Origin of the sequence: Pantoea leporis, assembly GCF_028048155.1 — a bacterium.
Classification (GTDB): domain Bacteria; phylum Pseudomonadota; class Gammaproteobacteria; order Enterobacterales; family Enterobacteriaceae; genus Pantoea; species Pantoea leporis.
The window spans coordinates 172661-371611 of sequence record NZ_JALMEU010000004.1 but is presented as its reverse complement, the minus strand read 5'-3'; the positions used below and the strand labels follow the sequence as shown (position 1 = coordinate 371611).

Annotated in this window: 179 protein-coding genes and 8 tRNA genes (1 of these 187 running past the window's edge); 119 read left to right on the top strand and 68 right to left on the bottom strand. The window is 54.2% G+C overall.

The features are described from left to right. Positions 1-143: 143 nt before the first annotated feature. Entirely contained in the window at positions 144-1067 is a 924-nt protein-coding gene (gene hemF / locus MWH02_RS14445; protein ID WP_271460889.1) for an oxygen-dependent coproporphyrinogen oxidase, read from the bottom strand. A 48-nt stretch (positions 1068-1115) separates the two neighbouring features. Continuing rightward, entirely contained in the window at positions 1116-1973 is an 858-nt protein-coding gene (gene amiA / locus MWH02_RS14440) for an N-acetylmuramoyl-L-alanine amidase AmiA (RefSeq protein WP_110866511.1), read from the bottom strand. Positions 1974-2184: 211 nt separating this feature from the next. Here amiA and MWH02_RS14435 point away from each other — a divergent pair, with 211 nt between their 5' ends. The 11 genes from MWH02_RS14435 to MWH02_RS14385 all read left to right on the top strand — a co-directional run bounded on the left by MWH02_RS14435 (position 2185) and on the right by MWH02_RS14385 (position 11991). Next, positions 2185-2610, top strand: coding sequence for a GNAT family acetyltransferase (locus MWH02_RS14435; RefSeq protein WP_061717913.1), 426 nt, complete (start codon positions 2185-2187; stop codon positions 2608-2610). Positions 2611-2618: 8 nt separating this feature from the next. Further along, positions 2619-3071, top strand: coding sequence for a DUF2919 domain-containing protein (locus MWH02_RS14430; protein WP_233501682.1), 453 nt, complete (start codon positions 2619-2621; stop codon positions 3069-3071). Between the two features lie 63 nt (positions 3072-3134). After that, positions 3135-3755 (top strand): RpoE-regulated lipoprotein, encoded by a 621-nt coding sequence (locus tag MWH02_RS14425; protein ID WP_271460888.1) that lies wholly within the window; start codon positions 3135-3137, stop codon positions 3753-3755. A gap of 101 nt (positions 3756-3856) precedes the next feature. Next, the gene (locus MWH02_RS14420) at positions 3857-4753 is read left to right on the top strand and encodes a Dyp-type peroxidase (RefSeq protein WP_271460887.1); all 897 of its coding nucleotides are present in this window, start codon (positions 3857-3859) and stop codon (positions 4751-4753) included. Positions 4754-5022: 269 nt separating this feature from the next. Then, positions 5023-6039: a sulfate ABC transporter substrate-binding protein gene (locus MWH02_RS14415; RefSeq protein ID WP_137386246.1), complete on the top strand. Its 1017-nt coding sequence runs from the start codon at positions 5023-5025 to the stop codon at positions 6037-6039. Beyond that, positions 6039-6872, top strand: a complete 834-nt coding sequence (gene cysT / locus MWH02_RS14410; protein ID WP_064739484.1) for a sulfate/thiosulfate ABC transporter permease CysT — start codon at positions 6039-6041, stop codon at positions 6870-6872. Before MWH02_RS14415 ends, cysT begins: the two co-directional genes overlap by 1 nt. Then, the gene (cysW, locus tag MWH02_RS14405) at positions 6872-7744 is read left to right on the top strand and encodes a sulfate/thiosulfate ABC transporter permease CysW (protein WP_101763571.1); all 873 of its coding nucleotides are present in this window, start codon (positions 6872-6874) and stop codon (positions 7742-7744) included. Before cysT ends, cysW begins: the two co-directional genes overlap by 1 nt. Continuing rightward, positions 7734-8822, top strand: coding sequence for a sulfate/thiosulfate ABC transporter ATP-binding protein CysA (gene cysA / locus MWH02_RS14400; RefSeq protein ID WP_101763572.1), 1089 nt, complete (start codon positions 7734-7736; stop codon positions 8820-8822). Before cysW ends, cysA begins: the two co-directional genes overlap by 11 nt. A gap of 72 nt (positions 8823-8894) precedes the next feature. Beyond that, positions 8895-9776, top strand: a complete 882-nt coding sequence (gene cysM, locus MWH02_RS14395; protein ID WP_271460886.1) for a cysteine synthase CysM — start codon at positions 8895-8897, stop codon at positions 9774-9776. 176 nt (positions 9777-9952) lie between these two features. Further along, positions 9953-10633, top strand: a complete 681-nt coding sequence (locus tag MWH02_RS14390) for a response regulator transcription factor (protein ID WP_008107810.1) — start codon at positions 9953-9955, stop codon at positions 10631-10633. After that, positions 10630-11991 (top strand): ATP-binding protein, encoded by a 1362-nt coding sequence (locus MWH02_RS14385; protein WP_271460885.1) that lies wholly within the window; start codon positions 10630-10632, stop codon positions 11989-11991. The genes MWH02_RS14390 and MWH02_RS14385 overlap by 4 nt, the downstream gene beginning before the upstream one ends. A 228-nt stretch (positions 11992-12219) precedes the next feature. On the opposite strand, the gene crr is transcribed toward MWH02_RS14385, so the two are convergent. The 5 genes from crr to cysZ form a co-directional block, all read right to left on the bottom strand. Then, positions 12220-12723 carry a PTS glucose transporter subunit IIA gene (gene crr / locus MWH02_RS14380; RefSeq protein WP_008107804.1) on the bottom strand — a complete coding sequence of 168 codons (504 nt, stop codon included), beginning with the start codon at positions 12721-12723 and terminating at the stop codon, positions 12220-12222. A 41-nt stretch (positions 12724-12764) separates the two neighbouring features. Then, positions 12765-14492, bottom strand: coding sequence for a phosphoenolpyruvate-protein phosphotransferase PtsI (ptsI, locus tag MWH02_RS14375; protein WP_110866519.1), 1728 nt, complete (start codon positions 14490-14492; stop codon positions 12765-12767). A gap of 157 nt (positions 14493-14649) precedes the next feature. Continuing rightward, positions 14650-14907: a phosphocarrier protein Hpr gene (gene ptsH / locus MWH02_RS14370; RefSeq protein ID WP_101763576.1), complete on the bottom strand. Its 258-nt coding sequence runs from the start codon at positions 14905-14907 to the stop codon at positions 14650-14652. A gap of 388 nt (positions 14908-15295) precedes the next feature. Next, on the bottom strand, positions 15296-16267 hold the full coding sequence (cysK, locus tag MWH02_RS14365) for a cysteine synthase A (protein WP_101763577.1): 972 nt from the start codon (positions 16265-16267) through the stop codon (positions 15296-15298). A 140-nt stretch (positions 16268-16407) separates the two neighbouring features. Beyond that, the gene (gene cysZ, locus MWH02_RS14360; protein WP_101763578.1) at positions 16408-17166 is read right to left on the bottom strand and encodes a sulfate transporter CysZ; all 759 of its coding nucleotides are present in this window, start codon (positions 17164-17166) and stop codon (positions 16408-16410) included. A gap of 217 nt (positions 17167-17383) precedes the next feature. Here cysZ and zipA point away from each other — a divergent pair, with 217 nt between their 5' ends. From zipA to MWH02_RS14345, 3 genes are all read left to right on the top strand, one after another. Further along, positions 17384-18355, top strand: coding sequence for a cell division protein ZipA (gene zipA, locus MWH02_RS14355; protein WP_271460884.1), 972 nt, complete (start codon positions 17384-17386; stop codon positions 18353-18355). 68 nt (positions 18356-18423) lie between these two features. Beyond that, the gene (ligA, locus tag MWH02_RS14350) at positions 18424-20442 is read left to right on the top strand and encodes an NAD-dependent DNA ligase LigA (protein WP_217548922.1); all 2019 of its coding nucleotides are present in this window, start codon (positions 18424-18426) and stop codon (positions 20440-20442) included. 1 nt (position 20443) lies between these two features. After that, positions 20444-20662, top strand: a complete 219-nt coding sequence (locus MWH02_RS14345; RefSeq protein WP_101763581.1) for a DUF3820 family protein — start codon at positions 20444-20446, stop codon at positions 20660-20662. Between the two features lie 31 nt (positions 20663-20693). On the opposite strand, the gene MWH02_RS14340 is transcribed toward MWH02_RS14345, so the two are convergent. Then, positions 20694-21695 carry a bile acid:sodium symporter family protein gene (locus tag MWH02_RS14340; protein WP_101763582.1) on the bottom strand — a complete coding sequence of 334 codons (1002 nt, stop codon included), beginning with the start codon at positions 21693-21695 and terminating at the stop codon, positions 20694-20696. A 102-nt stretch (positions 21696-21797) separates the two neighbouring features. On the opposite strand from MWH02_RS14340, the gene MWH02_RS14335 reads away from it, so the two are divergent. Then, positions 21798-22718: a LysR family transcriptional regulator gene (locus MWH02_RS14335; RefSeq protein WP_101763583.1), complete on the top strand. Its 921-nt coding sequence runs from the start codon at positions 21798-21800 to the stop codon at positions 22716-22718. Here the strand turns inward: MWH02_RS14335 and MWH02_RS14330 are convergent. The 5 genes from MWH02_RS14330 to MWH02_RS14310 all read right to left on the bottom strand — a co-directional run bounded on the left by MWH02_RS14330 (position 22715) and on the right by MWH02_RS14310 (position 23603). Next, positions 22715-23044, bottom strand: coding sequence for a FlxA-like family protein (locus MWH02_RS14330; RefSeq protein WP_101763584.1), 330 nt, complete (start codon positions 23042-23044; stop codon positions 22715-22717). The two genes, MWH02_RS14335 and MWH02_RS14330, sit on opposite strands and share 4 nt — an antisense overlap. A gap of 161 nt (positions 23045-23205) precedes the next feature. After that, a tRNA-Lys gene (locus MWH02_RS14325) sits at positions 23206-23281 on the bottom strand. 4 nt (positions 23282-23285) lie between these two features. Next, positions 23286-23361, bottom strand: a tRNA-Val gene (locus tag MWH02_RS14320). Between the two features lie 41 nt (positions 23362-23402). Beyond that, a tRNA-Val gene (locus MWH02_RS14315) sits at positions 23403-23478 on the bottom strand. Between the two features lie 49 nt (positions 23479-23527). Continuing rightward, positions 23528-23603, bottom strand: a tRNA-Val gene (locus MWH02_RS14310). A 273-nt stretch (positions 23604-23876) separates the two neighbouring features. Here MWH02_RS14310 and gltX point away from each other — a divergent pair. After that, positions 23877-25298, top strand: coding sequence for a glutamate--tRNA ligase (gene gltX / locus MWH02_RS14305; protein WP_101763585.1), 1422 nt, complete (start codon positions 23877-23879; stop codon positions 25296-25298). Positions 25299-25333: 35 nt separating this feature from the next. On the opposite strand, the gene MWH02_RS14300 is transcribed toward gltX, so the two are convergent. Next, the gene (locus MWH02_RS14300) at positions 25334-25687 is read right to left on the bottom strand and encodes a YfeC-like transcriptional regulator (protein ID WP_101763586.1); all 354 of its coding nucleotides are present in this window, start codon (positions 25685-25687) and stop codon (positions 25334-25336) included. Positions 25688-25798: 111 nt separating this feature from the next. Beyond that, complete coding sequence (locus tag MWH02_RS14295) at positions 25799-26587, bottom strand: formate/nitrite transporter family protein (protein WP_101763587.1); 789 nt, start codon at positions 26585-26587, stop codon at positions 25799-25801. A gap of 362 nt (positions 26588-26949) precedes the next feature. Between MWH02_RS14295 and MWH02_RS14290 the strand changes: the two genes are divergently transcribed. Together MWH02_RS14290 and MWH02_RS14285 are read left to right on the top strand one after the other, a co-directional pair. Then, a tRNA-Ala gene (locus MWH02_RS14290) sits at positions 26950-27025 on the top strand. 42 nt (positions 27026-27067) lie between these two features. After that, a tRNA-Ala gene (locus MWH02_RS14285) sits at positions 27068-27143 on the top strand. Between the two features lie 125 nt (positions 27144-27268). On the opposite strand, the gene MWH02_RS14280 is transcribed toward MWH02_RS14285, so the two are convergent. The 4 genes from MWH02_RS14280 to MWH02_RS14265 form a co-directional block, all read right to left on the bottom strand. After that, complete coding sequence (locus MWH02_RS14280; RefSeq protein WP_271460883.1) at positions 27269-28885, bottom strand: rhodanese homology domain-containing protein; 1617 nt, start codon at positions 28883-28885, stop codon at positions 27269-27271. Further along, positions 28878-29468 (bottom strand): cysteine dioxygenase family protein, encoded by a 591-nt coding sequence (locus MWH02_RS14275; RefSeq protein WP_101763589.1) that lies wholly within the window; start codon positions 29466-29468, stop codon positions 28878-28880. Before MWH02_RS14275 ends, MWH02_RS14280 begins: the two co-directional genes overlap by 8 nt. A gap of 5 nt (positions 29469-29473) precedes the next feature. Then, complete coding sequence (locus MWH02_RS14270; protein WP_271460882.1) at positions 29474-30562, bottom strand: LLM class flavin-dependent oxidoreductase; 1089 nt, start codon at positions 30560-30562, stop codon at positions 29474-29476. 192 nt (positions 30563-30754) lie between these two features. Further along, positions 30755-31945 (bottom strand): NupC/NupG family nucleoside CNT transporter, encoded by a 1191-nt coding sequence (locus tag MWH02_RS14265; protein WP_101763591.1) that lies wholly within the window; start codon positions 31943-31945, stop codon positions 30755-30757. Between the two features lie 369 nt (positions 31946-32314). Between MWH02_RS14265 and MWH02_RS14260 the strand changes: the two genes are divergently transcribed. Continuing rightward, a complete protein-coding gene (locus tag MWH02_RS14260; RefSeq protein WP_008101352.1) occupies positions 32315-33556 on the top strand; it encodes an Nramp family divalent metal transporter in 1242 nt (413 codons plus the stop codon). 45 nt (positions 33557-33601) lie between these two features. Here the strand turns inward: MWH02_RS14260 and MWH02_RS14255 are convergent, their stop codons facing one another. Next, complete coding sequence (locus MWH02_RS14255; RefSeq protein ID WP_271460881.1) at positions 33602-33958, bottom strand: DUF2502 domain-containing protein; 357 nt, start codon at positions 33956-33958, stop codon at positions 33602-33604. Between the two features lie 159 nt (positions 33959-34117). Continuing rightward, a complete protein-coding gene (gene mgrA, locus MWH02_RS14250; protein ID WP_101763593.1) occupies positions 34118-35107 on the bottom strand; it encodes an L-glyceraldehyde 3-phosphate reductase in 990 nt (329 codons plus the stop codon). 213 nt (positions 35108-35320) lie between these two features. Here mgrA and MWH02_RS14245 point away from each other — a divergent pair, with 213 nt between their 5' ends. Continuing rightward, positions 35321-36973, top strand: a complete 1653-nt coding sequence (locus MWH02_RS14245; protein ID WP_271460880.1) for an alpha-keto acid decarboxylase family protein — start codon at positions 35321-35323, stop codon at positions 36971-36973. 160 nt (positions 36974-37133) lie between these two features. Beyond that, positions 37134-38099, top strand: a complete 966-nt coding sequence (gene glk, locus MWH02_RS14240) for a glucokinase (protein ID WP_101763595.1) — start codon at positions 37134-37136, stop codon at positions 38097-38099. Between the two features lie 31 nt (positions 38100-38130). Here the strand turns inward: glk and MWH02_RS14235 are convergent, their stop codons facing one another. Both MWH02_RS14235 and MWH02_RS14230 read right to left on the bottom strand, forming a co-directional pair. Next, positions 38131-38856, bottom strand: a complete 726-nt coding sequence (locus MWH02_RS14235) for a LytR/AlgR family response regulator transcription factor (RefSeq protein WP_101763596.1) — start codon at positions 38854-38856, stop codon at positions 38131-38133. Then, positions 38853-40544, bottom strand: a complete 1692-nt coding sequence (locus tag MWH02_RS14230) for a sensor histidine kinase (RefSeq protein WP_101763597.1) — start codon at positions 40542-40544, stop codon at positions 38853-38855. Before MWH02_RS14230 ends, MWH02_RS14235 begins: the two co-directional genes overlap by 4 nt. A gap of 269 nt (positions 40545-40813) precedes the next feature. On the opposite strand from MWH02_RS14230, the gene MWH02_RS14225 reads away from it, so the two are divergent. Together MWH02_RS14225 and alaC are read left to right on the top strand one after the other, a co-directional pair. Then, positions 40814-41338: a GNAT family N-acetyltransferase gene (locus tag MWH02_RS14225; RefSeq protein ID WP_271460879.1), complete on the top strand. Its 525-nt coding sequence runs from the start codon at positions 40814-40816 to the stop codon at positions 41336-41338. Positions 41339-41456: 118 nt separating this feature from the next. Further along, on the top strand, positions 41457-42695 hold the full coding sequence (gene alaC / locus MWH02_RS14220) for an alanine transaminase (protein ID WP_008101332.1): 1239 nt from the start codon (positions 41457-41459) through the stop codon (positions 42693-42695). Between the two features lie 41 nt (positions 42696-42736). Here alaC and ypdK read toward each other — a convergent pair whose 3' ends face one another. The 3 genes from ypdK to MWH02_RS14205 all read right to left on the bottom strand — a co-directional run bounded on the left by ypdK (position 42737) and on the right by MWH02_RS14205 (position 45646). Continuing rightward, entirely contained in the window at positions 42737-42808 is a 72-nt protein-coding gene (gene ypdK / locus MWH02_RS14215; protein WP_099686956.1) for a membrane protein YpdK, read from the bottom strand. A gap of 202 nt (positions 42809-43010) precedes the next feature. After that, the gene (locus tag MWH02_RS14210; protein WP_110866531.1) at positions 43011-44039 is read right to left on the bottom strand and encodes an HlyD family secretion protein; all 1029 of its coding nucleotides are present in this window, start codon (positions 44037-44039) and stop codon (positions 43011-43013) included. 5 nt (positions 44040-44044) lie between these two features. Further along, positions 44045-45646 carry an MFS transporter gene (locus MWH02_RS14205; protein ID WP_271460878.1) on the bottom strand — a complete coding sequence of 534 codons (1602 nt, stop codon included), beginning with the start codon at positions 45644-45646 and terminating at the stop codon, positions 44045-44047. A gap of 150 nt (positions 45647-45796) precedes the next feature. Here MWH02_RS14205 and MWH02_RS14200 point away from each other — a divergent pair, with 150 nt between their 5' ends. The 4 genes from MWH02_RS14200 to MWH02_RS14185 all read left to right on the top strand — a co-directional run bounded on the left by MWH02_RS14200 (position 45797) and on the right by MWH02_RS14185 (position 48390). Then, positions 45797-46582, top strand: coding sequence for an IclR family transcriptional regulator (locus tag MWH02_RS14200; protein WP_008101326.1), 786 nt, complete (start codon positions 45797-45799; stop codon positions 46580-46582). A 7-nt stretch (positions 46583-46589) separates the two neighbouring features. After that, positions 46590-47042 (top strand): universal stress protein, encoded by a 453-nt coding sequence (locus tag MWH02_RS14195; RefSeq protein WP_101763602.1) that lies wholly within the window; start codon positions 46590-46592, stop codon positions 47040-47042. Between the two features lie 9 nt (positions 47043-47051). After that, positions 47052-47855 (top strand): hypothetical protein, encoded by an 804-nt coding sequence (locus MWH02_RS14190; RefSeq protein WP_110866533.1) that lies wholly within the window; start codon positions 47052-47054, stop codon positions 47853-47855. 253 nt (positions 47856-48108) lie between these two features. Beyond that, positions 48109-48390: a putative periplasmic lipoprotein gene (locus tag MWH02_RS14185; protein ID WP_008101319.1), complete on the top strand. Its 282-nt coding sequence runs from the start codon at positions 48109-48111 to the stop codon at positions 48388-48390. A 515-nt stretch (positions 48391-48905) separates the two neighbouring features. Here MWH02_RS14185 and MWH02_RS14180 read toward each other — a convergent pair. Next, entirely contained in the window at positions 48906-50123 is a 1218-nt protein-coding gene (locus MWH02_RS14180; RefSeq protein ID WP_271460877.1) for an L-lactate MFS transporter, read from the bottom strand. 269 nt (positions 50124-50392) lie between these two features. Between MWH02_RS14180 and MWH02_RS14175 the strand changes: the two genes are divergently transcribed. Beyond that, a complete protein-coding gene (locus MWH02_RS14175; protein WP_008101313.1) occupies positions 50393-50632 on the top strand; it encodes a hypothetical protein in 240 nt (79 codons plus the stop codon). Between the two features lie 38 nt (positions 50633-50670). On the opposite strand, the gene MWH02_RS14170 is transcribed toward MWH02_RS14175, so the two are convergent. Then, positions 50671-51570, bottom strand: a complete 900-nt coding sequence (locus tag MWH02_RS14170; protein ID WP_271460876.1) for a DMT family transporter — start codon at positions 51568-51570, stop codon at positions 50671-50673. 180 nt (positions 51571-51750) lie between these two features. Here MWH02_RS14170 and MWH02_RS14165 point away from each other — a divergent pair, with 180 nt between their 5' ends. The 6 genes from MWH02_RS14165 to MWH02_RS14140 all read left to right on the top strand — a co-directional run bounded on the left by MWH02_RS14165 (position 51751) and on the right by MWH02_RS14140 (position 56629). After that, positions 51751-52620, top strand: coding sequence for an AraC family transcriptional regulator (locus MWH02_RS14165; RefSeq protein ID WP_271460875.1), 870 nt, complete (start codon positions 51751-51753; stop codon positions 52618-52620). 106 nt (positions 52621-52726) lie between these two features. Further along, positions 52727-53059 (top strand): hypothetical protein, encoded by a 333-nt coding sequence (locus MWH02_RS14160; RefSeq protein WP_271460874.1) that lies wholly within the window; start codon positions 52727-52729, stop codon positions 53057-53059. A 25-nt stretch (positions 53060-53084) separates the two neighbouring features. Further along, complete coding sequence (locus MWH02_RS14155) at positions 53085-53273, top strand: hypothetical protein (protein ID WP_110866538.1); 189 nt, start codon at positions 53085-53087, stop codon at positions 53271-53273. 287 nt (positions 53274-53560) lie between these two features. After that, entirely contained in the window at positions 53561-54373 is an 813-nt protein-coding gene (locus MWH02_RS14150) for a DUF6387 family protein (RefSeq protein WP_271460873.1), read from the top strand. Positions 54374-54406: 33 nt separating this feature from the next. After that, the gene (locus MWH02_RS14145) at positions 54407-55726 is read left to right on the top strand and encodes an AAA family ATPase (RefSeq protein ID WP_158601481.1); all 1320 of its coding nucleotides are present in this window, start codon (positions 54407-54409) and stop codon (positions 55724-55726) included. Beyond that, entirely contained in the window at positions 55727-56629 is a 903-nt protein-coding gene (locus MWH02_RS14140; RefSeq protein ID WP_122889716.1) for a DUF4435 domain-containing protein, read from the top strand. Positions 56630-56970: 341 nt separating this feature from the next. Here the strand turns inward: MWH02_RS14140 and MWH02_RS14135 are convergent. After that, a protein-coding gene (locus MWH02_RS14135; RefSeq protein WP_271460872.1) for an IS3 family transposase occupies positions 56971-58091 on the bottom strand; the annotation gives its coding sequence in 2 pieces (ribosomal slippage) (positions 56971-57833 and positions 57833-58091; 1122 coding nt in all). Between the two features lie 21 nt (positions 58092-58112). Between MWH02_RS14135 and MWH02_RS14130 the strand changes: the two genes are divergently transcribed. The 5 genes from MWH02_RS14130 (at position 58113) to MWH02_RS14110 (ending at position 64107) form a co-directional block, all read left to right on the top strand. Continuing rightward, positions 58113-58457 carry a DUF5375 family protein gene (locus MWH02_RS14130; protein ID WP_271460871.1) on the top strand — a complete coding sequence of 115 codons (345 nt, stop codon included), beginning with the start codon at positions 58113-58115 and terminating at the stop codon, positions 58455-58457. After that, on the top strand, positions 58454-61141 hold the full coding sequence (locus MWH02_RS14125) for a DUF927 domain-containing protein (protein ID WP_271460870.1): 2688 nt from the start codon (positions 58454-58456) through the stop codon (positions 61139-61141). Before MWH02_RS14130 ends, MWH02_RS14125 begins: the two co-directional genes overlap by 4 nt. 279 nt (positions 61142-61420) lie before the next feature. Next, positions 61421-61693, top strand: a complete 273-nt coding sequence (locus tag MWH02_RS14120) for an Ogr/Delta-like zinc finger protein (RefSeq protein WP_154190382.1) — start codon at positions 61421-61423, stop codon at positions 61691-61693. Positions 61694-62274: 581 nt separating this feature from the next. Next, positions 62275-63138 (top strand): sce7726 family protein, encoded by an 864-nt coding sequence (locus MWH02_RS14115; RefSeq protein ID WP_271460869.1) that lies wholly within the window; start codon positions 62275-62277, stop codon positions 63136-63138. Positions 63139-63162: 24 nt separating this feature from the next. Continuing rightward, entirely contained in the window at positions 63163-64107 is a 945-nt protein-coding gene (locus MWH02_RS14110) for a sce7725 family protein (RefSeq protein ID WP_271460868.1), read from the top strand. Here the strand turns inward: MWH02_RS14110 and MWH02_RS14105 are convergent. From MWH02_RS14105 to MWH02_RS14095, 3 genes are all read right to left on the bottom strand, one after another. After that, a complete protein-coding gene (locus tag MWH02_RS14105) occupies positions 64081-65262 on the bottom strand; it encodes a tyrosine-type recombinase/integrase (protein ID WP_271460892.1) in 1182 nt (393 codons plus the stop codon). The genes MWH02_RS14110 and MWH02_RS14105 overlap by 27 nt on opposite strands. A 163-nt stretch (positions 65263-65425) precedes the next feature. Continuing rightward, positions 65426-65497 (bottom strand) — tRNA-Arg (locus tag MWH02_RS14100). Between the two features lie 87 nt (positions 65498-65584). Further along, complete coding sequence (locus tag MWH02_RS14095) at positions 65585-66499, bottom strand: formate/nitrite transporter family protein (protein ID WP_101763608.1); 915 nt, start codon at positions 66497-66499, stop codon at positions 65585-65587. Positions 66500-66742: 243 nt separating this feature from the next. On the opposite strand from MWH02_RS14095, the gene ccmA reads away from it, so the two are divergent. The 10 genes from ccmA to mlaA are packed head-to-tail and all read left to right on the top strand — an operon-like array spanning position 66743 to position 74501. Next, positions 66743-67357 carry a cytochrome c biogenesis heme-transporting ATPase CcmA gene (gene ccmA, locus MWH02_RS14090; RefSeq protein ID WP_271460867.1) on the top strand — a complete coding sequence of 205 codons (615 nt, stop codon included), beginning with the start codon at positions 66743-66745 and terminating at the stop codon, positions 67355-67357. Continuing rightward, entirely contained in the window at positions 67357-68016 is a 660-nt protein-coding gene (gene ccmB / locus MWH02_RS14085; protein WP_101763610.1) for a heme exporter protein CcmB, read from the top strand. The genes ccmA and ccmB overlap by 1 nt, the downstream gene beginning before the upstream one ends. Before the next feature lie 27 nt (positions 68017-68043). Beyond that, entirely contained in the window at positions 68044-68814 is a 771-nt protein-coding gene (locus MWH02_RS14080) for a heme ABC transporter permease (protein ID WP_500797205.1), read from the top strand. After that, positions 68811-69044, top strand: coding sequence for a heme exporter protein CcmD (gene ccmD / locus MWH02_RS14075; RefSeq protein ID WP_192233231.1), 234 nt, complete (start codon positions 68811-68813; stop codon positions 69042-69044). Before MWH02_RS14080 ends, ccmD begins: the two co-directional genes overlap by 4 nt. Further along, entirely contained in the window at positions 69041-69526 is a 486-nt protein-coding gene (gene ccmE / locus MWH02_RS14070; RefSeq protein ID WP_271460866.1) for a cytochrome c maturation protein CcmE, read from the top strand. Before ccmD ends, ccmE begins: the two co-directional genes overlap by 4 nt. Then, on the top strand, positions 69523-71481 hold the full coding sequence (locus MWH02_RS14065; RefSeq protein ID WP_271460865.1) for a heme lyase CcmF/NrfE family subunit: 1959 nt from the start codon (positions 69523-69525) through the stop codon (positions 71479-71481). Before ccmE ends, MWH02_RS14065 begins: the two co-directional genes overlap by 4 nt. After that, a complete protein-coding gene (locus tag MWH02_RS14060; RefSeq protein WP_271460864.1) occupies positions 71478-72035 on the top strand; it encodes a DsbE family thiol:disulfide interchange protein in 558 nt (185 codons plus the stop codon). The genes MWH02_RS14065 and MWH02_RS14060 overlap by 4 nt, the downstream gene beginning before the upstream one ends. Further along, on the top strand, positions 72032-72487 hold the full coding sequence (locus MWH02_RS14055; RefSeq protein ID WP_271460863.1) for a cytochrome c-type biogenesis protein: 456 nt from the start codon (positions 72032-72034) through the stop codon (positions 72485-72487). Before MWH02_RS14060 ends, MWH02_RS14055 begins: the two co-directional genes overlap by 4 nt. Next, on the top strand, positions 72487-73698 hold the full coding sequence (gene ccmI / locus MWH02_RS14050; protein WP_271460862.1) for a c-type cytochrome biogenesis protein CcmI: 1212 nt from the start codon (positions 72487-72489) through the stop codon (positions 73696-73698). Before MWH02_RS14055 ends, ccmI begins: the two co-directional genes overlap by 1 nt. Positions 73699-73733: 35 nt before the next feature. Then, positions 73734-74501, top strand: a complete 768-nt coding sequence (mlaA, locus tag MWH02_RS14045; protein WP_101763617.1) for a phospholipid-binding lipoprotein MlaA — start codon at positions 73734-73736, stop codon at positions 74499-74501. 46 nt (positions 74502-74547) lie between these two features. Here mlaA and fadL read toward each other — a convergent pair whose 3' ends face one another. Further along, positions 74548-75831: a long-chain fatty acid transporter FadL gene (fadL, locus tag MWH02_RS14040; RefSeq protein ID WP_101763618.1), complete on the bottom strand. Its 1284-nt coding sequence runs from the start codon at positions 75829-75831 to the stop codon at positions 74548-74550. Positions 75832-76190: 359 nt separating this feature from the next. On the opposite strand from fadL, the gene MWH02_RS14035 reads away from it, so the two are divergent. The 4 genes from MWH02_RS14035 to sixA all read left to right on the top strand — a co-directional run bounded on the left by MWH02_RS14035 (position 76191) and on the right by sixA (position 80771). After that, entirely contained in the window at positions 76191-76487 is a 297-nt protein-coding gene (locus MWH02_RS14035; protein WP_101763619.1) for a YfcZ/YiiS family protein, read from the top strand. Positions 76488-76653: 166 nt separating this feature from the next. After that, positions 76654-77964 carry an acetyl-CoA C-acyltransferase FadI gene (gene fadI / locus MWH02_RS14030; protein WP_217548754.1) on the top strand — a complete coding sequence of 437 codons (1311 nt, stop codon included), beginning with the start codon at positions 76654-76656 and terminating at the stop codon, positions 77962-77964. After that, positions 77964-80093: a fatty acid oxidation complex subunit alpha FadJ gene (gene fadJ / locus MWH02_RS14025; RefSeq protein ID WP_271460861.1), complete on the top strand. Its 2130-nt coding sequence runs from the start codon at positions 77964-77966 to the stop codon at positions 80091-80093. The genes fadI and fadJ overlap by 1 nt, the downstream gene beginning before the upstream one ends. Before the next feature lie 195 nt (positions 80094-80288). Beyond that, positions 80289-80771, top strand: coding sequence for a phosphohistidine phosphatase SixA (gene sixA / locus MWH02_RS14020; protein WP_210081318.1), 483 nt, complete (start codon positions 80289-80291; stop codon positions 80769-80771). 66 nt (positions 80772-80837) lie between these two features. Here the strand turns inward: sixA and smrB are convergent, their stop codons facing one another. Further along, positions 80838-81386 (bottom strand): endonuclease SmrB, encoded by a 549-nt coding sequence (gene smrB, locus MWH02_RS14015; protein WP_101763622.1) that lies wholly within the window; start codon positions 81384-81386, stop codon positions 80838-80840. A gap of 160 nt (positions 81387-81546) precedes the next feature. Between smrB and prmB the strand changes: the two genes are divergently transcribed. The 6 genes from prmB to MWH02_RS13985 all read left to right on the top strand — a co-directional run bounded on the left by prmB (position 81547) and on the right by MWH02_RS13985 (position 86174). After that, on the top strand, positions 81547-82479 hold the full coding sequence (prmB, locus tag MWH02_RS14010; protein WP_110866547.1) for a 50S ribosomal protein L3 N(5)-glutamine methyltransferase: 933 nt from the start codon (positions 81547-81549) through the stop codon (positions 82477-82479). A gap of 46 nt (positions 82480-82525) precedes the next feature. Continuing rightward, complete coding sequence (gene aroC, locus MWH02_RS14005; protein WP_101763624.1) at positions 82526-83611, top strand: chorismate synthase; 1086 nt, start codon at positions 82526-82528, stop codon at positions 83609-83611. A 5-nt stretch (positions 83612-83616) separates the two neighbouring features. Beyond that, on the top strand, positions 83617-84444 hold the full coding sequence (mepA, locus tag MWH02_RS14000; protein ID WP_370579096.1) for a penicillin-insensitive murein endopeptidase: 828 nt from the start codon (positions 83617-83619) through the stop codon (positions 84442-84444). Positions 84445-84452: 8 nt separating this feature from the next. Continuing rightward, positions 84453-85250 (top strand): sulfite exporter TauE/SafE family protein, encoded by a 798-nt coding sequence (locus MWH02_RS13995; RefSeq protein WP_192411455.1) that lies wholly within the window; start codon positions 84453-84455, stop codon positions 85248-85250. A gap of 66 nt (positions 85251-85316) precedes the next feature. Further along, entirely contained in the window at positions 85317-85862 is a 546-nt protein-coding gene (locus MWH02_RS13990) for an elongation factor P hydroxylase (RefSeq protein ID WP_110866550.1), read from the top strand. A 30-nt stretch (positions 85863-85892) separates the two neighbouring features. Further along, the gene (locus MWH02_RS13985) at positions 85893-86174 is read left to right on the top strand and encodes a YfcL family protein (protein WP_008101252.1); all 282 of its coding nucleotides are present in this window, start codon (positions 85893-85895) and stop codon (positions 86172-86174) included. A 29-nt stretch (positions 86175-86203) separates the two neighbouring features. On the opposite strand, the gene mnmC is transcribed toward MWH02_RS13985, so the two are convergent. Further along, on the bottom strand, positions 86204-88216 hold the full coding sequence (gene mnmC, locus MWH02_RS13980) for a bifunctional tRNA (5-methylaminomethyl-2-thiouridine)(34)-methyltransferase MnmC2/FAD-dependent 5-carboxymethylaminomethyl-2-thiouridine(34) oxidoreductase MnmC1 (RefSeq protein ID WP_271460860.1): 2013 nt from the start codon (positions 88214-88216) through the stop codon (positions 86204-86206). Between the two features lie 153 nt (positions 88217-88369). Between mnmC and fabB the strand changes: the two genes are divergently transcribed. Together fabB and MWH02_RS13970 are read left to right on the top strand one after the other, a co-directional pair. Then, the gene (gene fabB / locus MWH02_RS13975) at positions 88370-89590 is read left to right on the top strand and encodes a beta-ketoacyl-ACP synthase I (protein ID WP_101763628.1); all 1221 of its coding nucleotides are present in this window, start codon (positions 88370-88372) and stop codon (positions 89588-89590) included. A 231-nt stretch (positions 89591-89821) separates the two neighbouring features. Next, the gene (locus tag MWH02_RS13970) at positions 89822-90973 is read left to right on the top strand and encodes an MFS transporter (protein ID WP_271460859.1); all 1152 of its coding nucleotides are present in this window, start codon (positions 89822-89824) and stop codon (positions 90971-90973) included. Here MWH02_RS13970 and pdxR read toward each other — a convergent pair. Continuing rightward, a complete protein-coding gene (pdxR, locus tag MWH02_RS13965) occupies positions 90966-92402 on the bottom strand; it encodes a MocR-like pyridoxine biosynthesis transcription factor PdxR (RefSeq protein ID WP_271460858.1) in 1437 nt (478 codons plus the stop codon). The genes MWH02_RS13970 and pdxR overlap by 8 nt on opposite strands. 86 nt (positions 92403-92488) lie before the next feature. On the opposite strand from pdxR, the gene MWH02_RS13960 reads away from it, so the two are divergent. Beyond that, positions 92489-92932, top strand: coding sequence for a rhodanese-like domain-containing protein (locus MWH02_RS13960; protein ID WP_271460857.1), 444 nt, complete (start codon positions 92489-92491; stop codon positions 92930-92932). Here MWH02_RS13960 and flk read toward each other — a convergent pair. Both flk and MWH02_RS13950 read right to left on the bottom strand, forming a co-directional pair. Continuing rightward, positions 92929-93960 (bottom strand): flagella biosynthesis regulator Flk, encoded by a 1032-nt coding sequence (gene flk / locus MWH02_RS13955; protein ID WP_101763630.1) that lies wholly within the window; start codon positions 93958-93960, stop codon positions 92929-92931. The genes MWH02_RS13960 and flk overlap by 4 nt on opposite strands. A 112-nt stretch (positions 93961-94072) precedes the next feature. Continuing rightward, positions 94073-94978 carry a DMT family transporter gene (locus MWH02_RS13950; protein WP_271460856.1) on the bottom strand — a complete coding sequence of 302 codons (906 nt, stop codon included), beginning with the start codon at positions 94976-94978 and terminating at the stop codon, positions 94073-94075. Between the two features lie 94 nt (positions 94979-95072). On the opposite strand from MWH02_RS13950, the gene MWH02_RS13945 reads away from it, so the two are divergent. From MWH02_RS13945 to hisP, 15 genes are all read left to right on the top strand, one after another. Then, positions 95073-95852 (top strand): AraC family transcriptional regulator, encoded by a 780-nt coding sequence (locus tag MWH02_RS13945; RefSeq protein WP_192233259.1) that lies wholly within the window; start codon positions 95073-95075, stop codon positions 95850-95852. 56 nt (positions 95853-95908) lie between these two features. Beyond that, complete coding sequence (gene pdxB, locus MWH02_RS13940) at positions 95909-97033, top strand: 4-phosphoerythronate dehydrogenase PdxB (RefSeq protein WP_110866556.1); 1125 nt, start codon at positions 95909-95911, stop codon at positions 97031-97033. A 101-nt stretch (positions 97034-97134) separates the two neighbouring features. Continuing rightward, positions 97135-98145 (top strand): aspartate-semialdehyde dehydrogenase, encoded by a 1011-nt coding sequence (locus MWH02_RS13935; protein WP_101763634.1) that lies wholly within the window; start codon positions 97135-97137, stop codon positions 98143-98145. Next, positions 98145-98951, top strand: coding sequence for a tRNA pseudouridine(38-40) synthase TruA (truA, locus tag MWH02_RS13930; RefSeq protein WP_101763635.1), 807 nt, complete (start codon positions 98145-98147; stop codon positions 98949-98951). Before MWH02_RS13935 ends, truA begins: the two co-directional genes overlap by 1 nt. A 36-nt stretch (positions 98952-98987) precedes the next feature. Continuing rightward, complete coding sequence (locus MWH02_RS13925) at positions 98988-99641, top strand: DedA family protein (protein ID WP_101763636.1); 654 nt, start codon at positions 98988-98990, stop codon at positions 99639-99641. A 132-nt stretch (positions 99642-99773) separates the two neighbouring features. After that, a complete protein-coding gene (gene accD / locus MWH02_RS13920) occupies positions 99774-100682 on the top strand; it encodes an acetyl-CoA carboxylase, carboxyltransferase subunit beta (RefSeq protein ID WP_008105205.1) in 909 nt (302 codons plus the stop codon). Positions 100683-100748: 66 nt separating this feature from the next. Then, positions 100749-102017, top strand: a complete 1269-nt coding sequence (folC, locus tag MWH02_RS13915) for a bifunctional tetrahydrofolate synthase/dihydrofolate synthase (protein ID WP_271460855.1) — start codon at positions 100749-100751, stop codon at positions 102015-102017. Next, positions 102007-102756, top strand: coding sequence for a cell division protein DedD (gene dedD / locus MWH02_RS13910; protein WP_110866560.1), 750 nt, complete (start codon positions 102007-102009; stop codon positions 102754-102756). The genes folC and dedD overlap by 11 nt, the downstream gene beginning before the upstream one ends. A 250-nt stretch (positions 102757-103006) precedes the next feature. Next, a complete protein-coding gene (gene cvpA, locus MWH02_RS13905; RefSeq protein ID WP_271460854.1) occupies positions 103007-103492 on the top strand; it encodes a colicin V production protein in 486 nt (161 codons plus the stop codon). Between the two features lie 36 nt (positions 103493-103528). Next, complete coding sequence (purF, locus tag MWH02_RS13900) at positions 103529-105046, top strand: amidophosphoribosyltransferase (protein WP_101763639.1); 1518 nt, start codon at positions 103529-103531, stop codon at positions 105044-105046. A gap of 116 nt (positions 105047-105162) precedes the next feature. After that, positions 105163-105732, top strand: coding sequence for a UbiX family flavin prenyltransferase (locus MWH02_RS13895; RefSeq protein WP_061717852.1), 570 nt, complete (start codon positions 105163-105165; stop codon positions 105730-105732). Positions 105733-106010: 278 nt separating this feature from the next. Further along, positions 106011-106793, top strand: a complete 783-nt coding sequence (gene argT, locus MWH02_RS13890; RefSeq protein WP_271460853.1) for a lysine/arginine/ornithine ABC transporter substrate-binding protein ArgT — start codon at positions 106011-106013, stop codon at positions 106791-106793. Positions 106794-106987: 194 nt separating this feature from the next. Continuing rightward, on the top strand, positions 106988-107674 hold the full coding sequence (locus tag MWH02_RS13885; protein ID WP_008105192.1) for a histidine ABC transporter permease HisQ: 687 nt from the start codon (positions 106988-106990) through the stop codon (positions 107672-107674). Further along, entirely contained in the window at positions 107671-108387 is a 717-nt protein-coding gene (locus MWH02_RS13880) for an ABC transporter permease (protein ID WP_008105190.1), read from the top strand. The genes MWH02_RS13885 and MWH02_RS13880 overlap by 4 nt, the downstream gene beginning before the upstream one ends. A gap of 8 nt (positions 108388-108395) precedes the next feature. Continuing rightward, a complete protein-coding gene (gene hisP, locus MWH02_RS13875; RefSeq protein WP_101763641.1) occupies positions 108396-109169 on the top strand; it encodes a histidine ABC transporter ATP-binding protein HisP in 774 nt (257 codons plus the stop codon). 173 nt (positions 109170-109342) lie between these two features. Here hisP and MWH02_RS13870 read toward each other — a convergent pair whose 3' ends face one another. Further along, positions 109343-110290, bottom strand: a complete 948-nt coding sequence (locus MWH02_RS13870) for a sugar-binding transcriptional regulator (RefSeq protein ID WP_101763642.1) — start codon at positions 110288-110290, stop codon at positions 109343-109345. 195 nt (positions 110291-110485) lie between these two features. On the opposite strand from MWH02_RS13870, the gene dalD reads away from it, so the two are divergent. From dalD to MWH02_RS13855, 3 genes are read left to right on the top strand one after another with little or no spacing between them, the layout of a single operon-like run. Further along, the gene (gene dalD, locus MWH02_RS13865; RefSeq protein ID WP_222184625.1) at positions 110486-111880 is read left to right on the top strand and encodes a D-arabinitol 4-dehydrogenase; all 1395 of its coding nucleotides are present in this window, start codon (positions 110486-110488) and stop codon (positions 111878-111880) included. 10 nt (positions 111881-111890) lie between these two features. Then, complete coding sequence (gene xylB, locus MWH02_RS13860) at positions 111891-113360, top strand: xylulokinase (RefSeq protein ID WP_271460852.1); 1470 nt, start codon at positions 111891-111893, stop codon at positions 113358-113360. 22 nt (positions 113361-113382) lie between these two features. Further along, positions 113383-114663 carry an MFS transporter gene (locus tag MWH02_RS13855; RefSeq protein WP_192233267.1) on the top strand — a complete coding sequence of 427 codons (1281 nt, stop codon included), beginning with the start codon at positions 113383-113385 and terminating at the stop codon, positions 114661-114663. Positions 114664-114695: 32 nt separating this feature from the next. Here the strand turns inward: MWH02_RS13855 and MWH02_RS13850 are convergent, their stop codons facing one another. Further along, complete coding sequence (locus tag MWH02_RS13850) at positions 114696-115589, bottom strand: TIGR01777 family oxidoreductase (protein ID WP_101763646.1); 894 nt, start codon at positions 115587-115589, stop codon at positions 114696-114698. Between the two features lie 204 nt (positions 115590-115793). Between MWH02_RS13850 and yfcF the strand changes: the two genes are divergently transcribed. Further along, positions 115794-116435, top strand: coding sequence for a glutathione transferase (gene yfcF, locus MWH02_RS13845; protein WP_008105173.1), 642 nt, complete (start codon positions 115794-115796; stop codon positions 116433-116435). 111 nt (positions 116436-116546) lie between these two features. Continuing rightward, on the top strand, positions 116547-117092 hold the full coding sequence (gene yfcD, locus MWH02_RS13840; protein WP_271460851.1) for an NUDIX hydrolase YfcD: 546 nt from the start codon (positions 116547-116549) through the stop codon (positions 117090-117092). Between the two features lie 46 nt (positions 117093-117138). Here the strand turns inward: yfcD and MWH02_RS13835 are convergent, their stop codons facing one another. The 3 genes from MWH02_RS13835 to ackA form a co-directional block, all read right to left on the bottom strand. Next, positions 117139-118398, bottom strand: coding sequence for a 4-aminobutyrate--2-oxoglutarate transaminase (locus MWH02_RS13835; RefSeq protein WP_271460850.1), 1260 nt, complete (start codon positions 118396-118398; stop codon positions 117139-117141). Positions 118399-118527: 129 nt separating this feature from the next. After that, complete coding sequence (gene pta, locus MWH02_RS13830) at positions 118528-120672, bottom strand: phosphate acetyltransferase (protein ID WP_176971183.1); 2145 nt, start codon at positions 120670-120672, stop codon at positions 118528-118530. Positions 120673-120745: 73 nt separating this feature from the next. Continuing rightward, the gene (gene ackA / locus MWH02_RS13825) at positions 120746-121948 is read right to left on the bottom strand and encodes an acetate kinase (RefSeq protein ID WP_217548728.1); all 1203 of its coding nucleotides are present in this window, start codon (positions 121946-121948) and stop codon (positions 120746-120748) included. Between the two features lie 339 nt (positions 121949-122287). On the opposite strand from ackA, the gene yfbV reads away from it, so the two are divergent. The 3 genes from yfbV to MWH02_RS13810 all read left to right on the top strand — a co-directional run bounded on the left by yfbV (position 122288) and on the right by MWH02_RS13810 (position 124059). Further along, on the top strand, positions 122288-122740 hold the full coding sequence (yfbV, locus tag MWH02_RS13820; RefSeq protein ID WP_101763650.1) for a terminus macrodomain insulation protein YfbV: 453 nt from the start codon (positions 122288-122290) through the stop codon (positions 122738-122740). 150 nt (positions 122741-122890) lie between these two features. Beyond that, on the top strand, positions 122891-123385 hold the full coding sequence (locus tag MWH02_RS13815) for a YfbU family protein (protein ID WP_101763651.1): 495 nt from the start codon (positions 122891-122893) through the stop codon (positions 123383-123385). Between the two features lie 14 nt (positions 123386-123399). Beyond that, the gene (locus MWH02_RS13810; protein ID WP_192233271.1) at positions 123400-124059 is read left to right on the top strand and encodes a sugar phosphatase; all 660 of its coding nucleotides are present in this window, start codon (positions 123400-123402) and stop codon (positions 124057-124059) included. A gap of 27 nt (positions 124060-124086) precedes the next feature. Here MWH02_RS13810 and yfbR read toward each other — a convergent pair whose 3' ends face one another. Continuing rightward, positions 124087-124686 (bottom strand): 5'-deoxynucleotidase, encoded by a 600-nt coding sequence (gene yfbR, locus MWH02_RS13805; protein WP_110866568.1) that lies wholly within the window; start codon positions 124684-124686, stop codon positions 124087-124089. 70 nt (positions 124687-124756) lie between these two features. After that, entirely contained in the window at positions 124757-125974 is a 1218-nt protein-coding gene (locus tag MWH02_RS13800; protein ID WP_008105154.1) for a pyridoxal phosphate-dependent aminotransferase, read from the bottom strand. A 969-nt stretch (positions 125975-126943) separates the two neighbouring features. Here MWH02_RS13800 and lrhA point away from each other — a divergent pair. The 15 genes from lrhA to MWH02_RS13725 all read left to right on the top strand — a co-directional run bounded on the left by lrhA (position 126944) and on the right by MWH02_RS13725 (position 144202). Continuing rightward, positions 126944-127867, top strand: coding sequence for a transcriptional regulator LrhA (gene lrhA / locus MWH02_RS13795; RefSeq protein WP_021509211.1), 924 nt, complete (start codon positions 126944-126946; stop codon positions 127865-127867). Between the two features lie 660 nt (positions 127868-128527). Beyond that, entirely contained in the window at positions 128528-128971 is a 444-nt protein-coding gene (locus tag MWH02_RS13790; protein ID WP_007889316.1) for an NADH-quinone oxidoreductase subunit A, read from the top strand. A gap of 15 nt (positions 128972-128986) precedes the next feature. Further along, positions 128987-129667, top strand: coding sequence for a NuoB/complex I 20 kDa subunit family protein (locus MWH02_RS13785; protein WP_008105151.1), 681 nt, complete (start codon positions 128987-128989; stop codon positions 129665-129667). Between the two features lie 116 nt (positions 129668-129783). Beyond that, positions 129784-131583 carry an NADH-quinone oxidoreductase subunit C/D gene (gene nuoC / locus MWH02_RS13780; protein WP_008105149.1) on the top strand — a complete coding sequence of 600 codons (1800 nt, stop codon included), beginning with the start codon at positions 129784-129786 and terminating at the stop codon, positions 131581-131583. 2 nt (positions 131584-131585) lie between these two features. Continuing rightward, positions 131586-132101 (top strand): NADH-quinone oxidoreductase subunit NuoE, encoded by a 516-nt coding sequence (gene nuoE / locus MWH02_RS13775; protein WP_101763655.1) that lies wholly within the window; start codon positions 131586-131588, stop codon positions 132099-132101. Positions 132102-132103: 2 nt separating this feature from the next. After that, positions 132104-133444 carry an NADH-quinone oxidoreductase subunit NuoF gene (nuoF, locus tag MWH02_RS13770; protein WP_176519213.1) on the top strand — a complete coding sequence of 447 codons (1341 nt, stop codon included), beginning with the start codon at positions 132104-132106 and terminating at the stop codon, positions 133442-133444. A 102-nt stretch (positions 133445-133546) separates the two neighbouring features. Continuing rightward, a complete protein-coding gene (gene nuoG, locus MWH02_RS13765) occupies positions 133547-136270 on the top strand; it encodes an NADH-quinone oxidoreductase subunit NuoG (RefSeq protein ID WP_271460849.1) in 2724 nt (907 codons plus the stop codon). Continuing rightward, positions 136267-137244 (top strand): NADH-quinone oxidoreductase subunit NuoH, encoded by a 978-nt coding sequence (nuoH, locus tag MWH02_RS13760; protein ID WP_008105140.1) that lies wholly within the window; start codon positions 136267-136269, stop codon positions 137242-137244. The genes nuoG and nuoH overlap by 4 nt, the downstream gene beginning before the upstream one ends. Positions 137245-137255: 11 nt before the next feature. After that, entirely contained in the window at positions 137256-137798 is a 543-nt protein-coding gene (gene nuoI, locus MWH02_RS13755) for an NADH-quinone oxidoreductase subunit NuoI (RefSeq protein ID WP_007889332.1), read from the top strand. Positions 137799-137808: 10 nt separating this feature from the next. Next, entirely contained in the window at positions 137809-138360 is a 552-nt protein-coding gene (gene nuoJ / locus MWH02_RS13750) for an NADH-quinone oxidoreductase subunit J (protein ID WP_008105138.1), read from the top strand. Then, complete coding sequence (nuoK, locus tag MWH02_RS13745) at positions 138357-138659, top strand: NADH-quinone oxidoreductase subunit NuoK (protein ID WP_007889334.1); 303 nt, start codon at positions 138357-138359, stop codon at positions 138657-138659. Before nuoJ ends, nuoK begins: the two co-directional genes overlap by 4 nt. Beyond that, on the top strand, positions 138656-140491 hold the full coding sequence (gene nuoL, locus MWH02_RS13740) for an NADH-quinone oxidoreductase subunit L (RefSeq protein WP_271460848.1): 1836 nt from the start codon (positions 138656-138658) through the stop codon (positions 140489-140491). The genes nuoK and nuoL overlap by 4 nt, the downstream gene beginning before the upstream one ends. A gap of 84 nt (positions 140492-140575) precedes the next feature. Then, the gene (gene nuoM / locus MWH02_RS13735) at positions 140576-142096 is read left to right on the top strand and encodes an NADH-quinone oxidoreductase subunit M (protein ID WP_101763660.1); all 1521 of its coding nucleotides are present in this window, start codon (positions 140576-140578) and stop codon (positions 142094-142096) included. Between the two features lie 6 nt (positions 142097-142102). Further along, a complete protein-coding gene (nuoN, locus tag MWH02_RS13730) occupies positions 142103-143560 on the top strand; it encodes an NADH-quinone oxidoreductase subunit NuoN (RefSeq protein WP_271460847.1) in 1458 nt (485 codons plus the stop codon). Positions 143561-143749: 189 nt separating this feature from the next. Further along, the gene (locus MWH02_RS13725; protein WP_101763661.1) at positions 143750-144202 is read left to right on the top strand and encodes a GNAT family N-acetyltransferase; all 453 of its coding nucleotides are present in this window, start codon (positions 143750-143752) and stop codon (positions 144200-144202) included. Between the two features lie 29 nt (positions 144203-144231). On the opposite strand, the gene MWH02_RS13720 is transcribed toward MWH02_RS13725, so the two are convergent. Then, a complete protein-coding gene (locus tag MWH02_RS13720) occupies positions 144232-145890 on the bottom strand; it encodes a glucan biosynthesis protein D (protein WP_101763662.1) in 1659 nt (552 codons plus the stop codon). A gap of 291 nt (positions 145891-146181) precedes the next feature. Between MWH02_RS13720 and elaB the strand changes: the two genes are divergently transcribed. Together elaB and MWH02_RS13710 are read left to right on the top strand one after the other, a co-directional pair. Beyond that, positions 146182-146490 carry a stress response protein ElaB gene (elaB, locus tag MWH02_RS13715; protein ID WP_101763663.1) on the top strand — a complete coding sequence of 103 codons (309 nt, stop codon included), beginning with the start codon at positions 146182-146184 and terminating at the stop codon, positions 146488-146490. 144 nt (positions 146491-146634) lie between these two features. Beyond that, positions 146635-147831 (top strand): nicotinamide mononucleotide deamidase-related protein YfaY, encoded by a 1197-nt coding sequence (locus tag MWH02_RS13710; RefSeq protein WP_192233279.1) that lies wholly within the window; start codon positions 146635-146637, stop codon positions 147829-147831. A gap of 37 nt (positions 147832-147868) precedes the next feature. Here MWH02_RS13710 and yfaE read toward each other — a convergent pair whose 3' ends face one another. The 4 genes from yfaE to ubiG form a co-directional block, all read right to left on the bottom strand. Beyond that, positions 147869-148129, bottom strand: coding sequence for a class I ribonucleotide reductase maintenance protein YfaE (gene yfaE / locus MWH02_RS13705; protein WP_061717835.1), 261 nt, complete (start codon positions 148127-148129; stop codon positions 147869-147871). 2 nt (positions 148130-148131) lie between these two features. After that, the gene (nrdB, locus tag MWH02_RS13700; protein ID WP_192411476.1) at positions 148132-149262 is read right to left on the bottom strand and encodes a class Ia ribonucleoside-diphosphate reductase subunit beta; all 1131 of its coding nucleotides are present in this window, start codon (positions 149260-149262) and stop codon (positions 148132-148134) included. Between the two features lie 53 nt (positions 149263-149315). After that, complete coding sequence (gene nrdA, locus MWH02_RS13695) at positions 149316-151601, bottom strand: class 1a ribonucleoside-diphosphate reductase subunit alpha (RefSeq protein WP_271460846.1); 2286 nt, start codon at positions 151599-151601, stop codon at positions 149316-149318. Positions 151602-152443: 842 nt separating this feature from the next. Further along, positions 152444-153169 (bottom strand): bifunctional 2-polyprenyl-6-hydroxyphenol methylase/3-demethylubiquinol 3-O-methyltransferase UbiG, encoded by a 726-nt coding sequence (ubiG, locus tag MWH02_RS13690; RefSeq protein WP_110866579.1) that lies wholly within the window; start codon positions 153167-153169, stop codon positions 152444-152446. Between the two features lie 176 nt (positions 153170-153345). Here ubiG and gyrA point away from each other — a divergent pair, with 176 nt between their 5' ends. Both gyrA and rcsC read left to right on the top strand, forming a co-directional pair. Next, positions 153346-155985 carry a DNA topoisomerase (ATP-hydrolyzing) subunit A gene (gene gyrA, locus MWH02_RS13685; protein ID WP_271460845.1) on the top strand — a complete coding sequence of 880 codons (2640 nt, stop codon included), beginning with the start codon at positions 153346-153348 and terminating at the stop codon, positions 155983-155985. A 164-nt stretch (positions 155986-156149) separates the two neighbouring features. Then, complete coding sequence (gene rcsC, locus MWH02_RS13680) at positions 156150-159005, top strand: two-component system sensor histidine kinase RcsC (RefSeq protein ID WP_101763669.1); 2856 nt, start codon at positions 156150-156152, stop codon at positions 159003-159005. A 47-nt stretch (positions 159006-159052) separates the two neighbouring features. Here the strand turns inward: rcsC and rcsB are convergent, their stop codons facing one another. From rcsB to MWH02_RS13665, 3 genes are read right to left on the bottom strand one after another with little or no spacing between them, the layout of a single operon-like run. Continuing rightward, a complete protein-coding gene (rcsB, locus tag MWH02_RS13675; RefSeq protein WP_007889370.1) occupies positions 159053-159703 on the bottom strand; it encodes a response regulator transcription factor RcsB in 651 nt (216 codons plus the stop codon). 1 nt (position 159704) lies between these two features. Continuing rightward, a complete protein-coding gene (rcsD, locus tag MWH02_RS13670) occupies positions 159705-162368 on the bottom strand; it encodes a phosphotransferase RcsD (protein ID WP_210081372.1) in 2664 nt (887 codons plus the stop codon). A gap of 23 nt (positions 162369-162391) precedes the next feature. Further along, positions 162392-163546 (bottom strand): MFS transporter, encoded by a 1155-nt coding sequence (locus MWH02_RS13665; RefSeq protein WP_110866581.1) that lies wholly within the window; start codon positions 163544-163546, stop codon positions 162392-162394. A gap of 562 nt (positions 163547-164108) precedes the next feature. On the opposite strand from MWH02_RS13665, the gene MWH02_RS13660 reads away from it, so the two are divergent. From MWH02_RS13660 to ompC, 4 genes are all read left to right on the top strand, one after another. Continuing rightward, positions 164109-165893, top strand: a complete 1785-nt coding sequence (locus MWH02_RS13660) for an Ig-like domain-containing protein (protein ID WP_271460844.1) — start codon at positions 164109-164111, stop codon at positions 165891-165893. Positions 165894-165965: 72 nt separating this feature from the next. Beyond that, positions 165966-168098 (top strand): type I secretion system permease/ATPase, encoded by a 2133-nt coding sequence (locus MWH02_RS13655; RefSeq protein ID WP_271460843.1) that lies wholly within the window; start codon positions 165966-165968, stop codon positions 168096-168098. Continuing rightward, complete coding sequence (locus tag MWH02_RS13650; RefSeq protein ID WP_271460842.1) at positions 168095-169264, top strand: beta-barrel domain-containing protein; 1170 nt, start codon at positions 168095-168097, stop codon at positions 169262-169264. The genes MWH02_RS13655 and MWH02_RS13650 overlap by 4 nt, the downstream gene beginning before the upstream one ends. 598 nt (positions 169265-169862) lie before the next feature. After that, positions 169863-170987 carry a porin OmpC gene (gene ompC, locus MWH02_RS13645; RefSeq protein WP_101763675.1) on the top strand — a complete coding sequence of 375 codons (1125 nt, stop codon included), beginning with the start codon at positions 169863-169865 and terminating at the stop codon, positions 170985-170987. 24 nt (positions 170988-171011) lie between these two features. On the opposite strand, the gene MWH02_RS13640 is transcribed toward ompC, so the two are convergent. Next, the gene (locus tag MWH02_RS13640; RefSeq protein WP_192233291.1) at positions 171012-171575 is read right to left on the bottom strand and encodes a TetR/AcrR family transcriptional regulator; all 564 of its coding nucleotides are present in this window, start codon (positions 171573-171575) and stop codon (positions 171012-171014) included. A 93-nt stretch (positions 171576-171668) separates the two neighbouring features. On the opposite strand from MWH02_RS13640, the gene MWH02_RS13635 reads away from it, so the two are divergent. Then, entirely contained in the window at positions 171669-172124 is a 456-nt protein-coding gene (locus MWH02_RS13635; protein ID WP_217548719.1) for a nuclear transport factor 2 family protein, read from the top strand. 3 nt (positions 172125-172127) lie between these two features. Here MWH02_RS13635 and MWH02_RS13630 read toward each other — a convergent pair whose 3' ends face one another. Continuing rightward, entirely contained in the window at positions 172128-172286 is a 159-nt protein-coding gene (locus tag MWH02_RS13630; protein ID WP_168197464.1) for a hypothetical protein, read from the bottom strand. Between the two features lie 402 nt (positions 172287-172688). Here MWH02_RS13630 and apbE point away from each other — a divergent pair, with 402 nt between their 5' ends. From apbE to MWH02_RS13610, 3 genes are all read left to right on the top strand, one after another. After that, positions 172689-173726 carry an FAD:protein FMN transferase ApbE gene (gene apbE, locus MWH02_RS13620; RefSeq protein ID WP_271460841.1) on the top strand — a complete coding sequence of 346 codons (1038 nt, stop codon included), beginning with the start codon at positions 172689-172691 and terminating at the stop codon, positions 173724-173726. 11 nt (positions 173727-173737) lie between these two features. Next, a complete protein-coding gene (alkB, locus tag MWH02_RS13615; protein WP_176973725.1) occupies positions 173738-174379 on the top strand; it encodes a DNA oxidative demethylase AlkB in 642 nt (213 codons plus the stop codon). Positions 174380-174894: 515 nt separating this feature from the next. Further along, positions 174895-176547 (top strand): multidrug ABC transporter permease/ATP-binding protein, encoded by a 1653-nt coding sequence (locus tag MWH02_RS13610; RefSeq protein ID WP_110866591.1) that lies wholly within the window; start codon positions 174895-174897, stop codon positions 176545-176547. 156 nt (positions 176548-176703) lie between these two features. Here MWH02_RS13610 and MWH02_RS13605 read toward each other — a convergent pair whose 3' ends face one another. Together MWH02_RS13605 and MWH02_RS13600 are read right to left on the bottom strand one after the other, a co-directional pair. Continuing rightward, positions 176704-177429 carry a 4'-phosphopantetheinyl transferase family protein gene (locus tag MWH02_RS13605; protein WP_271460840.1) on the bottom strand — a complete coding sequence of 242 codons (726 nt, stop codon included), beginning with the start codon at positions 177427-177429 and terminating at the stop codon, positions 176704-176706. A 77-nt stretch (positions 177430-177506) separates the two neighbouring features. Further along, on the bottom strand, positions 177507-177710 hold the full coding sequence (locus tag MWH02_RS13600; RefSeq protein WP_008105079.1) for a hypothetical protein: 204 nt from the start codon (positions 177708-177710) through the stop codon (positions 177507-177509). Between the two features lie 291 nt (positions 177711-178001). On the opposite strand from MWH02_RS13600, the gene MWH02_RS13595 reads away from it, so the two are divergent. Genes MWH02_RS13595 through arsC form a run of 3 tightly spaced genes read left to right on the top strand, consistent with a single transcriptional unit; the run spans position 178002 to position 180091 of the window. Next, a complete protein-coding gene (locus MWH02_RS13595) occupies positions 178002-178322 on the top strand; it encodes a metalloregulator ArsR/SmtB family transcription factor (protein WP_271460839.1) in 321 nt (106 codons plus the stop codon). A gap of 41 nt (positions 178323-178363) precedes the next feature. Further along, on the top strand, positions 178364-179653 hold the full coding sequence (locus tag MWH02_RS13590; RefSeq protein ID WP_101763683.1) for an arsenic transporter: 1290 nt from the start codon (positions 178364-178366) through the stop codon (positions 179651-179653). Positions 179654-179665: 12 nt separating this feature from the next. Continuing rightward, positions 179666-180091 (top strand): glutaredoxin-dependent arsenate reductase, encoded by a 426-nt coding sequence (arsC, locus tag MWH02_RS13585; protein WP_271460838.1) that lies wholly within the window; start codon positions 179666-179668, stop codon positions 180089-180091. Between the two features lie 51 nt (positions 180092-180142). Here the strand turns inward: arsC and MWH02_RS13580 are convergent. The 3 genes from MWH02_RS13580 to MWH02_RS13570 form a co-directional block, all read right to left on the bottom strand. Then, positions 180143-180219: transfer RNA gene (locus MWH02_RS13580), tRNA-Pro, on the bottom strand. Between the two features lie 70 nt (positions 180220-180289). Then, the gene (gene yejM / locus MWH02_RS13575; protein ID WP_101763685.1) at positions 180290-182044 is read right to left on the bottom strand and encodes an LPS biosynthesis-modulating metalloenzyme YejM; all 1755 of its coding nucleotides are present in this window, start codon (positions 182042-182044) and stop codon (positions 180290-180292) included. Positions 182045-182066: 22 nt separating this feature from the next. After that, complete coding sequence (locus MWH02_RS13570; RefSeq protein ID WP_036648480.1) at positions 182067-182294, bottom strand: YejL family protein; 228 nt, start codon at positions 182292-182294, stop codon at positions 182067-182069. A 158-nt stretch (positions 182295-182452) separates the two neighbouring features. Here MWH02_RS13570 and yejK point away from each other — a divergent pair, with 158 nt between their 5' ends. After that, complete coding sequence (yejK, locus tag MWH02_RS13565; RefSeq protein WP_101763686.1) at positions 182453-183457, top strand: nucleoid-associated protein YejK; 1005 nt, start codon at positions 182453-182455, stop codon at positions 183455-183457. A 35-nt stretch (positions 183458-183492) separates the two neighbouring features. On the opposite strand, the gene MWH02_RS13560 is transcribed toward yejK, so the two are convergent. The 3 genes from MWH02_RS13560 to radD all read right to left on the bottom strand — a co-directional run bounded on the left by MWH02_RS13560 (position 183493) and on the right by radD (position 189710). Further along, entirely contained in the window at positions 183493-187323 is a 3831-nt protein-coding gene (locus tag MWH02_RS13560; protein ID WP_271460837.1) for a S6 family peptidase, read from the bottom strand. Between the two features lie 216 nt (positions 187324-187539). Next, on the bottom strand, positions 187540-187824 hold the full coding sequence (gene rplY / locus MWH02_RS13555) for a 50S ribosomal protein L25 (RefSeq protein ID WP_101763688.1): 285 nt from the start codon (positions 187822-187824) through the stop codon (positions 187540-187542). A gap of 131 nt (positions 187825-187955) precedes the next feature. Beyond that, positions 187956-189710, bottom strand: coding sequence for a DNA repair helicase RadD (gene radD, locus MWH02_RS13550; protein WP_271460836.1), 1755 nt, complete (start codon positions 189708-189710; stop codon positions 187956-187958). Positions 189711-189876: 166 nt separating this feature from the next. On the opposite strand from radD, the gene rsuA reads away from it, so the two are divergent. The 3 genes from rsuA (at position 189877) to MWH02_RS13535 (ending at position 192469) form a co-directional block, all read left to right on the top strand. Continuing rightward, entirely contained in the window at positions 189877-190599 is a 723-nt protein-coding gene (rsuA, locus tag MWH02_RS13545) for a 16S rRNA pseudouridine(516) synthase RsuA (protein ID WP_101763690.1), read from the top strand. A 12-nt stretch (positions 190600-190611) separates the two neighbouring features. Next, positions 190612-191805 carry a Bcr/CflA family multidrug efflux MFS transporter gene (locus MWH02_RS13540; protein WP_192233314.1) on the top strand — a complete coding sequence of 398 codons (1194 nt, stop codon included), beginning with the start codon at positions 190612-190614 and terminating at the stop codon, positions 191803-191805. A 337-nt stretch (positions 191806-192142) separates the two neighbouring features. After that, positions 192143-192469, top strand: a complete 327-nt coding sequence (locus MWH02_RS13535) for a YejG family protein (RefSeq protein ID WP_101763692.1) — start codon at positions 192143-192145, stop codon at positions 192467-192469. On the opposite strand, the gene yejF is transcribed toward MWH02_RS13535, so the two are convergent. From yejF to pdeN, 5 genes are all read right to left on the bottom strand, one after another. Further along, positions 192463-194052 (bottom strand): microcin C ABC transporter ATP-binding protein YejF, encoded by a 1590-nt coding sequence (gene yejF / locus MWH02_RS13530; RefSeq protein ID WP_271460835.1) that lies wholly within the window; start codon positions 194050-194052, stop codon positions 192463-192465. The genes MWH02_RS13535 and yejF overlap by 7 nt on opposite strands. After that, complete coding sequence (locus MWH02_RS13525) at positions 194053-195075, bottom strand: ABC transporter permease (RefSeq protein WP_271460834.1); 1023 nt, start codon at positions 195073-195075, stop codon at positions 194053-194055. It lies immediately after the preceding gene. Beyond that, positions 195075-196166, bottom strand: coding sequence for a microcin C ABC transporter permease YejB (locus tag MWH02_RS13520; protein ID WP_176972345.1), 1092 nt, complete (start codon positions 196164-196166; stop codon positions 195075-195077). Before MWH02_RS13520 ends, MWH02_RS13525 begins: the two co-directional genes overlap by 1 nt. Before the next feature lie 10 nt (positions 196167-196176). After that, positions 196177-197985, bottom strand: a complete 1809-nt coding sequence (locus tag MWH02_RS13515; RefSeq protein WP_271460833.1) for an extracellular solute-binding protein — start codon at positions 197983-197985, stop codon at positions 196177-196179. 65 nt (positions 197986-198050) lie between these two features. Further along, on the bottom strand, positions 198051-198951 hold the 3' portion of the coding sequence (gene pdeN, locus MWH02_RS13510; RefSeq protein WP_271460832.1) for a cyclic di-3',5'-guanosine monophosphate phosphodiesterase PdeN. Its footprint extends 665 nt past the window's final position; the window shows 901 of its 1566 coding nt (coding positions 666-1566); its start codon lies beyond the right edge, outside the window; it ends in the stop codon at positions 198051-198053.

The window sequence follows — 198951 nt, the reverse complement described above, 5'->3', positions numbered from 1 at the left end:
TGATTCTGTGGTAAATAATCAGGATGGGCAACTACTTTATTGTGTCTTTTGTGCGCAATGAGTAGATGTAATAAGTTGATTCGATAAGAAGTATGGGATTTAACAGCGCGAGATATCGCGCTGTTAAAGGCAGGTCGATTTTATTATTTTGATGTTGGCTTCAACCACTCTTTCACTGGCAGGAAATCGCGGTACAAGGCGGCTTCGGGGGAATCGGCTTCTGGCTGATAATCGTATTCCCAGCGCACCAGCGGTGGCATCGACATCAAAATGGATTCGGTGCGGCCGCCGGTTTGCAGGCCAAACAGCGTGCCGCGATCCCACACCAGATTGAACTCGACGTAGCGACCACGACGATAGAGCTGGAACTGGCGCTCGCGATCGCCCCACGGCAGCGCTTTGCGTCTGGCCACAATCGGCAGGTAGGCGTTGGCGAAACCGTTGCCGACTGCCTGCATGAAATCGAAGCAGTAATCGAAATCGGGCGTGTTCAGGTCGTCATAAAACAGGCCGCCGATGCCGCGCTGCTCGTCGCGATGCTTAAGGTAGAAGTAATCGTCGCACCACTTTTTGTAGCGCGGATAAACCTCCTCACCAAACGGCTGGCACAGATCGTGCGCGGTTTGATGCCAGTGCAGCGCATCCTGTTCGAAGCCGTAATAGGGCGTAAGATCGAAACCGCCACCAAACCACCACACCGGATCGGCGCCCGGTTTTTCCGCAATAAAGAAGCGCACGTTGGCGTGGCTGGTGGGCACGTAAGGATTGGATGGATGCACCACCAGCGATACGCCCATCGCTTCAAAGCTGCGCCCGGCCAGTTCAGGACGATGCGCGGTGGCGGACGCGGGCATTTGATCGCCATGCACGTGCGAGAAGTTAACGCCGGCTTGTTCAAATACCGCGCCATCACGCAATACGCGACTGCGTCCGCCGCCGCCACCGGGACGTTGCCACTCATCTTCGGCAAAGCTCGCCTTGCCATCTTCCGCCGCTAATTGGGCGCAAATATCATCTTGCAGCGCCAGCAAAAAGGCTTTGACGCGGGAAATATCGGGATTGCTCATCAGTCACTCGTTCCGGAAATTTGCCGCGATTCTACCACAGGATAAAGGCTATGCTTCGCGACGATCGACCTCATCGAAGTAGCGGGTGATGCCGTCGGCAATGGCGCTGGCAATTTTCTGGCGGAACGCCTGCGTGCCAAGCAGCTGCTCTTCACGCGGATTGGTAATAAAGGAGGTTTCCACCAGCACCGAAGGAATCGACGGCGATTTCAGCACCGCAAACGCGGCCTGTTCGGTGTGCTGGCTGTGCAGATGATGCACCGGGCGAATCTGATCGAGGACGTGTTTACCCAGCGTCAGGCTGTTGCGAATGGTATCGGTCTGCACCAGATCGAACAGAATCTGGTTGAGGTAATGATCTTTATCCTGCACCTCAGCACCGCCCACTTTGTCGGCATCGTTTTCACGCTGCGAAAGGTATCGCGCCATCGCGCTGCTGGCACCGCGATTGGAAAGGGCAAAAACCGATGCGCCGTTAGCATCCGGGCTGGTGTAGCCGTCGGCGTGAATCGACATAAACAGGTTAGCGCCGTGCTGATGGGCGATTTCGACGCGCTGATAGAGCGGAATAAAGTGGTCACTGTCGCGCGTCAGGCGCACTTCGATGCGTGGATGCGATTGCAGCAGCGTCTTCACGGTATTGGCGATCGCCAGCACAATGTGTTTCTCTTCCGAACCCTCTTCGCCGACGGCGCCGGAATCGATGCCGCCGTGGCCGGGATCGATCATCACGATGCGTTTGCCGTTGCTGGCGGGTTTCGGTGGCGTATGACGCGGACTAACGCGCAAATCGCTGTTCTGTTCTTTGGCCTGCACCGCACGCGGTGACAACACCGCCAGCGCTAAACCGGAAAGTATCAGTTGGCGACGATTGGTAAGGCGCTTAAGCAGTGAAATCTTCATCATTTACGGGTCCATGGCAGGTAAATCCTGCCCCGTGTTATAGCGTAACAATTGCCAGGCGGCGACCTCGCAACTATTTCAAGTGTTTACTTTCTATTGCAACAGACTAACAGCGATGTCGCGCTTTTTTTGCTCCGTTGTCACGCGTGAGGGTTGCGCCTGGCAAAGAATGCGTGATAATCAGCGAATTGTGCCTAACAGCAGGGTAACGTCGATGGAAATCCGTTCTTTCCGCCAGGAAGATTTTGAAGAAGTGATCACGCTCTGGGAGCGTTGCGATTTGTTACGCCCATGGAACGATCCGGAGCTGGACATTGAACGCAAAATGAACCATGACGCGGAACTGTTTCTGGTCGCGGAAGTCGGTGGCGAAGTGGTCGGTACGGTGATGGGCGGCTACGACGGCCATCGCGGCTCCGTCTACTATCTGGCGGTGCATCCTGATTATCAGGGCCGTGGCTTTGCCAATGCGTTGATGAATCGTCTTGAGAAGAAGCTGATTGCGCGCGGTTGCCCAAAAATCAATTTGATGGTGCGCGAAGAGAACGATCAGGTGGTGGCGTTTTACGAAAAGCTCGAATACGAGCCGGTGGACTCGCTGCTGCTGGGCAAGCGTTTGATTGAAGATCGCGAGTATTGAGGGTCGGTTTGAAATACCTTCCCGAAGAGTACGATGCGAAAGGGCAGCTGCGGCTGCCGTTTCTTTTCTGGCTGATCCTGTTACTGCAGGCGCGCACCTGGCTGCTGCTGGTGATGGCGGGCGCATCACGCCAGCAGGGCAATGATTTGCTGGCGCTGTTCTATCCCGACCGCCAAAGCTTCTGGCTGGGGTTGGCGTTAGGCATTCCGGCGGCTATCGGCTTATTGCTGACCGGCTATCGCCAGCGCTGGCCGCGCCTGTGGCAAAGCTGGCGTCATGTGTTGAGCGCATCGCTCCTTGTCAGCCTGCTGTGGCAGGGTTCCAGCCTGCTGCAAGGCGCCTTTCCCGACTCGCCGCTGCCGCTGTTATTGACGCTATTTGACCTGCTGGCGTTGTTCTGGCTGCAAACGCAACCTCGCCTGCGCGACTGCTTTCTGCCGGAACATCAGCAGGTCGAATAAACTTTTTGCCGGTTTGTGACTCCAACAGGCACGCCAATCGGCTTAGCAGATCAAGGAGTTTTCATGAAAGTTGTTCGTCACGCACTGCTGGTTAGCAGCATGGTTCTGGCCGGCTGCGCCAGTTCGGGTTCCTCTGGCAGCGCGAGCGATAGCGAAAGCCACTGGTACAATCCGCTTAGCTATCACTGGTCGGCGCTCAATCCACTCGGCTGGTTTGGTGGATCGCTGGAGGTCACCGAGCAAGGCGTTGCGGGCCTGACGAGCACCACCTCAATGTCGGAAGACGCCATCCATAAAGCGCTGAACGGCGATTACAAACTGCGTCAGGGCATGCGCACGCAGAATGGTCAGGTGATGGATTTCTGGCAGGCGCTGGATGGCGACAACGTTAAATTGGTGATTAACGGCAGCAGCAGCGTGGAGCGCATTGAAGTGCAGGATGCCGATGCCAAAGCGGCGGACGGCAGCAAGATCGGCGATCTGTTCAGCGATAAGTTCAGCAAAGCCTTTAACAACTGCAAAATGGCCACCGGTCTTGATGCACGCGATGTTGAGTGCCGTGCGCCGGGCAGCCAGCACATCTCCTACATTTACAGCGGTGAATGGCATGGTCCGGAAGGCTTGATGCCGTCGGACGATACCCTGAAAAGCTGGAAAATCAGCAAGATCGTTTGGCAGCGTTAAACCAGATAAAACTTGCTTAAAAACCCACTCAAAAAGTGTGGCTTTCCGGTATGATGCGGGCGAAAAAATATCGTCTAACCTTCATGCCGGAGAGCATAGCAATGTCTCAGTTTCAGAGCGGGATCCTGTTGGAGCACCGCCGTTTCGCCATTTGGCTCGAAGCCCGCGTCATGGGCGATCTTGACGCGCTGCGCCAGGGCAGCAAATTCTTCTTACAGCAGCTTGAAGCGCTGCAGACGCAATTCAGTGATGCCGGGTTGGGCGCGGTGATCGCCTTTGGTGATGCGCTGTGGCGCGATCTGCAAGGCAACGCTTCTGCACCTGAACTCAAAGCTTTCGCCGCGCTTGGTAACGGCATTGCGCCTGCCACGCAGCGCGATTTGCTGATCCATATTCAATCTCAACGACACGACGTGAACTTCGCGCTGGCTCAGGCGGCACTTAGCGCCTTTGCCGCTGCGGTCAATATCGAAGAAGAGACGCACGGTTTCCGCTGGATTGAAGATCGCGATCTGTCGGGCTTCGTCGATGGCACGGAAAATCCGCAAGGCGAAGCGCGCAAGGAGGTAGCGATTATCAGCGCAGGTGCAGATGCGGGCGGCAGCTATGTGTTTACCCAGCGCTGGGAGCACAACCTTAAGCTGTGGAACCGCATGGCGGTGGAGAAACAGGAAGCGATTATTGGCCGTACTAAAGAGACGGATGAAGAGTTGCCGGGCGATCAGCGTCCTGCGACATCGCATCTCAGCCGTGTCGATCTGAAAGAAGAGGGGAAAGGGCTGAAAATTCTGCGCCAAAGCCTGCCATACGGCAGCGCCAGTGGCACGCATGGGCTGTACTTCATCTCTTACTGTCATCGTCTCTACAATATTGAGCAGCAATTGCTGAGCATGTTCGGCGAGCGCGACGGCAAGATGGACGCCATGCTGCGCTTCACCAAACCGGTTAGCGGCAGCTACTTTTTTGCGCCGTCGCTGGATGCTTTGCAAGCGCTGTAACCTCTTTGTATTAAGGTCAACCTGGCGCGATTCATCGCGCCGCTACGGATATCAGCCCTTATTTGTCGCGGCGCCATTTATTGCGCAATGAATCGCTTAATGCCGATTTACATTTCCATTCGCCGCATAAACTCTCCCGCCGTCTTATGCCTTTTTAGACTTTGAAATCCCTAAACGATATATAAAACCGTTACAGCTTTCCCCTGAGTTATAAATACACTGACAGCATCTAATGGCATTGGCTTAACTGCCGTCTTTCAGGGTGCAGCATGACACTTCCGATTTCGAAAAAATGGCTTGGCGGTATCGCGCTGTCGTGTGCTTTAGCCGGTGCGGCGCAAGCGACCGAGTTGCTGAATAGCTCTTACGACGTTTCGCGCGAACTGTTCGTTGCCCTGAATGCACCCTTTGAAAAACAGTGGGACGCTGCCCATCCTAATGACAAGCTGACCATCAAGCAGTCGCACGCCGGTTCCTCTAAGCAGGCGCTGGCGATTCTGCAAGGGCTGCGCGCCGATGTGGTGACCTACAATCAGGTGACAGATGTGCAGGTGCTGCACGACAAAGGCCAACTGATTCCCGCTGACTGGCAACAACGTCTGCCAAACAGCAGCTCACCGTTTTACTCCACCATGGCGTTTCTGGTGCGTAAAGGTAACCCGAAGCAGATTCACAGCTGGGCCGATCTGGCGCGCGATAACGTGAAGCTGATTTTCCCTAACCCAAAAACCTCGGGTAACGGCCGTTACACTTATCTCGCCGCGTGGGGCGCTGCCGATCAGGCGGATGGCAAAGATAAAGCCAAAACCAGAGCCTTTATGGCGAAGTTCCTCAAGAACGTGGAAGTGTTTGATACCGGCGGTCGCGGTGCGACCACCACCTTTGCCGAGCGCGGTCTGGGCGATGTGCTGATCAGCTTTGAATCGGAAGTGAATAACATCCGTAATCAGTACGGCAAAGACGACTACGAAGTGATCGTGCCAAAAACCAATATTCTGGCGGAGTTCCCGGTGGCGTGGGTCGACAAAAATGTCGAGCACAACGGCACCGCAGACGCGGCCAAAGCTTATCTGAATTATCTCTACACGCCCGAAGCACAGAAAATCATCACCACTTACTACTATCGCGTGAATAACCCGCAGCTGATGGCGGAGCAGAAAGATCGCTTCCCACAAACTGAACTGTTCAACGTCAAAGACGCCTTTGGCGGCTGGGATAACGTGATGAAAGTCCATTTTGCCAATGACGGCGAGCTGGACAAATTACTGGCAGCGGGGCGCGGTTAATGTTTGCGCTCGCTCAAAAACGTGTTTTGCCGGGCTTTGGATTGAGCCTCGGCACCAGCTTACTCTTCACCTGTCTGATTCTGCTGCTGCCGATCAGCGCGCTGCTGATGCAGCTGTCGCAGATGACGCTGGCGCAATATTGGGCGGTGATTAGCCATCCACAGCTGATCGCCGCGTATAAAGTGACGATTCTGGCGGCGGGCGTGGCCTCGCTGTTCAACGCCGTATTCGGCATGCTGATGGCGTGGATTTTGACGCGTTATCGCTTCCCCGGCCGCACGCTGCTGGATGGTTTGATGGATCTGCCATTTGCGCTGCCGACTGCGGTGGCAGGTTTAACGCTGGCGGGCCTGTTTTCGGTCAACGGCTGGTACGGTCAGTGGCTGGCGCATTTTGATATCAAAGTCTCTTACACCTGGCTCGGCATCGCTGTGGCGATGGCCTTTACCAGCATTCCGTTTGTGGTGCGTACCGTGCAGCCGGTGCTGGAAGAGTTAGGTCCGGAATATGAAGAAGCCGCGGAAACGCTGGGCGCAACGCGCTGGCAGAGCTTCCGTCGCGTGGTGCTGCCAGAAGTGGCGCCGGCATTGCTTGCCGGCACTGCGCTGTCGTTTACCCGCAGCATCGGTGAGTTTGGCGCGGTAATCTTTATCGCCGGCAACATCGCCTGGAAAACGGAAGTGACCTCGCTGATGATTTTCGTGCGTCTGCAGGAGTTTGATTATCCGGCGGCGAGTGCCATCGCCTCGGTGATCATGGCGGCTTCTTTGCTGCTGCTGTTCGCGATTAACACCTTGCAGAGCCGCTTTGGCCGTCGCTTAGGAGGCCACTGATGGCGGAGATTTCACACATCAACCACGCCGACCGCCAGCCAATCAACTGGGGCAAGTGGCTGCTGATTGGCATCGGTGCGCTGGTTTCCATCCTGCTGCTGGTGGTGCCGATGGTTTCCATCTTCTGGGAGGCGCTCAACCAGGGTTTGGTTGCCTCGCTGAGTAACCTGAAAGATGGCGACATGCTGCACGCCATCTGGCTGACCCTTTTGGTGGCGCTGATTACCGTGCCGGTCAACATGGTGTTCGGTACGCTGCTGGCGTGGCTGGTGACGCGCTTCACCTTTCCCGGCCGCCAGCTGCTGTTGACGCTGTTTGATATCCCGTTTGCCGTGTCGCCGGTGGTTGCCGGCTTGATGTATCTGCTGTTCTGGGGCGTCAACGGTCCTGCCGGTGGCTGGCTGGATGCGCACAATATTCAGATTATGTTCTCCTGGCCGGGCATGGTGCTGGCCACCATCTTCGTTACCTGTCCGTTTGTGGTGCGTGAATTGGTGCCGGTGATGCTGAGCCAGGGCAGTCACGAAGATGAAGCGGCGGTGCTGCTCGGCGCATCCGGCTGGCAGATGTTCCGCCGCGTGACGTTGCCGAATATCCGTTGGGCGCTGATGTACGGCGTGGTGCTGACCAACGCACGTGCGATTGGTGAATTTGGTGCGGTCTCGGTGGTTTCGGGATCGATTCGCGGCGAAACCTATACCTTGCCGCTTCAGGTTGAATTACTGCATCAGGATTACAACACCGTGGGCGCCTTTACTGCCGCCGCGCTGCTGACCCTGATGGCAATCGTAACGCTGTTTCTGAAAAGCGTGGTGCAGTGGCGATTAGAGCATCAGCAGAAGCGCCTACAGGAGGAAAATCATGAGCATTGAGATTAAACAAATCAACAAATCGTTTGACCGCACATCGGTTCTTAACGACATCTCTCTGGATATTCCTTCCGGCAAGATGGTGGGGCTGCTGGGGCCATCCGGTTCTGGTAAAACCACGCTGCTGCGTATCATCGCTGGGCTGGAACATCAGAATAGCGGACAGATCCATTTCAATGGCAAAGACGTCAGCCGCATCCATGCGCGCGATCGTCAGGTGGGCTTTGTGTTCCAGCACTACGCGCTGTTCCGCCACATGACGGTGTTCGACAATATCGCCTTTGGCCTTACCGTTCTGCCACGTCGCGAACGTCCAGGTGCTGCTGAGATCAAACAGCGCGTTACGCGTCTGCTTGAGATGGTACAACTTTCCCATCTGGGCAACCGCTTCCCGGCACAGTTGTCCGGTGGGCAGAAGCAGCGTGTAGCGCTGGCGCGTGCATTGGCGGTAGAACCGCAAATTCTGCTGCTGGATGAGCCGTTTGGCGCGTTGGATGCGCAGGTGCGTAAAGAGTTGCGTCGCTGGTTGCGTCAGTTACATGAAGAGTTGAAATTCACCAGCGTGTTTGTAACCCACGACCAGGAAGAAGCGATGGAAGTGGCGGACACCGTGGTGGTGATGAGCCAGGGCAACATTGAACAGGTTGGTACGCCAGATGACGTATGGCGCGATCCATCGACGCGCTTTGTGCTGGAATTCCTTGGCGAAGTGAATCGCTTTACAGGCGAAGTACATGGCTCTCAGTTCCATGTGGCCGCGCATCGCTGGCCGCTGGGCTACACGCCTGCGCATCAGGGCGAAGTTGAACTGTTCCTGCGTCCGTGGGAAATCGATATTTCACGCCAGAGCAGCCTGGAAACGCCTTTGCCGGTGCAGGTGCTGGAGATCAGCCCGCGCGGCCACTTCTGGCAGTTGGTCGTTCAGCCGAGCGGCTGGCAGGGCGAGGTGTTCTCCGTGGTGTTCGACGGCGATCACCATGCGCCGATGCGTGGTGAACGCCTGTTCGTTGGCCTGCAACAGGCGCGAATTTACCATGGCACTACGCCGCTGCGCCCGGTTGCCTTTGCCGAGAGCGCCTGATATTTTTGACACTCCTTCGGGCGGGACTTTCCCGCCCGTTTTATTTGCCCCTCTTTCGTCTGGAATTAAACCGTGACCACACTGGAAAATACCATCGGCAATACGCCGTTGATTAAGTTGCAGCGGCTGACGCCTGATAACGGCAGCGAGATCTGGCTAAAGCTGGAAGGCAACAATCCAGCCGGTTCCGTCAAAGATCGTGCGGCCTGGTCGATGATTCATCAGGCGGAGTTGCGCGGTGACATCAAACCGGGCGATACCTTAATTGAAGCCACCAGCGGCAATACTGGCATTGCGCTGGCGATGATCGCGGCGATGAAGGGCTACAAGCTGCGCCTGCTGATGCCCAATAACATGAGTCAGGAGCGCCAGGATGCGATGCGCGCCTACGGCGCTGAATTGCTGCTGGTATCGCGCGAGCAGGGCATGGAAGGGGCACGCGATTTGGCGCAGGCGATGGCCGATCGCGGCGAAGGACGCGTGCTGGATCAGTTCAACAATCCCGATAATCCGCTGGGCCACTATCTCACCACGGGCCCGGAAATCTGGCAGCAAAGCGCTGGCCGCATGACGCATTTTGTCTCCAGCATGGGCACCACTGGCACCATTACCGGCGTTGGACGTTACCTGAAAGAGTTCGCGCCAGCGGTGCAGATAATTGGCCTGCAGCCACAAGAGGGCAGCAGCATTCCCGGTATACGTCGCTGGCCTGAAGCCTATTTGCCTGGCATTTTCCGTCCGGAGTTAGTGGATGAGGTAATAGATATGGCGCAGCGCGAGGCGGAAGAGACCATGCGCGCGCTGGCGCAGCGTGAAGGGATTTTCTGTGGCGTCAGCTCTGGCGGCGCGGTGGCCGGCGCATTGCGTATCGCCACGGCGCAGCCTGGCAGCGTGGTGGTGGCGATTGTGTGCGATCGCGGCGACCGCTATCTCTCAACCGGCGTTTTCCACTGATCCCAATTTCCCACCGATGATTTGGCCTGCGCGTACTGTGATGGTACGTCCAGGCCATTTTTGTCTATAGTCTTCGTAATAATCGTCTGACGTAAGCAACGTAAGGATCGCGTAAAACCGGCTGCGTTCGTTGTGGACTCAGGACAAAATAGCGGCAATTTACACGAGAGATAACGATGAAAATTCTGCTGGTTGATGATGATGTAGAACTTGGCACCATGTTGAGCCAATACCTGATTGCTGAAGGTTTTGAAACACAACTGGTTTTAACCGGTAGCGCCGGTGTGGAGGGCGCGTTATCGGGCAACTATACCGCAATGATTCTCGACATCATGCTGCCTGATATGAGCGGCATCGATGTGCTGCGCCAGGTGCGGCAGAACAGCCGATTACCGGTAATTATGCTGACGGCGAAAGGCGACAATATTGATCGGGTGATCGGCCTGGAAATGGGTGCGGATGATTACATGCCGAAACCGTGCTATCCGCGTGAACTGGTGGCCCGTCTGCGCGCCGTGCTGCGTCGCTTTGAAGATCAGACTCCGCTGCCGGATAAGAAAGAGCTGCTGCGCTGGGGCGATCTCAGCCTCAATCCCGCCACGCGTATCACCGAATGGCAGGGCAAAGCGTTCGATCTGACGGCTTCAGAGTTTAACTTGCTGGATTTGCTGCTGCGTGCGCCGGATCGCGTGGTGTCGAAAGATGAGCTGTCGGAAAAAGGCCTTGGCCGTCCGCGCGAAGCTTACGATCGCAGCGTTGATGTGCATATCAGCAACATCCGTCAAAAGCTGGCTGCCTTAACCGCCGACAGCGTCAACATTGAAACTGTGCGCAGTATTGGTTATCGCATTCGATGAAACACAGCTATCGCGGCCGCATGTTCTGGAAGATTTTGCTGGGCTTCTGGATTGTGTTTGTCATCATCAGCCAACTGTTGTGGCTAGGCTTTACGCTCTCCGGTAATCGACATGAGCCGCCAGAGCTGGTGGCGATTCGGCGTATCGTTAATCTGCAAATGGCGTCAGCGGTTTCAGTGCTGGAGCGCGGTGGTCCCAGCTCGCTTGATGACATGATGGCCGACTGGGAACCGAACGATCGGCAATTCTTCTCGGTGATCCAGCATAAAAAGCCCGCTGCGACGCTCAACAATGCGCCGCCAGAAAGCATCAACGAACCCTTTCAGGGACCGTTTCCTGATGTGATTGTGCGCTGGGTAAAAGGGCAGGATGGCAAACAGTACGAGCTGCGTTACGACGTTAAAGGTCTGCGCGAAGACAGCTCAATGGGCGGCGGCCGCCCGCGCCGCATCCTGAATATCCCCGAACCGATGTTTACTTTCGCTGGCGCATTGGGGCTGCTGTTTAGCCTGCTGCTGGCGTGGAACCTGACGCGACCAATGCGGCAGCTGCGTGAGGGCTTTGCGCGCGTCTCCAGCGGTGATTTGTCGGTACGGCTCTATCCGGTGATGCGTAAACGCCATGATGAGCTCTCGAACGTTGCGCAGGATTTTGATGCGATGGTTGAGCGCCTCGATACGCTGGTGAAAGCGCGTGAGGAGCTGCTGCATGATATCTCCCACGAGCTGCGTTCACCGCTGGCGCGCTTGCAGCTGGCGACAGGCCTGGCGCGGCAGACGCCGGAATCCGTCGAATCCTCGCTCAATCGCATTGATGAGGAAGCCCGACGCCTCGACAAGATGATTGGCGAGCTGCTGACGCTTTCGCGCGCTGAGCACGAAAGCATGCCTGGGGAACAATATTTCGACCTTACCGGCCTGCTGCATGCGGTGGTGACCGATGTGCGCTACGAAGCGCAGATTCCCGGCGTGATTGTCGATTTTCAGGTGGATGAGAATGCCGATTACACCGTTCACGGCAATGCGGAACTGATTCGTCGTGGTGTGGAGAATGTGCTGCGCAATGCGCTGCGATTCTCGCACAAAGGGCAGCACATCAACGTGCGGCTACAGGCGGAAAATCAGTGGCTGGCAATTAGCGTGCGCGATCAAGGGCCGGGCGTGGACGATGAGAAGCTTTCGAGCATCTTCGATCCTTTTGTACGGGTTAATTCTCCGCTGATGGGCAAAGGCTACGGTTTGGGGCTATCGATTGTGCGTAAGGTGATTCTGGCGCATCACGGTGAAGTTCAGGCGGTAAATCGCCCGGAAGGTGGTCTGGAGTTAACGTTAAGGTTACCGCGCTGGAAGCAGGAATAAGGCTTAGTGCAGTCGGTCAGGACAACGGGGCAGATCGTAAAGACGGCATAAACCGTCCCTGGGCCTCGGCTCGCGCCTTCCCTGGCGCGAGACGCTTTACTCCTCTGCCCCGTCGTCCCGACCTCTTCCCGCATTGTGCGCGTTGAAAGATGCAAGAGTAGGGCAGACTGAAACAAAAAACGGCACCCTTTGGGTGCCGTTTTGCAATTCTCACGAATCAGCCGAAGCTTACTTTTTAATGCGGATAACCGGAGTCTCGCCCACAGTTACCTGACCGGAGAGTTTGATCAGGTCTTTAATCTCGTCCATGTTCGAGATTACAACCGGCGTCAGCGTGGATTTCGCTTTCTCTTCCAGCAGTGCCAGATCAAACTCGATCACCACGTCGCCTTTCTTAACCTTCTGGCCTTCTTCAGCGATGCGTTTGAAACCTTCACCTTTGAGCTCAACCGTGTCGATACCGAAGTGAACAAACAGTTCGATACCGTTATCAGACTCGATTGAAAATGCGTGGTTAGTTTCGAAAATCTTGCCGATAGTACCATCAACCGGTGCAACCATTTTGTTGCCGGTAGGTTTGATTGCGATACCGTCACCCACGATTTTCTCAGCGAATACCACATCAGGTACGTCTTCGATATTTACGATTTCGCCTGACAGAGGCGCAACGATATCAATAGTGCCTGACGCGCTCTCTGATTTTTCGCCAAAAAGTTTAGAAAACAAACCCATGATCTTCTCCTAAGCAGTAATTTGAGGCTAGCGTCCGTGGATCAGCAGAGCGTTTTTTCTTTAATGAACTTGTTGACCAAATTCATCAAATCATCCGCTGTTGGTTGATCCAGAGCCTGCTCCGCCAATGCCTTCGCATCTTCGAAATTAGTATTACGAATGATTTTCTTGATGCTTGGGATTGAAATGGCGCTCATGCTGAATTCGTCCAGCCCCATTCCCAGTAACAGTAGTGTAGCACGTTCATCACCAGCCAGCTCACCACACATGCCGGTCCATTTCCCTTCGGCATGTGATGCATCGATCACTTGCTTAATGAGGCCAAGAACAGACGGCGTCATTGGGTTATAGAGGTGTGAAATCAAATCATTACCACGATCGACCGCCAGAGTATACTGCGTCAGGTCATTTGTCCCAATACTAAAGAAGTCGACTTCTTTCGCCAGATGGCGAGCAATCACTGCGGATGCTGGCGTTTCAACCATGATGCCGACTTCGATGGTCTCATCAAAGGATTTGCCTTCTTCACGCAGTTGCGCTTTCAACAGCTCCAGTTCGCCTTTCAGAATGCGAACTTCTTCTACTGAAATGATCATTGGGAACATGATGCGCAGTTTACCGAATGAGGATGCACGCAGAATCGCGCGCAGCTGCGCATGCAGAATCTCTTTACGGTCCATGGCGATACGAATCGCGCGCCAGCCGAGGAACGGGTTGTCTTCTTTCGGCAGGTTCATGTAAGGCAGATCTTTGTCGCCGCCGATGTCCATGGTACGCACGATAACCGCCTGCGAACCCACGGCTTCAGCCACGGCTTTATACGCCTGGAATTGTTCTTCTTCGGTTGGCAGTGAATCACGGTCCATAAACAGGAACTCGGTACGATACAGGCCAACACCTTCCGCACCGTTGCGTTCAGCACCGGCAACATCACGCACGGTACCGATGTTAGCGCAGACTTCAACCTGATGGCCGTCCAGCGTAATGGCTGGCAGATCTTTCAGTTTCGCCAGTTCATGCTTTTCAGACAGATATTGAGTCTGAATTGCTTTCAGTTCTTCCTGCACGTCATCAGTTGGATTGACGTAAATTTTGTTGTTCACGCCATCAATGATCAGGAAATCACCGTTTTTCACGGTGGCAGTCACGTTGCCGGTGCCGACAATCGCAGGCAGCTCAAGCGAACGCGCCATGATCGAGGTGTGAGATGTACGCCCACCCAGATCGGTAATAAAGCCCAGCACCTTTTTCAGGTTCAGCTGTGCGGTTTCTGACGGCGTTAAATCTTTCGCCACCAGAATAGATTCGTCAGCAATCGCACTCAGGTCGACAATGTGCAGACCGAGAATGTTCTGCAGCAGACGCTTACCAATATCACGTACGTCAGCCGCACGCTCTTTCAGGTATTCGTCATCCAGCTCTTCCAGCGCAACGGCCTGACCTTCAATCACGGTGTGAGCAGCGGCGTCTGCGGTAGCGTGGTCTTTCTTGATGAGGTCGATGATTTCCTGCTCAAGCTCTTCGTCTTCGAGCAGCATGATGTGACCTTCAAAGATCGCCGCTTTCTCTTCACCGAAGGTTTCACCGGCTTTAATGCGAATGGCTTCGAGCTGTGAAGCAGCTTTGCTGCGTCCATCGAGGAAGCGCTGAACTTCCTGCTCAACCTGATCGTCAGTAATTTTTTTACGGCTGATGACGATCTCATCTTCCTTCAGCAAAAGTGCGTTGCCGAAAGCGATACCCGGTGATGCTAAAATGCCTGAAATCATAACCCTACCTTTTAATCACGATGGCTCATTGACCCGATGCGTCGCCACTGTCGCGGAGCAGTACTCTAAAGATGCAATAACGCGGACAGATTGTCCGCGATCAAGATATTTGCACTCAATGGGGCAAAGGGGTCGGTTTAGTTGCGAACTGAGCCGGTTACTCCAGCTCAGCCATCAGCTTGACCAGGTGCTCAACCGCTTGCTGCTCGTCTTCACCTTCAGCAGACAGCGTAACAACCGTACCTTGAGTCAGACCCAAAGTCTGCAGTTTGAACAGGCTTTTCGCGCTGGCAGATTTGCCATTAGAGGTCACATTGATTTCTGACTTAAAAGCCTTTGCTTCTTTGACGAACTGGGCTGCAGGACGAGTATGAAGGCCGTTAGGTGCGGTAATGGTAACTTCTTGCTGGAACATTCTATTTCCCCAACTTTATCAGGTTTGGTGTTATGGATCTAAAGTCTAGCCTGGAGCCGTAACTTTAGCCTGTGTAGGTGCGCTGGTATGGCTTTAAGCTCACCATAAAATGCGCTCGAATGAGTACGTCATTAACAGTGACAGATCAAAAACTGCACGAATGCGTCACTCTTCTCATTATGCCGTGATTCGCCGTTTCGCCAAATCAGTAAATCGATTCAGCTTGATCCACTTCAAAGGCAGATTAATTTCAGGCACCGAAATAATTGGAAGCTTAAATACCAGAGCCGCATCACTGAAAGCAATCTGTCTGGTGATAAAAGTGAGATCTGCACCACAAAAAAGCACCCATTCGGGTGCTTTTTTCGTCAGTTTCAGACTTTAAGCATCACTGCTGGAGTTCTTTCTCAGTGAAGAGATCGGCAAACAGCGCGGTACTTAAATAACGTTCGCCGGAGGAGGGCAGAATCACCACGATGTTCTTGTTGGCGAAGGCTTCATCTTCTTGCAGCTTCAGCGCGGCAGCAACGGCAGCACCTGAAGAGATACCTGCTAAAATACCTTCTTCTTCCATCAGCTTACGGGCGGTGCTAATGGCTTCTTCATTGGTGATCGCCACTACGCGGTCGATCAATTCCAGATCAAGGTTGCCAGGAATGAAGCCGGCACCGATGCCCTGAATTTTATGTGGGCCTGGTTTGATCTCTTCGCCCGCCAGTGCCTGAGCAATAACCGGTGAATCTGTTGGCTCAACGGCAACGGTAATCAACTCGGTCTTGCCTTTGGTATTCTTGATGTAACGGCTCACGCCTGTCAGCGTACCGCCGGTGCCCACGCCCGCAATAAACACGTCCACTTCGCCGTCGGTGTCTTCCCAAATTTCTGGACCGGTGGTTTTTTCGTGGATTTCCGGGTTGGCTGGGTTGCTGAACTGCTGCAACAGCACATATTTGTCCGGATCGCTGGCGACAATCTCTTCCGCCTTCGCGATGGCACCTTTCATGCCTTTAGGACCTTCGGTTAGCACCAGGTTAGCTCCCAGCGCTTTCAGCAGCTTGCGGCGCTCAATTGACATGGTTTCTGGCATGGTTAGCGTCAGCTTGTAACCGCGCGCTGCGGCGACGTAAGCCAGCGCAATACCGGTGTTACCGCTGGTTGGTTCAACCAGCTCAACGCCCGGCTTCAAAATACCGCGTTTTTCCGCGTCCCAAATCATATTGGCACCGATACGGCATTTGATGCTGAAGCTCGGGTTGCGCGACTCGACCTTAGCCAGAATGCGGCCGTTACCGATGCGGTTCAGTCGAACCAGCGGCGTATGACCAATTGTCAGAGAGTTGTCTTCATAGATCTTACTCATAGCTCGTCCTTAACTGTATGAAATATTGGGAACCCTCAGAGCATACCTTTTCTAATGATGTGCGGAAGGAAAGAAATCGCATATCTATATAGCGCACAACCATAAGCCTTACGCAAAAATGCATAAGACGATTTAAAGCTTTAGCGGCGTGCATGTTGTGCATGATAACGATCCACCCACATGGCCGTTGCACCGCATACCGCAACCGGCAGAATCGCCAGATTGATAATCGGGATCATGGTGAACAGGCTAACCAGCGCACCAAATTGCATATTTGCGCTTTTGTGCTGGCGCAACGCCTGGCGCATCTGCTGGAAACTCACTTTGTGGTTATCAAATGGGTAGTCGCAATACTGCACGGACAACATCCACGCACTGAATAAAAACCATAGAACGGGCGCCACCGTTTGTCCAAAGCCGGGGATAAAGTGCAGCAACAGCAAACCAAGCGCACGCGGCAAATAGTAGCCGAGCTTCTGAAACTCTCGCTTCATGATGCGCGGTATGTCTTTTATCAGGCCCACCCAACCGCTATCTGGTAATGGCGTTCCGGTCAATCGCCCTTCAAGTTGCTCGGCGAGCAAGCCACAGAAGGGGGCGGCAATCAGATTTGCCAGAGTCGAAAAGAAGTAACTGAATACCAACACAATCGAAATCACTGAGAGCGGCCATAGCAGATAACTCAGCCACTGCAGCCAGTCAGGGATATGTGACATTAAAGCCGGGATCCACTGCCCCAAGCGCTGAAACAACCAGATAAAGGCACCGCCAAGTAGCACGATGTTGATCAGTAGCGGCATGATGACATAGCGACGAATGCCGGGCAGGCGCACCAGTTTCCATCCTTCAGCGAAGTAGTGAACACCATTAAATGTTGAGACCGAATTTCCTGCGGGCATAGCGAGCCTTTCTCCTAAATATAGCGGCGCGACCATCATAACCTGGCTTTTTATCGGCTTCAGGCAGTGTTTGCGCGAAAAAACAGCAAAAAAGCGTGGGGCAGCTATCTAATTTGTCAGAAAATACTGCACAGACTTGCACTTGTTTAGCTGGGCAAATACAGTTAGAGGATAAAGTTTGCCGTGGTGGCAAGGTATTGGAACAACAGAGAATACAATGATGCAGGATTTGCGTCTGATATTAATCGTTGTTGGCGCGATCGCCATAATAGCGCTGCTACTTCATGGACTGTGGACCAGCCGTAAAGAGCGCTCCTCCGTGTTTCGTGATCGCCCGCACAAACGTCTGAAACAGCGCGAAGAAGCCGATGAAGATCTGCTGAGCGAAGAAGATGATGGCGTCGGCGAAGTCCGTGTACGTCGTCCTCGTGATGCGGATGAAGAACCTGAATTCACTGCACGTCCAGCGAGCGCGCCGCGTGCGCCTGAACCTGTACGTCAACCGGCATCACGTCAGGCTGACCCATTATTAGGCGATCCGCTGCTGGATAACGAGCCAGACGTGCGTAAGCCGGCTGCGCCGCAAGCGCCAGTGGCGAAGCCAGCGCCTGCACCACTACCGATTCAGGCCGATCCTTTGCTGGATAACGAACCGCTTTCCGCGACTCAACCTGCACCTGAATTCCTCGCCGCAGAAGAGCCAGAATTCGAACCTGAAGCGCCAGTTGCACATCAACCAGAAGCGCCACAGCCAGCGGCTGCTGCGCCTGGCAGTAAAAAAGAGGCCGTATTAGTGCTGCACGTCGCTGCACATGCGGGCGGCGAACTGAACGGTGAAGCGCTGTTGCAGGGCATCCTGCAGGCCGGATTCCAGTTTGGTGAGATGAACATTTTCCATCGCCATCTTAGCCCAGCCGGCAGCGGTCCGGTGCTGTTTAGCCTGGCGAACATGGTGAAGCCGGGTTCATTCGATCCGGATCAAATGGGGAATTTCTCTACGCCTGGCGTCTCGATCTTCATGATGGTGCCGTCGTACGGCGATGCGAATCAGAACTTCAAGCTGATGCTGCAATCCGCGCAGCGTATCGCTGATGATGTAGGCGGCGTGGTGCTGGATGATGAGCGTCGCATGATGACGCCGCAGAAGCTGGAAACCTACAAAACGCGTATTCGCGAAGTTATCGGTTAATCGCCGCTAGCTGAGTCAAAACAAGTATAACCCCCGCCTGTCGGGGGTTTTTTATCGGATAAGAGACTATGAAATCGGTTCAGGAGCAGATCACCGCGCTGCGCACCACGTTACGTCACCACGAATATCTCTACCACGTGATGGATACGCCGGAAATTCCGGATGCAGAGTATGACCGATTGATGGTTCAGCTGCGTGAGCTGGAAAGCGCACATCCTGATTTGATCACCCCTGATTCACCCACCCAACGCGTGGGTGCGGCACCGCTGGCGGCTTTTGAGCAAGTGCGTCATGAAGTGCCGATGTTATCGCTGGACAACACCTTTGATGAAGCGGGCTTCCTTGCCTTTAATAAACGCGTGCAGGATCGCCTTAAAAGCACTGACGAATTGACTTACTGCTGCGAGCTCAAGCTGGATGGTCTAGCCGTGAGCTTGCTGTATGAAGATGGCCTGCTGGTGCGTGCGGCGACGCGCGGAGATGGTACCACTGGCGAGAACATCACGGCGAACGTGCGCACAATTCACGCCATTCCGCTGCGTCTGCATGGCGATAACATCCCCGCACGCGTTGAAGTGCGTGGCGAAGTGTTTATCACCGAAAGCGGTTTTGAAAAGCTGAATGAAGAAGCGCGTCGCACCGGCGCGAAAGTCTTTGCTAACCCACGCAACGCCGCAGCCGGTTCACTGCGCCAGCTCGATCCACGCATCACCGCTAAACGTCCACTGACCTTCTTCTGCTACGGTTTTGGTCTGCTGGAAGGCGGTGAAATGCCTGCCAGCCATTGGCAACGTCTGCAACAGTTTAAGGCGTGGGGATTGCCAGTCACCGATCGTATTCGCCTGGCACACAGCGCCGATGAAGTGCTGGCGTTTTATCGTCAGGTTGAGCAGGAGCGCCCGTCGCTCGGCTTCGATATCGATGGCGTGGTTATCAAGGTCGATTCGCAGGCGCTGCAGGAGCAGCTCGGCTTTGTGGCGCGAGCGCCGCGCTGGGCTGTAGCCTTTAAATTCCCGGCGCAGGAACAGATGACGTTCGTGCGCGATGTCGAATTCCAGGTGGGCCGCACCGGCGCGATTACGCCCGTCGCGCGTCTGGAGCCGGTTCAGGTTGCGGGCGTTGTGGTAAGTAATGCCACGCTGCACAACGCCGATGAAATTGCCCGACTGGGTTTGCGCATTGGCGACAAGGTGGTGATTCGCCGCGCCGGTGACGTGATTCCGCAAGTGGTCAACGTGGTGGAATCGGAGCGCCCGGCAGAGACGCGTGAAATCGTCTTCCCAGGTCATTGCCCGGTGTGCGGTTCAGACGTTGAACGCGTGGAAGGTGAAGTTGTGACGCGCTGCACCGGCGGCCTGATTTGTGGCGCGCAGCGTAAAGAAGCACTTAAACACTTCGTTTCGCGTCGTGCGATGGATGTCGATGGCATGGGCGATAAGATCATCGATCAGTTGGTGGAGAAAGAGTACGTCTTAACGCCAGCCGATCTGTTCCGCCTTACTGCCGGTAAGCTAACCGGACTCGATCGCATGGGCCCTAAATCGGCTCAGAACGTGGTTGATGCGCTGGAAAAGGCCAAATCCACCACGCTGGCACGTTTCCTCTATGCGCTGGGTATTCGCGAAGTGGGCGAAGCCACAGCCGCCAACCTTGCCAATCACTTTGGCGAGCTGGAAAAGGTGATGAACGCCGATCTCGATGCGCTGATTGAAGTGCAGGATGTCGGCAAAGTGGTAGCGACGCATGTGCGTAACTTTATGGATGAAGAGAGCAACCGCGCCGTTATTCGCGATCTTACTGAAGAGATTGGCGTGCACTGGCCGCAGGTTGAAGTGGTCAATGTCGAAGAAATTGATAGTCCATTTGCCGGTAAAACCGTGGTACTGACCGGCTCTCTGTCGCAGATGAATCGCGATGATGCCAAAGAGCGTCTGGTAGCGTTGGGCGCTAAAGTGAGCGGTAGTGTGTCGAAGAAAACCGATTTGCTGATTGCGGGGGAAGCGGCCGGTTCCAAGCTGGCGAAAGCGCAGGAGCTCGGCATTCCGGTGATCGACGAAGCGGAAATGATTCGCCTGCTCGGAGCATAATGTGGATAAACAGCAACTGGTTGAAATCGCCAATACCGTGATGCCGTTCGGCAAGTACAAGGGCAGAGCGCTGATTGACGTGCCGGAGGAGTATTTGCTGTGGTTCGCTCGCAAAGATGAATTCCCGGCCGGTAAGTTAGGCGAATTGATGCAGCTGACGCTGACCATCAAGATCGAAGGGCTGGAAGGTTTAATCAAACCACTCAAGCGCAATGAATAACAAAACGGCCCGCTTTTGCGGGCCGTTGTATTTAGGACTTCTGCGCTTCTACTTGCTGCTGCGCCAGCCGTTTTTCATTCCCGGCTTTATAGCGCTGGGCAATGAAAGAACACACCATTAACTGCACCTGATGGAAGATCATCAGCGGCAGCACGATAATCCCCACGGAACTGGCCGGGAACAGGATGTTGGCCATCGGGACACCGTTCGCCAGACTCTTTTTCGAGCCACAGAACAGCACCACAATCTCGTCCGCACGGCTGAAGCCAAACAGGCGCGATGCCGCCAGGTTAATCGCCAGTGCGATAAACAGCACCAGCACGCTGCCAACCAGAATCCACAGCAAGGTATCCACGCCCACGCGATGCCAAATGCCGTTCACCACCGCTTCACTGAAGGCGGAGTAAACCACCAGCAGAATCGAGGTTTGGTCGGTTTTACCAATCAGGCTGCGATGCTTCTCGACCCACGCGCCAATCCAGCGACGCGACAGATGTCCTAAAACAAACGGCACCAGCAGTTGCAGCATAATTTTGCCAATCTGCTCCAGACCGTTGCCCGGCATTTCGCTGTGCACATTCATCACCAAATTCACCAGCAGCGGCGAGACAAATACGCCGAGCAGGCTGGAGGCTGAAGCCGCACAGACCGCAGCGGCGACGTTGCCGCCCGCCATTGAGGTGAAGGCGATTGAGGATTGCACGGTCGCTGGCAGAATACACAGATAGATAAAGCCGGTGTAAATCTCCGGGCTGACGTTAACCGGATGCCACCAGACAATCAGCAAACCAATAATCGGGAAAATCACAAAGGTGCTGCACATAATCCACAAGTGCAAACGCCAGTGGCTGCTGCCGGCAATGATCTTCTCGCGCGACAGTTTGGCGCCATGCATAAAGAACAGCAGGGCGATGGCGGCGGTGGTCAGATATTCGAAGATATCGACAAAGACGCCTTTGGCAGGAATAAAGCTGGCCAGCAGCACGGTAATGATGAGTTTAATCATCATCGGATCGAGGCGTAAAAATCCCATTGTTAAAATCCGGTTAAATTTAGAAAAATGATGGTGCTGATTGTGCGCCTGCTGGGTTTAGAAATAAAATTGATTTATTGCATCAATCTATGAGCGATATCGATGAATTACACCTTACGTCAGTTGCGTACCTTTGTCGCGGTGGCGCATCACGGCAGCTTCAGTCTGGCCGGCCAAGCGATTGGTTTAAGTCAGTCGGCGGTCAGCCATAGCATTAAAGAGCTGGAAGCTGAAATGGGCGTGCGCTTGCTCGATCGCACCACGCGGGAAGTGATGCTGACCGAGGCGGGGCAGCAGCTGGCCACACGGCTTAATCGTCTGCTGGACGACCTCAATACCACCGTGTTGGATGTGCGCAGCTATGGCGAACAGCGCAGCGGCACGGTGCGTGTTGCCGCCAGCCAAACGCCTTCTGCCCATCTGATGCCGCAGTGCCTGGCCAGCAGCCAGCAGCGCTATCCGGATATCCGCGTCATCCTGCATGACCGCGTACAGCAATGGGTGCTGCAAAGCGTACGCAATGCGGAGGTTGATTTTGGCATTGTAATTGGCCCGCTCAACGACACTGATTTTGACAGCGAAGAGATTTTGCAGGAGCCTTTTTTACTGCTGTGTCATGAAGATGACGAGCTGGCGCAAATTGAACAGGCGCAATGGTCGATGCTGGCCGGACGCAATATGGTGCTACAGGATTATGCTTCCGGCAGTCGCGTGTTAGTTGATGCCGCGCTGCAACAGCTGGCTTTGAGTGTGCATGTGGTGCAGGAAATCGGTCATCCCGCTACGCTTTATCCGATGGTGGAAGCGGGAATTGGCATCAGCATTCTGCCTGCGCTGGCCTTGCCGTTGCCGTCAGGACGCAAACTCACGGTGCGGCGTCTTTATCCGGAAATTAATCGCAGCCTGATGCTGATAAAGCGCAAAAACCGCTCGCTGACACCCGCCGCAGAAGCGATCTGGCAGGAAGTGCGCCAGCAGGCAGCCCTGCTGACGCAACAACGCATGCTAAAGCCGGCGTTTTAAACGTACACGTTGATTTGATTGGTATCAGTTGGGCGGTTAATACCATCAGCTTTGGTGGCCGCAGGTTGCTGTGCTTCCTGTTTCTGTTGCGCTTTCTCAGCTTGCTGCTGCTCAATTTGCGCGATTTGCGCTTCAATCATTTGAATCTGTGATTGCAGCATCTGCTCCTGTTCAGACTTTTGCTCATCGGTGAGCGTATCGTCGCTGGAAAGATCTTTCAGCTGCTTAGTGATGGATTGAATCTGTTTATAGAGGCTGGCGATTTCTGAGGTGGAACCGCCGCCGCTACTTGCGGTGCTGACACTACCTACGCTGGATATAGACATGGTTTTCTCCTTGCAATAGACCATTATCGTTATCGGTCAGAGTATAAGGAGGCTTGAGGGCAGGGAGTGTTAAACTTGCGAAAAGGGTTCGTTGGGATTTAGCGCATTAACCACAGATTTAACGCATAGCAAAAAGGCGCCTTTAGGGCGCCTTTTTACATTGGTGGGTCGTGCAGGATTCGAACCTGCGACCAATTGATTAAAAGTCAACTGCTCTACCAACTGAGCTAACGACCCGAAGTGGTGGGTGATGACGGGCTCGAACCGCCGACCCCCTCCTTGTAAGGGAGATGCTCTACCTACTGAGCTAATCACCCACTTCGGTACTGCTTAACAAGAGTGTCATCTGACTAAGATATGGTGGGTGATGACGGGCTCGAACCGCCGACCCCCTCCTTGTAAGGGAGATGCTCTACCAACTGAGCTAATCACCCATATCTTATCTCTTGTTCACTGCGGGCCATCTTTAAACCTTCTAAAGAGTGGTGGGTGATGACGGGCTCGAACCGCCGACCCCCTCCTTGTAAGGGAGATGCTCTACCAACTGAGCTAATCACCCCCGCTGTGTGGAGTCGCATTATAGGGATCCTTCAAAGTGAGTCAACGGTTTTTAAAACTTAAATGTGCGTTCGCTTTAAAAATAATCATCGTGGGGTGCTTTTCGCCAATGTGCTGGTTTTATTAGCAGAAAAGCGCACAGCAAACCGGGATGCCACCGCGACAATCATTGAGGAATCAGCCTCACCTGCTAGAATGTGCGCACTGTTTTTTCGCGTTAACCCGTTTTTTTGTCATCCAGACAATGAAACCTGCGCATTTAAGGCAATGCTGAATGAAAATCAAAACTCGCTTCGCACCCAGCCCAACGGGCTATCTGCACGTAGGCGGTGCTCGTACTGCTCTTTACTCCTGGCTTTATGCTCGCCATAACAAAGGCGAATTCGTTCTGCGTATCGAAGATACCGATCTGGAGCGTTCCACACCGGAAGCCATTGAAGCCATCATGGATGGTATGAACTGGCTGAGCCTTAACTGGGATGAAGGTCCGTATTATCAGACCAAGCGTTTTGATCGCTACAACGCGGTGATCGACGACATGCTGGAAGCGGGCACGGCCTATAAATGCTACTGCAGTAAAGAACGTCTCGATGCGCTGCGTGAAGAGCAGATGGAAAAAGGCGAAAAGCCGCGTTATGACGGCCGCTGCCGCGACAGCCATGAACATCACGCCGCTGATGAGCCGTGCGTGGTGCGCTTCCGCAACCCGCAGGACGGTTCTGTCATCTTTGACGATCAGATTCGTGGTCCGATTGAATTCAGTAATCAGGAACTGGATGACCTGATCATTCGTCGTACCGACGGTTCACCCACCTATAACTTCTGTGTGGTGGTGGATGACTGGGATATGGGCATCACTCACGTGATTCGTGGTGAAGACCATATCAACAACACGCCACGCCAGATCAATATCCTGAAAGCGATCGGTGCAGAAGTGCCAACTTACGCGCACGTATCAATGATCCTCGGCGATGACAGTAAGAAGTTGTCCAAACGTCATGGCGCTGTTGGCGTGATGCAGTATCGTGATGACGGTTATTTGCCGGAAGCGCTGCTCAACTATCTGGTACGTCTTGGCTGGTCACATGGCGATCAGGAGATTTTCAGCGTGCCGGAAATGGCAGAGCTGTTCACTCTGGATGCCGTGAGTAAGTCGGCCAGTGCTTTCAATACTGAAAAACTGCAGTGGCTAAATCATCACTACATTAATACGCTGCCGCCGGAGTACGTTGCTACGCAGCTGCAATGGCATATTGAGCAGCAGAAGATTGATACCCGCACCGGTCCGGAGTTGGCAAAGCTGGTTACCTTACTGGGCGAGCGTTGCAAAACCCTGGTAGAGATCGCGGCATCTTGCCGTTACTTCTATGAAGAGTTTGAAGCCTTTGATGCTGACGCGGCGAAGAAGCATCTGCGTCCGGTCGCGCGTCAGCCGCTGGAAGTGGTGCGCGACAAACTGGCTGCAATCAGCGACAGCAACTGGAACGCTGAGAATGTGCATCATGCAATTCAGTCTGCGGCAGATGAGCTGGAGCTGGGAATGGGCAAAGTCGGTATGCCACTGCGTGTAGCGGTGACCGGTTCTGGTCAGTCACCGGCGCTGGATGTGACGGTGGAAGCAATTGGTCGCAGCCGCAGCGTTGCGCGAATCGAAAAAGCGCTGGCATTCATCGCGGAGCGCGAGGCAAACGCATAATATGAAAAAGCCGGAAGCATCTGCTTCCGGCTTATTTATTCTTCCTGAATCCCCAGACGTTCCAGTACGCCTCGAATTCCCTCCCGCAACAACAACGCCGCAAATTGATCTTGCTCCGCTGCCGTCATTTGCTGGACAGAATTTATTAATAACGCAGGTAACGTATTTTGTTGTGCACCGTAATTAGCCGCCGGTTCGTTCGCGTGGCGGGTGGATTGAACAAAGCTCTTTACGCGCTCATCTATATGGATCAATCGCGCTTTACCGCCCTGAACACCGGGCTTTGGCGTGGTTGTCCAGTTTTCACGCTTGATCCATTTATTCACCGTTTGCCGACTGTAGCCCGTTTCCTGCGCGAGCTCCTCGGGGGTAAGCCATTCCTTTTTCACGATGCTGTCCCTGTTAAATACATTAGTTCTACATATTACAACAAAACGTAACGGGGAAAAGTAACCTGAACAGAAAATGCCTTCTGCTCTCCAACAAAAGGCAAAATTAGGTTATTGCGCCTGGCTCACTGCGGGTTGTTCCGGACGGAAAGCGATGAAATAGGTGAGGCCAACAAAAATTGCACCGCCCACGCCGTTACCGAGGAACACCGCGATCACGTTTGGCGCAAATTCCGCCCAGCTCATCTGCCCGGCAAAAATTGCTGCCGGAACAATAAACATGTTTGCGACGACGTGCTGGAAGCCAATCGCCACGAACGCCATCACCGGGAACCACATACCGAAAATTTTACCTACCACATCTTTACTGGCGAAGGCGAGCCACACCGCCAGACACACCAGCCAGTTGCAGCCCACGCCGGAAATAAAGGCATGCAGGAAATCGGCATTCACTTTTGCGTGCGCAATCGCCACGGTTTTTTTCAGGTAATCGCCTTCGGTCATGCCCAGCATGTGACCAAAGAACCATGCAACCGCAACGCTGCCAATGAAATTGGCGAGGGTAACCCAAAACCAGTTACGCAGAACGCTGAAGCCACTGATGCGACGAGCGAACCAGGCGATGGGCATCGTCATCATATTGCCGGTCAGCAGCTCGCCACCCGCCAGTACCGTCATGATCAACCCGACCGGGAACACCGCGGCGCCGAGCAGCACGCCGAACGAACCCCATTCAGCAGGCAGTTGGTTAATGACATGCAGATCGAGCAGGAAGCCAGTGGCGATAAACGCACCGGCCATAAAGCCAAGAATCAACAAGGTGGAGATAGGCAGGCGGCTTTTAGCCACGCCAGCTTGAATCGCCAGTTGGGCGATCTCTTTAGGTGTATGCAGCGACATAGTTCACTTTTCTTTTATGGATTAATGGGGACGTTGCTGGCCGGTCATTGAGAGAACACCCTGGTAGGATGACCGGTTAATTAGCGCGCTAAGTTTTACACGCACTTTTAACGAAAACAAGACTGCTTCTAACATCTTTAACCTAAAGTTAACGCAGGGTTGAGGTTGGAGTGGGGAAGCATTGCCGGATGGTGCATATAAATAGTCGCGCAGCGGGATGGCGTGTTGAAAAAAAAACCATGCTGACGCGGGGTTGACGCCTTTTTCAGCGATCAAACACAGAACGAAAATTTGACGTTGACACTCAAGGGGCGGTTTCATATTATCCCGTCCGTCGAGTTTACTCGGCAGTTTTTCGGTTCGGGGGTATAGCTCAGCTGGGAGAGCGCTTGCATGGCATGCAAGAGGTCAGCGGTTCGATCCCGCTTATCTCCACCAAACCGCTCCCAACGGTTTGACCGAAAAATGATTTCCAGATGTGGGGGTATAGCTCAGCTGGGAGAGCGCTTGCATGGCATGCAAGAGGTCAGCGGTTCGATCCCGCTTATCTCCACCAAATCTCTGTTCATTCTGAACACATTCAAAAAAATACCTTCTTAAACGCAACGCAGTAAATTGCGATTTTTGTCGTTTGAAGGGCCGCCATTTTGGCGACCTCATCACTCACCACGCAAATTATCATCAGGCCGTAACAGCCTGCGGCTGCAATTGCAGCACCCGGAAACCGTGCGTGCCATCGCGATCCAGCTGCGCCACTAAACCGTATTCCCAGTCCAGATACGCCTGCATCACGCCCGCTTCAATATCGGTGCCTTCATATGGACGGCGATAGCGATCAATGGCCGGGGACAACAGTTGCTGCTCTCCTTGCTCCGTTGGCAAACCCGCTTCGCGCCAGGCAGCGTTACCGCCCTCCAGCACAAACACCGGCTTGCCGGTCAGCTCAGCCACTTGTTGCACCGCATAACCCGCTAGCAGGCTGCTGCCGCAGGTCAGAACATAGCGACGTGCCTCCGGCAACAATGCTTTGCCTTGCTGCTGCAGGGTAGAGCGCAGCAACCAGGCCGCGCCCGGAATATGGTTGTGGAGATGGTTCGCGCGCGTGGTGAAATCCAGTACCTGCGTTTGCCCTTCCTGCAACCATTCCGCTAACTGCTGCGGTGAGATGAATTCGGGTTGAGCGACGGGCGGCACCTGCGCTTTCCAGTTACCGCGTTCACTGAAATCACTGGCCTGCAGCTCCTCCAGCACCGAAACCTGCCAGCCAAGCTGCGCCAGCCAGGATGCGGTCATATTGGCGCGCACGCCGTCATCATCAATTAGCACAATGCGCGCACCGCGCACGCTGGCGTAATGATCGGTCTCCTGCACCAGTTGACCTCCCGGCACATGGCGGCTGCCAGGCAGATGCCCGGCGGCGTATTCGTCGGCATCACGCACATCAAACAGATAAGTGGTACGCGTCTCCTGCTGCCAGCGTTTCAGCGTGGCGAGTGGGATACGTTCCACACCGGCGCGATCGGCGATGATGCGCGCATTGTTCGCCGCCTGACGCTGTGCGGTTTCGCTGGCCTCACCGTAGCGGCGCGACTGGCCTTTATCCAGCGCATGCCCGGCCAGCGTCCAGCCGATGGTACCATTACGCAGTGCGAACACCGGATTGCGAATCCCGGCGTTCACCAGCGATTGCGTACCAATGATACTGCGCGTGCGGCCGGCGCAGTTCACTATCACCGTGGTCTCCGGCGATGGCGCGATGTCACGCACGCGCAGCACCAGTTCACCGCCCGGCACGCTGGTGGCGCCTGGAATACTCATGGTTTGATATTCATCGAAACGACGCGCATCGAGCACTACCACGTTAGCATCGCTGTTAATCAGCTGATGCACCTCGTCCGCAGATAAAGAAGGTGTGTGATTGTGATGCTCAACCAGTTCGCCAAACGCTTTGCTGGGTGAATTCACGTCGATAAACAGTTCGCCGCCCGCCGCTTGCCAGCCGGCCAAATCATCTGCCAGCAGCGCGACATTGCTGTAACCCAGCGCGGCAATCCGTTCGGCAGCGGTTTGCGCCAGGCCTTCGTTACCGTCATACAGCGTGATCGCGGTGGTGCGCTGCGGAATGCGGTCCAGCAGCTCAAGCTCCAGTTTTGACAGTGGAATATTCACCGCAAACAACGGATGCGCGGTGGCAAACAGCGCTTCATCGCGCACATCGACAATCGCCACTTCCTGCTGCTGACGCAGGGCCTCAATAATTTCCGCCGCCTGGCGTAAAGGGAAAACCGGTTTAGTCATGTGAAAGGTCCCAAATGTTCGGTAAGTAACGGTTGCTGTAACCGGAGATAAACGTTTTTTCACTGCCGTCTTCGCGGTAGACCGCGCGTTTGACCGCGCCAATGTTGGCGCCATAAACGTGAATGCTGATGGAGACGCGGTCGTCATAGGCGTTGCTGACGCGATGAATATCGCCTACCGTCGGCGACACCGCTTCAACGCGGCCGGGATCGAGTCGGACTGGCGCGCCTTCCGGCTGCAATCCGTTTGGCCCCGGCTGCCAGGATTGTGAAATCTCTGCGCCGCGCAGCATGCCAATCAGTCCCCATACGCGATGGTCGTGAATCGGCGTTTGCTGGCCTGGCCCCCAGACGAAACTCACCACCGAAAAGCGTTGCTGCGCATCGGCATACAACAAATATTGTTGATAGTGTTCGGGATGAGGTTGGGTAAAGGCGTCGTCCAGCCAGTCGTCGTGGCGAATCAACTCGCCAAGCCACGCGCTGCCACGTTGTAACACCGTGGCCTCTTCCGGCTGCGCATCCAGCAAGTTGGCAAGATTGGCGACAAAATCTCGCAGGCGCTGGTGCTGATACTGGCTCATAAGCTTCAGGCGCTCCTTTTCTCGGCGGCTGAGAGCGCATCGACTTTCTCGCGCGTCAGCGGAATCAGCTCGCGACCATATTCCACCGCATCGTTAAGCGGATCGAAGCCGCGAATCAGCACGCTATGAATGCCAAGGCGATAATATTCCAGCAGTGCATCGGAAACTTGCTCCGGCGTTCCCACCAGCGCAGTGGAGTTGTAGCCGCCCTGGACCAGTTTTGCGACGCCGGTCCACAGCACTTTATCCAGACGATCGCCTTCATTGGCGGCAGCGAGTAAACGCTGCGCGCCAACGCTCTGCGGCTTCGCCTTACCAAAGGCAAAGCCACTTTCGTTAAGCTGTTTTTCAGCCGTGGCGCGGATGTGCTCCGCACGTTCCCAGGCTTCTTTTTCAGTTGTGCCAAGAATCGGCCGGAACGAGATGTTGAAGTTAATTTCGCGGCCCTGTCTGGCGGCAGCGGCACGCACGTTGCGTACCGTCTCTTCCGCGCCTTTCAGCGGCTCGCCCCACAGCGCAAACACATCGGCATGGCGTGCTGCAACATCAATCGCCTCCTGCGACGATCCGCCAAAATAGATGGGCAGTTTATTCTGCAGCGGTTTGATGGCTGAGAACGCCTGCTCGGCCTGATAAAACTGGCCTTGATGATCGTACGGCTGCGCGGATTCGAGACTCTGCTTCAATACGGTGAGGAACTCATCGCTACGCGCATAGCGCTCGGCTTTATTGAGGAAGTCACCGTCGCGGCGCTGCTCGGCATCGCTGCCGCCGCTGATGATGTGCACCGCTAAGCGACCGTCGGTGAGGTGATCAAGCGAAGCCAGCTTGCGCGCCGCTAACGTCGGCGAGACAAAGCCGGGACGATGCGCAAGCAAAAATTTCAGCGTCGAGGTGTGCGCCGCCGAGTGCGCGGTGACCAGAAAACCATCCGGCTGATCCGACCAATAGCCCACCAGAATGCGATCAAAACCGGCGTCTTCGTGCGCCCGCGCAAAACGCGCAATGTACTCTTTATCGAACAGCGGGCCGCTAGCCGGAATAATTTCGGAAGCGAGGCGGTGGCCTATCATGCCTAGGAATTGAATGCTCATGCGGTTCTCCTGAAGTGACGTCATGGAGAAAAACTACGGGCGCAGGCGGTGTGAACGGAAATTCAATATTGTGCAAAGGTTTTGCGTTTAACAGTGAAGCGGGTGATAGCGGGGGAAAAGCGGAAGCGACGCGGATTAGAACTGATGGAAATAATTAAGAACAGAAGGGCGAGCCGCAGCTCGCCCCGTATATCAGAAGGCCAACACCAGACCAGCGATAGCGGCTGACAGCACGCTCACCAGCGTTGAACCGTACAGCAGTTTCAGGCCGAAGCGTGAAACCACGTTACCTTGCTCTTCGTGCAGACCTTTAATCGCGCCTGCCACAATCCCGATTGAGGAGAAGTTAGCAAAGGAGACCAGGAACACAGAAAGAATACCTTCCGAGTGTGGCGACAGCTGACCGGCGATTTTCTGCAGATCCATCATTGCCACGAATTCGTTGGAAACCAGTTTGGTTGCCATGATGCTGCCTACTTGCAGCGCTTCGTGTGAAGGAACACCCATCACCCACGCAAATGGATAGAACACATAGCCCAGCACGCCCTGGAAGCTGATGCCGAAAATCAGGTCGAACAGCGCGTTCAGACCGGTGATCAAGGCGATAAAACCAATCAGCATTGCGGCAACAATCATCGCAACTTTAAAACCGGCGAGGATGTATTCGCCCAGCATTTCGAAGAAGCTCTGGCCTTTATGCAGGTCCTGCAGTTGCAGATCTTCTTCGCTGTCCACGCGGTACGGGTTAATCAGCGACAGCACAATAAAGGTGCTGAACATGTTCAATACCAGCGCGGCCACCACATATTTTGGCTGCAGCATGGTCATGTAGGCGCCGACAATTGACATCGAAACGGTCGACATGGCAGTCGCTGCCATGGTGTACATACGGCGCTGTGACATTTTGCCAAGGATATCTTTATAGGCGATGAAGTTTTCTGACTGTCCCAAAATCAGAGAGCTCACGGCGTTAAAGGATTCCAGTTTGCCCATACCGTTTACTTTGGACAGCACGGTACCAATGCCGCGAATCACCCACGGCAAAATGCGGAAATGCTGCAAAATACCGATTAACGCAGAGATGAAAATGATGGGGCAAAGCACGTTGAGGAAGAAGAAAGCGAGACCTTTTTCGCTCATATTACCAAACACGAAGTTGGTGCCTTCGGCGGCATATTTGAGCAGATGATCGAAGAAACCTGCGAAGCCCTGCACAAAGCCGAGACCGATGGAGGAGTTCAGGAAGAACCAGGCCAGCAGAATTTCGATTACCAGAAGTTGAACGATATAACGAAGACGGATGCTTTTACGATCGTGGCTGACCAGCAAGGCCAGCACCGCTACCACCACTAGTGCTAAAAGAAAATGCAAAACATGGGACATGTCGGCTCCAAATTTGAGGAGGGTTGTATTTTGTTGCGTATTCTATGTAACGCGTTACTTAAAAACGAGATCAAAACCACATTATAAGTATTCGCTATCGCGTTTTTTCTCAGATAAGTCTGACCGCTCACAACCCTATTACAAATTCATCACAAGAAATATCCACAAAAACATTGTCTATAAAATAACCCAAGAGTAGAGTCTTTTGCGTTGCATTTGTTTTTAGCAAGAACTGACTTTACCGCAATGTATAGCAATGGCTATACTTTATAGCACCATCTATTACTACAATAACTATAACCAAATTTCATCTGCCTTGAATGACCCTTAATCTGGACAGGTCAACAAGCATTAGGACAGGGTAAAACTATGCTAGAAAGCCGCACCGCCGAGCGCGCCGCTCGCGGAGCCAGAAAGATCAAACTCGCGCTGCTGGGCCCCGCCTTTATTGCGGCGATTGGCTACATCGATCCCGGCAACTTCGCGACCAACATTCAGGCCGGCGCCGCCTATGGCTACAAGCTGTTATGGGTGGTGGTGTGGGCCAACGTCATGGCGATGCTGATCCAGCTGATGTCCGCCAAGCTGGGCATTGCTACCGGCAAAAATCTTGCAGAACACATCCGCGATCGCTTCCCGCGCCCGGCGGTGTGGTTCTATTGGGTGCAGGCGGAAATCATCGCCATGGCCACCGATCTCGCTGAATTTATCGGCGCGGCGCTCGGCTTCAAGCTATTACTTGGCATTTCCCTGCTGCAGGGTGCGGTGTTAACCGGTATCGCGACCTACCTGATTCTGATGCTGCAAAGTCGCGGGCAGAAGCCGCTGGAACTGGTGATTGGCGGTCTGCTGCTGTTTGTAGCGGCGGCTTATATTGTGGAGCTGTTTTTCTCCCAGCCTAAAGTGAGTGAGCTGGTGGTTGGCATGGCGCTGCCATCGCTGCCAACATCGGATGCGGTATTCCTCGCTGCTGGTGTGTTAGGCGCCACCATTATGCCGCACGTGATTTATCTGCACTCGGCGCTGACGCAGCACGGCAATAAAGGCAGCAAGGCGCAACGTTACAGTTCAACCAAGCTGGATGTGGCTATCGCCATGACCATCGCTGGCTTTGTGAATCTGGCGATGATGGCCACCGCCGCCGCGGCGTTTCACTTTAGCGGCCACTCCAGCATCGTCGATCTCGATCAGGCATACCTAACGCTGCAACCGCTGTTGGGTGAAGCGGCAGCAATTGTGTTTGGTTTGAGTCTGGTGGCTGCCGGTCTCTCCTCAACCGTGGTTGGCACGCTGGCGGGACAAGTGGTGATGCAGGGCTTTATCCGTTTCCACATTCCGCTGTGGTTCCGCCGCACTATCACCATGTTGCCCTCTTTTATAGTAATTTGGGCGGGCTGGGATCCCACGCGCATTCTGGTAATGAGTCAGGTGCTGTTGAGTTTCGGTATCGCGCTGGCGCTGATTCCGCTGCTCTCCTTTACCGGCAACCGCGAATTGATGGGCGATGAGATGGTGAACTCGCGTCTGATGCAAAATGCCGGGCGGCTGATTGTGGTGCTGGTGATCGCCCTCAATCTCTATTTGCTGGTCGGCGAAGCGCTCGGTTGGTAACTGCCAGAGAAAAGAAAAATCCCGCCATTGTGCGGGATTTTTTGTTTAGTGATGATGGTGATCGTGGTGACCTCGACGCTCATCATGGCGATGATCGTGGCGGTGATGTTCACGACGTTCACGCTCATGCCAGCGGCGTTCGCGCTCACGTTCATAGGCGCGATGACGTTTCCACTCTTCGTGACGCCACCAGCGATGATCGTTGTACTGATAACGATCGTTCCACCAGCGCGGCTCGCGCCAGCGACCGCCGTCCCAGTAATTACCGTGACGATCGCGATCGCCGAGATGAAGCGTAACGCCCGGACCCAAATTGATGGTGGCGCTGTCGGCTTGTGCTGTGCTGATAGCCAACGGGGATAAGGTTGCCAGCAAGGCGGCAAACAAAATGGCACGTTTCATAACTTCTCCTTTTCAGTAGCTTATAACTGCCACCGTTGCGCTAGTTTGCCACATCGGACCAGGTAAGCCTTGAGAATCAGTCTGAAAACGCTGAGGGAAATCTGAAATGAGAATTTTCTGCTGCGGAAAACGCCCGACAAATGCCGGGCAGGTAAACGTTTACACTAAGATATTGTGGATAGCGTCGATCTCATCCTGGCTTAGTTCCGGCTGGCTCAACATCTCAACCGCATCATCAATTTGCGCGGTTTTACTGGCGCCAATCAGCACCGAGGTAACACGCGCATCGCGCAGCACCCAGCTCAGCGCCATCTGCGCCAGCTTCTGGCCGCGCTGTTGGGCAATCGCCTGCAGCTGACGCACTTTTTCCATCTTCTCTTGCGTCAGCTGGTTTTCATTCAGGAACTTACTGCCGCTGGCGATGCGCGAGTCTTGTGGAATACCCTGCAAATAGCGGTCGGTTAACACGCCACCCGCCAGCGGCGAGAAGGCGATGCAACCAACGCCGTTGTCGCCCAGCACATCCAGTAAACCCTGCTCAGGCGTACGTTCAAACATCGAATAACGCGGCTGGTGGATCAGGCAAGGCGTGCCGAGGTCGCGCAGAATCGCAATCGCTTCGGCAGCTTTGTCTGCCGGATAGTTGGAGATGGCGGCATACAGCGCTTTGCCCTGACGCACCACCTGATCCAGCGCACGCATGGTCTCTTCCAGCGGCGTTTCGGGATCGGGGCGGTGATGATAGAAGATATCAACATACTCCAATCCCATGCGCTTCAGGCTTTGATCGAGACTGGAAATCAGATACTTGCGCGAACCCCAATCGCCGTATGGGCCGTCCCACATGGTGTAACCGGCTTTAGTTGAAATCACCAGCTCGTCACGCAGTCCCTGAAAATCCTCGCGCAGAATGCGACCAAAGTTGGATTCCGCCGATCCCGGCGGCGGGCCGTAATTATTGGCGAGATCGAAATGGGTAATGCCGCGATCAAAGGCATGGCGCAGCAGTTCACGGCTGTTATCGACGCGCGTACTGTCGCCAAAGTTATGCCACAAACCCAGTGAAATCGCCGGTAACTTCAGGCCGCTACGGCCACTGCGGCGGTATTGCATCTGTTGATAACGTTCGGGATGGGGAAAAGCACTCATGCAGCGTTCCTGTCTCATAGGGGAGAAAGTGACATCAGCATATCAGTGTATGCGTTTACACTAAGGCGAAACGCGCCGAAGATCGCAACTTACAGAATTATCTGTCGTCGTAACGAATGCTTGCCACAAATCACCACGCCACGATGATGAATATCTCGCCAATTCAGCCACATCGCTAATACTCGTGATTATCCCCTTAACAAGGAGCTGTCGATGAAAAAACCGAATGTTGGCGATTATTTACTGCACCGATTACAGCAAGCTGGCATCCGTCATCTGTTCGGCGTGCCCGGCGATTACAACCTGCAATTTCTCGACAGCGTGATTGCGCATCCCGACATTGCCTGGGTTGGCTGTGCCAATGAACTGAATGCGGCGTATGCGGCGGATGGTTACGGGCGCTGCAACGGTGCGGCGGCACTGCTGACCACCTTTGGCGTCGGCGAGCTCAGCGCTATCAACGGCATCGCCGGCAGCTATGCCGAATATGTGCCGGTGATTCATATCGTTGGCGCGCCCGCCAGTCAGGCGCAACAGCAGGGCGATTGTGTACACCATTCGCTGGGCGACGGCGATTTTGGTCACTTCCTGCGTATGGCGCAGGAAGTAAGTGTGGCATCGGCGGTGCTGACGGCGGAAAACGCAGTGACTGAGATTGATCGCGTTATCAGCGAGGCGCTAACGCAACATCGCCCCGGCTATTTATTGCTGGCGGTGGATGTGGCGGCGGCTGAGATTTCGCTACCAGAGGAAAAAGCCACAGCCGCAGATAACCATCAGCAGGTTGCCGTGGCCTTTGCCGATGCGGCAGAACGCTTGCTGGCACCAGCACAGCGCGTGGCGCTGTTGGCTGATTTCCTGGCCTCACGCTGGCAGTTGCAGCCACAGCTTGAGGTGTTGCGCCAGCTGCGTGCGATTCCTGCCACCACCTTGTTGATGGGCAAGGGCGTGCTGAACGAGCAGCAGCCGGGCTTCGTCGGTACGTACGCCGCGCAAGGCAGCAGCGATGCGGTGCGTCAGGCCATCGAAGATACTGACGTTACGCTGTGCGTCGGCGTGCGGTTTACCGACACCTTAACCGCCGGCTTCACACAAAATCTGCCCGCCGAGCGCGTGATCGATCTGCAGCCGTTTCAGGCCACGGTCGCTGGCGAGGTGTTTGCGCCGTTGAGCATGCAGCAGGCGCTGGCGGCGCTGAAGCCGATTTATCAGCGTCACTGCGCGCACTGGCGGCTGGCAGATGCGCCTGAGTGCGAGGAAAGTGAGCAAATTGCTGCGGCGGTAATCAGTCAGCAGGCATTCTGGCAGGCCATGCAGCGCTTCCTGCAACCCGGTGATATTATCCTTGCCGATCAAGGCACTGCGGCCTTTGGCGCGGCGGCGCTGCGTTTACCGCAGGATGCACAACTGTTGGTGCAACCGCTGTGGGGATCGATTGGCTATACTTTACCCGCCACTTTTGGTGCGCAAACCGCGCAGCCAGATCGGCGGGTCATCCTGATCATTGGCGATGGCTCTGCGCAGCTGACGATTCAGGAGTTAGGTTCGATGCTACGCGACGGCCAGCAGCCGATTATCTTCTTGATTAATAACGATGGTTATACCGTTGAGCGCGCGATTCACGGTGCTGAGCAACGTTACAACGATATCGCGCAGTGGAATTGGACCGCGTTGCCGCAGGCGCTGAGCCAGCAGTGTGCGGCGCAGAGCTGGCGCGTCAGCGAAACGGTGCAACTCGACGCGGTGATGGAACAATTAATGCAGAATCGACGTCTGTCGCTGGTGGAAGTGGTGATGGACAAACAGGACTTGCCGCCGCTGCTACGTAAAGTCACCGCCGCACTGCATCAGCGTAATAGTGGCTAAATTTCGGAAAGTTGCCGCTGGGAAGTCGGGCAGGTGATCGGTAGGCTGTGCAGCATCTTTGAATGGATTACGCCCATCGTGCAGGTGGGCGTTGTTGTTTTATTGGCAGGCTTTTATAGTGTCCTGCAATTGTTTATGACCCAAGCGGAGCAGCAGAAGAATGACAACATACGCCCTGGTCGGCGATGTGGGCGGTACCAATGCCCGTCTCGCATTGTGTGAGGTAGAAAACGGCGCTATCTCGCAAGCCCAAACTTTCTCAACATCAGACTACGACAATCTCGAAGCGGTGATTCGCCACTATCTGGACGAGCAAAAACAGGACATTAAGCACGCCTGTATCGCTATTGCCTGTCCGATTACCGGCGATTGGGTGGAGATGACCAACCACGATTGGGCGTTCTCGACCAAAGTGATGAAAGAGCATCTGGCGCTGGAAAGCCTGGAAATCATTAATGATTTCACCGCCGTTTCTATGGCGATTCCGATGCTGAGCGAACAGGAAGTGATTCAGTTTGGCGGTAGAGCGCCGGTTGAAGGCAAGCCTATCGCGATTTATGGTGCGGGTACCGGCCTCGGCGTCAGCCATTTAGTGCACGTGGATAAGCGCTGGATCAGCTTGCCGGGCGAGGGCGGTCACGTTGACTTCGCGCCAAATAGCGAAGAAGAGGGTGAAATTCTCGAAGTGCTGCGCGCGGAGATTGGCCACGTTTCGGCGGAACGCGTGCTGTCCGGTGCCGGTTTGGTCAATCTGTATCGCGCCATTGTGAAGTCAGATGAGCGTGAGCCAGAAAACCTCAAGCCTAAAGATGTCACCGAACGCGCATTAAAAGATACCTGCATTGATTGCCGTCGCGCGCTGTCGCTGTTCTGCGTGATCATGGGCCGTTTTGGCGGCAACCTGGCGCTGAATCTGGGCACCTTCGGCGGCGTTTATATCGCGGGCGGTATTGTGCCGCGCTTCCTCGATTTCTTTAAAGCTTCCGGTTTCCGCGCGGCATTTGAAGATAAAGGTCGCTTCCGCGATTATCTGGTCGATATTCCGGTATATATGATCACTCACGATCAGCCGGGCTTACTCGGCGCCGGTGCGCACCTGCGTCAGGTGTTGGGCCGCGAGCTGTAAACACGCAGGCGAGCGGCATCCGCCGTTCGCCTTATAATCTCATCAACTGCCGAAAGGCTTTCACCTTGCTGCGACTCACCGGCACCTGCGCATCCAAATCACGCAACTTCACCAAATAGGTATTGTTAAACCACGGCTCGATTTCACGAATCTTGCTCAGGTTGACGCAGTAAGAGCGATGGCAGCGGAAGAACTGCTGTTCCGGTAAACGGCTGCAAAACTCACTGATCACCATCGACATCACATAGGCTTCGCGCCGCGTATACACAAACGTCAACTTCTCGTGCGCCTCAACGTAATAAATCTCGTTGATATCGGTGACGATAATGCGTTCATCTTTCACCAGATTGACGGTTTGTGGCGAGCTGGTGGCTGCGTTTTGTGGTTGCAACTGCTGTTGCGCGCTGGCTTCCAGTTTCTGCAGCATGGTCATGATGCGCGACTCATGATACGGCTTGAGAATGTAGTCAAACGCGTCCAGCTCAAACGCTTCAACCGCATGCTCTTTCCACGCGGTGATAAACACAATCAATGGCTTATGAGCAAACTGATTGATGTTTTGCGCCAGCAGCATGCCATCAAGCGAAGGAATGTTGATATCGAGGAAAATCACATCCACACGATGGTTCTGCAGATATTTCAGCACTTCCAGCCCATCATCAAAGCAGGCCTCAACGCTGATTTGGCTATGTTGCTGAATCATCCAGCTTAACTCTTGCTGGGCGAGAAATTCGTCTTCAACGATGATGGCTTTCACGTGGCGGTTTCCGTGGTGGGGCGCAGCGGGGCAGGCAGCCGCTGGCCATTCTTGCTAAGCGTAAAGGCGATTTCCGTGCCGGGATGATGGCGGGTGATGACCAAACCCTGGCCGGAGAGCAGCTTAACGCGATGATGCACATTCAGCAGACCAATTTTGTTGCCGGGCATCTCGTTTCGCGCCACGCGGCTCATCACATCATCGCTGATGCCATCACCGGTATCGCGCACCGCAACGCGCACCCGATCGCCTAAATCCTTCACGCTCAGCGTCACTACGCCTTTGCCGCGGCAAGGCTGAATGCCGTGCACAATCGCGTTCTCTACCAGCGGCTGAATCAGCAGGCTGGGCAGCGTGAAGTGCAGATCTTCATCCACGTCATAAATCATCGACAGCTTATCGCCGAAACGCGCCTGCTCAATCGCGATGTAATCCTTCACCTGCCACAACTCTTTCTTGATATCGATAAGCTCGTCATCGTTGAGTTCGAGGTTGTAACGCAGATAACGTGACAAATTGATCACCAACTGGCGCGCGGTGTCCGGATTAAGGCGAATCGAAGAGGAAATAGCATTCAGGGCGTTAAACAGGAAATGCGGGTTAATTTTGCTCTGCAGTGCGCGCAATTCTGCCTTGTTCGCCATCTCACGCAGCTGTTCAGCCCGCGAGACTTCCAGCTGGGTGGAGATGATTTGCGACAGCCCAATCGCCATCTCTTTCAGCGACCCGGTGATGCGATGCGCACGGCGATAATAGATTTTTAGCGTGCCTGTCACTTCCCCTTTTTCCCAAAGGGGAATAACCAGCATCGAGTGAATATCTTTGGTGCGATGTGCCTCGTCGTTGTTTTTAATAATAATTTTACCGCTGGCGATCGCCTGCGCGGTGGTCGGGCTGATGGCATCATCGCCGTTATGATAGTTCTGCTCGCCGTAGCCGACATAGGCGAGAATCTGTTTGTTATTGGTGATGGCGACCGCATCGGCGTGAATGTCGGTGCGGATGATATCGCACACTTTATGCAGCGACTGGCTATCAACCTGGCGAAACAGCGGCAATGTTTTGTTGGCGATCTCCAGCGCAAGCTTGGCCTGACGCGCCGCAATCGCCTCTTTTTCACCTTCGACGCTCTGCACCAGCAGCACGATTAAACCGATGCTTGAGGCGCCCAGAATCATCGGTAGCGCAATTTCGGACACAATCGCCAGTCCCAGCGTCATCGGCTTGGCCCACAGCACAATCAGCAGCATGGTCAGGCTTTCGCACAACATGCCGCCAAGAATACCGGCGCGCCAGCGCTGCTCTTTATTCACCCGGCGGTTGATCACGCCCGAAGCGATACCGGCAATGATGCTGGTGAGCAGGCAAGGCACCGCCGTGACGCCATCCATATCAATTAGATAGCGATGCAAACCGGCAATCACGCCGGTGGCGATGCCTACCCACGGACCAAACAGAATGCCGCCGGACATCACCGCAATCACGCGCACATTGAGCAGAGATCCGTCGACGTTAATGCCTGACCAGGTGCTGAACAGCGCAAACAGCGAGAATATTGCCGTCACCACCAGTTTTTCTCGCACCGAATGCTCATCTTTTTGCAACAGCTGACGAAACACCCGCGTGCGCGTGAGGAAGAACAGACAGATCAGCATCAGCGCCGCGCGGTCAAAAACCGCCAGCAGCATGTCGAAGTGGGAAGGCAAGGGCATCTCTCAGGCAAGAAACGGGAGGCTATGATAAAAAATGTGGTCACGATCCGCCAGCGCCACGGCAATCTGCAGACCTTTCTCGTAGCCGGGATCAATTTTGAGCATGCCTGATCGCCATAAATAGCGACATCCGCCAAAAGAGGAAAACTTGAGTAACAAAAAGAGGATTAGCGAAAGCGTGCGCCGATCGCTGGTTGTCAATACGCCGGTTTGCTATGTTGCCGGATAAAAAGGGGAGCTTAGCCATGCAATTACTCACGCCACGTTTGTCCCTCAGTCGACTTCAACCTGAAGACTGGCGGATTTTCAAAGCGGTACATCAGGACCGCGCGACCATGACGTGGGTCAGTGAAATCCCGGATGAAAACGATATTCGTCAACGCTTTACTGAGCGTCTGGCGCCGTGGCAGGCGAGCAGTTTTCATATGCTGTGTCTGGTGGCGCGCATCCGGGAAACCGGCGAGCCGATTGGCCTGTTTGGCTGCAGCGCCGAGTGGCATCCTTATCGTCAGGCCGAAGTGGGTTACATGCTGCGTGCGGCGTTTACCGGAATGGGTTATGGCAGTGAAGCGCTCAACGCGCTGTGCCAGTTTTTGCTACAGGCAGAATTTCATAAGCTGAAAGCGATGGTGATTGAGGGGAATTGGCCGTCGCGCCGCATTCTTGAGAAGAATGGTTTCGTCCTTGAGGGTACGCTGCGGGATAATTATCTGCTAAACGGCCAATGGGTAAGCGATTGGGTGTTTGGCCGCCTGAATCCGCAACATTAAAAAAATTTCCGTCTGCTCTCGACAATCTTGTTATCAGCGCGTTATGTTCTTGGTGCGGTCACCACAGTGACCCACGTCGCTCGGACGGTCCGGGCGCTTACGTAAACCAGAGGACATCATGGCTGATAACAGCACACCCCGTCGTTTCTCGCGTATTGAACGCCTTCCCCCGTATGTTTTTAACATTACCGCTGAATTGAAGATGGCTGCGCGTCGGCGCGGCGAAGACATCATCGATTTTTCGATGGGCAATCCGGATGGCCCCACGCCGCCGCACATCGTCGAAAAACTCTGCCAGGTGGCGCAGCGCGAAGACACGCACGGTTACTCAACCTCGAAAGGTATTCCCCGTTTGCGTCGCGCGATTTCGCGCTGGTACGCAGACCGTTATCAGGTAGAGATCGATCCAGAATCGGAAGCAATAGTCACCATCGGCTCCAAAGAGGGTTTGGCGCACTTGATGCTGGCCACGCTCGATCACGGCGACACCGTGCTGGTGCCGAACCCCAGCTATCCGATTCACATTTACGGCGCGGTCATTGCCGGCGCGCAGGTGCGTTCTGTTCCTTTGGTAGCGGGCGTTGATTTCTTCAACGAGCTGGAGCGGGCGATTCGCGAAAGCTACCCCAAACCGAAAATGATGATTCTCGGCTTCCCGTCGAACCCTACAGCGCAATGCGTTGAGCTCGACTTCTTTGAGCGCGTCATCGCGCTGGCGAAGCAGTACAACGTGCTGGTCATCCACGATCTCGCCTACGCTGATATCACCTACGATGGCTGGAAAGCGCCGTCGATTATGCAGGTGCCAGGCGCGCGTGATGTGGCGGTAGAATTCTTTACCCTGTCGAAAAGCTACAACATGGCGGGCTGGCGCATCGGCTTTATGGTCGGTAACAAAGAGCTGGTCTCCGCGCTGGCACGCATCAAAAGTTATCACGATTACGGCACCTTCACGCCACTGCAGGTCGCGGCGATTGCGGCGCTGGAAGGCGATCAACAGTGCGTGCGCGATATCGCTGAACAATACAAACGCCGCCGCGATGTGCTGGTGAAAGGCCTGCACGAAGCGGGCTGGATGGTCGATCTGCCGAAGGCGTCGATGTACGTCTGGGCGAAAATTCCCGATCACTACGCGCATCTTGGCTCACTGGAGTTCGCCAAATTACTGATGCAGGAAGCCAAAGTGTGCGTCTCGCCGGGCATCGGTTTCGGTGATTACGGTGATACCCACGTGCGTTTCGCGCTGATTGAAAACAGCGATCGTATTCGTCAGGCGGTGCGGGGGATTAAATCGATGTTCCGTGCCGATGGCATTTTGCCGGGAACGGTGAAAGCGCTGGAAGAAGAAGAGGAATAACCATTAAGTGGGGCGACTCAGCGTCGCCCCGCCTGGCGGCTCTACAGCATCAGTACAAAAGTACCGACCCAAAGCAACAGGAAGAAAGAAATTCCCATCAAAGCGTATCTCACAAAACAACTCCTCTGAGCGGCTACCCGGCGGGCGATCCCAAACCCGCGTAACCCGAACAGAATAAGAGAAAGGTGGAGTTCATCATCGCTACACGCTTTCTTCTCAGGTCGCTCCAGGCAAGCCCGAAACAGGATCGAGGGCTAATTTACGCGGATTTGTCCCAAAAATAAATAGGCCGCTTCTGAGATATTGCTCACATTTTCAGCGGGTCTCAATCTCCGGTATCGCCGACATTCCCACGCGCAGTTTGGCCAGATCCGGCTGGTTTTCATCGAGCACAATTTTCACCGGTAAACGCTGTACCACTTTGGTGTAATTGCCGGTGGCGTTGTCCGGCGAAATGGCGGAAAAGGTCGCGCCCGTAGCTGGAGCAATGCTGTCGACGTGACCGCTAAATACCTTGCCCGGCAAGGCATCCACCTTCACGCTCACTTTCTGCCCTTGCTGCACATCCGCCAGCTGCGTTTCCAGATAATTAGCGGTGATATAGGTTTGCTGCAGCGGCACCACCGCCAGCAAACGCGTGCCTGCGCTAACGTAGGCGCCGAGGCGCACCGAACGTTGACCGACCATGCCATCCACCGGTGCCACAATCCGCGTGTAGGAAAGATTGAGCTGCGCCTGATCGACGCTGGCCTGCGCGGCAGCGACATCGGCAGCGGCCTGACGCACCGCAGCTTGTAGCACGCCAACCTGCTTGACGGCGGAAGCCAGCGCCGCTTCGCTCTGGCGGACGGTAGCCGAGGCGGAGCGCTGCGTTGAGTTGGCTTTTTGCTGATCGTCTGCGGCGATGGTGCCACTTTTATACAGCTGGTTGTAACGCGCGGCGCTTTGTCCGGCGTACTGCGCGGAAGCCTGGCTCGCCGCTAACGTGGCCTTCGCCTGGTCGATAGTGGATTGCTGCTGTTCCAGCTGCGCCTGGCTACTCAAACGCTTCGCCTCGCTGACCTGCAAATTGGCCTGCGCGGTCTCTAACGCCACGCGGTAATCGCGATCGTCGAGTGTCGCCAGCAGTTCGCCGGCCTTTACGCGCTGGTTGTCTTGCACGTTGACGCTGGCGATGTAGCCGGAAACTTTCGGTGCAACCAGCGTGTAATCGGCATTCACGTAGGCATCGGTGGTGCGGTGATCGTTGCCGGTCATTGATGACCAGACAAAAAAGGCCATCGCTAATAACACCAGTAATAAGGCGCTCAACAGCACCGTTCTCTTCAAAGCAAAAGCTTGCATATCAATTATCTCGACGTCGTCGTAACAGGTTGAATCAGTGTTTGTGGTGGCCACACGCGTTTTGGCAACCAGGCGGTTAACAGTAAAAGCAGGGCGGCGAAGGCAATCAGCATCTGGTAGCAATCACTCAGGCTCAGCACCATCGCCTGCTGTTTCAGCAAGGTGGCGAAGCCGCTGAGGTTTTCCGCGCTGCTGGCGCTGCCGTCCGGCAGCAACGGCGCGCTGCTGCTGGATTGTGCGCTGTTCGGCGCCGTCATCAGCCATGAACGGCTGGCGGCGCTATCGACCAGCACGTTGGAGTGGAATTTTTCACGGTGGCTGATAAACCATTCCACCAGCGTGCTGGCGGCGATGCTGGAGAAACCGCGCACCGTGTTGAACATCGCCGAGGCAAAGGGGCCTTCTGGTGGTGCAACCACGCTGGTGGCACTCATCAGCACCGGCAAAATCACCATGGGCTGGCCGAACGCCTGCAAAATCTGAATCAGCCAGAAATTCTGCCGCGCCCAATCGGTGGTGATGTGCATGCCCATCAGGCAGGACGTCACCAACAGCGCTACGCCCGCCGTCAACATCCAGCGGCAATCCACCCAGCGAATATTCAGCAGCGCGGCAACAAAAGGCGCGATCAGCAACTGCGGCAATCCGATGGTCAACGCCAGCGGGGCGAACTGCAGCGTGCGGAAGCCTTGCACCTGCGCCAGATAGGCCGACGGCAGCGCCGAACCTGACAGCGACAGAATCAGCACGCCCGCCAGCACCAGCAAGCCGTGTGCGAGATTGCGCCGCCCCAGCATCTGCAATTTGAACAGCGGCAGCGGGTGAAACCATTCATTAATAAAGAACACAGTCAGCAACGCCAGCGCGCTGAATAATAGGCCGCAGAATAACGGCGATTCGAGCCAGTCGAGTCGTTCGCCCTGCGTCAGCGCCAGAATCAACAGCGCCATACCGGAGCAGCCGGTCAGCATGCCGAACAGGTCGATCTGTTTAAAACGCTCAAGGCGCAGCGGATCCTGCGGCAAACCCCAGCTAATCAGCAGCATGGCAATCAGCATGGCGGGCACCACTTGCCAGAAGACAAACAGCCAGCTGACGTCATCGGTCCAGAACGCCGCCAGCGAAGCGGCCATATTCGGACCGAAAGTGGCGGTCAGCGCATATCCGGCTAAACCGTATAATTTGATCGGCGGCGGCAGAAAGCGCAGCGCAACGGTCATCAGCATTGGCGGCAGCGCGCCGCCAAATAACCCCTGCACCACGCGCAAGGCGATAAACAGCGTGGCGTTAGGCATCAGCGGCAGCAGCAGACCGCTCAGCATAAAACCAGCGGAGACGGTGAGCGCAAAGCGGCGCAGCGAAAAGGTGACGGCGAACCAGGGCGCAATCATCATTGCCGCCACTTCAGCGGCCTGATACGCGGAGATGATCCAGCTGCCTTGATCGAAACTGATGCCGATGGCAGCGCGGATATCGGCTAACGCGATATCGGTGACGCGATCGTTTAATCCCGATGTGAGCGCGGCAATCAGCACGCCAACCAATCCCAGCGCCAGGCGCAGAGTAAACGGATGGGGGGCCGGAGCCGCAATGGGCTGGGCGTTCATAGCAGGCTTCTCGTTATGATGTTGATGCAGTGTATTGCGATGTGATACAGGTGGCATCTTACATATCGATATGCTGTATTGCAATGTGATACAGGGTGTAAAAGTGCGATCATTCGCGTTAAAGTAGGGCAGGCCAAAAAGGAACGCATCATGGTTGAACTTCCCTCAAGCCGTGAGGATGAAAAAGCGGGTGGCATTCAGGTCATCGCGCGTGCGGCAAAAATTCTGAACGCGCTGGGTGAGCATCCCGGCGGCATGAGTTTGGGTGAAATTGCGCAGGTGGTTGATCTGCCGCGCTCGACGGTGCAGCGCATTATTGGTGCGCTGGACAGCGCACAGCTGGTGCGCAGCAGCGGTGCTGGCGGGTTACGTCTCGGTCCGGCGCTGCTCAAGCTGATCTCCAGCGTGCACAGCGACGTGGTGGAAATCGTGCGTCCATTCCTCGAACAACTCTCTGCAGAGATTAACGAAACGGTATCGCTGGCGCGGGCCAGCGGCACGCAGCTGGCTATCGTGCATTATGTGGTGGCCTCGCGCGAACTGCGCGTGGTGCCGCGCATCGGGCTGAATTTGCCGCTTTACAGCACATCGGGCGGCCGCGCGTTGCTGGCGCTGGAGAGCGATGAAGACGTGCGCGTGATGGTGGGCGAAGCCTATAAAGAGTTAACCGAGATGACGGTGAAAACGCTGCCGCAATTGCTGGAGCTGATTGCCGAGGTACGCGCCAGCGGATTGGCGATCGATCGCGGTGAGACGCTGGAGGGCATTTCGACCATGGCGGTCGCCATTGATACGCTGTTTGGCCGCTTCTCCATCTCATTACTGGTGCCGACCGCGCGGTTTCATAAGCAGGAAGCGCATTATCGTGAGCAAATCATCAAGTGCAAAGACGCCTTGATTCGTGAAATTGGCAAAATGACCGCTGTGGAAGGATAACCAACTGATGAAAACCTTGCTGATGGCCATCGATAACTCTCCGGTGGCGGAAAAAGTGATTGCGTTGACCATTGAACAAGCGCTGGCGCATCAGGCACAGGTCACGGTGCTATGCTGCGTTGATCCCGCTTACTCCTCCTGTAATCAACCGATAGAGATTGATGCCGGTGAAGATCCGGATGATTTTGTGGCGGCGAAAGATGAGCAGAACACCGCCGAAATGGTGGTGCGTCATGCGCTGGCGCCGCTTTTGCGCGCGGGCGTGGCGGCAAAAGGTTTGATTCTGGCGGGGGAAGCGGCGGAAACCATTGTGGCGCAATCCACACTTTTGCATGCCAGCATGATCATCATGGGACGCCGTCATCTGTCGCCGTTTAATCGTCTGCTGAAAGGTTCGGTCAGCGCTGCGGTGATTGAACGCGCCAATTGCCCCGTTTTAATTGATGTACGTAAGGATTAACCCCGCTCGATGCTCTCGCTTTTTCCGATTACGCTAGCGGCGTTCGCGCTGCTGGCGATCATTATTATTCTGCTGGTGCGCACCACCTCGCTGCGACTGTGGCAAGGCGTGCTGTTATTTATCTTGCCGCTAATACTGGCGAATTTACTGTGGTTCAGCTGGCTTCATCCACGTCAGGAGCGGCAGGCGCTGATGGAAGAGGTCGCAACCCAACTCAGCCTTGCGCCCGGTTATCGCCTGCTAAAAATTCAGGAACCCGCATTGTGGCAGTTGCTTAATCGCGAGCTGCTGCATAAACGGCTGGAAGGTGTTCCCGCCAATCAGGCGCTGGGGGATATGCGCGGCTGGTTGATGGATCTGGTTAATCAGCGTCTGACGCGCGCCAGCGATGCGGCGATCATTGATTACATCCGCGTCTCGGTCGAGGAGATGCAGGCGTTGCAGCAGCAGGAACCGCAGCGCTGCTTCCGTTTCCTCTATCCGCAGGTGAATGGCGGCGTCAATTTGCAACAGGTGTTGTCACCGGAACTGAATCAGCGCGATGCGCAAGCACTCGAAACGCTGCTGCAGCAAAGTACCGGCAATGAACAGCCGCTGGATCAGGCTGCGGCGCAGCGCGATTTACAAAGCGTGGTGGAAAAACTGTATGGCAAGTGGGGCGATCGGCTGCAACAGCTGAATATGCCAGCGGATACCGCGGTTGATCGCGGCGCAATGTGCGCGATGTCGATTGATCTCTACAGCGGCATTCTCGCATTGCCTGACAAACAAGCGGCCAATCTTTTACGTAAGATGGTCAGCCTTACCGGTTAGCAGGCAAAAAAAAAAGCCCGCTCAGCGCGGGCATGAAGGTCATTATCAGTATGTTTATTATTAATTCACCTGGTGTGGTGCAGACTTCGTTTTGTCTGAACAGATAATCGCACCCTTACCTTGATAAGTGAAACCGTTTGGTTTTATCGATTTGATTGGCGAAAGCTTCACTAATCCCGGACATTTCGCGCTTTATTCCTATAGATAAGCGCGGCGTTGCCTTTTAGACTGCAACGCTCAAGAGGAAACCCTAATGAAAAAAATGCTTATTAGCGCATTGGCGCTTTTTATGTTGGCGGGTTGTAGCGTCAGCAAACCAGGAGGATTTGAGCGTGTTGATGAAGATACCAGCTCAAATACCGTGCAGTATCGTTACGATCCGCACACGCTGAATAAAGACGCAATGGAGATCGACCTTGCGAATTATTGCAGCCAGCGTGGATTTGATAAGGTGGAATCACTGCCGTCGCAAAATAGCCATTTGCCCGGACTTAAGAAAGCCTGGTATCAATGTAATTACGCGGTAAAAAGCTAAAAAAATAGGGCGGGATAATTTCCCGCCCTTTTTATTTTCTTATTATTTGCTGTGTGTGCTTTGCCCAACTATCTGCGGTGTCCATGACCGCCGTGCCCATGATGCCAGCCGCCGCCACCACCATGATGGCCCCAGCCTGGGCCGCCGCCTCCACGATGATGATCGATAATACAGCCACTCAACATCGTCATAATGGCTACAACCGATGCAAGCCTAATTACTTTCTTCATGGAGAGTCCTCCTCTGTTCCAATGACGCCAGATTACAGGGGAATAGTGGAGTGAAGATGCAGGAAATGTAGAGTTATTACGGAATGTATTACGGAGTGTGTCAATTAAATGCTAAAAAAGTCGCGGGGTAAAATAAACCAATCGGAATAAGCTGAATGCCTGATAATAATAACGAGATTACTCCGAAAGGCAAGGCTTAATAATAGTGGTTCTCAATTAACGTTTTATTGTGGATCAATTGTGGAGAAATGGGATACCGCATATTCGTGCGGCATCCCAGCGAACTTAATTATGCAGTAAAGGTTCTGCCACGTTTTGGCGATTTGGCAGACGGATGCTCAGCGACAACACCAGCGAAATCACCAGCAAGGTCATAATCAGGCTGAAGGTGACGGTGAAGCCGCCAAAGGCGGAAGCAACCAGCGAACCCAGCACGCTGCCGATACCGAAGCCCAGGTAAATCAGACCATAGTTTTTGGTCAGGTTGTTCAGGCCAAAGAAATCGCTGACCAGCGATGGGAACACGGTAATGGTGCCGCCGAAGCTGAAGGCCACGCAAGCTAAGGAGAGGAAGAAGGTCGATTCACTCATATGGGTGAATAGCAAAATGCTCATGCCCACCAGCGAGACGATTTGCGCCAGCGTAATCACGCGGATGCGCGCCATTTTATCCGAGAGCACGCCAAGAATCAGACGGCCGCTGAGGTTGGCAATCGCAATCACCGTGACCGCATTGGCGGCGGTTTGCGCGCTCAGATGCACCATGCCTTCACCGATATCTTTCGCCACGCCAATCACGTACAGGCCGCTCATGCAGGCAGTGAGGAACATCAGCGCCAGCATCCAGTACTGCGGTAAACGCACCGATTGCGCCAGCGTGTAATCTTTGGCTTCCAGCTGCGTATTACCTCTGTTCTTCTGCATCGGTGCGTCACGCATCAGCAACGCGCCGACAATGATCATGCCCATCGCCAGCACGCCCCAGATCATGAAGGTATTCTCCAGACCTTGTGCGCTCAGCAGTGCGCCGCAGATGAATTTAAAGCCGAGGCTACCCAAACCGTACGCACCAATCGAGCAGGCGGAAATGAGCCCTTTGCGCTCCGGGAACCACTTCACGCAGTTAGAGAGCGTCATCAGATAACCGGCGCCATCGGCCAATCCCACCAGAATCCCCGCGCTGAGGTAGAGCATCATCAGATTATCGGCATGCGCGGTCAGCCAGAAACCTACCGCCATCAGCATGCCCGCACCGATGGTGACGTTGCGCACGCCAAAGCGCTCCTGCAATTTCCCGGCAAGCGATGACGCAATCGCCAGGCCAAGACTGAGTAAACCGAACGAGAAAGCCACTTCACTGATCGGCGCATTCAGCTTATTTGCCAGCGGGCCGTTAAACAGGCTCCAGGTATAAACCGAGCCCAAAGCGAACTGGGTGATAATAGTGCCGATAAGGGTGAGCATGCGGGTACGTTGGTCATTCGCGGGGGTTGCTGTTGTCATTTTTATCTCTCACTCGAGAAAGCGGAATCTGTGGAGATAATAAGTTGCTCTCGCGCGTGCGGGGGATACAGAGGCGTGAATGAACCGGATGGTGGAACGAAATGCAGTTAAGCGGGTATGAATGACATTGTGATGACAGTAAGTGATGTCATTTAAGCCGTAGCGGTTGCTACGGGTAACCATCTGTAAGTGTTTGTATCGATCACGCCATATCGCCTGCAAAGTTGTGGATGTTTGCCAGGCTTAAAGTTCATTCAAAAGGAGGAAATATGAAAGACCGAACATATGAATCCGCGTCAAATGAGGATGAGGTTTGCTGCATTATCGGTCAGGCGGTGATCGAGTTAAGCGATGAGCATCAACCAGTGAATAAATCCACGTTGTCGCTGAAATTACTGGCAATGGCCGACCGCGACAAAGATGATGAACGCGTCCTGCTTTACTGGATTGCCAGAAAAGCCATAACTAAACCTCACCAGCTCAATATCGGCGTTCAGGGCTGGCGCTAGAGGAACAAAAGAGCGGGCGCAATGCCCGCTCTCGTTATTTATGCAGTCCGTAATCGGCCCATCGTCGGCCAGCGTACAAACATCACCATGTTCCCCGCCAGAATCATCACCAATCCGATAATCGCATTACTATGCCAGTGATAACCTTCATAAAGCGTGGAGAGCGTTAGCGCCACCAGCGGGAACAGCAAAGTACTGTAAGCGGCCTGACTGGCACCAATACGGCCCACCAGCGTGAAATAGGCGCCAAATCCCACGACCGAACCAAATATCGCCAGGTAGCTCATCGCGCCTAACCACTGCATATTCAGCGCTGGCGCCAGCGAATCGCCGTTAATTAATGCCATTGCGGCCATCACCAAAGCGCCATACAGCATCGCGTAGCTATTGGTGGTCAACACATCACGCTGACGGCGTTGATGGCGCAGCGAAATCATATTGCCGAAGGAGAAGCCCAGCGTGCCAAGCGCGCTGAGGCCCACGCCCCACAGCAACTGTGGAGCCGGATGCGCCGCCTGAATATCATTCCAGAACAGTGCGACAATACCGCCCAGGCCAAGCACCGCCGCTGGCAACAGGCGAAACGATGGGCGCTGACGGAAGAAGATCCAGCTGTTAAGCGCGTTATACAGCACGGCCATCGAGAATATCACCGACTCGAGTCCGCTGCTGATCCACGCGGCAGCATGATAGAAGCAGACAAAGTTGAAGCCAAACACGCAGCAGCCCTGCAGCAGACAAAACAGATGATCGCGCTTATCCAGCGTTCGTAGCCGATGCAGCAGTTTGAGGATCACCAGCATCATCAGCGACGCCAGTAAGAAACGCCAAAATACCGCCACCAAAACGGGCGTATCGCCCGCTTCCTGCTGCAGGAAAATGGCAATCCATGTGGTTCCCCAAATCATCACCACGGCAAGGTATAACATCACATTCATAGCGCACTCTCCGACATAATCTGGCGCGCAGTGTGGCGTGAAAAGCAACCTGCGGCTTGCACGTTTTTGCGCGGCAATTGCAAAATCTTGCGCTTTTTACTTCTGTGTCCGGCTGTGACCTGTTTTCTGTCTGCGGAGATCCGTACACTGGGCGCTCATGAACTTCGAGTGATATGAACCATGGCCGATTACCAGACCTTCAACATGCTGCAGCGCCACAAAGCGAAGCTGCGCGACAGTGTGCAGTTGTCGAGCGGCATTAAGCTGGCGGCCTGGTTTAACAGCGGCGATCGCGTCACCAATCTTAGCGATCATCATACGCTGAGCCTGTATACCGCAGACGGCTATGAAACCTGGCATAAAACCCAAAACGGCTGGCGCAACGGCGGCGGCCCGGATCGCTTTTGCCTGATGCCCAGCGGGGTAGAATCGGTGTGGGATATTCGCGCCGATTTGTCGTTTGTGCATCTCTATTGCACCGACGAACATCTGCGGCATTTGGGCGAGCAGATCTGGGATCGCAGTCCGTCGCAGCTCAATCTGCATGAAAAGATCTTCGCGGCGGACGATCGCATCACCCAACTTTATCGCCATTTCTTGCTGAGCACCGACTGGCAACAGCCGGCGAATCAGTTGATGCTCAGCAGCGCATCAACGTTGCTGATGACGCATCTGCTGCAACGCTACAGCGATGTGCAATGGCAAGCGCCGCAGGTGCGTGGCGGACTGGCGCCCGCCGTGTTGCGGCGAGTCATGGCGTATATCGATGCGCAGCTCGATCAGCCATTAACGCTGGCGCAACTGGCAGCTGAAGCGGCGCTGAGCGAATACCATTTTGCCCGCATGTTCCGCAGCAGCGTTGGCGAGGCCCCGCATCAATATGTGATGCGTCGCCGCATGGATGCTGCGCTGCAGCTGCTGAAATTCAGCCGTTTAACGCTAACAGAAATCGCAATGCGCTGCGGTTTTCACTCCTCGAGTCACTTCAGTAACCGCTTCCGTCAGCTGCATGGCGTGACGCCATCGGCATGGCGCCAAGATCAAGTCTGATTACGATCTCACTTTTAAAACGTTGTAATCGGCTGCAAGAACCCCTGTTTTTTTCTGAACACATCTCTCAGTTGTACATTTTCAAACTCAGTGAGGCATTTTTTCCATGGATTTTGGAGTAGGATGCTATGCAGGAGAATTAAGCTATCACATTGATTACAATGACAAGTTACAAGAGGCTGTAATTATGGAAAAGCGCGTGTCAAAGCTGGAAGCGGATATTGACGATATCAAAACCGATATGGCAGTAATGAAAACGGATATCGCGGTGATCAAATCTAATTACGTCACCAAAAGCGATCTTTATCAGGAGATTGGAAAAGTGCATCAGGATATTGGGAGAATTCATCAGGAGTTAAGTAATCAGACAAAATGGATAATCGCTGGGATGCTGAGTACTGCGGGCATGACGCTGGCACTGGCTCGCTGGTTGTTTTAAGTGAATAACTAATCAAGGAGTGAACATGGAAAAGCGCGTATCAAAGCTGGAAGCGGATATTCATGAAATGAAAACGGATATCGCGGTGATCAAATCGAATTACGCCACTAAAAGCGATCTTCATCAGGCGATTAACCAGCAAACGAAATGGATTGTGGCGGGAATAATGAGCACCGCTGGACTGACACTTGCTCTGGCAAGATGGCTGTTTTAAGCGGGAGAACGATGAAAATCTGGTGTCCCCTGCAGAAATCGAACTAGTAGTTAACTTACTGATTTAAAAAGTTTATATTAAAGTTAAATCGTTTATACCATCATAGATACCAACACTCAAAAATAACCTTAAAAACTGTTGTGAGACACTGAAAAAAGCGTCTTAATTATACTCAATTTTATCAGCCGTTGTTACTGTTTCAGAGCTTGTTGATTGAAGAGCTGGTTCAAGGTGATGATGAGCTGACTTCTACATTGAGCTAAAAAAAACAAATGTAAGGCCTCAGTATGGATACGGTTCAGATCTACAAAGAGCTACAGGCTTGGTTTGACTATGACAACTATGTTCATGTTGAGTCTTGCACTTTAAAAGGCTTACATAAGGAGTTACAGGTAAGAAAGAACATCCTCGATTCAATTGAGTTTTTTGGAGAAGGGGATGTTTATTTTGACCAGATCCTTGCAGGTAACCCTCTAATAAGTAAAACAATTGACCTCGACACTCATCTGGCAGAAAGCCAAACTCACATACGACAAGTCACCTTTGTTCATATTGAAAGCCTCAAAAGATCACTTGAAATGTTCTCGCAAGAGTCGTTTGTCAAAGGAAGTGATCAACTTACGAAAGAGGTCAAAGAGCAGCCACTAACTCAAAGTATGAGAGCCGTTTTTATGAGAACCAATGAAAGCCGTGTGTATACACACTTTGACTTGGAAAACTCATCAGATGAAGAAATCATAGGCTCGCTTCGTGCGTTACTTCCTGTTTGGAGAAAAGAGTATGGGATCAAGGGCAGGAAGCAAGAGGCTTTCGGTCTGGGAAGGATTCTAAAGTTGGTTGACTACCGTATCCTTCCTATGATGGATCTTCTTATGTGGGGGAAGTTGAATGGGGTGGGCCTATCAAATACTATACTTAGCAGATTACTCTATCCTAATCTGACAGATGAAGTGAGAGGGGAAGAACAACTCAAAGATACAGATCGTCCAATAGCTGAAAAAGCATTGACAGGTATTATTTGTAAGAATATTGAGGGTTTTATTAACAAGAATCGGCATCTTATAGATGTTCCTGTAGTACATCTTCGAAAATTGGTGTGAGCAGTATATAAATCTCAAAAGTTGAGGATTAAATTGAAAATAGTAAAAGTGTCGGTTAGAAAATTGTTTGGTATTTTTGATCATACCATTCCTTTTAATCAAAGTAGCGGGGTAACTATTGTTATTGGAGAGAATGGTATTGGCAAAACAAAATTTTTAGAATCAATTAGTGCAATATTTAACGGTAACTACGAATTCTTAATTGATTTGGATTTTGAAAATATAACCATTTTTTTTGATAATCAAGAATCTTGGGAGTTTTACAGGGATTCAGAAAGGAAAAGTAATGAGATACTCTTGAAAAGAAATGGCAAAAATATAAGTCCCAAGCCGGAAAAGTTGTTTGGATCGAACAGAACTGAGATTAGTAAGTTTACGGCGGATGATTACTACCACTTACAAATGGATCTGGAATTAGATATGATGCGGAATGAAATGCTGCATCATAATACAGGGGTTGATTACAGAACCTTAGAAAAACATCTTTGGCTTAAGAAAAAGCTGAAAAGTGAAACTGAAAAAACAACAACTCCCAAGTGGTTAGTTAATGAGTCAAATAAGATTTCGGTGAAATTAATTGAAACCCAGCGGATAATTGCTAGAAATCAAACTCGAAAAGATTCTTATATGAGTATGGTTACACAATGTTCAAATGAATTGAAGGATTTGATTTCCAATGCAATAAAATCCTCGGCGGATTTAACATCTGCATTAGATAGTACATATCCTAATAGATTAGTAAAAAACCTACGGAAAAGAACTGACTATACGTATGAACAATTAAATAGAGAGCTTTATGAATTAAACGAAAAAAGAAAATTTTTATCAACTACGGGTCTCGTCGTAGATGCTCAGGAGTCAGAACTTGCAATAATACAAGATGAGCATAACGATTTAATTATTACTTCTATGAAGCAATATGTAGAAGATAGTAAACAAAAACTTGAACCTTATGATGGCTTAGCTATGAAGATAAGTCAATTCATGCGCATAATAAATAGCCGGTTCAAACATAAAATTTTAAAAGTAAGTAAAGAAGACGGACTAAAATTCACCTCGATGATAGGAGGAAAGAAAAACGAAATCAGGGAGATTGAACTTACGAAATTATCATCTGGAGAACAGCATGAATTGGTTTTATTCTATAAATTGATTTTTAACTCCTCACACGGAGATCTTATTTTAATTGATGAGCCTGAGTTATCATTACATATATCTTGGCAAAATAAATTTATAGATGACCTTAAGAAAATCGCGGAAATTAATGGCTTCAGTGCAGTAATTGCTACTCACTCACCCGACATAATCTCTTCAAATTGGGAGCTGAGTGTAGAATTAGAGGGAGTAGAGTAGATGGACCAATATATTACTCCCGACCGTATAGCTAATGCAATCATGCAAGATAAATCATTTAAAGGGATGCATGTTTTAGTAGAGGGTGTGAAAGATTTAAAAGTTTATTCTAAATTCTTCGATTTAGCAAAGGTTAGATTGACACAAACAGGAGGTAAATATAAACAGCGAGAAGCCTATAACACACTTTCAGCTCGTGGATTCCAAAAAGCAATAGGTATAAGAGATGCGGATTTTTTTAGAATAAAAGATAATCCAAAATTTGTAGAAGGTTTTAAAACCAATATTTTTATGACAGATGGGCACGATTCTGAAATTATGATGATAATGGTCGATACCTTGGAAGACATGTTATCCGTATGTGTGGAATATGAAGGAAGGAAAAATTTTGAGGAGAAAATAAGTTCCTCCATTCGAGAAGTGGTTATTAGCGGCGCATATAAATTAGGATGTCTCAAGCTTGCAAATAAAAGATATAATTTAGGATTGTCATTCAAACCGGAAAAGGTAGACGGCAATAGATTAAAATTTAAAAAATTTATAAATGAAAATGACTTTCATTTAGATCTTGACAAGATGATACATACAGTTTGGGAATATTCCAAAAATAGAGGTCAAGTTGTTAGTAATAAAGATTTGATAACAAAGAGTTATAGTGAAGTTTATGGCGAAAATCATCCCAGCACCGAAATAGTTAACGGTCATGATGTTGCAGAGATAATTTGCATAGTGGCTTCTCAAGGGATAAAAAGTAAAAATACAGTATTTCAACATCCGGATAGGGTTGAAGAGAGCTTAGCGCTATCTTTTGATAGGATGAAATTTAGAAGAACATCCTTATATCAAGCTTTGTTTAGATGGTTAGAAGAAAATGAAGAAGAGCATTTTTTTTCATTAGATTGATTATTTTTAGATAATAGCTTCAGATAAGCTTTTGAAGAATATATATCATCTTCAATGATAGGAGGAAGTTTTTCTAGTTACAGAAACTTCCTTTCTCCTCTATAGTTAAATTTAACCTTGTCAAGGGGAAGAGCTGAAAAAAATTATTAGTTTGCAAAAGTGAAGTAAGAAATCCCCACAAAAAACTAAGTCCACTACATCCCTTCAAAGCCTGTTCCCGTCTACTTAGTATCAACTCATCGACAAGACGAGGAGATACAATCATGAACACATCTACTACACAAACCACTCGACTCATTCGCTTACCTGAAGTGACCTGCCCCCAGAATTAGATATAACCTTCAGTTAGTAATGTCGGTTTGTTTACCTTCACATTCTCCATTTCGCCACCGTGCTGCAAACTCTGATGGCGTCTGATAATTCAGTGCTGAATGTGGACGACACTCGTTATAATCCTGCCGCCAGTCATTAATGATTTTCCGAGCGTAAACGATATCGCTGAACCAGTGTTCATTCAGACATTCATCGAGAAAGCGTCCGTTAAAACTCTCAATAAATCCGTTCTGTGTCGGCTTGCCGGGCTGGATAAGCCGCAGCTCCACGCCATGCTCAAAGGCCCATTGATCCAGTGCGCGGCAGGTGAACTCCGGCCCCTGGTCAGTTCTTATCGTCGCCGGATAGCCCCGAAACAGTGCAATGCTGTCCAGAATACGCGTGACCTGAACGCCTGAAATCCCGAATGCGATGGTAATTGTCAGACACTCCTTCGTGAAGTCGTCCACACAGGTCAGGCACTTGATCCTGCGACCGGTGGCCAGCGCGTCCATGACGAAATCCATCGACCAGATCAGGTTGGGCGCCGCCGGGCGGAGCAGCGGCAGACGTTCTGTTGCCAGCCCTTTACGACGACGTCTGCGTTTTACGCTCAGCCCGTTCAGATGATAAAGGCGGTACACGCGCTTGTGATTAACATGAAGGCCTTCACGGCGCAGTAACTGCCAGATGCGACGGTAGCCAAAACGCCTGCGCTCCAGTGCCAGCTCAGTGATGCGCCCTGATAAATGCGCATCAGCCGCCGGGCGCTGAGCCTCATAGCGGCAGGTCGACAGAGACAAACCTGTAAGCCTGCAGGCACGACGTTGCGACAGACCGGTCGCATCACGCATAAACTCAACAGCTTCCCGCTTCTGGTCTGTCGTCAGTACTTTCGTCCCAGAGCCACCTGAAGTGCCTCCTTATCCAGCATGGCTTCGGCAAGCAGCTTCTTGAGGCGGGCGTTCTCCTCTTCAAGAGATTTAAGCCGCTTCACCTCAGGAACTTCCATGCCACCAAACTTCTTGCGCCAGGTGTAAAAGGTGGCGTCGGAAATGGCGTGCTTGCGGCAGAGCTCACGGGCAGAAACTCCGGCTTCCGCTTCGCGAAGAATACTGATGATCTGTTCGTCGGAAAAACGATTCTTCATGGGGATGTCCTCATGTGGCTTATGAAGACATTACTAACATCGCGGTGTATTAATCAACGGGGAGCAGGTCACGAGGATGGAGAGATCGTTAGCCTCACTTCTGAAAAGGTAATGCTAAATATCTTATTCCATATCGAGACACCTTGGATTGATGAGTTTGGGATTGAAGAGGGAAGCCGTCTAGCCGCTAAAGTGCTTGAGCAAATGCTCGCACCGGGCTTTGCGGTTGAAAACTTGCGCCTCTCCATTAAAGGCGTAACGGAGCTACGCGAGGTCTATCGAGACATTATTTTTGGCGCTCCTGATGGTGAACTACCGCAGGGATATAAGTTTATGTCGCCAGATTACGGGGAGGACTTCCTGTGAAAATGCAATCTGTATCAGCAATTGCTAACGCAGCACGAGGCCGCTGGCCGCATATCTTATCCGCTCTGGGAATAAATGTTCCAAACGGGAAGCGGCATGGAGCCTGCCCGGTTTGTGGTGGAAAAGATCGTTTTCGCTTGGATGATAAAGAAGGTCGTGGAACGTGGTTTTGTAACCACTGTGGCAACGGTGACGGCTTGGATCTTGTGCGTCTTTCTACTGGCCATGATGTTAAAACCGTGTCTGCGATGGTAGCCGAAACACTCTCATTACCTGAAGTGAGTATTCAGCCAATAATGCCTGCCAGAAATAAAGCTGTGGACGGCAAAGCAGGCCAGAAACGCTTTACTGAACTTAGCCAGCAAACACAGCAGGGAGAGTGCAGCTATTTAACGGCGCGTGGCCTTCATGGGCACACGGTTTCTTTGCTAGATAAGCAATTTAGCATGGCGGGTATGTCGTTTAGCGCTGGCTCTATTCTGCTTCCGCTTACGGATATTGCTGGAAACATAACGGGTGGCCAGCTTATCAGCCCTGAAGGTGAAAAATGTCTGTTGCAAGGTAGCCAGCTGTCAGGGGCATTTATTCAGGTTTCTGCTTTGCCAGCGGAACCACCTGAGCAAGTGATCATCACTGAGGGTTTTGCTACGGGGATAACCGTTAGCATGCTGGCTGATGGGCTAATTCTTGCTGCTGTTGCTGCAACGAATTTAGTAAAGGTAGCGGAGCAAATACGCCAGCGCTGGCCAGAGGCTCGGATCATTCTGGCTGGGGATAATGATCTCCTTGATGGCAAAGATAACACTGGACGTATTCAGGCCGAGAAAGCGGCGAAAGCTGTTGATGGGTGGGTAACGCTGCCGCCAACTAGGCATAAAGCCGACTGGGACGATTACCGCCGCGAAAATGGGGAACGTCGCGCGCGTGAAGCGTTCATGGAGGAAATGGCGCTGCATGGCAAAGGGCTTACCCGATTGCCGCAAGGGTTCCGGCTGACAAAAGAATATCTTTGGTATGACAAGCAGGTGAATAAGTCTGACGGTGACACAGAGATCCGTAATATCAAGATTTGCAGCCCGCTGCGCGTCACAGCGATCACCAGTGATGCAGACGGCAGTAATTATGGCCGCTTGCTCGAATGGGAGGACACCAACGGTATGAGCCGTAAATGGGCGATGCCGATGGAGCTGCTTGGCGGCAGTGGCGAAGAACTGCGGCGTGTGCTGCTGGTTAACGGGCTTTCTTATATCAACATCAACGGAATGGCGCGCGCGCATTTGATGGAGTACATCTCTCTGTGCAAGCCCGATAGGAAAGTTACCTGTGTGAATAAAACTGGCTGGCATGGTGGCGTATATGTGCTTCAGGACGAGGTGATCGGGCGCGATGCTCAGTCTGTCATTCTGCAAACCAGCAGCGTACAAGGCCGTGATTTCAGAGTAAGCGGCACCACGGAAGAGTGGCGGGATCAGATTGGGCGTTATTGTATCGGCAATGCTCGAGTGGCGTTCTCTGTCAGTCTGGCTTTTGCATCGCCTCTGCTGCGGCTAGTAGGCATGGGCGGTGGTGGTTATCACCTCAAAGGCGAATCCACTGACGGCAAAACCACGACCATGAAAGTAGCCGCTTCCGTCTGCGGTGGAACGGATTTCTGGCATACGTGGCGATCAACCGGTAATGCGCTGGAAGGTACGGCCAGCCGCCGTAATGACGCTACGCTCATGTTGGATGAAATCCGCGAGGTAGATGGGCGGGAAGCGGGAAATATCGCCTATATGCTGGCGAATGGCCAAGGTAAAGCCAGAGCGAGAACGGACGGTTCGGTACGCGAAACGAACCGCTGGAATCTGCTTTTTCTATCTACTGGGGAGCTTTCACTGGTTGAGCATGCGGCAAACGCTAGAGAGCGCACTTATGCCGGCGTCGAGGTGCGCATGATCCAAATCCCAAGCGATTCCGGTATGCACGGCGTGTTTGAGGAGTTACATGGCTTCAGCGGTGGCAAAGCATTGGCTGAACATCTGGAGCAGTCAGTAACGCAGCATCATGGCGCGCCGTTCCGCGATTGGTTGCATCACATCACGCAGAATTTGCCGGAAGTGACCAGTCAGGCGAAAGCCATGCTAAAAGACTTCACCCGCAGGCTGACGCCTCAGGACGCCGGGAATCAGGTTGGACGAGCAGTGACGCGCTTTGCGCTTGTTGCAATGGCCGGGGAGCTGGCAACCCGCGCAGGCATAACTGGATGGCCAGAGGGCGAAGCTTTTAAAGCGGCGGAGCGCTGTCTGTCTTCATGGGTGACTGACCGTGGCCATGCAGCGAACCAAGAAGATAAAGCCGCATTGGAGCAGATTTGTGACTTCATGACCCGCAACCAGTTCAGCCGTTTTGCTGATTGGTATGACGAACGGAATCGACCTACGGCCATGATGGGTTTCCGTAAGGTAGATAAGGGTGGCAATGACAGTGAGCCAGTTACTACGTTTTATGTTTTGCCGTCTGGCTGGAAAGAGATCTGCAAAGGTTTTGACGCCCGCAAGGTGGCGCGATTGTGCGTAGCCGCCGGATGGCTTGAGCCGGGTAGTGAAGGGCGCACACAGACAAGCGTTCGCCTGCCAGAAATAGGGGTTAAACGCGTTTATCAGTTCAGCAGTTTGGTATTGGGCAGCGCAGAACCTGCATAAATCGCGTGAGCCTTATTTTTTAAAGGTAACACTGGTAACAAAGGTAACAGCCTGAGTTCATGCGGCCTGCTGCTGTTACCAGTTAAAAATTCTGACTGGCAACACTGGTAACAGAATTGCGCTTGTTACCACTCATTACCTAAGTAAAAACAGCAGTGGTAACAGATTTTATCTATATAAAACAAAGGTGTTACCAGCGTTACCACTGTTACACATCTCAGAGATAGATAACCGTGCCAAATGCCTTCAATCTGGCGGGCATGTTTTGAAGGAACAACCATGCGAATAATGAAAATGACTTGCCCGGTTTGCCTAGCGGACGCAACGATACGCAAAACCAACAGAAAGCATCCTCAGCTATCAGATGTTTATTGCCAGTGCACCAATCTGGAATGTGGGCACACCTTTGTAATGAACGTCTCGTTTTCACATACCATCAGTCCCAGTGCGTTAGCTGGAGATGGAAGGGTAAGGGAGCTGCTAAACGCACTTGGTCGGGATGAGCGAAAACAGGTGCTTGAGTTACTTAGAGAGGAAGAGATTAAGAGTTAACTACTATGCCGGGCAGAACGTGAGCGCCCGGCTTACTTTTTGGATGAAAAAATTTCAGTAGTCATTCTGATAAAGTCATTAAATATCAATTTGTTATATTCCAATCATTTTGACTGATAATAATTTTCTTGGTTACGCAAAAATTAAATTCCTTTAAATATCAATAATTTAATTCCCTTTCGGATGACTTGAAGTTGTTGCGGAACTGAAAAAAAGTGAAATTCCTTTCAACGATTTCAGTTAGGGGTGTGAGCCATAAACCCTTTGCTGCCGGGGGCGGAGACAGTGCATTGAAGAAAAGCGAAACTGAAATAATTTCTTAATACGGAAACCGCAGGCGGGTGCGGTGTAGCGCCGTTTTTGCCAATATAGGGTATGTCTAGGCATAGTCACTATGGTTGCTTGACAAAGGTATGATAAATTTACATACAGGTTGCATATAATTCTTACGCGACAAAAGTTAGAATAAAGTGGATAACTTTTAAGTTGCATCTAATAAAAAGATAGATAATATGCTAGAAATTACATATTGGCTTGCTGATTCTAGCCACATATATTTGTAGTGATCGGGATTTGAGGGTATGCAAGTTATTGATAATGCTAATATGATCTACGCAAAAGCATTTCGTAGGCCTTTTTTTAACTCGCTTGCGAGAGGGGAGGATTTATCTGCTACCTTATCACTCTTCAAGGAAACTATCCCTAACTATAATGGGTTAACTATAAGAGAACTTTTTGATTTGTTTTTTGATCTTCTAAGAAAAAATTATCGAAATGAATATGTATACAAATCGGCCATTGTTAATAAGGTTGTTTTTGGTCGTCATAGTCCTAAAACGAGTTCGTCTTCAATTGAGTTGCCGGTAAATAATTCTATAGTGGATGTCGCTGTTTTTAATGGCCATTCTACGGCCTATGAAATCAAAACCGAGTTTGATACACCAAAGCGTTTAATTACCCAGTCAGTGGATTATTTAGACGTGTTTGAAAAGGTTTATATAGTTACACATCCGAGTCTTGCAAATAAATATGCAGCACTAGATATACCAAATTTAGGCGTCATATCTTTAAGTTTAAAGGAAACATTAAGTGTTGTTAAGGAGGCTAAACTTAATACTGAAAATGTAAAGCTTGAGAAAATATTCAATGTTCTTAGAAGAAGTGAATATGTTAAGATTGTTGAGGATTACACATCATCAGTCATTTCTTTGCCTAATGGGGTTGTACAAAATTATTGCAAGAACATATTCCTATCAATTCCTTTAGAAGTAGCTAACTCATATTTCATTAACGCAATGAAAAAAAGAGCTACTGACAAAGAGTTTATTGATTATCTTTATTGTCTTCCTGCGTCTTTACGTGCTTTGGGATACGCAACACCACTATCAAAAAAACACAAAGATTATATTGTTAATCTAATGGATTCTAAAATTGAATCTTATTGAATTTTTGAAAAAAGGAGAAGTTGTATGTATAGTCCATATCTTTATGCAAGAGGCACTGAATTATTATCATTGAGAGAGATTTCATCTACTGCTGTTAACGTTAATGGCTTACTTCCTGTACTCGAACCTGTTAATTCAAATGCAACTGCTTTAGTTACTTGTTTGAATGCTTGGAATAGTGACGTGGTGGTTATACTTAATCCCTATCAGAATGATTTTTCCAATGGCAATAATGTTAATCAATTCAATCAAAATATATCCCAATTGATAACCACAAAGAATAATATAATTCTTGGTTGTTTGGTAAAGTCGGGCATAAATTTTCAGTCTTTGACAACATGGATTTCAAGTTGTGGAAATAAAAGGGTTGCCCTTATCTATGATAATGCAGCTTTAACTGATGCAGAATTACAGACATTGGCAAGTGATCCTCGCATTACTTATCATATTATATTAAACAACTCATTGCCTCAGCATCAATATAATTACATTCCCGCCATTAAGTCCATATTCATTAATGATAACTTCAGAAAGTTGGCAAGAAATGCTGACTATAACGGATCAGAGTTTTTCACAAATCAGCATCAATATATTGGTCGGAATTGTATAGGTATTGGTGACTATTCAATTACAGGAAAAGTTTTAGATTTAGGTGGAGGACAGCCCTCAGCTATAGCCTCTCATCTTATCTATAAAGAGTTAAGCAATAACTCAATTTGGGTACGTCACTTTGTTTCAAGTAATACACAACGAGGCGCAGTAGACGTTGCAACAATGTTCATTGATGTTGCCGATCAAATCACGGCTCATGTACCAAACTATCTTTCGCAGTATGGAAACAATATTGGTTTGAATAACTACTATTCATGTAGTCAAAGAAAACATTCGCCCGGACTCGCAAAGAATAAACAATTCCAAATTACTCACCATATTTGTTTAATGTTAGATATTATCAACGGTAGGATATAATTTTTCCGCATACCATTCTAACATCACAGCTCGATCTTTAATATATTGCGCATGATTGTAAGTTCCTCTAATTGAGTTCTTATCAACATGCGCAAGTTGCATCTCAATCCAAGCACTTTCAAAACCATATTCATGCAAAATCGTGCTCATCATATGGCGGAAACCGTGCCCCGTTAGCCGCCTGTGATAGCCAAGCATCTTTATCACTTTATTGATGCTGGCATCGCTCATCGGCTTTCTAACGTCGTTTCTGCCTGGGAACACCAGCTGATATTTACCTGATATCACCTTCAGTTTATTTAAAATCTCGATTGCCTGAGACGAGAGCGGCACCAAATGAGAACGGCGCTTTTTCATTCGTTCTTTCGGGATTTCCCATAAAGCGTTATCCAAATCAAACTCACACCATAAAGCCTCTCGGAGTTCAACGGTGCGGACACCGGTAAGCATGAGGAGCTGAGTGGCATATTTAGTCAGTAAGCTGCCCCGATACCCTTCAAGCGCTTCAACAAAAGCTGGAATCTCTTTCTCTGTAAGGAACGGAAAGTGGTTCTGTTTTGGCTTGTTTAAGGCGATGGCCAAATCGGGAGCAAAATTGTACTTTGCTCGGCCAGTTACCACAGCAAAACGGAGGACTTCACCGCAGCGGCGGCGGATCTTGCTTGCCTGCTCTAATGCGCCACGCTTTTCTATTTTTTGCAGCACGGCCAATAGCTCTAGCGGCTCAATTAGCCCAATGGGCCTGTGGCCAACGTAGGGAAAAATATCGCGCTCAAGGCAGCCTAAAACTTCTTTAGCATAGCCATCCGTCCAGGTTGACTTCTTACCACTGTGCCATTCTCTGGCAACGGCTTCAAAGCTATTCTCATGCGAGAAACGCAGCGCTATTTTATCGGCTTTACGTGCGTCGCTGGGATTAATCCCCTTAGCTAGCATCGCACGCGCCTCCTCACGTTTGCGGCGTGCCTCTGCAAGCGAAACTTCCCCGTAAACGCCAAATGAGATCATTTTGGGCTTGCCTACAAAGCGGTAACGGAAGCGCCAGCCCTTAGCACCACTGACATCAACCAACAGCGATAGCCCTGCGCCATCGTTGAGCGTATAGGGCTTGTCTTGCGGTTTAGCACGTTTAATTTGAATATCAGATAGCAGCATGTGTATAGAAAAAAGATCGAACTGAGTTATACGCAATTTTATACACATCTGTGTATAGATTCCATTGAACTTTATTGGACAGTTCTGGACGTGATACGTGGTGTATAATTATGTTTTATAAGGGAATTTAGACTTTACGAGACAAGCTGAGACTTGAAAGAATTGTCCCCTGCAGGAATCGAACCTGCAACTAGCCCTTAGGAGGGGCTCGTTATATCCATTTAACTAAGGAGACGCCGGGCGCGCAGTATAGCGCACCGCGAACCTGATTTTAACTATGCAGCGGTTGTTTGCTCAATCTATCAGCAATTTAAGACCAGGCTTACACCTGTTTTTGCTTCTCTTTCCGCTTCTGTTCCGCACGCGCTTTGGCTTTCGCCGCTTCACTCATATCGTTACGAATCTGCGCATGGCTGATCAACGCAAATATCAGCGTACCGCCCGTGATATTGCCAAGCAGCGTAGGCAAGGCAAATGGCCAGAAGAATTCGTACCACGGCAGCGTGCCCGCAAACACCAGATACAGCACCTCGACTGAACCGACCACGATATGCGCTAAATCGCCTAACGCCACCAGCCAGGTCATCATCACAATCACTACAATCTTTGCGCCACCCGCATACGGGAACATCCATACCATGGTGGCGATAATCCAGCCTGATATCACCGCATTAGCGAACATTTCGCTTGGGGAGTTCACCATCACTTTTTCACTGATGGCGGTAAAGGCCTGACGCGTCGCATCGTCGAATATTGGCATATGATTAAAGGCCAGCGCCCCTAATGCGGTGCCAATCAGATTGCCGAGCAGCACCACGCACCAGAGACGTAACAGCAGCGCAAAGTTGCTGCCGGTCGGTTTGTGCATCACCGGCAAAACGGCGGTAACGGTATTCTCGGTAAACAGTTGCTGGCGCGCCATAATCACAATCACAAAGCCAAAGGTATAACCCAAATTTTCCAGTAAAAATGCGCCCGGCACGCCTTTAAGATGGACCTGAAAAATGCCTTTCGCCATCAGCGAAGCGCTCATTGACAGTCCCGCCGCAACCGCGGACCAGAGCAGCGCCATGCCGTCACGCTCGAGCTCTTTTTCCCCATCCTGGCGTATCTCTTCATGAATCGCCGCAGCCTGCGAGGGCAGGGCATCTTCATCGACTTCTATCTCCTTACCTTGCTCCTTCTCATCACTCTCTACATCGTTGTCACTGTTTGAAATCGATGGTGATTGTTTCATGTTTTCCTCAGGTGATAATGCCATTGCGTCATAAGCGTAGCTGGTTTTTGCAAGGTCGATTTGTTACGAAGATTCAAATTAAGAGTAACGAAATTTTAACTGAGTTGGATTTTTGAGCAATTTGTTGATCTGGGGCGCACGAATACCCCATTTGGGGTAAGTGGGAGCCAGCTCACAGACTTCGGCCCACAGATTCAATGTGGTATTATCCCCGCCTCATTCATTGCCGCGATTCTCCCTTCTATGCTCGAAGTCATTAATCTCTCATGCGTTCGTGATGAGCGAACCTTGTTTCATGGGTTGAGCTTCCGCGTGCAACCGGGTGACATTGTGCAAATTGAAGGGCCAAACGGAGCCGGGAAAACTTCGCTGTTGCGCCTGCTGGCCGGATTAAGCCGGGCGGAAGAGGGCGACGTAATGTGGCAGTCACAGCCCCTTCGTCAACAGCGCGAAGTATGGCAACAAAATCTGCTCTATCTTGGCCATCACCCCGGCGTGAAATCGGTACTCTCACCGCTAGAGAACCTGCATTTCTGGCACGGTAGCAGCAAAGAAGACGCGATTTTTGCTGCGCTTGAGCAGGTCGATCTGCTGGGCTTTGAAGAGGTGCCGGTGGCACAACTCTCCGCCGGACAGCAGCGGCGCGTGGCATTAGCACGCTTATGGCTCAGTCCGGCGTCGATGTGGATCCTCGATGAACCCTTAACCGCCATCGATAAAGGCGGTGTGGAAAAATTAATGGCGCGATTCGTCAGCCATGCCGATAACGGCGGAGCGGTGATTCTGACCACGCATCAGGATCTGCCCGATCACAGCGCGCGCGTGCGTAAAATTCGTCTTACTTCGGAGTGGGCTTGATGTTAGGCCGGGTCATTCAGCGTGAATTAAAAATCGCTTTTCGTAGCGGCGGGGAAGTGATCAATCCGCTGTGGTTTTTCCTGATTGTTATCACGCTGTTTCCGTTAGGTATCGGACCGGAGCCGCAGCAGCTGGCGCGCATTGCGCCGGGTGTGGCGTGGGTTGCCGCGTTACTCGCCTCATTGCTGGCGTTGGAACGGCTGTTTCGTGACGATTTTCTTGATGGTTCGCTTGAGCAACTACTTCTGTTGCCGACGCCGCTGCCGATCACGGTGCTGGGCAAAGTGATTGCGCACTGGCTGATTACCGGGCTACCGCTGATTTTATTGTCGCCGCTGGCGGCATTGTTGCTGTCGCTGGATTTTGCCGGCTGGCGCGCGATGGCATTGACGTTATTACTTGGCACGCCAACGCTGAGTTTTCTCGGCGCGATAGGCACCGGATTGACCGTTGGTCTGCGACGCGGCGGCGTATTACTGAGTTTGCTGGTATTGCCGTTGTCGATACCGGTTTTGATATTTGCCAGCGCGGCGATTGATGCCGCCGGAATGGGATTGCCGATCGGGGGTTATCTGGCGATTCTTGGCGCGATGCTGGCGGTAAGCGCAACGCTGTCGCCGTTCGCGACGGCAGCGGCCTTGCGTATCAGTCTGCATTAATTCGTGCCGCCCCAGAGCGGTCGAAACCTGAATTTTCTTTATTGTGAGCTATGCAAAATGTGGAAATGGTTACACCAGTGGGCAAAGCCTGAGCGGCTTTACCAGCTATGCGGTCGCTTGATTCCGTGGTTCGCTGTGCTGGGTGTTGGCACGCTATTACTCGGCTGGGTCTGGGGCTTCGGCTTTGCACCGGCGGATTATCAGCAGGGCAACAGCTTCCGGATTATGTACATTCACGTGCCTGCAGCGATGTGGTCGATGGGCGTGTATGCGTCAATGGCTATTGCGGCATTTATCGGCCTGGTGTGGCAGATGAAGATGGCCGATCTGGTCTCAGCGGCGATGGCGCCGATTGGCGCGGTGTTCACCTTTATCGCGCTGATTACCGGCTCCGCCTGGGGTAAACCGATGTGGGGAACCTGGTGGATCTGGGATGCACGCCTGACATCTGAGCTGGTGCTGCTGTTCCTCTATATGGGCGTTATCGCGCTCTATCACTCCTTTGAAGACCGCCGCACCGCCGGGCGCGCCGCCGGCATTTTGATTCTGGTTGGCGTGGTTAATCTGCCGATCATTCACTTCTCGGTGCAATGGTGGAACACGCTGCATCAGGGCTCATCAGGCATTCTGCAGCAGGCTATCGATCCAAGCATGCGCACACCGCTGCGCTGGTCCATTCTCGGTTACCTGCTGGTGTTTGGTGCGCTGACCTTAATGCGCCTGCGCAATTTGATTCTATTCACCGAGCGTCATCGTCCGTGGGCGATTGATGTGGCGCAGGGAGGAAGCAAATCATGACGCCAGCCTTTGCATCGTGGAGCGATTTCTTCGCCATGGGCGGCTATGCCTTTTACGTCTGGCTCGCCGTTATCCTTACGTTGATCCCGTTATTCGGTCTGGTGCTGCACACCGTGCTGTTCCGCCGCCGTTTGCTGACGGAAATTCGCCAGCGTCAGTCCAGGGAGCGCCGCATTCGCGCGGCTAAATCGAAAAAAGCTGCCAGTGGAGCAGCGGGAGAATCCGTGTGAATATCCGTCGTCGTAATCGCCTCTATGTGGCGATCGCGGTGTTGATCGGGCTTGGCCTGGCGACCGCGCTGGTGATGTATGCGCTGCGTTCCAACATCGACCTGTTTTATACCCCGAGTGAAATTATCAACGGCAAAGGTGAAGATCATCAGAAGCCTGAGCCGGGCCAGCGCTTGCGCATTGGCGGCATGGTGATGCCGGGCAGCGTAAAGCGTGATCCGAAAACGCTCGCTGTCTCTTTCAAGCTGTATGACGCCAGCGGCGTGGTCAGTGTTACCTATGAAGGCATTCTGCCGGACCTGTTCCGTGAAGGGCAGGGCGTGGTAGCGCAAGGCGTGCTGGAAGAGGGCAATCTGGTGAACGCCAAAGAAGTGCTGGCGAAACACGATGAAAAATATACGCCTCCCGAAATTGAAGATGCCATGAAGAAGAATCACACAGGACCTGCAGCAGCCTATCAGCAGTCGGGTGCGCAATCATGATGCCGGAAATTGGTAGCTTTCTGCTGTGTCTGGCGCTGGCTTTAGCGCTCCTGTTGAGCGTCTATCCGTTGTGGGGCGCTGCGCGGCAGGATGCGCGTTTGATGGCCATGGCGCGCCCGTTAACCTGGGGCATGTTTATCTGTGTCGCCGCCTCTTTTGTGGTGTTGGTGCACGCCTTTGTGGTGAATGACTTTACCGTTGGCTATGTCGCCACCAACTCCAACACCTTGCTGCCGGTCTATTATCGCATCGCGGCAACCTGGGGTGCGCACGAAGGTTCACTGCTGTTGTGGGTGCTGCTGCTCAGCACCTGGACGCTGGCGGTGGCGATCTTCAGTCGCGGGATGCCGCAGGATGCGCTAGCACGCGTGCTGGCGGTGATGGGCATGATTAATCTCGGCTTCCTGCTGTTTATCATTCTCACCTCGAATCCATTTACCCGCACCTTGCCAAACTTCCCGATTGACGGGCGCGATCTCAACCCAATGCTGCAGGATATCGGGCTGATCTTCCATCCGCCGCTGCTGTACATGGGTTATGTCGGCTTCTCGGTGGCCTTTGCGTTTGCCATTGCCTCGCTGATGGCCGGACGTCTGGATACCGCATGGGCGCGCTGGTCACGTCCGTGGACCACCGCCGCGTGGGTCTTCCTGACTATCGGTATCGTCCTCGGTTCGGCGTGGGCTTATTACGAACTCGGCTGGGGCGGCTGGTGGTTCTGGGATCCGGTCGAAAACGCCTCCTTTATGCCGTGGCTGGCTGGTACCGCGCTGATGCACTCGCTGGCGGTAACGGAAAAGCGCGGCAGCTTCAAGTCCTGGACGGTGTTACTGGCGATTACCGCGTTCTCGTTAAGCCTGCTTGGCACTTTCCTCGTGCGCTCCGGCGTGCTGGTTTCCGTGCACTCGTTCGCCTCCGATCCGGCGCGCGGCATGTTTATTCTCGCCTTCCTGGTGATTGTGATTGGCAGCTCGCTGCTGCTGTACGCGCTGAAAGGTGGTCAGGTGCGCAGCCGCGTACAGAGCGAAGCCTGGTCACGCGAATCCTTCCTGCTGGGTAATAACGTGCTGCTGATCGCCGCGATGCTGGTGGTGTTACTCGGTACGCTGCTGCCGCTGGTGCATAAACAGCTCGGTCTCGGCAGCATCTCGGTGGGCGAGCCGTTCTTCAACACCATGTTTACCTGGCTGATGGCACCGTTCGCGCTGATGCTCGGTATCGGTCCGCTGGTGCGCTGGCGTCGTGACCAACCACAGAAACTGTGGAAACGCCTTGGCGTGGGCCTGTTAGTGACGCTGATTCTGTCGATCGCCCTGCCGTGGCTGCTGCAGGATCGCATTGAGGCGATGACGGTTATCGGCCTGCTGATGTCGATCTGGGTGATCATGCTGACGTTGATGGAACTGCACGAGCGCGCCACCCATCGTTACTCTTTCTTCAAAGGTTTACGACATCTGTCGCGCAGCCATTGGGGCATGGTGCTGGGGCATTTAGGCGTGGCGGTGACCGTGGTTGGTATCGCCTTTAGCACCCAATACAGCGTTGAGCGTGATGTGCGCATGAAGGCGGGTGATACCGTTGATATCCACAATTATCACTTTACCTTCCACGGCGTGCGCAACCTGCAAGGGCCGAACTATAGCGGCGGCGTGGCGGTGATTGAAGTGACGCGCAACGGCAAGCTGGAGGCGGTGATGCAGGCGGAAAAACGCTTCTATGCAGCCGCGCGCACCATGATGACCGAAGCGGCAATCAGCGGCGGTTTCACCCGCGATCTGTATGCGGCGCTGGGCGAAGAGCTGGATGACGGTTCGTGGGCGGTGCGGATTTACTACAAACCGTTTGTGCGCTGGATCTGGTTCGGCGGCGTGTTTATGGCGGTGGGCGGCTTGTTCTGCCTGTTCGATCCGCGCTATCGCTCACGCAAAAAAGAGCAGCGCGAGGAGCTGGCATGAACAAAAAAATCCTGTTTATCCCGTTAGTTCTGTTTTTGCTGCTGGCCGCAGCGCTGCTATGGCAGCTGTCGCGCAACGCCAACGGCGATGATCCAACGCGTCTCGAATCAGCGTTGATCGGCAAACCGGTGCCAGTATTCAAACTGGAAGCGCTCGAACAACCCGGCAAAATCTACGATCAGCAGGTGCTGACCGACGGCAAACCGATTCTGCTCAACGTCTGGGCAACCTGGTGCCCAACCTGCCGCGCGGAGCATCAATACCTCAACACGCTGGCGGAAAAAGGCATTCGCGTGGTTGGCCTCAACTATAAAGACGATCGCACCAAAGCGGTGACCTGGCTGAACACGCTGGGCAATCCTTATGCGCTCAGCCTGTATGACGGCAACGGGATGCTCGGTCTCGATCTCGGCGTTTACGGCGCACCGGAAACCTTCCTGATCGACGGCAAAGGGATCATTCGTTATCGCCACGCAGGCGACATGAACGATCGTGTCTGGCTCGAAGAAGTGAAACCGCTGTGGGACAAATACAACAAGGAGGCGGGCGTATGAAACGGCTGCTTCTACTGTTAGCGGGCATTCTGCTCAGCACCAGCCTGTGGGCGGCGATTGATACTTATCAGTTCGATTCGGTGCAGCAGGAAGAACAATACCGTGATCTCACCGCATCGATGCGTTGCCCGAAATGCCAGAACAACAGCATTGCCGATTCCAATGCGATGATCGCGTCGGATATGCGTCTTAAAGTCTACGAGTTGATGAAGCAGGGCGAAAGCCGCCAGCAGATCATTGATTACATGGTGGCGCGTTACGGTAATTTCGTGACGTATGAGCCGCCGGTAACGCCTTCCACGCTGATTTTGTGGGTGGGGCCAGCGCTGTTTGTGGTGCTGGGCGCGCTGATCATTATTCTGCGTAATCGTCGCGGCAAAGCGCGTAGCGAACTCGACGACAGTGAACAACAGCGCCTTGCGGCGTTACTCAAGCGTGACGGGAAGCCGTAATGACTGGATTCTGGATTACCCTGATTATTTTACTGCTGGCGGCTATCGCGCTGTTTCTGCGTGCCGGCTGGCGTCAGCGCGAGGCCAGCAGTGGCGATCGCGATCGTCTCAACACCGATTTCTATCAGCAACGCCTGCGCGAGCTGGAGCGTGATGAAGAAGAGGGCGTGGTGGCTGAGCGCCCGGAAATGGTGCGCGAACTGCAACAAACACTATTAACTGATGTGCCGCAGCAGGATGCCGCGACCATTCATCGCAGCAGCCGCTGGGTGTTGCTGCCGGGCGTGATTGTGCTGCTGGTGGTGTCGGTTGGCATGTATCTGAAAACCGGCGGACTTACGCAGCAAACCGCGTTTGTCAGCGTACAGCAGGAGTATCCTGCGTTACGTGCGCGCGTGATGGATCCTAAAGCTCAGCCGCTAACCATGGAAGAGTTGGCGCGTCTGCAGCTGGGTCTGCGCAGCTCGCTGCAGAACGACGCAACGAACCTCAACGATTGGGCGATGCTGGGCCGCTTAGGGATGGTGCTGAATAATGCCACCGATGCCAGCCAGGCATTTGAACATGCGCTACAGCTGGCGCCAGACAACGTCGAACTGCAGCAGGATTATGCCGAAGTGCTGACGCGCTCCAGCGATCCGCAGGATAACCGTCAGGCCAACGTGTTGCTGAAAGCGCTGCTTAAACGCGATCACAGCGATGTGCGCACGCTGAGTCTGCTGGCGTTTAACGCCTTTGAACAGCAGCAGTACAACGAGGCGATTGGTGCATGGCAGGTGATGCTGAAACTGTTACCGGCAGGCGATCGTCGCATCACCATGATCGAGCGCAGCATTGAACAAGCGAAAACCGACGCGGGACAGCAAAATAGCAGCCTGGCATTGACGGTGAGTTTGACGCCGCCGGCAGAAAAAATGTTACCGCAAGGCGGAGTGTTGTATATTTCTGTGTCTGACGGTGTTTCACCGGTGCCTGTGGCTGTGAAGCGTTTACCGCTGAGCCACTTTCCGTTATCGCTCACGCTCGATGACAGCAATGCCATGATGCCCGATCGCCTGCTTTCGGCACAGCATCAGGTACAAGTCAGGGTGCGCATTTCGCGCGATGGCAGTGCCAATCCACAGTCTGGCGACTGGTTGGGTTTAAGCGCGGTCACACCCTGGGATGGTCATCAGCAACTGGCTGTGGAAATTAATCAACAGCAGCCCTGAAGCGATACCTTACTGATCCGCACAGGGAGAGAAGAATGAATAACCGCCTGACCGGTTTGGCGCTAGCCAGCTTACTGCTGGTGGGTTGTGCCAGCTCAAAACCGGCTGAAAATACGGAACCTGCGCAGCGCAGCGATCCGCTGGAAGGCTTTAACCGCACGATGTTTAACTTCAACTACAACGTGCTGGATCCGTATGTTCTGCGTCCGGTGGCAGTCGCCTGGCGCGATTACGTGCCGGTGCCGGCACGTAGCGGCATCAGTAATGTGTTATCCAACGTTGAAGAGCCCGCCAGCATGGTCAACGCCATTCTGGTGGGTGAACCGCGCCAGGCAGGCATCCACTTCACCCGCTTCTTCCTGAACACCGTGTTAGGGCTGGGTGGCTTTATCGACGTGGCGGGCAAAGCCAATCCGGCGCTGGCGCGTGAAGTGCCGCATCGCTTTGGTAGCACGCTGGGACGTTATGGCGTCGGTTACGGCCCGTATGTTGAATTGCCGGCCTACGGTAGTTTCACCATCCGTGAAGATGGCGGTGACTTCGTTGATACGCTCTATCCGGTCTTAAGCTGGTTGAGCTGGCCGATCTCGGTAGGTAAATGGACGCTGGAAGGGATTGAAACCCGTGCGCAGTTGCTGGATTCGGACGCCATTTTGCGTCAGCAGCAAGATCCGTACGCCTTTATTCGTAATGCCTACTTCCAGCGACATGACTTTATTGCCAACGGCGGTAAGCTGAAGCCGGAAGATAATCCGAACGCCAGTGCGATTCAGGACGATCTGAAAGATATTGATTCTGAATAAAACAAAAAGGCGACTCAATGAGTCGCCTTTTTTATCAAGCTACGTATCAGAACTTGTAGTTAAAGTTCGCGCCGTACAGCCAGGCTTTACCTTCAGAGTTAAAGGTATACGGGCCTTCTTTCACGGTGACTTTCTGACCGTGCATGTAAGAAATACCCAGGTCGACAGAAGCATCTTCATTGAAGGCGTAAGACGCACCGGCACTCAGCCACAGACGATCCTGATCCGGAATAGAGATAGAACGCTTATCGGCCGGAACCGGGCTGTCATCAAAGGCGATACCGGTACGGAAGGTCCAGTTATCGTCGTAGAAGTAAGTGGTACCCAACGCGATACGGTAGGCATCGTGGAAACTTTCATCCTTATAGAACAGCGTCTGGCCATTGCTGCCGGTGGCTTTCAACTCCTGAAATTGGCTCCAGCTGGTATAAGTCAGGCTATAGTGAACCGCCCATTGCGGCGCCACTTTATGCCAGCCTGACACTTCCCACATCTCTGGCAGATTCAAAGTCAGAGAACCCGGAATTGTGGTGCCGCTGGTGCCGTAAGGCAGGCCTAAAGCCAGTGCCTGCGGTGTACCGTTAAAGGCGGTGGGGATGTTGCTCTTGTAGTCGCCGTCAAAGTCGACTTTTACTTCTGAGCGGTAGGTAAAGCCAAAGCGGTTATTTTTATCCACTTCGTACAGGATGCCGGCGTTCCAGCCGTAACCCCATTCATCACCTTTTAAATGCGCAATCTGGGTATCGGCTGGCAATCCTGCCACGGCACCTGCTTCACCGGCATAGCGCTCAATTTTCGCTTTTGCGTAGACCGCATCAAAGCCGATACCGAAGCTGAAATTCTCATTCAGTCGATAAGCGGTGCTGATATTAAAATTACCGGTCATCAGGTCGGTTTTGCCGCCATAACCACCTGCGGTATAGCCGTCATTAAATTCGGTTGCTAAACCATAGTTTGAGGTCGCAGATGCGCCAATCCACCACTGATCGTTAATTGGGTGCACATAGTGAAGATTAGGGATCCACTGATTTGGGGCGATATTTTTGGCATCGAGGCTGCGACCTGTCGGGCTCTGACCGCTAATATCCACTTCGGGATCAATATAAACCGCGCCGATAGAGAAAGAAGGGCGATCCATTAATGCCATGGTTGCCGGGTTACGGCTGGCAGAGGCGGCGGTATCACCCATCGCACCTTCGCCGGAATATGCACGACCTAAACCAATTGCTGAGAATTCATTCAGTTGAAAGCCCGCGGCGTAAACATGAGAACAGACGAGCGTTACTGCAGCTGCCACAGCTGACTTTGCAAACAGGTTTTTATGGTTCATGACCACAACCTCATCCAGATTTATTATTTAACGTTGTTACGTCGCGTAACAAAGAGCGGCGAATTGTAGGGACTGATGGCAAAACCACATATCAGACCAGTGCGACGAGTATAGGTCCGACCTGTGTATTTGTTGCAATATCGTTTTTTAAATATTTCTGATTTGATCGATAAAATCAGATCTGCTTAACAAAATCTTAGCGGTTCGACTTAAACATAGCGTTCAATTTTGCTTTGGATCAATTTTTAGTGTGATATTCGTCACTTAGCGGCTTGAGCGTGGATGTGAAAACGCAGCAGGCGTACACTTTGCGGCAGAAAATAATCCGATTACGTTGAAATTATCGTCAGGAGAGAATCATGACTGATGCCATTAAAAAGTGTAATGCCAACGAAACGGCGGCCTGCTGCTGTGTCGATGTGGGAACCGTGATGGATAACACCGATTGCACCGCAAGCTGGTCTGGCGTATTTGCCGACCGTCATGCGGCGGAAGCGATGCTGGCGCATTTGACTGAGCGCGCGCGTCAGGTGGAATCCGATCCTTGCGATATTCGCGCGGATTTTGCCAATGAAGGCGACGCGGTGCGCCTGTCTATCGACTTCACCTTTGCCTGCCAGGCCGAAACCCTGATTTTCCAGCTCGGCCTACGCTAATCATGCCGCTGCCGAAACCCCTTCGGCAGCCTTAACTCATTTTCGTGTATTCCCTCGCACTTTTTTCCTCTGCTTATTGGCTACTTAGCAACACTTAGTTAACACTGATGATCAGGTCAGACCTGTTTGGCAATGATGCCCCGGTCGAAAAATACAGGTGATTGCAATGAGCAAAGCGCAGCCGCTGCTGACGCGTCAGGGCGAACGTATCGCCATAACCCACGGATTACGCACCCCTTTTGCCCGTCAGGCGACCGATTTCCACGGCATTCCCGCGCTAGAGCTGGGGCGCATGGTGATCAGCGAACTGATGGCGCGCAGCGAATTACCGGTCGAGATTATCGATCAACTGGTGTTTGGCCAGGTGGTGCAGATGCCGGAAGCGCCCAATATTGCGCGTGAAATTGTTCTGAGCAGCGGATTAGGCGTGCATACCGATGCCTATAGCGTTAGCCGCGCCTGCGCCACCAGTTTTCAGGCGGTGGCAAACGTGGCGGAAAGTTTAATGGCGGGCACCATCGATGCCGGCATTGCCGGTGGCGCGGATTCATCCTCGGTGCTGCCGATTGGCGTCAGTAAAACTCTGGCTCGTGCGCTGGTGGATCTCAACAAAGCGCGCAGCTTTAGTCAAAAACTCAGCATCCTGCGTCATTTGCGTCCGCGCGATCTCTTGCCGGTGCCACCGGCGGTAGCGGAGTATTCCACCGGATTACGCATGGGTGATACCGCCGAGCAGATGGCGAAAAGTCACGGCATCACGCGTGAACAGCAGGACGCGTTAGCGCTGCGTTCGCACCAGCATGCGGCGCGCGCCTGGCAATCGGGCGTGTTAAGCCAGGAAGTGATGCCCGCATTTGTGCCGCCGTGGAAAGCGCCCATCGAGCAGGACAACAATATTCGCTTCAACGCCAGCGCCGCCGATTACGCCAAACTGCGCCCGGCGTTTGATCGTCGCCACGGTTCGGTGACCGCCGCCAACAGCACGCCGCTGACCGATGGTGCCGCAGCGGTGATCCTGATGCGTGAAGGGCGCGCGCGCGAACTCGGCATTCAGCCGCTCGGCTATCTGCGCAGCTATGCTTTTACGGCGATTGATGTCTGGCAGGATATGCTGCTTGGACCGGCCTACGCCTCGCCGCTGGCGCTGGAGCGCGCCGGCATCACGCTCAACGATCTGACGCTGATTGATATGCACGAAGCCTTTGCCGCACAAACCTTAGCCAACCTGAAAATGTTCCGTGACGAACGCTTTGCGCGCGAGGTGCTGAATCGTCCGCATGCGTTAGGTGAAGTCAATGAAGAACGCTTTAACGTGCTTGGCGGATCGATTGCTTATGGTCATCCGTTTGCCGCCACTGGCGCACGCATGATCACGCAAACGCTGCAGGAACTGCGGCGGCGCGGTGGCGGATTGGGATTGGTCACCGCCTGCGCGGCGGGCGGCCTGGGCACGGCAATGGTTTTGGAGGCCGAATAATGAGCGAATCCGCCTTTCATTTACACATGCGCCTCGACCACGTCGGTGTGATCACCATCGATGTGCCGGGCGAGAAGATGAACACGCTGAAGGCCGAGTTTGTGCCGCAGATCAAAGCGGTGCTGGACGAAGCGCGCAGCCATCAGCAGTTGGCTGGATTAGTGTTGATCTCCGGCAAGCCAGACAACTTTGTTGCTGGTGCGGATATCAGCATGATCGCCAACTGCAAAACGGCGCAGGAAGCTGAGGCGCTGGCAAAGCAGGGACAAGATGTGATGGCGATGATTGCCGCGCTGCCGTTTCCAGTGGTGGCGGCGATTCACGGTGCCTGCCTCGGCGGCGGTCTGGAACTGGCGCTGGCCTGCGATGCGCGCATCTGTTCGCTGGATGACAAAACGCGCCTCGGTTTGCCGGAAGTACAGCTCGGTCTGCTGCCGGGTTCTGGCGGTACGCAACGTTTGCCGCGCCTGATTGGCGTACAGCAGGCGCTGCCGCTGATCCTCACCGGCAAACAGCTGCGCGCTAAACAGGCGCTCAAGCTGGGGATTGTCGATGACGCGGTGCCGCAATCAATTCTGCTGGAAACGGCGCTTGCGCGCGTACACAAAGGAAAAGGCGCACGGCGGGAGCTTTCGCGCCGCGATCGTTTTCTGCAGGGACCAATCGCGCGTCAGGTGCTGTTCTCGCTGGCGCAGCGGCAAATCCACAGCAAAACCCAGGGCAACTATCCAGCGGCCCAGCGCATTCTTGACGTGGTGCGCATCGGTCTGGAGCAGGGCAGCAGCGCCGGGCATGAAGCGGAAGCGCGCGCCTTTGGCCAACTGGCGATGACGCCAGAATCGGCCGCGCTGCGCAGTTTGTTCTTCGCCTCAACGGCCTTAAAGAAAGAGTCGATGGCCAGTGTCGAGCCGCAAGTGCTGAAGCAGATTGGCGTGCTCGGCGGCGGTTTGATGGGCGGCGGCATCGCCAGCGTTACGGCGCTGAAAGCCGGTTTGCCAGTGCGCATTAAAGACATCAATCTGGTCGGCGTGAATCATGCGCTGCAATACAGCTGGGATCTGCTGAGCAACAAGGTGAAGCGGCGTCAGCTAAAAGCCGCCGAACGCCAGCAGCAGATGGCGCGCATCAGCGGTGGCACCGATTACCAGGGATTTAGCCAGCGCGATCTGGTGATTGAAGCAGTATTTGAGGATCTGGCGCTCAAGCAGCAGATGGTCAGCGAAATCGAAAGCCATTGCCAGCCGCACACCATTTTCGCCTCCAATACTTCGTCGCTGCCAATTGCTGATATCGCAGCCAAAGCCCAGCGGCCTGAAAACGTGATCGGTCTGCATTTTTTCAGTCCTGTGGACAAAATGCCGCTGGTGGAGGTGATTCCTCACGCCAATACCTCGGCGCAAACGCTGGCAAATACGGTGCAGCTGGCGCGTCAGCAGGGCAAAACGGCGGTGGTGGTGGCGGATCGCCCCGGCTTTTACGTTAACCGCATTCTCGCGCCCTATATAAATGAAGCGATGCACTGCTTGCAGGAAGGTGAGCCGATTGAGCATATCGATCGCGCTCTAGTGAAGTTTGGTTTCCCGGTTGGGCCACTGCAGCTGCTGGATGAAGTGGGCATTGATGTCGGCAGCAAAATCAGCCCGATTCTTGAGCAGGCTTACGGTTTACGTTTCAGCGCCCCCAACGCCGCGAACGCCATTCTGGCCGACGGCAGAAATGGGCGCAAAAATCACAAAGGGTTTTACCTCTATCAACGTTCGCGCTGGCCGGGAAAACGCAAAGTCGATGCTTCCCTTTATTCACTGCTGAATATCAAACCGCAGGCAAGGCAGAGCGAAGCGCAGATCGCTGAGCGCTGCGTCTTGATGATGCTGAACGAAGCGGCACGCTGTCTGGATGAAGCGGTGATCCGCAACGCGCGTGATGGCGATATTGCGGCGGTATTTGGCATCGGTTTTCCGCCGTTCCTTGGCGGTCCGTTCCGCTATATGGATCAGCGCGGCATTGGCGATATCGTCAAAGCATTAAGGTCATTAATGCAGCAGCACGGCGAGCGTTTTACGCCGAGTGAGGCGCTGATTGCAATGTCAGAACAGCAAACGAATTTTTACACTTCTGCACAATCGTGAATAGGCGCACAGATTCAGCGGGTTAGTCAGCGGGCCGTGCAGCGGTAAGCGCGGCACCATTCTGAGATATGCTTATTTAATAAACAACCGGTTGACTATACTGAAGCCATTGGGGTAAAACACACCGTTCATTCGCAGAATGAAGCGTCTGGTGCTGTGGTACCGGCCGATATCGACAAACAACAGCGGTGCTTTATGCAAGTTTTTATCATGCGTCATGGCGATGCAGCTCTGGAAGCAGCGAGTGATTCTGTTCGACCTCTCACACTCTGTGGCTGTGATGAATCGAGAGCGATGGCGAGCTGGCTCAACGGCAAAACGCCAGAAATTGATCGGGTATTAGTCAGTCCTTACCTGCGTGCCGAGCAAACGCTCGCCACGGTGCGCGAAACCCTGAAATTGCCAGAAGGGCAGGATGTTTTGCCGGAACTGACGCCGGGCGGCGATCCGGGCATGGTGGCCTGCTATCTGCAGGCGCTGGCACAAAAAGGGGTTAAATCGGCGCTGGTGATTTCGCATCTGCCGCTGGTGGGTTATCTGGTGTCTGAACTCTGCCCGCAGGAAGCGCCGCCGATGTTCGCGACCTCGGCAATAGCCTGTGTGAACTTTGATGCAGAGGCCTGCGAAGGCAAGCTGGAGTGGCAGGTCAGCCCGTCAAAATTGGCTAAAGCGATTTAATTCCCTAAAGTTATACATTTCTCTGTGGGCCGCAAACGCGGCCCTATCCTTTTGTAGCGCGGCATGTCACGGCAATTCAGGCGGCTGCCACTCCTCTACCTCTATCAGCACCAGCAGTGCGGCATCGCCGCCAAACATTTTCGGTGCCTGATGAAACGCCATCACATGCGGATGTTGTGCCAGCCACAGCGGTGTTTGCTGCTTGAGGATGTGTTTGCCGTGCCCGGTCATCACGCTGGCGCAGAACAGATGTTCGCGACGACAGGCGGCAATCAACGCGCCGAGTTCCTGCTTGGCCTGCATCTGCGTTAAGCCATGCAGATCGAGAAAAATTTCCGGCGTGTAATCGCCACGACGCAATTTCTTCTGCTCGTAATGGCTGACATCCGCGCGCACGTAGCGCACCGGACCTTCGCTCGACAGCAACGGCTGAAACTCGTCTGAAAAATAATGGCTGTTATCGACCTGTTCTGAAAGCAGGCGTTTGAGCGGTACTTCGCGCGTTTTCACTACCGGTTTATGCACGATAGTGTCCTGTTTCAGCTTGCGGGTTCCACTCATTAACTGGCGGAACATCTCCTGATCGTCCTGGCTTAGCGGCGTTTTCTTACTCATGGCTCTGTGATTGGGTCAGAAAAGGCTGGTTAAACAGCCGGTGGCATACCTTAACCGTTACTGTTAACAAATGTCAGCTTTTTCGCCTCGCTGCGCTGAATTCTGCCCGGCTTCGTGGCACACTATCGGCCGATTGATTTTATGGCCTGCGGAGGGCTACGTGGACAAGATATTCGTCGATGAGGCAGTGAATGAACTGCACACCATTCAGGACATGCTGCGCTGGGCTGTCAGCCGTTTTTCGGCGGCAGGCATTTGGTACGGCCACGGCACGGATAATCCCTGGGACGAAGCAGTCCAACTGGTTCTGCCAACGCTGTGGCTACCGCTGGATATTCCAGAAGATATGCGCAATGCGCGCCTGACTGCCAGCGAGCGTCATCGCATTGTTGAGCGCGTGATTCGCCGCGTCAACGAGCGCATTCCGGTGGCGTATCTCACCAACAAAGCCTGGTTCTGTGGCCACGAATTTTACGTTGATGAGCGCGTATTAGTGCCGCGTTCACCGATTGGTGAACTGATTGAGAACCGCTTTGCCGGTTTGATCAGCGATTCGCCTCATCACATTCTGGATATGTGTACCGGCAGCGGCTGCATCGCCATTGCCTGCGCTTACGCCTTCCCGGAAGCGGAAGTGGATGCAGTCGATATCTCCACCGATGCACTGGCTGTCGCCGAGCAGAACATTGAAGAGCATGGCCTGCTGAACCACGTCACGCCAATCCGCGCCGATCTGTTCCGCAACTTGCCGCCGGTGAAATACGATCTGATCGTCACCAATCCGCCGTACGTGGATGCGGAAGATATGGACGATCTGCCGAACGAATATCGCCACGAGCCGGAACTGGGTCTGGCGGCGGGCAGCGACGGCCTGAAACTGGTGCGTCGCATTCTGGCCTGTGCGCCGGATTACCTCACTGAGCAAGGCGTGCTGATTTGCGAAGTGGGTAACAGCATGGTGCACATGATCGATCAGTATCCAGACGTGCCGTTTACCTGGCTGGAGTTTGATAACGGCGGTGACGGCGTGTTTATGCTGACGCGCGAGCAAATCGTGGCGGCACAGCATCACTTCTCATTTTACAAAGACTAAATAAGAGGGCGAGCGCTCGCCCGCAACATCGCAACAAGGAACCAGCATGGCCGGAAACAGCATCGGACAAGTTTTTCGCGTAACCACTTTTGGCGAGTCGCATGGTATTGCGCTGGGCTGCATCGTTGACGGTGTGCCGCCCGGCATTCCGCTGACGGAAGCCGACATCCAGCACGATCTTGATCGTCGTCGTCCTGGCACTTCGCGCTATACCACGCAGCGCCGCGAGCCGGATCAGGTGAAAATTTTGTCCGGCGTGTTTGAGGGCGTGACGACGGGAACCTCAATCGGTTTGCTGATTGAGAACACCGACCAGCGTTCACAGGATTACGGCACCATCAAAGATCTGTTCCGTCCTGGCCATGCCGATTATACCTACGAGCAGAAATATGGCCTGCGCGACTATCGTGGCGGTGGCCGCTCTTCGGCGCGTGAAACCGCGATGCGCGTGGCGGCAGGGGCGATTGCCAAGAAGTATCTGCAGATGAAGCACGGCATCGTGGTGCGCGGCTATCTGGCGCAGATTGGCGATGTGGCCTGCGAGCTGAAAGACTGGAGCATCGTGGAAGAGAACCCGTTCTTCTGCCCGGATGCCTCCAAACTGGAAGCGCTGGATGAGCTGATGCGCGGCCTGAAAAAAGAGGGCGATTCCATCGGCGCCAAAGTTACCGTGCTGGCAGAGAACGTGCCGCCGGGCCTGGGCGAGCCGGTATTTGATCGTCTGGATGCGGATTTAGCGCATGCGCTGATGAGCATCAACGCGGTGAAAGGCGTGGAGATCGGCGACGGTTTTGCGGTGATCAATCAGCGCGGCAGTCAACATCGCGATGAGATCCGTGCCAACGGTTTCCAGAGCAATCACGCGGGCGGCATTCTGGGCGGCATCAGCAGCGGCCAAACCATTAGCGCCAATCTGGCGATGAAACCGACCTCCAGCATCACCGTGCCAGGCAACACCATCACCCGCGAGGGTGAAGAAGTCGAGATGATTACCAAAGGTCGTCACGATCCCTGCGTCGGCATTCGCGCCGTGCCGATTGCCGAAGCGATGATGGCGATTGTGTTGATGGATCACCTGCTGCGCCAGCGTGCGCAAAACGGTGACGTCAACAGCAGCGTTCCGCGCTGGTAAACCCGATGATGCGCCGTCTGCTCATTATCTGTGCCGCGCTGCTATGCAGTGCGGCCGCCGTTGCTGCCACGCCGTGGCAGCAAATTCATCAGCCGATTGCCGGCAGCCCGCAGTCGATTGGCGGTTTCGCCAACGGCTGTATTGTGGGTGCGCAGCAGTTGCCGCTTAACTCACCCAATTATCAGGTGATGCGCCAGGATCAGCGCCGCTATTTCGGCCATCCCGATCTGATCGCCTTTATTCAGCGTCTCAGCACCCAGGTTCATCAGCTTCAGCTGGGACAAGTGCTGATTGGCGATATGGGCATGGCGGCGGGTGGACGTTTTAGCAGCGGCCACGCCAGCCATCAAACGGGTCTAGACGTCGATATCTGGCTGCAGCTGCCGAAAACCCGCTGGACGGCGCAGCAGTTGCTCAAGCCGCAGCCGCTCGATCTGGTTTCTGCCGATGATAAACAGGTGATTGCGCGTCACTGGCAGCCGCAAATCGATAGCCTGATTAAACTGGCGGCGAAAGATGATGAAGTGACGCGTATCTTCGTCAATCCGGCAATCAAAAGGCAGCTTTGCGCCGATGCTGGCAGCGATCGCGCGTGGTTGAATAAAGTGCGTCCGTGGTTTGCCCATCGCGCGCACATGCACGTGCGTCTGCGATGCCCGGCGGGGAGCCTTGAATGTGAAGACCAGGCACCTCAACCGGCCGGCGATGGCTGTGGCGCTGAGCTGGACAGCTGGTTCCTGCCGAAAAAACCAGGCAGCACGCCGCCGGTGAAGAAAACGCCGCCGCCATTGCCGCCGTCTTGCCAGGCGTTATTAGATAAGCATCTTCTGTAGGTATTTCAATGGATTGGTTCGTTGTCAGTCCGCTGATTATCGGCGTGCTGTTCTTTGTGGCAATGTTGGCGGCGTTTATCGACTCCATTGCCGGTGGCGGTGGTTTGCTCACCGTGCCTTCATTGCTGGCTGCCGGGCTGTCGCCTGCACAGGCGTTAGCCACTAATAAGCTGCAATCGGTCGGCGGATCGTTCTCCGCCAGCCTCTATTTCATCCGACGTGGTGCGGTGAATCTGAGCGAGCAGTGGCTGAATATCGCCATGACCTTCCTCGGCGCGATTGCCGGCACCATTCTGATTCAGCACTTACAAGCGGATGTGCTGCGCCAAATCTTACCGCTGCTGCTGATCTGCATCGGTTTGTGGTTCCTGCTGATGCCGCGTTTGGGCGAAGCCGATCGCGAACGTCGTCTGCACGGTTTGCCCTATGCGCTGGTAGGCGGCGGCTGCGTCGGCTTTTACGACGGCTTCTTTGGTCCCGGCGCCGGCTCGTTCTATGCGCTGGCCTTTGTTACGCTGTGTGGCTTCAATCTGGCGAAAGCCACCGCCCACGCCAAAATCCTAAATTTCACCTCGAATTTTGGCAGTTTGCTGTTCTTTATGTTCGGCGGAAAAGTGGTGTGGGGCACCGGCGCGATTATGTTGCTCGGCGCCTTTATCGGCGCTCGCCTCGGCGCCAGGCTGGTATTGAGCCGTGGTCAGAAACTGATTCGCCCCATGGTAGTGATCGTTTCTGCGGTAATGAGCGCTAAATTGTTATGGGACAGTCATGGCGCAGAACTGATGGCCTGGCTGGCCACGCTGTAATCCAACACTCGTCAAGACCGGCTGCCAATGCGACAATGGCGCCGGTTTTTTTAAAGATTAAAAATTATGAGTACAACACACCATTACGATCAGCTGATTGCCATCTTTGATGGCTGCTTCGTTGACGATTTTCAGACCCGTCTAATTAAAGGCGACGACGAACCTATTTATCTTCCAGCGGATGAAACCTCACCGTGGAATCGCGTGGTGTTCGCGCACGGCTACTACGCCAGCGGACTGCATGAAATTTCCCACTGGTGCATTGCCGGTGAAGCGCGCCGCAAGCTGGTGGATTTTGGTTATTGGTATTGTCCGGACGGACGCGATGCGCAAACGCAGAGCCAGTTCGAATCGGTTGAGGTAAAACCGCAGGCGCTGGAGTGGTTATTCTGCGTGGCGGCGGGCTTTCCCTTCAACGTAAGTTGTGACAATCTCGAAGGCGATTGTGAGCCAGATCGCATAGCGTTTCAGCGCAAAGTGCATGCACAGGTGATGACGTATCTGCAGCAGGGCATTCCGGCACGACCAGCTCGCTTCATCGATGCACTGACGAATTATTACGGCACGCCGCCACTGACGGCGGCACAATTCCCCTGGCCGGAAGATCTGTAATCCGCGAAGGTTATAAGAAGAGAGGAAGAGATGATCGTAGAATTTGAAACCCGCATTCTGGCCCTGATTGATGACATGGTCGATCACGCCAGCGATGACGAGCTGTTTGCAGGCGGCTATCTGCGTGGTCATCTGACCCTGGCAGTGGCGGAGATAGAGCTGAGCGGTGAACACACGCCGGAAGCGCTGCAGACTCACGTCACCAACAGCCTGCAAAAAGCCATTGCTGCTGGCGAACTGTCGCCACGCGATCAGGCGCTGGTCACCGGCATGTGGGACAATCTGTTCCTGCAGGCACGTCAAACCGCTTAACGTCTCGGGGCGATCGCTCGCCCCGCAGATTATCGACCCGCTTTTTTACCCTTCAGCAGTTTTCGCACCCAATAGCGATTCGGACTCATCGCCGCCAGCGTGGCTGCATCCAGCAGCTGCGGTTCGCCGCTCATCTGCGCCGCCAGCACTTCGGCCGCCAGCGGTGCGCTGCACAAACCACGCGAACCTAATGCGCCCAACACAAACAAACCGTTATGCACCGGCGCATCGGCTACGCTTGCACCACGCGCACGCTGTTCTGGCAGATCGGCGTATTGCGTGAGTGTCGCTTCATAATCTGGCGCGCTGCCGCTCATCGGCAGATGATCGCGCGTGGCACAGCGCACGCCGTTGCGCGCCTGGTTATCGGACACATCAACCTGTTGCGGCCATTGGCTCTGCGGCAGACAGTTAATCAGCCGTTGGCGATTCTCCTGCTGATCGTCGGCGCGGAAATCCGTGGCGGTATCGCCGCGATGATAGCTGGCGCCGATGCAATGGGTGGCGAAGTTCGGGCTGACCGGCGTGAGATAGCCGTCGTAACACAGCACGGTGCGCAGCGCGCCCAACGACGGATTAGTCGGCGCGTGGCTCACTTGTCCCGCCACCGCGTACACCGGCAGCGTTTTACTGTGCTCAAGTTCCAGCAACGCGTGACCATTCGCCAGCACCACTTGGGAATGCTGCACCGGCGGCTGCTCATCAAAGTGCAGCGTCCAGCGATCTTCATCGCGCGTTAATTGCGTGATGCGATGTAGCCAGTGCAGGCGTAATCCCCGCGATTGCGCGTATTCCAGCAGATTGCTGGTCAGCTGTGCAGGCGACAGCCAGCCGCCTTGCGGATAAAAAATCCCGCCGACATCAAGTTCAACGCCCGCCAGCTGTTGCGCTTCTTCTTTATTAACACCGTACGCGATGTCATGCGGCAGTGCCATGTTGAGCATCTGCGCAATTTTCTCCGCGCTTTTATCATCCCAGCCCAGCTGCAACACGCCGCTCCAGTCATGCTCAAACTCCACTGGCAGCCGATCGTATAGACGTCGGGCAAAACCAAAAGCCGCCGGGAAGAAGGTGGCCAGTGCGGGATCGTGCTGGTTGAGCAGCGGATAGAGCGCGCCCTGACGATTGCCGGATGCGCCCAGCGCGGGCGCGTCATCGGCGCAGTAGAGCGTCACGCGCCAACCGCGTCGCAGTAGCGCCAGCGCCAATACTGCGCTGGCGACGCCGCCGCCAATCAGCGCTACTTCATTGCTGCTTGCCGACGGGCGCGCATACCACGGCTGGCTGTGCGGCAATGCAGCGGCCTGTTCCAGCACGCCGACCAGCATTTCACGCTTGTGACCAAAGCCTTTGCGCTTCTGCATACTGAAACCGGCGTCCTGCAACCCGCGTCGCACAAACCCCGACGCGGTAAAAGTCGCCAGCGTGCCGCCCGGCCGGGCGAGGCGCGCCATCGCGGCGAACAGATCTGGCGTCCACATCTCAGGATTTTTTGCCGGCGCGAAGCCATCAAGGAACCACGCATCCACCTGACGATTGAGGCTGTCATCAAAGGTGTGAATTAGCGCGTTAATATCACCAAGCCAGAGGTCCAGCGTGACTTCGCCGCCGTTAAACAGCAGGCGCTGACAACCCGGCAACGCCTGCGGCCACTGCTGTTGCAGCTGTTCGGCCCACGGCTTTAGCTCCGGCCAATGGGCATGCGCAGCCACCAGATCGGCGTGCGTCAGCGGGAATTTCTCGCAGCTGATGAAGTGCAGACGCTGCAAAGTGGCGTTGGGTTGCTCATTGCGGAAGCGATCGAAGGCTTGCCACAGGGTAAGAAAGTTCAGACCAGTCCCAAAACCGCTTTCGGCGACAATAAATAAATCGCGTGAATGTTCAGCAAAACGGTGCGGAATATGGTTGCCATCAAGGAACACATAGCGCGTTTCCTCCAGTCCATTATCGTTGGAGAAATAGACGTCGCCGAACGCTCGGGACACAGGTGTACCCTGTTCATTCCAGTTTATTTGGGCGTGTTCAACCGGGGTTAATTTCACGGGAAAGGCTCATATTTCAGGCAGTGGCGCGAGTTTAGCGATAGACGTCACATGACGCAAATTTACAAAGGGAAATGGCTGATCGGACTTGTTCGGCTTACAACTGTACGCTAGAGTGCACCACATCCAAATATGTGGAACGAGGATTATTGAATGAAACGTGCAGTGATTACTGGCCTGGGTATTGTTTCCAGCATTGGTAATAACCAGCAAGAAGTGCTGGCTTCTCTGCGTGAAGGCCGTTCCGGTATTACTTTCTCTGAAGAGATGAGAGATGCCGGTATGCGCAGCCACGTATGGGGCAACGTCAAACTGGATACCAACGGGCTCATCGATCGCAAAATCGTGCGTTTTATGAGTGATGCCTCTATTTATGCCTACCTTTCAATGGCCGAAGCGATCAAAGACTCAGGCCTGACTGACGAACAGTATCAGCAAAACCCACGTGTGGGTTTGATTGCCGGTTCTGGCGGCGGTTCTCCGCGTTATCAGGTATTTGGTGCTGACGCCATGCGTAGCCCACGCGGCCTGAAAGCGGTCGGTCCTTATGTGGTGACCAAGGCGATGGGTTCAGGCGTTTCTGCTTGCCTGGCAACCCCGTTCAAAATTCACGGCGTGAACTACTCCATCAGTTCAGCCTGTGCTACTTCTGCACACTGCATCGGTAACGCGGTTGAGCAGATTCAGCTGGGTAAACAGGACATTGTATTTGCTGGCGGCGGTGAAGAGCTTAGCTGGGAAATGGCCTGTGAGTTCGATGCGATGGGCGCACTGTCGACCAAATACAACGAAACGCCAGAAAAAGCCTCACGTACTTACGATGCCAACCGTGACGGCTTCGTTATCGCTGGCGGCGGCGGTATGGTGGTGGTTGAAGAGCTGGAGCACGCTCTGGCACGTGGTGCACACATTTATGCTGAGATCGTGGGCTACGGCGCAACCTCAGATGGCGCAGACATGGTAGCTCCTTCAGGCGAAGGCGCAGTGCGCTGCATGAAGATGGCGATGCAAGGTCTGGATACCCCAATCGATTACCTCAATACCCACGGCACTTCTACGCCGGTTGGTGATGTGAAAGAGCTGGGTGCGATTCGCGAAGTGTTCGGCGATAACTGCCCATCACTGTCTGCCACTAAAGCCATGACCGGTCATTCACTGGGTGCGGCGGGCGTGCAGGAAGCAATCTACACCTTGCTGATGCTGGAGCACGGTTTCATCGCGCCAAGCATCAACGTGGAAGAGCTGGATGAAGCGGGCAAAGGTCTGAACATCGTGACCAAACCAACTGATAAAGCGCTGACCACCGTGATGTCGAACAGCTTTGGCTTCGGCGGGACTAACGCCACTCTGACCATGCGTAAGTATCATGCGTAAGTTGCCAGCATAATCCCGTAGGATCGCCATTCATGGCGACCTGATTATGCTAGCAATATCACAAGGGCCGGTTATCCGGCCCTTGTTGTTTTGACATTCCACCTTCAGCTTGCCTACACTCCCACTCCATCCGAAACAAAATTATCACTTTTAGCTTAGTGTGAACCAAATATCCCGTTTCTGTTTTGGCAGCAAGCGCGTGTCTGGTTATTACAAGGAGTTCGACCCACCATGACCACGACTGCTGACGCGCAGACGCAATCCGTTATGCCGCTGGCCTGCACCTCCTTTGCGGTATTCCTCACCTATCTGACCGCTGGCCTCGCGCTGCCGGTCATCCCGCTGTATGTCCATCATGAACTCGGTATGAGTAACCTGATGGTTGGCGTGGCGGTGGGGATTCAGTTCTTCGCCACGCTGTTGACGCGCAGCTTTGCCGGGCGTCGAGCGGATCAACACGGTGCGAAACTCACCACTCAGCACGGCATGCTGGCCATCGCGCTGGTGGGCGTGGCGTATCTGGCGGCCGCGTTGTTACCGGTTTCTCCGTGGATGAAGTTTGGTTTGTTGGCAGTGGGGCGCTTGCTGTTAGGATTCGGCGAAAGCCTGCTGCTGACCGGCAATCTGACCTGGGGCATGGGATTGGTGGGCAGCAAACGTTCCGGATTAGTGATGTCATGGAACGGCATGGCGATTTATGGATCGCTGGCGGCTGGCGCACCGCTCGGCTTGCTGATCAATCAGCACGGCGGCTTTGCTGCTCTCGGTGCGGTTGCGCTGCTGTTGCCGCTGCTGTCGCTGGCGATAAATGGCTGGATCCGCAAAGTGCCGGTGGTGGGCGGCGAGCGGCCATCGCTGCTTAGCGTAGTGAAAACCATCTTTCAGCCGGGACTGGCGCTGGCGCTGCAGGGCACCGGTTTTGCGGTGATCGGCACCTTTACGTCACTCTATTTTGCTGCGGAAAACTGGGGCAACGCCGGTTTTGCGCTGACCGCCTTCGGCTGTGCGTTTGTGCTGGTGCGCGTATTCTTTGGCGGCTTGCCGGATCGTCACGGCGGCGTAAAAGTAGCGATGATCTCTTTGCTGGTGGAAACCGCCGGTCTGCTGCTACTGGCGTTCGCCAATTCTGGCTGGATGGCGCTGATTGGCGCGGCTTTGACCGGCTGCGGCTGCTCGCTGATCTTCCCGGCGCTGGGCGTTGAAGTGATTAAACGCGTATCGCCACAGATTCGCGGCACCGCGCTTGGCGGTTTCTCTGCATTTCAGGATATCGCGTACGGTGCCAGTGGCCCGTTGACCGGCTTACTGGCGACGGCACTGGGTTACGGCTCGGTCTATGTTGCGGGTGCCTGTTGTGCGGCGCTGGGCATTCTGGTTACCTAGAGCTTTGCGCGGGCTGCGACAACAGCGTAACCAGCTTATCGCAGGCGCTGACAATCTCCCCGGGTGTCAGCGCCGCAAAGCCCAGTAGCCAGCCCGCTTGCTGCACTTCACCGGCATAAAGCGGCGACAGGCGCGGCAACAACAATCCGCTCTCTTTCGCCTCGGCGGTTAAGTGCGCTTCATCCCCTTGCAACAGCCGCACCGCTAACTGTAAGCCGCCCGCCGCCGGCAGCGGCTCAAGCCAGGGGGTTAAGCGCGTTTCGATCTGCTGCAGCAAGCAGTCACGTCGGCTGCGATAGAGTTGGCGCATCAGGCGCAAATGGCTGGCGAAATGGCCTTGTTGCAGAAACTCTGCGCAAATCGCCTGCGGCAGCAACGCGCTGTGACCATCCATCACGCTGCGTGCGCGGCCCAACGGTTCCACCAGTTGTGGCGGCACCACCATCCACGCCAGCCGCAGCGACGGGAACAGCGTTTTGGAGAAAGTGCCGAGGCAAATCACCCGACCATCCGCGGCTAATCCTTGTAGCGCCGGAGCCGGGCGATCCTCGTAGTGAAATTCGCTGTCGTAATCGTCCTCAATCAACCAGCTATCCTGCTTTCGCGCCCACGCCAGCCACTGCAAGCGCCGCGCCAGACTCATTGCTGTGCCGGTGGGATAATGATGCGCCGGCGTCAGATAGACCAGTTTCGCGCTGCCGCTGAGCGGCACTGCGCCTTCTGCATCCAGCGGCATGGCGCGACAGCGCGCACCGGCGGCAAGAAACGCGTTGCGCGCGCCGGGGTAACCCGGCTCTTCCAGCCACACTTCGTCACCCGCATCAAGGAACATCAACGCCAGCAACTGCAGCGCCTGCTGTGAGCTGGTGAGGATCACCACTTGCTCCGCGGTGCAGTGCACGCCGCGTGACAGCGCCAGATAATCCGCCACCGCCTGCCGCAGTGATGGCAATCCAAGCGGATCGCCGTAACCCATCACTTTGCTGCCCAGCGAGCGCTGCACCTGATTGCTGATGCGACGCCACTGCGTATGTGGGAAGGCGCGTAACTCGGGTGAACCGGCGGCAAAGGCGTGTGGAAAGGGCGGATCCTGACAGCCGCCCGTTGCCAAAACCTGCAGGCCACGCTGAGAAAAGTGTGGTGAGCGTTCGGTGCGGGTTTTGCTGGTGGGCGAAGCCATGCGAATCGAAACAAACGTCCCGCGTCCGCCGTGACGCTGCAGATAACCTTCACTTTCAAGCTGCGCATACGCCGCCTCCACCGTAACACGCGACAGCGATAGGTCCGTGGCTAACTGGCGGCTGGACGGCAGTTTCTGCTCATGCCGTAGATGCCCATTGGCGATGGCCTGGCGCAAAGTATTGCACAGTCGCTCACGTAAACCGCCCTGAGTTTGATGGCTAAACAGCGCGAGAAAAGATGTGGTCACGGTGGTCTTATCACTATGGTGGAAGTGGTATCAATATGCAGACCACTTTGCCGTAAACTGCGGGGAAATCACAACAGGAGAATGCGATGTCAGCGGTCTTAAAAATTGCCCCAGTCAGCGCCAGCGAGAGCGTGGCGTATCTGCAACATAAACTGGCGTACTACACCGATGCGTGGGATTTAGCAGAGGATTTGGCGCAGGGCATCACGGCGATCGTGGTGATTGATGCGCGCTCTGATGAGGTTTATCAGGCTGGACACATTTGCGGTGCACTTTCGTTTCCGCATCGCACCGTGAATGCGGAATCTACGGCGCATCTCGATCGCAGCAAAGTTTACATCACCTATTGCGACGGCATCGGCTGTAACGGCTCAACCAAAGCCGCGCTCAAGCTGGCGTCGCTGGGTTTTCAGGTTAAAGAGTTAATCGGCGGGCTGGATTTCTGGAAACGCGATGACCATCCGATGGCGTGGGGCGTGGCAGCGGGTGAGTGGCCGCACGCCACGCCCGCTGCCAACTGTGGCTGCTAGATAAACAGCCACAGCAGGAAGATAAACAGGAAGATGCCGACAATCAGCGTTAACGCCGGGCGCTGCGCCAGCGGCTGCGGCAGCATCTGGATAAACGGCGACCAGATGGGCTGCGGCCGAATTTCGCTATCGGCCAGCGGCTGTTCGTGCAGTTTCTCGGCGCGGCGGCTAAACAGCAGATTCAGCAGATCCTGCGTCTGCGCTGGCGTCAGCACGGTGGTCGGCAGCGCCTGGAAACGTTGCTGGCTGTAATCTTCCAGCAGTCGCTGCTCATCATGGGTTAACGGCTGGCGCAGTGAGGTTTCCAGCATCTGCAAGGTTGGCGCACTGTGCTGAGCCAGCGTCTGGCGCACCTGCAAATATTGCGTCAGCAGCGGGAAGTGGCGTGAGGGAATCGGATCGCCACTTTTCAGATTCACCAGCTTCAGCGTATCGGCCAGCAGTTTCACTGGCGATTCACCGGTTTTCGCTGCAAGGCGCGTCACCTGCTGATTTAGCGACTGCTGTTCTGCCGGCAACAAGCTGCGATCGGAGACGCGCGTTTGCTGCGGCTGTGGAATCGCCATCTGGCCGTTTTGCAGCATGGTAAGCACCTGACGCAGCTGATCCTGCGACAACGCGCTCAACACCGTTTGGTTAAACTGCTGACGAATAAAATCGCTCACCGCCTGGCGATTGTTGCCCTGCGGCAATTTTTCCAGCAGCTGTTGCAGCAGCTGGCGCGTAGCAAGACTGTTTTGCACCTGGGTTAAGCGACCGTTGAGATGCTGCTCCGCCGCCGGAAAGTGGCGCGATTGCAGCTCCGCCTCACTCTTTACCCCGACTTCATGCCGCACGCCAGCCCAGAGTTCCGGCGCTTTCAGCGTACTTAAAGACATAATGCGAACAATCAAACGTTCCAGCGTGGTGCGCTGGGCAGGAGAGAGCGGCTGCTCACCGGCTGGACCGCCAGGTCGCGTTGGGCCAGTGGCCTGAGATAAAGGGGAACGATCGCCCGCGGGCACACCGGGACCGCTGAGAGGTTGCATGGCGGAATCCTTGAAAACGGGTCAGATCCGGGTGCGCCGGAAAAAAGAGGCCACATCATAGCAAAAGCCCCCAGGAAATCCACGGGGGCTGCGGCCTTTCCGGATAATAAAATCAGGCGGCGGGATCGGGAAGGGTCGCGCTGCGCGGCTTACGCAGCGGGGTTTTCAGCCGTTGCGCCAGAATAACACCGACTAACGTCATGCCGCCGCCAATCCAGTGATAGCCATGCAGCTGCTCATGCAGGAACATCACGGCAATAATGGCCGTAAACGCCGGCACGAAGTTCATGAATATGCTGGTGGTGCTGGCGCCCAAACGCTGCACGCCAAGGATCCACAGGAACGGCGCGATGATCGACGCAAACAGCCCGGCATACAGCACCAGCGGCAGATTGTGCATGTTGAGCGTGACATCCGGCGCGCGCAGGAAGCCAGGCAGCAACAGCAGCACGCCAAAGAAAATCTGCACATACAGGCTTTGCCAGGTCGGCAGCGGAATCGCCCAACGTTTGGTCAGCACGCCGTACAAGGCGTACGAGGTCGATGCTGCCAGCATCATCAATTCGCCATTGCCGAGCCGTTGATTTAGCAACTGTGCCGGGTTGCCTTCGCTCACCAGCCATACCAAACCGGCGAACGACAACACGCCGCCAATCAGAATGCCGCGCGTCGGCGCGAGGCGCAGCACAACCAGACTGAGCAGGATGGTCAGCAGCGGAATGGTCGCGCCGAGAATTCCCATCATCACCGCAGAAACGCTGTGCGCCGCGTAATAGGCGAGACTTTGATACAGCACCATGCCGAGCAGACCCAGGAACAGTAATCGCCAGCCTTTGGCTTTAATGGTGTGACGATGGCGCCACACGCCCGGTAGGCAAAACGGTGTTAGTACTACCAGCGCCAGCAGCCAGCGATAGAAGGAGATCGCCGCAGGATCGATACTTCCCGCCGAGAGTTTGCTGACGATAGTGTTGATCGACCAGATCAATACCGCGATCAGCGGAAACAGTAAATTCATGATACAGCTCCTCAGATAATCGCGAATAGTTTACGTTTGACCGGTTTAAAGTAGATAGTTAAAATCGGACAATATTTGTTAGTGACCGGACAGAATGAATCTACAAGTCGAATACCAGCCGCCGATTGATGCGCCTTTGCTGCGCTTCTTCATGCGTTATGACGAGGTCAACGCCAAAACCGAATACCTCACCCATGTGCATGATTGGGGTCAGGTGATTTTCGTCACCAGCCACGTGCTGGAGATGGAAGTGGAGGGCGAACGTCTGCTGACGCCCGCAGATATCCCGATCTGGATTCCGGCCGGCCATCGTCACAGCAGCTACAACCACAACGAAGCGCGTTTTCGCACCTTTAATCTTGCCGCCGATCTCTGCGCGGGCCTGCCGGATAAAGCCTGTTTATTGCATGTCGATGCCATTGGGCACGCCATCATGAATGATTTTGCCCGCCGTGAACTGGAGCAGCCGCAAACGCAAGCCGACTGGCGCATGTGTGAAGTGTTGATCGATCGCCTGCGTCTGGCGCCGGTGCATAACAGCTATTTGCCGATGTCGGATGACAAATTCCTCGCGCCGATTCTGCGCGCGCTCGAAGCGCATCCCGGCGATAACACCACGCTGGCACAATGGGCGAAGCGCGTGTTCACCACCGAGCGTACGCTAGCGCGACGCTGTCAGCAGCAGTTGAATATGTCATTCAGCGAGTGGCGGCAGCGTTTACGCTTTCTGCGTGCTATCGCGCTGCTGGAGCAGGGTTGCAGCGTGCAGGGCATTGCTCACGAGCTGGGTTACAGCTCGGCGTCGGCGCTCATTGTGATGTTCCAGCAGCAGGCCGGTACCACGCCCGATCGCTATCGCAGTCGGTTAGGTTAATCCCCGGCTTTATGGCAAAATACGCGCCTTAAATTTTTGCAGACAGGACCGCCGCAGTGAAAATTCTCGTCGATGAAAATATGCCTTATGCCCGTGAACTCTTCAGCCGCACCGGCGATGTGCTCGCGGTGCCGGGACGTCCGTTGCCGGAAGCTGAGCTGCAGGACGCCAGCGGATTGATGGTGCGTTCCGTCACCAAAGTGAATGCGGCACTGCTGGCCGGTACGCCGGTGAAGTTTGTCGGCACCGCGACCGCCGGCACCGATCATATTGATGAAGCATCACTGGCGGCGGCAGGCATCAGCTTCTCTGCGGCGCCTGGCTGTAATGCCATTGCGGTGGTGGAGTATGTGTTCTCCTCGCTGCTGCTGCTGGCGGAGCGCGATGGTTTTGCACTGCGCGATCGCACCGTGGGCATTGTTGGCGTGGGGAATGTTGGCGGCCGCCTGCAGAAGCGTCTGCAAGCCTGGGGCGTGAAAACGCTGCTGTGCGATCCACCGCGCGCCGATCGTGGCGATCAGGAAACCTTCCATTCGCTGGATGATCTGGTGGCGCAGGCCGACATCCTGACCTTCCACACGCCGCTGTTTAAAGATGGCCCGTATAAAAGCTGGCATTTGGCCGATGCGGCGCTGCTGATGGCGCTCAAACCCAACACTATTCTGATCAACGCCTGCCGCGGTGCGGTGGTAGATAACGCGGCGCTGCTGGCAGTGCTGAAGATGCGCCACGATCTTAGCGTGGTATTGGATGTGTGGGAGCCGGAGCCGGATCTGTCGCTCGATCTGCTGGATAAAGTGGATATCGCCACCGCCCATATCGCTGGCTACACGCTGGAAGGTAAAGCGCGCGGCACCACGCAAGTGTTTGAAGCCTGGTGCGACTTTATCGGCCAGCCGCAGCAGGTGGCGCTGGAAAGCCTGCTGCCGGCACCTGAATTCGGTTCTGTCACCCTGCGCGGCAAGCTCGATCAGCCAACGCTAAAACGCTTAGTACATCTGGTGTATGATGTGCGCCGCGACGATGCGCCACTGCGTAAAGTGGCGGCAAAGCCAGGCGAGTTTGATCGCCTGCGCAAGCAATATCAAGAGCGTCGTGAGTGGTCATCGCTGCAGGTGCATTGCGATGATGCGGAGACGGCGGCGATGCTCAATCAGCTTGGCTTCCGCGCCAGTTTGTAAAGAAATTTCAATCACCTGCACTATTGCGGGGGATAATTCCTAAATCTCGGGCGATGTTTTCATCGCCTTCTGTTTTTGTGTCAATCTCTGGAGTAACCAACATGTCTGACGGCTGGAATATCGCGCTTTTGGGCGCAACAGGCGCAGTAGGGAACGCTGTACTGGAACTGCTGGCTGAACGCCAGTTCCCGGTTGGTGAGTTGTATTTGCTGGCGAGTGAAAACGGTGCCGGTGAGAACAAACGTTTTGAGGGACGTACCGTGCTGGTGCAGGACGTGGCCGAATTTGACTGGACGCAAGTGCAGCTGGCGTTCTTCACTGCGGGTCGTGAAGCCTCGGCGCGCTATGCCGAAGAAGCCGCCAGCCAGGGTTGTCTGGTGATCGATAGCAGCGATCTGTTTGCGCTCGAACCGGATGTGCCGCTGGTGGTGCCGGATGTGAATCCACAGGTGCTGGCGGATTACCGCAATCGCAACATCATTACCGTTGCCGACAGCCTGGTAAGCCAGCTGCTGTGCTCAATCAAACCGCTGGTGGATCTGGCCGGTCTGAGCCGTTTGCAGGTTACCAACCTGATTGCGGCCTCAAGCCATGGTAAAGCGGCGGTTGATGGTTTGGCCGGTGAAAGTGCGCGTTTGCTGAACGGCGTGCCGGCGGAAACGCACTATTTTGGCCGCCAGCTGGCGTTCAACATTTTGCCGCTGCTGGCGGACAGCAATGGCAGCGTCGAGAGCGAACGTCGCGTGGTTGAGCAGGTACGTAAAGTGCTGCAGGACGAAGGTTTGCCGATCGCGGTAAGCAGCGTGCAGGCGCCGGTGTTCTACGGCAATGCGCAGATCGTACACGTGGAGAATCTGCGTCCGCTCTCTGCAGAAGAAGCGCGCGATGAACTGGGCCGCTCCGGTGATATCAACCTGACTGAAGAGAGCGATTACCCCACGCAGGTGGGCGATGCGTCCGGCAGCGACGTGCTGAGCATTGGCTGCGTGCGCAATGATTACGGCATCCCAGAGCTGCTGCAGTTCTGGTCTGTGGCAGACAACATCCGTTTCGGCGGTGCACTGATGGCGGTGAAAACCGCTGAGAAACTGGTGCAGGAGTATTTCTATTAATGTTGCCTGAAGGGAAAACGCTTAAGCTGGCGTTGGGTATTGAATACGATGGCAGCCGTTATTACGGCTGGCAGCGGCAAAATGAAGTGCGCAGCGTGCAGGAAAAGCTGGAAAAGGCGTTGTCGAAAGTGGCCGATCATCCGGTGGTGGTGTTCTGCGCGGGCCGTACCGATGCTGGTGTGCATGGCACCGGACAAGTTGTGCATTTCGAAACCACCTCACCGCGTGCTGACGCAGCCTGGACGTTGGGCGTGAATGCCAATCTGCCCGATGACATCGCGGTGCGCTGGGTGAAAGCGGTGCCGGACGAGTTTCATGCGCGTTTTAGCGCCACGGCACGCCGCTATCGCTACGTGATTTACAACCATCGGCTGCGTCCGGCGATTCTGGGCAATGGCATTACCCATTATTACCATCCGCTGGATGCAGAGAAGATGCAGCGCGCTGGTCAGGCGCTGATTGGCGAGAATGACTTCACTTCGTTCCGCGCGGTGCAGTGTCAGTCACGCACGCCGTGGCGCAACGTGATGCATCTCAACGTCACGCGTCATGGGCCGTATGTGGTGGTGGATATCAAAGCCAATGCATTTGTACATCACATGGTGCGTAATATTGTCGGCAGCCTGATGGAAATCGGCACCGGCAACCAGCCGGAAGAGTGGATGGCGACGCTGCTCGCGGCCAAAGATCGTAAGCTGGCAGCGGCGACCGCCAAAGCCGAGGGGCTTTATTTGGTAGCGGTGGATTATCCATCCCACTTTGCATTACCTCAGCCTGCGTTGGGACCGTTGTTCCTCGCAGATTAACCGTTAATTGTTGGGTGTTAGGGGAGTTGTGGTTATATGGATTTCATCCACTTTTTAGTCGATTTTATTCTGCATATTGATGTGCATTTGGCCGAGCTGGTGGCGCAGTACGGCATCTGGATTTACGCCATTCTGTTCCTGATTCTGTTCTGTGAAACCGGTTTGGTGGTCACGCCGTTCCTGCCAGGTGATTCCCTGCTGTTTGTTGCCGGTGCGCTGGCGGCCTTGCCGGGGAACGATCTCAACGTACACCTGATGGTAACGCTGTTGGTGATCGCCGCCATCCTCGGTGATGCGGTGAACTACACGATTGGGCGTCTGTTCGGTGAGAAGCTGTTCAGCAACCCGAACTCGAAAATTTTCCGTCGCAGTTACCTGGATAAAACCCACGCGTTCTACGATCGCCACGGCGGCAAGACCATTATACTTGCGCGCTTTGTACCAATCGTGCGAACCTTTGCCCCCTTTGTGGCGGGGATGGGACACATGTCTTATCGCCACTTCGCGCTCTACAATGTGACGGGCGCACTGCTGTGGGTGCTGCTGTTCTCTTACGCCGGTTATCTGTTTGGCGACCTGCCGGTTGTGCAGGAGAACCTGAAGCTGCTGATCGTCGGCATCATCGTGGTTTCTATACTGCCAGGCGTAATTGAAGTGTGGCGTCATCGCCGCCAGCAGAAGTCGCAGTAAGCTCGTTACCAGATTTTTATCCACAGCGTGAACGGGTTGTGGTTTAATGAGCGACATTTACGGCCTGCTGAAGGTGATTTCAGCAGCAATGAGAAGACTGGACCAGGTCAGCATTAAATAGAAAGGTCATCAATGAGCTGGATTGAACGCATACTGAATAAAAGCACTGCCACGCCAACGCGCAAAGCCAGCATCCCGGAAGGGGTGTGGACCAAGTGCGATAGTTGTGGGCAGGTGCTGTACCGCGCCGAGCTGGAGCGTAACCTCGAGGTCTGCCCGAAGTGCGACCATCACATGCGCATGCACGCCCGTGAGCGTCTGCATAGCATGCTGGATGAAGGTTCGCTGGTTGAGCTGGGCAGCGAGCTGGAACCGAAAGATCTACTGAAGTTCCGCGACTCGAAGAAGTATAAAGACCGTTTGGTCGCCGCACAGAAAGACACCGGTGAGAAAGATGCGCTGGTGGCGATGAAAGGCACGCTGCACGGCATGCCAATTGTTGCTGTGGCCTTTGAGTTCTCCTTTATGGGCGGCTCAATGGGTTCAGTGGTTGGCGCGCGCTTTGTGCGTGGCGTTGAGCAGGCGTTGGAAGACAACTGCCCACTGATCTGCTTCTCCGCGTCAGGCGGTGCACGTATGCAGGAAGCGCTGCAGTCGCTGATGCAGATGGCGAAAACCAGTGCGGCACTGGCGAAAATGCAGGAGCGCGGCTTGCCGTACATCTCCGTGCTGACTGACCCAACCATGGGCGGCGTTTCAGCCAGCTTCGCGATGTTGGGCGATCTCAACGTGGCGGAACCGAAAGCGCTGATTGGCTTTGCCGGTCCACGTGTTATCGAGCAGACCGTGCGTGAAAAACTGCCGCCGGGTTTCCAGCGCAGTGAGTTCCTGATCGAGAAAGGCGCGATCGACATGATCATCCGTCGTCCGGAAATGCGCTTTAAGCTGGCAAGCCTGCTGGCGAAAATGATGAACCTGCCAGCGCCGCAGCTGGATGGTGATCAGCCAAATGTGGCTGAGCCGGAGAGCAACGAAGCCTGACAGGCAACGGAAAGGCGCAGCGATGCGCCTTTTTACCAATGCACCGTAAATCAGTAAACGGGACACATGGATAATCTTCTCCTTCCTCAAGCCACGTCGCCTTTGGCCACGTGGCTTCATTATCTTGAGCATCTGCATTCGCAGGCCATTGAACTGGGTCTGGATCGTATTCAACGCGTCGCCGCACGCCTCGACCTGCTCAAACCCGCTCCTTTTGTCTTCACCGTCGCCGGCACCAACGGCAAAGGCACCACCTGCCGCACGCTGGAAACGCTATTGATGGCCGCGGGCTATCGCGTGGGCGTTTACAGCTCGCCACATCTGGTGCGTTACACCGAACGTGTACGGGTGCAGGGCGCTGAACTGGATGAAGCGCAGCACAGCGCCAGTTTTGCCGCGATTGAAGCCGGGCGCGGTGACACTTCACTGACCTATTTTGAGTTCGGCACCTTGTCGGCCTTCAATCTGTTCCGCGCGGCGAATCTCGACGTGGTGATCCTTGAAGTCGGCCTGGGCGGACGTCTTGATGCCACCAATATTGTCGATGCCGACGTGGCAGTGATCACCAGCATCGCGCTCGATCACACCGATTGGCTGGGTCCTGATCGTGAAAGTATCGGTCGGGAAAAAGCCGGCGTGTTCCGCGCAGGTAAACCAGCAATTGTCGGTGAAGCCGATATGCCGGGCACCATCGCCGACGTCGCAGCGGAGAAGGGTGCGGTGTTGCTGCAGCGCAATCGCGACTGGCAGTGGCAGCAAACGGGTACCAGCTGGACGTTGCAGGATGCGCACGGCGAGCTGCGCGATTTACCGCTGCCGCAGGTGCCGTTACCCAATGCCGCCACCGCGCTGACCGCACTGCGTGCGTCGGGTTTAACGGTAAGCGAAGCGATTATTCGTCAGCATCTGCCGCTGGCGATTTTGCCGGGACGCTTCCAGACCGTCAGCGAAGCGCCGCGCGTCATTCTTGATGTGGCGCACAATCCGCATGCCGCTTATTATCTGGCTTCGCGTCTGGCTGAAGAGCCGCACAGCGGTGAAGTGCATGCGGTGGTCGGCATGCTGCACGACAAAGATATCGCGGGCACGCTGGCGGCGCTGGCACCACAGGTTGATCGCTGGTACTGCGCGCCGCTCGACGGTCCGCGCGGTGCCTCCGCCGATGAGCTGCTGACTCATCTGGATGGCGGTGTGGCTTACAGCAACGTTGATGCAGCCTGGCAAGCGGCGCGTCAGCAGGCGCGTCCCGAAGATGTGATTCTGGTGTGTGGCTCTTTCCACACCGTAGCGCAGGTTATGGAATCGATGGCAGCGGAGAACGGCAGTGGCAAGTAAGTTCCAAAATCGCTTAGTCGGTACGGTCATTCTGGTGGCGATTGGTGTCATCGTCTTGCCCGGCCTACTGGACGGTAAGAAGAAACATTATAAAGAAGAGTTCGCCGCCATTCCGCTGGTGCCAAAACCGGACGATCAGCAGGATAGCGAAATGGTGCCGCCGGTGACGCAACCCTTGCCGGCGCAGCCGCCGGAAGGGGCGGGCGCGGCCCAGAATCAGAACGGTGGTAAAACCGCCACTAACGGCAGCGCGCAGCCCACGCAGAATAGCGAGCCCAGCGTGGTCACGCCGCCGCCGGTGCATCAGCAAGTGCAGCCGAAACCGGTGGAACAGTCGAAGCCAAAAGCGGTCGAGCAGCCGAAACCGAAGCCGGTTGAACAGCCGAAGCCAAAACCGGTGGAGCAAGCTAAGCCGAAGCCCGTCGAGCAGCCGAAACCGGTAGAGCAGTCGAAACCGGTGGAAACGCCGAAGCAGAGTGAACCCGCAGCGCCAGCTGGTCAGGCATTCGTGGTGCAGCTCGGTGCGCTGAAGAATGCGGCGAAAGTGAGCGAGATTGTGGCGCAGCTGCGTCTTTCCGGTTATCGCGCCTTTACCGTGCCGTCTACGCCGGTGCAGGGACAAATCACCCGCATTTACGTCGGTCCGGATGCCAATAAAGCGAAGCTGCAAGGCTCGCTGAGTGAGTTGCAAAGCATCTCCGGCCTCGGTGGCGTGGTGAAACCGTATAGCGCGCGATAACGCGCTGATAAGCCGCGCCAATAGCAGAAAAAGGCGCGGCTTTACAAAATTTTTGTAGCGAAGCGCGACAGGAAAATCATTGAATATCAGTGGATTAAATCACTGATAATACACAGGGCGAGGAAAGTTTTTTTCATCGCCCTTTTTGCGGAAACAGAACCGGAAAACCCTACGCAAACGTTTTCTTTTTCTGTTAGAATGCGCCCCGAACTGGATGCAGGGGTGCGATAGCACTGGGCTGGAAGAGTTCATGATCTGGATTGATTACGTCATTATTGCGGTAGTTGGTTTTTCGGCTCTGGTCAGCCTGATTCGCGGGTTTGTCCGGGAAGCCTTATCTCTCGTTACCTGGGGATGCGCGTTTTTTGTCGCCAGTCATTATTACGCCTACCTTGCAGTCTGGTTTACAGGTTTTGACGACGAACTGGTTCGCAACGGCATCGCTATCGCGGTGTTGTTTGTTGCCACCCTGATTGTGGGTGCCATCGTGAACTATGTGATCGGCTCGCTGGTTGAAAAAACCGGCTTGTCGGGAACCGACAGGGTGTTGGGTGTCTGTTTCGGGGCGTTGCGCGGTGTGCTGATCGTGTCTGCTATGCTGTTCTTTGTCGATACATTCACCGGCTTTTCTAAAAGCCCGGACTGGCAACAGTCGCAACTCATTCCCCAGTTCAGTTACATCATCAGGTGGTTTTTCGATTACCTGAAAAGCACGTCGAGTTTTTTACCCCGGTGACACCATCGGGAGTGCGGCTAATGAGGAAATGACAATATGTGCGGTATTGTTGGTATCACCGGTTTCATGCCAGTAAACCAGTCAATCTATGACGCGTTAACGGTGCTTCAGCACCGCGGGCAGGATGCCGCCGGCATTTGTACCATCGATGCTATTAACTGCTTCCGTTTGCGTAAAGCCAACGGCCTGGTCAGCGATGTGTTCGAAGCGCGCCATATGCAGCGTCTGCAGGGCAACATCGGGATTGGTCATGTGCGCTACCCAACGGCAGGCAGCTCCAGCGCCTCTGAAGCGCAACCTTTCTACGTGAACTCTCCTTACGGCATCACGTTGGCGCATAACGGCAACCTGACCAACGCCCACGAACTGCGTAAACAGCTGTTCGAAACGGGTCGCCGTCACGTTAATACCACCTCAGATTCCGAAATCCTGCTGAACATCTTCGCGCAGGAGCTGGACCGTTTTCAGCACTATCCGCTGGAAGCTGACAACATTTTTGCTGCGGTGGCGGCTGTGCATCAGCAGGTGCGCGGCGCTTACGCAGTGGTTTCAATGATTATCGGACACGGAATGGTCGCCTTCCGCGATCCCAACGGTATTCGTCCGCTGGTGCTGGGCAAGCGCGTTATCGCCGATGGCCGCACCGAATACATGGTGGCGTCAGAGAGCGTCGCGCTGGATACGCTGGGCTTCGAGTTCATTCGTGACGTAGCGCCTGGCGAAGCCGTATACATCACCGAGCAGGGCCAGCTCTCTACGCGTCAATGCGCTGAGAACCCGAAAACCAATCCGTGCCTGTTTGAATACGTCTACTTTGCGCGCCCGGACTCGTTCCTCGACAAAATCTCGGTGTACAGCGCACGCGTGCGTATGGGCACCAAGTTGGGTAACAAAATTGCCCGCGAGTGGGAAGATCTGGATATCGATGTGGTGATTCCGATTCCGGAAACCTCAACCGATATCGCGCTGGAAATCGCACGTATCCTCGACAAGCCATATCGTCAGGGCTTCGTGAAGAACCGCTACGTTGGCCGTACCTTTATCATGCCCGGCCAGCAGCAGCGCCGCAGCGCCGTTCGCCGCAAGCTGAACGCCAACCGTGCTGAGTTCCGTGATAAGAATGTGTTGCTGGTGGATGACTCCATCGTACGCGGCACCACATCCGAGCAGATCATTGAGATGGCACGTGAAGCGGGCGCGAAAAAAGTCTATCTCGCCTCGGCGGCACCGGAAATCCGTTTCCCGAACGTCTATGGCATTGATATGCCGAGCGCTACCGAACTGATTGCGCATGGCCGTGAAGTGAATGAGATCTGCCAGCTGATTAAAGCGGATGCGCTGATTTTCCAGGACCTGAACGACCTGATTGAAGCGGTGCGTGAAGAGAACCCGGATATCGCCAACTTTGAGTGCTCGGTATTCAACGGCATCTACGTCACCAAAGATGTCGATCAACAGTACCTTGAGTATCTGCAGTCGCTGCGTAATGACGATTCCAAAGCCATCGCGCGTCAGACAGAAGTGGAAGGTCTGGAGCTGCACAACGAAGGCTAAGCCAGAGGTTATGGCAGAGTAAAAGCAGGGCGGGCGCAATCCCGCCCTGTTTGTTTTTGTATTTTTGTTCAGTGAGCCGCTATCATTGCCGCAATCTGAACCTGCAAGGCTGAATTATGAAACGACTGATCATTGGTATTTCCGGCGCCAGCGGCGCGATCTACGGCGTGCGCATGTTGCAAGTGCTGCAACCGCTGGCGGAGGTGGAAACCCATTTGGTGATCAGCCCCGCCGCGCGGCAAACGCTGGCGCTGGAGACCGATTTCAGCCTGCGCGAGGTGCAGGCGATGGCCGATGTGGTGCATGATGTGCGCGACATCGCCGCCAGCATCTCATCCGGATCCTACAAAACTCTCGGCATGGCGATCGCGCCGTGCTCGATGAAAACCCTGTCGGGGATTGTGCACAGCTACAGCGATAGCCTGCTAACCCGCGCGGCGGATGTGGTGCTAAAAGAGCAGCGTAAGCTGGTGCTGTGCGTACGCGAAACGCCGCTGCATTTGGGACATCTGCGCATGATGACCACCGCCGCAGAGCTGGGTGCGCTGATCATGCCGCCGGTGCCAGCGTTCTATCATCGTCCGCAATCGATCGGCGATTTAGTCGATCAAACGGTGAATCGTGTGCTCGATCAGTTCGATATTGAGCTGCCAGAAGATCTTTTCACTCGCTGGAGTGGCGCATAATGGTGCATTAATGCACTGCACGTGTGCAAATTCGCGTGTGCGATCACTCTTCGTGCATCTTGTGCACCAAAAGTTAACAATGTCGCTTTTTCTTCCTCACACCGCTGTTATATTTCCCTCACAAACTAAGTGCTTGCGCCGCTAACCGGCGCAGTATTTAGCGCGCTTGCGCAGCGTTTAGCCAATTCGCACACCTGGCATGAAACGTGCAAATCTTACAGCGCAAACCAACACATCACGCACCACATAACAATAAGCACTTCACTTGAGGGTTACCTATGAAAAAGCGAGTTCTGGCTCTTTCTCTGATGCTGACAATGGTAAGTAGCGCGAGCGTCTTCGCCGCTGTGCCGCAGTCGCTGCGCATTGGAACTGACCCGACTTATCCGCCATTCGAATCCAAAAACGCGCAAGGTCAGCTGGTGGGCTTTGATATCGATCTGGCGAACGAAATTTGTAAACGTATCAAGACAAAATGTACTTATGTGGAAAGTGATTTCGATGCGCTGATCCCGTCGCTGAAAGCGAAGAAGATCGACGCCATCATCTCTTCTCTGTCAATTACCGAAAAGCGTCAGGAAGAGATCAACTTCTCTGAAAAACTGTACGCGGCGAACGCGCGCTTAGTGGCACCGAAAGGTTCTACGCTGCAACCGACCATTGAATCCCTGAAAGGGAAAAACATCGGTCTGCTGCAGGGCACCACCCAGGAAACCTATGCAAAAGAGTACTGGCAGCCAAAAGGTGTCACCGTTACGCCTTACGCTAACCAGGATCTGGTGTATCAGGATCTGAATGCCGGTCGTATTGATGCTGCGTTCCAGGACGAAGTGCAGGCGAGCGAAGGTTTCCTGAAGCAGCCTGTTGGCGCTAAATATGCGTTTGCCGGCCCGGCAGTGAAAGACGACAAGATCTTTGGCGTCGGTACCGGTATGGGCTTGCGTAAAGATGACGCCGATCTGAAGGCCGCGATCGATAAAGCTTTTGTTGATATGCGTAAAGACGGCACTTACGACAAGATTGCTAAGAAGTACTTTGATTTCAACGTGTACGGCGATTAATTATCCTGTTTCCTAATCCTGGTCTGTGAAAGGCAGGAAGGTTGCACATAAGTATTCACTCCGGGCGCTTACCTATGTAAACTGCCCGGCTTCATACGCTTGCCGCCATCCATCCTGCGATTCAAATTCCCCGGTTAGGACTGTCCGTCAGTTGGGCAGCGTTTGTAACTTACCCTCACGACAGGATTGAACCCATGTTGTATGGCTATTCCGAAGTAATCCTCAAGGGCACCCTTGTGACGCTGGAGCTGGCGCTCAGTTCCGTGTTGCTGGCGGTGGTGCTCGGCTTGATTGGCGCTGGCGCCAAACTTTCCCGCAGTCGCCCGCTGGCGATGTTGTTTGAAGGCTACACCACCTTAATCCGCGGTGTGCCCGATTTGGTGTTGATGCTGCTGATCTTCTACGGTCTGCAGATCGCCTTGAATACCCTCACTGATGCGCTGGGACTGGCGCAATTTGATATCGATCCGATGGTCGCCGGTATCATCACGCTCGGCTTTATCTACGGTGCTTACTTCACTGAAACCTTCCGTGGTGCGTTCCTCGCGGTGCCAAAAGGGCAGATCGAAGCGGCAACCGCCTTCGGTTTCACCGGCTCGCAAACCTTCCGTCGCATTCTGTTCCCGGCCATGATGCGCTTTGCGCTGCCGGGCATCGGCAACAACTGGCAGGTTATTCTCAAGGCCACGGCGCTGGTTTCGCTGCTGGGGCTGGAAGATGTGGTGAAAGCCACGCAGCTGGCAGGTAAAAGTACCTGGCAGCCGTTCTACTTCGCCATTGTGGCAGGTGTGATTTATCTTGTGTTTACCACGCTGTCGAATGGCGTGCTGTGGTGGCTTGAACGTCGCTACACGGTGGGTGTGAAAAGGGCAGAGCTATGATTGAGATTATTCAGGAGTATTGGAAACAGCTGCTCTGGACCGATGGTTACCGTTTTACCGGCATCGCGATTACGCTGTGGTTATTGATCATCTCGGTGGTGATCGGCGGTTCGCTCGCGGTGCTGCTGGCGATTGCGCGCGTCTCCTCTAACCGCTTTATCTCCACGCCGGTTTGGCTGTTCACCTATGTATTTCGCGGTACGCCGCTGTATGTGCAGCTGCTGGTGTTCTACTCCGGCATGTACACGCTGGAAGTGGTGAAGGGCACCGAGCTGCTGAACGCCTTCTTCCGCAGTGGATTGAACTGTACGCTGCTGGCGTTCACGCTGAACACCTGCGCCTATACCACCGAAATCTTTGCCGGTGCGATTCGTTCGGTGCCGCACGGTGAAATCGAAGCGGCGCGCGCCTATGGCTTCTCACCGTTTAAATTGTATCGCTGCATCATTCTGCCGTCGGCACTGCGCACCGCGCTGCCGGCGTACAGCAATGAAGTGATCCTGATGCTGCACTCCACCGCGCTGGCGTTTACCGCGACGGTGCCGGATCTGTTAAAAATCGCGCGCGATATCAACTCGGCCACCTATCAGCCGTTTACCGCGTTTGGCATCGCTGCGGTGCTGTATCTGATTATCTCTTACGGGCTGATTAGCTTGTTCCGCAAAGCTGAACAACGCTTCCTGGCGCACGTAAAACCTTCTTCATCGCATTGAGTATCACTATGGCTGACAATAAATTAAGCGTTACCGAACTGCACAAACGTTACGGTGAACATGAAGTTCTGAAAGGCGTATCGCTGCAGGCAAATGCCGGCGATGTGATCAGCATTATTGGCTCGTCCGGTTCCGGGAAAAGTACCTTTTTACGCTGCATTAACTTCCTCGAGAAACCGAGTGAAGGCACCATTGCGGTCAACAACCAGCAGATCAATCTGGTGCGCGACACCGATGGTCAACTGAAAGTCGCGAACAAAGAGCAGCTGCGTATGCTGCGCACGCGCCTGACCATGGTGTTTCAGCACTTCAACCTGTGGAGCCACATGACGGTGCTGGACAACGTTACCGAAGCGCCGATTCAGGTGCTGGGGCTGAGCAAGGCGGAAGCGCGTGAGCGTGCGATTAAGTATCTGGATAAAGTCGGCATTGATGCGCGTGCGCGAGCCAAATATCCGGTGCACCTTTCCGGTGGTCAGCAGCAGCGCGTGTCAATTGCGCGGGCATTGGCGATGGAGCCCGAAGTGTTACTGTTTGACGAACCCACTTCTGCGCTCGATCCGGAACTGGTCGGCGAAGTGCTGCGCATCATGCAGAAACTGGCGGAAGAGGGCAAAACCATGGTGGTAGTGACGCATGAGATGGAGTTTGCTCGTCACGTCTCTAATCATGTGATCTTCCTGCATCAGGGCAAAATTGAAGAGCAGGGCACGCCGGATGAGCTGTTCGGCAATCCAAAAAGCCCACGTTTGCAGCAGTTTTTGAAGGGATCGTTGAAGTAGATTTTGTGCCCGCTGTCCCCCATCCAGGCCATTCCTCGCTGTCCCCCTCCTCGGTCCTCCCCCAAAATTGGGGGAGGAAGATGCTGCTATATGTGGGTGTTGAAGTGGCATTTGGCAGCATCTCCTTACCCCGCGGGCGGGGGAAGGCCGGGATGGGAGACAGCAAGCACCCTCTACCCCCGCAACAACTTCAGCGCGGTATCCTCATCGGTCACCAGACCTGACACCCAGCCGCCCTGCAACGCCGCGCGAATCGCCGGATATTTACGCTCGCTGCCGGCAAAGCCAATAATCTGGCGTTGCGTCTGGCTCTCCAGCAACACGCTGGTGAGCAGTTCATCGGTTTCACCCCACACGCGTTCACCTTGCTGATTGAAAAAGTGCCCGAGCATTTCGCCCACCACGCCGCGCGCGTTGAGCGCAGCAACTTGCGCATCGGTGATAAAGCCTTCGGCATGCAGCGGGCAGCCGGGCTGCACTTCGCCGATGCCAACGAAGGCCACATTCGCCTGCAAGGCGCGTAACGTCACGCGCTGATAAACCTGATGCTGAATCCACATCTCCTTATCTTCGGGCGTATCCGCATACAGCGGCGCAGGAATGAAGAAATACTTGCCCTGCATCTTCTCCGCCATCTTCAGCGGCACGTCATAGCGCGTACCCGAGTCGTCCCGCGCAATCGCGCCAATCATCGAAACGCACTGATGCTGCGGTCGCTCAACCCAGGGCAGCGCATCAATCATCGAGCGCAGCGTCTTACCGGAACCAATGCCAAACACCTGCGGTTGCTCCTCGCTGATGTATTGCGCCATCACCGCCGCGCCTTCCACTGCCAGCATCTGCTGAATAGCGTCATCGTCCAGATTAGCGGATGGCACCACACGGCACAGTTGCAGGCCAAATTTATCCTGAACGTCGCGCGCCAGATGCAAGCAATGGGTAACCGGATGATCAATCTTTACGCTCACCATGCCCATTTCACGCGCGCTGGAGACCAATCGCTGCGCCACCTGACGTGACAATCCTAACGCGCGTGCAATCTCTTGCTGCGTCACGCCCGCCACGTAATACATCCAGGCCGCACGTGCTGCCAGTTCTTGTTTTTTCTCTTCTCTGCTCATCGCGCTGTTCCGTCAAAACCGGTGCGCCATGTTAACGCGAGATGCCGATGAAGTGTTAACTGAGCAAAAGCCCTAAAAAAGAGCAAAAGTATTAATTGTGATTGAGCTCGCAGAACAAGGCTGCTCGCTCGCACTATGCTACGCCTCATCGGGCAAATGCCCTTAATCGTGGCAAATGTTTATTTTGAGGCGACTATGACCAATCAATCAGTGTGGATGCATATCGGCGCAGGATCTTTTCACCGCGCGCATCAGGCGTGGTATCTGCATAAACTACGCGAGCAGGGCGATGACAGCTGGAGCATTGCCCTCGGCAATATCCGCAATGATGCCGCGCCGTTGCTAAAGCAACTCGCTGCGCAAGAGGGCGAATATGTGCTGGAAACCGTTACACCCGATGGCGAACGCGCCTATGAAACCATCACGTCACTGCGCAAAATCCTGCCGTGGGATAGCAACATCAGCGCGCTGGTGGAGCAGGGAGCGAAAAGTGAAACCCGCGTGATAGGTTTTACCGTCACCGAAGCCGGTTACTATTTGACACCGGAATTCGAACTGGATCTGACGCAGCCGGATGTGCAGGCCGATGTGAAAGGCGACATCCGCACGATTTATGGCGCGCTGGCACGCATCCTCACGCAGCGCGTGGCCAACGGTGGCGCGCCCGTTACGCTGCTCAACTGCGATAACCTGCGCCACAACGGCGAACGTTTCCGTCACGGCTTCCTCGCGTTTCTTACCGCCAAAGGTGACAACGCCTTAGCGAATTGGGTGCGCGAAAATACCACCTCGCCTAACACCATGGTGGATCGCATTACGCCGCGTCCAACGCCGGATGTGGCTGAGCGCGTTAAAGCCGCTACGGGTAAAGAGGATGGTGCATCGGTGATGGCCGAATCCTTTATTCAATGGGTGATTGAAGATGACTTCATTGCGGGTCGGCCGGCGCTGGAGAAGGTTGGCGTTGAGCTGGTGGAATCGGTATTGCCGTGGGAAGAGGCGAAAATCCGCATCCTTAACGCCACGCATGCGGCGATTGCCTGGGCAGGCACGCTGATTGGCCTCAATTACATTGATGACAGCACGCGTCAGCCGGCGATTTACCAACTGGCCTATGACTACGTGACCCAGGATGTGATGCCATCGCTGTCGCCGAGCCCGCTGGATTTAGCCGATTATCGCGATGTGGTTCTGGCGCGTTTTAGCAATCCCTACATTAAAGACACCAATCAACGTGTTGGCGCGGACGGTTTGTCGAAAATCCCCGGCATGGTGACGCCAACACTGCGCGAATGCTACCAGCGTGGCGCAGAACCGGCGGCCACGGCCGTGCTGCCTGCACTGTTCTTCCTGTTCCTGCAACGCTGGGCCAGTGATGATTTGCCTTACACCTATCAGGATGGCGTGCTGCAAGCCGATGCACTGCGCCAGCAGTTTAGCCGCTCCGATGCACTGAACGCTTTCCTCAGCGATAGCGCGCTATTTGGCGAACTGGCACAGGACAAGGCGTTTCATGCGCTGGTGACGCGCAGCGTGGCGGATCTGCAACTGTGGCTGAAACAGCCAGAACGCATGCTGGCTGCGGTGTAAGGAGCGCGTTATGTATCTTGGGATTGATATTGGCACCTCCGAGCTCAAAGCGCTGATCATCAATGCGCAGGGTGAGATCATTGCCTCGAATCACGCCACGCTCAACGTGCAGCGCCCGCATGCGCACTGGGCAGAACAGGATCCCGAGCGCTGGTGGCAAGCGTGCGGTGATGTCCTTGCTGGATTGCGCCAGCAGGACGCGCTGGCCTGGAGCGAGATTCGCGCGATGGGTTTGTCCGGGCAGATGCACGGCGCGGTGCTGCTGGATGCGCAGGGTGAGGTGCTGCGCCCGTGCATTCTGTGGAATGACACGCGCAGCGCGCCGCAATGTGCCGCGCTCAGTGCCCAACATCCGGAAATGATGCAGCTCAGCGGCAATATGATTATGCCGGGCTTCACCGCACCTAAACTGCGTTGGGTGGCGGAACATGAGCCTGAGATTTTCCGTCGCATCGATAAAGTGCTGCTGCCGAAAGACTACCTACGCTGGCGTTTAACCGGACAATTTATCAGTGAACCTTCAGACGCGGCAGGCACGTTGTGGCTCGATGTAGCTCAGCGCGACTGGTGCGACGAACTGTTAGCCATCACCGGTCTCACGCGCGCCAATATGCCGGCGCTGGTGGAAGGCAGCGCGGTGAGCGCCCCATTGAAAGCCGATCTGGCAAGTGAATGGGGCTTGTCGGCCGCGGTCTGCGTGGCGGGCGGCGGTGGCGACAATGCCGCATCGGCGGTTGGTGTCGGCGCGGTTAATCCGGGTGATGCTTTTATCTCGCTGGGTACCTCCGGCGTGATTTTTGTCGTCAACGATCGTTTGCTGGCCGATCCGCAATCGGGCGTGCACGCCTTCTGTCACGCCTTGCCCGGACGCTGGCACCAGATGAGCGTGATGCTCAGCGCCGCCAGCTGCCTGCGCTGGCTGTGTAATCTGCTCTCCGTTACCGAAAGCCAACTGATGGAAGAGATGGCACAGCTCAGTGAAGAGCAGCGGCGTCATGCCCCGGTTTTCCTGCCCTATCTTTCCGGTGAACGCACGCCACACAACGATCCTGACGCCTCCGGTTCTTTCTTCAATCTGCGCCACGAAACACCGCGTGCGCTGCTCGGCTACGCAGTAATTGAAGGCGTAGCGTTTGGTCTGGCCGACGGGTTCGCGGTGCTTGGTGATGCGCAGCGCCAGATTCAGCAGTGCAGCCTGACCGGCGGTGGGGCGCGCAGCACGTTGTGGGCGCAGTTGATCGCCGATGTGCTGCAACTGCCGATCGTCACGCATCCCGCCAGCGCGTCCGGCGCATTGGGGGCTGCGCGTCTGGCATGGCTGGCCGCGGGTGGTGTGGAGAGCGAAGTTTGCCTAAAACCGCCGGTGCAGGCGCGATATCAACCAGATGCTGCGCGCGGCAAGGTGCTGCAGCAGCGATTGCAACTGTTCCGCACGCTCTATGCACAACAGCAGCAGGCGCGAGTGTTGTTGCCTGAATAATTCCAGACAGAGGATGAATGAGATGCAATCGAATGATTACTGGTTTGGCTTACCGAAAAAGATGTTCTGGGGCTTCCTCGCCATCGCTATTTTTATGGCGGGTGACGGCTTTGAGATGGCATTTCTGTCGCGTCACATCACCGATATGGGCTTCACGCCAGCGCAGTCGGCGGTAGTATTTACTTTCTACGGACTGGCGGCAGCGCTAGCGGCGTGGGCATCGGGCGTGGTAGCGGAACTGATTACGCCCCAGCGTGCCATGATGATTGGCTTCGTGCTGTGGATTGTCATGCACACGCTGTTTATGTCGCTGGGACTTGGCATGCGCAACTATCCGCTGATGGTGCTATTTTACGGCATTCGCGGTCTGGCGTATCCGCTATTCATTTACTCATTCATGATGATGCTGGTGCAGGTGCTGCCGCGTGAAAAACTGGCGGCAGCCACCGGTTGGTTCTGGGCAATGTATTCCGTCGGTATCGGTGTGGTCGGCAGCTATTTACCGAGTCTGACCATCCCGATGCTCGGCGAAACCGGTACGCTGTGGCTGGCGATTATTTGGGTTGCCTGTGGTGGCGTGCTGGCCTATTTCAGCTTGCGCCATGTGCCGGTTGATCGTTCGCGCGTCAATTTGCCGATGCGCGATAAAATGACCGAAATGTCGCGGGCGGTAACTATTCTGTTTACCAACCAGCACGTGTTTTATGCCTGCCTGATTCGCATCATTAATACGCTGTCACTGTTTGGTTTCGCCATTATCATGCCGCTGCTGTTCGTTGATCGTCTTGGTTTTACCATTTCCGAATGGCTGCAAATCTGGGCGGTGTTCTTCTTCGTTACCATTTTTACCAACATCTTCTGGGGCATTACCGGTGAGAAACTGGGTTGGATCCGTCAGGTGCGCTGGTTTGGCTGTCTCGGTATGGCCATCTCCAGTCTGGCGTTTTACTACCTGCCGCTGTATGCCGGACATAACTTCTGGGTGGCGCTGATTCCGGCGGTGATGTTAGGAATTTTTGTCGCCGCCTTCGTGCCGATGACCGCTGTGTTTCCGACACTGGAGCCGCATCACAAAGGCGCCGCCGTGTCGATTTATAACCTGTCGGCCGGACTGAGTAATTTTGTCGCGCCCGCGATTGCGTCGGTGTTGCTGCCGTTTTTCGATATCGTCGGCGTGGTGTGGGCGTATACCGCGCTGTACGTGTTTGCTGGCGTGCTGACCTTTATCATCCGCGTGCCGCAGCCGGGACATACGCATGAACCGGCGGCAGTGAAATCACGCGTGGCGCAGCAAAGGAGTTAATCTGTGATAGGCGGGCGCCATTAATGGCGCCCCTACACGACATCCCGCAACGCTTCCTCCAAATCGTACCAGCGAAAACCAAAGCCTGACTCTTCCAGGCGCTTCGGCAACACATGTTGGCCGCCGAGCACCAGTACCGCTGATTCGCCCATCATCAGCTTGATGGCGCTGGCGGGCGTGCGCATAAAGGCTGGGCGATGCATCACATGGCCGAGCGTGGCGGCGAACTGCTCATTGCGCACCGCATAGGGCGCAACCATGTTGAACGGGCCGCGCAGTTCAGAGTGATCGATCAACCACAGCAGCGCGTTAACCAAATCGTCGATGTGAATCCACGGTAAATACTGTTTGCCGCTACCAATCGGACCGCCTACGCCAAGCTTAAACGGCAGTTTCATCTTCGATAACGCGCCGCCTTCTTTCGCCAGCACCACGCCGGTGCGCAGCAAACAGACGCGCGTGCGATCGCTCTGTGCAGTTAACGCCAATTGTTCCCAACGTGCGCACAGCGTATGAGTAAATTCATCCTGGCCTGGATCCTCTTCGGTCAGCACTAAGTCGCCGGTATCGCCATAAAAGCCGGTAGCCGAGCCGGAAATCAAAAATTGCGGGGGATTGCTGCTGGCGTGAATCAGCGAGACCAGCTGCTCGGTGATCTGCCAGCGGCTTTCGCACAGCCGCTGCTTCTGCTGTTCGGTCCAGCGTTTATCGGCGATCGGTTCGCCCGCAAGATTAATCACACCATCAATACCGTTTAAATCGGTTTGCTGATTGATGCCGGACCACAGCGCCACGCTGGCGTCGAGTTTCTCGCGTGCGGCGGCGACATCGCGCGTGACGACGCTCACCTGATGGCCAAGCTGCAACAGACGCGGAATCAGATGGCGGCCAATCAGGCCGGTGCCGCCGGTGATCAGTAAATGCATGTTGAGCCTCCTTGTCATTTTTTATCTGCTCAGATTGAGCATAGAAGAGAAGCGTGCGCGCGGCGTGACTCGGCTTACGCTTATGAAGAAAAAGGAAAAGTCAGCGCTGGTCTTAGCAGCTAAAGATCCGACCAGCGCACCATTGCCTTAATAAATAAAAATCGGTAAACATGATGCACACCTGACGCTTTTCTGAGGCAGCCAATGAATTATCCAACCATTACTTTGTGGTCAGATTCTTGCTTTTTCAGCCCTTACGCCATGTCGGTTTATGTTGCGCTCACCGAGAAGGGCATTCCCTTCACCCTTAAGCGCGTCGATTTATCGCAGAATGCGCAGTGGGATGAGGAATACCGCGCGCTGTCGCTGACCTGCCGTGTGCCGACGCTGCAAATCGATGATGTGCTGCTGACGGAATCTTCAGCGATTGCTGAGTACCTGGAAGAGCGTTTTCCGGCGCCAGAGTTCGAGCGGCTCTATCCGCGCGATCGTGAGAAACGGGCGCATGCACGCGAAGTGCAGGCATGGCTGCGCAGCGACTTAATGGCGCTGCGCTCTGAGCGTCCAACCGAAGTGCTGTTCGCCGGCGAACGCTTTGCGCCGCTTACGCCGGCAGGTGAGCAAGCTGCCAACAAACTCATTGCTGCGGTGCAGCGCCTTTTGCCTGATGGACAGCAAAATCTGTTTGGCGAATGGTCGATTGCGGATACCGATTTAGCCGTGATGATTAATCGCCTGGCGCTGCACGGCGATGCGCTGCCGGTGAAGCTGCAACACTATGCGGAGTTCCAGTGGCAGCGTGCTTCGGTGCAACTCTGGTTAGCGGAATCGGGTAAAACACGCTGAGCACGATGCGCCTTGCGATGGCGAAAAGAACGCTTTACCTTACCGCTCATTCTAATAAAGCATGGCAAACAGGCGCGTGCTGGGCACGCCGAAAACAGAAAAGGGTTACGGATGGTGGATGAAACGGCAGGTGACGGTATCGAGTGGGTTGATATCGTTAACGAAGAGAACGAAGTCATTGCGCAGGCCAGCCGTGCGCAGATGCGTGCGCAGTGTCTGCGTCATCGCGCTACTTATATTGTGGTGCACGATGGCATGGGCAAAATTCTGGTGCAGCGTCGTACTGAAATTAAAGACTTCATGCCGGGTATGCTGGACGCCACTGCCGGTGGCGTGGTGCAGAGTGGGGAAGACCTGCTGGAATCGGCGCGTCGTGAAGCGGAAGAGGAATTGGGTATCGCGGCCGTTCCATTCGCCGAACACGGCCAGTTCTATTTTGAAGATCAGCATTGCCGCGTATGGGGCGGGCTGTTCAGCTGCGTTTCCCATGGCCCGTTTGCCATGCAGGAAGAGGAAGTGGATGAGATCTTCTGGATGACGCCGGAAGAGATCACCGCGCGCTGTGACGAGTTCACCGATGATTCGCTTAAGGCGCTGTCGCTGTGGCTGAGCCGAAACAGTGATGCTGCACGTCGTAAACAGAGCAGCGAAGCGTAATCTTGCCGTAAGGTCGCCATTTTTGGCGACCTTATATACAACATTGTTAATGTTCCCGCAGAATCCCCGCCAACAGTGCCAACGCATCCTCGAACTGCGCATCGGGAATAGTCAGCGGATAGAGGAAGCGGATCACGTTGCCGTACACGCCACAGGTTAGCAGAATCAAACCTTTTTCCAGCGCCTGCTGCTGAATAGCTTTGGCAATCTCCGCCGACGGCTTGCCCGCCGCATCATTGAATTCCGCCGCCATCATTGAGCCATAACCACGAATCTCCGCCAGCGCTTTACAATCTGCTTGTTGCAACGTCTGTTTTAATCGGCTGCCAAGCTGGTGGGCGCGGCTGCACAGCGCCTCTTCTTCGATAATGTCTAACACCGCCAGCGCCGCCGCAATCGCCGGTGGACTGCCAGCATAGGTTCCGCCCAGGCCGCCGGGTTCTGGCGCATCCATGACTTCTGCGCGTCCCGATACCGCCGAGAGCGGGAAACCACCGGCCAGACTTTTCGCCATGGTGATGATATCGGGCTGCACGGCGTAATAGTCGCTGGCGAACAGCTTGCCGGTGCGCGCAAAACCGCTCTGGATCTCATCGGCGATCAGCAATATGCCGTGGCGATAGCACAACTCCCGCAGCGCAACGACAAACTCTGGCGGCGCATCGTAGAAACCGCCTTCGCCCTGAACCGGTTCAAAGATAATGGCTGCCACCTGCTGCGGGCTGATATCGCTGCGGAAAATCGCTTCCAGGCTGTCGAGCGCATCGCTCACGCTGACCTTGTGCAGCGCGTTGGGATAGCGCGCGTGAAACACCGGGCTGGCGAAGGGGCCGAAGCCGGTTTTATACGGCACCACTTTCCCGGTCAGCGACATTGTCATATTGGTGCGGCCATGAAACGCGCCGGTGAAGGCGATGATGCCGGGCCGACCGGTGGCCGCACGCGCGATTTTGACCGCGTTTTCGACCGCTTCAGCACCGGTTGAGAAAAAGGTGGTTTTCACCGGCCCGCTAATCGGCACCAGCGCATTTAGTCGCTCAGCGAGATGAATGTAGTTCTCATAAGGGATGATTTGAAATGCGGTGTGGGTAAAGCATTCTAGCTGCTGTTGCACCGCAGCCATCACTTTCGGGTGACGATGCCCGGTGTTAAGCACTGCGATGCCTGCGGCAAAATCGGTGTATTCGCGGCCATGTTGATCCCAAACCGTGGCATTCTCGGCTTTTACCGCATAGAAATCACACATCACACCCACGCCGCGCGGCGTGGCTTGTAAACGACGGCGGTGCACATCACTGTTGCTCATTATTCACCTCGCAATTAGCGGCAGACTTCAATCAGTGTTAGCGCAGCGTGAGGTTTATGCCAGTGAAGTGCGGAGCAAAAAAAAAGCACGCACCGAAGTGCATGCTTTTTTAGCGGGCGGGGAAGGGGATTAGCCTTCGGCCTGCTGCGATTGAATCGCCGTCAATGCGATGGTGTAGACGATATCATCCACCAGTGCGCCGCGCGACAGGTCGTTCACCGGCTTACGCATGCCTTGCAGCATCGGTCCGATGGAGATCAGATCGGCAGAACGCTGTACCGCTTTGTAAGTGGTGTTACCGGTGTTCAGATCCGGGAAGATGAACACGGTAGCGCGGCCGGCAACCGCAGAGTTTGGCGCTTTGGATTTGGCGACGTCTTCCATAATCGCGGCGTCGTACTGCAGCGGACCATCGATCACCAGATCCGGGCGTTTTTCCTGCGCGATGCGCGTGGCTTCACGTACTTTCTCAACGTCGCTACCGGCACCGGAGTTACCGGTTGAGTAGGAGATCATCGCGACGCGTGGATCGATACCAAAGGCTTTGGCTGAATCGGCAGACTGAATCGCGATCTCTGCCAGCTGTTCTGGATTGGGATCCGGGTTGATGGCGCAGTCGCCATACACCAGAACCTGCTCCGGCAGCAGCATGAAGAACACCGACGACACCAGCGAGCTGTTTGGCGCGGTTTTGATCAACTGCAGCGGTGGACGAATGGTATTCGCAGTGGTGTGAACCGCGCCGGAGACCAGACCGTCAACTTCGCCGCTCTCCAGCATCATGGTGCCGAGCACCACGTTGTCTTCCAACTGCTCCTGCGCCACCACTTCGGTCATGCCTTTGCTCTTACGCAGCTCAACCAAACGTGGCACGTAGTTTTCACGTACCACTTCTGGATCCACGATCACGATGCCTGTGCCGAGTTCAACACCCTGCGCCGCCGCAACACGCTGAATCTCTTCCGGATTGCCGAGCAGCACACAGGTAGCGATGCCGCGTTCGGCGCAAATTGCTGCCGCTTTGACGGTACGCGGCTCGTCGCCTTCTGGCAGCACGATGCGTTTGCCGGCTTTGCGCGCCAGCTCGGTGAGTTGGTAGCGGAATGCCGGTGGAGACAGGCGACGGCTGCGCTCGGACGTGGCGGTCAGCGATTCCACCCAATCTTCATTAATGAAGCTAGCTACGTACTCCTGCACTTTCTCGATGCGCTGCGTATCGTCAGTTGGGACTTCAAGGTTGAAGCTTTGCAGGCTAAGCGACGTCTGCCAGGTGTTGGTTTTCACCATAAACACCGGCAGGCCGGTCTGAAACGCGCGTTCGCACAGGCGTGCGATGGGCGCTTCAATCTGATAGCCACCGGTCAACAGCACGGCACCTATTTCTACGCCGTTCATCGCGGCCAAACAGGCGGCAACCAGTACATCAGGACGATCGGCGGAGGTTACCAGCAGTGAACCCGGACGGAAGTGCTCCAGCATGTGTGGAATGCTACGCGCACAGAAGGTGACAGATTTCACACGGCGCGTCTGGATTTCACCTTCGTTGATGATATCGGCGTTCAGGTGACGGCACATATCGATGGCGCGAGTGGCGATCAGATCAAAGCTCCACGGTACACAACCCAGCACCGGCAGCGGACTGTTGGCAAACAGCTGCTTTGGATCGATGTTGGCGATGCTGGCTTTAGAGGAGTCATCAAAAATTTCTGACAGATCCGGGCGCGTACGACCTTGCTCATCCACCGGCGCATTCAGTTTGTTGATGATCACGCCAGTGATGTTTTTGTTTTTGCTGCCGCCAAAGCTGCTTTGCGTCAGTTCGATACGCTCTTTAAGCTGCGCCGGAGAATCGTTGCCCAGCGCCATCACGAAGACGATTTCGGCGTTCAGGGTTTTAGCGATCTCATAGTTCAGAGCAGATGCGAACTGATGTTTACGCGTGGGGACCAGACCTTCAACCAGCACTACTTCCGCATCTTTAGCGTTTGCGTGATAGTTGGCAATGATCTCTTCCATCAACACGTCTTGCTGGTTAGATCCAAGCAGCGACTCAACGCGTGACATCTGCAGCGGTTCTGCGGCAGGAATCGCGGAGCTTTTACGGATAATGCTGGTGGTTTGGTCTGGCGCATCGCCACCCGCACGTGGCTGGGCAATTGGCTTGAATACGCTCAGGCGCACGCCTTTGCGCTCCATGGCACGGATCACGCCGAGGCTGACGCTGGTCAGACCGACGCTGGTGCCGGTAGGAATGAGCATAATTGTACGTGACACGATAGAAACCTCTCAGGTGTTGCAGACTGTCTAAAACAACTCCGTCAGCCTAAGCTGACGGAGAGAAGTGTTTTTAAGCGGTGAGACGCGCGGCGTCTTGAGCAATCACCAACTCTTCGTTGGTTGGGATCACCACGGCTGGGCGCGTGCCTTCTTTGTTGATGAAACCCGATTTGCCGAAGCGTGCTGCCAGGTTGCGCTCGTGATCGACTTCGAAGCCGAGCAGACCCAGCTTCTGCAGCGCCAGCTCGCGCACCATCGCCGCGTTTTCACCGATACCACCGGTGAAGACCACGGCATCCAGACGGCCTTCCATCAGCGCAGTGTAGCTGCCGATGTATTTCGCCAGACGGTGGCAGAACACATCCATCGCACGCTTAGCATCTTCTTTGGTGCTGTAGTTGTCTTCCACATAGCGGCAGTCGCTGGTGACTTCGGTCAGACCTAACAGGCCAGACTCTTTGGTCAGCAGCTTGTTGATGGCATCAATGCTCATGCCCAGGGCATCATGCAGGAAGAAGATAATCGCAGGATCGATGTCGCCACTGCGCGTGCCCATCACCAACCCTTCCAATGGCGTCAGGCCCATTGAAGTATCAACACACTGACCATTGCGAATAGCAGAAACGGAACCGCCATTACCCAAGTGGCAGGTGATGACGTTCAGTTCGCTAACGGGCTTGTTCAGCATTTTCGCGGCTTCCTGCGTCACATAGTAGTGACTGGTGCCGTGTGCGCCGTAGCGACGAACGCCGTGCTCTTTATACAATTTGTACGGCAGAGCATAGAGATAGGACTCTTCCGGCATTGTCTGATGGAATGCGGTGTCAAAAACCGCGACATTTTTATCAGAAAGATGCGGGAAGTTTTTCAGCGCTTCATCTATACCGATCAGATGCGCAGGATTGTGCAGCGGCGCAAACGAAGAGGCGTCTTTGATGCCCTGAATAACTGATTCGTCGATGATGACCGATTTGGTCAGCTGCTCGCCGCCGTGAACAATACGATGGCCGATTGCAGCGATTTGTGCCGAAAGCTCTGGTTTTTGTGCCAGAATAGTTTTGACCATGAAATTCAGTGCTTCGCTGTGTGCCGCACCCGCGCCAAGCTGAGCTTCTTGTTTGCTGCCGTCCAGTTTCCACTTAATACGTGCTTCCGGTAAATGGAAACATTCAGCCAAACCGGAGAGGTATTCGTCGCCGGTAACAGGGTTAAGGATGGCAAACTTAAGTGAAGAACTGCCGCAGTTCAGAACCAGAACTAACTTCGTCGACATGGAAGTACCTATTTTTGTTAAATAGTGGCTAAAAAAAACGCAATCAGACTAACAGCGTAGCCCATGAAAGCTGGTAGGTTAATGATAAACATCATGTGCTAGTCAAAAATTCAGTGACATGCAAAAAATTTTGGTGATTTTACGCTTATTTTTGATAAGCACTTAGCGAAACATGGCTCTGGCCGCTCTTTTATTGAGCTAAAGCTTCCGGTAATGTTACTCAAACGGCGTCAGAATACTCACTGTCACCCGCAAAGACAAAAACTTTTGAAGGATGTCACGTAAAGTTGTGTAGTTATCGGTTTATTTTAAATATTGCAGATTTAGTTGAGGTCTATCATGGCGAATGAGACAGACAAACCCGGCTGGTTCGGCTTGTTCCAGCGCGGACAGCGATACATGAAGACCTGGCCTGCAGACAAGCGCCTGGCGCCGGTATTTCCTGAAAATCGCGTGGTGAATGCAACGCGTTTTGCCATTCGCTTTATGCCGCCGCTGGCGATTTTCACCCTAACGTGGCAAATCGCGATGGGGGGACAACTTGGTCCAGCAATTGCCACCGCGCTGTTTGCCTGCAGCCTGCCGATGCAAGGATTATGGTGGTTAGGTAAACGTTCGGTAACGCCGTTGCCGCCGACGCTGCTGCAGTGGTTCCATGAAGTGCGTACCAAACTGCAAGAAGCGGGGCAGGCGATTGCACCCGTTGACGGTAAGCCGACATATCAGTCGCTCGCCGATGTGCTGAAGCGCGCGTTTAAACAGCTTGATCGCACTTTCCTCGACGATCTTTGATCCGCGGACGCTTTTACCTGCCAGAGAATTTGAGCCAAATCCCGGTTCAAATCAAAGAAAAGTGGTGCGGACATACACGCATCACTCTCCTTGTGTAATCATTTCTTCATTGTTTAAATCTTAAGCGGCCGCCTGGCCCGGGAGCAAACCATGGAAATGACCCACGCACAACGATTGATCCTCTCCAATCAATACAAAATGATGGCCATGCTGGAACCCGATAACGCCGAGCGCTATCGTCGTTATCAAACCATTATTGAACGCGGCTATGGCTTACAGTTACGCGAACTCGATAAGGAATTCGGCGAGCTAACCGAAGCGACCTGTCGCTCACTGATCGATATTATGGAAATGCATCATGCGCTGCATGTTTCGTGGTCGAACCTCAAAGATGGCAGCGCGATTGATGAGCGTCGCCTGGCGTTTCTCGGCTTTGATGCGGCCACCGAAGCGCGTTATCTCGGCTACGTGCGTTTTATGGTGAACGTAGAAGGGCGCTATACCCATTTTGATTCCGGCACACACGGCTTCAATGCCCAAACGCCGATGTGGGAAAAATACCAACGCATGCTTACGGTGTGGCACACTTGTCCGCGTCAATATCATCTCAGCGCGAATGAGATCGCGCAGATTATCAATGCCTGAATAAGGAGCGACGCGTGAAGTACAGGGGTTTTCTGTTTGATTTAGACGGTACGCTGGTGGATTCACTGCCTGCTGTGATTCGCGCATGGTCATTGTGGGGCGAGCGCCATGGTTTGTCTGCGGAAGAGGTCCTGAGCTATATCCACGGGAAGCCTGCCATCAATTCGCTGCGCCATTTCATGGCGGGACAATCTGAAGAGGCGATTCAGGCGGAATTTCTCTGGCTTGAACGCCTCGAAGCGGAAGACACGCATGGCGTACAGGCGATTCCGGGCGCATTAGCGTTACTGTCAACGTTGAACGAGTTGCAGATCCCATGGGCGATTGTCACATCGGGGTCGATCCCTGTTGCCTATGCGCGCCATAAAGCCGCCAATCTACCCATGCCAGAGGTGTTCATCACTGCGGAGAACATCAAGCACGGTAAGCCGAATCCCGAGCCTTATTTGCTGGGCGCCGAGCGTTTGGGGCTTTCAGCGACGCAATGCGTGGTGGTTGAGGATGCGCCAGCGGGCATCATTTCAGGATTGGATGCGGGCAGTGCGGTGATCGCTATAAATGCGCCAGCCGATGCGCCGCGCATTGATGAAGTCACCTTCCGCGTCGCTTCGCTTGAACCGTTAAATGTCACTAAAGAAGATAGCGGTGAATTTACCCTTTCTATCACCGCATAAAAAAACGGGCCGCTGCGGCCCGTTTTTTTACAGCGGCGTATCCTGTGAGATTTCATCCAGCGACAGGCTAAAGCTGGGAATAAACACCTCAACAAAATAATCCATTTCCGGCGAGCGCCGCTGCGTCAGGGTTTTCTCCAGGCGCGCTTTGGCCAGCAAAAACTCGTTATTACCCGCCGACAACTCTTCCAGACACTTCACATAGGCGCAAAGTGCATCCGCTTGCTTAACCACGGATTGTTCACTTTCGCTATGCATGTGTTCATCTATCAGCGGCCGATAAGCGTCCTGCAGTTCGGGCGGCAGCATATCGATGAGTTTCTGCTGGGCAATTTTCTCGATCTTTTTATATTCGTGCGCAATTTGCGCGTTGTAGTACTTCACCGGCGTCGGTAAATCCCCGGTCAATACTTCGCTGGCATCATGATACAGCGCTAGCATGGCAATGCGCTCGGCGTTGAGGTTGCCGTTAAACTTTTTGTTTTTGATGATGGCGAGCGCGTGAGCAACCATCGCCACCTGCAGACTATGCTCGGAAACGTTTTCAGTGCGCACATTGCGCATTAATGGCCAGCGGTTAATCAGTTTGAGACGGGAGAGGTGGGCGAAAAAATGGCTACGAGTCATGGACGGTTCCTGTTCGCACGGCGGGGAAGATATCTTTTCCCCGAAATGCGAACAGTATACGCGTCACAATTTACTGGCGATACCCTTGTAAGAAACGACCAAACTTGCTGACGGCCATTTCCAAATCGTCCACGCGCGGCAGCGTAACGATGCGTACGTGATCCGGCCACGGCCAGTTGAACGCGGTGCCCTGAACCAGCAGCACTTTTTCCTGCAACAGGAAATCCAGCACCATCTTCTGATCGTCGAAGATGTTGAATTTCTTGGCGTCAATACGCGGGAACATATAGAGCGCACCTTGCGGCTTCACACAGCTGACGCCAGGAATATCATTAATTAATTCCCACGCACGCTGGCGCTGTTCATACAAACGTCCGCCGGGCGCGATAAATTCACTAATGCTTTGATAACCACCCAATGCGGTCTGAATCGCGTGTTGTGCAGGAACGTTGGCACACAGGCGCATCGACGCCAGCATCTCCAGACCTTCAATGTAACCTTTAGCGTGTTTCTTCGGACCATTCAAAACCATCCAGCCCTGACGAAAACCCGCCACGCGATAGGTTTTGGACAAGCCGTTGAAGGTCACCGTCAGCAGATCGGGTGCCAGCGCAGCAATCGAATGATGTTGTGCTTCGTCGTAGAGAATCTTGTCGTAGATTTCATCGGCGAAAATAATCAGATTGTGCTGGCGCGCAATTTCAACAATCTCAAGCAACAACTCTTTGCTGTAAACCGCGCCGGTCGGGTTATTCGGGTTAATGATGACAATGCCACGCGTGCGCGGGGTGATCTTGCTGCGAATATCATCCAGGTCAGGGAACCAACCTGCTGATTCATCACACAAATAATGCACCGCTTTACCGCTTGACAGCGAAACGGCAGCGGTCCACAGCGGATAATCCGGCGCAGGCACCAGCATTTCATCACCGCTGTTGAGCAATGCCTGCATCGCTTGCACAATCAGTTCGGATACGCCGTTACCTATATAGATGTCTTCGACAGTGACATCGCGCATGTCACGCGCCTGGTAATGCTGCATGATCGCTTTACGCGCCGAATACAGCCCCTTTGAATCGCAATAACCCTGCGAGCTCGGCAGATTGCGAATGACATCGACCAGAATTTCATCAGGTGCTTCGAAACCAAACGGGGCAGGGTTGCCGATGTTCAGCTTGAGAACTTTGTTGCCTTCTTCTTCGAGACGTTTAGCTTCTTTCAGTACCGGGCCACGGATGTCATAACAGACATTTTCCAGCTTGCCGGATTTATCAATTTGAAAATTCATTGTTACCGCCTTTATGGGCAGAGTCCTTTAACCTGCCACCAAAAATCAAACTCGCCCAATTTACTCTTCTCACCTTAACAAAAGAAGGGCAGCGCTTGGTTTTGGCGTGTTTGCCATTTTTTCCCCTTTCACGTGGCGTAAAAGTCATTGGAAATCGATTAATCTGGTTCATTAGTCCACAAATGTGAAGAATGTTAATATTAAACGCTGGTAAGGTGTGCCTGACGTGTAAATGCCTTCTTCCATCGACATCCGAGACTATTCAGAAATTTTTCAGTCAAAACTGGCTTAAAAAAACATTAGCGACCAGACGAAATAGTTAAATGAATCTTGTTGGATGGCGAAAAATTGTCTGGTAATGATTAAGCACTGTTTGGCGTCACAAAATAGAGTTCATTCTCATACACTTTTTATTGGCAGAATTAAGCACCACCATCAGCTGCAACTCAGTGTAAAACACGCGTAAAATAGCATTTGCGCTGTATCTTTAACGTAAGTGTTTGAGATTCAGAACCTGGAGGGGTTAAAAAAAGAGCAGCATTATGGCAGGATGTGTGCGAAAAGACTTTTGGTCAAAAATTGCGATGTTTTGAACAAAAACATTTCCATTTATAGCGTAAAAATGATTAAGTATAATTTATTATTTGATGCACTTTATCGCTTCGCATCTACATAACATGATGTTATTACTTTTTAACCCGCAGGGACTTTGTGCGGGAGACATAGACAACTACGCAGCTTCCAGCACCTGTACGACTTACGTTTTCGGCCCAGAAGTTCTGCTGTCTATAATGACGACGCTGCTCTGATCTCAGAGTGGTGCGATCGTCGGCATCCGCCTGACAAATTTTTTTTCATGGCAGCTCCACACAGGGCTGTCATTAAGCACCATTGCCTCTTATCTCTTTGATAAGTCGGGTAATACACCAGGGTAGTAGTTTTAAAAAATCTTATAAGTGAAGAAAAAACATGACTAATGCAAATCGTCCGATACTGAATCTCGACCTCGATCTGCTGCGTACATTTGTTGCCGTTGCCGATCTGAACACTTTTGCAGCTGCCGCTGCCGCCGTGTGCAGAACGCAGTCCGCAGTGAGCCAGCAGATGCAACGTCTGGAACAATTGGTAGGTAAAGAGCTGTTTGCCAGACATGGACGTAATAAATTGCTGACGGAGCATGGCATTCAACTGCTGGGTTACGCCAGGAAAATCCTTCGTTTTAATGACGAAGCTTGCACCTCTTTAATGTACAGCAACATCCAGGGCGTTCTGACCATCGGCGCTTCAGATGATACCTCAGATACCATTCTGCCGTTCCTGCTTAACCGCGTAACGTCGGTCTATCCGAAGCTGGCCATTGATGTGCGTGTTAAGCGCAACCCGTTCATGATGGAAATGCTTAATCAAGGTGAAGTCGATCTGGTTGTGACCACGTCCAGCCCAGGAAACTTTACTTATCAGGTACTGCGTACTTCACCAACGTTGTGGTACTGCGCGGCAGATTATATCTTCCAGCGTGGAGAGGCCATTCCTTTGGTTCTGTTGGATGAGCCAAGCCCGTATCGTGATATGGCCATTGATCACCTCAACGAGGCTGGCATTCCGTGGCGCATCTCGTATGTTGCTTCAACGCTGGCTGCCGTCCGTGCAGCGGTTAAAGCCGGTTTGGGTGTGACAGCGCGTCCTGTTGAGATGATGAGTCCAGAACTGCGCGTGATGGGCGCGGCAGAAGGTTTGCCAGTATTGCCTGACACCCAGTATCTGCTGTGCCGTAATCCAGACAGCGATAACGAACTGGCGCTGGCGATCTTCAATGCCATGCAGTCCACCAACGATCCTTATAATCTGAGTGCTAATCCAGACGGTACCTTGTTACTGGATGATGAAGAGTAAGGGTTGCAGTTGCTGGTAATTCCTCTCAATTGGAATACCGGTTAATTGTTAAAACCGATAAAAATGAGCCTTAGCTGGGTAATTATCCGCTAAGGCTTTTTTTATGCCTTTTAATACCTCGTTTTTAGAGCGATTTCCTGAAAAAGATTTCACTCGACAACTTAAAAATGAAATGTGTTCCATTTTTGCTCCACATGGAATGATTTTATCAATTCGTGCCAACTTTCCCAGGGCATTTGCCCGTACACTCCGCTGTTTTTTGCAGCATAAAACCCAGTTATGTGCTTTAGATCAAAAAAATACCCCTGATAAGGGGGGGGAATCTCGGGCGAGACCTGTCAAAATATGATTGTTAAATGCACGATCCACGCATGTGAATACCCGCTACACTAAAATTAACCTCACAAACTGAAGCGATTTAGCTGGCGCTCAGAGGGTTGAATGTTAATAATATGATGCAGCTGTAAAATAATGTTTGGATACTTTTGTCAAAGTTGACAAAAGGTTATAGAAAGGAGTAAAAACCCCTATAAAATTGCTGCTTTATTGCTAATGACAGCAAAATTTATAAGGTTTTTTATCCTTCCCTTGAATCGATGTGGTGTGTTTGCTGCAACAGCGCAGGATGCCATCACCACTTTTGATGAGTAAGCAAAGAGTATGTCGACAACTACAGAAGTGATCGCTCATCACTGGGCATTTATTGTTTTTATCGTTATCGCATTCGGCCTGTGTGCCTTTATGTTGACCGGTGGCTGGTTGTTAGGTGGTCGTGCGCGTGCGCGACACAAGGACACCCCGTTCGAATCGGGTATTGAGTCGGTCGGTGACACTCATATTCGCCTCTCTGCAAAATTCTATCTGGTTGCGATGTTTTTCGTCATATTCGACGTCGAAGCCCTCTATTTATACGCATGGTCGACTTCCATTCGCGAAAGCGGTTGGGTCGGCTTTGTCGAAGCCGCAATTTTCATTTTGGTGCTCTTGGCAGGCCTGGTTTATCTGGTGCGCATCGGTGCGCTGGATTGGGCTCCTGCGCGTCGTCGCGTAGTGGTCAAATCTGTCCCGGTCAGTCACAGCCACACCAACCCTCATAAGCAGTAAAAGCGAGGCAATAAGATGGACTACACGCTGACACGCGTAGACCCGAACGGGGGCGGCGATAACGATCGTTATCCTCTACAGAAACAGGAAACGGTTACCGATCCGCTGGAGCAACACGTTCACCGTAGCGTCTACATGGGCAAGCTCGAGCACGCCCTGCATGACATGGTGAACTGGGGTCGTAAAAACTCACTCTGGCCGTATAACTTCGGCCTTTCCTGTTGCTACGTGGAAATGACCACATCCTTCACCGCAGTGCATGACGTGGCACGTTTTGGCGCCGAAGTTATGCGCGCCTCGCCGCGTCAGGCTGACTTCATGGTGATCGCCGGTACGCCATTTACCAAAATGGCGCCGGTTATTCAGCGTTTATATGACCAAATGCTAGAGCCGAAATGGGTGATTTCCATGGGCGCATGCGCTAACTCGGGTGGCATGTATGACATCTACTCGGTGGTGCAGGGGGTGGATAAATTCCTGCCGGTTGACGTGTACATTCCTGGCTGCCCGCCGCGTCCAGAAGCGTATATGCAGGCATTGCTGCTGCTGCGCGAGTCTATTGGCAAAGAGCGTCGTCCACTGTCTTGGGTGGTCGGTGATCAGGGTGTTTATCGCGCCAATATGCAGCCAGAGCGTGAAAGAAAGCGTGGCGAGCGTATTGCCGTCACCAACCTGAGATCGCCAGACGAAGTTTAAGCTTCCCGTACACGGATGGAGCCACGGCCACAGCAAAACATCACAATTTAATGTGCGCCGCCATCCTGACGCCTTCTTTTGAGCGCCTGATTACAGGCCGGAATGGTGAGTAACGTATGACTGATTTAACCACGCAAGATCTCGCTCAGCCTTCATGGCAAACCCGCGATCACCTGGATGACCCAGTGGTCGGCGAGCTGCGTAACCGTTTTGGGCCGGATGCCTTTACCGTTCAGGCTACCCGCACCGGGATTCCGGTAGTCTGGGTAAAGCGTGAACAGCTATTAGAAATCGTTGAATTCCTGCGCAAGCTGCCAAAGCCCTATGTCATGCTGTATGACTTACACGGTTTTGATGAGCGTTTACGCACTAACCGCGCCGGTTTGCCCGCCGCGGATTTTTCCGTTTTCTATCACCTGCTTTCAATTGAACGCAACCGCGACATCATGCTCAAGGTCGCTTTATCTGAAAACGATCTGAATGTGCCAACCATCACCAAAATTTTCGCTAACGCCAACTGGTATGAGCGCGAAACCTGGGAGATGTTTGGCATCACTTTCAATGGTCACCCGCACCTGACGCGCATCATGATGCCGCAGACGTGGGAAGGCCATCCACTGCGTAAAGATTATCCGGCGCGCGCTACCGAGTTCGATCCCTTCGAGCTGACCAAGCAGAAAGAAGATCTGGAGATGGAGGCGCTGACCTTCAAGCCTGAAGATTGGGGCATGAAGCGCAGCACCACCAATGAGGACTTCATGTTCCTCAACCTCGGTCCGAACCACCCCTCTGCGCACGGTGCTTTCCGCATCATTCTGCAGTTAGATGGTGAAGAAATCGTCGATTGCGTTCCCGATGTCGGCTACCACCATCGTGGCGCGGAGAAGATGGGCGAGCGCCAATCCTGGCACAGCTACATTCCGTACACCGACCGTATCGAGTACCTCGGCGGCTGCGTGAACGAAATGCCTTACGTGCTGGCGGTGGAAAAACTGGCGGGCATTACCGTGCCGGATCGCGTCAATGTGATCCGCGTGATGCTGTCTGAACTGTTCCGCATCAACAGCCATCTGCTCTATATCTCCACCTTTATTCAGGACGTCGGCGCGATGACGCCGGTGTTCTTCGCCTTTACCGATCGTCAGAAAATCTATGATGTGGTAGAAGCGATTACCGGTTTCCGTATGCACCCGGCGTGGTTCCGCATCGGCGGCGTCGCGCATGACCTGCCGAAAGGCTGGGAACGTCTGCTGCGCGACTTCCTCGACTGGATGCCGAAGCGTCTGAAAGAGTACGACAAAGCCGCACTGCGCAATACCGTGTTGATGGGCCGTTCGCAAGGTGTTGCGGCGTACAACATGGACGAAGCACTAGCGTGGGGCACCACCGGCGCAGGTCTGCGCGCCACTGGTTTAGATTTTGACGTGCGCAAATGGCGTCCATATTCAGGTTACGAAAACTTCGATTTCGAAATTCCGGTTGGCGCTGGCATCAGTGATGCGTACACCCGCGTGCAGCTGAAAATGGAAGAGATGTGGCAGTCACTGCGCATTCTGGAACAGTGCCTGAACAACATGCCTGAAGGCCCGTTCAAAGCGGACCATCCGCTGACAACGCCGCCGCCGAAAGAGCGCACGCTGCAGCACATTGAAACCCTGATCACTCACTTCCTGCAGGTTTCGTGGGGCCCAATCATGCCGGCCAACGAATCCTTCCAGATGATTGAGGCGACCAAAGGGATCAACAGTTACTACCTGACCAGCGATGGCAGCACCATGAGCTATCGCACCCGCGTGCGTACGCCGAGCTTCCCGCATCTGCAGCAGATCCCATCGGTGATCCGCGGCAGCCTGGTATCCGACTTGATCGTTTACCTCGGTAGTATCGATTTTGTTATGTCAGACGTGGACCGCTAATTATGCACGATCAAAAAATTGCTATTCACACCATCGACCCTACTGAGGTCTTCGTGCTGAGCGAGGCCGAGCACCACGCTATCGAGCACGAGAAACACCATTACGAAGATGCACGCGCCGCTTCGATCGAAGCGTTGAAGATCGTGCAGAAACAGCGTGGCTGGGTGCCGGACGGCGCGATTAACGCCATCGCAGATGTTCTGGGGATTCCAGCCAGTGATGTTGAAGGCGTAGCGACTTTCTATAGCCAAATCTACCGTACGCCGGTTGGCCGTCACGTTATTCGCTACTGTGACAGCGTGGTGTGCCACATCACGGGTTATCAGGGGATTCAGGATGCGCTGGAGCAAAATCTGAACATCAAGCCGGGCCAGACTACGGCAGATGGACGCTTTACGTTGCTGCCAACTTGCTGCCTGGGTAACTGCGATAAAGGGCCAACCATGATGGTGGATGAAGATACCCACGTTCATCTGACGCCTGAAGGCATCGCCAACTTGCTGGAGCAGTATCAATGACCATTAAACAGATCATTCGTACTGCCGAAACGCATCCACTGACCTGGCGTCTTCGTGACGACAAGCAGCCGATCTGGATCGATGAATATCGCAGTAAAAACGGTTATGTCGGCGCAGAAAAAGCGTTGAAAGATTTCAGCCAGGACGAAATCGTCGCGGCGGTAAAAGACTCCGGCCTGAAAGGCCGCGGTGGTGCAGGCTTTAACACCGGCCTGAAATGGAGCCTGATGCCGAAAGACGAATCCATGAACATCCGTTACCTGCTGTGTAATGCCGATGAAATGGAGCCGGGCACTTACAAAGACCGCTTGCTGATGGAGCAACTGCCGCATCAGCTGGTGGAAGGCATGCTGATCAGTGCGTTCGCGCTGAAAGCCTATCGTGGCTATATCTTCTTACGTGGTGAGTACATCGAAGCGGCCGTTAATCTGCGTCGCGCGATTGCTGAAGCCACCGAAGCGGGCTATCTCGGCAAAAATATTCTTGGTACTGGTTTTGATTTCGAGCTGATCGTCCACACCGGCGCAGGTCGTTATATCTGCGGTGAAGAAACAGCGCTGATCAACTCGCTGGAAGGACGTCGTGCGAACCCGCGTTCTAAGCCGCCATTCCCGGCCAGTGCCGGCGTGTGGGGCAAGCCGACCTGCGTGAACAACGTGGAAACGCTGTCGAACGTGCCTGCCATCTTCCTTAACGGCGTTGACTGGTACAAAAACATCTCTACCAGCGAAGACACCGGCACCAAAATGATGGGCTTTTCCGGCCGCGTGAAAAATCCTGGCGTCTGGGAATTGCCGTTCGGCACCACCGCACGTGAAATCCTTGAGGATTACGCCGGTGGCATGCGTGATGGCCTGAAATTCAAAGCCTGGCAGCCAGGCGGTGCAGGAACTGACTTCCTCACCGATCAGCACCTCGATCTGCCGATGGAATTTGCCAGTATTGGTAAAGCTGGCAGCCGTTTAGGTACTGCGCTGGCGATGGCGGTCGATCACGAAATCAACATGGTTTCACTGGTGCGTAACCTGGAAGAATTCTTTGCGCGCGAATCCTGTGGCTGGTGTACGCCGTGCCGTGATGGATTGCCATGGAGCGTGAAGATCCTGCGTGCGCTGGAGCAGAAGAAAGGTCAGCCGGGTGATATTGAAACCCTGCAGCAACTCTGCCGCCAGCTTGGCCCAGGTAAAACCTTCTGTGCCCACGCACCGGGCGCCGTCGAGCCATTGCAGAGCGCGATTAAATATTTCCGTGAAGAGTTTGAAGCTGGCATTGCGCCGCAGGTGTTTGGCAATACCCGAGCCATCGGCGGTATTCAGCCCAACCTGCTGAAAGCGCGCTGGTAATCAGCCGCCGTACACGGAATTCACCTCATGCCGACTGGCGTGGGGAAAGAATTAGATGTTTAACGCTCGTCTTAGGGCGAGCCTTACGGAAGCATGTTCACTATGGCTACAATCCATGTAGACGGTAAAGAATATGATGTGAACGGAGCGGACAACCTGCTACAGGCGTGTCTCTCTCTGGGCCTTGATATTCCTTATTTTTGCTGGCATCCGGCGCTGGGAAGCGTAGGGGCCTGCCGCCAGTGCGCGGTGAAGCAATTCCAGAATGCCGAAGATACACGCGGTCGCCTTGTCATGTCCTGCATGACACCAGCGTCGGACGGCACCTTTATCTCCATCGACGATGGCGAAGCGAAAGAGTTTCGTGAAAGCGTGGTGGAATGGCTGATGACCAACCATCCGCACGACTGCCCGGTGTGCGAAGAGGGCGGTAACTGCCATCTGCAGGATATGACGGTAATGACCGGACACAGTTTCCGTCGTTATCGCTTCACTAAACGTACCCACCAGAATCAGGATCTCGGCCCATTCATTTCGCATGAAATGAACCGCTGTATCGCCTGCTATCGCTGCGTGCGTTACTACAAAGATTATGCCGACGGCAAAGATCTTGGCGTTTATGGCGCTCACGACAACGTCTACTTTGGTCGTCCGGAAGATGGCACGCTGGAAAGCGAATTCTCCGGTAACCTGGTGGAAATCTGTCCGACCGGCGTATTCACTGATAAAACGCACTCCGAACGCTATAACCGTAAATGGGATATGCAGTTCGCACCAAGCATCTGTCAGCAGTGCAGCGTGGGTTGTAACACCAGCCCGGGCGAACGCTATGGCGAATTGCGTCGTATCGAAAACCGCTATAACGGCACCGTAAACCACTATTTCCTCTGCGATCGCGGTCGTTTCGGTTACGGCTACGTCAACCGCAAAGATCGTCCACGTCATCCGGTACAGCAACGCGGCAACGATTGGGTCAGCCTGAATGCTGAACAAGCGGTGAATGCGGCGGCGGATGTGTTGCGTCGGGCGAAAAAAGTCATTGGTATCGGTTCTCCGCGCGCCAGCATTGAAAGCAACTTCGCGTTACGTGAGCTGGTTGGCGCAGAAAACTTCTCAACCGGTATGCCAGCCGGTGAGCAGGCTCGCGTTGAGCTGATGCTGAAAGTCCTGCAGGACGGCGGCATCTACACGCCATCACTGCGCGAAATTGAGAGCTACGATGCGGTGCTGGTGCTGGGTGAAGATTTGACTCAGGTTGGCGCACGCGTGGCGTTGTCTGTACGTCAGGCAGTAAAAGGTAAAGCGCGTGAGATGGCTGCGGCACAGAAAGTGGCTGACTGGCAGATCGCGGCAATCCTTAACATCGGTCAGCATGCCAAACATCCGCTGTTCGTAACCAATGTTGACGAAACCCGCCTGGATGATATCGCTGCGTGGAGCTATCGCGCACCGGTGGAAGATCAGGCGCGTCTCGGCTTCGCCATTGCCAATGCGCTGGATGAAAGCGCGCCGGCAGTCAGCGGCTTCGACAGCAAACTGAACGGCAAAGTTGACGTGGTGGTTCAGGCGCTGGCAGGTGCAAAAAAACCGCTGATTATCTCCGGTACCCATTCCGGTAGCATCGCGATGATTGAAGCTGCTGCTAACGTGGCAAAAGCCCTGAAAGCACGCGGTGCCGATGTCGGTATTACCTTCCTCGCGGGTGCGGCGAACAGCTTTGGCCTCGGCCTGATGGGCGGTCAATCGCTGGATAGCGCACTGGAACAGCTGAGTAAAGGCGAAGCCGATGCGCTGGTGGTGCTGGAAAACGATCTCTATCGTCATGCGCCGAAAGCCAACGTGGATGCGGCGCTCGATACCACCGCTAACGTGATTGTGGTCGATCATCAACGTACCGCAACGCTGGAAAAAGCCGGTTTGGTACTTTCAACCGCCAGCTTTGCGGAGAGCGATGGCACATCAATCAACCACGAAGGCCGCGCGCAGCGCTTTTTCCAGGTTTACGATCCCGCTTATTACGATGACAGCGTAGTGATGCTGGAGAGCTGGCGCTGGTTGCGTTCGCTGCACAGCGCGGTTGAGAGCCGTCACATTGACTGGACTCAGCTGGATCACGTGATTGATGCCACCGTTGCGGCGCTGCCACAGCTGAAAGGCATCAAGGATGCTGCGCCAGACGCCAGCTTCCGTATCCGCGGTCAAAAACTGGCACGTTCACCGCACCGCAACAGTGGCCGTACTGCGATGCGCGCCAACATCAGCGTGCATGAACCGCGTCAGCCGCAAGATAAAGACACCATGTTTGCCTTCTCGATGGAAGGTAACAACCAGCCCAGCGCACCGCGTTCGCAGATTCCATTTGCCTGGGCGCCGGGCTGGAACTCACCGCAGGCATGGAACAAGTTCCAGGCTGAAGTGGGCGGCAAACTGCGTCATGGCGATCCGGGCGTGCGTCTGTTTGAAGCCAGCGATCGTTCATTGCCGTGGTTTACCGCCATTCCGGAAAGCTTTGTTGAAGGCAGCCAGTGGCGCGTCGCACCTTACTACCAGCTGTTTGGTAGCGAGGAGATGACCCAGCGTTCAACCACCTTCCAGAAACGCATGTCCCCGGCCACGCTGGTGATTAACCCGGCTGATGCTGAGAAACTGGGCGTTAATAGCGGTTCTTCCGTGGAGCTGGTGTGTGCAGGCGAAACACTACGCTTGCCGGTACGTTTCTCTGCGTCGCTGCAAGCAGGGCAGGTTGGTTTACCGCTCGGTATGCCGGGCGTGCCGCCGTTCCTCTCAGGTGCGCAAATTGACAAACTGCAGGAGGCCGCGCAATGAGTTGGCTGACACCGGACGTTATTGAAATCCTGATCAACATCGGCAAAGCGCTGGTCATCTTGTTGGTGGTTGTCGGTTGTGGTGCCTTCATGAGTTTCGCCGAGCGTCGTCTGCTCGGCCTGTGGCAGAACCGTTATGGACCAAACCGTGTTGGCTGGGGCGGTTCGCTGCAGCTGGCTGCTGACATGATCAAAATGTTCTTTAAAGAGGACTGGGTTCCGCCGTTTACCGACCGCTTCATCTTTACGCTGGCACCGGTTATCGCCTTCGTATCGCTGCTGCTAGCCTTTGCCATTGTGCCGGTTTCGCCGACCTGGATGGTCACCGATCTGAACATCGGTCTGCTGTTCTTCCTGATGATGGCGGGCCTGGCGGTCTATGCGGTGCTGTTCGCTGGCTGGTCGAGTAACAACAAATACTCACTGTTGGGTGCGATGCGTGCATCGGCGCAGACGCTGAGCTACGAAGTGTTCCTTGGTCTGTCACTGATGGGCGTGGTGGCGCAAGCCGGCTCGTTCAATATGAATGCCATTGTCGAAAGCCAGGCGCATCTGTGGAACATCATTCCTCAGTTCTTCGGCTTCCTTACCTTCTGCATCGCGGGCGTAGCGGTATGTCACCGTCATCCGTTTGACCAACCAGAAGCGGAGCAGGAACTGGCGGACGGTTACCACATCGAATACGCCGGTATGAAGTTCGGCCTGTTCTTCGTCGGTGAATACGTGGCGATCACCACCGTTTCAGCGCTGATCGTGACGCTGTTCTTCGGTGGCTGGCACGGCCCGTTCCTGCCGCCATTCATCTGGTTCGCTCTGAAAACAGCGTTCTTTATGGTGATGTTTATCCTGATTCGTGCTGCGCTGCCGCGTCCACGCTATGACCAGGTGCTGTCGTTCGGCTGGAAAGTGTGTCTGCCGTTGACGCTGTTGAACCTGCTGGCGACCGCCGCAGTGATTCTGTACACCGCGCAGTAAGGGACATTGAGATGACTTTAAAAGATATTGTCGTTGGCTTCGGCACGACAGTGCGCAGTATCTGGATGATAGGCATGCATGCCTTCGCCAAGCGCGAAACCCAAATGTATCCGGAAGAGCCGGTTTATTTGCCGCCGCGTTACCGTGGCCGTATCGTGCTGACGCGCGATCCGGACGGCGCAGAGCGTTGCGTTGCCTGTAACTTATGCGCGGTAGCTTGTCCTGTCGGCTGTATCTCACTGCAAAAAGCCGAGACGCAGGATGGACGTTGGTATCCGGAGTTCTTCCGCATCAACTTCTCACGCTGCATCTTCTGCGGCCTGTGTGAAGAGGCTTGCCCAACCACCGCGATTCAGCTGACACCCGATTTCGAACTGGGTGAGTTTAAGCGTCAGGATCTGGTGTATGAGAAAGAAGACTTGCTGATTTCCGGTCCGGGTAAATATCCGGAGTACAACTTCTATCGTATGGCTGGTATGGCGATCGACGGAAAAGAGAAGGGCGAAGCGGAAAACGAAGCCAAGCCGATCGACGTCAAAGGGTTGTTACCTTAAGGAGCCAGGTATGGAATTTGCGTTTTATCTTTGCGGACTGGTGGCGGTGCTGACGACGCTGCGCGTCATCACCCACACCAATCCGGTACATGCGCTGCTGTACCTGATCGTTTCGCTGCTGTCGATTGCCGGCGTGTTCTTCTCAATGGGCGCCTACTTTGCCGGTGCACTGGAAATCATCGTCTACGCGGGTGCCATCATGGTGCTGTTCGTCTTTGTGGTGATGATGCTGAACCTCGGCAAAACTCAGCAGGATCAAGAGCGCGAGTGGCTCAAACCTTCGCTGTGGATTGGTCCGGGCATCGTCTCTTTACTGCTGCTGGCAGTGATGATTTACGCGATTAGCACGGCAACCGATCAGGGCATTGATGGCACCGTCATCGACGCGAAAGCAGTCGGTATCAGCTTGTTTGGTCCCTATGTTCTGGCGGTTGAATTGGCATCGATGCTGCTGCTCGCGGGTCTGGTCGTGGCCTTCCATATTGGACGTGAAGAGCGTCACGGCGAAGTGTTGAGCAATCGTCAAGCTGATGCGCAAGCAAATAAGGAGGATCACGCATGATCCCGTTACAACACGGCCTGATGCTGGCCGCTGTGCTGTTTGTTCTCGGCCTGACCTCCGTGGTGCTGCGTCGTAACATCCTGTTTATGCTGATTGGTCTGGAAATCATGATCAATGCCTCCGCGTTAGCGCTGGTGGTAGCAGGCAGCTATTGGGGACAAGCTGATGGTCAGGTGATGTACATCCTGGCGATCAGCCTTGCGGCGGCGGAAGCGAGTATTGGTCTGGCGCTGTTGCTCCAGCTCTATCGTCGTCGTCAGACGCTGAACATTGACACAGTGAGCGAGATGCGCGGATGAATCTTCTCTATTTAACCGTATTATTTCCGCTGATTGGCTTCCTGCTATTGGCGTTTTCACGCGGTCGCTGGTCGGAGAACCTGTCGGCAGCAATCGGTATGGGTTCTGTTGGTCTTGCCGCATTAACCACTATTTATGCCGGTTTCGACTTCTTCAATCAGGGGCAGCAGCCGTTCACTCAGGCGCTGTGGACCTGGATTCACGTCGGCAACTTTGACATTAAAGTGAATCTGGTGCTGGATGGTCTTTCTCTGACCATGCTGTCCGTCGTCACCGGCGTTGGTTTCTTCATCCACATGTTCGCTTCATGGTACATGCGTGGTGAAGAGGGTTATTCGCGCTTCTTCGCTTACACCAACCTGTTCATCGCGAGCATGGTGGTGTTGGTGCTGGCCGATAACCTGATGCTGATGTATCTCGGTTGGGAAGGCGTGGGCCTGTGCTCCTATCTGCTGATTGGCTTCTATTACAGGAATCCAGAGAACGGCAAAGCGGCGATGAAAGCCTTTATCATCACCCGTGTCGGTGATGTGTTCCTCGCTTTCGCCTTGTTCATCCTCTACAACGAGCTGGGCACGCTGAACTTCCGCGAACTGGTGGAACTGGCACCCGCGCACTTCGCTGCAGACAACCACATGCTGCAGTGGGCAACCCTGATGCTGTTGGGGGGCGCGGTCGGTAAATCTGCACAGCTGCCATTACAAACCTGGCTGGCGGATGCGATGGCCGGTCCAACCCCGGTTTCGGCTCTGATTCACGCCGCGACCATGGTAACCGCCGGTGTTTATCTGATTGCACGTACTCACGGCCTGTTCCTGTTGACGCCGGAAGTGCTGCATCTGGTGGGTATCATTGGTGCGATTACTCTGGTGCTGGCAGGTTTTGCTGCGCTGGTGCAAACCGACATCAAACGCGTGCTGGCTTACTCCACCATGAGTCAGATCGGCTACATGTTCCTCGCGCTTGGCGTGCAGGCATGGGACGCGGCGATTTTCCACCTGATGACGCATGCATTCTTCAAAGCCTTGCTGTTCCTCTCTTCAGGCTCGGTCATTCTGGCCTGCCATCACGAGCAGAATATTTTCAAAATGGGCGGCCTGCGTAAGAGCATCCCGCTGGTGTATATCTGCTTCCTGGTGGGCGGTGCCGCCTTGGCTGCGCTGCCGCTGATCACCGCAGGTTTCTACAGTAAAGATGAAATCCTGTTTGGTGCGATGGCGAATGGTCACATCAATCTGATGGTGGCGGGTCTGGTGGGTGCATTCCTCACTTCGATCTACACCTTCCGCATGATCTTTATCGTGTTCCACGGTGAAGAGAAAATTCATGCTCACGCCGGTAAAGGCATTACGCATCACCTGCCGCTGATTGTTCTGATGGTGCTCTCCACCTTTATTGGTGCGCTGATCACGCCTCCTCTGGCGGGTGTTCTGCCGCAGAACGAGTTTGGTGAAGGCGGCAAAGTGATGCTGGAAATCACCTCAGGCGTGGTGGCCATTGTCGGTATCCTGATCGCAGCAGCTCTGTGGCTGGGTAAACGTCAACTGGTGACCAGTATTGCTAACAGCGCGCCGGGTCGTTTCTTCGGCACCTGGTGGTTCGCGGCCTGGGGCTTCGATTGGCTGTATGACAAGGTGTTTGTAAAACCTTATCTCGGCATTGCCTGGTTGCTGAAGCGCGATCCGCTTAACTCACTGATGAACCTGCCTGCGCTGCTGTCGCGTGTTGGTAACAAAGGTTTGGTGGTGAGCGAAAACGGTTATCTGCGCTGGTACGTGGCCTCGATGAGTGTGGGTGCCGTTGTGGTGCTGGCGCTGCTGCTGGTGATTTAAAGATTGATGAGCGGGGCGGGTTCGCTCGCCCAATTAGAATGTCAAAAATTGCCTGAAGTAAGGCAATAAAAAGGGAAGTTTGCCGTGTTATTACCTTGGCTAATTATCATACCTTTTGTCGGTGGCTTGCTCTGCTGGCTTGCGGAGCGTCTTGGCGCAAAAGTTCCGCGCTGGATTGCCATGATCACCATGGGCCTGACGCTAGCGCTTGGTCTGCAGCTGTGGTTGCAGGGAGGCTATTCACTGACGCAGGCTGCGGGCATTCCGCAATGGCAATCGACTTTCTCCGTACCGTGGATTCCGCGCTTTGGCATCAACTTCCATCTGGCAATTGATGGTCTGTCGCTGCTGATGGTGGTGCTGACCGGACTGCTCGGTTTGATGGCGGTGCTGTGTTCCTGGAACGAAATTGAGAAATATCAGGGCTTTTTCCACCTCAACCTGATGTGGATTCTCGGTGGTGTGATTGGCGTGTTCCTCTCCATCGATATGTTCCTGTTCTTCTTCTTCTGGGAAATGATGCTGGTGCCGATGTATTTCCTCATCGCACTGTGGGGCCATAAAGCATCCGACGGTAAAACGCGTATCAGCGCGGCGACCAAGTTCTTCATCTACACCCAGGCATCGGGTCTGATCATGTTGGTGGCGATTCTGGCGCTGGTCTTTGTCCATTACAACGCCACCGGCGTATGGACTTTCAGCTACGAAGAGCTGCTGAAAACTCCGATGTCGCACACCGTTGAATATCTGCTGATGCTTGGCTTCTTTATTGCCTTTGCGGTGAAAATGCCGGTGGTGCCATTACACGGTTGGTTACCCGATGCGCATAGCCAGGCACCAACCGCTGGTTCAGTTGACCTCGCAGGTATCTTGCTAAAAACTGCGGCTTACGGTTTGCTGCGCTTTAGCCTGCCGCTGTTCCCGAATGCGTCAGCAGAGTTCGCACCGATTGCCATGTGGCTGGGTATCATCGGCATCTTCTACGGTGCGTGGATGGCATTCTCACAAACTGATATCAAGCGACTGATCGCTTACACCTCTATTTCGCACATGGGCTTCGTGCTCATCGCCATCTACACTGGCAGCCAGCTGGCCTTCCAGGGCGCGGTGATTCAGATGATTGCGCACGGTCTCTCTGCTGCGGCACTGTTCATCTTGTGTGGTCAGCTGTATGAGCGTCTGCACACCCGCGACCTTCGTCAGATGGGCGGCTTGTGGTCACGTATCAAATGGATTCCGGGTCTGTCACTGTTCTTCGCGGTTGCAAACCTCGGTATGCCGGGCACCGGTAACTTTGTTGGTGAATTTATGATTCTGACCGGCAGCTTCCAGGTGGTGCCGGTGATTATCGTCATTGCAACCTTTGGTCTGGTGTTTGCTTCGGTTTACTCCCTGATCATGATGCAGCGCGCTTACTTCGGCGAAGCAAAGTCGAAAGATCCGCTGCCAGGCATGTCACCGCGTGAGTTCATGACTATCGGCGTATTGGTGGTGTTGCTGGTGCTGCTGGGGATTTATCCTCAGCCGATCCTCGACACATCCCATGCTGCGATGAGCAATATTCAGCAGTGGTTTACCGCTTCAATTTCAACTACAAGGCCGTAATTCGCCATGACAATAACTCCTCAACATATGATCGCGTTACTGCCGCTGTTGATCGTCGGATTGACGGTGGTGGTGGTGATGCTGTCCATTGCGTGGCGACGCAATCACTTTGTTAATGCCACGCTGACGGTGATCGGACTTAACATTGCGCTGTTTTCTCTGTGGTTTGTAGGCCAGGCGGGAGCGATGGACGTCACGCCGCTGCTGCGCGTTGATGGCTATTCGATGTTCTACACCGCACTGGTGGTGCTGGCGAGTTTAGCCACCTGCACCTTCGCTTATCCGTGGCTGGCCGGTTTCCCGGATAACAAAGATGAGTTCTATCTGCTGGTGCTGATTGCAGCACTCGGCGGGATCGTGCTGGCGAGCGCCAATCATCTGGCAGCGCTGTTCATCGGTATCGAACTGCTGTCACTGCCGCTGTTTGGTTTGATTGGTTATGCTTTCCGCCAGAAACGTTCGCTGGAAGCGTCGCTGAAATATACCATTCTGTCGGCGGCGGCCTCATCATTCCTGCTGTTCGGTATCGCGCTGATTTATGCTGATTCCGGCAGCCTGAGCTTTGTGCAGCTGGGCAAAAGTCTGAGCGATAGCATGATTCAGGAGCCGCTGTTGCTGCTCGGTCTGGGCATGATGATTATCGGACTGGGCTTTAAACTGTCGCTGGTTCCTTTCCACCTGTGGACGCCAGATGTTTATCAGGGTGCGCCAGCGCCGGTTTCAACCTTCCTCGCTACCGCCAGCAAGATCGCCATCTTTGGTGTGATTATGCGCCTGTTCATGTACGCGCCCGTCACTGACAGCGAAGCGGTGCGTACCGTGCTGGGCATCATTGCGTTTGCGTCGATTCTGTTCGGCAACCTGATGGCGATTTCCCAGAGCAACATCAAGCGTCTGCTCGGTTACTCCTCTATCGCGCACCTTGGTTATCTGTTGGTGGCGCTGATTGCGGTGAAAACCCATCAGCTGTCGCTGGAAACCGCAGGCGTTTATCTGGCCGGTTACCTGTTCAGCAGCCTTGGCGCGTTCGGCGTAGTGAGCCTGATGTCGAGCCCATATCGCGGTCCGGATGCCGATACGCTCTATTCCTATCGCGGTCTGTTCTGGCATCGTCCGATTCTGTCTGCGGTAATGACGGTGATGATGTTGTCACTGGCGGGTATCCCAATGACGCTCGGCTTCATCGGTAAGTTCTACGTTATCGCCTCGAGTGTGAACGCACATCTGTGGTGGTTGAGTGGTGCGGTAGTAGCGGGTAGTGCGATTGGGCTTTACTACTATCTGCGTGTGACGGTGAGTCTGTATCTCAGCCCGCCGGAACTGCACAACCGCGATACGCAAGCCAATTGGGCATTTACTGCCGGCGGCGTTGTGGTACTGATCTCTGCGATTCTGGTGCTGCTGCTCGGTGTTTATCCGCAGCCGCTGATTACACTGGTGCAGATGGCTCAGCCACTGATGTAATTCAGATTTACGAAACCACTGAATCAGGCCTGCGGGCCTGATTTTTTTTGCCTGCAGTTCACGGCGTAGTGAGAGGTTGAGCACAGAGTCACCACGAGGTTTTCAGCTGCCGCTGCTGCTCACTGCGTTTGGCGTAGCCGGTGTGATATTCTCATCGGATCCCTTTTTTCGCTCAGACAAGGAAGCACCATGGAAATGCTTTGGCTTGATTGCCACCACAGTGAACTGACAGCGCAACAACTCTACACTTTGCTGGCACTGCGCAATCATGTCTTCATCGTGGAACAAAACTGTCCTTATCAGGATATTGATGGCCAGGATTTAGCTGCCGAAAATCGCCACATTCTCGGATTTCTCGACGGTAAGCTGCTGGCCTATGCGCGCGTGTTAACGCCAGCGCTAGACTCTGCGCCGGTAATGATTGGTCGTGTGATTGTTTCTGAAGAAGCACGCGGTTTGAAGCTGGGCTATCGCTTGATGGAGAAGGCGCTGGAGAGCTGTGAAAAGTATTGGTCGCAGCGCGCTATTTATCTCTCTGCGCAGGCACATCTGGAAGGGTTCTACGGTCGTCTGGGCTTTAAAGCGGTGACTGAAGTCTACATGGAAGATGACATTCCGCACATCGGCATGCAAAAAGCATAACGGCGAGGATTGCTCCTCGCCGTCAATCATCAGCCTGGCGTCATCTGCCGGTCATCAACGTATTTACGTTGATCTGGCGGCGGCGGGAAGTACTGATAAAGCCAGGTTTCACTCAGCGTTTCATCTTTGGTACGTAGGAACAGGCGCATATCAACCGGTTTGGTCGAGTCGCTGTTTGGATACCAGTCAAACAGAATGCGGTAACCGTTGAGTGGCTCGACGTAGAGAATCTCAACCTGCTTAAATGTGCCTTCTGAAACGGTAATCACCGGCTCAATACCTTTCGGCGCTGCGGCTTTCAGATCGCCACCGACAAAATCAATGGCAAAGCGACGTGACCAGGTATCCGGGAAGTGTTCGCCTGGCGCCCAACCTTCCGGGAAGCCGCCGATACCGGTGCGCGTGGCATCGACACGCGCCAAACCACTGCGCACTGGTGGCAACTGGCTCCAGTAGAGTTTGTACTGGAAGCTGAACTCGCTACCGGCTTTCACCGGTTCTGACGGCTGCCAGAAGCACACCACGTTATCCAGCGTTTCCCCGGTGGTAGGAATCTCCATCACGTTAATGGCGCCTTTGCCCCATTTACCAATCGGTTCTACCCACAGGCTTGGACGTTTGTCGTACCAGCCAATCACATCCTGATAATTTTTGAAGTCATGATCGAGCTGCAACAGGCCAAAACCACGCGGGTTTTCGTCCTGATAGGCGTTGAACTGCAAACGCTGCGGGTTGTTCAGCGGACGTGCAATCCATTCGCCTTCACCGGTCCACATCGCCAGACGATCGGAGTCGTGGATTTGTGGATGGTAAGTGTTACACATGCGGCGCTCGTTGGTGCCACAACTGAACATGCTGGTCATTGGCGCAATGCCAAGCTGGCGAATGTCGTTACGCGCAAACAGGTGGTTTTCCACCTCCATCACGACGCGTTTCTCCTCGCAGTGAATGGTGAACTTGTAGGCACCGGTGACGCTCGCGCCATCCAGCAGGGCGTAGACCACGAAAGTAGTGTCGTCCGCTTTTGGTGTTTCGAACCAGAACGCGGTGAAGTCCGGAAACTCTTCTTTGCCGTTGCTGAAGGTGTTGACCGCCACGCCGCGCGCGGAGAGGCCGTACTGGAAGGTTTCATCAACCGCACGGAAATAGCTGGCGCCAAGGAAAGAGACGATATCGCGGCGCGCCAGTTCAGGTTTCTTAAACGCACGGAAACCGGCAAAGCCGAGATCGGTTTTACCGACCAGCTGCCTGGTATCAACGTTGGCGTTGTGATAATTGAACAGCTCCGGACGGAAGTGGATCTCGCGCGCTTCACGGCTCTGCGCATCGACCGAGAACATGCGGATGCGGCGCTTGAAGCCCATACCGACGTGGAAGAATTGCACGTCCAGCTGACGATCGGGGATGTTATTCCACAGCGAGTGGTTAGCGTCGTACTGAATTTCGTTATAGGCCTGCGGAGTGAGATTGGCCAGGGTGTCGGGCAAGGGGCCGGGGGCGCCGCCCCAGGGCTGTTTTGCCAGCGCGGAGGCTTTCTTTTTCAGTGAGTCGAAATCGAAGCGAACCGCGGTACCGTCGGCGATACCATCATCGGCCCAGGCGGATTGTGCAAACAGCGTGGAGAGACCCGTCATGCCGCTAACAGCGGAGAGGGCCATGGACGCTTTCATAAATTTTCTACGATTCATGCCGGAAATCTAATCCTTAGCTGCTCGGGTGTATTTTGACTCTCGTAAGACGAGAAGCGTCTGACTACAGGGGGTTACGACAGTCGTGAACATAAATAATTCAGTCTGCGGAAAATTTATCAGATTAATCAAATAAGCGAAGCAGAATTCGCGTAGCGGCAGCGTACATGACACAACTTTGCACTGCGGTGGATGAAACTCGGTGAAAACCTTGCAATCGCCACCCAGCAAATCTGCAATTTATGACTATAGTTAAACCACAACGAGCAAGGAACATGGAGGAACTACATAGTGTCATCTTCAGATCAATTTGAAACGCACCTTGACGACGACCTGGCGCTGCTAACGGAAACGCTGGAAGAAGTGTTACGCGCATCAGGCGATCCGGCCGATCAGAAATATATCGAGCTGAAACTCAAAGCTGAACAAGCGCTGGAAGACGTGAAATCGCGCGTTAGCCATGCGTCAGACAGCTATTACTATCGTGCCAAAAACGCGGCCTATCGCGCCGATGATTATGTGCATGAAAAACCGTGGCAGGGGATTGGCATCGGTGCCGCCGCTGGCCTGTTTGTCGGTTTACTGCTGGCTCGACGATAAGCTCCAACGGGCGCGACACGCTTCGCGCCCGCTTCCTAATTTCCTCGCCGCTTTTCCCGTTAAATCCCTGTTTCGCATCATCCGCGATTGTGTTTCGCCTGCGCGCTTCCTACAGTAAAGCGACAGGGAAAAGGAGAACGCAACGTGATACGTGTAGAAATGCTCTCAACGGGCGATGAAGTGTTACATGGGCAGATTGTCGATACCAACGCCGCGTGGCTGGCCGATGTGCTGTTCCAGCACGGTTTGCCGATGACCAGCCGTAGCACCGTCGGTGATGCAATGACCTCGCTGGTGGAGGCGCTGCAGAGCCGCAGCCAGATTGCTGACGTGCTAATCGTGAATGGCGGTTTAGGACCGACCAGTGACGATCTCAGCGCGCAGGCCGCAGCCATTGCCAGCGGCAGCGAGTTAGTTATCCAGCAACCCTGGCTGGAAAAAATGGAAGCCTGGTTCGCCAGCCGCGGACGTGTGATGGCACCGAGCAACCGCAAGCAGGCAGAAATCCCCGCCATAGCTGAGATGCTCGATAATCCGGTCGGCACCGCATGCGGCTTCGCGCTGCAGCTCAATCGCTGCTGGATTTTCTTCACCCCTGGCGTGCCGTCGGAATTTAAAGTGATGGTTGAGCAGGAGATTATTCCGCGCCTCAAAGCACGCTTTGAACTGCCTGAGCCACCATTGTGTTTGCGCCTCACCACCTTTGGACGTGGGGAAAGTGACATTGCCGCCGAGCTGGAGCCGCTCCCGCTGCCGGAAGGCGTGGTGATGGGCTATCGCTCATCGATGCCGATTATTGAAATCAAACTCACCGGACCCGCCAGCCAGCGCGTGGCGATGGAGCAAGTGTGGCAGCAGGTAAAACTGTTGCTGGCTGAATGCACCATCTTTGAGGGCACCGAAGGTTTACCGGCGCTGCTGGCGCGCGAGTTGCAGCAGCGTGGCTTCCATTTGGCGCTGAGCGAGCAGTTCACCGCCGGCTTACTTAACTGGCAGCTGGCCGCAGCGGATGTGGCGCTCAGCAAAGCAGAGATTCTGCCGCCGCAGGATGAAGATCTGGAAGCGCAGGTTGCGCGCACGCGTGACTGGGCGAAACAGCAGGGCGTGGCGCTGGCGTTGTCGGTGGGAAATTTAGTGGAAGGCGAAGTATCGATTGCGCTGCATACGCCGGAAGCCAGCTGGGGCCAACGCGTAAAGTTCACTCATGGACGTCATAACGTGGAAACGCGGCAGAAAGTGGTGGCAATGATGGCGATGAACATGTTGCGTCGCTGGCTGCACGGCAGTGAAGTCAGCACCGGTCACGGTTGGATTGATGTGCTGGAAACGGTGAAACGCTGATTGGTCACCAGGTCGCCATAAATGGCGGCCTGGTCAATCACAGCTCGATCTCAATCTCCCCTTTGGCGCGACAGCAGCACGGCAAAATCTCGCCTTGCTGCACAAACGCCAACGGGGTTTCGGCATAATCCACTTCGCCTTTTAGCAAACGCATGCGACAAGAGCCGCAGTAGCCTTCGCGACACTGAAACTCAACGCACAGATTATTGGCTTCCAGCGTCGCCAGCAGATTAGGGTGATCTTCTGCGCACTCCAGCCGGGAGCCGGAGCTACGCAGAATAACAACAGAGCGGCTCATGCTTACAGCTGGAAGCCGTCGAAATCGTCTTCGCCCACTTCAGAATCAATCTGACCGACCAAATACGAGCTCACTTCAACTTCCTGCGGTGCAACCTGCACATTGTCCGACACCAGCCACGAGTTGATCCATGGAATGGGGTTGGAACGCGTCTGGAACGGCAGATCAAGACCCACCGCCTGCATACGGATGTTGGTGATGTACTCGATGTACTGGCACAGAATGTCTTTGTTCAGGCCAATCATCGAGCCGCCGCTGAACAGGTAGTCTGCCCACTCTTTTTCCTGCTCGGCTGCCTTCTTGAACAGATCGAAGCATTCATCACGACACTCCGCGGCGATGGCTTTCATCTCTGGATCGTCTTCACCGGTGCGCAGCAGGTTCAGCATATGCTGGGTGCCGGTCAGATGCAGCGCTTCATCGCGTGCAATCAGCTTGATGATTTTGGCGTTGCCTTCCATCAGCTCGCGCTCGGCGAAAGCAAATGAACAGGCGAAGCTGACGTAGAAGCGAATGGCTTCCAGCGCGTTGACGCTCATCAGGCAGATATAGAGCTGCTTTTTAAGATCGCGCAGGTTAACGGTAACGGTTTTACCGTTGACCTGATGCGTACCTTCACCCAGCAGATGCCAGTAACTGGTCATCTCGATCAGGTCATCGTAGTACTTCGAGATATCTTCGGCGCGCGCCAGAATCTGCTCGTTGGTGACGATATCGTCAAACACCACCGCCGGATCGTTAACGATGTTACGGATGATGTGCGTGTAGGAGCGCGAGTGAATGGTCTCGGAGAACGCCCAGGTTTCAATCCAGGTTTCCAGCTCAGGGATGGAAATCAGCGGCAGCAGCGCCACGTTCGGGCTACGACCCTGAATCGAGTCCAGCAGCGTTTGATACTTCAGGTTGCTGATGAAGATGTGCTTTTCATGCTCCGGCAGCGCCTGGTAATCGATGCGATCGCGCGAGACGTCCACTTCTTCCGGACGCCAGAAGAAGGAGAGCTGCTTCTCAATCAGCTTTTCAAAGATGTCATATTTCTGCTGATCGAAACGGGCAACGTTGACGGACTGGCCAAAGAACATCGGCTCTTTTAGCTGGTCATTTTTGTTCTGCGAGAATGTGGTGTAAGCCATTTTGAGTCCAAATGTGAAGAGGGCCGACCAATGTCGGCCCTGACAAGATGAGATTAGATCTTACATGCGCCGCTTTCGCAGCCATCATCCTGAATGGAAGGTGCCAGATCGTCCTGTGCATCTTCTGCACCGTCGCGGGTGTTTTGATAGTACAGGGTTTTCACGCCGAACTTGTACGCGGTCAGCAGGTCTTTCAGCAGCTGTTTCATCGGCACTTTGCCATTCGCAAAGCGGCTCGGATCGTAGTTGGTGTTCGACGAAATCGCCTGATCGATGAACTTCTGCATCACGCCAACCAGCTGCAGATAACCGTCGTTGGACGGCATTTCCCACAGCAGTTCGTACTGGTCTTTCAGACGCTCATACTCTGGCACCACCTGACGCAGAATGCCGTCTTTCGATGCTTTGATGCTGATGTGTCCGCGCGGCGGCTCAATGCCGTTGGTGGCGTTCGAAATCTGCGAAGAGGTTTCAGACGGCATCAGCGCAGAGAGCGTTGAGTTGCGCAGACCGTGCGTGGTGATTGACTTACGCAGGCCTTCCCAATCCAGATGCAGCGGCTCGTTGCACACCGCGTCGAGATCCTTTTTATAGGTATCGATCGGCAGAATGCCCTGCGAGTAAGTGGTCTCTTTAAACCACGGGCACGCACCTTGCTCTTTCGCCAATTCGTTCGAGGCTTTCAGCAAGTGGTACTGAATGGCTTCGAAAGTTTTGTGCGTCAGATTATTGGCGCTGCCATCAGAGTAACGCACGCCGTTTTTCGCCAGGTAATACGCGTAGTTGATCACGCCAATACCCAGCGTACGGCGGCCCATGGCGCCGCGTTGTGCTGCCGGAATGGGGTAATCCTGATAATCCAGCAGTGCATCAAGCGCACGCACCGCAAGGGTGGCCAGCTCTTCCAGATCGTCAAGGCTGTTAATCGCGCCCAGGTTAAAGGCAGACAGCGTACACAGGGCGATTTCGCCGCTTTCGTCATTGACGTCGTTCAGCGGTTTGGTCGGCAGTGCGATCTCGAGGCACAGATTCGACTGACGAACTGGCGCGATGCTTGGATCGAACGGGCTGTGCGTGTTGCAGTGATCGACGTTCTGAATGTAGATACGGCCAGTTGACGCACGCTCCTGCATCATCAGTGAGAACAGCTCAACGGCTTTCACGCGCTGCTTGCGGATGCTGTCATCTTTCTCGTATTTGGTGTACAGACGCTCGAACTCGTCCTGATCGGCGAAGAACGCATCGTACAGGCCAGGCACGTCAGACGGGCTGAACAGCGTGATGTCTTCACCTTTCAGCAGGCGGGTGTACATCAGTTTGTTGATCTGTACGCCGTAATCCATGTGACGCACGCGGTTGCCTTCAACACCGCGGTTGTTTTTCAGCACCAGCAGGCTTTCAACTTCCAGATGCCACATTGGGTAGAACAGCGTCGCTGCGCCGCCACGTACGCCGCCTTGTGAGCAAGACTTCACGGCAGTCTGGAAATGTTTGTAGAACGGAATACAACCGGTGTGGAACGCTTCGCCACCGCGAATCGGGCTACCCAGCGCACGAATGCGGCCGGCGTTGATGCCGATACCGGCGCGCTGAGAAACGTATTTCACAATGGCGCTAGAGGTGGCGTTGATAGAGTCGAGGCTGTCGCCGCACTCGATCAGTACGCAAGAGCTGAACTGACGCGTTGGGGTGCGCACGCCGGACATGATTGGCGTTGGCAGTGAGATCTTAAAGGTTGAGATCGCATCGTAGAAGCGCTTCACGTAATCCATACGGGTTTCGCGCGGATAGCCAGAGAACAGGCACGCCGCCACCAGAATGTAGAGGAACTGGGCGCTTTCGTAGATTTCGCCGCTGACGCGGTTCTGCACCAGATATTTCCCTTCCAGCTGCTTAACCGCTGCGTAGGAGAAATTCATGTCGCGCCAATGGTCGATAAACGCGTCCATCTGCTCGAACTCTTCGGTGCTGTAATCTTCCAGCAGATGGCGGTCGTATTTGCCCATCTCAACCATTTTCACCACCTGATCGTACAGCTTCGGCGGCTCAAACTGGCCGTAGGCTTTTTTACGCAGGTGGAAGATAGCCAGACGCGCAGCCAGGTATTGGTAATCCGGCGCATCACGCGAGATCAGGTCTGCGGCAGCCTTGATGATGGTCTCATGAATGTCAGAAGTTCTGATGCCATCGTAGAACTGAATGTGTGAGCGCAGTTCAACCTGTGAAACTGAAACATTGTTCAGCCCTTCGGCTGCCCAATCCAGTACACGATGAATTTTGTCGAGATCAATGCGCTCCTGGCGGCCATCGCGTTTAGTAACGAGCAGACTTTGGTTCATGTCGCGTTTTTACCTGTCCATGCATGAATGACGTATTTATCCCCCATGTATGCACAAGGTTTATGCACAAGCCGCTCGTTGTGAGTAAGCCTGTGGATAAACACTATATATAGGGGGTGCGGGAAGTTTGAACAACAATATGGTGAGTATTCTAGTCAGCAATCTCTTCTTAACAAGAGTTGATTTTCACTCAAAAATCGTCCTTACCGGCTGGCTAAAATCCTGGATCCGCATGCCGCAAGGCCTGCACTTAGTGTCAACCGCTCAGCACTTTTTTTTCACTTTATGATCGGACGCGTGTTTCTTGCTCAACCACCACGCTTCAGGAATTTTCTTAGACAAAAAAAGCCCCGACAAGGCCGCCAGCAGCGAACTTATCTAAAAGTGCTTATGAATTTTTTGTGACTTGCTTAGCCTATAAAAAAGGCTGGTACGCGTCTAAAAGGAAATTGATCTGGATAGGGCCAAAATTAGGGTATAAGAGGTCGCCATGAATGACGTAATGTTTGTTAGTTAAGCCAACGACGAGTGCGCTGGCCGGGGCCACTTTTGGGCCGGCGGTCCTCGCGCCGCTAGCGCGGTACCTTCACTTCGTTCGTCTGCCTGACGGACCGGCGGAGACGGGACTTCCATGTCCCGGCTCCGCCTTTCGCCCGCGTCCTGCGGGCTCTCCTGGCTTCCTCGCTTCGTTCAGCGCTGCGGATTGCCGGACCAAAAGTGGTCCCGGCCTGCTCGTAAGCTCCAGTGCGTGTTGTTGAAAAGGGCTCATTTGCCCGTGAAGCAGATGTGCAAGGGCCCGCACGTATGATGAACGTACTTTCTGAAATCTAAGCTGGCAGTCATCACTCCTGACGATGCGTATGAATCATGTAGTTCACATCGACACCGCGACCCAGACGGAACTGGTTGGTCAGCGGATTGTAGTGCAGGCCAATCATATTTCTTTCACGCAGCGGGGTTTCATCCACCCAGTTCAGCAACTCGGCGGGACGGATGAATTTCTTCACGTCGTGCGTCCCGCGCGGCACCATGCGCAGCACATACTCGGCACCAAATACCGCCAGCAGCCAGGCTTTTGGATTGCGGTTGATGGTGGAGAAAAACACTTCGCCGCCGGGCTTCACCAGCTGCGCGCAGGCTAAGACTACCGAGCGCGGATCCGGCACATGCTCCAGCATCTCCATGCAGGTCACCACATCATAATGCCCGGGGTGACTTGCGGCGTGATCTTCCACGGTTTGCTGCACGTAATTAACGCTAACGCCGCTCTCCAGCGCATGCAGACGCGCCACTTCCAGCGGCTCAGCGCCCATATCCAGGCCGGTAACCTCAGCGCCTTCACGCGCCATGCTCTCCGCCAGAATGCCGCCGCCGCAGCCGACATCGAGCACTTTCTTGCCGAACAGGCCATTACTATGCTGCGCTATCCAGCCAAGTCGCAGGGGGTTAATACGGTGCAACGGCTTAAATTCACCCTCTAAATCCCACCAGCGGGATGCCACGGCCTCAAACTTGGCGATCTCGGCGTGGTCGACGTTCTGGCGGCTTTCCTGCGGTTGTTCACTCATTGAATCATCACTCCAGACAAAATATTCCCTCAGTATAAACGCTTAACTCACGCGAACGCATCTCTCACGCTCAAGGAAAAGCGGGATTAAGGCCTGGTTAACGTTCACCGAAGGGAAGCAATGTGATATACTTTCGCACCTTTAAATCCGGGATTATGTAGAGGGATAGCGGCTCCATGAGCGACCTTGCGAGAGAAATTACACCGGTCAATATCGAAGAAGAGTTGAAAAACTCCTACCTCGATTACGCCATGTCGGTCATTGTTGGCCGAGCCTTACCCGATGTGCGTGATGGTCTGAAGCCGGTACACCGCCGTGTGCTTTTTGCCATGAGCGAACTGGGCAACGACTGGAATAAACCCTATAAAAAATCCGCCCGTGTGGTCGGTGACGTCATCGGTAAATATCACCCGCACGGCGATTCCGCGGTATACGAAAGTATCGTGCGTATGGCCCAGCCATTCTCCCTGCGCTACATGCTGGTTGACGGTCAGGGTAACTTTGGTTCGGTCGACGGCGACTCCGCCGCAGCGATGCGTTACACCGAAGTCCGCATGGCAAAGATCTCTTCGGAGCTGCTGGCTGACCTGGAAAAGGAAACCGTCGATTTCGTGCCGAACTATGACGGCACCGAGCAGATCCCTGAAGTCCTGCCAACTAAAATTCCTAACCTGCTGGTAAACGGTTCTTCCGGTATCGCCGTTGGTATGGCAACCAACATTCCACCGCACAACCTGACGGAAGTGATCAACGGCTGTCTGGCGTTTATCGAAGATGAAGACATCACCGTTGAAGGCCTGATGGAACACATCACCGGGCCAGACTTCCCGACGGCGGCCTTCATCAATGGTCGTCGTGGTATTGAAGAAGCCTATCGCACCGGGCGCGGTAAGATTTACATTCGCGCACGTGGCGAAGTGGAAACCGATGCCAAGACCGGCCGTGAAACCATCATCGTGCACGAACTGCCGTATCAGGTGAACAAAGCGCGTCTGATCGAGAAGATCGCCGAGCTGGTGAAAGAGAAGCGCGTGGAAGGCATCAGCGCACTACGTGACGAATCTGACAAAGACGGCATGCGTATTGTCATTGAGATCAAACGCGATGCGGTGGGTGAAGTGGTTCTCAACAACCTCTATTCGCTGACACAGCTGCAGGTCTCTTTCGGCATCAACATGGTGGCGCTGCATCAGGGCCAGCCGAAGATCATGACGCTGAAAGGCATCATCGAAGCCTTCGTGCGTCACCGTCGTGAAGTGGTTACGCGTCGTACCATTTTCGAACTGCGTAAAGCGCGCGATCGTGCTCACATCCTTGAAGGCCTGGCGATTGCGCTGGCTAACATCGATCCGATCATCGAACTGATTCGTCGTGCACCAACGCCAGCCGAAGCGAAACTGGGCCTGCTGGCGCAGTCGTGGGATCTGGGTAACGTTGCCGCGATGCTGGAACGTGCCGGTAATGACGCTGCACGTCCGGAATGGCTGGAAGCCGAGTTCGGTATTCGCGATGGTCAATATTATCTGACTGAACAGCAAGCGCAGGCGATTCTGGATCTGCGTCTGCAGAAACTGACCGGCCTCGAGCATGAAAAACTGCTCGACGAATACAAAGAGCTGCTGGATCAGATCGCTGAACTGCTGCACATCCTGCAAAGCGCTGAGCGCCTGATGGAAGTAATCCGTGAAGAGCTGGAGCTGATGCGCGATCAGTTCGGCGACGCACGTCGTACTGAAATTACCGCGAACAGTGCAGACATCAACATCGAAGACCTGATCAATCAGGAAGACGTTGTGGTGACGCTGTCGCATCAGGGTTATGTCAAATACCAACCGCTGACCGACTATGAAGCCCAGCGCCGCGGTGGTAAAGGCAAATCCGCCGCACGTATTAAAGAAGAAGACTTTATCGATCGTCTGCTGGTGGCCAACACCCACGACACCATTCTGTGCTTCTCCAGCCGTGGCCGTCTCTACTGGATGAAGGTCTATCAGCTGCCGGAAGCCAGCCGTGGTGCGCGCGGTCGTCCAATCGTCAACCTGTTGCCGCTGGAAGCCAACGAACGTATCACCGCCATTCTGCCGGTGCGTGAATACACCGAAGGCTTCAACATCTTCATGGCTACCGCGAGCGGTACCGTGAAGAAAACCGCGCTGCAGGAGTTCAGCCGTCCGCGTAGCGCGGGCATCATCGCCATCAACCTGCGTGAGGATGACGAGCTGATTGGCGTGGCGCTGACCAACGGTAGCGACGAAGCAATGCTGTTCTCTGCCGCCGGTAAAGTGGTGCGCTTTGCTGAAACGGCGGTACGTGCGATGGGCCGTTCGGCTTCGGGCGTTCGCGGTATCAAGCTGGCTGAAAGCGACAAAGTGGTGTCGCTAATTGTGCCACGCGAAGAGGGCGCGATCCTCACCGTGACGCAGAACGGTTACGGTAAACGTACCGCCAACAGCGAGTATCCAACCAAGTCGCGTGCGACCCAGGGCGTGATCTCGATTAAAGTCACCGAACGTAACGGACCGGTTATCGGCGCGGTACAGGTGGTGGATGGCGATCAGATCATGATGATCACCGATGCCGGTACGCTGGTGCGTACTCGCGTGTCGGAAGTCAGCGTGGTAGGCCGTAACACTCAGGGCGTGATTCTGATCCGTACTGCGGAAGATGAAAACGTGGTGGGTCTGCAACGCGTCGCGGAGCCGGTGGAAGAGGAAGAACTCGACGCCATCGACGGTAGCGTAGCGGAAGGCGAGGAGGATATCGCGCCGGAAGTGGACAGCGACGACGAAGCACCAGAAGCTGACGACGAAGAGTAATTCGTAACGGCTTTATTAAGCGGCAGGTCAGGAAACTGACCTGCCGTTTTTTTATCTGAGTTTTCCCCTAAAGGCGCGGGCTAGCTGGCTTTTTAGGACCGATAAAGCTAGTGTATGGAAGCTTTTCAACATCCTGATAACCTCTTACCGCCAGTGAGCCTCTTTTGAAATATCTTGTCTCCTTTCGCACTACGCTTCGAATTTCGCGCTATCTGTTTCGTGCGCTGGCGTTGCTGCTCTGGGCGCTGGGTGCGCTGCTGACCACTTTCTACATCATCAACGTGCTGCATGAGAAAGAGAACGCGGTGCGTCAGGAGTTTGCCGCCAATTATGGTCAGGCTGAGTGGTACGTGCGCCATTCGGCGGACGTGATGCGCGAGCTGAAATACATCACCGAAAATCGCCTGAGCAGCAGCGCTAATGGTCTGGATGTGCTCAACGGTTTGCCGCCGGGCAAAGGTGCGCTGCCGCAGTTCACGCCGCTGTTTTCCGATGGCGACTGCACGTCAATGAGCAATACCTGGCGTAACTCGCTGGACTCGCTCAGCTACTACATCAATTACTGGAAAAGCAATTTTGCCTCGGCGTATGAATTGAACCGCGTGTTCTTCATCGGCGGAGAGAATCAGTGTCTGGCTGATTTCACTATCGGCAGCAACAATTCAGTCGATCGTGAACGTAGCCTGAAAGCGCTGCGCGAACGCGTGCTGCATTATCGCAACGGCAATGAAGAAGAGCGCCGTCAGCCGATGTATTGGATCACCAGCAGCGCGCAGCCGGGCGTCGGCAACTTCTATATGGTGATGCCGGTATATGTGGCGAACAAGCTGCAGGCGTTGCTGGGCGTGGAGCAGAATATTCGCCTTGATGAGTTCATTCAGCCGGGCGGTTTGCCGCTGGTGGCCACCATCACCGATGAAAACTACCGTCCGCTGATCAGTTCGCGTCGCGGCGGGCCGGGCTACTCGCTCGACGATCTGCCGGATAACAGCACCTGGTTCGGCTATCTCGACAGCTATCGCCAGCTGGTGCTGAAAAAGCCGCTGCCGCCGTCGAATCTCAATGTGGTGTGGTCGCTTTCCACCGACGTGTTAACCGATCAGCTCAAGCTGATGCTGATCAACGCGCTGCTACTCAATATCTTAACCGCGGTGATTTTGTTCACGCTGGCGTGGATTTTTGAGCGCCGCATGTTCCTGCCGGCCGAGGAGAATGCGCATCGGCTGGAGGAGCACGAGCAGTTCAACCGCAAGATTGTCGCTTCGGCGCCGGTCGGCATCTGTATCCTGCGCACCAGCGACGGCACCAACATTCTGAGTAACGAACTGGCGCATAACTATCTGACGCTGCTGACGCAGGAAGATCGCCAGCGTCTGAATGAAATCATTGGCGGTCAGCAGGTCAACTTTGTCGATGTGCTGACCGGCAGCAACACCAACCTGCAAATCAGCTTTGTGCATTCGCGTTACCGTAATGAAAACGTGGCGATTTGCGTGCTGGTGGATGTTTCGGCGCGCGTGCGTATGGAGCAGTCGCTGCAGGAGATGGCGCACTCGGCCGAGCAAGCCAGCCAGTCGAAATCAATGTTCCTCGCCACCGTCAGCCATGAACTGCGCACGCCGCTGTACGGCATTATCGGTAACCTCGATCTGCTGCAAACCAAAGTGCTGCCGAAAGGCGTCGATTCACTGGTGACGGCGATGAACAACTCGTCGAGCCTGCTGCTGAAGATCATCAGCGACATTCTCGACTTCTCGAAGATCGAATCCGAACAACTGAAAATTGAACCGCATCCGTTCTCGCCGCGTGAAGTGGTCAATCACATTGCCAGCAACTATCTCTCGCTGGTGGTGCGTAAGCGCCTGGCGCTGTATGTGTTTATCGAAAACGATGTGCCGCTGATTATGGATGGCGACGCCATGCGTCTGCAGCAGGTGATATCCAACCTGCTGAACAACGCCATTAAATTCACGCATACCGGCTGCATCATCCTGCATGCTTACGTTAAAGAGGGTTATCTGGCATTCCGCGTACGCGATACCGGCGTCGGTATTCCGGCCAAAGAGGTAACGCGCCTGTTCGATCCGTTCTTCCAGGTGGGTTCTGGCGTGCAGCGTAACTTCCAGGGCACCGGCTTAGGGCTGGCGATTTGTGAAAAGCTGATCAACATGATGGACGGCGACATCGAAGTCGATTCCGAACCGGGTATGGGCAGCCAGTTTATCGTGCGTATTCCGATCTATTCCGGTCAGCTGGCGGCGCCACCGCTGCTCGACGGCTTGCAGGAAAAAGCCATCTGGCTGGATATGCGTAATGAGTATCTCGCCAGCTTCCTGCTGCGTCTGCTGCAACAGCAGGGCATTCAGGCAGCGTATTACCACGGCCAGGCGGCGGCTGATGATGTGATCATCAGCGACCACGATGAGCCTGCCGCGCAAACTGGACGCGCACATATTCGTATCTGTGGTGAGCACATCGATATGCCGCACGAAACCGCGCCGGGGCAATGGATTCAGAGCAGCGCGATGCTCCACGATCTGCCGCAGCTGCTGGGCCGCATCTACCGCATCAACATTAATAGCCAAACCGCCACGCCGCTGCCGTTAACCGCGCCAAAAGCCGCCGCGACCTTCGAAGATATTATCGTGCTGATTGTTGATGACCATCCGATCAACCGCATGCTGCTATCAGAACAGCTCGGCACCGTCGGCTATCAAACCAAAACCGCGCAGGATGGCGTTGATGCGCTGAACGTGCTGAGTCGCAACCATATCGATATCGTGCTGAGCGACGTGAACATGCCGAACATGGATGGTTATCGCCTGACGCAACGTCTGCGTCAGCTGGGACACACTTTCCCGGTGATTGGCGTCACGGCAAATGCGCTAGCGGAAGAGAAGCAGCGCTGTATGGATGCGGGCATGGATAACTGTTTGTCGAAGCCGGTCACGCTGGATGTGCTGAAAAGTACGCTGGCGGTGTATGCGGAACGCGTCAGAAAGGGCAGGGTAGAGGCGTAAAGCGGATACTAAAAATGGGCGGTGTCAGAAGACGCCGCCCATTTGTATTACTCTTTGTCGACCTGAGTGGCGCTGACAGAAGAGAGATAGTTCAGCAGCGCGATATCGTTTTCCACGCCCAGTTTCATCATGGCTGATTTCTTCTGGCTACTGATGGTTTTGATACTGCGGTTAAGTTTCTTAGCGATCTCAGTCACCAGGAAACCTTCTGCGAACAGACGCAGTACTTCACTCTCTTTCGGCGACAGACGTTTGTCACCGTAACCACCGGCGCTGATGCGCTCCAGCAGTTTTGCCACGCTTTCCGGCGTATATTTTTTGCCTTTCTGCAGAGCCGCGAGTGCTTTTGGCAGATCGGTTGGTGCGCCTTGCTTCAGTACGATCCCTTCGATATCCAGATCCAACACCGCGCTCAGGATCGCTGGGTTATTGTTCATGGTCAGAACGATAATCGAGAGGTCCGGATAGTGACGTTTGATGTATTTAATCAGGGTGATACCGTCACCGTACTTCTCGCCTGGCATGGAAAGGTCGGTAATCAGGACATTAGCGTCCAGTTTGGGCAAGCTGTTTACCAGTGCTGTTGAGTCTTCAAACTCACCTACAACGTTAACCCATTCAATCTGTTCCAGTGACTTACGGATACCGAACAGAACGATCGGATGGTCATCGGCAATAATTACGTTCAAGTTATTCATCTTATTGGTTACCTTGCTGCAGCAGTTGGCTGACGTAAGCGTCAATTTCACTGGTGGTATTTTTAATGGTTAAATCGTCACATACTTTAATGTGTTGTTCTAACGCTTCACAAAGCTGTTTACCTGAACCCAGATTGAGCATGGCAAACACGCCTTTCAGGCGATGTGCTGTCTGAGCAAGCGAGGGATAATCCTTTTCCGCCGCTTCAGTATACAGTCTCTTCACATCTGGCGGTACTGTCTCGGTAAACAGCTGGAAATAGCCTCCGCTCATTAGCGGCGTGGCTTCTTCATCTTCGCGACTCTCCTCTAACAAATCATGAGAAAGTTGCTTTTCAATCAGGGCCAGCAGCGCATCAAGCAGTGCATTACTGAGATTGAAGTTGACCCGGAATTGCTGATCGTTCAACGCGTGATGACCCATTTCGTCACCGGCCAGCAGCAGCGCCCAGCCGTTCAGGCGCGCCGGATCGTCGGTCACCAGCACATCATGATCCTGACCAGTTAAACGCTCATCCGAGGTCAGGCATTTCGCTCCCCAGTTTTCGAGGTGGCGACAAACGATCTTGTGTACGTCTTCTACGGCGATATCCACCAACGCGGTCACGCCTTCCAGCAGTTTCTCTTCCTGCTCGCCTTGCTGCTCTAACGCCAGCGGCAGCTGAATATTGTAGCGTGTGCCGATATCGGGTTTAGCGATGATCTCCAGCTGGCCGCCCATCTGTTTGCACAGCTGCTTACAGAGGAAAAATGCCATGCCGGACGCCTGGCCAAAACGATCTTGCGTGGTGTCGCCGAGATAGGGGAAATCGACATTCGCCAGTTCATCGACGCTCAAGCCGGAGCCGGTATCCACCAGCTGCAGTAAGACCTGATTGGGCTTGTCTTCACTGGTTTTGATCTCCAGCGAAATCTTGCCCCAGCGCGTGGTGGTCAGCGAATAGTGCATCAGCGTGGTCAGCACTTTACGCAGCGCACGACGATCGCCAAAACGCATCTCGTCATTGGCTAAATGGTTATTCACCACCAGCGCTAAACCTTTACGACGCAGCAGCGGCAGGCTTTCCAGCGCGATTTCGTCCAGCATATCCTGCAGGTTGAACACGCTGGCATCAGGCGACCAGTCATGCGCTTCCAGGCGATTAAGCAGCACAATGTCATCCACCAGGCGCGCCAAACCCTGGCTCTCGTCGAGCAGATCGAGCACGCTTTCGTCATCGTCACGCTGGCTAAGTTGTACTAGTTGCTTAACCATGCTTTGCAGTGGACCATTGAGGGCGTGACCGAGGTTATGCATTAACTGCTGACGCATCTGGTGATTACGATCCAGCACCTGTTGTGCCTTCTGCAACTTCTTATTTACCAGTAATTCGCGGTCCTGATCGCGCATCATAAATAGCTGAGTATGCGGCGACAGCACGCTGCGCGCGTGGCGAATTTCATACACTTCATTATTGATGGTCGCCTGCAATACGCCCTGATGTTGATCGGACATATTGATGATTTTCTGCAGATTCAGGTGCGGCAATAGATGTTCAGCGATTTTATTGCTGAGCAGCGTGCGGTTAGTGGCGAAGTCGTACACCAGCAAGCCGACCGGCAAACTGGCGACGATCTCTTCGTTAAGCATGCGCAGCGAATCCAGCTCGGCGCTCTGATTCTCGTTCGGGCGCAGCGATTGCTGACGCAGCAGCGTAATGCCCGCAATCGACAATAAAAACAGCACAAGGTTGATCAGCAGCGGCCACATCAGATTATGCAGCGTATCCAGCGCCAGGCTGGTGAGCGGCACGCGATACACCAGCTGCAGCGAAGTGCTAGGCAGCGAGGCGGCGATCTCCAGATTCGGGTTTACCAGCGCCACGTGCGTGCTTTCGCTGCTGGTATCGTCGCTGGTGGTGGTGGTGGTCGACGTTTGCGTCGCGTCCTGACGCAGTTGGAAGTTCTCCAGCGGCATATTACGCGGAATCAGATCGTTAACCGGCAAATCAAATGCCACCACGGTGGCTAAATGGCCCGGCTGATTGAAAGTGGTGCGCAGGGTAAAGTAGTGATCGTTCTGCCAGGCGAAGTGACGCAGCGGCGAGAAGCTTTCGCGCTCATCCAGCGCATTGGCCTGCTGCAGCATCTCGGCGCGGCGGCTATCAACCAGCGAATTGATCGCACTCTCTTTATAACGTGTCGCCATGTCTTTCAGCGGCAGCGTGGAGATCATAATCAGGCTGTTATCCTGACCATTGAGGAAGTACATCGACCAGGTCGGATTTTCCGCGCCCCACAACGTATCGAGATAGTTGGACATGCGCATGGTCATATCCAGCGTGCTGCTATCGTGCGAGCCGAAAATCAGTGCTTCGGTTTTGCGGCGGGTTTTTTCCAGATAATAGACATCCGGGCGCAGGCGGGTTTCCTGAAGATTACTGTTCGGCGACGAACCGGCGGCGCTGGTGGCCAGGTTCTCATAGATCTGCCACGTAGCGAAGCGCGACGCATCGATGCGTTTCTGCATCGCACGCGCCAAATCGGTCATCGCATAGCGCTTCTCTGTCATCCAGGCATTCACGCTGTTGTGCACCATCGCGCCCAGCGCCAGAAAAAGCACCAGGTTAAACACCACGAAAAAGCGCGTTACATTGCCGGATGTCAGTGGAAATTTATAAGGCAGCATAGTGTCTCAGGATCATGGAATTAGCGCGCAACCCGTCGGGCACTGGCAGCGACGGCCAGCAGCAGCAGAGCGATAAGCAAAAATGCACCACTCAGGCTGATCCACTGGGAAATTAATCCGATTAAAGCCGGACCTGAAAGAATACCTGCATAGCCTAACGTTGTCATGGCCGAAATCGCCAGATTCGACGGCATATCGTGTTGATTCCCGGCAGCATTGAACAACATCGGCACCGTATTGGCGAGGCCAAAACCCACCAGCAGGAAAGCCAGCAGCGCAATTTGCGGCCACGGCAGCAACACCGCCAGCGTCATGCCTGCGGCAGCGGCTAACGCACCGGTCAACATCACCGGATAACGTCCGAAGCGCTGAATCACTTTATCGCCGGTCAGACGACCAATGGTCATTGCCACCGAGAACACCGCATAACCTAAACCGGCGTGCGCCGGGCTCATCTCCGGGCTTTGCAGCAGCAACAGCGCGCCCCAATCCAGCACCGCACCTTCGGCAAGAAACAGAATAAAGCAGAGTAAACCGAGGAAAGCCACCCAACCGCGCGGAATAACCAGCCACGGCTGATCGGGCTGATGCAGGCGTTCGGTCATCAGCGTCGGCAGGCTCCACACCAGCAGCAGCACAATCAGCACCATCACCGCGCCTACGGCTTGTAACGGCGTCAGGCCGCTGCCGAGTAACAGGCTGACGGAACCGGCGCCGATAATCCCGCCGAGGCTAAAGAAGCCGTGGAAACCGGACATCATCGGCTTGCGTGCGGCTTTTTCCACTTCGACCGCCTGCACGTTCATCGCGACATCCAGCATGCCGAGTCCGGCACCAAACACCATTAAAGTGGCGGCCATCAGCCACATCACATCAAGCGTTGCCAGCAGCGGTAACATCGCCAGCACCACCAGCGTGGAGCACAACATCACCCGACGACCACCGAAGCGCGCAATCAAACCGCCGGTAATCGGCATCGCCGCCAGCGAGCCAATTCCCAAACACAGCAGCAAACCGCCCAATGATGCGCCGCTCAATGCCAGACGCTGGCTGGCGAACGGCACCAGCGGTGCCCATGCGGACATGCCCAATCCAGCGATGAGGAAAACGATACGTGTCCCGAGGTTGACACGGTGATGCAATTTATTTTGCGGCGCGGCGTCCAGTGCTGTCATAAAGAGTAGTTTTCATTAGCGGGTGAAGCGACGAAGTTTAGCATCAAAGCGCATGTCACACCGCGCATCAGACCCTATCAGATGGCAGCGATTAAACGCCAGAAACAGGCATATTACCGATTTTTTACGCATCGCTGCGCTTTTCCAGAACTTTCCTGGCATGTGCCAATCATTACTGGAGTGACTTAAGTAAAATTTTTTCTGCCGAATGATGCAGTATACTGATGAAAGATTCCGCGCCACATGCGGCCTGGACGTCAATTTTTTGGCGCTGTCGCAAAGCATGCATTTCCGGATTTTCGCCAATAGGCAGCGACCACGTAAAACCGATATGTTAGTCATCCCATCAGCTCCCGATGCGGAATATAGCGAGATCGAGATTATTTCTCCCCCTTTGGGAGAATTTTGCTGTGCCTTATTTTAGTCCTTGTTACCTGCGGGTAACCCGTTTTCATCAGGCGAAGCGGGCCATTGATTAATGGCCTGTATGGCGCACCGGTACGCTTAAAACATTAATAAGCTTAATGACCGTTGCAATACCTTCCCTGTAACGAGGTTACCTATGTCTTCACGTCAATCCGAACAACAATTAGCGGCGATTCTGCACTCTGCGGTCACTCTTTATCCGCTGGCAGACGACACATCATCTTTGCAAACGCGCAGCGTGGATACTACGCCGCCCGCGCCGTTACGTCCTTATGAACCTATTGCACAAGATGGCGTGATTGCCGCATGGGAATCCGGCAGGAATATTCACCTGCGCGGTCGCGCCGAATCTGAGCCAGGCGCCACCGTAACGCTGACCTTTAACGGCGAAGTCTGGCACAGCACGGTAAATAAATGGGGTTACTGGAATGCTTCGATGCCGCCGTCGGTGCTCAACGGATTGTCCGACGGTGCTTATTCGCTGACGCTAACCCTCACCGACAAAGCTGGTAATAGCACCGATACGCAGGTCGGCTTTGGGGTTTACGTGGATAAAACCATCAAGCCTACGCTGACGTTGGATCCGATCAGCGGTGATAACGCGGTCAGCGTGGCAGAAGGCATTTACGGCGTGGAGGTGCACGGCAGTGTTACGCACATGCCGGCGAACAGCCATATCACGGTGATTTTAGCCGGGAAAAAATACTCTGGCGGCGTTAACGATAAAGGCGAATGGACCGCCGCTATTCCTTCAGAGGATCTTCAGGCGTTACAGGATGGCGTCTACAGCCTGAAAGTCAGCGCTACCGATCCCAACGGCAAAACCACCGCTTATCTGCAGGATGTCACCTTAATTACCCACGTTAGCAGCCTGCCGCACATCAGCTTCGATAAGGTCACGGCAGACAACGTGATCAATAAAGAAGAGAGCCAAAACGATCTCACCTTCAGCGGCGATCTCTCGGTGGTGGTACCGGGCCAGCAGCTGTTGCTGTGCAGTGGAGATGCGGTATATCACGCGCAGATTGGCAGCGACGGTCACTGGCAGGTGACGATTCCGGCCAGTGAAGTGGCGAGCTTTATTTCACTGGGCGAAATCCGCGTTTATGCGCAGGATGGCGCTGGCAACAGCACTGACGCAATGCTGGAACTGAACGTGGTCACCCAACTGCCAGACATCTATTACGAAATCAATATTGGCGGCGATACCACGCTGAATCAGCAGGAAGCGCAGCACGATCTCAGTTTCTATCTCGAAGGCGTGAAGGAGCTGACGCTCAACGGCAAAAACTACACGCCGGTCAACGGCATGGTCACCATCAGCGCCGAAGATCTGCAGGCGCTGCCGGATGGCGAAGTGTCGGCGCTGGCCACGCGCTGGGATGAGTACGGCAACCACGACACGCAGATTATTGAGAACCTGTTCAACGTTGCCACGCATCAGGTGCCGACCATTACGCTGAATCAACCGTTTGGCGACGGGGTGCTGGATGCGGCGGAGCTGAATAGCTGGCATCTGATTCAGGGCAGCAGTAGCCATCTCGATCAGGGCAGCCTTGTGACGTTGACGCTGGGCGATCAGAGTTACACCGCCACGGTTAAAGCCGACGGCAACTGGGCGCTGACCATTTTGGCGGGTCAGCTGGCACCGCTGGATGATGGCAGCTACCAAATGAAGGTCAGCGCGCAGGACAAAGCAGGCAATGTGGCGACGGCGACGCAGCCGGTGACCATCGATAGCCATGAGGCGGCCGCCAGCGTCAGCAGCGAGCCACTGAATACGCAGCTGGTCGACGCAGGCGACAGCGCCGCCGCTCAACCCAGCGATGCGCGCGCCACGGAGAGTCACTACAACGCCAGCGATAGCAGTTACACCCTCGGCGATCATCTGCAGCAACATCAGGTTCAGAGCCTGGCGTAATCCGCCCATCAACCGCTAGCAACATCGGCTAGCGGTTGCCAGCCCACTCTCATTGCTCACGGGACAACAGGGATGACAGCACAACCCTTCAACAGCGACAACGGCATCGCGGCAATGCTGCGCGTGGCGGCACGCTTCGGTAAACCGGCGGACGGCAGCACGCTGCGCCAGCAGATGCGCTGGTTTCAACATCTGGCCCCGACGCAACAGTTAGAACGTTTAGCCCGGCTGTTAGGCCTGCATTTGATGTTGCTGCCGCACAGCAAACTGCGCTGGCGGCAGGAAATTGTGCCGGTATTGCTGCTGCTGGAAAATGGCAGCGTGGCGTTGATAGAAGAGGTGGATAGTAACGGTGGCGTACGTTACTGGCTGAGTGAAAGTGGCGATGTGGTGCGCGCAGGTCAGCTGCAGGATTTGCTCATGCAGGCCGACATGCAGGTCGGCGTCGTTGGTGTAGCGGCGCGGGCGCGTGATGCGCGCATCGATGAGTTTGTGCAGCCGTATCAGCCGCACTGGTTCTGGCATCACTTTCGTGGCATGAAGCGGCGCATTGCGGAAATCAGCCTGGCCTCGCTGGTCGGCAACGTGCTGGCGCTGGCGGGCATTCTGTTTTCTATGCAGGTGTACGATCGGGTGATTCCGGCGCAGTCGCTGCCAACGTTGTGGGTGTTGTTCGCCGGCGTGGTGCTGGCGGCCGCCATTGAGTATCTGATTCGCCTCATGCGCACCCAGGTTTCTGATCTGATGGGCAAACGCATCGACCTGAAAATATCCGCCATGCTGTTTGCGCGGGCGATGAACATCCGCAACGAAGCGCGTCCGCGTTCCACCGGCTCCTTTATTGCCCAATTGCGTGAAATTGACCAGGTACGCGAACTGCTGACGTCCACCACGGTGAATGCCGCCGCCGACTTGCCGTTTGTGCTGCTGTTTCTGCTGATTATGGCGTCGATTGGCGGCTGGCTGGTGCTGATTCCGTTACTGGCGATTCCGCTGATCGTCATTCCTGGTTTACTGGTGCAGATCCCGATGGCGCGTCTGGCGCAGGAAGGGTTGCGGGAAAGCGCGCTGCGCCAGGCGGTGTTGGTGGAAACCTTAGAAGGTGTAGAGGATATCAAAGCGCTGCAAGCGGAACCCTATTTTCAACGCCAGTGGGAGCAAACGCACGAAGTTAGCGCGGCCATCAGCAATCAGCAACGTTTGTGGGGCGCGCGCCTCACCGGTTGGTCGGCCAGCGTGCAGCAGCTCACCTATGCCGGCATGTTGGTGCTCGGCGTCTATCTGGTGCTCGACAATCAGATCACCACCGGCACGCTGGTGGCGTGCAGCTTGCTCTCATCACGCACCATCGCGCCGCTGATGCAGCTCACCATGGTGTTTTCGCGCTGGCAGCATGCGAAATCGGCGATGAAAGGGCTGGATGAACTGTTAAAGAAGCCGCTCGACCAACCCGATCACGCCACGCTGGCGCACTGTCCGGTGCTCAGCGGCCACTATCTGCTGCAAAACGTGCATTACCGCTACGAAGAGGAGAGCGGTAATAGCGTGCTCAACATTCCGGAGTTGCAGATCGCGCCCGGCGAACGCGTGGCGATTCTCGGTAAAGTCGGCGCGGGCAAATCGACGCTGCTGAAGATGCTGGCCGGTCAGGCGCGCGCCAGCCAGGGCAAAGTGCTGGTGGACGGCGTCGATCTCACCTGCATCGATCCGGTCGATCTGCGGCGTCAGCTTGGCTGGCTGTCGCAGGATGCGCGGCTGTTTTTCGGCACGCTGCGCCAGAACCTGCTGCTCGGTAATCCGCACGCCAGCGAGCAGGAGATGCTGCAGGCGCTGCGCATTAGCGGCGCGTTAGCTTTGGTGCAGCAGGATGCCGCCAGCCTCGATCGCATTATTCACGAAGGCGGACGCGGCTTGTCCGGCGGCCAGCGGCAAATGGTGCTACTCAGCCGGTTGATTCTGCGCCAGCCGCAGGTGGTTTTGCTGGACGAACCGACCGCGGCGATGGATGAACAGCTGGAAGCGCAGGTGATTCGTCAGCTGGCGCAATGGGTCACCGGGCGCACGCTGGTACTGGTCACGCATCGTCCCGCGCTGCTGCGCATGGTTGATCGCATCATTGTGATGGATAACGGCCGCATCGTGGCCGATGGCGCGCGCGACGAGATTCTGCGCCACGCCGCCAATAAAAAAGGAGATGCGGCATGAGCGTGGTGCTGTTGGATAAAGATCTGACGCGGCGTGAGCGTCGCACCTCGGCGATCATCTGGCTGTGCGTGGTGGCGCTGCTGCTGTTTCTGCTGTGGGCGTACTTTGCGGTGCTGGACGAAGTCACGGTTGGCATCGGCAAAGTCACGCCTTCCAGCCGCGCGCAGATCATTGATAGCCTTGATGGCGGCATCGTCAAACAGCTCAATGTGCACGAGGGCAATATCGTGCAGCGCGGCGAGGTGCTGGCAACACTCGATCCTACGCGCTTTCAAACCAACTTTGGTGAGGCGATTGCGCGGGTGCGTACGCTGCGTGCCTCCTCTGAACGTTTACAGGCCGAGCTCAGCGACACGCCGCTGAGGTTCAGCGCCGATATCCTGCAACATCCCGAACTGGTGGCGCGCGAAACGCAGCTCTATCAGGCGCGGCGGCAGAATTTTGTCGAGACCATCGGCAATTTGCAGCAATCCCTTGCGCTGGTGCAGGCAGAACTCAACGTGACGGAGCCGCTGATGCTGCGCGGCGCGGCGGGTAAGGTGGATGTGATTCGCCTGCGTCGCCAGGTTAGCGATCTGCGCGGCAAAATCGACGAAGCGCGCAACGATTATTACGTGCGCGCCCATGAAGAGCAGGTGAAGAACAACGGTGAGCTGGATGCGCAGCTGCAGGTGGCGGCAGGCAAGCAGGATCTGCTGACGCGCACTACGCTGATTTCGCCGGTGCGCGGCATTGTGAAGGATGTGCGCGTCACCACCGTGGGCGGCGTGCTGGAGCCGGGTGGCAAGCTGATGGAGATTGTACCGCTGGAGGATCAATTGCTGATTGAGACGCGCATCAATCCACGCGATATCGGCTATATCCGGCCGGGTTTACCCGCGGTGGTGAAGATCACCGCCTACGACGCGTCGATTTATGGCGATCTGCACGGGGAAGTCGAAACCGTCTCGCCTGATACGCTGCAGGACGAAGTGCGGCACGACGAGTTTTACTATCGCGTCTATGTGCGCACGCAAAAAGCCGAACTGACCAATAAAAGCGGCCGCAGGTTCGCCATCATGCCCGGCATGGTAGCGAATGTTGAGATTAAAACCGGTCATAAAACCGTGATGGATTATTTGCTTAAGCCACTGAATAAAGCCAGGGAATCACTGCGTGAGCGTTAACAATATGCGCCGGCAAATATTGCAGCGATCTTTGTTACGCCCCGAAATTAACATTGCCGATTTAAGACTATGAATTGAACGAAATGTGCGAAAAGAGACAAATAATGCGCGGCAATTATTGTGGTTAATTTAACCCGCGTAATTAACTTTACGCAATATAAGGCGATGTCTGAATTGCGGGCAAAAAAATGCCGGACCATCTGGTCCGGCGGGAAATTAGGGTAAATCAAAACATTCGGGGTGAATGAAGGTAATAATGAAATAAATGATGATAGCGGGGATAATTATATGCTCTGGATGGGTTTGAGTTTTGTCATTCAGTGCGGAAATGTAACTCATGTAATTTGATGTTTTTGAACAATTAAAATATGTGTTGTCAAAAAGTGCTATATTTTTTACCTATCTGTGCTGGTTATTAGTTCCCCTGAATTTACATCCTGAAATAACTATTTAATACACTGAAACAGTTTTGGAAATTTAGTAGCATTTTCGTGATAGATTATTGCCCAACATAAAATAACAATGGCTTGCCGGCTGAATTTTTAATCATTCAGTTCGCAGTGGCAAAAATAAAGGCACATTAAAGAGGGTAATAAAAATGAAACGTCGCGTTCTCTCCCTGATGATTCCTGCATTGCTGGTGGCAGGATCAGCAAGCGCAGCTGAAATTTACAATAAAGATGGCAACAAATTAGACCTCTACGGAAAAGTGGACGGTCTGCATTATTTCTCTGACAACTCTGGCTCAGACGGTGACCAGTCTTACCTGCGTTTTGGCTTCAAAGGTGAAACTCAGGTGACCGATCAGCTGACCGGTTACGGCCAGTGGGAATACCAGGCTGCACTGAACACCGCAGAAAGCGAAGGCACCGCGAACAGCTATACGCGTGTTGGTTTTGCCGGTCTGAAATTTGGTGATGCAGGTTCATTCGATTACGGCCGTAACTACGGCGTGATGTACGATCTCGGCGCATGGACTGACGTTCTGCCAGAGTTCGGTGGCGATACCTACGGCGCGGACAACTTCCTGTTCCAGCGCAGCAACGGCCTCGCTACCTATCGTAATACCAACTTCTTCGGTTTAGTGGATGGCTGGAACTTCGCGGTTCAGTATCAAGGCAAAAACGATAACCCAACCGAATCTACTGGCTCTGGTCGTGATGTGTTGGGCGAGAACGGTGACGGCTACGGTCTGAGCACCACTTACGATCTGGGTTCAGGTTTCGGTATTGGTGCAGCGATGTTCCAGTCTGACCGTACCAATAACCAGAACGGTAACAATCCACGTACTGCCAACATCCTGGGTCGCGGTGATAAAGCCGAAGCTTACAGCGGCGCGCTGAAGTATGACGCTAACAACGTTTACCTGGCCGCAATGTACAGCCGTTCATACAACGCAACGCGTTTCGGCGCCAGCGATAGCGGCACCGTTTACGGTTACGCCAACAAAGCGGATAACTGGGAATTGGTGGCACAGTACCAGTTCGACTTCGGCCTGCGTCCATCTCTGGCGTTTGTCTCTTCTCGCGGCTCTGACATCGAAGGTTACGGCAGCCAGAACCTGAAGAAATACATTGATGTAGGCGCAACTTACTACTTCAACAAAAACATGTCGACCTACGTTGATTACCAGATCAACCTGCTGGACGACAACAACTTCACCGACGCAGCCGGTATCAATACCGATGACGTCGTAGCGCTGGGCTTGGTTTACCAGTTCTAAGGGTGATGGAGCGTGACTTGCCGGTCACGCTCCCGTTTTCAGCAGCGCATCCAGCGCGGCACGCAGCACGTCGACCACCCGTTCCGCCTCCTCGCCAATCTGCACCTGCACAATCGCGCCCTCAACCAGCAACACAATCTGCGCCGTTTTGACCTGCTGATCGGGCATCAACTTGTCGCTGATCGCCTGCGCCATCTCACGCTTATGTTGACGAATCAGTTCGCTGGCTTCTGCTAACGTGTCGCCCAGCTCCGCAGCGGTATTGATAAACGCACAGCCGCGATAATCGTCATCCCTGAACCAGCTCAGTAACGCCGCGGGCAGCGCATCGATCAATGCCGCATGCTGATTCAGCGCATGGCGAAACGCCAGCATCCAGCGCTGATGGCGCTGCTGTAAAAACGCCAGCACCAGCGCATTCTTCGCCGGAAAGTGACGATAGAAAGTCACTTTGGTCACGCCCGCTTGCGCAATCACCTTATCCACACCGGTGGCGCGAATGCCTTGTTGGTAAAACAGCTGCTGCGCGCATAGCAAGATACGATCGCGCGCGGAGGCGGTGGCATCAAAGATCAGAGGCTCAAGCATAAAAATTCCTGCGTTTGTATGTAGACAGAATTGTCTACATACGGCAGGATGAATCAAGTAGACAGACCTGTCTACATAATAGGGAGAAATAACATGCTGGTGCCACCGTTCAATCAACAAACCGCATTACAGAAAGTCCGCATGGCGGAAGATGCCTGGAACAGCTGCGATGCGCAGCGTGTTTCGCGGGTGTACAGCGAAGATACGCGCTGGCGCAATCGCAGTGAATTCGTCAATGGACGCGCAGAAGTCGTGACCTTCCTGCAGCGTAAGTGGATCAAAGAGTTGGATTATCGACTGATCAAGGAGTTATGGGCGTGGCATGAAGATAAGCTGGCGGTGCGCTTTGCCTATGAATGGCATGATGACAGCGGTAACTGGTTTCGCAGCTATGGCAATGAGAACTGGCACTTTGGTGCCGATGGTTTGATGATTCAGCGATTCGCATGCATCAACGATCTGCCGATCAGCGCAGATCAGCGTCTTTTCCACTGGCCAGCCGGCACGCGCCCGGACGATCATCCGGGCCTGAGTGAGTTGGGACTGTAGCGGTTACTGCATACCACGCCATTTTTTGGCTTTGGGTGCCGGTTGCGGCGGCGGGTTGGTGATGGCGCTAAGGCTGCCTTCCATCGCGACACCCGCCAGCGTAAAGGCCGAGAAGCTCAGCCAGTGCTGCCATTTACTGTTTTGTGTTTTGCTATTTTCCATTCTGCACCTCGCTGAAGTTCAACTCATCTTCAACAATGCAGCATTCATGCCAGCGCACCGCTCTCAGCGCCACGCGGCTTGTAGCGACTTTGCTACACTGCGCCAGCGCTGAAGCGGTGCAGAAGGGTGATTTTCTGGTGCAATAATTTAACGTCGGCGTGCAGGATAGTGCTGAATCAGGCGATGGCGGTAAGTCTGCCAACATTTGAAACTGCCATAAATAAACAGCCCGGCGGTTACGGCAATAATCATATAAATCATCTGATGCTCCTGTAGGCATAACGTTGCAGGAACCGGTTATCCTGTGTCAGCGTTTATCGAACATCAAGCAGCTTTAGACTGCTTTACAAGCGAGTTATGCTTTGTAATTGGCTGTAGTAATGGGTTACAGATGAGGAATTGATGCGTTTTCAGAACATTCTGCTAATTAGCCTGCTGGCATTAGGTCTCAGCGGTTGCGAAAAAAACAGCAGCCAACCCGCGATGGTGCTGGAAGGCAAAACCATGGGCACCGTGTGGCGCGTCAGCGTCGCCGGCGTTGATCCGCAGCGTAAAGCGGCGTTGCAACAGCTGATCCAGCAACAGCTGGATCGCGATGACGGCGAACTCTCGACGTGGAAAAGCGATTCGGTGCTGTCGCACTTTAATCAGTATCAAGGCAACGCACCGCAGCCGGTAAGCGCTGACATGGCGGACATCGTCACTGAAGCGCTGCGAATCGGGCATAAAACGTCGGGTGCGATGGATATCACCGTGGGCCCGCTGGTCAATCTGTGGGGTTTTGGCCCGACGAAGCAACCGGAGCATACCCCCAGCGAGGCAGAAATCGAAGCTGCTAAAGCGCGGACCGGTTTGCAGCATCTGCGCGTGATTCAGGGCGTGGACGGTCAATGGCTGCAGAAAGATCTGCCCGGCTTGTATGTCGATCTCTCCACCATGGGAGAAGGCTATGCCACCGATCATCTGGCGCGTCTGATGGAGCAGCAAGGCATCACTGATTATCTGGTTTCAGTGGGCGGCGCGGTATTGAGCCGTGGCGTCAATGCCAATCAGCAGCCGTGGCGCGTGGCGATCCAAAAACCCACCGATCGCGAAAACGCGGTGGAAGCACGCGTCGATCTGCAAGGACACGGCATCAGCACCTCCGGCAGCTATCGCAACTATTATGAACTGGATGGCAAACGCATTTCGCACGTCATCGATCCGACTACCGGAAGACCGATTGAGCACAAGCTGGTGTCGGCAACGGTGATAGCCACCACCGCGCTGGAAGCGGATGGCTGGGATACCGGTTTGATGGTGCTCGGCAGCGAACGCGCTAAAGCGTTGGCGTTGAAAGAGCATCTGGCGGTCTATTTGATCAGCAAGCAGGGCGACGGCTTTACTCACTGGATGTCGCCGCAGTTTAAAACCTTCCTCATCGATCAGGCATCTCAATAAAGGAGGCGCACATGCTGGATTTATTTAGTGACGAAGCGCCGTGGCAGGAACCGCTGGCGGATGGCGCGGTGATTCTGCGGCGTCGCGCTCGCGAACAGGCCGATGCGCTGCTGGCGGCGATTCACGATATCGCCGCGAAAAATCCCTTTGCCCATCGCATCACGCCCGGTGGCCATCGCATGTCGGTGGCGATGACCAACTGTGGTGATTTTGGCTGGTCCACCGATTCGCGCGGCTATCAATATACCGAGCAAGACAGCAACAGCGGACACCATTGGCCGCCGATGCCCGCGCTGTTCCGCGAGCTGGCGCAGCAAACCGCGCGCGAAGCGGGCTTTGCTGGTTTCAATCCGGATGCCTGCCTGATTAACCGCTATGAACCCGGCGCAAAACTGACGCTGCATCAGGATAAAGATGAGAAGGATCTGCGCCAGCCGATTGTGTCGGTTTCACTGGGATTGCCTGCGGTATTCCAGTTCGGCGGTTTCGAACGCGGCGACGCCACCCAGCGCGTGCTGCTGGAACATGGCGATATCGTGGTGTGGGGCGGGCCATCGCGCCTGCGTTATCACGGCATTCTGCCGCTCAAACCTGGCATTCATCCGCAGGCAGGCGCTTTCCGTTTCAACCTGACTTTCCGCCGCGCATTTTAGGCATTTTTGTGGCGGCGCAATTTATTGCGTAATACATGTTAGTTAAGCCAGTGATGAGGGCGCTGGCCGGTGCCACTTTTGGGCCGGCGGTCCTCGCGCCGCTAGCGCGGTTCCTTCACTTCGTTCGTCTGCCTGACGGACCGGCGGAGACGGGACCTCCATGTCCCGGCTCCGCCTTTCGCCCGCATCCTGCGGGCTCTCCTGGCTTCCTCGCTTCGTTCAGCGCTGCGGATTGCCGGCCCAAAAGCGGCCCCGGCCTGCTCATCAACTTCAGTGCTTATTATTGAAAAGGGCTCATTTGCCAGAGGCGCAGACGTGTCAGAGCCCGCACAGATAATGCATTTTCAAAACAAAATACCTTCTTATCTGACAAGCATTTCGCAATAAATCGCGCCGCTACCAAACGAGCGGCGAGAAACATTTTACTCAGGCAAATTTGAGATGAGAATTATTCTTGCTATCAGCCAAGGCGACATTAAACTGCAGGCTGCTTTATTGACCGCTGGAACCCTTTGATGGCATTGCTGCAAGTCGTTTTTCGCCAGTACCGCTGGCCTTTCATTGGCGTCATTCTTCTTACATTGTTAAGCGCCGTGCTTGGTATTGGTTTGATTGCCTATATCAATAATGAGCTGATCGTCGCGGTGAATACTTCGATTTCGGTGCTGCCGAGTTTCCTTGGTCAGCTGTTCCTGCTAATGGCGGTGACGCTCGGCTCCCAGCTGGCGCTGACTATGCTCGGCCATCACTTTGTCTGGCGGCTGCGCGGCGAATTCATCAAACGGATTCTTGATACGCGCGTGGAGCGCATCGAACAGATTGGCAATGCCCAACTGCTGGCCGGTCTCACCAGCGATGTGCGCGCCATCACCATCGCCTTCGTGCGTTTACCCGAGCTGATTCAGGGCATCATTATTACGCTCGGTTCGGCGCTTTATCTCGCCTGGCTCTCGCCAAAAATGCTGCTGATCACCTGCCTGTGGCTGGTGGTAACGCTGGTTGGCGGCTGGTTGCTGGTATCACGCGTTTATCAGCACATGGCTAAGCTGCGTGAAATCGAAGATGACCTGTATCGCGATTTCCAGACCATTATCGAAGGGCGTAAAGAGCTGCAGCTTAACCGCGAACGTGCGCAGCTGATTTACGACAGCGTTTATCAGGAGAATGCCAAAAGCTATCGCCACCACATCGTGCGCGCCGATACCTTCCACCTCAGCGCGGTGAACTGGTCGAATATCATGATGCTCGGCGCGATTGGCATCGTGTTCTTTATGGCGAACGGGCTGGGCTGGGCAAATACGGCGGTGGCGGCAACTTATTCGCTGACGCTGCTGTTCCTGCGCACACCGCTGTTGGCGGCGGTCGGCGCCTTGCCAACGCTGCTCAGCGCGCAGGTGGCGTTTCGCAAGCTCAACAGGTTTGAACTGGCGCCCTATGAAGAAACGTTCAAGGCGCTGCCAAAAGTCAGCGACTGGCAAACGCTGGAGCTGCGCGACGTCTGCTTCCACTACGGTGAGCACGGATTCCAGGTTGGGCCGATCAATTTGACGCTGCGCCGCGGCGAGCTGGTGTTCCTGATTGGCGGCAACGGCAGCGGAAAATCGACGCTGGCGATGCTGCTCACCGGCCTCTATCAGCCGCAATCGGGCAGTTTGCTGCTGGATGGCAAGGTGGTGGATTGGCAAAACCTCGATGCGTATCGCAAACATTTCTCGGCGGTGTTTACCGACGTGCATCTGTTTGATCGCCTCATCGGCGATCAAGGGCAGCCAGCCAATCCTGCGCTGGTGCAGCAGTGGCTGGAGCGTCTGAAGATGCAGGACAAGCTCAAGCTGGAAGGCAACAGAGTGCTTAATCTGCAACTGTCGAAAGGGCAGAGCAAACGTCTGGCGCTGCTGCTGGCAGCCGCCGAAGAGCGCGATATTCTGTTGCTCGACGAATGGGCGGCGGATCAGGATCCGCATTTCCGTCGCATCTTCTATCGTGAGCTGCTGCCGTGGTTACAGGAATCGGGTAAAACGGTGTTCGCTATTAGTCATGACGATCACTACTTTATTCACGCCGATCGCTTGCTGGAGATGCGCGAAGGTCAACTGAGTGAGTTAACCGGTAACGAACGCGAGATGGCAACGCTGGATGCGGTGCAACGTACCGATACCGGCCATTAACGCCAGCCGGGAAAGCTTAGCAAAAACCCTTATTGGGCAAGAAGTTGCGGAGTGAGTAAAGTCACTCCCAGCAGAAATCCTCGTTTCTGCGTCCCTGGAACACTTTTCTGTCGTCTTGTGTTGTCACCGGCTCAGGTTTATTTCTGAGCCGGTTTTTTATTTTGTCGGGAGCGGATGCGTCAGCAGCGTAATCACGCGATCTCCAGCCAGCCAAAAACGCGCCTGCAGCAGCGCTTTGGTGGTGAAATACGCATCAAAATCTTGACACAACCGCAGCGTTGCACGGCCTTGCTGCACGTCCAGTTCCAGCACTTCCGCCTGAAGAAAATCCATTGGCTGATGCAATTGCGGCCACAGCGCTTTGTACACACTCTCTTTCAATGAAAACAGCAGTGTAGCGGCCTGGGCAAAGGGCATAGGCCGCGCCAGCAGTCGCTGTTTTTCCACCGGGCTCATCAACATCCCAGCGGTTTCATCGGCGGTTTCCTCCGCCATAATCTGCTCAACATCCACACCCACGCACAGTGGCTCGCGCGTCGCAGCCATCACCGCAACGCTGTGCGTATGCGACAGCGACGCCTGAATGCCGGCGGGCCACAACGGTGAACGATCGGGCGCATTACACAACACAAAGTGCGGTAAACCGAAGTGCGCAAAGTTTTGCTGCACCAGCCAGCGACTCGCCAGATGCTCGGCTTTGCGTTTCGTCACCGCGCTCTGTAGCGACGCGGGCAGCGGCAGTTGCCACGCCTGGTGCAATTCAGCATGCCAGTGATGTTGATCGAATTCGCACCAGGCGATCGGCAATGTATCCAGCGACATGCCAGCAGCGCGGATAAACGGGGAAGAGGGCAGGGCAAGCGGCGTTTCAGAGGCGAACATAAAAAATCACGGCTGACGGAAAACGTAGTTTTACCAGCCAGCCGGATGGAGAGCAAGCCAAAGGGGCTCGCCCACTTTTAGTTATTTGGCGGAATAGCCATGCCTTTAATCTGCACCACGAAGTGCTGATGGCCTTTGGTGATGCGCGCACCGCGATCGCACCAGCGCGAGGCGAGACGGAAGAAATCGTCGCTGCCGATATCGTAAGCCAGTTCAACTTTATTGATACCCGAGTGCAGGAGTTCTTCCGCATCCTGCAGGTTTTTTGCTTTGATGACCATAATGGTTCCCATCGAAAAAACAAGAGCCATAAGAGTAAGAGAAGTCTGTGACAGTTTTGTTTCAAATTGATGAAGCGCTGTCATATTTATCCAGAAATGTGATCTGGCTCGGGTTGAGTTGCTTTCGGTAAGTTACTGATTAAAAGCCAATAATCAGCATTTCTTTGGCGATAATCTGAGAATGCTTTATTGCATGGAAAACATATGAAATCGCCAGACTTTATATTCTGCCTTTACTTCCAATACATATGAATTACCATATGTAATAGATTTTTACTGGAACCTGGCCCAATGCTTCCTGTTCAACTTTTCAAGCTGCTTGCCGACGAAACGCGTACGACGATCGTTTTATTATTACGAGAGGCCGGAGAGTTGTGTGTCTGCGATCTCTGCATAGTTACCCAACAATCACAGCCAAAGATTTCACGCCACATTGCCTTGCTGCGCGATGCTGAGCTGATTCTGGATCGACGTGAAGGCAAGTGGATACACTATCGCCTTTCTCCGCATATGCCGGCCTGGGCTGCATCGATTATCGATACGGCCTGGAATAGCCAGCGTGAGGAAGTGCGTGAGTCGCTGAAGAACGCCGCTGCTACGGGTTGTGAATAATCATTAAACACATTCGATTATTCGAATGCATTGGAGGCGTGATGTTTCTGGCAGGCGCAATATTTGTTTTGACCATCGTGTTTGTCATCTGGCAGCCGCGCGGCCTGAGCATTGGCTGGACAGCAACGATAGGGGCTTTACTGGCGCTGGTGACCGGCGTTATCCAGTTAAACGATATTCCCGCTGTGTGGCATATCGTCTGGAATGCGACAGCGGCTTTTATCGCCGTCATTATCATCAGCCTGTTGCTGGACGAATCCGGTTTTTTTGAGTGGTGCGCTTTGCACGTAGCGCGCTGGGGAAGTGGGCGAGGGCGGCTGCTTTTCACCTATATCGTGTTGCTCGGTGCATGCGTTGCCGCGCTTTTCGCCAATGATGGTGCGGCTCTGATATTGACGCCGATCGTCATCGCAATGCTGCTGGCACTGGGCTTTAGTAAAGGTGCAACGCTGGCTTTCGTCATGGCAGCAGGATTTATCGCCGATACCGCGAGTTTGCCGCTGATCGTATCCAATCTGGTTAACATCGTTTCCGCAGATTTCTTCAAATTGGGATTCAACGCTTACGCGGCGGTGATGGTTCCGGTTGATATTGCCGCTATTATCACCACGCTGATAGTGCTGCACCTTTTCTTTCGCAAAGACATTCCCGCCAGCTATGAGGTTTCACGCCTCAAACTACCAGCTGAAGCCATAAAAGATCCCGCTACCTTTAAAGCCGGTTGGCTGGTGCTGTTGTTGCTATTGGTGGGATTTTTCCTGCTGGAACCGCTGGGCATTCCAGTCAGTGCTATCGCCGCACTGGGCGCGTTAATTCTGTTTATCGTTGCCAAAAGAGGTCAGGCGATTAACACCGGTAAAGTGTTACGCGGCGCGCCCTGGCAGATCGTGATTTTTTCGCTCGGCATGTACCTGGTAGTTTATGGCCTTAAAAATGCCGGGCTGACGCAACATCTCTCTGACTTACTCAACCTCATTGCCAGCCACGGCTTATGGGCCGCCACCTTGGGTACCGGTTTGGTGACGGCGCTGCTTTCTTCAGTAATGAATAATATGCCAACGGTGCTGATTGGTGCGCTGTCGATTGATGCCAGCAGCGCGCAGGGCGTGATAAAGGAAGCGATGATTTATGCCAATGTTATTGGTTGCGACCTGGGGCCAAAAATTACGCCGATTGGCAGTCTTGCCACATTGCTATGGCTGCACGTACTCGACCAGAAGAACATCAACATTAGCTGGGGTTATTACTTCCGCGTGGGTGTCGTGATGACATTGCCCGTGCTGCTCGTCACCCTTAGCGCGTTGGCCCTGCGCCTGACGTTGTCCCATTAGGAAGAGAGCACCATGACTGACATCACCATTTATCACAATCCCGCTTGCGGCACTTCGCGCAACACGCTGGCGTTAATACGCAATAGCGGCGTTGAACCTACCGTTATTCTTTATCTTGAGACGCCGCCAAATCGTGAGCAACTTAAGGCGTTGATTAGCGCGCTGGGGATCGATGCGCGCGCTTTATTACGCAAAAATGTCGAACCCTACGAAAAATTGGGTTTGGCTGAAGAGCGTTTTAGTGACGAGCAACTCATCGAGGCGATGTTGAATTATCCCATCCTGATTAACCGTCCGATTGTTGTCTCCCCGCTGGGAACGCGTTTGTGCCGGCCTTCAGAAGCCGTGCTCGATATTCTTCCCGATGCGCAGCAGGGCGAATTCAGAAAGGAGGATGGTGAGAAGGTGATAGATCAGCAGGGTAATCGAATCGTTTAGACCGAATTAGAAACAATAAAAAAGCAGCCATAAGGCTGCTTTTTTGGATTTTGGTCGGCACGAGAGGATTTGAACCTCCGACCCCGGACACCCCATGACCGTGCGCTACCAGGCTGCGCTACGTGCCGAACGTGGAAGAATATTACTGTTTCTACGCACGATTGCAATATGAGCAGCATTTAACTGCCTCATAATTAATCAGTTTGCGACGAAACGCTTCTCTTCTGTCAGCACCTGCAGCAACAACGCCAGCTGCGGTTTATGATCTTTCAGTTTGTTACCCTGTGCATCGTAAGCGCTGTAGCTGCCATTATTATTCAGCACCAGCGTCACGGTTGGCGTGGTCACTACCAGCTTGCCATCTTCGCTGCTCGCCACCCAATCGTGGCTGCGTTGTGCGGCAAACAGATCTTCACCCTGCGAGAAGTTAGCGGGATTAGTGCGCACGTGCAGCAGGCGCTGCATCAGCGTGGTCATCACATCCTGCTGATCGGTCAGACGATCGATGGTTTGCGCTGGCGTATTCGGCCAATGCACCACCAGCGGCACCTGTAACGTCGCACGATTGCCTGGATTGTCATCGTTGCTATCCAGATTGACCGCACGCTGCGCCGTGATCACCACCACGGTATTTTTCAGCAAATCGCGATCCTGCAAGGTTTGCAGCACCGCCTTAATCTGCTCGTCGACACCGCTTGCCTGACGCGTATAGCTACGCTGGCGCGCTTTTAGGTTGTCGCCATTGACCGTCACACCGTTAAGTGCAATCCACGAAAACCACGGCGCATTGTTTGATTTGTGGCCATTGAGCCAGTTCTGCCACTGCGTCACCGTGGTGCTATTCGGTTGGGTATCGGCCTGCGGCAGCGAGTAATCGGCTAACAAAGCCTGACGATACAGCGGTTGGCTGAAGCCGTCCGATGAGAACAAGCCAAACTGATAGCCTTGCGCGTTCAGCGCATTCAGCAGCACGGAAGGCGTACGCGACGCTAACACGCCATCCATATAGCTGGAAGAGATGCCGTAAAACAGGCCAAATAACCCTTTTTCCGGCTGTAGCCCCGCGCTGAAATGCTGGGTGAAGCGCACGTTCTCACTGGCGAATTGATGAAGCGACGGCAGCGCTTTTTCCACCGTGGCGTTGTTCAGACCATCAACAGTTAGCACCAGCAGATTGTGGCGCGTACCGCCATCGCGGAAGGTAATGTCACTCAGTGGATACTGCACTGACAACGCTTCCGGATCACCCTGTTGCACCAGACGGCGCTGATACTCTTGCGCATCCAGCAAACCGTGACGCTCAAGGAAGCGACGCGCGGTCATTGGATAGGAGAGCGGCAGGTTGGCGCGCTGCATGGTAATTGGGCGATAGAAATTGGCATCGGCCCAGATATAGAGCAGATGACTGGCGAAGAAGGCGCTGATAAACAGCGCAGCCAGCGGCTTGCCGAACGAGCGCCGATTAAGGCTGCGCAGCTTTTGCCAGCTCCAGGTCGCGAACAGCATTTCGACGAGGAAAATCAGCGGCACGCTGATAAACATCAGCTGCCAGTCGCGCGCCATCTCGCTTTGATCAGGGTTTATCACCAGCTCCCACACCACCGGATTGAGGTGCAAGTGGAAGCGGCTGAACACCGCGCTGTCGACCATAATCAGCGTCAGTCCGGCGGTGGCGACAATCGCCGACAACACCCTAAGCAATCGCTGTGACATCACCACGAAAGTGAGCGGGAAGATGATCAGCAGATAACCGGCGAAGACGATGAAACTGAAATGACCGATCCAGCTGGTATAGGCATAGATACGTCCCGCGAGTGACGCGGGCCAGTCGGCGACCAACAGGTAGCGGCTGCCTAAAATTAACGCGAAGATAATATTAAACAGGGCAAACCAATGCCCCCAGCTGATCATCTGGGAGACTTTTTCACGGTAGCGCTGCCGGTTGGTTACCATATTATGAGGTCAAATCTGCATATTAATGAGCGTTATCATCGCGTACGGATGACTGCAACGCATCCGCGAAAGATCGAGCCAGTGTGCGGCGTTGAGCCGGTGAAACGCTGGTATTGATCAAGTTAGTTACCATGTTACCCAATACCATCAGGGAAAGGTCGGTTGGCGCTTTGTCTTTTTCAAGAATCTGCGCCATCTCTGCGAGGAGCTTTTCCACGCGTTCGTCACTGTAACGGGATGATTGTGGCATATCGTCGTCTAATCAAGGGTGAAAAGGCGGTATATTACCGTAACAACGCATTTTTTTCCGCAATTTTATCGCAAGCAGAGCGATCAGTTTGTGCTGGCAGTTGAAAGCGGCTGCGGGCGGTGTTTGAATACGCGCCTGAGCTAAAAGGAGAGTCTACCATGAGTCTGGATATCGACCAGATTGCCCTGCATCAGTTAGTTAAACGTGATGAAAACCAGCTTGAACTGGTACTGCGCGACACCTTGCTGCCTGCTACCCGCGCGGTTGAAGAGATGGCAGAAGAGCTGCACCGGGTATATAGCGCCAAAAGCAAAGCTTACGGACTGTTTAACGAAGATAGCGAACTGGCCGATGCGTTGCGTAACTGCCGCAAAGGGGAAGATGACTTTCTGGCGTTTAGCCGTGCGGCGACCGGACGTCTGCGTGATGAACTGAGCAAATATCCGTTTGCGGAAGGCGGCGTGGTGCTGTTTTTGCACTATCGCTATCTGGCCGTGGAATATTTGCTGATTGCGGTTCTCAACAGCCAGTCGAGCATGCGCGTCAACGAGCAACTGGATATCAGCAGCACCCATTATCTCGATATCAATCATGCGGATATTGTGGCGCGTATCGATCTCACCGAGTGGGAAACTAACCCGGAATCCACCCGTTATCTGACCTTCCTGCGCGGTCGCGTGGGGCGTAAAGTGGCGGATTTCTTCATGGATTTCCTTGGTGCTAGCGTCGGTCTGGACACCAAAGCGCAAAACCGTGGGCTGCTGCAAGCGGTTGATGATTACTGCGCCGAATCGGATCTCGATAAAAACGAGCGTCAGAACTATCGTCAGCAGGTTTACAGCTACTGTAACGATCAGCTGCAGGCCGGCGAAGAGATTGCGCTGCACGATCTCTCCAGTGAATTACCGCCGTTGGGAGAAAAAACGTTTCAGGCCTTCACCCAGGAGCAAGGTTACGAGCTGGAAGAGACCTTCCCAGCGGATCGTAGCACCTTGCGCCAGTTGACCAAGTTTGCGGGCAGCGGCGGCGGATTAACCCTGAACTTTGATGCCATGCTGCTCGGCGAGCGTATCTTCTGGGATCCCACCACCGACACGCTGACCATTAAAGGCACGCCACCGAATTTGCGCGATCAGCTGCAACGCCGCACAAGCAGTAAATGAAAAAAGCCGGGTCACCAAAGTGCCCGGCTTTTCTATCAGAACGAATAGTTTATGCCACTACTGATGAGAGAATCGGTGCGGAACTTGCCACCAACGCTATGCTTCGCGCCAATATTCGCTGACCAGTTGTCGCTGATTTTCCCTTCTAAACCCAGATGAACTCGATAACGATCGTCGTCCAGCGCGCCATAAGCGCGTCGGCTGTGGCGATCCTCAAGGGTTAGTGAAGAGCCAGAACGGCCCGTTGAAAACTGTTTTTCAACGGTGGCGCTGAATCGCACGCGTGGCAGCAGCGTACCGAGCCCCTGTTTGCTGACTTCAATACCCGGCGCGAGACCCCACGGCATGGCTGAACTCAGGGCAATGCTGGCCTCTCTGCTTTCCAGCGTATAACCCGGTAAATAGCCTGCGCTGGCTCTCAGGTAAGGCGATAGCGTGAAAGACGCATTCAGCAGAGGGTAGGATTTACCCCATTTTGCACTGCCTGCCAGTATATGGCTGGTTTTTGAGGTGCTGTTTACTCCCAATACCGGGTCAAGGTGAATGTCCTGACGCAGATTCAGGTAGCTGGCAGCAAGATCCATAAACCATCCTTCATTGCTCATTCCGCTCGCATACAGGCCCAGAGTGCTCAGTTTATGGCTAATGCTGGCTTCGTCCCCGGCATTTCCCTGGCTGTAACTGGCGGTCACGCCATAAAGCCAGGCATCCGCTTGCGCATCGGCGCCGATCTCTAGCCTGCTGTCTTTTAACGTTACGCTATCCATTCTGCCGCGATTTTGGCTGAGGCTGGCCCATGCGCCGCTATTTTCATGGTTACCGCGCAGGAGCTGAGCGCGATCGGTCAGCATATTGCTGATTTCACTGAACAGGTAGTGGCGCGAAGCGAGCAGGGCGCGCGTACTCTGCACCAGCGGCTGATTATCAATGATCTCAAACCAGTCTTCTGCAGTACCCGGATTTGGCGTGATCTCGGGCTCAGGTTTCACTTCAGGCTCAGGCTTAACTTCCGGTTCAGGCTTAACTTCCGGTTCAGGCGTAATGTCGGGTTCGGGATGCGTCTCCGGATCGGGGTCGATTACCGGATCGGGTGGTAACACCGGATCCGGCGTTTTGGCAATGATCCATTTCACGCGACCATTCTCTTCCACAACCTGATAATCAGCGGTATAGAGCGAGAACCCGCGTTTGACCGGAGGTAGCGTGAAATAGTCGTGCGCGGTTCCGGCGGGCGCGTTCACCAGCACGATCTCTTTCGCGATGCGGTTGGGGAAGGTTTCACCCAGCATAAAACCAAGATCGAGGGTGTTGCTGCCGCCCTGCACGCTGGACCCAATGTATAAACTGTCGCTAATGGCGGACTGCGGCGCGATGCCGAAACCAAGCTGCAGATGATTTGCCGTCAGATGTTCCACAGAGAGCAGCTTCGGCGTCCAGGCCATTTCATCTGCAGAAAGAAGCGAGATGATACCGCCTTTACCTGCATCCATCCGATGCACGCGGCTGTTACCATTCATATTCCAGAATGTTTCACTGCTCAGGGTGACTCTCGCTGAGTGACTGTCGTTGATGTGGCCGTGGTAATCGACTTTGCCAAGATGAAGCAATGCGTTATCGCCCAGCGTGATATTGCCCTCAACCGAGCTGGCGGGAAGGAAACGCAACTCTTCCGCGTTTCGCTGTGCAACTTTGCAGCTGCCCTTAGTGCTTTGCACCGGCGAGGTGCAGCGTAAAATTTGCTGCTCATCAGCAGCGTCGGGATGGTAGCCAAGGATAACCTGGCTGTTGTCGCCCGCCTGGATATCGGCTTTAACCTGCGCGTATTCACCGACCTGTAAACGTGCATTGTCATTGACTACAATGTTATTGGCGGTGAAAGAGGAAGTGTACCAATCGTTGTCAATGATCAGGCCGCCGGCATGAGGAACGGGTTGCCCGGACAGCAGAAGAGTCCCCTTATTGACGCTGATATTTCCATTTAAATGGATATTACCGGTCAGTGCGAAATGTGTATTTCCACTCTCCGGAGATAAATTCACATCTAATGCACCATTATTTTTATCCGACGAGCGCGTGCCAATGTCTCCGCGGAAAACTAAATCATTTAACTGCGATAGTCGATAATCGACGGCTTGAACCAGATCATATCCCAGATACTTCCAGTCTTCATTGTCCTGCTGATTTGTGGGGAAGTACCAATACTTCTCTTTTTTTAATTGAAAATACTCTTTACGTTGCGTTCTCGAATTATAATATTCATAAATATCACCAATATTACCAATGTCGACACTGCTCCAGGTGTTAATGTTGATATCGCTACGTGAGTACCCTGTAAGTGTTAGACTGGCCGAGTTTAACTCACTCTGATTGATCACTGCCGCACCGCTATCCGTGTGATTAATCTTTCGCATTATGAGATTATTACCACTAAGATCCAATGTCCCCCCACGATAACCAAAATAAATGTTATCAGGATTAACCTGGTCTTCGCTCGCTAAAATAACGGTAGGCCGACCGCTCGCTAAATACAGTCGAGAAAATGCCTGGCGATTTCCTTGCGCATCTTTTTGTTGATCCAGAATAACGGTGCCATCGCCGATATTCAGTCCGCCTTCATTGACACCTGTAGCATTAATATGTAAGACGCCACCGCCAATTTTGTGTAAATCATCATCTTTGAGTCCATTCACTTGCCAGATGACTTTTTTCCCTTCATCGACTTCAACGCCGCCGCCCACCCAGGTTGCGCCCACATTCTCTGCAGATTTCAGGGTGTAGTTATTAGAAAACTGTAGTTTTCCTGCTCCCAGATTGACAGCCTCATTAAGAATAATGTCTCCGCCCGCGCCGTTAAAGCGAATATCTTTGGTTGCATCAAGTTCAATAAGGCTGGCTTTGCCTGGCGCCAAATGACGATATGTGTTGTCTAAACCTTGCCAACCCCAGTTTTTACTACCCTGGACCAGCTTATCTGCATTCCAGTAAATTGGGCCATTATTCGCAAAATCAGTGACATCGGGAGAGATATTGTTGGCAATAATCCCATTAAAATATTCTTCATTAAAACGTGTTGAGATAACTTTGCGACCATAAGGCGTTGCGCTACCATAACCACCATAATGTACACCAGCGAGTTTCCATTTTTTATCAACATTGTCGTAGACGTAAATAGGGCTGCCACTGTCACCGCCGCCGGTTGATATTGATAAAGCGGATGAATATTGATGGCCAGGTTCATATTGAATCCAATAGAAATCGTCATTTTTTTCTTTGTTGAAGGTAATGGTGTCAATATTAATTGTTCCACCCGCTAACCATTTATAGGCACTGGCCAGGAACTCTTTCTCAGTGAGGTCATTTGTGACCTGTGTCATTTCACCAGCACCCGCGCGCACATAAGCAATATACCGAGAGCCATGTCCTTTCTGAAGCTCATAACGTTCCACATAATCTATTGGCGCTACTTCGGTTACAACTTTGTTTAACCGTGGCAGGATATTATCCTGAACGGCGGATTGATTGCGGTTAATAAAAAGATAACGGGTGGAATAAGCAGAAGGACCGCCAAAATAAACGCTACCCAAAGCGGTTACGTGCCGTGTGGTGGTTACATAGGATGGATTAATTAATGTGGCAAACCCGCGACGAGAGACACTGCTAAGGTCGGGCATGGCAAAATCAAGATAACCACTCAGCTCGCCATCTTTCTTAAAAATGGGAATGTTGCTCAAGCCGACACGATATTTACCCATATTCTCGGCAAAATCACGGTATTCTTGCACGTTAATGTCATGACGCATTACGCCCGCATAGCCAGAAAATGAGATGAGTATGATGCCATAGCCCAAGGCAGGTATTTTTTTCACTTGAAGTCCTTGCAGACAAATTCTGGAGAAATGTTAAAACGGCATTCTCCATGGTTTAAGCAAGCTTCATGGTAAAGAACAGTCTCAAATAAACGAAGGCAGAGAGAAATGAAAGACAGGGGTTTTTAGGAAGGGAAGATATCGGGTTATTTTTTATGCCTAAAATAAAAGGGCCGGTTTCGCAACCGGCCCTTCTACCTTCAACTCATTCAGCGATTAAGCGCGAACGAAGTCGATGTGGAAAAGTTTTGGCTTGAACGGATGACGCTGTACCGCCTGAGCTTTAACTTTAACTTCTTTGCCATCAACCGCGATGGTCAGCACTTCGCTGTAGAACTCAGGTTTAACCTGTACGTTCATCACTGCATCATGGTCGAGTTCGATAGCAATTGGTGCTTCATTTCCGCCATAGATGATGGCTGGGAATTTGTTTGCTACACGCAGGCGGCGGCTCGCACCCTTACCCTGGTCTTTACGTACTTCAGCGTTAATAGTGAACATTTGATGTCTCTTCAATAGTTCCTGCTACAGGCGACCCAGCAACAGGACGGTTATTCAAACTGCTTTTACGGATGCAAAAGCGGGCGGCATTATAGCCCCAATGATGCTGCAGGGGCAAATGATTCCGCCGCTCAACGCAGCTCATTGGCACGGCGATAACGGCCCTGATAATCAAACATTTTTTCGCGAATCTGCCAGAAATGGCCTTTTGCGCGTGCCACCACAAAGTCCGGATGACGCAATAAAGGCTGTAAGGCGATGACATCCGCTGCGGTTTGCCAGCCAAGTTCCACGCCCGGCGCGCGCTGATGCGGGCGCATAAACAGCTGCTCAAAGGCTTTACGTTGTGCTGGCGTTTGCAGGCGAAAACGCTCGCTGACGCTGGTGCCATCTTCATCGAAATAGGTGGCTTTCAGCCATTCGCCTTTATCATCGCGCCCTTGCTCCAGCGTCATGCCGGCGCAGCGCAACACGCGCGCATCTTTCAGTTTCAGGGCCGCTTTCAGCATGTCATCCGGGTCGACCAGAATTTTTTCGCATTGATGGCAGCGCCGCGCGGCGATGTCATTCTCGGCGCCGCAATCCGGGCAGCTTTTGAAGCGAAAGCGATAATCACACTGTTCGCGCTCGCCTTCATCATCTTCCAGCACGCCCTGACAGCGGCGGCCAAAATGCTCGATGATGTGTCCATCTTCGGTGGTTTTGCCCCAGAAGGTATTGGCGAAACCGCAGGCGGGACAAAACACCTGCACCGGCTGATTGTCGCTGGCCCCTTTCGGCGCGCCGACTTCGGGGGTGAAAAGATCGTGTGGATTACCGGCGTAATCCAGCACCATACAATCGGTTTTACCGGGTGACAAGCGTAAACCGCGACCGACGATCTGCTGGTAGAGGCTAACGGATTCGGTAGGGCGCAAAATGGCGATCAAATCCACGTGGGGCGCGTCAAAGCCAGTGGTCAGAACGGCAACGTTGACCAGGAACTTCAGCTGCTGCGCTTTAAATGCACCAATTAAGCGGTCACGATCCTTCACTGCCGTTTCCGCCGAGACCAGCGCGCTGTTTTCAGGCAGCAGCGTGAGGATTTCACGGGCATGTTCCACGGTGGAGGCAAACACCATCACGCCACGGCGATCTTCAGCAAACTCAATAATCTGGCGAATAATATGCGGCGTTACGCGATGCTGTTGTTTCAGCTCGCGGTTGAGATCGGCTTCGCTAAACAGTCCATTATTTTGCGGGATCAGGCGGCTGAAATCGTACTGCACCACCGGCATATCTAAGCGCTCCGGCGGCACCAGAAAGCCGTGTTTGATCATATAGCGCAGCGGCAGCTCATAAATGCAGTCGCGGAACAGCGCTTTCTCATCGCCGCGCACCATGCCGTGATAGTGGAACTGATATATCCAGCCTTTGCCGAGTCGGAAGGGCGTGGCGGTCAAACCCAACAGGCGCAACTGCGGATTGTGCTGCCGCAGGTGGGCGAACAGCAGCTGATACTGGCTCTCTTCGTTATCACTGATGCGGTGACACTCATCAACGATCACCAGTGAAAAGGCGCTATCGAAGCGGTTGAGATTGCGCGCCACCGACTGCACGCTGCCAAACACCACTTTGCTTTCGCTCTGCTTGCGCTGCAAACCCGCGGCGAAGATGTCTGCTTCAAGTCCATAAGCCTGATATTTGCTGTGATTCTGCTCCACCAGCTCTTTGACGTGAGCCAGCACCAATACCCGTCCACGCGCTAGCCGCGCCAGTTCAGCAATCACCAGACTCTTACCCGCACCGGTCGGCAGCACAATCACCGCAGGCGTGGTATGGCGACGAAAGTGGTTGAGGGTGGCGTCAACCGCCTCTTGTTGGTATGGGCGCAGGGAGAATGACATTGGGGCAAACTTTTTTCTGGAACGGACGCGCATTATGCCATGAAAGCCAGTTAAACGCAGGTTCACTACTGTTAGCACTCTAAGGATCAAGCTATACTGCCCACACTTTCTTAACGGACAAAAACACCGTTTCAGTTTCCCCCGCAGTAACAGGCAAAACGAATTCATGCGACTCGAAAAATTCATATCTCAGCAACTGGAAGTTAGCCGTGCTATCGCCGGACGCGAAATCCGCGCCAAAAAAGTCACCATTAACGGCGAAGTTGTGCGCGATGCGGCATACAAAGTACAGCCAGACGATGAAGTCGAATACGACGGCAATCCGCTGGTGGTGCAGCAAGGACCGCGCTATTTCATGCTGAATAAGCCGCAGGGTTACGTCTGCTCAACCGACGATCCCGATCATCCCACCGTGCTGTTCTTTATCGAAGAACCCGCGGCGTTCAAGCTGCATGCGGCGGGCCGTCTGGATATCGACACCACCGGTTTGGTGCTGCTGACCGACGATGGCCAATGGTCACACCGCATTACCTCCCCGAAGCATCACCTGGAAAAAACCTATTTGGTGGAAGTGGAGGAGCCAATCGATCCTGTCCTGGTTGAGAAGTTCGCTGCGGGTGTACAGCTGCACAATGAAAAAGAGCTCACCAAGCCGGCCGTGCTAGAGATTCTCGATGAGAAAGCCGCCCGTTTGACTATCAGCGAAGGGCGTTACCATCAGGTCAAACGCATGTTTGCGGCGATGGGTAACCATGTCTCAGCGCTGCATCGCGAACGTATTGGTGACATCGAGCTGGATGAAGATCTCGGCGAAGGTGAATATCGTGAACTGACCCAGCAAGAGGTCGACAGCATCGGCCTGCCAGAAGAACTCAAACAACGTAAATAGCGGGAGAACGCGGTGCGCAAGGAAAAGAATTCACCGGTCGGTTTAGTGGTCATCCTCGGATTGCTGGCAATGCTGATGCCGCTCTCTATCGATATGTATCTGCCGGCCATGCCGCAAATCGCCCATGAGTTTGCGGTTTCGGCGGGCAGCGTGCAGATGACGCTCAACCTTTACATCCTCGGTTTCGCCATTGGCCAGTTAGTTTATGGTCCACTGGCTGACAGCTACGGACGTAAACCGGTGATTGTGCTGGGAACGCTAATTTTTGCCTGCGCCGCCGCGGCTTGCGCGCTGTCACAAACCATCGATCAGCTGATCTTTATGCGCTTCCTGCACGGCTTATCGGCCGCCGCTGCCAGCGTGGTGATCAACGCCTTGATGCGCGACACCTACTCGAAAGAGGACTTCTCGCGCATGATGTCATTCGTGATGCTGGTGACCACCATCGCGCCGCTGCTGGCACCGATTATCGGTGGCTGGCTGCTGTTGCTGTGGAACTGGCACGCTATTTTCTGGACGCTGGCAGGTGCCGCGCTGTTCACCACCATGCTGGTCGTGACGCAAATTCGTGAAACGCTCAAGCCCGAACAGCGCCAGCGCTTTCATCTGCGGACCACGTTGGGCAACTTTGTGGCGCTGGTGCGCCACAAGCGCGCCTTCAGTTACATGCTGGCGAGCGGTTTCTCCTTTGCCGGATTATTCACCTTCCTCAACGCCGGTCCGTTTGTCTACATCGAAGTGAACCACGTTTCCCCGCAGAACTTTGGCTATTACTTTGGCCTGAACGTGGTGTTCCTGTTCGTGATGACGTTGATCAACAGCCGCGCCGTGCGCCGTTTTGGTCCGGTGAAAATGTTCCGCATGGGATTGTTGATTCAGTTCGCGATGGGCGTTTGGCTGTTGATTTCCAGCGCGCTGGATTTGGGCTTCTTGTCGCTGGTGTTTGGCGTGGCGATGTTTATTGGCTGCGTCTCGACGGTGTCGTCGAATGCGATGGCAGTGATTCTGGATGAGTTTCCGCATATGGCGGGCACCGCTTCCTCGCTGGCGGGAACGCTGCGTTTTGGTGTCGGTGCTTTAGTCGGCGCGCTGCTCTCATTAGTCAGCATTAACAGCGCCTGGCCGATGGTTGCCACCATTGCGCTGTGCGCCACAATTTCGATTGTGCTGTTCACCTATGCTTCGCGGCCTCAACAGCCGGCGTGACATCCCCAGGGTCGTCATAAATGGCGACCTGACCTCTCTTAATTCTTCTCCCTCACTCGCTAATCCCCATTCATTCGTTATGCTTAATGTTTCCATTATGTGAAAATTTAGAGATAAAAAAGTAACGATAATGCGTCTAAAATGATTGTTAACCGCAGCCGAACACGGTAAACATAGGCATAAATGTGAGAAGCCTCGCAAATTATAAATTTGCTACACGCTTTGTGTTTAAAACGAGAAGGCAGACTGAATTGGTATTCAGAGCTAATCAGATTGGGATTCACCACGTTGTGCCGTCGTCGTGAATAAAGTTAACGTCTCTGGGGGCCGTATAACTATGCTGCAACTTTCCGTTGTGCATCGCTTGCCACAACATTATCGCTGGTCGCTGGAACATGCGGGTGAAATTGTGCGTCAGGAAGCAGCGAATGGCGTGCATGCCGAAGATTTAGTGGTGCTGCGCCTGCTGAGTCATGATGGTCATCCGGCGCTGGAAATTCTGCACCAGCTGAAGGAGACGCTGGCGCAAATTCAGGTCGAGTGCAAAATCGCCGAGTGTGAAGGGCAGCCTTGCCTGCTGATTCAACGTGATGACGAAAGCGCGACCAACTGCTGCCTGAAAAATCAGGGTGTCGCTATCGCCGAAACCTTTGATGGTCACTGACTTAGATCTTTTCCCTGCGCAGACGCCAGTAGCTGCCGCGTGTAATCGGCTGCTGGTGCGTTAAACAGCGTTTCGCAATCACCTTGCTCCACCACTTCACCCTGACGCAGCACAATCAGCTGATGACAGAGCGCGCGCACCACCTGCAAATCATGGCTGATAAACAGATAGGCGAGCTGATGCTGCTGCTGCAAACGGCGCAGTAAGGTGAGAATTTGCTTCTGCACCGAGCGGTCCAGCGACGAGGTGGGTTCATCCAGCACAATCAGCTGCGGCTCAAGGATCAACGCGCGGGCGATCGCGATGCGCTGGCGCTGACCGCCTGAAAACTCCGCCGGATAGCGCGAGCGGCTGTCGGCATCGAGCCCCACTTCCTGCATCACCGCAATCACTTTGGCTTCCTGCTCCGCACTGCTCAGTTCCGGGCGATGCACCGCTAAACCTTCCGCAATCACCTGTTGCACCGTCATGCGCGGATTGAGCGACGAATTGGGATCCTGAAACACCACCTGAATGCGCTGGCGCAGCGGCAATAACTGCTTTGGCAACAGCTGATGCAGCGGCTGATCGTCAAACCAGATCTCACCGCGCGCGCTAATTAAACGCAGCAGCGCCAGGCCCGTTGTGCTTTTGCCCGAGCCCGATTCGCCCACCAGTCCGAGGCTTTCGCCACGCCGCAGGGTAAAGCTAAGATCCTTCAGCGCCATCTTCTCTGCCACAGTGCGACGCAGCAATCCCCACCGGATCGGGAAACCAACCTGTAAATTCTTCACCTGCAACAGCGGTTGCGCATCCAGCAGCGGCACCGGTTCGCCATCCGGCTCGGCGGCGATCAGTTCGCGCGTATAGGGCTGCTGCGGCTGGCTGAACAGCATATCGCAGCGATTATGTTCCACAGCACGGCCATTGCGCATCACCGTGACGCTGTGCGCCAGCTGACGCACGATATTCAGGTTATGGGTGATGAACAGCATGCCCATGTTGAGTTCACGCTGCAGTTCGCGCAGCAGTTGCAGAATTTGCGCCTGCACCGTCACATCCAGTGCGGTGGTCGGTTCATCGGCGATCAGCAGCTTCGGCTGGGTTAGCAGCGCCATGGCGATCATCACGCGCTGTCGCTCACCACCAGAAAGCTGGTGCGGAAAATCCTGCAAGCGCGATGCCGCATGGCGAATGCCGACGCGATCCAGGCAGCTCAGCATTTCGCCACGCGCGGCTTCGCGCCGCATGCCGCGATGCACCGACAGCACTTCATACAGCTGCTTCTCCACGTTATGCAGTGGATTGAGCGACACCATCGGTTCCTGAAAAATCATCGCCATCTGGTTGCCACGCAGCCCGCGCAGGGTGCGTTCGCTGGCTTGCAAAATATCCTGGCCGTTAAACAGAATTTCGCCTTGCGGATAGTTGACCGGCGGTTGCGGCAATAAGCGCATGATCGACAGCGCAGTCACGCTTTTACCTGAACCGGATTCGCCCACCAGCGCCAGCGTTTCGCCGGCGTCAATCTGCAGCGAAATGTCTTCTACCACGCGGCGATCCTGAAAGGCCACCGCCAGATGATTCACCGTTAACAGGCTCATTTAGCGTCCTCGGCTCGGGTCAAAGGCATCGCGTACCGCTTCGCCGATAAATATCAGTAACGACAGCAGCAGGGCGAGGGCAAAGAAGCCCGCCAATCCCAGCCACGGCGCCTGTAAATTGTTTTTGCCCTGTAACAGCAGCTCGCCAAGCGAGGGCGATCCCACCGGCAAACCAAAACCCAGGAAGTCCAGCGAAGTTAGCGTGGTGATTGAGCCGCACAGGATAAATGGCAAAAACGTCAGCGTGGCGACCATGGCGTTGGGCAGCATGTGGCGCAGCATAATGCGGCTATCGCTGACGCCGAGCGCACGCGCCGCACGGATATAATCGTAGTTGCGCGCACGCAGGAATTCGGCGCGCACCACGCTTACCAGGCTCATCCAGCCAAACACCACTGTTACCAGCAGCAGCCACCAGAAGCCGGGCTGAATCACGCTGGAGAGCAGAATCAGCAGGAACAGCGACGGCATGCCGGACCACACCTCAATCAGGCGTTGACCCACCAAATCGATGCGGCCGCCAAAGTAGCCTTGCACCGCGCCAACCACGATGCCAATCACGCTGGAGAACAGCGTCAGCATGATGCCGAACAGCAATGAGATGCGCGTGCCATACAGCAAGCGTGCCAGCACATCGCCACCGTTAGCATCGGTGCCGAGCCAGTTTTGTGCGGAAGGTTGCGAAGGGAAGGGCACATTGGTGGCGAAGTTGATGGTGCTGTCGCTGAAGCGAATCGGTGCCCAGATCGCCCAACCTTGTTGATCGATGCGCTGCTTCAGCCAGGGATCCTGATAATCGGCAGGCGTAGAGAAATCACCGCCGTAATCACTTTCGCTGTAGTTGAACAGCAGCGGCACATACCAGCGCTGCTGATAATGCACCAGCAGCGGTTTGTCGTTAGCCAGCAGCTCAGCGCCCAGTGACAGAACAAAAATGATCAGGAAAATCCACAGCGACCAGTAACCGCGACGGTTATGGCGAAAACGCTGCCAGCGCTGCTGGTTAACCGGAGATAAGCGCATCAGCGTCCCTCAAAATCAATGCGCGGATCGACCAGCGTGTAGGTCAGATCGCTAAGAATGTTCATCAGCAGGCCAATCAAGGTGAAGATATAGAGCGTGCCGAACATCACCGGATAGTCGCGCTGAATAGTGGCGTCATAGCCGAGCAGGCCCAAACCATTGAGTGAGAACATCACCTCTATCAACACCGAGCTGGTGAAAAACATGCTGATAAAGGTGGCGGGGAAACCGGCGATCACCAGCAGCATGGCGTTGCGGAACACGTGGCCGTACAGCACGCGCTTCTCATCCAGCCCTTTGGCGCGTGCGGTGACCACATATTGTTTGCGGATCTCATCAAGGAACGAGTTTTTAGTCAGCATGGTCAGCGTGGCGAAACCGCCAATCACCGTAGCCAGCACCGGCAGCGTGATGTGCCACAGGTAATCGCTGATTTTGCTGTACCACGGCAGCGCATCAAACTGCGGTGACGTCAGGCCGCGCAGCGGGAACCAGTCGAAATAGCTGCCGCCGGCGAACAGCACAATCAGCATGATGCCGAACAGGAAGGCCGGAATCGAATAGCCAATGATGATAAAAGTGCTGCTCCAGATATCGAAAGCGCTGCCGTTACGCACCGCTTTTTTGATGCCCAGCGGAATTGATACCAGGTAAATGATCAAGGTACTCCACAATCCCAAACTGACGGAGACCGGCAAACTCTCTTTGATCAGCTGCAGCACCGATGCGCTGCGAAACAGGCTGTCGCCGAAATCAAAACGGATATAGTTCCACAGCATTTCACCGTAACGCTGCAGCAGCGGTTTATCGAAGCCATAGCGATGCTTAATTTCCGCGATCACTTCCGGATCGAGTCCGCGAGCGCCGCGATATTGGCTGTCGCCGGGATTGTCACGCATCAGCGCACCGCGCGCGCCGCTGTCGCCGCCGCCTGAGCCAGGAATGCCGGTGCTGTGACCAAACTGCACGTTGGCTAACGCCTGATCCACCGGTCCACCCGGCGCAATCTGCACAATAAAGAAGTTCAGGGTGATGATCGCCCAAAGTGTCGGGATGATCAGCAGTAACCTGCGAAGAAAATAGGCTGCCAAACCGTGCTCCTCAGCGTCGATTGGCCGGCAATCGCCCGGCTTTGTTCACATCGTACCACCAGTTTTCCAGACCGGTAGCAAACGCGGGTTTAATCTCGGGATGGGAAAACTTGTCCCAATACGCCATGCGATCTTCCGCGCTGTACCACATCGGAATCATGTAGGCATTCCACAGCAGGATGCGATCCAGCGCCTGGCCGAGCGGCAGCAGCGCTTTCTCATCGCCCTGATGCTCAACGATCTGCTGCACAAAATGGTCGACGATGGGATCTTTCACGCGCGGCCTGTTCCAGGAAGAGTCAATGAATTGAGATTGCCAGATCGTTTGCAAGCTGGTCGAGGGCCATGGCATGGCGTAATAGAGCGATGGGATCATGTAGTAGTCGCCTTCGCGCATACGGCGGAGATATTGCGAGCTGTCAATCTGGCGCAGCGAGACCTGGATGCCAAGCCGTTGCAAGCTGTGCTGGAACGGCAACGCCCAGTCGTTTTGCGTACCGCTGCGCATCAGTAATTCGAAACGGAACGGCTGGCCGGATTTCACATTCACCAATTGCTGATTTCTGATTTCCCAACCCGCCGCTTTCAGCAAGTTCATGGCTTGCAATAGGTTGCCGCGGTCGAAACCGCTGCCGTCAGAACGTGGCGGTGCATACTCATTGTTGAACACTTCGGGCGGCAGCTGCGCTTTGTAGGGCGCCAGCAGGATCAACTGCTCGGCTTTGGGATAGCCAAGCGCTGCATATTCAGTGTTCTGGAAATAGCTGCGCGTGCGTTTGTAAGCGCCATAGAACAAGGCTTTGTTCATCCACTCGAAATCGAACGCCAGCGTGATGGCTTCACGTACGCGACGATCGGCGAACAGCGGTTTTTCGTTGTTAAATGCCAGCCATTGCGTGTCGGTGGAAACGGTGTTGGGAATGGTCGATTTGACGATGGCGTGACTGTCAAAGTTGCGGCCGCGATATTGTGTCGCCCATTTCTTCGCTGAACCCTCTTCGCGCAAATCGTAAGCGCCGGCTTTAAAGGCCTCAAACGCCACGTTGTCATCAAGATAATAGTCATAACGCAAAGTATCGAAGTTAAAACGCCCGCGATTCACCGGCAGATTGGCGGCCCAGTAATCTTTCACCCGGCTGTACTGGATAAACTGACCCGATTTATAGGAGGTGACGCGATAAGGCCCGCTGGCCAGCGGCGGATAACCAATCGGCTCGTTAAACTTTTTGTTTTGCCAGAATTTTTCCGGGATGACCGGCAGCGTTAGCCAGCTGAGAATCCGATCTTTGTCCGGTTTCGGCATGTCGATACGCACGGTGAGACGGTTTAGCGCTTTCACTTGCACGTCACGAAACGCCACGCGGAACTGCGGCACACCTTCCGTCATGAATTTCTGGAAGGTGAAAGCCACATCCTGCGCGGTAATCGGTGTTCCGTCCTGAAACTGTGCATGAGGATTGATCGACACTTCCATCCAGCGATAGTCGTCGGGATAGCGCGCTGATTCCGCGATCAGCGGATAGTAGCTGCCAGGTTCATCATCGGAGGTGGTGAACAAGCCGTCATACAGCGTATCGGTACCGATGCCGGGATTACCGCGCGAGGCGAAACGATTGAAGTTGTCGTAGGTGCCCACCACCGCCAGCGTGATCTTGCCGCCTTTGGGCGCGGCGGGATTGGCGTAATCGTAGTGAGTGAAATTCACCGCATATTTCGGCTCGCCCAGCTTAGCGAAGGCATAGCTTTCATTGATGGTGGCGGCATGCAGCGGCGCAATGGCGCTACAAATGAACAACGCTGTGACAAGACGCAGCAGCATAAGTGGGGCGATCTCCTGTGGTGTTCCGCACTTTATGGTAGCAGTTTCATGGGGTTCGCGTGATGTTAACTCAGCGCGCGCTGGCGTTGATAATAGCTGACGAGGTTTTCGGGGCGTAACGGACGACTAAACAGATAGCCTTGTAAATGCGTCACGCCGCGATTCACCAGCCACGCCGCCTGATCGCCCGTTTCGACCCCTTCAGCCACGGTTTTGAGATTGAGTTTTTTCGCCAGCAGCAGCACTGCATCAAGCACCGGTGAGGTGACGGTTTCTGTACCAATACTTTGCACAAAGCCGCGATCGATTTTCAGGTAATCGAACGGATATTTTTCCAGATAGATCAGCGCGCTATGCCCGGTGCCGAAATCATCAATCGCTATTTTAAAATTGTTCTCATGTAGCCAGGCGAAGATTTCTCCCGCGCTTTTTTCACCGACCATGCTGCGTTCGGTAATTTCAAACACATAGTTGAAGTGATCGGTGGGCATGATGTTAATCCATGCCTGGACATCGCGCCGGAAGCTCTCTGAAGCGAGATGCAGCGGCGAGAGATTGAGGCTCAGGCGCGTGCCGCGCGGCAGCTGTTTACAGAGAAACTGAGCGTCGCGCGCCACCAGCGTGAACAGATGCTGAGTGAGCGGAATAATCAGGTTTTGCGCTTCGGCGTAGCTGATAAAGGCATCCGGCGGAATCATGCCTTCAGTGGGATGCGTCCAGCGTAGCAGCGCTTCCACGCCGTAGGGTTGTCCATCGTGCGCGGTGACCAGCGGCTGGTATTCAACATGAAACTGGCCGCGTTTAATGCCCTGCATGATCTCTTTGCCCGGCCGCTGATGTCGCGTCAGCAACAACCCGCTTAGCGCGGAAATCAGCAGTGAGAAGAGGATGCCGGTCAGCAACGTCAGTGAGTAATCGCGTGGCGCTAAGGTGGTGCCAAATAGCACGAAGTGCAGATCGCTGTTA

Excerpts from the sequence above, each read along its gene's own strand:
- MWH02_RS13605 (WP_271460840.1), bottom strand. The coding sequence starts at position 177,429 with ATGTTCGCCTCTGAAACGCCGCTTGCCCTGCCCTCTTCCCCGTTTATC.
- MWH02_RS14110 (WP_271460868.1), top strand. The coding sequence starts at position 63,163 with ATGTATAGTCCATATCTTTATGCAAGAGGCACTGAATTATTATCATTG.
- MWH02_RS14155 (WP_110866538.1), top strand. The coding sequence starts at position 53,085 with ATGGAAAAGCGCGTATCAAAGCTGGAAGCGGATATTCATGAAATGAAA.
- cysA (WP_101763572.1), top strand. The coding sequence starts at position 7,734 with ATGAGCATTGAGATTAAACAAATCAACAAATCGTTTGACCGCACATCG.
- MWH02_RS14255 (WP_271460881.1), bottom strand. The coding sequence starts at position 33,958 with ATGAAACGTGCCATTTTGTTTGCCGCCTTGCTGGCAACCTTATCCCCG.
- MWH02_RS13725 (WP_101763661.1), top strand. The coding sequence starts at position 143,750 with ATGGAAATGCTTTGGCTTGATTGCCACCACAGTGAACTGACAGCGCAA.
- MWH02_RS13855 (WP_192233267.1), top strand. The coding sequence starts at position 113,383 with ATGCAATCGAATGATTACTGGTTTGGCTTACCGAAAAAGATGTTCTGG.
- MWH02_RS13960 (WP_271460857.1), top strand. The coding sequence starts at position 92,489 with ATGTCAGCGGTCTTAAAAATTGCCCCAGTCAGCGCCAGCGAGAGCGTG.
- ompC (WP_101763675.1), top strand. The coding sequence starts at position 169,863 with ATGAAACGTCGCGTTCTCTCCCTGATGATTCCTGCATTGCTGGTGGCA.
- yejM (WP_101763685.1), bottom strand. The coding sequence starts at position 182,044 with ATGGTAACCAACCGGCAGCGCTACCGTGAAAAAGTCTCCCAGATGATC.
- folC (WP_271460855.1), top strand. The coding sequence starts at position 100,749 with ATGGATAATCTTCTCCTTCCTCAAGCCACGTCGCCTTTGGCCACGTGG.
- truA (WP_101763635.1), top strand. The coding sequence starts at position 98,145 with ATGTTGCCTGAAGGGAAAACGCTTAAGCTGGCGTTGGGTATTGAATAC.
- rcsB (WP_007889370.1), bottom strand. The coding sequence starts at position 159,703 with ATGAATAACTTGAACGTAATTATTGCCGATGACCATCCGATCGTTCTG.
- hisP (WP_101763641.1), top strand. The coding sequence starts at position 108,396 with ATGGCTGACAATAAATTAAGCGTTACCGAACTGCACAAACGTTACGGT.
- amiA (WP_110866511.1), bottom strand. The coding sequence starts at position 1,973 with ATGATGAAGATTTCACTGCTTAAGCGCCTTACCAATCGTCGCCAACTG.
- fadL (WP_101763618.1), bottom strand. The coding sequence starts at position 75,831 with ATGAACCATAAAAACCTGTTTGCAAAGTCAGCTGTGGCAGCTGCAGTA.
- MWH02_RS13525 (WP_271460834.1), bottom strand. The coding sequence starts at position 195,075 with ATGCGCTTATCTCCGGTTAACCAGCAGCGCTGGCAGCGTTTTCGCCAT.
- MWH02_RS13590 (WP_101763683.1), top strand. The coding sequence starts at position 178,364 with ATGTTTCTGGCAGGCGCAATATTTGTTTTGACCATCGTGTTTGTCATC.
- cysW (WP_101763571.1), top strand. The coding sequence starts at position 6,872 with ATGGCGGAGATTTCACACATCAACCACGCCGACCGCCAGCCAATCAAC.
- MWH02_RS13990 (WP_110866550.1), top strand. The coding sequence starts at position 85,317 with ATGAGTACAACACACCATTACGATCAGCTGATTGCCATCTTTGATGGC.
- MWH02_RS13880 (WP_008105190.1), top strand. The coding sequence starts at position 107,671 with ATGATTGAGATTATTCAGGAGTATTGGAAACAGCTGCTCTGGACCGAT.
- sixA (WP_210081318.1), top strand. The coding sequence starts at position 80,289 with ATGCAAGTTTTTATCATGCGTCATGGCGATGCAGCTCTGGAAGCAGCG.
- xylB (WP_271460852.1), top strand. The coding sequence starts at position 111,891 with ATGTATCTTGGGATTGATATTGGCACCTCCGAGCTCAAAGCGCTGATC.
- purF (WP_101763639.1), top strand. The coding sequence starts at position 103,529 with ATGTGCGGTATTGTTGGTATCACCGGTTTCATGCCAGTAAACCAGTCA.
- MWH02_RS13570 (WP_036648480.1), bottom strand. The coding sequence starts at position 182,294 with ATGCCACAATCATCCCGTTACAGTGACGAACGCGTGGAAAAGCTCCTC.
- MWH02_RS14165 (WP_271460875.1), top strand. The coding sequence starts at position 51,751 with ATGGCCGATTACCAGACCTTCAACATGCTGCAGCGCCACAAAGCGAAG.
- MWH02_RS14035 (WP_101763619.1), top strand. The coding sequence starts at position 76,191 with ATGACTGATGCCATTAAAAAGTGTAATGCCAACGAAACGGCGGCCTGC.
- MWH02_RS14335 (WP_101763583.1), top strand. The coding sequence starts at position 21,798 with ATGAATTACACCTTACGTCAGTTGCGTACCTTTGTCGCGGTGGCGCAT.
- MWH02_RS14175 (WP_008101313.1), top strand. The coding sequence starts at position 50,393 with ATGAAAGACCGAACATATGAATCCGCGTCAAATGAGGATGAGGTTTGC.
- glk (WP_101763595.1), top strand. The coding sequence starts at position 37,134 with ATGACAACATACGCCCTGGTCGGCGATGTGGGCGGTACCAATGCCCGT.
- yejK (WP_101763686.1), top strand. The coding sequence starts at position 182,453 with ATGAGTCTGGATATCGACCAGATTGCCCTGCATCAGTTAGTTAAACGT.
- MWH02_RS13950 (WP_271460856.1), bottom strand. The coding sequence starts at position 94,978 with ATGAATTTACTGTTTCCGCTGATCGCGGTATTGATCTGGTCGATCAAC.
- MWH02_RS14385 (WP_271460885.1), top strand. The coding sequence starts at position 10,630 with ATGAAACACAGCTATCGCGGCCGCATGTTCTGGAAGATTTTGCTGGGC.
- MWH02_RS13655 (WP_271460843.1), top strand. The coding sequence starts at position 165,966 with ATGACAGCACAACCCTTCAACAGCGACAACGGCATCGCGGCAATGCTG.
- gyrA (WP_271460845.1), top strand. The coding sequence starts at position 153,346 with ATGAGCGACCTTGCGAGAGAAATTACACCGGTCAATATCGAAGAAGAG.
- MWH02_RS13870 (WP_101763642.1), bottom strand. The coding sequence starts at position 110,290 with ATGAGCAGAGAAGAGAAAAAACAAGAACTGGCAGCACGTGCGGCCTGG.
- alkB (WP_176973725.1), top strand. The coding sequence starts at position 173,738 with ATGCTGGATTTATTTAGTGACGAAGCGCCGTGGCAGGAACCGCTGGCG.
- nuoG (WP_271460849.1), top strand. The coding sequence starts at position 133,547 with ATGGCTACAATCCATGTAGACGGTAAAGAATATGATGTGAACGGAGCG.
- MWH02_RS14340 (WP_101763582.1), bottom strand. The coding sequence starts at position 21,695 with ATGGGATTTTTACGCCTCGATCCGATGATGATTAAACTCATCATTACC.
- crr (WP_008107804.1), bottom strand. The coding sequence starts at position 12,723 with ATGGGTTTGTTTTCTAAACTTTTTGGCGAAAAATCAGAGAGCGCGTCA.
- MWH02_RS14160 (WP_271460874.1), top strand. The coding sequence starts at position 52,727 with ATGGATTTTGGAGTAGGATGCTATGCAGGAGAATTAAGCTATCACATT.
- MWH02_RS14065 (WP_271460865.1), top strand. The coding sequence starts at position 69,523 with ATGATGCCGGAAATTGGTAGCTTTCTGCTGTGTCTGGCGCTGGCTTTA.
- MWH02_RS13640 (WP_192233291.1), bottom strand. The coding sequence starts at position 171,575 with ATGCTTGAGCCTCTGATCTTTGATGCCACCGCCTCCGCGCGCGATCGT.
- MWH02_RS14060 (WP_271460864.1), top strand. The coding sequence starts at position 71,478 with ATGAACAAAAAAATCCTGTTTATCCCGTTAGTTCTGTTTTTGCTGCTG.
- MWH02_RS14115 (WP_271460869.1), top strand. The coding sequence starts at position 62,275 with ATGCAAGTTATTGATAATGCTAATATGATCTACGCAAAAGCATTTCGT.
- ccmB (WP_101763610.1), top strand. The coding sequence starts at position 67,357 with ATGTTAGGCCGGGTCATTCAGCGTGAATTAAAAATCGCTTTTCGTAGC.
- yfbV (WP_101763650.1), top strand. The coding sequence starts at position 122,288 with ATGGCGAATGAGACAGACAAACCCGGCTGGTTCGGCTTGTTCCAGCGC.
- accD (WP_008105205.1), top strand. The coding sequence starts at position 99,774 with ATGAGCTGGATTGAACGCATACTGAATAAAAGCACTGCCACGCCAACG.
- ubiG (WP_110866579.1), bottom strand. The coding sequence starts at position 153,169 with ATGAGTGAACAACCGCAGGAAAGCCGCCAGAACGTCGACCACGCCGAG.
- MWH02_RS14390 (WP_008107810.1), top strand. The coding sequence starts at position 9,953 with ATGAAAATTCTGCTGGTTGATGATGATGTAGAACTTGGCACCATGTTG.
- MWH02_RS14150 (WP_271460873.1), top strand. The coding sequence starts at position 53,561 with ATGGATACGGTTCAGATCTACAAAGAGCTACAGGCTTGGTTTGACTAT.
- MWH02_RS13985 (WP_008101252.1), top strand. The coding sequence starts at position 85,893 with ATGATCGTAGAATTTGAAACCCGCATTCTGGCCCTGATTGATGACATG.
- zipA (WP_271460884.1), top strand. The coding sequence starts at position 17,384 with ATGATGCAGGATTTGCGTCTGATATTAATCGTTGTTGGCGCGATCGCC.
- MWH02_RS14130 (WP_271460871.1), top strand. The coding sequence starts at position 58,113 with ATGAAGACATTACTAACATCGCGGTGTATTAATCAACGGGGAGCAGGT.
- MWH02_RS14055 (WP_271460863.1), top strand. The coding sequence starts at position 72,032 with ATGAAACGGCTGCTTCTACTGTTAGCGGGCATTCTGCTCAGCACCAGC.
- rplY (WP_101763688.1), bottom strand. The coding sequence starts at position 187,824 with ATGTTCACTATTAACGCTGAAGTACGTAAAGACCAGGGTAAGGGTGCG.
- lrhA (WP_021509211.1), top strand. The coding sequence starts at position 126,944 with ATGACTAATGCAAATCGTCCGATACTGAATCTCGACCTCGATCTGCTG.
- nrdA (WP_271460846.1), bottom strand. The coding sequence starts at position 151,601 with ATGAACCAAAGTCTGCTCGTTACTAAACGCGATGGCCGCCAGGAGCGC.
- MWH02_RS13635 (WP_217548719.1), top strand. The coding sequence starts at position 171,669 with ATGCTGGTGCCACCGTTCAATCAACAAACCGCATTACAGAAAGTCCGC.
- MWH02_RS13785 (WP_008105151.1), top strand. The coding sequence starts at position 128,987 with ATGGACTACACGCTGACACGCGTAGACCCGAACGGGGGCGGCGATAAC.
- MWH02_RS14265 (WP_101763591.1), bottom strand. The coding sequence starts at position 31,945 with ATGTCCCATGTTTTGCATTTTCTTTTAGCACTAGTGGTGGTAGCGGTG.
- MWH02_RS13885 (WP_008105192.1), top strand. The coding sequence starts at position 106,988 with ATGTTGTATGGCTATTCCGAAGTAATCCTCAAGGGCACCCTTGTGACG.
- yejF (WP_271460835.1), bottom strand. The coding sequence starts at position 194,052 with ATGAGCCTGTTAACGGTGAATCATCTGGCGGTGGCCTTTCAGGATCGC.
- cysK (WP_101763577.1), bottom strand. The coding sequence starts at position 16,267 with ATGAGTAAGATCTATGAAGACAACTCTCTGACAATTGGTCATACGCCG.
- MWH02_RS13925 (WP_101763636.1), top strand. The coding sequence starts at position 98,988 with ATGGATTTCATCCACTTTTTAGTCGATTTTATTCTGCATATTGATGTG.
- MWH02_RS14225 (WP_271460879.1), top strand. The coding sequence starts at position 40,814 with ATGCAATTACTCACGCCACGTTTGTCCCTCAGTCGACTTCAACCTGAA.
- MWH02_RS13850 (WP_101763646.1), bottom strand. The coding sequence starts at position 115,589 with ATGCATTTACTGATCACCGGCGGCACCGGCCTGATTGGCCGCCATCTG.
- MWH02_RS13650 (WP_271460842.1), top strand. The coding sequence starts at position 168,095 with ATGAGCGTGGTGCTGTTGGATAAAGATCTGACGCGGCGTGAGCGTCGC.
- cysT (WP_064739484.1), top strand. The coding sequence starts at position 6,039 with ATGTTTGCGCTCGCTCAAAAACGTGTTTTGCCGGGCTTTGGATTGAGC.
- ligA (WP_217548922.1), top strand. The coding sequence starts at position 18,424 with ATGAAATCGGTTCAGGAGCAGATCACCGCGCTGCGCACCACGTTACGT.
- MWH02_RS14245 (WP_271460880.1), top strand. The coding sequence starts at position 35,321 with ATGAAAAAACCGAATGTTGGCGATTATTTACTGCACCGATTACAGCAA.
- MWH02_RS14205 (WP_271460878.1), bottom strand. The coding sequence starts at position 45,646 with ATGAACGCCCAGCCCATTGCGGCTCCGGCCCCCCATCCGTTTACTCTG.
- mepA (WP_370579096.1), top strand. The coding sequence starts at position 83,617 with ATGATGCGCCGTCTGCTCATTATCTGTGCCGCGCTGCTATGCAGTGCG.
- MWH02_RS14435 (WP_061717913.1), top strand. The coding sequence starts at position 2,185 with ATGGAAATCCGTTCTTTCCGCCAGGAAGATTTTGAAGAAGTGATCACG.
- MWH02_RS13970 (WP_271460859.1), top strand. The coding sequence starts at position 89,822 with ATGACCACGACTGCTGACGCGCAGACGCAATCCGTTATGCCGCTGGCC.
- nuoN (WP_271460847.1), top strand. The coding sequence starts at position 142,103 with ATGACAATAACTCCTCAACATATGATCGCGTTACTGCCGCTGTTGATC.
- alaC (WP_008101332.1), top strand. The coding sequence starts at position 41,457 with ATGGCTGATAACAGCACACCCCGTCGTTTCTCGCGTATTGAACGCCTT.
- MWH02_RS14295 (WP_101763587.1), bottom strand. The coding sequence starts at position 26,587 with ATGTCGCTGCATACACCTAAAGAGATCGCCCAACTGGCGATTCAAGCT.
- MWH02_RS13535 (WP_101763692.1), top strand. The coding sequence starts at position 192,143 with ATGCTGCAACTTTCCGTTGTGCATCGCTTGCCACAACATTATCGCTGG.
- yfcF (WP_008105173.1), top strand. The coding sequence starts at position 115,794 with ATGAATTATCCAACCATTACTTTGTGGTCAGATTCTTGCTTTTTCAGC.
- nuoH (WP_008105140.1), top strand. The coding sequence starts at position 136,267 with ATGAGTTGGCTGACACCGGACGTTATTGAAATCCTGATCAACATCGGC.
- yfcD (WP_271460851.1), top strand. The coding sequence starts at position 116,547 with ATGGTGGATGAAACGGCAGGTGACGGTATCGAGTGGGTTGATATCGTT.
- MWH02_RS14105 (WP_271460892.1), bottom strand. The coding sequence starts at position 65,262 with ATGCTGCTATCTGATATTCAAATTAAACGTGCTAAACCGCAAGACAAG.
- arsC (WP_271460838.1), top strand. The coding sequence starts at position 179,666 with ATGACTGACATCACCATTTATCACAATCCCGCTTGCGGCACTTCGCGC.
- ccmA (WP_271460867.1), top strand. The coding sequence starts at position 66,743 with ATGCTCGAAGTCATTAATCTCTCATGCGTTCGTGATGAGCGAACCTTG.
- fadI (WP_217548754.1), top strand. The coding sequence starts at position 76,654 with ATGAGCAAAGCGCAGCCGCTGCTGACGCGTCAGGGCGAACGTATCGCC.
- MWH02_RS14420 (WP_271460887.1), top strand. The coding sequence starts at position 3,857 with ATGTCTCAGTTTCAGAGCGGGATCCTGTTGGAGCACCGCCGTTTCGCC.
- MWH02_RS13600 (WP_008105079.1), bottom strand. The coding sequence starts at position 177,710 with ATGGTCATCAAAGCAAAAAACCTGCAGGATGCGGAAGAACTCCTGCAC.
- nuoL (WP_271460848.1), top strand. The coding sequence starts at position 138,656 with ATGAATCTTCTCTATTTAACCGTATTATTTCCGCTGATTGGCTTCCTG.
- MWH02_RS14280 (WP_271460883.1), bottom strand. The coding sequence starts at position 28,885 with ATGACTAAACCGGTTTTCCCTTTACGCCAGGCGGCGGAAATTATTGAG.
- MWH02_RS14330 (WP_101763584.1), bottom strand. The coding sequence starts at position 23,044 with ATGTCTATATCCAGCGTAGGTAGTGTCAGCACCGCAAGTAGCGGCGGC.
- rsuA (WP_101763690.1), top strand. The coding sequence starts at position 189,877 with ATGCGACTCGAAAAATTCATATCTCAGCAACTGGAAGTTAGCCGTGCT.
- MWH02_RS13665 (WP_110866581.1), bottom strand. The coding sequence starts at position 163,546 with ATGACAGCACTGGACGCCGCGCCGCAAAATAAATTGCATCACCGTGTC.
- mlaA (WP_101763617.1), top strand. The coding sequence starts at position 73,734 with ATGAATAACCGCCTGACCGGTTTGGCGCTAGCCAGCTTACTGCTGGTG.
- fabB (WP_101763628.1), top strand. The coding sequence starts at position 88,370 with ATGAAACGTGCAGTGATTACTGGCCTGGGTATTGTTTCCAGCATTGGT.
- MWH02_RS13610 (WP_110866591.1), top strand. The coding sequence starts at position 174,895 with ATGGCATTGCTGCAAGTCGTTTTTCGCCAGTACCGCTGGCCTTTCATT.
- MWH02_RS13720 (WP_101763662.1), bottom strand. The coding sequence starts at position 145,890 with ATGAATCGTAGAAAATTTATGAAAGCGTCCATGGCCCTCTCCGCTGTT.
- MWH02_RS14200 (WP_008101326.1), top strand. The coding sequence starts at position 45,797 with ATGGTTGAACTTCCCTCAAGCCGTGAGGATGAAAAAGCGGGTGGCATT.
- MWH02_RS13800 (WP_008105154.1), bottom strand. The coding sequence starts at position 125,974 with ATGAATTTTCAAATTGATAAATCCGGCAAGCTGGAAAATGTCTGTTAT.
- MWH02_RS13790 (WP_007889316.1), top strand. The coding sequence starts at position 128,528 with ATGTCGACAACTACAGAAGTGATCGCTCATCACTGGGCATTTATTGTT.
- MWH02_RS14195 (WP_101763602.1), top strand. The coding sequence starts at position 46,590 with ATGAAAACCTTGCTGATGGCCATCGATAACTCTCCGGTGGCGGAAAAA.
- ackA (WP_217548728.1), bottom strand. The coding sequence starts at position 121,948 with ATGTCGACGAAGTTAGTTCTGGTTCTGAACTGCGGCAGTTCTTCACTT.
- ptsI (WP_110866519.1), bottom strand. The coding sequence starts at position 14,492 with ATGATTTCAGGCATTTTAGCATCACCGGGTATCGCTTTCGGCAACGCA.
- MWH02_RS14120 (WP_154190382.1), top strand. The coding sequence starts at position 61,421 with ATGCGAATAATGAAAATGACTTGCCCGGTTTGCCTAGCGGACGCAACG.
- MWH02_RS14190 (WP_110866533.1), top strand. The coding sequence starts at position 47,052 with ATGCTCTCGCTTTTTCCGATTACGCTAGCGGCGTTCGCGCTGCTGGCG.
- argT (WP_271460853.1), top strand. The coding sequence starts at position 106,011 with ATGAAAAAGCGAGTTCTGGCTCTTTCTCTGATGCTGACAATGGTAAGT.
- yfbR (WP_110866568.1), bottom strand. The coding sequence starts at position 124,686 with ATGACTCGTAGCCATTTTTTCGCCCACCTCTCCCGTCTCAAACTGATT.
- ccmI (WP_271460862.1), top strand. The coding sequence starts at position 72,487 with ATGACTGGATTCTGGATTACCCTGATTATTTTACTGCTGGCGGCTATC.
- apbE (WP_271460841.1), top strand. The coding sequence starts at position 172,689 with ATGCGTTTTCAGAACATTCTGCTAATTAGCCTGCTGGCATTAGGTCTC.
- mgrA (WP_101763593.1), bottom strand. The coding sequence starts at position 35,107 with ATGAGTGCTTTTCCCCATCCCGAACGTTATCAACAGATGCAATACCGC.
- nuoJ (WP_008105138.1), top strand. The coding sequence starts at position 137,809 with ATGGAATTTGCGTTTTATCTTTGCGGACTGGTGGCGGTGCTGACGACG.
- MWH02_RS14270 (WP_271460882.1), bottom strand. The coding sequence starts at position 30,562 with ATGAGCATTCAATTCCTAGGCATGATAGGCCACCGCCTCGCTTCCGAA.
- MWH02_RS14415 (WP_137386246.1), top strand. The coding sequence starts at position 5,023 with ATGACACTTCCGATTTCGAAAAAATGGCTTGGCGGTATCGCGCTGTCG.
- aroC (WP_101763624.1), top strand. The coding sequence starts at position 82,526 with ATGGCCGGAAACAGCATCGGACAAGTTTTTCGCGTAACCACTTTTGGC.
- dalD (WP_222184625.1), top strand. The coding sequence starts at position 110,486 with ATGACCAATCAATCAGTGTGGATGCATATCGGCGCAGGATCTTTTCAC.
- MWH02_RS14275 (WP_101763589.1), bottom strand. The coding sequence starts at position 29,468 with ATGAGCCAGTATCAGCACCAGCGCCTGCGAGATTTTGTCGCCAATCTT.
- nuoI (WP_007889332.1), top strand. The coding sequence starts at position 137,256 with ATGACTTTAAAAGATATTGTCGTTGGCTTCGGCACGACAGTGCGCAGT.
- MWH02_RS13995 (WP_192411455.1), top strand. The coding sequence starts at position 84,453 with ATGGATTGGTTCGTTGTCAGTCCGCTGATTATCGGCGTGCTGTTCTTT.
- ccmD (WP_192233231.1), top strand. The coding sequence starts at position 68,811 with ATGACGCCAGCCTTTGCATCGTGGAGCGATTTCTTCGCCATGGGCGGC.
- MWH02_RS13660 (WP_271460844.1), top strand. The coding sequence starts at position 164,109 with ATGTCTTCACGTCAATCCGAACAACAATTAGCGGCGATTCTGCACTCT.
- MWH02_RS13935 (WP_101763634.1), top strand. The coding sequence starts at position 97,135 with ATGTCTGACGGCTGGAATATCGCGCTTTTGGGCGCAACAGGCGCAGTA.
- MWH02_RS13630 (WP_168197464.1), bottom strand. The coding sequence starts at position 172,286 with ATGGAAAATAGCAAAACACAAAACAGTAAATGGCAGCACTGGCTGAGC.
- MWH02_RS13895 (WP_061717852.1), top strand. The coding sequence starts at position 105,163 with ATGAAACGACTGATCATTGGTATTTCCGGCGCCAGCGGCGCGATCTAC.
- MWH02_RS14185 (WP_008101319.1), top strand. The coding sequence starts at position 48,109 with ATGAAAAAAATGCTTATTAGCGCATTGGCGCTTTTTATGTTGGCGGGT.
- MWH02_RS13515 (WP_271460833.1), bottom strand. The coding sequence starts at position 197,985 with ATGCTGCTGCGTCTTGTCACAGCGTTGTTCATTTGTAGCGCCATTGCG.
- MWH02_RS13835 (WP_271460850.1), bottom strand. The coding sequence starts at position 118,398 with ATGAGCAACAGTGATGTGCACCGCCGTCGTTTACAAGCCACGCCGCGC.
- nuoE (WP_101763655.1), top strand. The coding sequence starts at position 131,586 with ATGCACGATCAAAAAATTGCTATTCACACCATCGACCCTACTGAGGTC.
- MWH02_RS13595 (WP_271460839.1), top strand. The coding sequence starts at position 178,002 with ATGCTTCCTGTTCAACTTTTCAAGCTGCTTGCCGACGAAACGCGTACG.
- MWH02_RS14210 (WP_110866531.1), bottom strand. The coding sequence starts at position 44,039 with ATGCAAGCTTTTGCTTTGAAGAGAACGGTGCTGTTGAGCGCCTTATTA.
- gltX (WP_101763585.1), top strand. The coding sequence starts at position 23,877 with ATGAAAATCAAAACTCGCTTCGCACCCAGCCCAACGGGCTATCTGCAC.
- nuoK (WP_007889334.1), top strand. The coding sequence starts at position 138,357 with ATGATCCCGTTACAACACGGCCTGATGCTGGCCGCTGTGCTGTTTGTT.
- MWH02_RS14140 (WP_122889716.1), top strand. The coding sequence starts at position 55,727 with ATGGACCAATATATTACTCCCGACCGTATAGCTAATGCAATCATGCAA.
- cvpA (WP_271460854.1), top strand. The coding sequence starts at position 103,007 with ATGATCTGGATTGATTACGTCATTATTGCGGTAGTTGGTTTTTCGGCT.
- MWH02_RS13945 (WP_192233259.1), top strand. The coding sequence starts at position 95,073 with ATGAATCTACAAGTCGAATACCAGCCGCCGATTGATGCGCCTTTGCTG.
- smrB (WP_101763622.1), bottom strand. The coding sequence starts at position 81,386 with ATGAGTAAGAAAACGCCGCTAAGCCAGGACGATCAGGAGATGTTCCGC.
- MWH02_RS14230 (WP_101763597.1), bottom strand. The coding sequence starts at position 40,544 with ATGCTGCTGGCGGTTTTTGACCGCGCGGCGCTGATGCTGATCTGTCTG.
- MWH02_RS14425 (WP_271460888.1), top strand. The coding sequence starts at position 3,135 with ATGAAAGTTGTTCGTCACGCACTGCTGGTTAGCAGCATGGTTCTGGCC.
- fadJ (WP_271460861.1), top strand. The coding sequence starts at position 77,964 with ATGAGCGAATCCGCCTTTCATTTACACATGCGCCTCGACCACGTCGGT.
- MWH02_RS14095 (WP_101763608.1), bottom strand. The coding sequence starts at position 66,499 with ATGAAACAATCACCATCGATTTCAAACAGTGACAACGATGTAGAGAGT.
- nrdB (WP_192411476.1), bottom strand. The coding sequence starts at position 149,262 with ATGGCTTACACCACATTCTCGCAGAACAAAAATGACCAGCTAAAAGAG.
- radD (WP_271460836.1), bottom strand. The coding sequence starts at position 189,710 with ATGTCATTCTCCCTGCGCCCATACCAACAAGAGGCGGTTGACGCCACC.
- MWH02_RS14260 (WP_008101352.1), top strand. The coding sequence starts at position 32,315 with ATGCTAGAAAGCCGCACCGCCGAGCGCGCCGCTCGCGGAGCCAGAAAG.
- ptsH (WP_101763576.1), bottom strand. The coding sequence starts at position 14,907 with ATGTTCCAGCAAGAAGTTACCATTACCGCACCTAACGGCCTTCATACT.
- MWH02_RS14180 (WP_271460877.1), bottom strand. The coding sequence starts at position 50,123 with ATGACAACAGCAACCCCCGCGAATGACCAACGTACCCGCATGCTCACC.
- MWH02_RS14170 (WP_271460876.1), bottom strand. The coding sequence starts at position 51,570 with ATGAATGTGATGTTATACCTTGCCGTGGTGATGATTTGGGGAACCACA.
- flk (WP_101763630.1), bottom strand. The coding sequence starts at position 93,960 with ATGCAACCTCTCAGCGGTCCCGGTGTGCCCGCGGGCGATCGTTCCCCT.
- yfaE (WP_061717835.1), bottom strand. The coding sequence starts at position 148,129 with ATGAGCCGCTCTGTTGTTATTCTGCGTAGCTCCGGCTCCCGGCTGGAG.
- MWH02_RS13815 (WP_101763651.1), top strand. The coding sequence starts at position 122,891 with ATGGAAATGACCCACGCACAACGATTGATCCTCTCCAATCAATACAAA.
- cysZ (WP_101763578.1), bottom strand. The coding sequence starts at position 17,166 with ATGCCCGCAGGAAATTCGGTCTCAACATTTAATGGTGTTCACTACTTC.
- hemF (WP_271460889.1), bottom strand. The coding sequence starts at position 1,067 with ATGAGCAATCCCGATATTTCCCGCGTCAAAGCCTTTTTGCTGGCGCTG.
- nuoC (WP_008105149.1), top strand. The coding sequence starts at position 129,784 with ATGACTGATTTAACCACGCAAGATCTCGCTCAGCCTTCATGGCAAACC.